The sequence below is a fragment of the Corynebacterium freneyi genome, assembly GCF_030408835.1.
GTDB lineage: Bacteria > Actinomycetota > Actinomycetes > Mycobacteriales > Mycobacteriaceae > Corynebacterium > Corynebacterium freneyi.
In genome coordinates, this window is sequence record NZ_CP047357.1 from 56,576 (window position 1) to 287,261 (window position 230,686).

A 230,686-nucleotide genomic window follows, 5' to 3' on the forward strand; every position below is an offset into this window, starting at 1 on the left:
ATGGTGATGTGCAGGCCGTCGTCGTCGATGCGGTCGTAGGCGACGCCGACGTACTTGTGGACGCCGGCCTTCTTCAGCTCGGCGCGGTGCACCCAACCGCTGGTCTTGCCCAGGCCCTTGCCGATGGGCGTTTCCTTGCGCTGCAGCAGATGCACCTCGCGCAGGGGCTTTTCCGGCACGGGCGTGCCCACGCCGCCGGGGGCCTCGGCCGGGTCGACGACGCCCCACGCCTTGCGCCACTCCTCGAGGGTCTGGTTCGGCTCGCGGGTGAGGTACTCGGCGACGTCGACGCCGATGCCGCCGGCGCCGATGACCGCCACGCGCTGTCCGGCGGTGCGGCGGCCGGAGAGCAGCTCGTCGTAGAGGATCACCGAATCGTGGTCGATGCCGGGGATTTCGGGGACGCGGGGGACGACGCCGGCGGAATAGACGATGTGGTCGAACGGCTTGGTCACTTCGTCGGCGGGGGACGGCGCAAACGACGGGTCGGTGTCGGCGACATCCCGCTTTGCGACGTCCGCGGTGTCCCCGCCGGCGTCGTGAAGCTGATCCGCCGTGGCCCGGTGACCGAGGTGGACCGGCACGCCCAGGACCTCCAGGCGGCGGGTGAAGTAGCGCAGCGTGTTGGCGTACTCCTCCTTGCCCGGGATGGCGGCGGCGAGGCGGAACTGGCCGCCGACGGCATCGGACGCCTCGAAGATCTCGACGTCGTGGCCACGGACGGCGGCGGCCTCGGCGAAGGCCAGACCGGCGACGCCCGCGCCGATGACCGCGACGCGCTTCGGCGTCACCGCCGGACGGGGAGTGAGCTCCAGCTCGCGGCCGGCGACCGGGTTGACCATGCACGACACCTTCTTGTTGGCGAAGGTGTGGTCCAGGCAGGCCTGGTTGCACGCGATGCAGGTGTTGATCTCGTCGGCGCGGCCATCCCGGGCCTTCAACACGAAGTCGGGGTCGGCGAGCATCTGGCGGGCCATCGACACCATGTCCGCCTGACCCGAGGCGAGGATGTTCTCCGCGACGCCCGGGTCGTTGATGCGGTTCGACGCGCACACCGGCACGTCGACGGTGGCCTTCAGGCGGCCCGTGAGTTCGGCGAACGCCGCGCGCGGCACCGACGTGACGATGGTGGGCACGCGGGCCTCATGCCAGCCGATGCCCGTGTTGAGCAGGTCGACGCCCGCGTCGACGAGACGGCCGGCGAGCTCCTCGGTCTCCTCCCACGTCTGACCGTCGGCGACGAGGTCCTGCAGCGAAATGCGGTACTGCAGCAGGAAATCATCGCCGACCTCGGCGCGGACGCGGCGGACGATCTCGATCGGCAGCGACATGCGGCGCCGCGCGGACCCGCCCCACTCGTCGGTGCGGTGGTTCGTCGCCCGGGCCAGGAACTGGTTGAGCAGGTAGCCCTCCGACCCCATGATCTCGATGCCGTCGTAGCCGGCGCGTTTGGCCAGCTTCGCCGACCGGACGTAGGCGCGGATGGTGCGCTCGACGTCGAACCCGTACATGCGGTGCGCCTTGAACGGGGTGATCGGCGACTGCGTCGTATCCGCCGAACGGATGAACGGGTGGTAGCCGTAGCGGCCGGCGTGCAGGATCTGCAGCACCACGTGCGCGCCGTGCGAATGGACGGCGTCGGTGACGCGGCGGTGGTTGTCGGCCATGCGCTTCGACGCCATCATCGAACCGCCGGGCAGCAGCCAGCCCTCCACGTTGGGGGCGTAACCGCCGGTGACCAGCAGGGCGGCGCCGCCCTCGGCGCGTCGGGCGAGGTAGGCGGCGAGCTTCGGCAGGTCGCGGGTGCGCTCTTCGAAGCCGGTGTGCATCGAGCCCATCATGACGCGGTTGCGCAGGGTCAGGGGCCCCGCCTGAATGGGCGACAGCAGGGTCGGGTAGTCGGTCGTGGGTGCCGGGCCGGGCATCGAGGTGGACATGTATGTCAGTATCTCATTTTTTTGCCGAGAATGTGGTACGAATCACGAAAATTTCGCGGCGGTGAAGCAAGGCGGTGAGGCACGGCGCTGCCGCAGTGGTGAGGCGCATCGGGAAGCACCGGTAGCCTCGTCGGAGGAAGAGGAAGGGCCACGTGAGGCAGAAGAGGACGATGTGGGGTCGGCGCAGCATGTTGAAGCTGCTCGGCTTGGCCGCCGTGGGCGCCACGGCCGGGGTCGTCACGGGCCGTGTCGTCGACGTCGCCGACACGGGTGCAAGCTCTGATGGCCCGGCCTCCCGCGCGGTCGGCGGGTCCCCGTCGGCCGCCGCCCCGGCTCCTGCCCCGCCGGGCCCACGGGTGCTGCCGACGATCGTCGATTCCGGTTCGCCGAAGACCATGCGCATGACCTACGGTGCCGATCCGCGCCAGTTCGGCGACTTGCACCTGCCCCCGGCGATGGTCGAGGGGGTGCCGGCGCCGACGACGCCCGCCGCACCCGCGCAGACTCCCGCCCCGAACGCCGCGCGCGCGGTGCCGCTGGTCGTGATGATTCACGGCGGCGGCTGGATGGACTCGTCGACGGCCGCCGGCACCGCGCATCAGGCCGAGGATCTGGCCGATGCGGGCGTGGCGGTGTGGAACATCGAGTACCGCGGCACGGGCGGCGCCGGTGGTTGGCCGCGGACCTACGAGGACGTCGCCGCCGCCATCGACGTCATCCCGTTCCTCGCCGATGCGTCGCCCGTGCCGTTGGACCTGGGTCGCGTGGCGGTGACCGGGGTCAGCGCGGGAGGCAGTCTCGCCGCATGGGCGGCCAACCGCGAGGCGCTTCCCGACGGCGCACCGGGAGCCCGCCCCATATTCCCCATCCGCAACTGCGTGGCCATGTGCGGCGTGTACGACCTGGCCCGCGCAATCCGCTGGGGAGACCCGTACATCCGCCCGCTGCTCGGCGGCACGCCCGAGGAGTATCCGGACCGCTACCGCAACACCTCGCCGATCGCGTACATGGCGCGCAACGTGCGGATGGTCATCCTCCACGGCCGCAATGACTCGGTGGTCGACGTGCAGCAGGCCATCTCCTTCGAGGCGGCGTCGCGGAGAGCACGTCGGCCCGTCGCCATGCGGCTTTTCGACGATGCCGCCCACTCGTCCTGGAGCGACCTGGCCGGCCCGCAATGGCGCGCGGCGAAGGAGGCCATCCTCCACCTGGTGGCGTAGCGGGGGAGAGTCGCCGGGAGTTCCCGCGGGAGCTTCGGTGGGATGACGCGGTGGGATGACGCGGTGGCATGTTCCGTTCCGCATCGCCACGCGCTCGCGGGCGCGGGGGCTGGCGGCGGCCGCGGGCATCGTCGCCGGCATCGTCGTGTGGCTGGTGCTGACGCTGGCGGGCCTGGGCGCCCTGCTCGCCGCCGCGCCGTGGGTGTTGTCCGCGCTGCAGATCGCCGGCGGCGCGTACCTGATCTGGATGGGCGTGTCCGCCGTGAGGGCGGGCGCGCGCCAGTTGCGCTCCGGCGGCGGGTCGCCGCTTCCGCCCAACGACGCCCACCTCTCCGCCGATCCGCCCCCGCGTGGCCCCCGCCCGGAGTCGGCGGGCCCGGATCGACGGCGCCCCGGTCTGCACGGCGCGTTTTTGCAGGGCCTGTTCACCAACCTGTCGAACCCCAAGGCCGTGATCTTCTTCGGCGCGGTGTTCTCCCGCTTCGTCACCCCGGGGATGGGGTTGGCCGACCAGATCCTCATGGTCGTCGTCCTCGCCGCGGTGTCGCTGGCCTGGTTCGGCGGCGTGGCGTGGGGCCTGGGGCTGCCGCGCTTCGCCGATACGCTTCACCGCGCCGGACCGTGGATCGACGTCGTGTCCGGGGCGGTGTTCCTGGTGCTGGCCACCGTCATCATCGCCGAAGGCGTCGCCTCGCCGTAGGGGCCGCCCCGGGAACGCCGGAGGCCCCCGGACGCGCAACCATCCCCGGTGATCGCACGTCCCCCGCGCCACAGGGGCGGCGTTCGCCCGACGCACGCCGGTCACCCGCTGGTAGGAAAGACGTAACCGCCTTTCGGGGCGCGATCAGCCGTCGTCAAGCAGCACGAATCAGCACAAGGAGAAAAGCAATGGCACGACCCGTCGCAGTAGTCACCGGCGCATCCTCGGGAATCGGCGCCGCCACCGCCGTCGCACTCGCCGCCGCAGGGTACGACGTCGTCATCGGCGCGCGGCGCGTGGACAAGCTTCGCGACGTCGCCCGGCGCATCGGCGACGCCGGAGGAACCGCCACCGTCGTCGAACTCGACGTCACCGACCAAGCCGCCGTCGACGCCCTCGCCGCCGAAGTGGCGTCGTGCGACGTGCTGGTCAACAACGCCGGCGGCGCATGGGGCATGGAATCCGTCGAAGACGCCGTCGAAGACAAGTGGCGCTGGATGTACGAGGTCAACGTGCTCGGCACCCTCCGCGTCACCCGCGCCCTGCTGCCCGCCCTCAAGGCCGCCAAGGGCGCCGTGATCACCATCGGCTCCATCGCCGCCCGCCAGAACTACCCCGGCGGCGCCGGCTACAACGCCGCCAAGCACGGCGAACGCGCCCTGACCGAGGTGCTGCGCCAGGAAATCGCCGCCGACGGCGTTCGCGTCACCGAAATCGACCCCGGCCGCGTGCACACCGACTTCTCCCTCGTCCGCTTCGACGGCGACGTCGACAAGGCCGAGCGCGTCTACCAAGGCGTCGAATCCCTCACCGCCGAGGACGTCGCCGACGTGATCACGTTCGTGGCCACCCGGCCCGCGCACGTCAACATCGACTTCCTGCAGCTGACCCCCATCGACCAGGCCGGCAACGCCGCCCCGAAGCCGGTGAAGTAGGCGTGGGTGCGAGCGAAACCGGTGCAAGCGGAGCGGATTCGAACCGGGGAGGCGCGAACGGAGGCGATGCGACGGCGGCGCAGCGTGCCGGCGGCCGACCGATCGCCCTGATCACCGGCGCGTCCCGCGGGATCGGTCGGGCCATCGCGCGCGACCTGGGCCACGACCACCACGTGCTGGTCGGGTCGACGACGCCCGAAGGGGCGGCCGCCGTCGTCGCGGAACTGCCGTCGGCCGAGCCGTTCGCCGCCGACGTCACCGACCCGGAGGCCTTGGCCGCCGCGATCGACGCCGCCGGACTCGGGGGAGAGGTCGGTATCGACGTGCTCGTCCATTCCGCCGGTATCTGGGCCAAGAGCAACGTCGCCGACGCCGACCGCGATGAATGGTCGCGTCTGCTGGACGTCAACGTCGTGTCCGTCGTCGATCTGACCCGCCGTCTGCTCCCGGCGTTGCGACGGGCGCGCGGCACCGTCGTGGCCATCAACTCCGGCTCCGGCTACAAGTCCGGCCCGGGACTCGGCCTGTACTCCGCGTCGAAGTTCGCCCTGCGCGCCGTCACCGATGCGCTCCGCGAGGAGGAACGCGACCGCGTGCGGGTCTCCTCGGTCCATCCGGGCCGCGTCGACACCGACATGCAGGTCCAGATCATGGGCGCCGACGGCTACGACGGGACGAAGTACGTCCACGTCGACTCCATCGCCGCCGCCGTGCGACTGTGCGTCGACGCGACCGAGGACTGCATCGTGGAGGAAGTCACCGTCCGTCCCAGGAAGTAGAGCGCGTTGCGGTCACGCGCCCCCAAACCACGGGGTCCACACCACGGGGTCGGTCGTTTTTCGGCGCGAAACCACGGGGTCGCCACTGATCCCGTGTTTTGGACCCCGTGGTTTGGGGTGGGGTGGTGGTCCCCGTGTTTTGTCGGCCCCCTTCGGGCCGTTTCAGGCTTTACGACGGCCGTCGTCAAGCATCTCTTTCTTGGATGGTCGGCGGCGACCCGGCGGATGGAGACCGCGTGAGAAGCAGCCGGAAGGAGCGCGCCCGGGTGGCTGGAGACCGCGTGAGAAACAGCCGGCAGGAGCGCGCCCGGATGGCTGGAGACCCGATGGAGGCGTCTGGAAGCACCTGAATACGACAAATGCAGCCTCACGCCGGGTGAACGCCGGTATAACCCCAGGACGAGAAATCCAGAGGCTGCATTTGTCGACTAACTGCTGTGTGCCGGTAGATTGTGAACGTTTCCTACCGGGCCATCACCACATCCGGCGATAGCCACGGTCAGGCAGAAGAAAGGGCAGGCAGTCCCTGCGAAAAAGAGGGAAGGCCCCCACCTGCAAAAACAGGTGAGGGCCATTGCGGACCAGCAGGACATTGAACCCGCCTCGGGCGCTGCCCGACGGCGCGCCCCGGCGGTCGGCGTCGGCCAACCCACCGGGGCACGACGGCTAGTTCTGGTCCGGGACCGGCAGCAGACGCGGCACGACCTTACCGGTGGCGTTGCGGGGCAGGTCGTCGACGAAGTGGATGTGCTCCGGCACCGAGTGCTCGGCGAGGTTGTCGCGGACGATCTGGCGCATCTCGTCCGGATTCAGCGCCTCGCCGGCCTGGTTCTTCTTGCGGATGACGAACGTGTGCAGCTCGGCCAGCAGCGTCTTGGTGTTGTTCACGCCGACGGTGTGCAGGTCCTCGACGCCATCCAGGGCACCGAGCACCTCGTCGACCTCGCGGGGGAAGGTGTTCTCGCCGCCCTTGATCACCATGTCGTCGGAACGACCGCAGACGTAGAGGAAGCCGTCCTCGTCGATGCGGCCCAGGTCGCCGATCTCCAGCAGGCCGTCGAAGGTGCGGAACTTGTCGCGGCCCGCCGCCAGGTAGCCGGTGAACGACAGCTCCTGCGCGGTGTGGATGCGGCCGACCTCGCCGGGGGCGACCTCGTTGTCGTCGTCGTCGAGAATGAGCACGCGGGCACCGATGGCCGGGCGGCCGGCGGAATCAGGGCGCTCCGCCAGCTCGGGGCCGGTGGCGATGGACGTCAGGCCGGCCTCGGTCGAGCCGTAGAAGTTGCAGACCACCGGGCCGAAACGCTCGGTCAAAGCCGTCACCAGCCACGCCGGGATGGCGTTGCCGGAGGAGATCATGAACTCGAACGGGCCCGGGTTCGGGCGCGGGTTCTCCTCCAGGTGGTCGTTGAGGATGCGCAGGAAGATCGCCGCCGACACCAGGCCGTTGACGCCGTACTTGTCGAACAGCTCCAGCGCCTTCTTCGGCTCGAACTGGCGCTGGGTGACCAGCGTCGCACCGGTGGCCATGGCGATGATGACGTTCGCCCAACCCCAGGCGTGGAACATCGAGGCGGACTGGTGGATGACCATGTTGCGGCGCCACGGAATGCGGTCCGTGATGGCGCCGAGGGTCGCCGGGGTCTTCGGCTCGTTGCGCAGAACGCCCTTCGGAATGCCGGTGGTGCCGGAGGACATGATGATGATGCGGCCCTGCTCGGGGCGCTCCTCCAGTTCGGAGGTGCCGTCGGCGTCGATGAGGTCCTGCATGAACACGTAGTTGTCGGGCAGCTCCGGGCGGTTGTCCGGGTCGGAGACGTGCGTGACGACGATGGTGCAGTCGCCGATGTCCTCCGGCACGCGATCGAGGAACTCCTCGTCGATGAAGAGGTAGTCGGTCTTGGTCTCGTTGAGCAGGCCGGAGATCTGGTGGGCGGACGAGCCGATGTTCATGATCATGATCTCGGCGCCGAGCAGGCCCTTGACGGCCATGGGCAGGATGATGCCGCGGCCGTTGCGGGCGACGATGCCGAAGCGGGAGTGCGAGCCCATGCCGCGGTCCTTCAGGGCGCGGGCCAGCGCCCACGCCTGGTCGCGCAGCTCGCCGTAGGTCAGCTCACCCTGGTCGTCGACGAGCGCGAGGCGATCCGGGTAGCGGTGGGCGCTCATGGTGATCAGGCCGCCGACGGCGAAACCCCACCGCTTGATGCAGTTGACGCAGAAAGGCACCTGCTTGGGCGTCATGTACAGCGCACCCGACTTGATCAGGGGCCGCAGAGACTTCGCGATCGCCTGCAGCTTGAACGGCAGCGGCAGGCGGGGCGAGGCGTTGATTTCGGCGGTCATGGTCTCTGTTCCTCCAGTGGGGTTTGCGGGCTGGTCGCTTCGCCGGGGAAACGGCGTTGGTCAGCGGGGCGCGCGGGCGCCATCTAGTTAGTGAGTCAAACTAATACGGGTCCGGAGGGATCCGCAATAAGTGGCGCGGCACACACACGTGCTACAGGGGTCATCGGTTTGTGGACCGGAATGTTACGCCCCGGTCACGGAACGGGTGCGATTAGGGTCGGATTTGGGTAACTCTGGCCCCATTCGTCACTTGGGTTGCAGCCTAACGCACGACGGCACATCGGGCGACGGTTGGCCGAAAAATTCCGTTCCCCAACCGAAGTGATCTCGGCTTTCCGGGGTTCCCTTTCCGCTTGACTTCGGGTTCCTTTCCGCTTTACGACGAACCCACCCCCGGGCGGTTCGCTCCGGGGGTGGGACAGGCCGTGATCGGGGACGACGCTAGCGGGGGTCGACTCCGGCGTCGTCGAGCATCGGCACGGCCACCAGGGCATCGGGGATGGCGAAAGCGTCGACGAGAACATCCGCCCACGGACCCAACGAGTCGACGAGATCGTTGATCGCCGCGCGCACCGCCTTGGTCCGCTGGCCGTTGAGCACGTTCTGCTCCTGGTACCACCCCGAGTGGGCGTTGATGGTCGACAACGCGAACAGCGTACGGACCTGCTCGAACACGTCCTTCACCGGCGAGCCGTCGTCAAGCGAGGCCTCCGCCTCGACCAACGCTTCCAGGAGCATCGAGTCGACGCGCGCCCACCCGCAGGCGATCAGGTGATCCTGGGCGGCGTCGACGGCCTCGACCGCGTCCTCGACGTCCATCTTCTTCGCGCCGCTCAAACGACGCGCCAGGGACTTCAACAGGCTCGACTCGCGATCCCCGAAAAGCTTCACCTGGTAGCCGGCGTCGAAGATGTCGGTCTCCTCGCGATCGGTGACCCGATCCATCAGCGACTGCACCGAACGGGCGATCGGCGTGCGCCGGCGCAGGATGTCGCCGACGTTCTCCACTCCGAACCGCAACATGCCCATCGGATCGAGATCGGATAGGCCGCGGGCGTACGCCGTGATCAGCTCCTTGCCCACCATCTGGATCAGCACCGTGTTGTCGCCCTCGAACGTGGTGAACACGTCCGAATCGTCCTTGAACACGGTCAGCAGATTCTCCGCCATGTACCCGGCGCCGCCGCACGCCTCGCGGCACTCCTGGATGGTGTCCGTGGCATGACGGGTGGCGGCGGCCTTCACCGCGGCGGCCCGCGACTCCGTCTCCCGCTGCTTCCACTGCTGCTCGTCGGTGGGCTCGGCGACGTCCCACTCGCCGGCGGCGATGAGCTTCTCCTGGGCGTCGAGACGCTCGATGATCTGGTTCTGCAGCAACGCCAATGCGTAGGAACGGCTCAGCCGCGGCAGCAGACGCAGCCGGTGCGAACGGTGCTCGATGAGGCGCTTCTCCTGGTCCGGCACCCCCTCGAACTGGCGGCGACGGGTGGCGTAACGCAGCGCGATGGTCAGCGACGAACGCGTCGCCGCACCAGCCGCCGCACCGACGGAAACCCGGCCCCGGATCAAGGTGCCCAACATGGTGAAGAAACGACGGTTCCGGGATTCGATCGGCGACGAGTAATTGCCGCGCTCGTCGACGTCGCCGAAGCGGTTGAGCAGGTTCTCGCGCGGCACCCGCACGTTGTCGAACATCAGGGTGCCGTTGTCCACGCCGGGCAGACCGCCCTTGTAGCCGTGGTCGCCGATGGTCACCCCCGGCATCGGGTTGCCGTCCTCGTCGCGGATGGGCACGAGGATGCAGTGCACGCCGTGCGACTCCGCTGGATCGTGGTTGGCGTCGGTGGCGCTGCCCGGGGTGTGCAGCTGCGCGAACACCGCCGCCATGCGGCCGTGGCGGGCGGCGTTGCCGATGTAGGTCTTCTCCGCCGACAAGCCGGGGGAGTGGACGACGAATTCGTCGGTCTCGGCGTCGTAGGTGGCGGTGGTCTCCAGGTTCTGCACGTCGGAGCCGTGGCCGCGCTCGGTCATGGCGAAGCAGCCGAGCAGGTCCAGGTCGATGATCCGCGGCACGAGGTGCATGTGGCGCTCGCTGCCGAGGGCTTCGACGGCACCGCCGAACAGGCCCCACTGCACGCCGGATTTCACCATCATTCCCAGGTCGGCGTGGCCGACCAGCTCCATGCCGGTCAGCGCCGCCCCGAGTTCGCCGGTGCCGCCGTGGGCTTTGCTGAACACGCCCTTCGGCATGCCGGTGTCGCGCAAACGCTCGAGGCGGTCGAGGATCGAATCGCGGGCCTCGTCGAGCGGCAGGCCGATCTGCGGGCGGAAGAACTCGTCGTCGAGCATGGCGCGGACGCGTTCGCGTTCTTCGGCGTACGCGCCGTCGAGGATCTTCTGCAGTTCCTTCGCCACGGCGGGGTCGGCGGTGGCGGGCAGTTTCGCGGGGCCCTTGCCGACGGTGTCGGGTTTGTCCTTTTTATCTTTGGTCTTGTCTTCGTCGGTGCCGTTTACGGCGACGTCGTCGCCGTGCTTCGAGGGTCGGATGGCGTCGTCGGTGGTGTCCATGGCACCACGTTACCGGCGCTCGGCGATCGTGCCCTCCACCAGCGCGGCCAGCGCGTCATCGTCGACCGGTTCGCAGGTGCCCAGCCACCGGTCCAGCGCATCCCGTTCGGCCGGCGTCACCCACAGTCCGTAGCGGTGCTTCACGGCGATTTGCCGCGCCACGTATTGGCAGCGGAACGCAGAATTCGGCGGCAGCCATGTCGCGGCGTCGCCGTCGCCCTTGCGTTGGTTGGAGGGCCCGTCGACGGCGAGGAGGTTCAGCGGGTCGTTGGCGAATGCCCGCCGCGCATCCTCGTCGAGCCCCTGCGCGCCCTTCTGCCATGCGTCCGACATGGCCACGATGTGGTCGATCTGCACGGCGCTCGACGTCGCCGATCCGCGTTGGAACGGGATCGTCGCGCCGGTGAACGGGTCGTGCAGCGTGCCGGACAGTGCCACGCAGTCGTTGGTGTTCGGTTTGATCACCACGTCGACGAGGTCGCGCCGCAGGATGTCGTTGCGCGTGTCGCACCCGTTGTGTCCCAGCGTCACCGGCACGTCGTCGGACCAGCGCTGTCCGAACAGGTCCCGGTCGTAGCCGGTTTTCGGTGCGCGTCCCTTGACGGCGAGGGCGTCCAGTTGCGCGCGGATGTCGGCCAGCGGCCCCGCTTCAGTGCTTGACGACGCCTCGTCGTCTCCGCCATCCGCCCCGTCATCGGGTGCGGCGTTCGGGGCGAGAGGCGCGGGATCGACCGGCGCAGGGTCGACCGGATCGGAGTCGGGCGGTGCGGGGGCGTCCGCGTCCACGGCGGACGACGATGATGGGCCGAGAAGCTCCGGCATCGACGTCGTCAAGCCATCGTCGTCGACCATCGAACAACCCGAAAGAACCACGCCCGCCGCGGCAATGGCGACGGCCGCGCGGCGTGGGCCGACGAAAAAGCGGGAACGAGACGACATGTCGCGACCATAGGACACCGCCCGGATCGCATGGCGAGCGGGCGGCCGAACATCGCACGTATGCTCGGCGCCATGATCATGACCACCACCCCCACCATCGAAGGCCGTCAGATCGCCCACTACATCCGCATCGTCTCCTCCGAGGCGATCTCCGGCGTCAACATGTTCAAGGACATCGGCGCCGGCTTCCGCAACCTCGTCGGCGGCCGCGCCGAAACCTACGAAAAGGAACTCGGCAACACCCGCGAAACCGCCCTGGCCGAGCTCTACGAACGTGCCCAGGCGCTGGGCGCCGATGCCGTCGTCGGCGTCGACATCGACTACGAAGTCCTCGGCACCGACAACGGCATGCTCATGGTCACCGCTTCCGGCACCGCCGTGAAACTGGCGTAACTCCCGGGCTCGGGTCCCGGCGCATCGGGTCCCGGTCGTGCGGGGCCCGGCCGCTGCTCCACGATCACTCCACGATGACGTGGCCCCGCGCGCCCATTTCCGCGTGCACCATCTGATGGTCGACGAAGGTGTACGTGCCCGGCTCGGGGAACCGCGCCTCCACGTACCCGCCCTGCGCCGCGCCGAGGAACAGCGCCTGGCCCCCGCCGGCGCCGTCGTCAAGCGTGAGCGCACCCTCCTTGAACATGCGGTGGAACTGCGTGCCCACGATGTGGAAGCTCATGCCCTTGTTCGGGCCCGCGACGAGCAGCCAGAACCGCACGGACTCGCCCGCGCGGACGCGGATGGGGTGCGCGAGGTACTGGTCGGGGTAGCCGTTGAAACGGTACGCATCCGGGGTTTCCGCCATGACCTTGTCGGCGTCGGGGCCGGCCTCGCCCCAGTACCCCTCGGACTGGACCAGCAGCACCTCGTGGTCGACCTCGGGCAGGCCCGGCGGGTCGATGATCACCGCCCCGTGCATGCCCGCGGCGATGTGGTGGCTCATGGGCACGGTCGCGCAATGGTACAGCCAAATGCCGGCGTGCTCGGCGCGGAACCGATACTCCAGGCGCTCACCGGGCGCGATGTCGCGCATCGGCTCGTCGGGCGACACCATGCCCGCGTGGAAGTCCATGGAGTGGGACATCGATCCGTCGTTGATCAGCGTGACGACGAACTCGTCCCCGACCTTGCCCCGCAACGTCGGGCCGAGCGGAGCGCCGTTGAAGACCCAATGCTCCTGCTCGATCCCCGGCGCCGCGTAGCCGGTGAATTCGCTGGCCCGCAACGTGATCTCATGGACGTCCGTGTCGGGTGCGGCGTCGAGAATCGGGTCGATGGTCGGGGAGTCGGGCCCGGGGGTTGCGCCGACCCCGCCGAGGGCGCCGGGGGTCGCGTGGCCGGGGGCCGTGCCCGTGTGGGATTCGTCGGCGGAGCCCCCCGCGGAGCCACCCGCATCGACGACCAACGTCATGCCCATCTGCCGGTGGCCGGCAATGGTGCACCAACCGTCGACGTCACCGGGCACGACCGGAAGCTCGATGGTCGCGGATTCGCCCGGGGCGACGCGGCCCGTGTCCTGGCCGGTGGCCAACCGCAGGTCGTGGACCTGGGTGTCGGCGTTGACCATGGTGATCACCAGTCGGTCACCGGGATTGGCTTCGATGACGTCGGGTTCGTAGGCCATGTCGCGGGCGGTGACGGTGATTTCGACGGTCTCCCCGGTCGGCGTGACGTCCGCGGCCGCGGTGATCCCGCCGGAACCGCCCGCGCCACCGGACAGGGCGACGCTGACGGTGGTGACCAGCGCCAGCACCGCCAGTGCCGCCGTGGTCTGCGTTCCGAGGCGGCGGGAACCGGTCGACCGTTCGGTCGCGACGAAGGTGGAGGAGGTCTTGGCGACGCCGCCGGCCGCGGCCGTGTCACGCCGGATCAGTTCAATGGGCTCGCCACGGGTCGTGCGGGCTTTCAACGCCGTGAACTGCGCCTTCGTCGCCCGGGCGACGAGCGGCAGGTAAGACGCGAACGCGACACCGACGAGCAGCGAAAGAGCCACCTTCGTCCACGACGGCAGCGGCATCAGCCACAGGGCCAGACCGCCGTTGATGATCGCCCACCGGAACGCGCCCGCGCGGTCCATCTCGGCCATGCCGGCGCCGACCGGGCCGGAGCCGCCGCCGATGGTGGCGGGCAGGAGCTGGCTCATCACGCCGATGAGCAGCTGTGCGCCGAATCCGATGAGCAGGGGCAGGGTCAGCGCCGAGATGACGAACCCGTCGTCGAGGGCCATCACCGACGCGACGATGAGGGTGCCGATCAGCCACGCGACCGCCGCGGCCACCGACAGCGCCGGGTACGACAGCCGATCACGAGGGTCCTTCGCCACGGCGATGACGTTGTGCGCCCACGGCACGGCGGCGATGATCCACCCGGCGGCGACGATCGCCAAACCCGCCGACGCGGCCCAATTCACCTCGGTCAGCGCTCCCACGGTGGTCACCGCAATGCCCGTCACCTGCGTCAACAGCGACGCCTTCGGGTGGGAGTGCGGTGACATCCGGGTGCGCCACAGCCCCGGGAACATCGTGATCAGCGTGCCCGACGCCGCCAGGCCCAGGAAGCCGATGAGGTTCACGGCCTCGTGGGCGAGCAGCAGGCCGTCGTGAAGCGAATGGCCGGCAGGCGTCGCCAGCAGTGCGCCGAACGCTGCGCCGACCGGCAGCAGGCACGCCGATGCGACGTAATGCGCGACGGAGACGGCGAACGGGCGGTCGCGCCCGGCGACCAGATCGCGGCCCAGCGACACCGCGTGCCACGCCACGGCCAGGCCGACGATGGTCGCGCCGGCGGTGGTCACCGGCCACCAGTCGCCGAGCTTGCCCGCGATGGTGACCACGATGCCGCCGTTGAGCAGATAAATCCGCGCAAGTTGGACGCGCCGGGCCTCCTCCGGGACGTCGACGCGCAGCAGCCTTTCGGTGAAATGCCGGCCCCACACGAGGATCGAGTTGGTCACCGCTCCAAGCGTGAACAGGTGGACCATCAGCCAACGGCCCTCGGCGAGGAAGGGGTGGGTCATCGCGGCGACGATGATCGCCGCAAACCACCACCGCACCGGTCGACCCGCCTTGCGATGCCAGGAGACGCGGGTGGGGCGGGAGTTTTTCGGGCGCGGCGACATGCCTCAAATAATACGCAACAAAGATGCGGAATAAAATGTTTGCGATCACGCGAGGCCGGTCGTGCGGGGCGCGGCGTGGAGGGCGACGGGCGATCGCCTGTCAGTCGGAGTGAAGTATATTTACCTGGATAACGGGGATCGGCCCCGGACCGGCTGCGAAGGGGGGATTCGGTGGGCACGATGGGGCACATGGGCGAGATGGCCGCGACGATCGGGCGGACTGTCGTCGTCATTCCCGCCCACGACGAGCGCGACCGCATCGCGGCCTGCGTCGGTTCCGTCATTGACGCCGCCCGGGCGACGGGCCTGCCCACGGAGATCCGCGTCGTCCTCGACGCCTGCACGGACGGCACCGCCGAGATGATTCCGGCGGGGTCGGGGGAGGTGGGCGTCGTCAAGCGGGTCATCGACGCCCGCAATGTCGGGGTCGCCCGCGCGACCGGCGTGGACCCGCGCGACCTGCGCGCCGACGTGTGGCTCGCGCACACCGACGCGGACACGATCGTCGACGCGGGGTGGCTCGCGGCGCAGCTGGCGCACGTGGACGTCGGGGCGGACGCGGTGGTCGGCACCATCGGCGTCGCCGACTGGGAACAGCGGCCCGGCCCGGTGCGACCGCTGTTCGAGAAGCTCTATCAGGATGAGCCCGGGCACGGCCACGTGCACGGCGCCAACCTGGGGGTTCGCGGATCGGCGTACGGGCGCGTCGGCGGATTCCGGCCGCTGGCGGAGTCTGAGGACGTCGATCTGGTCGCCCGCCTCGTCGAATCCGGCGCACGCGTGGCGCGGGTGTCCGACTGCCGCGTGGTCACCTCGGCGCGGGTGTCGCGGCGCACCGGCGGCGGGATGTCGGGGTACCTCGACGCGCTGTCCGTCGACGGGGCGCCGACGGTTGCGCGGGAGTCGGCCCCAGCGTTGCGCGGGGTGATGGGCATGGACCGCGCGTCGGTGCGCGTCGCGGCGGAACGGCGCCTCAGCGTGACGGCGATGGCCGAACGTTACGACGGCGTGTACCGTCGCATCGTCGACGAGTTCCGCGACCGCCACGGCCGCTGGCCCATGGAGGGCTGGCTGCGGCGGTTCGAGGAGATGGGCCTCGTGCGCCGCGACGGCGGCGACTGGGTGCGCGCCGGCGGCTGAGCCCCGCGCTCCCTCAGGAACGGTCCGGGGCGGGGCCGAATTGCGTCAGCGCAGGCGCCACACGTCGATGCGGAAGTCCGCCTCGGTCCACGATCCGATGACGTCGAGCCGCGCCATCTCCGCGAGGCGCTCGTGCACGCCGTCGCCGTCGAGCTCCATGCCCTCGATCGCGTGGCGCCAGTGCACCGCGACGACGTCCGCGCCCGGTTCCGCCTGGTCAAGCAGCTTGTCGACGGCCCCCTCCAGCCGATCCGCCGGAAGGTAGTAGAGGACCTCGGACAGGACGATGAGGTCGATCGGGGTGCCGGGCAGCGGCTCGGCCTCGCCGAGGATCGCGTCGCGGACGACGACGTGATCCGGGGTGCGGGCGTCGGCGGTGCGGCGGGGCGCGTCGATGGGCTCCCACGCTTCGATGGCGTCGCAACGGCCCGCGAGATCCGCGGTGAGCACCCCGATGGAGCAGCCCGGCTCGAGCGCTCGGCGGTACTGACGGTGGGGCAGGGCGGCGAGAGTCAGGTCGTACTTGCGGCGCTCGTAGGCGCTCGTCTCGAAGCCCCATGGGTCGGGGCCGTCGGCGTAGATGCCCTCGAAGTAGTCGCGGTTCATGTAGTCGCGGGTTGTGTTGTCCCTGCTCATGGCGTGAACACCCACTCGTCGCCGAGGAAGAATCGCTCGACCACCGCCGGCGGCAGGATCACGGTGGCGTCCGGGGCGTCGGATTGCGACGCCAGCTGCGAGGCGTGGGCGGCCAACGCTCGCCGCTTGTGGGCGAAAGCATCGGCGGTCATGTCTTCTGTGCGTGAGCCGCCCGCCGCCGTGCTTTCGGATCGCGGCATCGACACCCGACGCAGCCGCTCCCACGGCACGTCCGGGTCGCCGGGCCGCGCCCAGTGCCACATCCATACGGGGAACTCGAGCAGCGTCGCGCCTTCCCGCGCCGCGATCCAGCGCTGCACGGATTCCGCGCAGACGTGGTGGTCGGGGTGCCCGTCGCCGGACCACGTCACCGCCACCGTCGCGGGCGCTAATTCGTCGAGCACGGGATGCAGCGCGGCATCGACGTCCGCCGCGTTCAGGCCGCCGTCGGGCAGATCGAGCATCCGCAGGCCGATTCCGAGTTCCCGTGCGCCGTCCTCGCATTCCGCTTGACGACGGCCCCTCATCACTTCCGGGGCGACCTCCCCCGGGTGCGACGCAGAACCGTCGGAGACGCAGACGACGACGTCGAGTGGGTCTGGTGAGCCGAGGGAATCGGCAACGCCGGAAGAGTCGGGCAGGTGAGGGGAATCGGGGTAGCGCGAAGTTGAGCGCGCGGCTGAACGGGCGGCCATCGTCGCCCCGAGGCCGAGGACCTCGTCATCCGGGTGCGGGGCTACGACGACCAGGCGGCCGACGTCTAGCGCGATCGTCCGGACAGCGTGCTCGGCGAGCGCCTCGCACCACTGGTCGGCTGTGGTCACGCCGGCATCGTCGGTGGCCGCCAACCGGTGCCCGTTGGGGACGGTCACCGGTTAATGCTTCCGCCGTCGCGGCCTTCGCCGTTGCCGGAGGCTCGATCGTCGGCACCATTCGCGGCCTCATCGGCGGCCAGGCGAAGCTCACCGAGCCATTGTTCGTCGCGTTCGGCGTGGCACTGGCGCGTGTACACGGCGACGTCGGCGAAGCGCTGCGCCACCTCCGCATCATGGGCCAGTGGACCGGCGCCGATGGCGCGGCCGACGTGCTCCATGACGTCGGCGCACAACCGGTCCGCCATCGTCCGCACCCGAAGTGCGCGGATTCGCGCGGCATCGGCGTCACCGGGGTCCGCGTCGATCTCTTCCGCAGCGCCGATGATCATCCACCGGGCTGCGGACAACGCCGCGTCCACCGCGCCCAGATGTGCCAGGGCATGAGGTTTGCCGTGGCGGGAGGCGGTGCGGGCCAGGACGTCGTAAAGCCCCGCGACGCCGCCCAACCAGCACGCCGCGACCCCGACGCCCCCGTGCCAGAAGCCGGGGCGGTCGAGGTAATCGCGCGGACCGCCGACCGTGACCGCCGGCACCTCGTCGAAGGACACCTCGCCGGTGGCGGTGGCCGCCATGCCGGCGTTGACCCACGCGTCGGCCGACCCGGTCACGCCGGGATGGCGCAGATCGACCGCGAACAGTCGGGGCGTGCCGTCGACACGGGCCGTGACCAGCGCATGCGTGCACCGGTCGACGCCCGAGCACCACGGCTTCACGCCCTCGAGGAGCCACCCGCCGGACTCGGAGTCGGCGGTGTCGGATTCAGCGGCATCTGCGCCGGCTCCATCCGAAACCGAGGGGTCGCGCCGGGCCTCCAGCACCGGGTGCGGGGGCTCGGCGGCCCACACGCCCCAGAACTCGCCGTCGGCGACGCGGCGGCCGTCGCCGATCTCGGCGAGGATCGCGTCGGCGTCATGGTCGGCCTCCGCCAACCGGCCCTCCGACACGTCCGCGCGGCAGCCCTCCCACAGGGCGAGGAACCGCGCGGCCGTGTCGCCGGAACCCGGCAACGGCAGGGTGGTGCGGGTCGAGCCGGGCAAGCGGATCGCGCTGGTCACGCGCGATCCCACACCCGGTGCTCTGGCATCAACTTCAGCAGCGCCTTCAACGCCTTGGCGCCGGAGTCGGCCAGGACGATGCCCGGGGCCTTCGAATCGACGTGACGCTCGACCAGCTTCCGGCCATCGCCGAACGCCGCGATGGCCTTCAGGTGGCGGAACGCCTCGCCGAGCAGCACCGCGATCTCCGGAGCGTCGAGATCGGCGGCCGCGATGACCGCGTCGAACTCGATGGAGCGGGTGTTGAAGGTGGTGCGCTGGACGGTGGCGCCGTCGCCCTTCTTCCCCAGGCGGCCGGCGTGGTCGGCGATGACCAGCGGCACCATGCCCGCCTCGTCGATGCCCTTGATGAGCTTGTCCAGGGCCTTCGCGTCGGTGGAGTCGTCGGCGATGATGCCCACCTGGCGCCCGTCCAGCGGGAACGCGCCGCGGATCTGCGACAACGCCGGAGAGGCGTCGGGCTCGGGCAGGTCCTTCACCGGCGCCGGCGCGGGCAGCCCCAGGCCGGCGGCCACGGACTCCGCCAACTCCTGGTCGATGTACGCCAGGACCTCGGCGACCACGCGGCGGCGGATGGTCTCGTCGAAGCACTTCGACAGTTCGAAGGTGTACGCGTCGACCATGTGGTCGCGCTCGACGGGCGTCAGCGACTTCCAGAACATCCGCGGCTGCGAGAAGTGGTCGTGGAAGCTCGCCGGCTTCTCGCGCGTCTTGATCGCCTCGGCGATCTCCTGCGGAACCTCGATGTACCCGCCGGCGGTCTCCGGATCGGCGAGGAACGGACAGCCGCCGTCGACCGAGTTCGGGTGGTACGCGCTCGCGCCGCCCGGCACCGCGTGCTGGCCGAAGCCGTCGCGCTGCATGTCGTTGACCGGGGCATGCGGCCGGTTGATGGGCAGCTGCGTGAAGTTCGGTCCGCCCAGGCGGTGCATCTGGGTGTCCTTGTAGGAGAACAGGCGGCCCTGCAGCAGCGGGTCGTTGGTCGTCTCGATGCCCGGGACCATGTTCGACGGGCAGAAACCGACCTGCTCGGTTTCGGCGAAGTAGTTCGTCGGGTTGGCGTTGAGCGTCATCGTGCCGATGATCTCCACCGGGGCGATCTCCTCGGGCACGAGCTTCGTCGGGTCGAGCAGATCGATGCCCTCGAAGGTCTCCTCGGCGTTGTCCGGGAACACCTGGACGCCCAGATCCCATTCGGGGAACGCGCCGGCTTCGATGGCGTCGGCGAGGTCACGGCGGTGCAGGTCGGGGTCGGCGCCGCCGGACAGCTGCGCCTCCTCCCACAGCTGGGAGTGGACGCCGAGCTTCGGCTTCCAGTGGAACTTCACCAGGGAAGTCTCGCCGGCGTCGTTGATCAGCCGGAACGTGTGGACGCCGAAGCCCTCCATCATGCGGTACGAGCGCGGGATGCCGCGGTCGGACATGTTGAACATGGTGTGGAAGGTCGCCTCGGTGTGCAGCGACACGAAATCCCAGAAGGTGTCGTGCGCGGACTGGGCCTGCGGAATCTCGCGGTCCATCTGCGGCTTCACGGAGTGGACGACGTCGGGGAACTTGATGCCGTCCTGAATGAAGAACACCGGGATGTTGTTGCCCACCAGGTCGTGGTTGCCTTCGTCGGTGTAGAACTTCACCGCGAAGCCGCGGGTGTCACGGGCGGTGTCGATCGAACCGCGGAAACCGGCGACCGTCGAAAAGCGGACGAACACCGGAGTTTCCACGCCCTCCTGCAGGAAGCCCGCACGGGTGATCTTCGCGGCTTTGCCGTTGGAGCGGAACACGCCGTGCGCGCCGGCGCCGCGGGCGTGGACGACGCGCTCCGGGATGCGTTCGCGGTCGAAGTGCTGCAGCTTCTCCTGGAAGTGGTGGTCTTGCAGCAGCACGGGGCCGCGGGGGCCGGCCTTGAGCGAGTGGTTCGTCTCGGCGCGGCGGACGCCCTGCGGAGTGGTCAGGTACTCGCCCTGCTGGGCGAAGTCTGTGCGGTCGGCGTGGACCGGGCAGCCGGTGGGCGTCGCGGGCTTCGGCGAGGTCTGGTCGTCCTTCGGCGGCAGTGGCGCGCGCGGGTCGGTGGGCTCTTCGTAGGCCACGGGCTCGGGGCCGGGGACGCCGGGGCGGACGTCGGCGGGGTCGTGCGCGACGTTCTTCGCCTTGGTCGCCTTCGCCTTGGCGGACTTGGCCTTGCTCTTGGTCTGCTTCTTGTCGCTGCTTGCGGACACGGCGATCACCGTCGCTTCCGAATTCGGGGCTGGTTGGGAGGCCGCCCCGTCAACCGTGGGTGAACGGGGGTTACGGCCTGTGGGCGCCAGCATAGCCCGCATCACGTGTTCGGGTGGGAAACCTCCATTGACGCCCGCGGGACCTTTGCTTTACGACGCCGACGCGATCCGTCGTCCGCCTCCTCACCACCAGTAGGCGGGGTACCGCAGGCGGCGGATGCGGTTGGCCACGAGACCCGCCGCGACGACCAGCGCGGCCGACGCGATGAGCACGGGCAGGAACCGCAGCGGGTGCTCCGGGGGCATCGTGACCAGCAACATCGCCGTCGCCGCCCCCGGGGAGTGGGCGCAGCGCAGGACGAGCATTGCGCCGAACGAGAGACCGGCCGCCAGGCCGCCGACCAGGATGGATCCGCCGAACCAGATGGCCAGCGCCAGTCCGATGAGCCCGCCGATGAAGTGGCCGAGGATGACGTTGCGCGGCTGCGCCAGCGGCAGGTCGGGGCCGCCGACGATGAGCGCGGCGGTGGCGGCCATCGGCGGGGTGAGCAGCGCCAGGTGCGTGGCGTCGGCGACGGCGCCGAGGATGAGCAGGGGAATGGTCACCGCGAGGGTGGCGGCGAGTATGTGCGGCAGCGGCGGCCGCGGTGGCGCCTGGCCGGACAGTGCCGCGAAGGCCCCGGCGATGCGATTGATCCGTGGCCGGGCCGCCGGTTTCCCCTCGCGCGACTCAGGCAAGGCTCAACGGGTCCGAGTGCAGCGGGTCCAGCGCCACGGCGCGGGCGGCATCGCGGGTGATGGTGCCGCGGGCGCGGGACACCCGAATGTCGCGTCGGACGGGGGAGACGTCCGCGATGGTGCGTGCGGCGACGCGCAGCCCCGCCGCATCATCGGTGAACGCCGCACCAGCCAGGATGACGTGCGCGGGATCGACGATGTCGGCGACGTTGGCCACCGCCAACCCCAGGATCCGCGCACGCTCGTCGAGGATCGCCCGGGCAGTCGAGTTCGTCTGCGCCGCGCCGATGAGGTCGGCCATGGACTCGGCGCGGACCCCGTGATCGCGGGCGGCGGCGAGCACGCCCGTGGCGCCGACGGCATCCTTCAGGGTTTCCCCGCCCAGCAGGTCGCTGTCCGGGGCCCGCAGGTGGCTGATCGACCCATCGCCGTGGACCGGACGGTGCACCGCCCCGTCGACGGTCCACGCCACGCCGATGAGTTCGCGGGCGTAGAAGTACAGCGACGTCGGCAAACGCTCGCCGTCGGCGCGCAACGGAGTCGCGGCCAGCTCGGACGCGGCCATCGCCGCCACGTCGGGGGCGGCCAGGGCGGGCAGGCCGAGGCCGTCGGAAAGCATGCCGACCAAATCCGTCCGCCCCCAGCCGTATGAGCGGGAGGTGACCGTGCCATCGGCGGCGACGTGGCCCGACAGTGCGGCGCCGACCGTGCGCAGCGGACGCGCGATGCCGGTGCGCAGGCGATGGATGCCCGCGATGATCGAGTCGATCGCCTCCTCTGCGGCGACGGCGTCGAGCGGCAGGTCCAGGTCGGTTTCACGCAACACGCGGCCGACGGTGTCGAAGATCGCGATGTGCGTCGTGCGCAGTCCCATGTGCGCGCCCACGTGCAGCCACCGCGACTTCGCCGGGGCCAGCGGGATGCGCGGGCGGCCGGCGCCGGTGCCCGTGATCAAGTCGGGGCGTTCCTCGATGAGGCCGACGTCGAGAAGCGCCGTCACCCCGCGTGCCACGGTCGGCTGCGACAGGCCCGTCGACGCCGCCAGCTCCGGACGGGTGATCGGCCACTGCAGGCGAATCTGATGGTGCAGGCGCGCGGCGGGGGAGGAGGGCAAGCGAAATGCGGCCGTCGGGGCGATGGCAGGGGTCGGGGAGGATGCGGTCGCCGTGGCTCCGGCCGTCGCGGTTGCCGGAGCGCCCACGCGGCCGCCGGGCGCGGGCGTGGCGTCGGCGGTGCGGGCTGCGAGGGGCGCGGAGAGGGCGGCTGACATGAACCTCATCATGGAATAGACCGAACGGTCTGTCAATTTTCCTGCCGTAATCGACGCGCGGAACTGCGCATTTGGAAGCGGGGGGCGAGGAGGTGTGGCGACGCGAACAGGGTGGTCTACTTTTTGTTGGGCCGGTTTGGCGTCGACTCCTCGGCAGCCGGTGATGGCCGTGTGTCATGCTGAGCCCATGGAGCCTTTTGACGTAGCGATTCGCGACGAGTCCATCCGCCTCGGCCAGTTCCTGAAGCTGGCCAACCTCGTCGAGACCGGCGGCCTGGCCAAGGAAGTCATCGCCGAAGGTCAGGTCCAGGTCAACGGGGACGTCGACATTCGCCGCGGTCGTCAGCTGCGGGCCGGAGACGTCGTGACCGTCGCAGGCGTCTCCGCCCGCGTCGCCCGCGCCGAAGACGTCGACGACGACTACTTCGACGAGGCCACCGCCGACGACGACTTCGACCCGGAAAAGTGGCGCAACGTCCAGTTCTAGTACGCGGGCGGTCGAATGCCGGTCGTGCGGCTTAGCTGACCCGCCACAATGCTTCTCGGTTCCAGCCCGGCGTGAAACCCATCTCGGTTTCGGGCGTGAATCCGCTTCCGGCGGGGAACTTCTTCATCAACGTCGTCAACTCACTGGCGAAACGCGAGTTCGGGTTGACGCGCCGGACGAGGTAGCCCGTGATTGCGACCAGAAAGTAGATCTTGTTCGGATCGGCGCCTTGCAGGTGGTGGAGCTCGGAGTCGACCATTGTGATGTTGATCTTCTTCGGCGGGTAGATGGTGCTGCGATTCCAGACGCGAGCATTGTGGGCGCAATGATTTCGGAGGGTGTTCAAAGCCTTGAACCAGCCCCGCAGGATCTGCTGGTTCTTGACGCCGTAATGGGTCGACAGTCGACGTGAGTCTTCGGGCTTCATCAGCTTGAAGAGGCTGACGAGGCTTCCCATCGTCATGAACTCGGTAGCGGCCCAAAGCGGGACCTCACCGCCATACTTGGCGTTGAAATGGGCCACGAAATCTTCCTTCTTCGCCTTTTGCTGCAATGAATCGTACTCATCGCGCCAGTACTCGTACTGGGTGCGGGATTCACCGGGGATCGTGGTCAAACGCCTGCACTCATCTTCGTTGAGATGCCGGATATCGAGATGGGCGAATGGGCTTCTCTTTCCCACGTGGTAGGCAACCTGAGTCCGGAGACTGACTTCGATTTCCTGGATCGTGGAAAGCAGCAGACGTCGCAGCTTGTGATCGAAATCGTGGAGGGCGACCGCGTCGGCGAAGCGCGACCCCGGGCGGAAGCGGTCCTGCCGACGAGGCCGGCCTGTGTTTGCGTCCGTCTGCGGGGCAATCTCGCGCATGGGGTACGTGTAGGCGGAGAGCCGGTAATACCCGATTCTCTTCAGTTGTCGGACCGCATCGCCACGGTCCTCTATGGCGAGGCCCCGGTCCGCGAGCAAGCCGACTTGCTCTTCATAGTTCAAGTGCTTCTTCGTGTACTGCACCGTGCCCCCGCCTGAAGATGAAAACCGACCCATCGCTGCAGGTGGCGCAAGCCGGTTGCAGTGAGCGGGGTCGGTGTTTATGGCTTGACCATACCTGAGAGCAAGGATCGTGCACAGGTGGACTCGCCGGGTGAGGGGGTCCGGGCGGGGAAGAGGAGATCGGATGTCCGTCAAAATTGGAGGCGGAGCACGCGAGTGACATCGATCGGCATTCGAAAAAAATTGGGGTGGGTCACGCGCCACGCGGGCCGTCGTCAAGCAAGCGCCGCCGGGCACCCGGAATCGCTCCGGTACCATGTCCCGACGTGCGCGAACCCCGCGCAGAAGTACGAGCATCACCCGTGGAGGACCTCATGCCCGCTTTCCCCGCCGAGTTCGGAATGCCCGTCCGCGTCGACCTGGTGTCCAGCGCGCCCCGCAAGTCGGAGCGTTTCTACCGTGAGCTCATGGGGTGGGAGTTCCTGGCCTCGGGCGAGGGCGAAGGCCGCCGCGTGGCCAAGCTGATGGGCATGCCCGTGTCGGTCCTCTTCGCCGCCGATGAGCGGGACGGTTCCGCCGCGTCATCGGCCACCGCCGACCAGTGGCGCGTGAACTTCCACGTCGATGACGTCGCCGGCGTCGTGGCGAAGGCCCGCGAGCTGGGTGCGGACGTGGCGCGCGAGCCGGTGGCGCTCGTCGACGGCGGTGCGATGGCGGTCATCGTCGACCCGGCCGGCGCGCTGGTGGGTCTGCTGGAGCAGCCCGGCGAGCAGGCGTTCGTCGCCGCCGGCGAGCCCGGCGCCCCCGTGTGGTTCGAGCTGGTCGCCGGCGACGTCGCCGACTTCGATGACGTCGTGGCCTTCTACCACGAGCTTTTCGGCTGGGACATTGCCGTGCGCGCCCGCACCGAGCAGGGCGTGTACGCCGTCGCGATGGAGGGCGGGGCACCTTTCGCCGGTCTCGTCGCCGGGCCGCAGGTCGCCGGCCCCGAGCAGGAGGGTTCCTTCATCGGGTGGTTGGCGTACCTGGGCGTGGAGAACATCGGCCGCGCCGTCATGCGCACCCAGGAGCTCGGCGGCGAGGTGATCGTGCCGGTGCAGGACACCGAGTTCGGGCCGCTGGCGACCATCGCCGACCCGTCGGGCGCGACGACGGTGCTGTGCGAGGTGCCGCTGCCGCCGGAGGACGACGCCCGCGAGTCGGATCCGCTGCAGAACATCGATCTCAGCCAGTTCCAGTAGGCCCGCACGCGTCCGGTCCGAATGCGCCGCCGCACCCGTAGCACCGGGTGGGGCGGCGCCTTCCGTTCATGTGGGGCTGTTTGGTTGCTTTACGACGTCAGCCGGGCGACCACGTCGCCCGCGAACCCGGAGGTGGTGTTCGTGCCGCCGAGGTCGGGCGTCGGGTTGGTTTTCAGCGTGGCAATGACCGCCGCCCGCAGGCGAGTCGCCCGGTGGCGAAGGTCGTTGGCCGCGTCGTCGCTGTGATTGCGGTCGTCGCTCCGGTGCGCGAGATGGTCGGCGCACATCGCGGCCGACAGCAGGAACGCCGCCGGGTTGGCGACGCCGCGGCCCGCGATGTCGGGCGCCGACCCGTGGACGGGTTCGAACACGGCGCGGTCGGCGCCGATGTTGCCCGACGACGGCAGCCCGAGCCCGCCCATCAGCCCGGCGCCCAGGTCGGAGAGCATGTCGCCGAGGAGGTTTTCGGCGGCGATGACGTCGAAACTGCGCGGCTGTGTGACCATTCGCATGGCCACCGCGTCGGCGTTGGCGATGTCGAAGTCCACGTCGGGGAATTCGGCGGCGACCTCTTCGACGGCGTCGCGGATGATCGCCCCGGATTCGCGCAGGATGTTTGGCTTGTCGGCCACGGTCACCAGCCGCAGCGACGGGTCGGCGGCCCGCCCGGTCAGTGTCGCCGCGGTGCGCAGCAGGCGCCGCCACGCGAAACCGGTGGTCACGCGCAATGCGACGGCGGTGTCCTCCGGGGTCGAGCGGGCCACCGTCGGGTCGTGCGCCACCGCCTCCCAGATCCCCGCCATCGCCGGATCCGCGGCAGAGGTGGAATCGCGTCCGGTGGCGCCGCGCATCGAGAAGTCGTGCGAGTAGAGCCCCTCGGTGTTTTCGCGGACGACGGTGAAACCGAAACGCGGCTCGGACGATGGGGCGGATGATGGGCCGGACACCGTCGAGGGTGACGCGGATGCGGCGGCGTGCGATGTCCGCGTCGGCTCGTCGTGAAGCACATCCTCCACCGGACGCACGTTGGCGAACAGGTCCAGCCGCTGGCGCAGCTGCAGCACCGGCGAACGGTAGGTCAGGCCGGTGCCGCGCAGGTCGGCGGCGAGTTCCGCCTCCGCCTCCCGAGCCGGCTTCGAGGTGATCGCGGCCATCAGCGCGGCATCCGAGGACTCCAACGCCCGCCACGTCTGCGGCGGGACCGGATCACCGCCGGTGCGCCAACACTCCCAGCCGATCGGGGCGTCGGTGAAGTCCCAGGTGGGAAACGCCGTTGCAAGAACCGGACGGCAGGCGTCGACGATCTCCGGGCCGATGCCGTCTCCGGGCAACAACACGATGCGGTGGCGGCCGGGACGAGTCGCGGCCGCGGGGGTTTCGGCGTCTGAATCGGCGGTGGTGCTCATGACGCCGAGCATAGGAGCGCCCCACGCGTCGAGGCGCCGACGCGGGAGTCCGGGGCATCGGCGCAACAACGCGGGCGCTGCGAGGCGGGGTTACGGCGCGAAGGTCACCGGCACGTCGACGATGTCCTCGAAACCCTCCGAGTGATCGCCGAAGACCTTCAGGGTGCAGGAATCCGTGCGGCAATCGACGCCCTCGCCGGCGGCCATGGCCGTCAACGTCACGGACGCCTCTCCGTTTTCCGGCACCGGCTGCGTTCCGCCGCGGTTGGACAGCCACGCCTGAGTGCCCGGCACCGTGCGGTCGCCGGTGCACGCCGGGGCCGGCGAACCCTCGGGGCGATCGCCGCAGATGCCCAGGTAGTAGCCGCCGTAGGCCGGGTTGAGGCCGGACAGCGTGACGGTGATCTCCGAACCGTCGGCGATGTCCTCGGCGGGGGAGACCTTCACGGTGACGCCGTTGGCGCTGACCTCGGCTTCGGTGGCGCCGGCGGTTTCGGTGGTTTCGGTGGCGGCCTCGGCCGTGTCGGTGGTCGAGGTGGTCGAGGTGGTCGTGCCGTCGGCGGGGGCGTCGGCCGCGTCGGTGTCCGCGTCGCCGCCGGAGCAGGCGGCGAGCAGCGCGACGGCCGCGATGGTCGGGGCGGCGAGCATGGTGCGGCGTGCACGGGCGGCGCGGGCGGTGGCGGCGGTGTGCTTCATGAAAGTGCTCCTCGATGCAGTGTCCGGTCCGCTGCGGGACCGGTCCGGGTCGTCGGTGTCGTTGTGCGCGGTCGCTTTGACCGCCAAGTGATGGCCGATGCTAACATCCATCGGCAAGGCAGGCCTAACTAAGCATAGGCTATGCGCAACCTAAGCGATTTGTCTCCGCCAACACCGAACAGGAGCCACATGCCGACGTCATTGACCAGGCGACCCGGCGCCATCGCCACCGTTCTTCTGTGCGTGGTGTTCATCGCCGGCCTCGCGGGATGCGCGGGTCCGAACGCGGGAGGGAACGCGGGCTCCGGCGCGGGGGAATCGGCCTCCGCGTCCGCCGACGCCGCTTCCCCGGCCCCCGCCGGCCATGTTTCGGCGCAGCTGCCGCCCGAGGCGCCGGAGGTTCTCCTCGACGACCCGCGCCCGACGCTGCCGGTCACCGTCGACTGGGACGGCACGCCGGTGGAGGTCACGTCCGCGGATCGGATCCTCACCCTCGACCGTGCGGGCGCGCTGTCGCGCATGGTGTGGGCGCTGGGACTGGGCGACCGTCTGGTCGGCCGCGACACCGCCACCGATTTCCCGGGTGCCGCGGACCTGCCGCAGGTCACTCCGGGCGGTCACACGATCAACGCGGAGTCGATCCTCAGACTGCGCCCGGACGTGATCCTCACCGATGGTTCGATAGGCCCGTCCCGGGTGCTGGACACGGTCGCCGCCGCGGGCATCGCCGTCGTCCGCATGCCCGACCAGCGCACGCCCGACACCATCGCGCAGTTGGCCGAGCAGGTCGCCACATCGGTGGGCCTGGGCGAGCACGGCGAAGAGGTCGGGGCGGCGATCGTCGGCAAGCTCGACGCCGCCACCCGCGCCGCCCGCGACCGCGCCGACGGCCGGCGCATGATGCTGCTCTACCTGCGCGGCACCACCGTCGCGATGATCGCGGGTCCGAACTCCGGCGCGTCGTCGCTCATCGAGCGACTCGGCGGCGTCGATGCGGCCGACGGCCTGGGCTTGGACGCCGCATTCACCCCGCTGACGCCGGAGGCGCTGGTCAAGGCCGCGCCGGACACGGTGATCGTCATGAGCGACGGCCTCGAATCCATCGGCGGCCCCGACGGCCTGAACTCGTTGCAGGGCATGGCGCAAACCCCCGCCGGCGCAAACGGCAGCGTCATCGACGTCCCCGACTCGCAGCTGCTGTCCTTCGGCCCCAACACCCCGCGCGTGATCGAGGCGATGGCCGACGCGCTCTACGGAAAGGCCGACTCATGACCACAGTGGTGCCCCACTCCGTCGGCGGCCGCGCCACCGGCTCCGGCGGCCGCGCCTCCGCTTCCGTCTCGGCCTCCAATGCCGCTTCACGGCGCCCCGCCGACCCCGCGGCAGACGCCGACCCCGTGGCGGCCGCCACCGAGCACGATCGCATCGACGCGGCCGCCCGGGCCAGGCGCCGCCGGGCCGTCATCGTCCACGTCGTCCTCGCGGTGGCGCTGGTGGCCACGGTCCTGTGGTCGGCGACGGTCGGCCAGTACGGCACCGGCGTGGCCGACTCGCTGAAGTCGATCGTCGGCGCCGGCGGGGAGGCCGGCGTGGTGATGTGGCAGGTTCGCCTGCCGCGCATCGCCTTGGCGCTGTTCGTCGGCGCGGGGCTGGCCATCGCCGGCGTGGCGCTGCAGGCGGTGTTCGGCAATCCGCTGGCCGAGCCGGGCCTGGTCGGCGTGTCCTCCGGCGCCGCCGTCGGGGCCGCCGCGGTGACCGTCGCCGGCGGTGCCGCGCTGCCCGCCGCCCTCGGCGCGACTGCGGCGAGCTGGGCCACCGCCGCCGGCGCCTTCGCCGGTGGCGCGCTGGCCACCGCCGTCGTCGCCGCCACCGCCCGCGGCGGCCGGGACGTCGCCCGCATCATCCTCGTCGGCGTCGCGGTCAACGCGGTGTGCGGCGGCCTTGTGTCGGCTCTGACGTTCATCGCCGAACCGGCCGCCCGCGACCGCATCGTCTTCTGGCAGATGGGCAGCTTCGCCGGCGGCGACTGGACGTCGACGGCCATCGTCGCCGCCGCCACCGTTCCCGCGGCCGCCGTGTTGTGGGCCCTGGCCCGACGCCTCGACCTGCTCGGTTTGGGGGAGGCCCAGGCCGGGCATCTGGGCGTCGACGTCGTCACGCTGCGTCGCGTCGTCATCACGTTGACGGCGCTGGTCGTGGCGGTGGGCGTGGCGTTTTCCGGCATCATCGTGTTCATCGGCCTCGTCGTCCCGCATGCGCTGCGGCTCATCCTCGGCCCCGGCCATGCGGCGCTGCTGCCGGCGTCGCTGCTCGGCGGCGCGTTGGTGGCCACGCTGGCCGATCTCGCCGCGCGCACCCTGGTCACCGGCGCCGATCTGCCGCTGGGCATGCTGACCTCCCTGGTCGGCGGCCCCCTGTTCTTCTGGCTGCTGTTGCGCGGCGGACGGGCGGTGCGGCGATGAAGACCCCGAGCCTGCGCGACATCCTGCCCGAGATTCCGTGCCCCGCCGACTCGCGGTCGAGGCTGTCGGCGCGGGGCGTGACGGTCCGCAAGGGTGGGCGCGTCTTGCTTGACGACGTCACCGTCCACGCACCCCGCGGCCGCGTGACGGCTCTCGTCGGGCCCAATGGCGCCGGCAAATCGACGCTGCTGGCGGCGCTGTCGGGCGACGAGGCACCCGATTCCGGGCGCATCGAACTCGATGGCGCGGATCTTCACGCCGTGCCGATCCGCGACCGCGCCCGCCTGCGCGCCGTGCTGCCCCAATCTCATCCGGCGACGGTGCCGTTCACGGCGGGAGAGGTCATCGAATTCGGCCGTTCCCCCTGGGGAGAGGCGGATCCGGAGCTGCGCCGCCGCGTCATCGACGACTGCGATGTGGCGCATCTGCTCGACCGGCCCGTCACAGTCCTGTCCGGCGGGGAACTCGCCCGCGTGCACTGCGCCCGCGTGCTGGTCCAGGACACTCCGGTTCTGCTTCTCGACGAACCCACCGCCGCCCTCGACCTGCGCCACGCGGAGGCGATGCTGAGGCTCATCGGCGCCCGCGCCCGCGAGGGAGTCGCCGTCGTCGTGGTCCTCCACGACCTGGCCGCCGCCGCAGCCCACGCCGACGACATCGTCGTCCTCGACGGCGGCCGCGTCGTCGCCGCGGGAGCCCCGGCCGACACGTTGACCGCCGACCTCATCGGAGAGGTCTACGGCCTCGACGTGGAAGTCCTCGCCGACTCCGGCGGCAACCCCGTCATCGTGCCCGCACGCGGACGGCACCCCACGCCGACCGCAACCGAACACCCGAACCACCGACACTGAACCACCGACACCGAAGGAGGGGCGACATGCTCCGGACGACCACCGAACGACTGACCATCCGACTCCGCGAAGCCACCGCCGCCGTCCACGACGACGCCGAAAACTCCGGATTCATGACCGCCCTCCTCGACGGCGAACTCACCCCCGGCGCCGCCGCCGACCTGGCCGGGCAGCTGTGGTTCATCTACGGCGCGCTCGAGGATTCCGTGCGCGCCGTCGCAGACACCCCGGAGGGCGCCGCGATCGCCGACGCACGTCTGGAACGCCATGACGCGCTTGAACGCGACCTGGCGTTCCTGGTCGGGCCGCGGTGGCGTTCGTCGATCGAGGCGCTGCCGTCGACCGCCGCCTACGTCAACCGCCTTACCGAACTCGGCCGCAACCGCGACGCATCGGCGCTGCTGGCGCACCATTACGTCCGCTACCTCGGCGACCTGTCCGGCGGGCAGATCATCGCCCGACGGCTCCGCGACCACTACGACATCGACGGCGACGGGGCGAGGTTCTACGACTTCTCCGCCGTGGGCAAGATCAAGCCCTACCGAGACGCCTACCGCGACCGGCTCGACGCCCTGGACCTCCGCGGCGACGTCCGCGACCGCATCGTCGTCGAAGCCGTGCTGGCGTTCCGCATGAACACCGCGCTGTTCCGCGAGCTCAACGCACGGCACCTGCCGGCCGGCGCAAACGCGGAGCGAGGAGGTTCGGCCGACGCGGATGCCCACGCGGTCGGCGATTCCCCGCACCGCCCCCACTCGGCGTAGTCGCCGGAGCGGGGCCGCCGAGCCGAGTGCGGCTACCAGATGGTCACGCGCTCGGCGGGATCGCGCCACATGCCGTCGCCCGGCTGAACATCGAAGGCGACGTGGAACTCGTCGATGTCGCCGACGATGACGTTGCAGCGGAACTCCGCCGGCGAGTGCGGGTCGATGGCGAGGTACTGGCGGCTCATCTCCGGGCGGATCGCCGTGCGCCACACCAGCGCCCACGACAGGAACAACCCCCGGTAGGCGGCCGGGTCCTTCTCCACGGAGGTCTCCCGCCCCTGGTCGGCGAGCCAGCGGCGGTACGCGACGACGGCGATGCCCAGGCCGCCGAGGTCGCCGATGTTTTCGCCGAGCGTGAACTTGCCGTTGACGCCGACCCCGGTTTCGCCGAGTTCGCGCAGGCCGGTGGGCACGAGGCCGTCGAACTGTTCGACCAGCTTGTCCGTCAACCCCTCGAACGCGGCGCGGTCGGCGTCGGTCCACCACTGGTTGAGGTTGCCGTGCCCGTCGTACTGCGACCCCTGGTCGTCGAAGCCGTGGCCGATCTCGTGGCCGATGACCGCGCCGATCGCCCCGAAGTTCGCGGCGGCGTCGGCGTCCGGGTCGAAAAACGGCGGCTGCAGGATCGCCGCGGGGAACGTGATGTCGTTGACCACCGGGTTGTAGAACGCATTGACCGTCTGGGGCGTGGCGAACCACTCGTCGCGGTCGGCCGGCTTGCCCAACTTGGCCACCTCATAGTCGTGGCCGAAGGCGGACGCGCGGCGGACGTCGTCAAGCAAGGAGCCGGTCAACTCGAGGCCCTCGTAGCTGCGCCACTTGTCGGGGTAGCCGATCTTGGCCTTGAACAGGCCGAGCTTCTCCAGGGCGCGCTCGCGGGTGGCCGACGTCATCCACTCGAGGTCGGTGATGCGCTCGCGGTACGCCTCGAGGAGGTAGTCGACGAGCTCGAGCATCCGTTCCTTGTGCTCCGGCGGGAAGTGCCGGGCGACGTACTCCTTGCCGACCTCCTGGCCCAGCGCCCCCTCGACGAGGCCGACGCCGCGCTTCCAGCGGGCGCGCAGCTCCTCCGCGCCGGACAGGGTCTTGCCGTAGAACTCGAAGTTCTGCTCGACGAACGCCGCGCCCAGGTACGGCGCTCGCGCCTTGAGCACCCGCCACAGGGCCCACAGGCGCAGGTCGTCCAGGTCGGCGTCGCGCCACACGCGGGCCAGGTGCTCGAGGTAGGTCGGCTGCATGACGACGATCCGGTCGATGTCCGCAGCCTCCTGGCCGCCCGCTTCGGCGCCGACGCCCATCTGCGCGAACCAACGTGCCCACGGGAACCCGGCCGGCAGGTCCGTCAGGGCGGTGAGGTTGTAGGTGCGCACGGCGTCACGGCTGGCGACGACGTCCCAATGGCCCTCGGCCAGCGTCATCTCGAAGTCGACGATGCGGCGGGCGGCGTCGGGCAGGTCGTGCAGAGGGAAGGAATCGAGGCCGTCGAAGCCCTCGAAGTCGCCGGCGCAGACCGTGGAATCCTCCAACAGCTGCAGCATCGACTCGACGTGCCCGCGGTAGGCGGCGAGCGTCTCGGCGTGGGCCTCCTCGCGGTAGTAGGCCTCGTCCGGCAGGCCGAGACCGGCCTGGACCAGGTAGAGCATCGCCTCGTCCGACGACGAGTCCTTCTCCACCCAAAACGCCGCCGGGCCGGTCACGCCGATGCGGTCGAGGGCGCCGAGCGCCTCGGCGAGATCGTCGCGATCATCGACGTCGATGGCGGCGATGTCGGGCGCCAGGGCATCGATGCCGGCCGCCTCGATCGCGGCTTCGTCCATGAAACCGCCGTAGAGAACGCCGATGCGCGAATCCGCCGGGGCGTCCTCGACGATCGCGCGGACCGCCTTCTCGGATTCCTCGCGCAGCTTGTGGAACGCGCCGTCGACGGCGCGGTCGGCGGGAATGACGTGCGAGTCGATCCACGCGCCGTTGACGTGGCGGTACAGGTCGTCGGCGGGGGAGGGCACCGGCTTGGCGGTGGCCCCGGAGTCGGTGGCGGAGGCGGCGGCGGAGGCGGCGGTCGTGGCGTCGGAGGAACTCGTGGTCACGTTCTCGTCTGTCATGCGGCCCAGTTTAGGGACGGCCCCGGATCCGGTGCTCGACGACGCCGTGGCCTTGAGGTTTCCGACGTGAATGGCGCTCGACTGCGGGGGCCCCGTGGCATCATGAGCGGATGGATCACAACCGATTCGGGGCAGGCGGGGGAAGCCGGGGTGCCGGGCGCATGGTCGCCGTCGTCGGTGCGGTGGCGCTTGCCGCGTCGCTGGCGCCGGTGGCTCTGGCGGCCGGACTGTCCGCGATGAAGGGCGAGGAGGCGGCGTCGCTTGAGTCGGTGCGCACGGTCGTCCTCGGCGGCGACGCCGCCCCCTTCGCCGCGTCCTTCGACGTTCGCGATGGCGAACCCGACTGCACGCGCGAGTTTGCGCTGACGATCGGCGCGCACCAGTTCACCTGTGGCGACGTGGTCATCGAAAGCCGATCCGCCGTGGACGTCGAGGACCTGCCGCGCTTCGGCGCCCGCGCCCTGCGCGCCGCGCTGTTCAGCGACGACCCGGCCCCGGACCTGCGGCCGGCCGAAACCCCGCACGCGCCGGGCCTGATCGCCTGGTCCGGTTCGCCGGTGGAGGACGTCTACGGCACCGTGTACCGGGTCATCGTGCTCGGCGAGGAGGACGATGACGACGAGGCCGGCGCCTCCGCCATCGTCGCCATCGTGTCGGGCGGCGGGGACGCTGTCGACGCCGCCGCCGCGACGATCCTCGCCGATGTCCGGGCGGGTGAGGAGTGATGGGTGCGCCGATGAATCCTCCGCCGCACGCCGGCAATCGTCATTGGTCGGACGCCGCCCCGAATTCCCGCCCCGGCGCGGTGCCGTCCCGCAACATCTGGGCCTTCCTCGTCATCGTGCCGCTCATCGCGGCGGGCTTTGCGGCCAACGTGGTGTCGTTGATGGTGTTCGGCCTGATCACTCCCGTGTCGCTGGGATTCGGTGCGGTGGTGTCGGCGGCGGTGATCGGCCTGGTCTGGTGGTTGCTGTCGCGCAGCGTCCTGTGGCGTCCGGCCGGTGCGTGGCCGTTGCTGGCGTTGGCGTGGGGTGCTGGGGCGTCGTTCGTGTTCGTCATCTCCGTCGCCGATTCGATGACGACCATCGCGACGGCACTGGGGTGGGAGGCCGCGGAGGCGTCGCTGGCGGGGGCGTGGCCGGAGGAGGTCGGCAAGTCGTTGGGCATCGCGCTGATCCTCCTGGCTCTGCCGCGCCCGTGGAACCGTCCGTGGGACGGCCTGCTCGTGGGCATCTTCGTGGGGTTGGGTTTCGAGCTCATCGAAACGATCCAGTACGGCGCCTCCGGAGCGCTCGACGACCCGAACTCCGACGTCGCCGGTCTGCTGGACACGTGGTTGGTCCGTTCGATCTTCGGCCCCGGCCTGCACGTGTTCTTTTCGGGCGTGGCGGGATTCGGCGTCGGGGTGGCGCTGTTGCATCCGCGCTTGACGACGCCTGCGCGGTGGGCGTTCGGCCTCGGCGGCCCGGGTGCGGCGTTCGCGATGCATTTCCTGTGGAACTACACGTGGCCGGACGCGTGGGGCGTGTGGTGGTACGCGACGCTATGGGCGCTGTGTGGTGTGGCGCTGGTCGCGTGCTGGCGTGCGGCGAAGAGGATGGAGAAGGCCTCCCGTCTCGCCGTCGACGGTGCCGGGCGGTAATCACCGGAGAATCGGGGTGCATCGGGCGAAAAGGGTCTCCGTAGGCGTCGTCAAGCAGGAATTCCGCTGGTTCAAGCACGAAAACCCCAGTAAAAATACGGTCCGGGGCATGTTATTGGTGTTACTCGTGTGACTAGAGAGGCAATTGTGCCGTATGGTGGTGAACCATGAACCTCCGCACCGTGACCTTCCCCGCGTCCCGGCAGCGTTCGGGGGCACGCTGTGGCCGCGCGAACGCACTCGTCGCCCTCGCCGCCGCCCTGCCCATGGCCCTCGGCCTCGTGACCCCCGCACCCGCCGACGCCTTCACCGCAACGTCGCCCACCGGCATCGACGTCTCCAAGTGGCAGCGCCCCAACGGCGCCAAGCTCAACTGGGAGCAGGTCGCCGCCTCCGGCGAAAAGTTCGCCTTCATCAAGGCCACCGACGGAAAGGAAGGCCTGAGCACCTACTTCGCGGAAGACTCCAAGGCCGCCCACGACGCCGGCCTGATCATCGGCAGCTACCACAAGGCCCACCCGGACCGCGATGCCATCGTCCAGGCCGACGCCTACGCCGAAGCCCTCAAGCTGCAGCCCGCCGACGCCCGTACCCTGCCGCCCGTTCTCGACATCGAGCTCGACGCCGGCATGTCCCCCGCCGCCTTGGAGAAGTGGACGGCGACGTTCCTCCAGCGCGTCGAACTGAAGACCGGCCGCACGCCGATGATCTACACCTTCCGCTGGTTCTGGTCCGTCAAGATGGGCGACACCAGCGCCTTCACCGGCTACCCGCTGTGGTTCGCCGCATACCAGAACACGCCGCCGACCAACCTGCCCGGCGGCTGGGACGAGCCCCTGTTCTGGCAGCGATCCAGCACCGGCCGCGTGCCCGGCATCAACACCCCGGTCGACCTGAACACCTTCAACGGCACGAAGGCCGAGCTCGACGCCCTCGCCGCCGGTGCGGCCCCCGAGGGTGCCGGCGCCACCCGCGACGAAAAGTCCGACGCCGTGAAGACCGGCGAGCGCCGCGCCGAAACCGAGGAAGACACCGGAGTCGACGCCGATGCCGTGTCCCCGCCGTCCGGCCGCGCCGCGCCGGGTGCGGGCAGCCTCGACACCGCCGGCATCTTCGGCGACGACGCCGCCGACGAAGACGACGCCACGACCGGCGGCGACGAGACCGCCGACGTGATCGGCGGCGACGACGCGACCGGGACCGACTCCCCGGTGGCCACCTCCGAGCTGGTCGACGCGATCATCGAGGCCGTCAAGGCCGGTTCCGCCAACGCCGACTTCAGCGAGAGCATCGCCGCCGTCCGCGACGCCGCCGACGCCGCCGGCCTGGACCAGGCCCAGATCGACCTCCTGATCGCCTTCCTCGAGCAGGCCATCGGCTCGGGCAACGTCCCCGAGGACCAGCTGGAGGAGATCGGCGAGACAGCGCCGGCCACCGACGAGGCCGAAGAGATCAACGACGGCAAGACGGATTCGCGCGAGGTCGTCGAGCTGGCCACCTACTCCGACGTGGTGGCGCTGCTGGCGGGCGCGACCCGCTAGTCGGTCGGCGGGCGCGGTCCGAACGCGATGCCCCACCATGTCACGGGGTGGGGCGCCCGGCCGCCACGGCCGTATGCCACCGCCGAATGCCACGGCCTTATACGACGGCCATGCGCCATCGAGGTCCAGGGGAAGGGACCTCGGTCCGGTGCGGCCGAATGAACCCGACGCGCGGTCGGGGCCCTGGGGAAGGGGCCCCGACCGCGCGTCGTCATGTCGGGGGAGTGGTGCCCCGTCGGCGCCGGAAGCACGTCGCGCCCCCGTGCCGGGCGGGTGTCGCGCCCACGGGGTGCGGGGGCGCTACGACCACTTCGTGCCGGGCGCGCGCCACGCGCACAACCGCGGCAGCAGCTCGGCGGGATCCTCCACGACGATGAGCGAATCCAGGTGCTTGCGGTGCACCAGGCCCCCGTCGACCAGCGACTCGATGAGGTCCACCAACGGCCCCCAGAACCCGCCCGGCCCGACGAGGGCCACGGGCTGCTGGTGGATGCCGATGTGCTGGCGGGTCCACACCTCGAAGAACTCCTCCAACGTCCCGGCGCCGCCGGGCAGCGCGACGAAGGCGTCGCCGAGGGCGTACATGCGGTCCTTGCGCTGGGACATCGTGTCCACCGTCTCCAGGCGGGTCAGGCCGCGATGGGCGATTTCCCGGTCGCGCAGCAACGTCGGGATCACGCCGGTGACGGCGCCGCCGGCGTCCAACGTGGCGTCGGCGGCGGCGCCCATCAACCCGATCGCCGCACCCCCGTAGACCAATTCGACGCGTTCGCGGCCCAACGTGCGTCCCAGCTCGACGGCGGCGGCCCGCCACGCCGGGTCGGTGCCGGCGGTGGAACCGGCGAAGACCGTCACGGAGGAGATCACGCGCGCCGGCGCCCCGTCGCGGAGCCGCGGCAGCGTGTGGTTGGCCAGCATCGGCGCGAGCCGACCGGTCGGCGCATGCGGATCCACCCACCGGATCTCCTCGATCTCCGCGCACGGCGACACCTCCGGCGCCCGCCCCAGATACCGCTGGTGATGCCCCACCACGACGCGACCCGGCTCGTTCGCCGCGGCATCGGCGGCGACGCCCCATTCGGACAGCTTGTCCGGGTCCAGCTCCGCGCCCAATTCTTCGCGGAACTCCCGGACCACGGTTTCCGCCGGTGCTTCACGACGCCCGCCCCCATCCGCGGAGACCACCTCCTCCGGCTTGCCGCCGGGGAGCATGAAACGATCCGTGCCCCTCTTGCGGACGGTGAGGACCCGCCCCCGCTCATCCGTGACGACGACCGCCGCGACGAGGATGGGCGGGCGGTCGCCGGCCGAAGCTCCCTCATCCGGGAGACCGTCATGTCCGATGTCGTCGAAAGTGCTCACCGCCCCATTGTCCGCGAAATGACGCCGCGCCGCCGCCCGCACCCGACGACCGCGCCGGAAAACGACGGAACCCGGGCACCCCTCCCGAAGGAAGGACACCCGGGTTCACCGGCCGGACGGCGGGGACGTGGACGTCGTCACGCAACGTCCCCGCCCGGGAGGACTAATCCTCCTCCACGATCATCGGCCCCGGAGACCACAGACCCGAACGGGTGATCTCCTCGTACTGGATCACCGCCGGCCCCGGACGCACGCCATCCGGATTCGGACGGGACTGCAGCGCCTCGACGATGCCCCAGTCACGGTTCCAATCGTCCTTCTGGTACGCCGGGACGGCCACCGACTCGTTGACCGCATCGGACATGCCCAGCACGCCACCCGCCGACAGCGACTGCCACGTATCCGTCGACGACACCTTCAGCTCACGGTCCGGGGTGATGCGGTACTTCGGATTCTCCGCCACACCCGCAAAGTGATCGAAAGGACGCTGGCACGGGAACTGGAACGCCACCGCCCAGTCCGGAATGGTCGGCACCGACGAATCGATGACCTCCGGCATCGGCTTCAGCTCCGCCAGGCGCGGCGGGGTCAGCGCGATCCACTCGTCCTTCGCCAGATTCTCGTCGGACACCACCAGGCGCACCGCCGTGGCCTCCTCCGGAATGTCGGCCGTCGGGAAACGCAGGTTGCGCCACGTCGGAGCCGGGCCGATGTCCAACGGCTCGGCCTCGTGCAGCGTCACCCAGTTTTCGCCATCCCACCGGCCGTACTCGGCCATCAGCTTCTGGCCCTTCTGCTTCACGCCGTTGATGTCGTGATGGTAGATGCGGCCCGCGGCCGACACCACCAGCAGCGGATGCGACTCGGAACGCTCCGGCAGCTCGTACCAGGACGTCGTCAGCGAACCCGGGACCTGAACGTCCTCCGAGTACGAACCCAACACCGGGATGCGCTTCGCATCGAGGTCGAACGGCAACGTCGCACGCGAACCGTTGACGCCGGCTTCGGCCTCGAAACCGCCGTCCGTCGACGCGCCCTCGCCGCCGGAGACCCAGTTGGAATCCGGGTTCTCGCTGCGGTCGGCATTCGTCTGGCCGTCGTTGACCCACACCGCGTCGGCCGTCATCTCGCCCGGCAGACCATTCGGGGTGAAGCCGCGGGCATTGCCCTCCGGATCGAGGGAATCGCCCAGGGAGACGCCGCCGACCGGGGTCAGGTACCCCTGGTTCGGGTCGGTTTCCATGAGCACGTCTTCGGCCAGGTTGCACGTCTTGCCCGTCAGCGCGCGGATGTTGCCCAGGCCGACGGAGTACGCCGGGTACTGGGAAACGAAGCCCTTGCCCAGGCTGAGCACCGAGAAAATGACCACCATGAAGCTGACCACCGCGAACGGCGACGCCGCGATGGTGCCCAGGCGCAGTCGCGCGGCCAGCGTCGACGGCTTGCGATCCTCGCCGCGGAACTCCTGCACGAACTGCAGCACCGCACCTGCGGCGAGCGTGAGCACGGCGATGACCATGACGATGTTGCCGGCCTCGACGCCGTTGAGCTGCACGGTCTTGTCGAACCACGGCACGCCGTACGCCGAGACGTACCACCAGCCGTTGATGCCCATCAGGGAAAACGCCAGCATGAAGATGGCCACGCCCGCGAACAGGACCTGGTTGCGGCGGGAGCCGACGGCCCAATGCGAGATCGCCATCGCCGCCAGGGCGGCCAGGGCGGCGCCGATGCCCGCGTACACGCCGAAGTGGTGGGTCCACTTCGTCGGCGTGAAGGTCAGGAAGAACATCGTGCCCACGAACATGAACACCAGGCGCGTCGCCGGCGCCGCCAGGGCGCCCGGCACCGTCCGGTGGCGCAGCAGCGCGGCGATGGTGATCGCCAGGGCCGTGAGCGCGGCCAACACGGCGAAGCGGCGGGTGAAGGAACCGTCGACCGACTGGAGGATCATCCAGTAGTAACGGATCGGCTCCTCGTACCACGGCATGGACGGGCCGACGATGCCGCGCACGCGGGTGGATTCCCGCACCGTGGCCAGCGTCTGGTCGCCGAAGACCGCCACCAGGATCGCGGTGCCCGCGGCGAGGAACGGCATGGTCTGCATCAGCGGGGCCTTGGCGCCGCCGCCGAGGGCCTCGTGGCGATCGACGACGATGCGCACCAGCATCGGCAGACCCGCCAGCAGCGCGGCGACGGCCATCAGACCGGTCGGACCGCAGCTCAGGGCGAGCGTGGCGACGATGACGCCGAGGGCCGCCGGGAACAGGCGGCGGGTGAGGATCGCACGCTCGATGAACACCCACGTCAGCAGGGCGCCCAGGGCGACGACCGGCTCGGGGCGCAGGCCGTTGTTGTACGGCAGCCAGAACGCCAGCAGCACGCCGGCCGCCGACCAGTACGCAACGCGACGCTCGGCGATGTCCTTGCCCAGGCGCGGGATGATCAGACGCGACAGCAGGAACCAGATGGCGAACGCGGCGATGAGCGCCGGCAGGCGCATCCACACCGACGCCGTGGACACCTTGACCATCAGGGCCAGCAGGTCGTAGTACGGGGCGCCGAACGGCGACTCGGGGACGCCGAACCAGCGGTAGTAGTTGGCCATGTACCCCGCCTCGTCGGAGGCGCGGGCCATGGTGAAGATGTAGCCGTCATCGGACGTGTTCGCGCCGATGAAGTGCCACACGAGAAGGATGAAGCCGACCAGGGCATCCAGCGGCTTGATCTGCCAGGCATCCTTGCGCAGCCACGGGGTCGGCGTCGAACCGTCGACCTTGTCGATGCGCCGCAGCGCCCACAACGACACCACGGCCATCAGCAGACCGAGCCACATGACGATGTACTTGATGATCGTCGGCTTCGACGTGTAGCGGCTGTCGATCTCCATGTCGAGGTTCAGGCCGGCGGCCACCGCCGCGGCGGCGTCGCCGTCGGCCGGCAGCGAGGTGTAGATGCCCACCGTCTGCGGCCGGATGTCCTCGTCGACGACGCCGCGCAGGGGTTCGCCCTCGGCGTCGACGGCGCCCTCGACGAACGCTTCGGTGCGCTCATGGTCCGAGCGGATGGAGATGACGCCGCCGCGGTTGGCCGCGACCTGATCCTCGTCGAGCGTCAGGATCGCCCGGTCGCGGACGACGACGTCGACCGAACCGTCGATGCGCCGCACCTGCAGGCCCTCGGCCGTCGGGTCCTTCGAATCCGGCGGCAACGTGCCGACCAGCAGCGAGCGACCCTCCGGCAGTTCGTCGGCAAGCGACAAGGGCACGTCCAGCGACAGCGAAATCGGGGCCTGCGCCATCAGGGGCGCGTCGACCGACTCGAGGCTGTCGTTCTGGGGCCAGTGCAGCGACGACTGGGTCTGGACGACCGGCAGGAAGGGCAGCGCCACGAAGCACAGAAAACCGATGATGCCCGCCGCGATGGCGGCGATCCGAACCCCCTTCGAGGGCTTCGGGCCGTCCATCGGCGGGCGTTCGATGCGGTCGACGGTCACGACGGGTTCGTCGGGATCCGGGGACCTCGTGATTTCACTGGTTTCGGCAGACACGGGAAAACAGTCTACGGAAAAGGCCCCTATTGCCTAATCAAGACGACGAAAGGCCCGATTTGGGTGGTCGTCCAGTGCCCCCGGAAAACGGCCGGGTCGAAGGCGACTCCGCGGAAGAGGACGTTCGGGTTGTTGGGGTAGATGTCGTCGGCCAGGTCGATGGTGTACCGCGAATCCGGGTCGGTGGAATCGCCGCGGACGACGATGGCGTCGGGCCCGCGCCACGGGTCTGCGTCCATCGCCGCGACGAGCTCGTCGGGGTCGGTCATCGTCGCCCATTCCTCGATGGCGGCGTTGCGACGGTCGAACTCGCCCAGCGGGTTGGCGTAGTGGCTGGTCAGGGCCTGGAATGAGTACCAGGGGAAATACGCCTGGAAGTTGCGTTCGTCGGTGAGGACGACCGATTCGGTCGGTTCGAGGCCGGCATCGCGCAGCGCGGCGTCGATGTCGCCGTAATGGACGCCGGCATCGGGGGCGAAACGGTCGGCGCGTTCGCCGTAGCCGTCGGTGTCGGTGTGCGCCAGGTCGATCGGTCCGTGGAGCCTGGTGGGGATCGACTGCGCGTAGCCGATTCCCGCGAGCAAGATCACGACCGCGGCGACGGCGCTGATCGTCCGCGCGATGGCCGGCCGCACGGCGTCGGGCCACAGTTTTTCGACGCCGTTGAGTCTCATGTCGGCGATGGCGAACACGCCGGCCGTGGCCAGCATGAGCGTGATCGGCGTCTCGAGGCGGAAGCCGAGCAACGTTCTCCCGGCCAGCGTCGCGATCATCGATGCGACGGCCCAGCCGTACATGACGGTCAGGCCGATGACGATGGCGCGGGTGTCGGGCTCCAGGATGCGCACCACCATCCAGATCAGCCCGAGCAGGCACATCAGCCCGATGACGGATGCGGCGAACATCGGCAGCGGCACGCGAGCGCCGTTGTCGGGCAGGTAGTTCATGGCTGTCGCACCCGACGACGGCGCGCCGGTCAGCCTGGCCCAGAGGTAGGGGCCCCACACGGTGGCGGCGATGAGCATGGACCCTGCGCCGATCAGCACGAGCTTTGCGACGGGCCGCCACGACCGCTCCGCCGCGCAGGCCGCGACGGTCAACGTGACGACGATGAGGGCGCCGACCGCGGTGTGCAGGGTGTAGAAGGTGGCGGAGATGCCCAGGAAGACGATGACTCCGATGGTCGCCGACCAGGCGCCGGCGAGCGCCCGCCGGGCCATGACGGCCAGCGCAGGCAGGCCCATGGCGATGATTGCGGCGTAGGGCTCGTCGGCGGTGGTGGACAGGACGATGGCCGTCGTCAGCAGCGCGATGCCGGCGGCGACGGGCAACGAGCCGGACAGCCGTTGCCACACCGGCACCAGCAGCGATCCGCCGGTGGCCAGGGTGATCAGCGCCCACGGCTGGAACACCTCCCAGCCGGGCAGGCCCAGCAGCGCGGCGAATCGTCCGCCGAGCAGGAACCAGCCGGCGGGGTAGTACGACGGGACGTCGATGTACGCCATGTCGTTCAGCCCGAATTCCGCGGTCATGCGGGTGAGGTATTCGGTGCGGAATTCCTGGTCGATGCTGATGCCGTCCAGGTACAGGCGGGTCGAACCCAGCGGGATGGCCAGAGTCGACACGACCAGTGCCGCCGGTGACAGGTAGGCCACGACGTAGGTGAGCAACTCGGCCCACCGCGACCGTCGTCCGGCGCCGCGCGTGGCCCACTGGTGGAGGAGCACCGTGACGGTGAGCAGCAGGACCACCGTGACCGCGGAGGAGACCGCGCGGGTGACCAGCGAGCCGCCGAACGCGGGCAGCGACATGCCGCGCAGCAGGAACCAGGCGACGAACGCGACGATTGCGCCGCCGACGGCCGCCGCCACCATGCCGATGGCGGTGTGCTTCAGCGACAGCTGATCGTCGGCGAAGATCTCGCCGACGGGGTCGGTGGCGAACGGGTCGGGTCGCCGGTCGCGGCCGACGCGCGCGGGGGCGTCGGCCGCGGCGTCGTCGGCCGGGGTCGCCGCGGTGGTGGGCGGCGTGGTGCTTTCTGCCATGCGACCAGTGTCGCACATGCGCCGGACCCCGACCGCGCCGCTTGTGCGACGGTGCCGGGGCTTCGCCGGGCCGTTGCCCGGACGGCGCCCGGGGGATCGAAACGAAGGCGCCGCTTTACGACGCCCCGCCGCCCGGGATCAGATCGGCAGCTTGCGGAAGATCGGGCGCGGGATGTGCTTGAGGATCATCATGACCCACTGGAACGTCGGCGGCGCCCACACCAGCGTCTTGCCGGCTTCGACGGAGCGGACGGCCAGCCGGGCGACGTCCTCCTTGTTCACCGTCAGCGGGGCTTCCTTCACGCCGGCGGACATGCGGGTGCGCACCTGGCCGGGGCGAATGACCAGGGTCTTCACCCCGTACTCGGCCAGCGCCTCGCCGAGGCACAGGTAGAAGCCGTCGAGGCCGGCCTTGGTCGAGCCGTAGACGAAGTTCGAGCGGCGGACGCGCTCGCCCGCGGCGGAGGACATGGCGATGAACTGGCCGTGACCCTGGGCCTTGAACTTCTGGCCGACGAGCACGCCCACCGACACCGCGCCGGTGTAGTTGACCTGGGCGATCTGCACGGCCTTGCGCTGGTTCTGCCACAGCTCCTCGGCGTCGCCGAGCAGGCCGAACGCGACGATGCAGATGTCGACGTCGCCGTCCCGGAACGCCTCGTCGACGACGTCCGGGTGGGAGTCGAAGTCGGTGGCGTCGAAGTCGATGACGCGGACGTCGCTGGCGCCGGCGGCGCGCATCTGCGCCTCGGCGGCGTCGCGGCCGGGATCATCGGGCAGGGCGGCGAGAATGACCTTGGCGGGGCCCTTCTCCAGGAACGCGGCGGTGATGGCAAGGCCGATTTCGCTGGTGCCGCCGAGCACCAGGATGGACTGGGGGACGCCCACGGCGTTGATCATGTTCGTTGCTCCTAATCGGGTCTAGCGCAGCTCGAGTCGACGGCTCATGTCGGACTCGAAGACGCCGTTGGGGTCGATGTCGTTGCGGATGCGGATCCAGTCGTCCATCTTCGGGTACATGGCGTGGAAGTTCTCCGCGGAGGTGCGGGACTCCTTGGCCAGGTACAGGCGACCGCCGAATTCCATGACGCGCTTGTCCAGCTCGTCGAGGAAGGGGCCGAGGCCGCGCTTGATGGGGAAGTCGACGCAGACGTTCCAACCGGGCATCGGGTAGGACAGGTGACCGCGGTTGCCTTCGCCGAACAGCTTGAACACGTTCAGGGCGGAGTAGTGCCCGGACTTCTGGATGTCGCGGATGATGTCCTTGAACGGCTCGACGGCGTCGGTGGGCACGACGAACTGGTACTGGAGGAAGCCCTTCTTGCCGTAGCCGCGGTTCCACTCTCCGATCAGGTCGAGCGGTTGGTAGAACTGCGTGAGGTTCTGGACCTGGTTGCGGTAGGTGCCGGACTTCAGCCACCACAGCTGGCCGATGGTGATCATGGACAGCTTGTTCATGGTGAACGACGGGAAGATGTCCGGGACCGTCACCAGCTGGGGGGCGTTGAACTTCAGGGGGTCCTTCGCCAGCTTCGGCGACAGTTCCCGCAGCTGGTCGAGGGTGGCCAGGGAGCCGCGGGAGATGGCGGCGCGGCCGAGCTTCGGCTCGGGGGAGATCGCGTCGAACCAGGCGGACGAGTACGTGTAGTTGTGCTCCGAGCCGTCGGAGTGGAACGCCACGGTTTCGTCGAGGTCGGCGGTGAGGTCGCCGTCGGCGATGAAGTAGGCGGTTTCCGTCTTGGTCATGCGGATCTTGGCCCGCAGGATGATGCCGGTCAGGCCCATGCCGCCGACGGTGGCCCAGAACAATTCGCCGGACGGGTCGTCGTCGGAGCCCTCGGGTTCGAGGTGGAGGACGCGGCCGTCGGCGACGAGGAGATCCATGGAGATCACGTGGTCGCCGAAGGAGCCGGCGGAGTGGTGGTTCTTGCCGTGGATGTCGGGGCCGATGGCGCCGCCGATGGTGACCTGGCGGGTGCCGGGCAGCACGGGGACCCACAGGCCGTAGGGCAGGGCCGCCTTCATCAGCTGGTCGAGGGTGACGCCGCCGTCGACGTCGACGACCGCGGAGTCCGGGTCGATGGAGTGGATGCGGTTGAGGGCCTGCATGTCGACGACCAGGCCGCCGGCGTTTTGGGCGGGGTCGCCGTAGGAGCGGCCCATGCCGCGGGCGATGACGCCGCGCTTGAGGTGCGCGGGCTTTCCGTCGTTCTGCTCGGCGACGGCGCGGACCGCATCGGCGATCTCCGCGACGTCGGGGGTCGACAGGACTTCCGCGGTCGAGGGGGCGGTGCGGCCCCAGCCGGTGAGGGTCCTGGCTTCTGTGGAGACGGCTCCGGGGGCACCGTTCGAAGCGCCGGTGCTGGACGTGCCGTTGGTGTGTGCAGACATCAACGATCAGGCTACTCCCGACCATGTATGTCCACAGGGGGGCGCGCCCCGGGAACGGGCGTAGAAAAACCTGAGAATCCCCGGACCCCCGGCGGGCGGGGAGGACCTACAGGTCCATGATCTCGCGGATCTCCTGCGGCAGTTCCTCCTGGGAGGTGATGGTGGGGCCGTCGTATTCCTCGAGGAGCTTGTACACGCGGGTGCGGCTGGCGCTGTCGAGCATCGGCAGCTCCTGGGCGATCATGCGGGTCATCTCCGATGACATCGGGGTGTCGGTGTGTTCCGCGGCGATGTACACCGGGTCTTGCTTCTTCTTCCTCAGGAATCCGAACATGGGTGCAACAGTACCGGGCGGCCCGGATCCGCCCCGGTGGCCGATCCGCGCGGACGGTTATCCTGATGCGCATGAGCGAGCAGCAGGCGACCACCGGCGACGAGCAGGCGACCACCGCGAACGGGGGCGCGGCCCCGACCACCATCGCGGTCGTCGGCGCGCCGGGCGGCGATGGCGGCGGAGACGGCGCCGGCGACATCGCGGTGTGGCACGTGCAGCTCGCGCCGCAGCTCACCGGCGATCGGCTGTCGGGGGCGTGGCTCGTCGACCCGGAATCGGAGGACGCGGCCGCGACGCTGGCAAACCTGTTCGCCGGAGTGGCGGTGTTGGCCGTGGGGGAGGAGGCCGACGTCGTCAAGCGCACGCCCGCCCCGCGCGTCGACGTGACCGCGACGACCCGGGCCCTGCGCGCGCACGTGAAGGAACTGAAGGCGCGCGTGGCGGAGGAGAAGGCGAAGCCGGGCAAGGACAAGCTCGTGGCGCCGCGGTTTCCGACCATCGGCGACGTCGAACCCATCGAATTCGAGCACGTCGGCGAGCCGGCGGCGGGTCCGGCGTTGGCGTGGGCGCGGGGGCTGGAGGAGCTGACGGCGACGTGGGCGGAGCTCGAAACGCAGCGCCGTCGACGTGATTACCTGCGGGAACCTTGGGGAGCCGAGGCCCGCCCGGTGCCGCTGGAGTACGTGGTGGAGTAGCTGACTCGCGGTCCGTGGGCGGCCCGCGGGCCGCTTGCGAGCGTCCGATGGGCGGCCGCCGGAGCCGGTCGAACGGGAGATCGGGCGCCGACGGGGTTTCGGGAGCGTCGGTACGCTTGGGGCCATGTCGACGGATACCGACAACGTCATCGCCTTTCCGGGCGTGCGCGTGGCCGCCGAACCGGCCACGCTGATCATCGGTGCCGTTTTGACCGAGGAGCCGCAGGTCGTGCACCGGCAGTTCGGCATCAACGACCGCCTGACGCTTCGCGAGCTTTCCGACGCGCTGCGCGTCATGTTCGGCTGGCCCGGCGAATCCGCCCCCACGAAGTTCACCCTCGACGGTGCCGAGGGCGACGACGCAGGGACGGACGCTCGCAACGCGGACGCGGATGCCGACGTCACCGTTCCGCTGGACACCGTCATCGGCGACGTGCTGCAGGACGTCGGCGACACCCTGACCTGGCATTGGGGGCTGTGGGATCATCGGTTGGACGTGCGCGAGGCGTTCGCCCGCGACGACGCCACCCCGGATGCGCTGTGCATCGGCGGCTCCGGGACCATCGACGGCCTGTGGCGCGGCGGCCGGGTGGCCAACGTCGCGGCACCGGTGGACTCCGACCCCGATGAACTGCCCGACGGGCCGGACATCGCGGCGATCAACGAGCTGCTCACCGGCGAGCAGTCCATCCGCAACACGTTGTCCACCGCCCGCGACGATGTCGTCGACCTCATCGAGCGGTCGGGCGTCTTCGAGTTCGTGCCGCTACTGCAGGCGCTTGACCTGCGGCGGACCCCCGGATGCACGTGCGTGGCCGACGATTGCCTCCGCATGCGCGCCCTGCCCGCCGAAGATCCCGACGACGCCGCCGGCCGGGATGCCGCGTTGGCGACGCTGCTGTGCCTGTCCGCGCTCACCGACGAGGACATCCGCCACGACGTCACGTCCCACGTCATGGATGTGCTGGGGTGGGTCGCCGACGACGGCACGCCGCTGACCGGCGAGGACGTCGAGGAACTGTGCGCCGACACGTGGGCTGTGCTCGAGGACGTCGGCGTGGTCGGCGAGGACCAGGTCGGCGTCGTCGACAAGCTCGACCTGCTGCGCGAGGCCCTGCGCCGCTGAACGGGCGTCCTTCCGCGCGGCCATTGGGGGTGTTCGCGCCGGTGGCGTAGGCTTCCGTTCCGTGCACAAGGCCCACGACGACTCCACCAGCGAAAACCGCGACGACCGCGCAGCCGAGCCGATGGTCGACGCCCCCGGCGTCCGGGCGGAGAAGTCCGCGTCCGCGCCGCTGTCCGACAAGCCCCGCGACGACCACGGCCTGATGGTCCAGATGATGCGTTTCATCATTTCCGGCGTCATTGCGGCGGTGGTCGACTTCGGCACGTTGATCATCCTGAACTGGGGCCTCGGCGTCGACCGCACGCTGTCGAAGGCGGTGTCGTGGGTGCTGGGCACGATCACGGCGTACATGATCAACCGCCGGTGGACGTTCAAGGCGGAGGCGTCGGGCAAGCGGTTGGCGGCGGTGGCGGTGCTGTACTTGACGACGTTCGCCGTGCAGAACGTGATTTTCTGGGCCGCGCCGTTCCTGCTGGTGGACCAGTGGGGGTGGGGCCGCGGCCCCAGTGACACGGTGGCGTTCGTGGTGGCCCAGGGCGTGGCGACGGTGGTCAACTTCATCGTCCAGCGCACGGTGATCTTCAAGGTGAAGTAGGGGAACGCTTGACGACGGCCACCCGTGGGCCGTCCGCCCGATGGCGCGAACGGCCCCCGCACGCGGGCGCGTCCGACGGGCGGCCGGGCGTCGGCTCGCTACCCTGGGGGCCGTGAACACCTCCACCGATTCCGTCAATCCCACCGCCGCGTCGTCCGCCTCCGCGGGCGCCGGGGCGATCGACCCGGCCGAGGGCATGGTCGTCCAGCGGGTGCTGTTCGCCCCGCCGGCCGATTGGATCGACTCGGACCTGTACTACACGGTCAAGGCCGGTTCCGGCGCGGGAGCCGGCGTCGGCGGCGGGGTGACGCCGTCGCGCACGGCCATCGAGCTGGCGCCGCACACGACGGTGGCCACCGACACCTACTTCGGTCGTTTCCGCGCCTCCCAGTGGCAGCGGTGGACGACGATTCCCGAGGTCACCATCCGCGGCCGCGTCACCGGCGACGTCCGCGTCCGCGCGTACACGGAGGACATCGGCGGCCACCTGCGCCTGGAGGCGTCGCACGCCCGGGCATCGGCGGCCGACATCGCCGCCTCCCCCGAGGCCGAGGTGGAACTGACCGTGCCCCTGGACCGCTTCGCCGACGGCGGCGCCATCCACGTGGTCGTCGACTCCGCCGACGCCGGCGGATCGGTCGCCGACCTGCGCTACACCGTCGCCGCCGACCAGGTGCGGCGGGACCTGCCGACGGACATCGTCATCTGCTCCTACAACCGCCCCGTCGACTGCGCCAACACCGTCGCCACCCTGGCCGACGACCTCGCCGCCCTCGACCGCGTGCGCACCATCCGCGTCGTCGACCAGGGCGACCAACACCCCGAAGACCAGCCCGAATTTCAGCGGGCCCGGGACATCCTGGGCGAGCGGCTGAACGTCGTCAAGCAACCGAACCTGGGCGGCGCCGGAGGATTCTCCCGCGGCATGCGCGACGCCACCGCCGCCGGCGACTGCCAGATCCTGCTCACCGACGACGACATCCGCCCCGAACCGGAAACCACCCTGCGACTGTCCGCGCTGGCCTGCTGCGCCGCCAAGCCCATGCTGCTCGGCGCGCAAATGCTGTTCCTGTACAACCCCACGCACCTGTTCCGCACCGGCGAGGTCTACGACTGGAAGACCCTCACCGTCCTGGAAAACGACGACCTGTACTCCAAGGCCGACGTCGACGTCCGCGACCACCACCAGCTGCGCCGCCTCGGCGTCGACTACAACGCCTGGTGGACCTGCCTGGTGCCGTCGGAAGTCGTGGAAAAGATCGGCCTGGCGCTGCCGCTGTTCTTCCAGTACGACGACATCGACTTCGGCTACCGCGCCGCCAAAGCCGGCTACCCCACCGACACCGTGCCCGGCGCCGCCGTGTGGCACGCCGACTTCTACTGGAAGGACGTCGAAAACGCCGCCCAGTACTTCGGCCTGCGCAACGGGCTCATCGCCACGTCCATCCACGGCCCGGTGACCGCCAAGGACATGGTGGGCACCGTCACCCGCCGCATCCTGTCGAGCATCGTGTCCATGCGCTACGGCCTGGCCTGGACGCAGATGGAGGCGGTCAAGGACATGCTGCGCGGACCGTCCGTGCTCGCCGAGGCCTCCCAGGGCGACTTCGGGCGCATTTCCGCCGGCCGCGCCGACTACCCCGAGACCAAGCTGCTGCCGCTGTCCGACATGCCCGCCGGCCTGACCCCCGTGCGCCCGCCGACGCGCGAAATCGCCAGCGAAGACCAGACCTTCGCCAAGCGCGTGGCGTACACCCAGCTGGGCAAGAAGCGCCCCGGCCCAGTCGCCGTCGCCTTCGAGGACGCCTTCTGGTGGCACATCTCCACCTTCGACGAAGTGTGGGTCACCGACGCCTCGCAGTCCGGCGTGCGCCGCCTCGTCCGCGACCGCGACCGTGAGCTGGCGCTGCGCTCGGAACTCATCGGCCTCATGCGCCGCCTGAACTCCGAATGGGATTCCGTCCGCGACCGGTGGCGCGCCGCCGTGCCGACCCTGACCGACGCCGACAACTGGGAGAAGTTCTTCGAAGGCGAGTAGCCGGTCGCCGGCCACCGATCATTGACCACCGATCGCCCGCCGACGATCGGCGGAGGCCGGGACATCCGCGGCTCCATGCTGTATTCATGTTTACTCAACGCAGTAAATCATGAATTTTCGGAACGGAGTCGTCGTCCGGCATGACCATTCCCACACCTTCGCCCGACACGGGTGACAAAACCCGCAAACTGCTCATCGCCGTTCTGGTGCTGCTGGTGCTCGTCCTGGTCCTGGCGCTGTTCCTCATCGTTCGGATTGCCGGGGACCGAAACGGAGAATTCGGAGCGGACGGGGGAGGGCAGGCGTCGTCAAGCGATGGCGACGCGGCGCAGACCCCGGAGGAGCGGGCCGTGGCCGCGTACAAGGAGGTGCTGGCCAACCCGGAGCCGCTGCAGACCGACCTCGGCGAGGAAACTCCCAGCGGAGTGCTGCGGTACGCGCTGGTGCATCTCGACGACGGAAACGTGCCGGAGTTGCTGCTGAACTACGGCAGCAGTCTGGTGAGCCCCGACATGGCCGCGATCGTCGTGTACGGCGTCGACGACGACGGCCGGAAGATCCAGTTCCCCAACGCCTACTACGACGGGATCGGCTCGAACGGTGCCGAGGTGAGGGTCACGTTGCGAGCCACCCGGCAGCCCGGCATGTTCTCCGCCAAGAGTTTGTTGCTTGAGGACGTGCACGAGCAGATGCAGGTGACGCGGCAGGGCAATGAGCTGGTGGAACAGCCCGCAGAGCCGGAGGTAGATGAATTTGAACAGCTGACGTGGACCCCGGCCGACGATCTGGGCGCCATCGAGGCCATTGCCGACGGCGGCGCCGCGCAGGGTTCGGATTCTGACGGCGCCGGTGCCGACGGAGCCGATGGCGGACCGAATCCGACGCCGGGGCAGCGGGCCCCGGGGGAGCGCCCGGGCTCGGGCTCAAGCTCGGAGGAGTCACGCAACGCCGCCAGCGGCGAGCAGACCGTGACCGGCACCGTGAAGATTTTCCGGAACCGAGCCGAGGTCGCCGACTACCAGCAGCTTCCGGACCCCAATCCGAGCACGCCCGACAACCGGAAATTCGCGATCCTGGTTCTCGACGAGCCGACCGACGTGACGGCCAAGGTCGTGGGCGGTGGGAGCGAAACACGGACGGTCGAGCACGTCGTCATCAACCCGGACCGTCACGACGACGGCGAGAAGGTGACCATCACCTTCTCCGCCGACGACACGTACTGGCCGTCGGACACGGGCATTCCCTTCGGGCTCGCGGTCGAAGACGGCGCGAAGGGCTGAGGCCGCGAACTACTTCGACGCCTTCGCGGGCGGCTGGTAGCGCTCGAAGTTCTCGCGGCGGCCGCGGCGGTGCAGCGCCCACCACCGGACGAAACCGGGGACGTCGCGGCGCTGGATGAGGAAGAACCACGCGAAACGCGCGTACTCCTGGGGCAGGAGCTTGCGCATGCCCGGCTGACTCATCAGGTAGCCGCGGTTGCGGTAGGTGAAGAACCGCTTCGCGTCGTCGTCCGGGTACTGCGTGTGCATGCGGCCGCCGAGAATGGGGCGGAACTCCGCGGTGCCCGACGGATGCAGGTAGGCGGTGGTCAGGCACGTGCCGAAGCGCAGGCCCGACCGGGCGAGACGGCGGTGGAACTCGACTTCGTCACCGCGGATGAACAGGCGGTAGTCGGGCACGCCCAGCCGCTCGAGGGACGCGGCGGTGAACAGGGCGCCGTTGAACAGGCTGGCGATGCCGGGCAGCAGGTCCCGGTCGGAATCGGTGCACTCCAGGTCGGCGGGCAGCGGCAGCCCGGTGGCGGCCTCCTGGTCGGCGAAACCGGTGAACCACACCTCGCCGTCACCGTCCTCCACGCGGGGCAGGTTGGGGTTGGCGCCGTCGGAAAGCAGCTCGGATCGGTTGCGGCGCCACGTCAGGCCGCGACGCAGCGGGAACGCGAGCTTCTCGGGGTCGTCGATGTCGCACACGACCGGCGACACCTGGTCGAGGTCGTGCCGGGCGGCGCAGTCGTGGAGCTTCTCCAGGACCGTGACGTCCTCGGGGCGGCCGTCGTCGTCGGCGCACCAGATCCAGTCGGCGCCGAGCGCCAGCGCGTGGAGCATGCCGTAGGCGAAACCGCCGGCGCCGCCGAGGTTCGTCTTCGACCCCAGGTAGACCGCCCGCGGGCCGCCGGCGGCCGAATCGTCGATGCCCTCCACCACGGTGCGCACGCGCGGGTCGGCGGCGTTGTCCACCACGATGATCCAGTCCGGGGTTCGCGTCTGACCGGCGATGACCTCCAGGGAACCGGCCAGCTCCCGCAGGCGGTTGTGCGTGACGACGACGACGGCGGTGCTGGTATTCGGTCCCTCGCTCATGGGCCCATCATCCCACACCGGCGCGGCGGCTACAGCGGCCGGTGGCCCCGCTCGCCGCGAATGCGGCGCACCGCGTCGGCGGCCTCCTTGCCCTCGTACGCCTCGACGACCTCGTCGACCAGACCGGCCTGTCGGATCTGCCCGTGGTCGATCCACAGCGCCGTGTCGCACAACTGCGCCAGGAACTCGTTCGAGTGCGACGCGAACACCAGCAAACCCGAACGCTCCACCAGAGCGGTGAGGCGATCGCGGGCTTTGGCCATGAAGGCCGAGTCGACGGCGCCGATGCCCTCGTCGAGAAGCAGAATCTCCGGCTCGATGGACGTGACCACCCCCAACGCCAACCGCACCCGCATGCCCGTCGAATACGTGCGCAACGGCATGTGCAGGTAGTCGCCGAGCTCCGTGAACTCCGCGATGTCGTCCAGCTTCTCCTTCATCTGCTTGCGCGTCTGCCCCAGGAACAGACCGCGGATGATGATGTTCTCCATGCCGGAGATCTCCGGGTCCATGCCCACGCCCAGGTCGAACACCGGGGCCACCCGGCCGCGGACGTCCGCCGTGCCGCGCGTCGGCTCGTAAATGCCCGACAACAGGCGCAGCAACGTCGACTTGCCGGCGCCGTTGTGGCCGACCAGCCCCACGCGATCGCCCTCGCGCAAATGCAGGTTGATGTCCTTCAACGCCTCGACGACCACCACATTGGAGTCGGTGCGGCCGATCGCACCGCCCGCGGCGCCCAGGAACGCCTTCTTCATCGAGCGGGACTTCGCGTCGAAAATGGGGAAGTCGACGCACGCGTCGTACGTGTCGATGCTGACCATGATGTGCCTTTCTCGTCCCTTCCCCGACTACACCCAGTAGCTCACGCGCGACCGCCACTGGCGCATCGCCAGCAGGGCGAGCAGCAGGCCCACCACCGTGCAGCCCAACACGATCCACCAGTGGTACGCGTCGAGCGGCTGGCCCGTCAACGGGGCGCGGATGATCTCCAGGTAGTGGTACAGCGGATTGAGCTCCGCGATGCGGGCTCGCTCCGCGACCGCGCCGCCCTGCTCGTCCAGCGTCTTCGTCGTCCACACGATCGGCGTCATGTAGAACACCAGCTGAATCATCGACTCCAGCAGGGGAGCCACGTCGCGGTAACGCGTGGCGATGATGCCGAAGAACATGGTCACCCACACCCCGTTGACCACCAACAGCGCCAACGCCGGAATCGACAGCAGGAAACCCCAGCCCAGATCCGGGCGGAACACCGCCACCAGGATCAGCCAGATGATCATGTTGTGCGCCAGGAACAGCAGCTGCCGCCACACCAGGCGATACACGTGGACGCTCAACGCCGACGGCAACTGCTTGATCAGGCCCTCGTTTTCGATGAACACCGTCGCGCCTTCGCGCACGCAGCCGGAAATGAAGCCCCAAATGATCAGGCCGACCGTCACATGCGGCAGGAAGTAGGACAGCTCCTGCTGGAACAGCAACGAGTACAGCAGCCCCAGGGCGACCGCCATCGCGCCGGTGGCGATGGTGATCCACAGCGGGCCCAACGTCGAACGCCGGTACCGCTGCTTGATGTCCTGCCAGCCCAGCTCCAGCCACAGCTGCCGCTGCCCGTAGCCGCGGGTCAGATCCGGCCACGCCGCGGAAACCGTGCGCGACCGGGACCGAGGTGGCGCCGCCACGTCGCCGGCGCCGGTCATCCGAGCGATGTCGGCCCGCAATCCGGTGGTCGGGTGACCTGGTTGTTCTGCGTTAGTCACGCCGTCCAACCTACCCGGCGGGACACCCGCCGCCGTACCCGCCGTCGTATCCGCGGGCGATCGGGGGCATACTGGTTGCCAGTTGAGCGGGCCCCCGGAAGGTTGTGCGGGGTCCGGCTGCGTCATCGGCGGGTGGGGGCGGTATTCTTGCCCAACCGCCGTGAATCGACGGCATCGGAGTACGCAACCGGAAAGGGTGGTCATGGCTTTCGACGTGCCCACGACCAGGGGCTACTACTCGTCTCTGTCCGATGGTTGGACGTACCTCAACGGCGGGGAACGCGCCCAGATTCCGGAGCGCGTCCTGTCCACCATGACCACCGCGTTCCGCGCCGCCCCGAAGTCCCTTCCGGGCGAGACCGCGACGGGCACCCACTCGCGCGGGCAGGAGGCCGGCATCACCGCCGGGCACCAGTTCGCGGCGATGGCGCGCCGGGCGTTCGCCGACGTGGCCGGCGGGCGCGTCGAGGGCGTGGTGCTGGGCCCGTCGCGTGAGGCGCTGGTCCACGTGCTCCTGCAGGCGATGGGCCGCCGCCTGACGTTGGGCACCGGCATCGTGCTCGCCCGCACGGGTGATCCGGTGTCGCAGGTACCCTTCCGTCGTGCAGCCGACATGTTCGGCGCCCGCGTGCGGTACGCGGAGGCCGACCTGTCCACTGGGGCGGTGCCGGCGTGGCAGTTCGAGAATCTCGTCGACGCCGACACCCGCCTGGTGGTCGTGCCTGCCGCCGACCCGTACATCGGTGCGGTCGCGCCGGTGGCGGAGATTTCCCGCATCGTCCACGCCCAGTCGCGCGCGAAGGTGTTCGTCGACGCGTCGGCGTATGCGCCGTACCGGGTGGTGGACATGCACCGCATGGGCGCCGACATCGTGCTCCTCGACGCCTCGGCGTGGGGTGGCCCCGAGGTGTCCGCCCTGGTGTTCCGCGATCCGTCGCTGCTCGACCGCCTGATGTCGATGTCCCTGGTGCCCGACGCACGCGGCCGCCGCCGCCTGGAGGTCACCCCGGTCGCCCCGTCCCTGCTGGGCGGCGTGTCGGAATCGGTGCGCCACCTCGCCGACCTCGACCCGACCGCGCGGGGCACGCGGCGGCACCGGATCGAGACGTCGATGCCGCAGGTGGGCCGTTACTTGACGACGCTGACCTCACGCCTCGTCGACGCGTTGGGCAACTTGGACCAGGTCCACATCGTCGGCATCGACGGCGAAGCATCCGACGAACCGGGCGCCGCCGACATCGACCGCATCCCCCGCGTGAGCTTCATCGTCGCCGGGGTCCCCGCCGCGACCGTCGTCCGCCGCCTGCTGGACAATCACCTGGTCACCAGCGTCGTCAAGCCGGGCGGGTCCGCCCTCCTCGAGGCGATGGGCGTCATGGAGGCCGGCGGCGCCGTCACCGTGGGCCTCCAGCCGTTCAACACCCCCCACGACGTCGACCAGCTCGTCCGCGCCGTCGCCTCCCTCGGGTAACGCCGGCGGGCCACTCGGGGAGCGGCCGTCGCAAAGCAACGACCCGCCCCCGCCCCCGACCGGCCGCTACTCGCCGACGACCAGCACGATCTTGCCGGTGACCTCACCGGAATCCAGCAGCTCGTGCGCCTTCGCCGCATCGCGAATGTCCATCGTCGCGTGGATCTGCGGCGAAATCGTGCCATCCTCCAACAACGGCCACACCACATCCTCCGTCGACGCCACGATCCGCGCCTTGTCCGCCAAATCGCGGTACCGCAGCCCCGTCGCCGTGATCGACCCCCGCTTCGACAGCAGACGCCCGATGTTCAGCTCGCCCTTCACGCCGCCCTGCATGCCGATGATCACCAAATGCCCGTCCATCGCCAACGCCTTGACGTTGCGGTCCAGGTACTTCGCCCCCATGATGTCCAGGATCACGTCGGCGCCGCCGTGCTCCTTCAGCACCTCCTCGAACGCCTCCTCGCGGTAATTGATCAGGATGTCCGCCCCCAACTCGCGGCACCGCTCCAGCTTCTCCGCGCTGCCCGCGGTCACCGCCACCGTCGCGCCCAGCGACTTCGCCAGCTGAATCGCGAACGTGCCGATGCCGCCCGCGCCACCGTGGACCAGCAGCGTGTCGCCCTCCTTCAGGCCCGCCACCATCACGATGTTCGAGTACACCGTGCACGCCACCTCAGGCACCGCCACCGCGCGCTCCAGCTCCCAACCCGCCGGCACCGGCAGCAGCTGCCCCGCCGGCACCGCCGCGTACTCCGCGAAACCGCCGCCCGACAGCAGACAGCACACCTCGTCGCCGACCTGCCAGCCGCCCGCGTCGGCGCCGACCTTCTCGATGACGCCCGCGCACTCCAGGCCCAGAATGTCCGTCACGCCCTGCGGCGGCGGGTAGTGGCCGCGGGCCTGCAGAATGTCGGCGCGGTTGACGGCCGCGGCGCGGACCTTCACCAGCACCTCGCCATCGCCGATTTCGGGGGTCGGGGCGTCGCGCCACTCCAGGGCTCGGGGGTCGTCGGGGTTGGTCTGGATGATCGCCTTCATGGAAGCCACCTTATCCACCGCGCGCCCGTTTGTGGTCGGGGTCACGAGGATGGCCGAAGGTCGACGCGAATGGGTGTGGCCGGGGCGTGGTTGGGGTGACGGCCGGTGGCGTGGCTACTATTGGGGGGTCCCGCGTGAGCCGCGGGCGGGGAAGTGTGGCAGAGCGGCCGAATGCACTCGCCTTGAAAGCGAGCGTCCTTCACCGGACCGGGGGTTCAAATCCCTCCACTTCCGCCGGCGGGAAAACCCCTGTTCATTGCGATCAGGGGTTTTCGTGCGTCTACCAGCGGAAACGGCCGATTCCCCCGGTCGCGCAGCACGCACTCGGCACGGGAAACGGCGCGAGAATCCCCGGTTTCGTCCCCGCGTCCCCGACCGTGTCCCCACGCGCGGTGGCTTGGCCGTCTCGAGGCCCGTTTCGGTTGCTTTACGACGCCCGCCGGTGAGTGCGTCGGCGTTATTCGACAAATGCAGCCCCTCGATTTCGCGTCCTGGGGTTATACCGGCGTTCACCTGGGGTGTGGCTGCATTTGTCGTATAAGGGCGCGCGGCCAAGTGCGTGTGGCTAAGGGTGTGTGGCTAAGCGTGTGTGGCTAAGGGTGCGCGGTTGAGTGCGTGGGCCCGAGTTCGTTTGGGCGAGCGGGTTCGGCGCAGGGTGGTGTGGGTTGGGTGGGCGTCGTCAAGCAAGTTTTGCTTTGCGACGCCTCCCGGATCACCTTCCCGCCGATTCAAGGGGTGCGGCCGACGCCGGCGAGCGGGCCGTGTGCAGGTGTGGGGTTCCGGATGCCGGTCGCGCGCAGGTGTGCGGTTGCTTTGCGACGCCCGCCGTCGAGTGGGTTGGCGTTATTCGACAAATGCAGCCTCTCGATATTGCGTCCTGGGGTTATACCGGCGTTCACCTGGGGTGAGGCTGCATTTGTCGGCTAAGGGCATGCGGCCAAGTGTGTTCGGCCGCGTTCGTGCGGCCAAGCGCTGCTGGCGATCCGGGCGGGAACATTTTCGGCCGGTGATGCATCCCATCGTCGAAGGCGGCGGGCACCGTCCGCCGACCGCAACCGACCACGACCCGGAAAGGCCAACAGTCATGAACGACCGGAACTACGGATACGGCGAAAACCCCGGAGACGACGGCGCCCCAGGCGGCAACGGCGGCCACGGTGGCAACGGCGGCCACGGTGGCTACGGCGGCCGCGGCGACAACCCCGGGGGCGAGGGCTGGTACGGCGGCGGGCCCGGCGGTTACGGGGAGACGGGCGACTCGAACTCTCGCGCCAGCGGTGGGCCGAACCCGTACGCGAACCCGAACGCGAACCCGAACGCGGGGTACGGCGGGCCGCATGGTCCTCAGGGGGCCGGCCCCGGCGGCCCGAATGCGCTCGGCGGCCCGCCCGGCCCGTACGGAGCCGGCCCCGGCGCGTACGAAGGTCCGCCCAGCTCGGAACCCGGTGCAGGTGCAGGTGCAGGTGCCGGTGGAGGCACCGGTGACGGCGGCAACGGCAAGGGCATTCTGATCGGCATCGGTGCGCTGGTGGCCGTCGTGATCCTGGCCGTGGGGACGTTCCTGTTCCTCGGCGGCGACGATGAAACCGAGGGCGCCGTCACCGAGACCACTGCCGGCGGCGAGGAAACCGGGGGCGAGACCACGGGCGTCGGCGACGCCACGGCCACCGCCGACGACGAAACCACGTCGACGACCACTTCCGAGGCGACGACGGAAACGCCCGGCGCGGGTTCGGCGGCGGGCGACGGGTCGATGACCTCGCCGTACGTTGATGCGGTGCCGGCCTACGTCCGCGATAACGCGGAGGGTTGCCGCGACATGGAGGCGACGATCACCTCGTTCGATACGAATGTCGCCGATCGCACGGTTCCGGGCATGCGGTGCCGGGGCGCGGACGGCAGTCTGCTGGACGGCAACAACATCGAGCTCATCGATGATGCCGAGTTCGCGAAGGTGGCGACGGACCAGGCCCGCACGATGGATTATGAGGTCATCAAGGAAGAGGGCGGCGTCACGCTGATCGCGGCGGCCTACAGCGGTGGTTCCAGCAAGGTCTTCTGGGCGGACGAGAACAAGGGCATCTCGCTGGAGATGTACCCCTATGACGATCTGGAGCAGGCGAAGGCCGCTGCCGAGCGATTGAAGTAGGGAGGGTGCAGGCGAAGGCGAGTGTTGGCGAGGGCCCCGGGTTTTCCCGGGGCCTTCCGCATGTTCGGGAGCGGGGGCCTGGGCCGTTGCTTTGCGACGGTGCCGGGTGCACCCGTTCAGTGAATTTGGCGCCGAAACCGCTGTGACGGATGGTGCTTAAGTGACTATTGGGATTTAATCAGGATGTGGCGATGTCATCCAATGCCGTTCGTGCCCGCGTTGCCGACGTCGCCGAAGTCGGTTCTGAAGCGGACAGTGAATGAGGAATCCCATGCGCAATCGAGTCACCATCGTCGGCCGCGCCGTGCGCCCGGTCGCAGTCGTCGGCGTCGTCCTCGGTCTCATGGCCGGCGCCGGCGCCCCCGCCGCGGCCCAGCCGGGCGCCGCGGGCTCGCCGAGCATCCCGCCGGGCGCCATCCAGGCGATTCCGGGCATGCCCGATCTGAGCCCGATCCTGCCGAGCCTGCCGGAGTCCACGGGCGAGCCCGCCGAGTTGGGCCGCGCCAACCTGTCGCTGCCGTTCGTCGGCGCCGTCTATGACGCGACGCTGAACAAGCAGGTCGTCGCCGGTCAGCGGGTCATCCCGGGCGGCTTGGTCACGGTGCGCCTGGAGGCCGCGGGCAACGGCGGCCACACCTTCGTCCGCGAGTTGCGCAACATCATGCCCGCCGGTTTCGAGCTCGTGTCGGTGATGCGCATGAAGGACAACGCCCTCGGCCAGGCGGCGCACGTCCTGGCGGAGGAGGAGTACGAGGTCGTCGAGCGCGGGTCCGACGGGCTGCGCGAAGTCGTCGTCTCCTGGAGCGAGGACGGTTTTCTGGGGCTGTACCGGGACAATCCGCGCATCGAGAAGGGCGGGTCCGTCGTCGTCGACTTCGTGTACCGCACTCCGATGGAGCCGGGCGACTATGAGCATGGCGGCACCATGCTCGTGAGCACCGTCGCCGGGGTGGCGCCGAAGACCGCGGGCGGCGACAAGGGCGGCGTGCCCGTCAATGTCGGCCTCGTTCCGGAGAACCTCTTCGGTTCGCTGGAGGGTTACGGCGGCGGTTCGATTTAGGGCGTTGTTTCAGGGCGTTGCTTGACGACGCCCACCGTGGGTGCGAGCCCCGTTTTAGTCGATTTCACCCCAAAAGGCGTGACAATCAACCCACTTATGTAACGTATGGGCGCGATTGTTCGACGTTCCAAACGGAAACATCCCCACCCGATAGGACACTCATGCGCACCACCATCACCCGCACCGCCGCCCGCGCGGCCATCGCCGGTGCGGCCGCCACCGCCATGCTCATCGGCGTCGCCGCCACCGCCGCCGCCCAGCCGACCCTGCCCGAGGTTGCCGGCATCACCGACGCCATCTCCCGCGCCACCGAAAACATCCCCGGCGCCGACGCCCTGGTGCCCGGCCAGCGCACCCAGCTCGGCGAGGTCTCCCAGTCCGGCATCTACTCCGCCGCGCTGTTCAAGCAGGTCATGGGCTCCCAGAACGTCGTCCAGGGCGAGGAAATCACCGTCCGCGTCGAGGTCGAGGGAGGCAAGAGCGGCCTGCTGTCCCAGGCCCGCGTCCAGGCGATCACCGACGTCATGCCCGCCGGCTTCCAGATCGCCTCCGTCGTCGTCAACGGCCCCGACGGCCAGGCCACCCAGCTGACCGAGGAGCAGTACGCCAGCGTCGAGCGCGACGGCCTGCGCGACACCCGCGTCGACTTCAACGCCAACGGCATCGGCCGCATCGCCATCGGCGAAGGCTCCCTGTCCGTCGACTTCACCTACGTCGCCCCCGAGGAAACCGGCTGGTACCAGACCGGCGCCGGCATGGAAGTCTCCGCCGCCGGCGGCACCTGGCCGCACGCCACCAAGGTCGACGAGGGCGGCCCGTCCGTCAACGTCGTGGCCCGCCCGATCATCCCCGACCTGCCCGGCATCGGAAACGACTCCTCCGGCTCCATCGACTGGGGCTCGCTGAACATCGGCGACACCGGCTCCGCCAAGTAACCCCACCGCACCTGGGCAACGACCGCCACCGCGGCCCGGTGGGCGTCGCAAAGCAAGAACCCGAACCACCGACCCGGACGCCACGTCCGCGCAGAAGCCCCGCGAAAAGCAGGAGCAACCATGAAGAAACTCACCCGCACCGCCGCAGCCGCCGCCATCGCCGTCGGCATGGCCATCGGCGCCGCCTCCCCGGCCACCGCCCAGATCAATCCCGTCCTCCCCGACTTCGGCTCCCTCATGCCGGGCATGGGCGAATCGCCCGCCGACAAGATCCGCCTCGGCGAAACCGGCGGCTGGATCTGGAGCGCCTCCGTGTACAAGCAGGTCACCCGCGGCGTCACCGTCACCGCCCGGCGGCCTGGTGACCACCCGCATCGAAATCATCGGCAACAACGACAACGGCGGCAAAGTCCGCGAACTCGCCGACATCATGCCGCAGGGCTTCGAGCTGGTGTCCGTCACCCGCATGAAGGAAAACGCCCTCGGCGAAGCCCTCCACGTCGTGCCGGCCAGCGACCGCACCGTCGTGCCCGTCGGCAACGGCATGCAGGAAGTCCGCCTGTCCTGGACCGAAGGCGGCTTCCTCGGCCTGTTCGAAGACAACCCCACCGTGTCCCCGTCGAAGTCCGTCGTCGTCGACTTCACCTACCGCGCCCCCAAGGAACTCGGCCAGTACCAGCACGGCGGCTACGTCCGCATGGGCTCCCTGGTCGGGCCCACGTTCCGCAAGGAAAACGGCGGCACCCCGATCACCGTCGAAAACTCCCTGCCCGCCGCGTTCGGGTCCCTCGGGTCCAGCTAAACCGCGGGAGGGGCGGGGGAGGAGGCGGGCGCTCCCGCCCTCCCCGGCCCATAACCACCCGCCCCGGCCGACGCCCACCCTCGCCGGCTCATGCCCACCCTCGCCGGCCCAAGGGGTGGGCGGGGTGGCGCCATCCGGGCCGTGTGCGAGAATCATCGCAGAACGTCCGGCGAGGAGTCACGAACACCATGAGCAGCCCTTTCGGCGATAATCGGCCCAACGGCAACGGGGCCGACGACGACCCCACCACCCAGTGGCACCCCCTTGACGGGGATGTCTGGCCGAACTCCCCCGGGGCATACGACGACAACCCGTGGAGCGCAGCGCCCACCGACAACCCCTTCGCCGACGGAGCGGCGGGCGGGGCCGGCGGGGCCGGCGGGTACGCCGCTGGTTCGGGCGGTTATCCGGGTGGTCCGGGCGGATACCCCGGCGGGCCGGGCGGTTACCCCGGCGGGCCGGGCGGTTACCCCGGCGGGGACCAACAGCCGCAGAAGAGGGGCGGCAACGGCGGCTTGATCGCCGCGATCGGCGTCGTGGTGGTGCTGCTCATCATCGCCGGCGGTGCGCTGGGGTACTTCCTCACGTCCGGCGGCGACGAGGGCGCCGAGCCGTCGGCCGAACCGCTCACCGATTCGCGGTCGACCGCCGCCCCTGCGGAGCAGACGACCGCAACCAGCACCTCCAGGCCCCGTGCCGAAGGGTGGACGGCTCCCGGCGATTGGACGAAATGCGGCGGTTCCGGCGACCCCGGTGACCTGAACCTGTACTACGCGGGAACGTCCGTGACCAGCTGCCCGTTCACCAAGGCCGTGCGCGACGCGCTCGTCGAGCACTACCTGGACACCGGCGAGCTCGACGGCGCCATCAAGGCCTACAGCCCCGTGACCAGGCAGAGCTACGACATGAACTGCTCCGACGACGGCGACGTGGTCACCTGCAGGGGCGGCGACAACGCGGTCGTCCACGTTGTCTAGGCGGGCGGAGCCGGGCGTCGGCCGGCCGGAATTCAGACGCTCGGCTCTCGCGGTGGTGCTGGCCGGTGGCCTGCTGCTCGGCGGGTGCACGCTCCCCGGCGGCACCGTCGTCAAGCATGACGATGAAGGCAGCGGCGGCCGAGGCGACCACGCGTCACCCACCGCCGACGGCGACCGTCCCGATCCCACGCCGCCCGACATGCCGGACGACGCGGCGCAGGGGGATCTCGCCGCCGAAATCGACGCCATCCTGGACACATGGGGTGGCCACGCCGGCGTCGCGATCGCCGTCCCCGGAGCCGACGGTGAGGCTGGTGCCCCGCAGGTGGCCGGTGACCTCGAGTCCGATGTTGCCTGGTCGACGTCGAAGGTGCCCGTCGCAATTGCCGCCGTGCGCCAGGCCGGTGCCGCCGACGCCTCCATCCGGGCCAACGTCAACGCCGCGATCACCGTCTCCGACAATGCCGCCGCGGAAACGCTGTGGGCGGGGCTCGGCGACCCGGCGACGGCGGCGGCCGCATCGACGGCTGTGCTTCGCGACGGCGGCGACGCGACCACGACCATCAACGCAGAGCGGACCCGCCCTGAGTACACCGCCTTCGGACAGACCCCGTGGACGCTGCCGAACCAGGCCCGTTTCGGCGCGCACCTGACGTGCCTCGACGGCGCGGGCCCGGTCATCGAGGCGATGGGCGCCATCGCCGACGACCAGCGCTACGGCCTGGGGACGATCCCCGGGGCCCGGTTCAAGGGCGGGTGGGGTCCGGACGAGTCGGGGATGTACCTGGTCAGGCAGTTCGGCACGATCGCCGTCGACGGTGGTGAGGTCGGCGTCGCCATCGCCGCCCGCCCCGCCGACGGCACCTACGCGACCGGGCAGGCGATGCTCACCGAGATCGCCGCAGCCGTGCAACGTCACATGCCGGCGGGCGGCAGCTGCTAAGTTGGCGCGCACAAGTCGCCGCCCCGATCCTCGGAGCGGCGAACGCGTGCCGACGACTCGCCCGACGTCCCCGCGGCCTGCTTCCCGCCGGCCGCCCGACTTTGACCGGACGACGGTCGGCGATGACCAGGGAGGCGGACATGGCCCGGAATCTGAACCGGAGCGTGACCCGAGAGCTGACCGGGGACGAGGCCCGGAACCCGACCCGTAGCGTGACCGGGGACGTGACCCGAAATCTGAACCGAGGCGTGCGGCGGGGTGCAGCGCGCCGTGCGGTGACGGCCGTGGCGGTGGGGGCGACCCTGTGCGCGGCGTCGTGTGCGTCGGCCGAGGAACCGGCGGCCCGGCCCGCCGAACCCCTCGAGGAGGCCTGGTCCATCGACGGCGCGATGGATCCGGAGCTGGCCGACGAGGTGGAGGCGATTGCGAAGCGTTTCGACGGTGAAGCCGCCATTGCCCTCGCGGTGCCCGGCGCCACGTCGAAGGATGGGCCGGTCAGCGCCGGCGAGGTGTCGGATGTGGCGGCGTGGTCGACGTCGAAGGTGCCCGTCGCCATCGCCTCGTCCCGCGACAACGAGTGGGTGGCGGACCTGGTGCCCACGATGATTTCCGAGTCGGACAACGACGCCGCCGAGACGCTGTGGGTGGCCATGGGCGGCCCGAATGATGCGGCCGCGGCGGTCAACGAGGTTTTGGCGGAGGGCGGCGACGTCACCACCGAGTTCGATGCGATGGTCGCGCCGGGCGACACGCCGTGGGAGTTGGAGGATCAGGCGGCGTTCGCGGCGAATCTGAGCTGCATCGATGGTGCGGAGCCGGTGCTCGAGGCGATGGGGGAGATCGTCGATTACCAGTCCTACGGGTTGGGGCAGATCGACGGCGCCCGGTTCAAGGGCGGTTGGGGGCCTGACGACGAGGGCGGTTATCTGAGCCGCCAGTTGGGCACGATCCCCGTCGAGGGTGGTGTCGTCGGCGTGGCGATCGCCGCCCGCCCGGAGGATGCGACCGACGAGACCGGCCGGGAGATGCTCGACGCCCTGGCGGAGGCCATCGCGGGTCATGCTCCGCGTGGCGGGGAGTGCGAGACCTCTCCGGTCAAGGGGTCGGAGGAATCGACGTCGGAGGAGGCCACGTCCGAAGAGTCACCGTCGGAGGAGTCGTCGGAGGAAACCACCTCCGAGTCGACCCCGGCGGGGAGGCCCACGTCCGAGACTCTCGCGCCGGAAGAGTCCGCGCCGGGGAGGTCGACATCAGAGCGGCCCACGTCTGGGGTGTCCGGGAAGGTCGGCGCCGCCAACTGACCGCAGTGCCTCTGGTCCGGCAACCCCACCTGTCACCTCCGCCGCCGCAATCACAACCGCAACTTTTGTCGCGGTGAAACTGGGGCGGCGCCCCATCAAATTCGTTAGATAACGACGAATCGCCCAAAACGACTCACCGCGATTGCCGCCGACCTGGGCTTTTGTGGCGGCGGGTTGAGTCGTTTCGGGCGACTTTCCAGAATCTGGGGCACGTGGGGCCAGAGTGGTTCCGGTGGCGAGGTTCGTGCGGCGGTGGGGCCAGAGTGGTTCCGGTGGCGAGGTTCGTGCGGCGGTGGGGCCAGAGTGGTTCCGGTGGCGAGGTTCGTGCGGCGGTGGGGCGGAGTCAGGTTCGTGCGGGGCCAAAGGGGTGGCGAGGGTCGTGCGGGCCGACGCCAACCGCCCGGCCGCTACAGTCCCAGCGCGGCGAGGAGACGGTCGGTCTCGGCCGCGTCGGTGACGGTGATGCGAACACCCTCGCCGCCGAAGAACCGCACGATGATGCCCTTCTCCGCCAAAAAAGCGCCGAAGGACGGGGAATCGACGACGTCGGCGTCGGAAAGCGAACCGACCCCGGCCAGCGCCGCCAGCCGATCCTCGGGCAGCCACACGAAGTTGGTCTGCGAATCGGGGACGACGACCTCGGCCCCCGCGGCGCCGTTGATGGCGGCGGTCACGCGAACCCGCTGGTCGCGGACGCCGGCGATGCGGGCCTCGAGCTCGTCGACGGCGCGCAGCGACTCCACCGCCGCGACCTGCGCCAACGCGTTGACGGAGAACGGGATGCACACCTTGTTGATCGCCTCGATGATCTCGGCGGCGCCGAAAACGTAACCGATGCGCAGGCCCGCCAGGCCGTAGACCTTGGAAAACGTCCGCAGTCCCACGACGTTGGGGTACTTCGCCACGGCGTCGATGGCGTTGGCGGTGTCGACGCCGGTGGCGCGCCCGCCGGTGCCGCGGTCGCCGTCGGCGGGCTGCACGAATTCGATGTACGCCTCGTCGAGGGCGACGAGCACGTTGGCGGGCACCTTCGCCATGAAGGCCTCGAATTCGGCGGCGGTGATGGTGGTGCCGGACGGGTTGTTCGGGTTGCAGATGAACACCAGGCGGGTGCGGTCGCCGATCTTGGCGGCCATGGCGTCGAGGTCGTGGCGATGGTCGGCGTCGAGCGGGACGGCGACGGGCACGGCGCCGGCGACGCGGGCGAGGATGGGGTAGGCCTCGAAGCTGCGCCATGCGAAGATGACTTCGTCGCCGTCGGTGCAGGTCGCCTGGATCAGTTGCTGGCACAGGGCGGATGAGCCGCAGCCGACGGCGACGTGGGTCGTCGGCAGGCCGAGGTGGTCGGCGATGGTGGTGCGCGCGTCGACGGCGGCCATGTCGGGGTAGCGGTTGATGCCGGCGGCGGCGTCGACGATGGCGTCGCGCACGGAGGGCAGCGGCCCCTGCGTCATTTCGTTGCTGGCCAGCTTCAGGGCGCCGGGCGTGGTTTTGCCGGGGACGTACGAGGGGATCAGGTTCAGATCTTCGCGGGTCGTCGGGCGGGCCTGGTCGGGGGTGGTGCTGCCGGTCATGGCGAAAACCTTACGCGTCCGGTTGCTTTGCGACGCCCGCCGGGCGGTGGTTCGCCGGGGTGGCGCCGTGTTTCGGGGGTGTCGGGTGGGGACGAAACGGAGGAGGGGCGGGGCCAATCGGGGGGAGGGGCGGCCGAATCGGTCCGGGTGCGGGGTGCGGTCGGAGGGTTTTTGCCTCGTGCGGCGGCGCTCGGCTAGAATTCCCGTGGTGCACGGAGGCGTGCCAGAGCGGCCGAATGGGGCTCCCTGCTAAGGAGTTGCCTGTCTTGCGACGGGCCGGAGGTTCGAATCCTCTCGCCTCCGCCACTAGCGCCCGTAGCTCAACGGATAGAGCATCTGACTACGGATCAGAAGGTTAGGGGTTCGAATCCCTTCGGGCGCACGATGTGACCCCGGTACGTGTTCGCGTGCCGGGGTTTTCGCATGCGGGGCCACCGTTGATGCGGTCGCCGTCGTTGCCGCACTGGCCGATGTTGGTGATGTGGCAATAAACGGCGGCGTCGGTGCGTTGTGTGGGTCAGATCCAGAAAAGCAGTGTCCCCGACCCGCTGAGGAGCGATCATGATCCGCACCGAGACCATCCTCGACCTGGCCACCATCGGCGGAAAGCAGACCCACGCCGAAGCCCTGCAGGGCTCCATCGCCCTGGCGCAGACCGCCGAAAAGGCCGGGTACGAGCGGATCTGGTACGCCGAGCACCACAACATGCCGTCCATCGCGTCGTCGGCGCCGGCAGTGCTCATCGCCGCGATCGCCGCGCGGACCGAGAAGATCAAGCTCGGCTCCGGCGGCGTCATGCTGCCGAACCACTCGCCGCTGACCATCGCGGAGCAGTTCGGCACCCTGGCGAACCTCCACCCGGGTCGCATCGAGCTGGGGCTGGGCCGCGCGCCGGGCACCGACCAGCGCACCATGCGGGCGCTGCGCCGCGATCCCCGTTCCGCCGACTCTTTCCCCCAGGACGTCCAGGAGCTGCAGGGATATCTCGGCGACGAAACTCTCGTCCCCGGCATCAACGCGATCCCCGGCAAGGGGACGCACGTGCCGCTGTACATCCTCGGTTCGTCGCTGTTCGGGGCGCAGCTCGCCGCGGCGCTCGGCCTGCCGTACGCGTTCGCCTCGCACTTCGCCCCCGACGCGATGCTGCAGGCGATGGAGGTGTACCGCGAGAACTTCAAGCCCTCCGAGGTGCTGTCGGAGCCGCACGCCTTCGCCACCATGAACGTCGTCGCCTCCGACGACGAGGAAGACGCGGCCCGCCAGCTGGTCGCGGTCCAGCGTGGCCTGGTGCGGTCGCTGCTCGGCGGCGGCCGCCGCTTCACCGACGAGGAAGCCGACATGATCCTGGACAGCCCGCAGGGCATGCGGGTCAAGAACATGTTCGGCCACGTCGCGGTGGGCACGCCGGACCGTGTGCGGGAGCAGATCGCCGAATTCGGCCGGTACTCCACCGCCGACGAACTCATCGTCGTCCACCAGGCCAACCGCCTCGACGACCGACTCCGGTCAGTCGAACTCACCGCGCGGGCGCTCGGCCTGGGGCGGTGACGGGAAGGGGAGGGCTCAGCGCACCTTCTTGCCGTAGGTCTCCGCTATCGCCCGCGCCGTCGCCTTCGCATGCGGGCCCAGGCCCGTGATCGTCGCCGACCCCGGGCCCGTCCAATCGCCGTAACCCACCAAATGCAGACCCGGGACCGCCGGTTCGCGGCCATCCAGCAGCGACCGCACGGGGCCCAATGCCGGCCGGAAACCCGTGCACCAGATCAGATGATCGAACCCGGCTGCGCCGTCATCGCCGTTGAGCTCGTCCATCGAGGAGAACATCGGCGTCGCCCGCAATCGCCCCTCGTCGCGGGCGGCGAGCACCTCGGGCAGCATCACGATGTCGCCCAACCGCGAATCCGGCCCCGGATCCTCCTCGTCACGCAGAATCGCCACCATTCGCTCCCGATTGCGACGGAACAGCACCCGGCCATCGACGTCGTCGGGCATCCACTGCGGCTCGCGGCGCGTGAACCAGGTGACGTCGGCGACCCTCGTCAACTCCGCCGCGATCTGCGCCGCCGAGTTGGCCCCGCCGACCACCGCCACCTTCGAACCCCGGAACGGCTCCACCCCCGGATAGTTCGCCGAATGCCACTGCTTTCCGACGAACCGACCCGGTAGATGGGGTACGAACGGCGCCGACCACGTGCCGGTCGCCGCGACGACGTGATCCGCCGCCCATGACCGGTCATCGGCGTGAATCAGGAACCGCCCGGCACCGGATCCCGAGGTCGAACCGGAAAGGGACGAGCCGTCGTCAAGCGAAGAACCGTCCCGCCCGCCGCGAAACTCCACCCGCGTGACGTGCACCGGGCGCTCCACGGGAATGGAATAGCGGTCCTCGTATTTGCGCAGGTAATCGATGACATGCGACGCCGGCGGGAAACCGTCGAACGCGGGCATCGGAATGCCGGGAAGGTTGGAGAATTCCGCCGTGGAAAACAGCGTCATCGACGGCCACACATGACGCCACGCGCCGCCCGGACCCTCCTGATCATCGAGGACCAGAACCTCGACACCCGCGCGCAACAGGTAATACGCCGTAGCCAACCCAGTCTGCCCGCCACCGATGATGACGACTTGATGGGAGGGGATCGGCGGAGAAGTCATGACCCCACCCTAGTTTGATGCTGGCCCAGTCGAGGGCTACCGTTTCTTGGCCATGGGGTGACCGCGCGCGTCGTGCCACGGGCAATGCAACCCCGACCGCGACGGCGCCGAATCGGAGCGCGCCACTTTCCGAAGGGAATCTCCGCCATGCACCGCCCCGACGTTTCGAAGGGATCGCCGCGAATCGACGGACAACCGGTTGACCGCGCCACTGCGGGAGCCCCGGCCGCGGGCCGCTCGAACCGCGTCGAATGGGCCGATGCCGCCAAGGCCATCTCCATCATCGGCGTGTGCGTGCTGCATTCGATCATCGCCGTGCCCGGCGGCGGCGACTCCACCTGGAAGGCCGTCTACCAGGTCCTCGACCCGATCCGGATGCCGCTGTTCTTCATGGTCTCCGGCCTGTTCGCCCACCGCGTGATCACCCGGTCACTGTCGGACTTGTTCCTCCGCCGCATCTGGTTCCTGCTGGTGCCGTATCTGGCGTTCAAGACGATCACGGCGGTCGTGCGGGAAATCTCCGACCCCGGCTACCAGACGATGCGCCAATTCCTCCGCTCCGTCGTCGTCGGCGACCCCGGATTGTGGTTCCTGTACGTCCTCATGGTGTTCAACCTGATCGCATGGGGGCTGCGGAAGGTGCCGCCCGCCCTGGTGGTGGCGCTGTCCTTCCTGCCGGGCCTGGCGTACGGGGTCTTCGGGCTCAACGAGTTCGAGAAGTACAATGAGATCAGCCACATCGTCCTGTACCTGCCGGCGTTCATGATCGGCCTGCACGCCCGTCGCCTGTGGCTGCGCCTGGGCGAGGTCGCCGACCCGGATCGCGTGCGTTCCCCGTTCACCGCCTACGCCGTCGCGGCGCTGGCCGTCGGCGCGTACCTGGCGTGGTGGGTGCTCGACGCCACGACGACGGGCCTGCCCGGCCACGTCATCGGCCGCCTCACCGGCGTGATCCTGGCGGTGCCCGTCGCCATCGTCGCCGCGGTGCACCTGACCAAGATGCCGGTCGTGTCGAGCATCCTGTCCGCGATCGGCCGCAACACCCTGCCCATTTACGTCTCCCACCCGCTGGTGATCTGGATGGTCGGCGCGCCGCTCGGCGACGCCGTCGTCGCCCACGGCTCCGGCTCGTTCACCGAAGTCGACGTCCGCATCCTGCTCAACCTGCTGCTGTGCACGATGGCCGGTTTCGTCATGTACGTGATCGGCAAGATCCCGGTGGTCAACTGGGTGCTGTATCCGCCGGCGCTGCCGCGTGGACGCGCGGACGGAAAGAGCGTCGACCGTCGTCCAGCATCGACGCGGGCTCCGCGAGGCACCGGCGTTCGCGCGACAAACCGCCTCCGCACCGACGGCGAGCGCACGCGACGCCGGGAAGCCGAGCCCCGGAACTAGGCACGGCAAACGGGGCCCGGGAAAACGGGGCGCGGGGCGATGTTCGCTTGCCACGGCTTTTTCGCCCCGTGACCAGGCAATTTGTTGCTTCGTGAGGCGCCGGTGTAATGTTCTTGTTCGTTGCAGCGGCACGGGCTCCGCCCCGAGCTGCGTTGCGGCAAACGCAGGAAATGCGCCCGTAGCTCAACGGATAGAGCATCTGACTACGGATCAGAAGGTTAGGGGTTCGAATCCCTTCGGGCGCACGATCACCCCGGCAGGCATCGCCTGCCGGGGTTTTGCGTTTGCCCGGACGTCGGGACCCGCGCGGCGTATTCTTTCGCCACGAAACTTCGATCGATCGACCGGCGGGAGAATCGCATGACGGAAGACAATCGCATGACGGACGGCAAACAGGAGCAGGGCGGGACGTGGGGCGGCATCGTCGCCCTCGTGCTGATCGGCGTGGTGCTGGCGGGCGGCTGGTTTTTCTTCTTCAAGAAGGACCCGGTGGCCGTGGGCAGCTGCATCGGGGAGGACGCGGTCGCCGAGGCCGACGGTTCGGGCGGTGAGGTGCCGGGCGCGGTGGACTGCGAATCCGACGAAGCCGCGTACCGGGTCCTGGCGATCGGCGAGAAGCCCGAGGACGTCAAGTGCATCGACGTCCCGGGCGCGACGACGGTGCTGAGCTTCATGTACGCCGACGTGTCCACGTACTGCCTGGCGGGCGTCGACGAGGACGTCGAGCGCAACATCAACGACATCGAGGTCGGCGAGTGCGTGGCCATGGAGGGCGACACGGCCCTGCGCACGGACTGTGGGGAGCCGGGCGCGTTGGAGGTGCTCGCCCTCGATCCGGATCCGAAGACCTTCGATGAGCCGGCTCTGCCCGGCATGCCCGGCACGTGCGAGAAGTTGGGTGCGCCGGAGGCCACGCAGTACTACAAGTGGGGTCTGCCGGTCACCGGGTTCAGTTCGGCGGCGAATTACGACAAGGGCATGTGCCTGGCCGAGGTTTCCTGACGCGGGCGGGAGTTTCCCCTGGGCAGAGGGTGTTAGCGTCGTCGGATTTGCTTGACGACGCCGCCGCGTGGTTGGTCACCGTTTGAGAACATTCGCCGGATTCGGCGTCCTCCGGGCTGACAAGCCGTCGCACCCGTTGTAATTTTCGCCACATGAATGACCAACGGTGGAACAATGGCGGAAGCGGCGGTCCGGGCGGTCATGGCCAGCCCAACCCCTACGCGGGTGGCCCCGGCGGCTTCGGTGGGCCGACCGGCCCCGGAGGCCCCGGCGGCCACGGTCAACCCAACCCGTACGCGGGCGGCCCCGGCGGACAAGGCGGATTCGGCGAGCCGGCCGGTCCGGGTGGGCCCGGCGGCCCCTCCGGCACCGGCGGCCTGGGCTACCCCGGCATGGGAAACGGCCCGGGCATGCCGAACGGCCCCTACGGCGAGCAGCCCCAGGGGCAGCCGGAGCAGGGGAAGAAGAAGTCGCCGCTGATGCCGATCCTCATCATCGCGGCGGTGGTCGTGCTGGTGCTCGGCGGCGTCGTGGTCGCCACGTTCTTCGGCTCGGACGATGACATCGTCACCGCCGGACAATCGTCGGAGGACACGGACGACGCTGACGGCTCCGGCAGCGGCTCCGATTCCGACGCCGACGCCGATTCCGGCGGTGGCTCGAGCAACGGATCGGACAGTGACTCGGGCACCGGCTCGGGCAGCGGTTCCGACCGCGATTCCGGTTCGAGCTCGGATGCGGACCCGGTGCCGGCCGTTGGCGATTGCGTCGTCAGGCTTGCCGAAGCCGGCGAGAGGATCGACACCCTCGACTTCCCCGAGGTCGTCGACTGCGACGACCCCGACGCCGTGTTCGAGGTTCTCCATGTGCGCCGTGATTCCTCGGGCCAACGGTGCGTCGACGTCCCCGGGGCGACGGACGCGCTGTCATACAGCCATGGCCCGGTCGAAGCGTTTTGCCTGGCCAAGGTGGGCGACGACAAGTCCCGCAACATCAATGGCATCAAGGTCGGCGAGTGCGCCGAGCCCGCCGGTGATGTCATGTACCGCACCGAATGCGGCGCCCCCGGTTCGTACCGGGTCGTGGCCACCTACGACGACCCCGGACCCATGCAGGCGGAGTACGAGGGAGCCATCCCGCAGTGCGTGGACGCCGGCGCACCGGAGGCGACGATGGTGTTCCAGTGGGGCGTCGCCGACACCTACGATTCCGTCGAGGAGTACCAACGCGGCATTTGCCTCGTCGAAGCCGGCTGACCCGGCGCCGCCACCGGGGCGGCGGACACCGAAAGAGGGGCCGTCGTCAAGCAGGAAACGCTTGACGACGGCCCCTCTCCATCGGGGAAACCCCTACACGTCGTTCTTGACCAGCTCATCCAGCGGCGTCGGAGACAGCAGGTACGGCGCGACCTCCAGGACGGTGCGGGCACCGCTCTCGCCGGCCTGGCGCAGACGGTACGCGGCGCGACCGTAGGCGACCTGCACGGCCGCCGTGAAGTCGGGATTGCGCTCCAGCTCCAGGGTGAAATCGATGACGTGGCGCGACGAGCCCGCCCGACCCTGCGTGACCACCGTGCCACCATGCGGCATGCCCTGGTGATCCCGGTCGAACTCCTCCTCGGAGATGAAGTCGACGATGGTCTCGTACCCCACGAAGTAATCCGGCATGGTCACGATGGCCTCGCGGATCGAATCATGGTCGGCCTCGTCGGCGACGATGTAGCAGTGGCGGATGTGGCACTTCTTCGCGTCCAGGTCGCCGCCCTCCCCACGCTTGACGGCGGCGATGGCATCCGGATTCGGCTTGGTGTACTGCACGCCCTTCTTCACGCCCGGCACGCGGCGCACCGCATCCGAATGGCCCTGCGACAGGCCCGGGCCCCAGAACGTCATCTGGTCCGACCCGGGCAGCGTCGCCGCACCGTACACGCGGGCGAGGGAGAAGAAACCCGGATCCCAACCGGTCGAAATGACCGCCACCTGGCCGCCCTCGCGAGCCGCGACGTCCATGTCCGCGCGATGCCGCGGGATGTCGCGGTGATTGTCGTACGTGTCGACGGTCGTGTACAGCTTCGCCAGCGCCGGCGCCTGCTCCGGCACGTCCGTGGCGGAACCGAGGCAAACGAACAGCACGTCGACGTCGTCGGCATGCTTGTCGACGTCCGCCGCGGGCAGCACCTTGGCGTCCGTGTCCAGGGAGTCGCGACGCGAGAACACGCCGACGAGTTCCATGTCGGGCTGATCGGCGATGACGCGCTCGACGCTGCGGCCGAGATTTCCGTAGCCGATGATGGCGGCGCGGATCATGGGGGGTCCTTTCGTCGGAGTCGCCCGTACGAGGCCGGTACGAAGCAACTCCGCCGCCGACTCCCGGGCGGTTACGGCACCAGCGTAGACCTCGCGGGAAACGGTGTCAGTATTTTTTTCGCTGTTTTTTTAGATTTTTCGCGCATGCGCCGGCCCACATGCGCCCCGCGGCGGTGGCCCGCGGTGACGGCCTGCGGCGGTGGCCCGCAGCGGGGACTAGAAGATGTCGATCCGCCCGCCCAGCCCCTCGGCCTGCACCAGGTCGCCGACCCAATCCCCGGTGCCGGGGCTGACGCGGATGACCGGGCGCAACGACAACTTCGCGCCACCGTCGACCTTTCGCGAACCGGCCCGCGCCCGGTAGCGGCCGTGGGCGCGGAAACCGGCGTCGGCCAGCGTCGCCGCCGTGCCACGCTCGCGGAGCTCGGCGCGGGCGGCGGTGAGCAGCTCGATGACCTCGTCGAGGGCATCGACGACGGGGGCGACGTTGTTCTCGCACCAGGACATCACCATGTCGGGTTCCGCCCCCGCCACCCGCGTGCCGTCGCGGAACGACCCGGCGGCCAACGACAACGTCAACGGCCCGCCGTCATCGCCGACGACCGCCAACGCATACGACAACAAGTGCGGCATATGCGAAATCCGGGCCACCGCACGGTCATGGTCGTCCGCCGTCGCGGGAATGACCTCGGACCCCACGAGCGCACCCAACGCCGCAACATCGCGGAACGTCTTCGTCCACTGCCGCGGCACCTCGGCCCCGTCCCGGCGTGCCTCGGCGGCCCGGTCGAAACAGACGACCCACGCCGCGCCGTCGTAAAGCCCCGTACGAGTCGCCTCCCACCCCGACTCCTCCGAACCGGCCATCGGATGCGCGCCGACGTAACGGTCGCCCATCCCGCGCGCCTCGACTTCATCGAGAATCGCGCGCTTGACGCTCACCACATCCGTGATGCCGCAATCCGGCGCGAGCTCGGCGATCTGATCCAGCAGGCCACCCACCGCGAACATGGGCACCCCGATGACGAGCAACGCCCGATCCTCCTGCGCCCGCCGCAGCACCGCCGCAAGATCCGTCGACGCGTCGAACCCCTCGGCGGCCGCAGCGTTCGCGGTCGCCGCGGAACGATTCCACCCGTACACCGGCGCACCCGCCGCCGCGAGATCGCGCATCAACGAACCCCCGATCAACCCGAGTCCGAGAATGCAGGTCGGCGTGGCGAAAGAGTCAATGGTCACCTGACAAGGATGACACACCACGACTAGCCTGGGGTGGCATGAGCACGACTTTTCCGGGGCACGCGGACCCCGACCAGGGCCACCGCGACGATGACGACGACCGTTCCTACGCCGTCGCCGTCCTCCTCGGCGACGACGGGTGGACCGTGCGCGAACTCGGCGACGAGGCGCTGGACTCGCTGGCCGACGCCACCGCCCAAATGCGCCGCCTGCGCGCCGAACGCGCGTCGTTCGCGATGCTCAACATCGACGACGACTATTTCATCCTCCTGCGGCCCGTGCCCGGCGGCGTGCGCGTACTGCTTTCCGACGCCACCGCCTCGGTCACCGACGACATCGCCGCCGACGTCATGGACGAAATCGACGAGGACATCCCCGACCTCGACGAAGACGAACTCGACGACGTCGACTCGTGGCCCGAGGGCGACCTGGAAATCCTCGCCGACCTCGGTGTGCCCGAAGACGTGCTGTCCGTCATCTGCGACGACCAATCCCTGTGGGCCTCCGAGCAACTGCACGCCATCGCGGCCGAGCTCGGCTTCGACGAAGCGCTTGCCGACGAAACCGGCGTCGACGTCGACGACCCGGACATCGACTACGCCCACGATGACGACTGACGGCCGCGCACTGCCACGACCCGAAACCCACGTCCGCGACGAAGAATGGATGCGCGCCGCCATCGACGTCGCCCGCCGCACCCCACCCGGCGACGTCCCCGTCGGCGCGATCATCGTCGGCCCCGACGGGACGGTCGTGGCGGAGGCGGCGAATCGTCGTGAAGCCGACGCCGACCCCACCGCCCACGCCGAAGTCCTGGCCATCCGCGCCGCCGCCCACGCACACGGCGACGGGTGGCGACTGGAGGAATGCACCCTCGTGGTGACCCTCGAACCATGCGTCATGTGCGCCGGCACCGCCGTCATGGCCCGCGTCGGCCGGATCGTGTTCGGTGCGTGGTCACCGAAAACCGGGGCCTGCGGGTCGATTGTCGACGTCGTCCGCGACCCCGCCCACCCGTTCGCCCCCCACGTGCGCGGGGGAGTGCTCGCCGACGAATGCGCCGAGTTGCTGCCGGAGTTTTTCCGCGGCAAGCGGTGACGGTGCGGTAACGGGGTGACGGTGCGGTAACGGTTCGGCCAAGAGGTGAGTACTTTCCTGGCATGTGGCGTGAACCGCGTTTATCGTCGTGGTTGAAGCTTCAAACGAAGAATCAACGGAACAATCCGCGAGCGTCGACCCGGGACGAAAGTCGGGAGCGACAACGCGGAACGAAAACCGGGAACGAAAATCCAGGAGGACGACATGGGCAACTTCCAGAACAAGGCCGACGAGCTCGGTGGCAAGGCGAAGGAGGCCGCCGGCAACGCGGTCGGCAACGACGACCTGGCCAACGAGGGCAAGGGCGACCAGGTCAAGGCCGACGCCAAGCAGGCCGTCGAGGATGCCAAGGACAAGGTCACCGAGGGCCTCGGCAAGCTCAAGGGCGACGAGTAAGTTCGCAGCGCTTCGAACCGGGTCTCCGCGTCAGGCGGGGCCCGGTTTTTGCGTGTGTTGGGGTGCGGCGGCTTGGTCGGGTGTCGGTGTTGGAGCGGACGTGATCCCGCGTGCTCGTCGCAAGGCGTGGTCCGTTCGGCAGTCGGTGTTGGAGTGGACGTGATCGTGCGTGCTCGTCGGAAGGCGTGGTCCGTTCGGCGGTCGACGTTGGGGGGCGTGATCGTGCGTGCTCGTCGGGAAGCCCCGTGACCTGGCGATTTGGTCGTTGAGGGGGGACTTCGATATGTTTTTTCGCGGTGGCGTGTCCGAGCGGCCGAAGGTACTCGCCTCGAAAGCGAGTGTTGGGTAACCCCCAACCGAGGGTTCAAATCCCTCCGCCACCGCCAACGGTCCCCCTACCTGTTAGTGCAGGTAGGGGGACTTTTTATGTCCGGGCCGGCCGTAAGCGTGTCCCGTCCGCCCGCGTTTTGCCCCCCTTGGCCCGTCAACCCCGTCTGCCGGGCTGTTTCGGGGCGGCGAATTCGACAAATGCAGCCTCGCCTCTGGTGAACGCCGGTAAATGCCCAGGATGTGAAATCGTGTGGCTGCATTTGTCGTCTAACTCCGACTGCTCGGGCCGTGATTGTGCCGCGTGGTGCGGGTGGGGCGCACGTGGTTGGGGTGCAGGTGGCTGCGTTGAGGCGGGGCGCGTGTGATTGCGGGAGGGGGTGCGGGTGGCTGCGTTGGGGCGGGGCGCGTGTGATTGCGGGTGGAGGGTGCGGGTGGCCGTGGCATGGATGCGGGGGGTTGCCGTCGCCGGGAGCTGCCTCGGCGCCGCTTCTTCGGTCCGCGCGCGCCGGCCGCTTTTGCTTGACGACGGCCCGTCTGAACGTCGAAGCGTCGTAAAGCAACTGCGAAGCCGGAACGCGACGGCGGCGCGGAAAGGACGGGGTGGGGCAGAAGGGATGCGAAGGTGGGGTAGAAGAGGCGCGAAAGGGAACGGGGAGGCGACGCGGGAGGGGCGGGGCAGACGGTGCGGTGCGGCGGGGCGATGTGCTTGCTGGGGCAATTGTTTCGCCTGTTGTCACGCGAGGTACATGCCTACACGTATCCTGGGAGGGTGGCGCGCGCGTTCTGCGGCAAAACTGCCGCCCGCGCGCTCGCGAAGCAACGCGAGTGATAGGGGAAGTTGAGCGATGGCCAAGGTCCTGTTCAACCTCGGCAGGTGGTCCTACCTGCACAAATGGACGGTCATCATCGCATGGGTGCTGATCCTCTGCGGTGTCGGCGGTGCGGCCGGCGCATTCCAAAAGGGATTCGACGACCAGTTCTCGATCCCCGGCATGCCGTCGTCGATCGCCTCCCACATGATCGAGGACAAGTTCCCCAACGAAATCAACCCCATCCGCGAACAAACCGTCTACGTCGTGTTCGCCGCCCCCGAAGGCGAAAAACTCGAAGACCCCGGGAACATGGAAGCCGCCGACGCCGTCGTCGCCTCCATCAAGGACAACATCGACCAACTCACCGCCGACCAGATGCTCGTCAACCCGGTGCGGCTCAACCCCGAACTGCAACGCACCATCATCGACGTCGGCACCAGCTCCGGCCTGCCGGAAAACGTCGCCAAGGCCGACGCCCACGCACTGCGCATGCTGTCCGAAGACGGCCGCTACGGCATCTCCCAATTCGCCTTCGACGTCCGCGTCCCCAAGGACATCACCCCCGAAAACCGCCAGGCCCTGTTCGACGCCATGCAAATCGGCCGCGACGCCGGGCTGCAGGTCGAAGCGATGGGCCCCGGCATGATGGACCCCGTGGCCGTCAGCGCCACGTCGGAGATCATCGGCATCTCGGTCGCGGCGGCGGTGCTGATCGTGACGTTCGGCTCCCTCGTCGCCGCAGGCCTGCCGCTGATCACAGCCGTCGTCGGCATCGCGATCGGCTCGCTGCTCGTCGTGTTCATGACGTCGTTCACCACCGTCAACTCCATCACCCCGGTGCTGGCGGTCATGATCGGCCTGGCCGTCGGCATCGACTACGCCCTGTTCATCCTGTCGCGCTACCGGTCCGAACGAGCCCGCGGGCTGACGAGAGCCGACGCCGTCGGCATGGCCACGGGCACGGCCGGTTCATCCGTCGTGTTCGCCGGCCTGACGGTCATCGTGGCGTTGGCGGCGCTGGTGCTGGCGAAGGTGCCGTTCCTGTCGCTGATGGGCATTTCCGCGGCGATCACCGTCGGCATCGCGGTGATCATTTCGCTGACGCTGCTGCCGGCGCTGATGGCGCTGTTCGGGGAGAAGATTTTCGCGGTGAAGATCCCGGGCATCGCGGGCAACCCGCTCAAGGGCAGCCGCCGCCCGCTGTTCGGGGGCAAGACGATGGGCCGCAGGTGGGTCGAGGCGATCCACAAGTCGCCGGGCCTGTTCCTGGTCGGCGCGGTCGGCATTTTGGTGGCGCTGTCGGTGCCGGCGGCGAACCTGCAGTTGGCGTTGCCGTCGGACTCGACGTCGCCGTACGGGTCGACGCAGCGCAATGCGATCGAGTTGGCGGCGGAGGGCTTCGGCCCGGGCCGTAATGCGCAGATGCTGATCGTCGCCGACGCGGATGACGTCAATCCGAATGCGGCGGTGCTGCAGCCGGTGGCGCGGGGTCTGATGTCGGGCGATCCGTCGATGTCGCCGGAGGATGCGGCGCGGAAGGCGGCGTTCAGTTACGCGTTGGATCATTTCAAGAACAACGTCGACGTTGAGCACGTGCAGATGATCGGCATGAACGAGGACGGCACGGGCGTGCAGATGATGCTCACGCCGAAGGCCGGCCCGCTTGATTCGGAGACGGGGTCGCTGATTGCGGCGTTGCGTGCGCAGCAGAATCAGATCGAGGAGGCCACGGGCCTGGTCACGGGCGTGACGGGGCTGATCCCGATTGAGCAGGACATCACGCAGCGGTTGTCGGATGCGATGCCGGTGTACCTGTCGGTGGTCATCGGCCTGGCGATCGTGCTGCTGTTGCTGGTGTTCCGTTCGTTGGTGGTGCCGTTGACGGCGGGGCTGGGCTTCCTGTTGTCGGTTGGTGCGGCGTTCGGCGTGACGGTGCTGTTCTGGCAGGAGGGCCTGTGGGATCTGGTGCATACGCCGGGGCCGCTGGTCAGTTTCATTCCGATTTTCATGATCGGCGTGACGTTCGGTTTGGCGATGGACTATCAGGTGTTCCTGGTGTCGCGGATGCGGGAGCATTACACGCATTCGAAGGGGGTGTCGCGGCCGGGTTCGCGGTACAACGCGGTGGAGGAGTCGGTCATCGAGGGCTTCTCGTTGGGGGCGCGTGTGGTGACGGCGGCGGCGATCATCATGATCGCGGTGTTCGTGGCGTTCATCGGGCAGCCGTTGGCGTTCGTGAAGGTGTTCGGTTTCGCGTTGGGTGCGGCGGTGTTGTTCGATGCGTTCCTGGTGCGGATGACGTTGATTCCGGCGTCGATGTTCCTGTTGGGGCGTGCGACGTGGTGGATGCCGAAGTGGCTGGATCGGGTTTTGCCGTCGGTGGATGTCGAGGGTTCGGCGTTGGAGTCGAAGGCGGATGAGCTCGCGGCGGCGGGCAAGGCGGAGCGTGAGGCGGCGGCTTCGTCGCTTGACGACGGTTCGTCGGATTCCGGGGCGGCGAAGGGCCGCAAGCGGCGGAAGGGCCGCAAGGGCGGCAAAAACGGCAAGGATGCCAAGGACGCCAAGGGAACCGAAGCCGCCAAGGGGACCGAAGCCGCCAAGGGTGCCGGGGCGCTCGGCGGTGGTTCGGTCATCGGCGGTGCGGCCGCCGCGGCGCTGTCGCCGACGTTCCGGGAGCCGGCGCGGTCCACGGATGATGAGGCGACGACCGAGTTCCCGCTCGTCGACGCCGAACTCGTCGAGGAGCCGAAGGGCCGCACGATCCGTGGCCCGGAGGTGCCGGTGACCTCGAAGCCGGAGTCGCAGCCGGAGCCGCACCGCACCCCGTTCAGCAGCCCCTACGCGGAGCGTCGTCTCAAGCGGGAGGAGGAGCGGGCCGCCCGTCTGAAGCGGGAGGCCGAGGAGAAGGAGGAGAAGGCGGCCGTCGAGCGAAGCGCGCAGCGGGTGTCGTGGCCGCCGCAGCAGCCCGCCGCGCCCGCCGGGCCGGTAGAGCCAGCCGAGTCGGCCGGGCCGGCCGAGCCAGCCGCGCCCGCCGAGCCGACCGAGCCCGCCGACGATTCGATCTCGGTCCAGGACCTCATCAAGCGCGAGGGCGGCCGCTCCCGCCCGCGCCGCCGCCGGGCCCTGTGGGACCCGCGCGACTACGACGAACTCGACGGAGACGACTGACCCCGCCTCCGGCACCACCACATCACCGGCTGGGGCGCCCCCACACCGCGCCCCGGCCGCCGACGCCCGACCGGAACCCCGGCCGGGCCCGCGACTTTTCGAGGAGACCACCCCGTGACGGATTCAACGGCGAACGAGAAGAACTTCACCGTCGTCAAGCAGATGGACGGCGAGCCGGGGCGAGCCGGAATCATCCGCACCCCGCACGGGGACGTGGAAACCCCCGCGTTCATTCCCGTCGGCACCAAGGCGACGGTGAAAACGCTGACGCCCGAACAGATCCGGGCAACCGGCGCGCAGGCCGTGCTGTCCAACGCCTACCACCTGTACCTGCAGCCCGGCCCCGACATCGTCGAAGCCGCAGGCGGCCTGACGCGGTTCGAGAACTGGCACGGCCCCACGTTCACCGACTCCGGCGGATTCCAGGTGATGAGCCTCGGCGTCGGCTTCCGCAAGACCCTCGCCATGGACGTCACCGGCCTGCAAAACGACGACATCGTCGCCCCCGGCAAGGAACGCAACGCCTTCGTCGACGAGGAGGGCGTCACCTTCCGCAGCCACATCGACGGCAGCTCGCACCGCTTCACGCCCGAGGTGTCCATGGGCATCCAGCACCAGCTCGGGGCGGACATCATTTTCGCGTTCGACGAACTGACCACCCTGATGAACACCCGCCAATACCAGGAGGCCTCCGTCGAGCGGACGCACCGCTGGGCGAAACGCTGTCTCGACGAGCACGAACGACTGACGCGCGAACGCAACCAGGTGCCGGGTCCGGTGGGCGACCTCGCCGAGGGGGAGCGGCCGCTGCAGCAGCTTTTCGGCGTCGTGCAGGGGGCCCAGTACGAGGATCTGCGGCGCCGTGCCGCGCGGGGGTTGGTGTCGCTTTCCGACGACGCCGAAGCCGCCGGGAAACTCGGCTTCGCCGGATACGGGATCGGAGGGGCGCTGGAAAAGCAGCGCCTGGGCGAGATCTGCCGGTGGGTCACCGACGAGCTGCCCGAGGACCGGCCGCGCCACCTGCTGGGAATTTCGGAGCCGGACGACATTTTCGCCGCCGTCGCCGCCGGCGCGGACACCTTCGACTGCGTCGCCCCGACCAGGCTGGCGCGCCGCGGCGGCGTGTACACCCTGGACGGGAAGATCACGCTGACGAACGCGCGGTTCAAGACCGACTTCGGGCCCATCGATCCGGAGGTGGAGTCGTACACGTCGCTGAACTACTCGCGCGCGTACATCCACCACCTGCTCAAGGCGAAGGAGTACCTGGCGAGCACGCTGTGCACCATCCACAACGTGCACTTCATGGTGAAGCTGGTGGAGAACATCCGGGCGTCGATCCTCGACGGGACGTTCGACGAGTACCGCGACGAGTTCCTCGGCCGGTACTACGCCGGGAAGAAAAAGTAGCGGCGGGGCGGCCGCGGATGGCCGCCCCGCCGGGGATTACCGCAGGGGCCGGGGGGGGTTTAGGCGGCCGCCGACACGTCGTAGTAGCCCTCGCGCTTCTTCACCCAGGCGATGACCTGGTACGTCACGGGCAGAACCACGACCTCCACGCCGGTCTTCCACAGGAAACCGACGATGACGAAGTTGATGAAGTCACCCCACGTGGAGATGCCGATCGCCGACGCCGCGATGGAGCAGAAGATGAGGGTGTCGGCGAACTCGCCGACCACCGTCGAACCGATCAGACGCATCCACAGCGACTTCTCGCCCGTCCGACGCTTGATGGCCGTCAACGACCACGCGTTGAGCAGCTGCCCGACGAGGTAACCCGCCAGGCCCGCCAGCACCAGCTGCGGGACGGTGCCCAGGACGGTCTCGAACGCCTCCTGGTTTTCGTAGAAGCCCGCCGGAGGCAGGTTGATGGCGATGAAGAAGCTGGCCATGCCGATGGCCAGCACCGCGAAGCCCGTGTACACGGCGCGGCGGGTGGCGCGGAAACCGTACACCTCCGACAGTACGTCGCCGATGATGTAGCTCAGCGGGAAAAGGAAAAACGCACCGTCGGTGACCAGGCCGAACAATTCGACGCCCTTGGTGGCGGTGATGTTCGAGATCAGCAGGATGCCCGTGAAGATGCCCACCAGGATGGGGTACATCGACCGCTGCACGGGAACGTGGCGCGGCGCATCGGCCTCGATGGCGTCGACGTATTTCGAGGCGGAGCCGGCCTTCGCGGCGGCGCCTGCTGCGGTGCTGGTCTTGTCGGTGCGGGGGGAGTTCGTGGGCGTGAACGCGGGGGTCGCGGCAGCGCCCGGCCCAGAACCGTGGGCCGGAGATTCGGAATTGGTCATGGGGCGTGAGTCTAATGCCCCGCCGCGCCACGACCGCATCCGAGCAGCGGAAAACGGCCGGTGGCCCCGCCTAGTTCGCGGCGTCGCCCGTACGCGGGTCGATTGCAACCGGGGCGGCGTCGACCAAAGCACGCAACTCCGACTGTGCCTTGTGGAGAATGCCGACCACCTCATCGACGTCCTTCGGATGTCGACCGTTGAGCAGCGGGTACGCGTCGCCCCACGTGTAATCGGTGGGCACCGTCTTCGCCTGCACCGTCACCAGCGCCTCGCGCAGCACCGCGATCGCGCCGATCAACGCCCGCGGCCCCGGGGTGAAGCCCATCACCAGCGACGGCTTGCCCATCAGCACGCCCGAACCCATCGGGCGGGAGCACCAGTCGATGGCGTTCGTGATCACCGCCGGCGCCGTGTGGTTGTACTCCGGGGTGATGATCACCAGCCCATCCGCGTCACGCACCGCGGCCCGCAGCTCGCGGACGATCTCCGGCTCCTGGCCCGGAACGTCGAGGTCCTCGTCGTAAAACGGAACGTCGCGCAGGCGGTCGAAGACGGCGGCGGTGTCGCCCTCCGGCAGATGGTGGATGAAAGCCTCCGCCAACTGACGGTTGGTCGAGGCCTTGCGGAGGGACCCCACGAAAATGACGTAGTTGCTCATGCGCCAACGATACCGCCGGACACCCGCCGCCGACACCACGGATTCGCGGCCGGAGGCGACGAGACGGGCGTCGTAAAGCAACCCCTTACCTAGGCTGGAAAACATGCACGCCGCCGCCGACACCCCCGCCCGCCCCTACGTCGGGCGATACGCGCCATCGCCGACCGGCCACCTCCACCTGGGGAACCTGCGCACCGCCGTCATCGCATGGGCGCGCGCCCGCGCCGCCGGCGGCCGATTCCTCGTGCGCATCGAAGACATCGACCGCCAACGATCCCGCCCCGAATACGAGGCCCGCCAACTCGCCGACCTCGCCGCCATCGGCCTCGACTGGGACGACGAACCCGTCCGCCAATCCGACCGCCACCCGCTTTACGACGACGCAATCCGCCGCCTGCCCACATACCCCTGCTACTGCTCCCGCAAGGACATCCAACGCGAACTCGCCGAAATCGGCGGCGCACCCCACGGCGCCCCCGGCGCATACCCCGGGACCTGCCGCGACCTGACCGACGACCAGCGGGCCGACAAAGCCGCAGCACTCGCCGCCGACGGGCGCGGACCATCCCTGCGACTGCGCTCCGACGTGCGCGAATGGACCGCCCGCGACGCCCTGCACGGCACCATCGCCGGCGACGTCGACGACATGGTGCTGCGACGCGCCGACGGAATGTGGGCCTACAACCTCGCCGTCGTCGTCGACGACGCCGACCAGGGCGTCACCGAAATCGTGCGCGGCGACGACCTGCTGAGCTCCGCGCCCCGGCAGGCGCACCTCGCGCATCTGCTCGGCGTGCCCGAGCCGATGTACGCGCATGTGCCGCTCGTCGTCAGCGCCGAGGGGCGGCGGCTGGCCAAACGCGACGGCGATGTGACGCTGCGCGACATCACCGCCGAGCAGGCGAAACGGTGGATCATCGAGTCGTTGCGGGCGGGGGCGGGCGTTGCGGGCGCGGGCGGTGCGGAAGCCTTGCGCGAGGATGCCGCCGGTGTGGGCGCTGACGCAGCTGGTGCGGGGGCGGGCGGTGCGGGCGCAGATGTTTTCGCCGAGGTCGACGACATCGCCGACCTGCCGGAGGTCTTCGACCTGATGGCGATTCCTCGGGAGCGCGTCGTCTTTCGCTGATCGGCCGTTATCCCGGTTCGCCCCCGCTGCTCACCCCCGCGTCCGCCCCCGGCCCGCCTTCCCAGCCCACGGCGTTAGACGACAAATGCAGCCTCGCGATTTCGCGTCCTGGGATTATACCAGCGTTCACCTGGCGTGAGGCTGCATTTGTCGAATTCGGGGGGGGATCCTCGCGCTGCGAAAACCTCCCGCGCGTGCCACGCTTCCCGTCATGGGGGAATCAGGGGAAAATTCAGGCATTCATCCAGCCGGTTCACGGTCCGATGCAACGGGGCCGGTCAACGCCACAAGGAAGCCCGGCGCCACGGGACCGGCCGACGCAACCGAGCCGACGCTGACCCGCGCCGACGTGCTCCGGCTGATGTCGGAACGCGACCTCCGGCGCGCGGTCGACAACGGTTGGATCACGCGGGTGCGCCGCGGCGTGTACCGGTTGAACGTCACCATGCTCCAGCTGCGCATGCACCTCATCGCCGCCCGCGCCCCGGAAGCGGTGTTTGCGCTGCTCATCGCCGCCCACGCATGGGGTCTGCGGAAAACCGTCCCCCGCGACCTCGACGTTTACGTCGCCCGCACCAGGCGGGGCGTGCGCGGGGCGAGGGCGCATCGTCGTAAAGCATTGCGGTACGTCCAACGCGACGGTTTCCGCTTTACGACGCTCACCGAAACCCTCGCCGACCTGGTCGACGTATGGGGCCCGGGGATCGTGGCCAACGTCGTGGACCGGCGGTATCCCACACTGGCGGGGCGGGCCGAACTCATCGCCGAAGCAGCGGAACTGCCGGCCGGAAAACGCGGCAAAATCCTGCCGATCCTCGAATGGGCGCCCGACCACGCCTACTCCCGCATTGAAGCCCGGATCGCGCGGGCGCTGCAACTGCGCGGCGTCGACATCGAACTCAACGTGCGCATCGGCGCGCACACCTGGGACATCGTGCACCACGGCGCGCGGCTGGTGATCGAATTCGACTCGCTGAAATACCACCTGGACAAATGGGCGTTCCGCGAGGATCGCGCGCGGCAAAACGCGCTGATCAGGTTGGATTACGCGATCTTGCGGTACTCGGACTCCGACGTCGACCTGCGTTTCGACGAAATGATCGACGAAATCTGCGACACCATCGCCTGGCGGCTCGGCGGGACGCGGACGCGATCGGCCTGGGACAAGTTCCCCTGCTCCGAGGTGTACGGGTGGCGCGAGATCGCCGCCGAGGAGGGGCCGTGGCGCTGAGGCGTGGGTGTGTGATGCGGCGGGTCGGTGCGGGGCGTGTGAGGCGGGCCGGTGGTGAGGCGACGGAGTGTGTGAGGCGGAGGGGTGCCGTGAGGGGGCCGCGCGGAGTTAGACGACAAATGCAGCCTCTCGATTTCGACTCCTGGGGTTATACCGGCGTTCACCCGGCGTGAGGCTGCATTTGTCGACTAAGTCGTGGATGCGGCGGGTGGCGTGCGGGGCGTCGAGCGCGCTGCGGGGCGTGCGGGCCGTGGCTAGCCTGGGGCCATGAACGCCACGAACGACCCCGAGACGACCGACGCCAACGGCGCCGACGCCACCCACGGCGCACCAGAAAGCGGGCCGACGCTGCTGGTCGTGCACCACTCGCCGACCCCACTGCTCCGGGCCGTCCGCGACGCCGCACTCGACGGCGCCCGCCACCCCGACATCGAGGGAGTCAACGTCCGCGTCGTCGAAGCCCTCGACGCCACCGCCGCCGACGTTCTCGCCGCCGACGCATACCTGCTGGGCACGTCGGCGAACTTCGGCTACATCTCCGGAGCGCTGAAGCACTTCTTCGACTCGACGTTCGCCGAGGTCAACGCGGCCACCGAAGCCGGGGAGATCCCCAAGGGCCGGCCGGTGTCGTGGTGGATCCGCGGCGGCCACGACGTCACCGGCGCCGCGAAGGCCATCCGCTCCCTGACCACCGGCTTCGGGTGGGAAATCGCGGCGGAACCCGTCGAATTCGTCGGCGCCCCCGACGACGCGATGAACGAACGGCTGCTCGAACTCGGCGGCACGATGGCCGCGCTGCTGATGGACGCCGCCGGCACAGACCAGGAGGCACCCCGATGAGCGCGCCCTTCGCCACCACCACCGGCTACGGAGACCTCTACGACGATCCGGCCGAGGCGGTGGACCGGCTGATCGAGATCTACGACGCGAACACGGCGTACCTGGTGGATCGCTACGCGAAGGCCTGCGCGGACGTCGCGGGCGGCGGCGACGCCCCTGCGCCGGTGACGGCGTGCTACCCGGAGCTGCGATTCACGGTGGACGTGGTGGAGGGCGTCGACGCGGCGCTGTCCCATGGTTTCGTCGACCGCGCGGGCACGTACGCGACGACGATCGCCCGGCCGCGGCTTTTCGCCCGCTACCTGCGGGGGCAGATCGCGGACCTGCTGGCCAACCACGGCGGCCAGATCGAGGTCCGCGTTTCGGACACGCCGATTCCGCTGCGCTTGACGCCGACGTTCGACGACGCGGCGCCGGTCGAGGGCCTCGACGCGGCTGATTTGGCGGCGATCGACCGTGGTTTCACGCCGGTGGATTCGGCGTTCGTCGACGACGTCATCGCGGATGGCGAGGCGGATTTCCTGTCGCTGCCGGTCAAGCCGCTGAGTCTGTTCGCCGCGCCGCGCGTGGATCTGGCGTTGCAGCGGCTGGAGCATTACACGGGTTCGAATGCGGGGCACATCCAGCGTTTCGTGTTGTTCACCAACTATCAGCTGCACACGGACGTTTTCCTGGAGTATGCGGCGTCGCTTGCGGCGGACGGCGTCGCGGGCGCCCCCGGTGGGGATGTCTTGGCCGAGGAGGAGGGGACGTCGTCAAGCCCGTACGTGCGGTTGGTCTGCCCGGGTGACGTGTCGTTTCCGATCGGGCGGGTGCCGGCGCCGGCGGAGTGTCGGGCGCATGCGTCGTCGGCGCAGATGCCGGCGTACCACCTGGTGCGGGAGGACGGGCTGGGCGTGACGATCATCGACATCGGCGTCGGCCCGTCGAATGCGAAGACGATCACGGATTGCCTGGCGGTGCTGCGGCCGCATTGCTGGATGATGGTGGGCCATTGCGCCGGGTTGGACGGCCGGATGCGCATCGGCGACATGATCCTGGCCAACGGCTACGACCGGTCGGATGGGGTGTTGGATCATTTGGTGCCGTTGGAGAAGCCGATTCCGCCGATCGCGGAGGTGCAGATGGCGGTGACGGCGGCGTTGCGGCGGGTGTCGGGCCTGGATGGCGATGAGCTGCGCAAGCGGTTGCGGACGGGCACGGTGTTGTCGACGTCGGATCGCAATTGGGAGTGGCGGGCGCAGTCGGACATTTACCGGGAGCTGCAGAAGTCGACGGCGATCGGGGTGGAGATGGAGTCGGCGACGATTGCGGCGAACGGGTATCGCTTCCGGGTGCCGTATGGGGCGTTGTTGAGCGTGTCGGATATGCCGTTGCATGATCAGCCGAAGTTGCCGAAGGCGGCGCGTGCGTTTTATCAGGCGTCGAAGGTGGAGCATTTGATGACGGCGGTTCGGGCGTGCGAGGCGATGTCGGCGAATCCGGGGGAGTTGCATTCGCGGAAGTTGCGCAGGCCGGTGGGGGAGGTGGCGTTCCGGTAGTCGGTGGCGGTCGCGCGTTCGGGGGTGCGCGTGTCGGGAGTGCGGGCCTGTTGGGGGCGGGCATTTTTGCTTGACGACGGTCGGTCGCCGCGCGGTTCGGCGTGGCGGTAGCGGCGACCGATTCGCCCTTGCGACATACCCCCAGTGGGTATAACGTCGGCTGTGTGCACGTGAGTGCATTCGATGGATGCGGCCGTCGACGCGCGGCCGGGAATGGGAGATCAAGCATGAGCATCAAGGCCAACTACATCGTCACGGGCATGACCTGCGGACACTGCGAGGCGTCGGTGAAGGAGGAGGTCGGCGAGGTCGCGGGAGTCACCGCGGTCGAGGTCGATCGCGCCAACGACGCGATGACCGTGATCTCCGACGAGTCGGTCGACCCGGCCGCCGTCATCGCCGCCGTGGAGGAGGCGGGCTACGAGGCTCGTCCGGCCGGGGCATGAGCCCCGCGGTTCGTCTTGGCGCGTATGCGCTGATTCTGGCGGTGGTGTTCGTCCTCGCCTACGTCCTCGCGGGCGTATTCGTACCCGAGGGCGTCGTCGAGGCGTGGCTGGATTCCGCGGCGACGAACACCCACGCGCACTGACACCCACGCGTACTGACACCCACCCTCATTAACGCCGCCGCGCCCCTTGCCAGCCGGTCGGGGCGCGCGGCAATCGGCAACCGGCAACAAGGAAGTGAATCGATGTCGACGCCCACGGACACCGCGGGTCGGCAGTTTGATCTCGATGTCGGCGGCATGACCTGTGCGTCGTGCGCGAACCGCGTCGAACGCAAGCTCAACAAACTCGACGGCGTCACCGCGACCGTCAACTACGCCACCGAAAAGGCGCACGTCACGGTGCCCGAGGGGTTCGATCCGCAGCAACTGATCGACACCATCGACGCCGCCGGCTACTCCGCCACGCTGCCGCCCCCGCCGCAACCCGAGGGTGGCGGCGGGCAACCGGGAGACGGGGCGTCGTCAAGCAATGCGGGGCAGACCGCCGCGGACCGTGAGCTGGAGGCCCTGCGCAACCGGCTGATCGGGTCGGCGGTGCTGTCGGTGCCGGTGATCCTGATCTCGATGTTCCCGGTGCTGCAGTTCACGAACTGGCAGTGGCTGGCGTTGACGCTGACCGCGCCGGTGGTGGTGTGGGCCGGCTGGCCGTTCCACCGCGCGACGTGGAAGAACCTGCGTCTCGGCGAGGCGACGATGGACACGCTGATCACCGTCGGCACGGTGTCGGCGTTCGCGTGGTCGCTGTACGCGCTGTTCCTGGGCACCGCGGGCACGCCGGGGCTCAAGCACGAGTTCACGTTGTCCGTCGCGCCGACGGATGGGGCGGCGAACGTGTATCTCGAAGTCGCCGCGGGCGTGATCATGTTCGTGCTGGGCGGTCGGTACTTCGAGAAACGCGCCAAGCACCGCGCCGGCGACGCGTTGCGCGCGATGCTGGACCTCGGCGCCAAGGACGTGCGTTTGCTTGACGACGCCGGCGAAAGGCTCGTTCCGGCGTCGACGCTGAAGGTGGGGGACCGTTTCGTGGTGCGGCCCGGCGAGAAGATCGCCACGGACGGGCGGGTCGTCGAAGGGGGATCGGCGGTCGACGAGTCGATGCTCACCGGCGAGTCGGTGCCGGTGGAGGTGCGCGTCGGCGACGACGTCACCGGTGCGACGGTCAACGCGTCGGGGCGGTTGGTCGTGGAGGCCACGCGCGTCGGCGCGGACACGCAGCTGGCGCAGATGGCGAAGCTGGTGGAGGCCGCGCAGTCGGGGAAGGCCGAGGTCCAGCGTTTGGCGGACCGGATTTCCGGAGTGTTCGTGCCCGTGGTCATCGCGATTGCGGTGGCGACGCTCGGCGCGTGGCTGGGGGCGGGTTTCCCGCCGTCGGCGGCGTTCACCGCGGCGGTGGCGGTGCTGATCATCGCGTGCCCGTGCGCCCTGGGCCTGGCGACGCCGACCGCGCTGCTGGTGGGCACCGGCCGGGGCGCGCAGATGGGCGTGCTGCTGAAGGGGCCGGAGGTCCTGGAGTCGACGCGGCGCGTGGACACCATCGTGCTGGACAAGACCGGCACGGTGACCAGCGGAGACATGGCGTTGGTCGAGGCGTGGGCCGGCGAGGGCGTCGACCGGGCCGAGTTGTTGCGCCGCGCCGGGGCGGTGGAGTCCGCGTCGGAGCATCCCATCGCGCGGGCCATCGCCGACGGTGCGCGGGCGGAGTTGGCCGGCGCGTCGCCCGTAGTGGGCGGGAATCTGCTGGTCGACGGCGGCGACGATCGGCCGTCGCTGCCGCCGGTGGCGGATTTCGTCAATCTGCCGGGCCGCGGCGTGCGGGCGAGCGTGCGCACCTCCGACGGGCCGGTGGAGGTGACCGTCGGGCGCAATCTCGGTGAGATGCCCGCCGACTTGGCCGAGCGTTTCGACGCCGCCGTGTCCGCCGGTCGCACCGCCGTGACCGTCGCGTGGGAGGGCGACATCCGCGGTGTGCTGGTCGTGTCCGATCAGGTGAAGCCGACGTCGGCGAAGGCGATTGCCGAACTTCGCGGGCTTGGACTGGAACCGGTGCTGCTGACGGGCGACAATGAGGTCGTCGCAAAGCATGTCGCCGATGAGGTGGGCATCGACGACATTCGTGCGGAGGTCATGCCCGCCGACAAGGTCGACGTGGTCAAGGAGCTGCAGGCCGAGGGACGGGTCGTCGCGATGGTCGGCGACGGCGTCAACGATGCGGCGGCCCTCGCGCAGGCCGACCTGGGCCTGGCGATGGGCACCGGCACCGACGCCGCGATCCAGGCGTCCGACGTGACGCTCGTGCGCGGCGACCTCATGGCCGCCGTCGACGCGGTGCGGCTGGCGCGACGGACGCTGGCCACGATCAAGGGAAACCTGTTCTGGGCGTTCGCCTACAACGTGGCGGCGATTCCGCTGGCGGCGCTGGGGCTGCTCAACCCGATGCTGGCGGGCGCGGCGATGGCGTTTTCGTCGGTGTTCGTGGTGTCCAACAGTCTGCGGCTGAAGGGCTTCCGCAGCAAGGCGGAGCATGTCGGTGATGGTGCCGCCGAGCATGTCGGTGATGGTGCCGCCGAGCGTGCCGACGACGGCCCCGCGGATCGCGTGAAGGAAGGGGTCTAGATGTCCGACGGAATCGAATGCTGCGGCGGTGACGCCGATGCCGGCGACTGCGGGTGTCACGCGCACCACGGGTACATCAGCGACAAGAAGCGCTACCTCGCGCGGCTCAAGCGCATCGAGGGGCAGGTCCGCGGCGTGCATCGGATGATCGACGAGGAGGAGTACTGCATCGACATCCTCACGCAGATCTCCGCGCTGAGCTCGGCGTTGAAGTCGGTGTCGCTGGCGCTGCTGGAGGACCACATGCGCCACTGCGTCGTCTCCGCCGCGCAGAGCGGTGGCGACGAGCTGGAGGTCAAGCTCCGGGAGGCCAACGACGCCATCCGCCGCCTGGCCAAATAGTCGGCCGCGCCGGGCGAACGGGGCGTAGGCCTCCGCGGCGGGGCGGCAGCATCCGGGGCGGGTACGGCCACTGACCCGGGGCGCTGGCCAGGGATTTTGTGGAAACTGGACCCCTTGGGTAATCTTCGACGCGGAGGATTCGCCTAGCGGCCTATGGCGCTCGCCTGGAACGCGAGTTGGGAGCAATCCCTCAGGGGTTCAAATCCCCTATCCTCCGCCAAAGAAAGCCCCCTGGTCCTGTGACCAGGGGGGCTTTCGCTATTCGGAGTGGGCGGGTTCGCGGATGAGGCGGGGCACGATCTTCACCATGATCACCATCGCCACCAGTTCCACCATCGTTTGCGTGACGACGGCCAGCGCCGCGATTTCCAACCCCTCGGGCAGGGACAGGGCCAACGGCAACACGACGAGGGAATTGCGCGTCACCGCGGAAAAGGCGACCGCGCGGACGGCCGGCACGTCGAGGCGCGCGAACTTCGCCGACGCGACGCCCAGCCCCAGGGCGATGGGCACGTAGGCGGCGTACAGCGGCACCAACCGCGCGAGATCCCCGAAACGCGACGTCACGTCGGCGATCTGCGAGGCGATGACCAACGCGAGCACCGCCATCATCAACGGCACCATCGCCGCGGCCATGACATCCTCCACGGTGCGCGCGACATGGCGGACGCCTCCGGGAGGGGCGGCGGGGACGTCGTCAAGCGAAACGACCCTGCCGCTGGCGGCCTGCACCACCGCCGCAGCCGTCAGCGGCACCAGGATGAGAAACGCGAACGACGTGATGAACGGGCCCGGATCGAGGAACCCCTCCAGCGCCTCGCCGGCGAAAAGCTGGCCCGGGCCGACGAACATCAGCAGGTACACCGGCAACGACACCATCTGCAACAACAGCAGCAACGGCGTCGCCGCCAGCAACCGCGCCCGCGCCCCGCCCGCCAGCCCCGTGAACGGAATGACGTAATCGATGCACGGCGCCAACAACACCAGCAGCATGCCGATGAGCAGCCCCCGGTCATCCTGGACGAACCTGGACAGGCCGAACACCACCCACGGCGTGACGAAGAAATTCACGCCCACGATCGCCGCACCGAAGCGAATGTCGCCGAACGCGCGGCCGATGCGGGTGATCGGCACCGACAGGAACGTGGCGAACAGCAGCAACCCCAACGTCGGCGTGGTCCACCACGCCAACGCCGCCGGCAGGCCCGGCAACCCGACGCGCTCCGCGCCGAGGCCGATGGCCGCGCCGACGGCGATGGCCGCGAAATACAGCGGCACCTGGTTGTCGTCCCACCACTGCGGCACGGACCGGCCGCGGCGCACTCCGGGGTTCGTCACGACGCCTCCCTTCGCGCGGTGTGCCGCCCCGCCGCAAACGCGGCGGAACCCGTCCCCACCGAATCTAGTGAAGGACGGGCTCCGGCGCGGATGCGCGAGCTTCCGCGGAGGTGACGCCGGGCAACGGCCGTGCAGCCGGTCAGCGCAGGTTGTCGGCCATGATGCGACCCATGGCGCGCGAACCCTCCAGCGTCGGGTGCAGCTTCATGTTGTGGTCGCTGGTCTGGTCGTAGATGCCGGAGACGTAACGCTGCGAATCCGGGGCGGCGCAGGTGCCGTGGCCGACGGTGGCGGCCTTCATATCCACGAACCGGATGCCGTTGGCCGCGGCGGCGTTGCGGATCGACGACTGCAGGCCGGTTTCGACGGCGGCGATGCCCGGCAGCATGATCGGCGACGGCTGGTTCGGAGTGACGTTGATCAGGCAGACGTTGTCGCCCGCGCCGAGCTCCGGGTAGCCGGCCATGACGATCTCGGCGTTGGGGGCGGCCTCCTGCACGCGACGCTTCATGTCGGCGATGGTGGCGTGGTAGCCGCTGGGCAAGGACCCCGCGACACCCGCGACGTGCGTGCCGGTGTCGACCCACTGCAGCACGTCGAGGCCGCCGTACATGACGGCGACCTTGCGGGTGCCCGGACCGAGATCACCGTTGGCGATGGCTGCGGTCACCGAGTTGATCAGGTCCAGGTAGGGGACGCGGCCGGTGCCGTTGCAGGAGTAGTCGGCCAGCGGCACGTCGAGGATGCCGGCGGCGACGCGCGGCCAGTTCTCGGGGTCCTGCGGGCAACCGCCGGGGCCGTGGACGGGGGCGCGGGAGCCGCTGTTCGGGGCCGTGCCCGCGATGATGTGGCCGGCGGGCAGCGTCGGATTGGCCGCGAAGGAGTCGCCGAAGACGACGAGCTCCGTGCCCGCCGGGTTGGCGTCGGCGGTGGGCGCCGCGACCGTGGCGCCGGCTGCGACGAGGCCGGTGGCGCAGGCGGCGGTGGCGAGGGCGATGGTGGAGCGGCGCAGCCCGGACAGGCGCGCGCGAAGGCTGAGGCTCATGGGCAATAAGTCTCGGTTCTATAACGACGGCTGTCAATCATGTTTCGCTTTCGGGGGCCAAAGCCGCCGACGGCGCGGGGTTGGCGCCGTCGGCACCGACTGGGTTATGGTGTGGGCCGGACCCCATGCGGCGTCCATCTCGTGAACTCCCCCAGGGCAGGAATGCAGCAAGGGTCAGCGGGCTCTGGCGGGTGCGTGGGGTCCCCTCATGTCTTGGGGCATGTCTCGGGGCCCATGTCTTGGGGTTTCGGCCGCTGCGCCCGGGGGAGGCGTCGTCAAGCACAACGACGGCAGGGCACCCGCGACGGCCACGATGCAGCGTCACGCCGTTGTGCTCTATTCTTTCCGTTGACAACTGCACCGGTCCACGGTGGCCGTCATCCCGGGCGGCCCGACCGGCGCCGTCGATGGATGAAGGATGCCTGCCATGAAGCTGGATTCGTACGATTCCCACGAGCTGGCGCAGCTCAAGGATGATCTCGCGAAGGAATACGCCGACCTCAAGGCCAAGGGCCTGAAGCTCGACCTCACCCGAGGCAAGCCGTCGGCGGAGCAGCTCGACTTCGCCAACCCGCTGCTGGGACTGCCGGCACCGGACTACGTCACGGACGACGGCGAAGACGTCCGCAATTACGGCAACCTCAAGGGCATCGCGGGCATCCGCGAGCTGTGGGCGGGCCTGCTGGACCTGCCGGTGGCCAACGTCATCGCCGGCGACGCGTCGAGCCTGAACATCCAGTTCGACCTGATCAGCTGGGCCATGCAGTTCGGCACCGCCGACTCCGAGCGCCCGTGGAACGAGGAGCCGGTGCTGAAGTGGCTGTGCCCGGTGCCCGGCTACGACCGCCACTTCTCCATCACCGAGCATTTCGGCTTCGAGATGATCCCGGTGCCGCTCAACGACGACGGCCCGGACATGGACATGGTCGAGCGTCTCGTCGCCGCGGACCCGCAGATCAAGGGCATGTGGAATGTGCCGGTGTTCTCCAACCCGACGGGCGTCACCTACTCGGAGGAGGTCTGCCGACGTCTCGTGGAGATGCCGACGGCCGCCCCGGACTTCCGCCTGATCTGGGACAACGCCTACATGGTGCACACCCTCACCGACGAGTTCCCGGCCAACCACCCGGTGATCACGTGGGCCGAGGAGGCCGGCAACGGCAATCGCGTGTGGGAGTTCGCGTCGACGTCGAAGATCACGTTCGCCGGCGCGGGCGTGGCGTTCTTCGCGTCGTCGGAGGCGAACATCGTCGACTACGTGCGGCATGCGTCGATTCGCGGCATCGGCCCGAACAAGGTCAACCAGCTGGCGCACCTGAAGTTCTTCGGCGACGCCGACGGGGTGCGCGCGCAGATGATGCGCCACCGGGAGTCGCTGGCTCCGAAGTTCGACCGCGTGCTGGAGCTGTTGAACGAGCGGCTGGGCGAGTACGGCGTGGCCGAGTGGACGACGCCGAAGGGCGGGTACTTCATTTCGCTCGACGTCGTCGACGGCACGGCCCGCCGCGTGATCGAGCTGGCCAAGGAGGCCGGCATCGCGCTGACCGGCCCGGGTTCGTCGTTCCCGCTGAAGGACGACCCCAACGACCGCAACATTCGCCTGGCGCCGTCGCTGCCGCCGATCGAGGAGCTCGAGGCGGCGATGGACGGCGTGGCCACGTGCGTGCTGCTGGCGGCGGCCGAGCGGTTCGCGGCTCGCTAGCGGGAGTTTCGTGGATCTTCGGGAGACTGCTTATTGGGCGCGCCGCCTTTTTCCGGGGGCGGTGCGCATCGCCGAGCGCGGGGCGACGTTGCCGGGTCGGCGTCGCGTCAAGTCGCGGCCGGGCATTCCGGTGACGGTCGCGGAGTTTTCGCTTTACGACGAGCCCGCCGACGCCGATGAGGTGCCCGAGGTCGTCGACGGCGTCGATGCAGTCGGGGTGGTCGGCGGCGGTGAGGTCGTCGAAGGCGGTGCCGGTGAGCCCGCCGGGGGTGCAGAGGCCGAGGCTGCTGGCGCCGGTGCCGAGGCGCGGCGTCGTGAGGTCGCCGCGTTCACGGTGGATTTCGGGCGCGTCGACGTGGGGCTGCGCACGCCGGGCGACGATGACGTCCGCGTCGAGATGTTCCTGGTCGCCTACCCGGATTCCGTGGGCGGCGCCGATTCCGGCGATGACTCGGCCATGGCCCGCATCGTCGCCGGTGCCGCTGCGGTGGTCGCCGATGATCCCGAGGCCGCGGGGCCGACGCCGGGGTCGGTGATCCCGGATGCCGTGCGCATCGGCCTGGATTCCGGGCCCGGGGTGCCCGGGGAGGGGTCTGCGGACGATTCTGCGGGCGATTCGGCGGGGGATCCCGCCGGGCAGTCGGGTTTCGCGGCGTCGGGCGCCACCACGCCGCACTTGTTGTGCGTCGTGCCGTACGTGTGGCCGGATGGCGTGCCGACCATCACGGAGGAGCCCGGCAGGATCTCGCTTCACCAGGAGGCGGGCGGTGTCGCCGACGCCGTCACCGGTGGGGCGCGCCTGACCACGGTGACGCAGTTGGTCCCGATCACCGACGACGAGTACGCGCATGCCGACGCACACGGCGTCGATTCGTTGATGCGGTTGCTCGCCGAAGCGGACGCGGACCTTCGCGATCTGCGGCGTGGGTCGGTGGCGCAGTAGGGGAAGGGGCCTTACGCTTTCCGTCATGAACGAAAGGCGGATGCGATGACCGACATCGGGGATTTCCTCTTTCATTCACGCCCCCTGTGGGGCGTCGATGGTCCGACGTGGCTGGTGCTCATGGGGGTCGGGCTCGGCGTCGGCTTCGTGCTGTGGCTCATCGCGGACATTGCCGGGAAGGTGCGTGCCCACAAGGGCATCCGCGAGGCAACCGAGCGGCCGCAGGGTTGGGCGGTGCACACCGCGGCGTCGATGCCCCCGCAGCATGCGGCGTACCTGTGCGGTGGACGCCGCCGCGTGACCGACCTCGCATTCGCCGAGTTGGAGATGGCCGGGGCGCTGACGACTCAGGAACACACGAACGACAAGATCAGGTTGTCCCCCGAGGTCACCGCGGGAACCGGTTCGTGGGCGCCGGGGGTTGCGGGCCCGGCGCAGGGGCTCAGCCCGGCGGCGACGACGATGCTCGAGGGAGCGAGGCCGCACGGGATGATCAACAAGAGATCCCGGAGTTTCGTGATCGGCGAGGTCGAGACGATCCGCAGGGAACTCGCCGACGCGGGTTTGGTGTCCCCGCACCGGATTCACCCCCATTCCGCCATGGCCCTCGCCGCGTTCGGGATGTACTTCCTGATCAGCGTCATCAGGACGATGATCGCGGCGGGCAACGGCCGCCCGGTCGAGGGGATGGTGGTCATTCTTTTCTTGGGTCTGCTCCTCGTCATCGGCATCGCGAACTTCCGCCGCTTTCCCCTGGACATCGGCGACCAGCTCACGGAACGGGGCATTCAGGTCCGCGGAGCGTTGGAGGCGGAGGTGTCGCGTCTGGGAGACACGGTGGTAATGCTCCCGGATCGCCGTCAGGGCCTCATGCTCGTGGCGGTCGGAGGATTGGCGGCTGCGGGCGTCGTGTCCCCGCTGTTGCTGGACGCGTACGACAAATTCATGTGGACGGGCACGATCGGCGGCGGGGACGGCTCATCGACGTCCGGCTGCGGCAGCGGCGGTGACGGGGGCTGCGGCGGCGGAGGGTGCGGGGGCTGCGGTTCATGACCGGACCGGCAGCCCTCACCGGACCGGCTGCCCTGACCGGCCCGACCATCGCGTGGCGTCCGGGCACGGCGGTGGCGGTGTCGGCGGCGGCGCCGGCGTGGACGGAGGTCGTCGCCGATTCGCTCTTCCCGGCCGACGGCGATGCCGCTTCCGCCGCAGCGCCGGTCACCGTCCCGCCGCCGTTGGCCGGGCTCATCGAGCGGGGCACGGCGGTGGTTCCGCATGGGTTGCGGTTGTCGTTGGCGTCGGCGGATCCGGACGACGTGGGCGACCCGTCGGTGCTGGCGCGGGCGGCGGAGGCGTTGGGGTCGCCGTTGGCCAGCGAGCACATCGCGTTCACCAGGGCGGGCGGCGTCGACGTGGGGCATTTGGTGGCGCCGCCGCAGACGATGGAGCAAGTCGGCGTCATCGCGCGCAATTACCGTGCCGTGGTGGATCGGATTCCGGTGCCGGTGGCGTTGGAGCATGTGTCGGCGATGGTGGATTGGCCGGAGTCGACGATGGCGGAGGGTGATTTCGCGGCGGAGGTGTGCGCGGCGACGGGGGCGGGGCTGGTCCTGGACGTGGCCAACGTGTACGCCAATGCGGTCAACCGTGGTCTCGATCCGGTGGCGGAGTTGGCGCGCTTCCCGGTCGAGCCGATCGCCTACGTGCACGTGGCGGGTGGTCACATGCGCGCCGGGCGGTACGTCGATTCGCATGTCGATCCGGTGCCGCCGCAGGTTCTGGAGTTGTTGTCGGCGTTGGCGGATCGGTGTCGGGCGGCGGGTCGTCCCGCGCCGCCGACGATGATCGAGCGGGATGGGGCGTACCCGACGTCAGAGGAGATGCTGGCCGAGCTGGGGGCGGTGGCTGCCGCGCTTGACGACGCCCACCGGCCGGACCGAGGGGCCGGCGGGTGAGTGCGGCGGACCACGCCCGGCTGGCGGCGAGGCAGGCGGCGGTGGCGAGGGCGTTGGCGTCGTCAAGCCAGGACGCCGCGGACGAAGCGCTCGCCGGGGATGCGGGGCCGGCGCTGGACGCGGCGCAGGTGGCGTGGTCGCGGACGCAGCTGCGGATCAAGAGGTCCGGCTCGATCGCGCACCGGGCGCCGTTGTTGGCGGAGTTCCTGTCGGCGTGGCGGGGCGTGACCGCGGAGTACCTGGACTGGGTCGAATCCGGTGGGGGAGCAGCCGGCGAATCGACGCGTGCGGAGGCCGCGGAGTTTTCGGCGCATGTGTGCGGGCGGATGGCGGTGCCGTCGGCGGTGGTCGATGAACTGCTGGTGTTGCGGGATCTCGCGGCGGGGTCGGCGCGGGTGCGGATGGTGCGCGACCATGGGCGGTGGATGGTCCGGGTGGGGAGTCGGCGGCGGTTCGGCGGCCGGGACCGGTCGAATGCGGGCGGTGCGTGATCCGGGGTGGCCGGTAGGCTGGGCCCGTGGCTCTGTACAGGAAGTATCGTCCGGCGACGTTTGCCGAGGTCGTGGGGCAGCGGCATGTGACCGACCCCCTGTCCGCGGCCCTGGAATCGCGTGGCGCGGACGGGACCCCGGACCGGATCAACCATGCGTACCTGTTCTCGGGGCCGCGTGGTTGCGGCAAGACGTCGTCGGCGCGGATTTTGGCGCGCAGCCTCAATTGCGCGGAGGGGCCGACGGCGACGCCGTGCGGGAAGTGCGCTTCGTGCGTGGCGCTGGGGCCGGGTGGCCCGGGCAATCTGGACGTGGTGGAGCTGGATGCGGCGTCGCACAACAAGGTCGAGGACATGCGCGATCTGCGCGCGAAGGCGATGTACGCGCCGGCGGAGTCGCGGTACCGCATTTTCATCATCGATGAGGCGCACATGGTCACGCAGCAGGGTTTCAATGCGCTGCTGAAGATCGTGGAGGAACCGCCGGAGCATCTGATCTTCATTTTCGCGACGACGGAACCGGAGAGCGTGCTGACGACGATTCGGTCGCGCACGCATCATTACCCGTTCCGGTTGTTGCCGCCGAATCTGATGCGGGGGCTGTTGGAGCGCATCGTCGGCGAGGAGCGGGTTCCGGTTGCCGATGACGTGTATCCGCTGGTCGTGCGTGCCGGTGGCGGTTCACCGCGTGATTCGCTGTCGGTGATGGATCAGCTGTTGGCGGGCGCGGGCCCGGACGGCGTGACGTACGACTTGGCGGCGGGTCTGCTGGGCGTGACGGATCAGTCGTTGCTTGACGACGCGTTGTCGGCTCTCTCTTCGGCCGATCGGGCCGCGTTGTTCGGGTGCGTGGACCGCGTGATCAGGTCCGGGCAGGATCCGAAGCGGTTCGCGGAGGATCTTCTGGGCCGGGTGCGTGATTTGCTGGTCATCGCGGCGGTGCCGAATGCGATGGAGGAGGGGCTGGTCGATGCTCCCGAGGATCGCGTGGAGGCGATGCGGGAGCAGGCGACGTCGGTGCCGACGGGCACGTTGACCAGGTTCGCCGATGTGCTGCAGCGGGGTTTGCCGGACATGTCCGGTGCGACGTCGCCGCGGTTGTTGCTCGAGGTGTTGTGCGCGCGGATGCTGTTGCCGGCCTCGGAGCAGACGGTGGAGTCGTTGATCCAGCGCATCGAGGCGTTGGAGCGCGGTGGCGTCGGTGGTGCCGCGGCGGGTGCAGCCGGTGGTGCGGGCGTCGCGCAGGGCCATGCCGGTCAGGCGCCTCAGCAGTCGCAGCCGCAGTACGGGCGGCAGCAGGCTCAGCAGCGGCAGCAGGTTCCGCAACCCCAGCAGCCTCAGCAGTCGGCGCCGGCCGGTGGCGTGGGCGGTCCCGCCGATGATCCCAACCTGTCGCCGTTGCAGCGTGCGCGGTTGGCGCGTCAGGCGCAGAATCCGCAGGCGGCCCAGCAGGCGCAGCAGCCGCCGGTTCAGCAGCCGGAGCCCGAGCAGTCGGGTCCCGCCCCGCAGCCTCAGCAGCCCGAGCCCCCGGTGCAGCAGCCGCAGGCTCAGCACGCTGCGCCCCAGCAGCCCGGTGCGCATGATGTTCCGGATCAGGAGGAGCAGGCTCGCAAGGCGCTCGAGATGCGCGAGATTTCCCGCCGCATGCAGGAGCAGGCCCGTGAGCATGAGCGTGCGGAGCGCGAACGTCTGGCCAAGGAACGCGAGGCCGCGACCCGTGCCGCCGAAGGCGACGAGGGTGCCGTGCCCCCGCAGCCCGAGGAGGCGGAGGCGTCGTCACGCGATCACCTGGCGTCGCTGCGCCAGGCGTGGCCGCAGGTCGTCGAGTACGCCGGCGAGAACAACATTCCCGTGCGGGTCATGGCCTCGCAGGCCGTGCCCATCGCACTCGACGATGGCGTGCTGACCATCGGCCACCACACCGGCGCGCTGGCCAACCGACTCAACGATGCCGCCAATGCCGCCGCGCTCGGTGCCGCCGTCCAGCGGGTGGAGGGCATCGAGGTCGAGGTGCGGTGCGTCGTCGGCACGGCGCCGCGAGGTGGCGCGGACCGATCGGGCGCGCGCCCGCGTCAACACCAGGCTCCGGCCGCCGAGGGTTCGGAGGACGCGAAACCCTCCGAACAACCGAACCCGGCGACCGTCGAGCAACCCAGCCAGGCACCCACTGAACAGCCGACCCCGGCGCCCGCTGAACCGTCGAGCTCGGCACCTGCTGAACAGTCGGGCCCGGTGCCCGCGTATCGACGGATCCTCGAGGAACGCCGCCGCGCCCAAGAAGCCGCGCAGCGAAACGCCGAAGACTCGAACGGTCGATCCGGAAACCGGGGTGGACCGGGCGACGGGACGGGCCAGGCGGCGCAGGGCGGCCACCCCGGCGTGTCCGACGCGCTCGCAGCGGCCCGCCAGGCGGTGCAGCAGACCGCAGCGGCCCGGGACCAGGGTGCGGGTGAGCCGAAGAAGTACGTTCCGCCGCCGCCGGCACCGGGAACGCAGGGCGTGGTCAAACGCCGCTACGACGACGTTCCCCCGCCGCCCGAACCGTACGATGACGTGCCTCCGCCGCCGGAGCCATACGATGACGTGCCTCCGCCGCCCGAACCGGACTTCGGCGGCCACCCCGACTACGGTGGCCGCCGCGGTCGTCACGACGTCGGCGGACCGACGCCATCGACGCCCACGGGCCCGTCGGGAACGGGCGGAGCGACCCCGCCGGCGCCCGGCGTCGACCGGGACGGCCTCGACGACGAGGAACGCGAACTCATCGACGCCGCCCGCACCCCGGGAGAGCTGGACCATCGCGACCAGAAAACCGTCGTAATGGAACTGCTGGCCAAGGAACTCGGCGCCAAGCCCATGTAAGTACCCGGGGCATCCGGAGGCGCCGCTACAATCGGCGGCGACATGGGCGAACAACGCCCGACCGGGCGGCGCGGCCAGGCCGCACCCCGGCCCCCGCCGCCCCGGCAACCCACCACCGAACCGCAAAGGACACCCCCATGAGCCAGCCCGACATGAACGCCATCCTCGCCCAGGCCCAGCAGATGCAGGCCCAGCTCGAAGCCGCCCAGGCCGAGATCGTCGCCTCCTCCGTCGTCGGCGAGGCCGGCAATGGCCTGGTCAAGGTCACCATGCTCGGCTCCGGTGAGGTCACCGACGTTCAGATCGACCCGAAGGTCGTCGACCCCGAAGACGTCGACGGGCTGCAGGACCTCATCCTCGGCGCGTTCGGCGACGCCACCAAGAAGGTCCAGGACCTCGCCCAGGAGAAGATGGGCCCGCTGCAGGAGGGCTTCGGCGGCCTCGGCGGCGACTTCGGCTTCTAGGACCGGCCACCGAATTGTTCGAAGGACCGCTTCAAGATCTCATCGATGAGTTCGCGCGCCTGCCAGGCATCGGGCCGAAAAGCGCGCAGCGCATCGCCTTCCACCTGCTGAAGGTGGAACCGGAGGACGTCGACCGCCTCCAATCGGCTCTGGCGCGGGTGCGCGACGGCGTGCACTTCTGCCGCATCTGCGGGAACATCTCCGCCGACGAGGTGTGCCGCTACTGCGCCGACACCCGCCGCGACCGCGGGCTGATCTGCGTCGTCGAAGAAGCCCGCGACATCCAGGCCATCGAGCGCACCGGCGAATACGAAGGCCGCTACCACGTGCTCGGCGGCGCACTCGACCCGCTGGGCGGCGTCGGGCCGAACGAACTCAACATCCGCACCCTCCTGCAGCGCATCGGCGGGGTGCTCGCCGACGTCCCCGCCCCGCCCGGCTTCGGCCCCGGGGACGATTCGCCCAACGGGGAGATCGACGCCGACGGCAACGTGCCCGCCCCGGAGATCACCGAGGTGATCATCGCCACCGACCCCAACACCGAAGGGGAGGCGACGTCGACGTACCTGGCGCGGCTGCTCCGGGACTTCCCGGGATTGGCGGTGACGCGGTTGGCGTCGGGCATGCCGCTCGGCGGCGACCTGGAATACGTCGACGAGTTGACGCTGTCGCGCGCCCTGACCGGACGCCTGGCCGTGTGACCCCAGGCCGGGCGCCTGGCAGTGGGACCCCGGCCGGACGCTTGGCCGTCTGACCTCCGCCGTCAGATCTCCTGCCACTCCGGCTTGCACTGGTAGGCGTACCGGTAGTACTCGGCGTTTTCCAGCTGCGATGCCGCCTGCTGGTCGACGATGACCGTGGCGTGCGGGTGGTACTGGAGGACCGACGCGGGGCACAGGGCGGACACCGGCCCCTCGCACAGGGCCTCGACGGCGTCGGCCTTGACGATGCCGGTGGCCAGCAGCAACAGGTGACGCGCCCGCCCGATGGTGGCGAGTCCCTGCGTCACCACGTGGTGGGGGACGTCGTCGATGGAATCGAAGAAACGGGCGTTGTCCTCGATGGTGCGGGGGTGGAGCGTCTTCACGCGGGTCCCCGACGACAGGGAGCTGCCGGGCTCGTTGAACCCGATGTGGCCGTCGGTGCCGACGCCGAGCAGCTGGATGTCGATGCCACCGGCCGCGGTGATCGCCCGGTCGTAGTCGCTGGCATGCCGGGGATCGAGGCCGTTGGGGGACTGCACGAGGGCGTCTTCGATGTCGACGTGCGCGGTCAGTTCGCGGCGGATGGTGGCGTGGTAGCTCTGCGGGTGGTCGGGGCCCAGGCCGATGTATTCGTCGAGGAGGAACGCGCGGCACTTCGCGAAGGACAGTCCCTCTTCACGGTGGCGTCGCACCAGTTCGCGGTATGCGCCGACGGGGGTGGATCCGGTGGCGAGGCCGAGCGTGGCGCCCTGTTTGACGTAGCGCGCCATGACGTCGGCGGCGAGCAGCCCGACTTCCTCGGGGGTGTCCAGGATGATGATCTCCACGTCAGCGTTCCTTTCGCTTTCCCGCCGTGATCACGGTCGGCGGAGTCGGGGCCCGTCCGTCGCGTGGGGCCGGGTTGCGTGCGGGGGCATCGTCGCAAAGTAGCAAATCGGCCCGCTTTCCGACGCAAATGGTCCCCCGATCAGCGAATCCGGCTGCCTTCGCCCCGGTGGACGACGCCATCTGCGCGACGTCGGCGGGGTCGATGCTGCGGTGGAGCATGCGCAGGACTTGGTCGTGGATGGTGGTCGTTCCGCCGGCGATGGCCCCGGGGGAGGAGGTGGAATCGCCGTGGTCCTCGGCGGTGGTCGTGGTGAGGCGGGCGACGCCCCCTGTGACGGTGACGGGGAGGGCGCCCAGGACGTAGTCGCCGTCGGGCATGCCGGTGGCGGCCATGGCGTCGGAGATCAGCGTGATTCCGCTCGGGCCGGTGGTCACGCGGACCAGGTCGACCATGGCGTCGGAGAGGTGGACGCCGTCGGCGATGAGTTCGACGACGGCCTCGCCTCGGGCCGCGGCCGCCAGCAGCGCACCGGCGGCGCCCGGGTCGCGGTGGTGGACGGGGGGCATGGCGTTGAACAGGTGGGTCGCGGTGACGGTGAGGCCCAGGTCGGTGGCGGCGTCGATGACGCGGGCGGTGACGTCGTAGTCGGCGTCGGTGTGGCCGAAGGAGACCGCGAGGCCGCGGTCGGCGCAGACGCGCAGGAGGTCGTCGATGCGGTCGGTTTCCGGTGCCAGCGTGATGGTGCGGACGTGGCCCCGTCCGGCGTCGAGGAGCATCTCCAGGGCGTCGGGGTCGCCCGGCACGATGGCGCGAGGATCCTGGGCGCCGCAGCGGCAGGCGTTGAGGAACGGGCCCTCCAGGTGAATGCCGTCGACGTGGCCGTCGTCGGCGACCTCGGCGAGTACCGCCACCTGGCGGGCGAGGGCATCCGGCAGCGCGGAGACGGTCGACGCGAGCAGCGTCGTGGTGCCCCACCGGCGGTGATGGGCGGCGGCGACGGCGGACCCCTCCGCATCCGAGGTGGGGAACCCATGCCCCGCCGCCCCGTGGTTGTGCACGTCGACCAGTCCCGGCAGGATCAGCGGATCCCCGTCCGCCTCGGGGTCGCCGGGCCGGGTGGGACGCACCTGGGTGATCACGCCGTCGGCCCACGCCACGTAGGCGTTCGGCAGCACTCCCTCCGGGGTGACCGCGCGACCGATGACGTGGTCGTCGCATCGCCCGGCGGCGGGGCCGTCGCTCGGCTCGGTCATGGTGCTACTCCCGCCCGTCGCGAAGGCGCATGCGCAGGGTGAAACGGTCCGGCCGATACGTCGACGTGCACACCTCCACGGGGCGGCCGCGGCTCGACGAAAGCCGGCGAATGCGCAGAACCGGCTGGCCGACGTCGATGCCCAGAGCGCGGCCGACGTCCGCCGTCGCCGCGGCCGCCGTGCACACCTGCTCGGCTTCGTCGATCGGGACGTCGAACTTCGACGCCAGGATCGAATACACCGACGTGTGCACCGGCCGCTCCAAAAGACCCGGGACGAGGCGGGCGTTGTACCAGGCGTCGTCGACGGAATACGGCAGGCCGTCGCCAAGCCGCACGCGGACCAGGTGCAGATGCGGGCCATCGCCGAGGAACTCCGCCACCGACTCCGGCGGCTCGGTCCGTTCGGAAACGAGGATCATCGCCGACGGTTCCGCACCCTGCTGCGTCATCTCGGCGGTGAAGCTGCCCAAACTCAGGTCGGAGCGCAACGGACGCTTGGCCACGAAGGTGCCCTTGCCGCGGAAACTCTCCACCGTGCCGTCGGCGACCATGTCCCCGATCGCACGGCGGACGGTGATGCGGCTGACGCCGAAGACCTCCTCGAGCACGCGCTCACCGGGCAGGGAGTCGCCCGGCCGCAGGTCGTCGTGGCAGACCTCGGTGAGGATCTCCTTGAGCTGCGCGTGTTTGGGGATCGGGCCGGGTTCGATGCTGTGGCGCGACAGCAGAGCGAGAGTGCGTTGTGCCGAGGAGGCCACCTTGGAGGCGGCCGGGGTGGGAGCGTCGGTACGGGCATCCGCCGGACCCGGTGCCGGGGCTGGGGCGGAAGGGGAGGTCATGCGCCCATTGTATGACCGGTCATGACAAGTGGCGTGGCGGCGGAGGCATGGCCGGCGTCACGCGCGCCGCACGACGGTCGCCGTCGCCGTCAGGCCCGCGCCGCCGGGCGGGTCGCTGCGGCTGCCGATGCCGTGCGACGGACCGTGCACGGAAAAGACTCGTCCCCGCTACCGCTCGCTCTTCGGCCGCGGCTTCGACGCGATCCGCTCGGCGCGCAGCCGGTCGATGACCGGCAGGTCCAGAGGCTCCAGCGTCGCGACGTCGACGCCCATCGCCCGCGCCAGCAGCAGGTCCGCCAGCTGCGGGTTGCGCGCCAGCACCGGCCCGTGCAGGTACGTGGCCACGATGCTGCCCTGCACCGCGCCTTCGTCGCCGCCGGTCGGGGTTTCGGTGGCTTCGTGCTTGACGACGCCCACCTTCCCACCGTCGGCCGCCCGCACCGGACCCGGCGCACGGCCAGGCTCGGGTTGACGCTCGGGGCCCTCGTTGCCGACTCCGCGGATGACTCGGCCCAGGGGGCGTGCGTCCGCGCCGAGCCGCGTGCGACCCATGTGGTTTTCGAAGCCCGTGAGCGTTGCGGTGAGCTCGTCGGAAAGCGATGCGGTGCGGATCTCGCCGATCGCCCGGGTCTCCATCGACGTGGTGACGCAATCGAGGAGGCCCAGCCCCGCAACCTCCCGGCCGCCGGCGCGGAAGGACTCGCCGAGGATCTGGAAACCGGCGCAGATCGCCAGAATCGGTCGTCCCGCGGCGGCGGCGCGCGCCAGACCGCCGTCCTTGGCCAGGTGCTCCGCGGCGATGGTCTGGGCCGCGTCCTCGCCGCCGCCGATGGTGTACACGTCCAGGCGCTCCGGCACCGCCTCGCCCAGCTTGATCGGGGTGATGGCGGCGTCGAAACCACGGCGGCGGGCGCGTTCCCGCAGCACCAGGGCGTTGCCGTCGTCGCCGTACGTGCCCAGCACGTCGGGCAGGATCAGGCCGATGTTCAGATCAGTCATGGGAGCCTCGCTCGTCCTCGGCCTCGGCGGCGGTGGCGACTGCGCCCCGCTCGATGGCCTTCTTCAGGTCGCGGAATGCGGTGTAGTTCGCCAGCACCTCGACGCGGCCGGGCGGGCACGCGGCGATGGCCTCCAGCGGATCATGCAGCAGACGGTGCTCGATGCCCGCGTACAGCAGGCGGACCGCCAGATCGGTGCCGCGTTCGCCCGACGCCACGACGGTCTGCCCGCCGAAGTTCTCGAACACGACGTCCCACAGCCACGACAGGTCCTCGCCGTCGGCGACGTGGCCGTTGACGGCGATGACCACCCCGTCGGCGGAACGGTCGACCATCGACAGCGCCTCCTGCCACCCGGCGGGGTTCTTCGCCAGCAGCATGCGCACCTCGTGGTCGCCGACGGTCATGGTGGAGTAGCGGCCGGCGACGTTGTCGACCGTCTCGGCGGCCGACGCGGCGACGACGGCCTCCGCGCCCAGCTCGACGGCGGCGGCGGTGGCCAGCGTGGCGTTGCCGCGGTTGGCGTCGCCCGGCAGCGCCAGGTCGAGGGGGATGGTCGTGCCGTATGGCGTGGTGATCCCTTCCGCCGTGATCGCCCAGGCGGGGGCGGGTCGTCGGAAAGCGCCGCCTCCCGGGAGGTCCTTCACCGCGTACCAGTCGTCGCCGTCGCGGATGATCGGCCCGCCGGTGCGGGGGCAGCTCGTCGCGTCGTTGGTCCAGCCGCAGCCGGCGGAGACCCACACGACGTTCTTCGCGTCCCACACCGCCGACGCGATGAGCGGATCGTCGCAGTTCGCGATGACCGTCGCCTGCGGATTCGCGTTGACCGCATCACGCAGCGACCGTTCGATCTTGTTGATCTCGCCCACCCGGTCCAGCTGGTCGCGCGACAGGTTCAGCATCACCAGCACCCGCGGCTCGAGGTCCGCGGCGATGTGCGCGACGTGCAGTTCGTCGACCTCCAGGACCAGCGTGTCCGCGTTCGGGGAGGCCATCAGCGCGGAGATGACGCCGGCGTCCATGTTGTCGCCGCCTTCGTTGGTGGCCACGGAGTCGCCAGCGGCGCGCATCGCGGCGGCGAGCATGCGGGTGGTGGTGGACTTGCCGTTGGTGCCGGTGATGATCGCCGCCGGCCGGCCGCCGCCGAGTTGCCCCAGGATGCCGGGGTCGATCTTCTGGGCGATGAGCCCGCCGATCATGCCGCCGGAGCCGCGCCCGGTGCGTCGCGACGCCCACGTCGCCGCTGCGGCCGCCGTCGTCGCGATGCGCGACCGGAGGCTCCTGCGGCGGGAATTGCTGCTCTTGGTCATGGGGGCATTCTAGGCCCTCGCGGTCGGCGGGCCGTGGTGCGCGCCGGGTTGCGCGTGACGACGTCCCGCCTTCCCGCGCACCGTCGCAAAGCAGGGGAACGCCGGTGCGCTACATGCTGGCGCTACATGTTCTCCAGCAGCCGCAGGAATGCCTCGTCGCTGACCAGCGGAATGTCCTTGCGGTGGGCGTGCATCGCCTTGCCGGTGAGCTCCTCGGGCGTGACGTCGGCGGGCCGGTTGCACACGAGCACGGACGTCTCGCGCGTGACCTTCTCCGAGTACGCCAGGCCCGCCCGGACGCCCGCGCCGATGATGTCGTCGGCGGGCGTGGCCAGCTCGGGGGCGATGGCGAATTCCATGCCGACCTTCAGTTTGCCGCCGGGCCGGTACGTGCCCGGGTTGGGGTTGGGGCGCGGGGCCTCCATCGCGTCGACGCGGATGCCGGATCGTTGCAGGCCGACGTTGTCCGCCCGCAGGTCGTCGGTGGGCCAGGTGGCGAAGGTGCTTGACGACGGCCCGTCTCCGGCCCGTTCGCCCTGGGCGCGCCAAAGGTCGACGAGCAGTTCGACGTCGGCCATGGTGCGTTCACGTTCGGGCACGCCGACGTTGTCGACGCTGGCCACCGGCGACGGGGCGTCCAGGCCGTAGGTGCGGGCGACGCCGCGCAGGCGGGTGTCGGGCAGATCGACGCCCTGGAGACGCGCGGTGGCCAGCGTGTCCGTCACCCGCGTCGGTGCCGGGATGCGGCCCGCCCGCACGCGACCACGGCCGCGGCCACGGCGGCCCCGGTTGGCCCGATTGGCGTGGCGACGCGCCCGCTTCGCCTCTTCGACGATGAAACCCCAGGTGCGGGGCAGGTCATGGGTGATCAGCTCACGGCTGTCGAGGAGTTCGCCCACCGTGCCCAGCACCGTGCCGAACCGCGGGGCGCCGTCGAGGTCGGACGGCTCCAGGCCGTGCAGGTGCACCGGGCCGGGGTCCTCGCCGATGGTGAACACGCCGTGCCACGTGCGCGTGATCTCGCCGTCGGCGGAAAACGTGGCCAAACCCAGCGCCACCATCCGCGACGACTTCGGGTGGATGCCCGTCGACTTCACCACCGCGGCGACGTACGGGGACCCCGCATCGGCGTCTTCCGCCGCAGCGGCGCCTTCCCCCGCCGACGACGCATCGTCGGACGGGGACGGCCCCGGCTGCGCTGACGGCGAACGATCCATCTACGCCTCGGCCAATGCGCGGTTGGCGGCGGAGGTGACGGCCTTGAGGGAGGCGTAGGTGATGGAGCCGGCGATGCCGCAGCCCCAGACCTTGGTGCCGTTGACGTCGGCGAGGACGTAGGCGGCGGCTTCGGCGTCGTCGCCGGCGGTGCGGGCGTGCTGGTTGTACTCCTGGACTTCGACGTTGACGCCGAGCTGTTCCAGGGCGTTGGCGTAGGCGGCCAGGGGGCCGTTGCCGTGGCCGGCGATGACGTGCTCGGTGCCGTTGTAGACGATGCGGGCCTGGACCTTGGTCTCGTCGGTTTCGTTCTGGGCGGCGTCGACGGTCAAGGCGATCTGTTCGATCGGGGCTTCGCGGTCGAGGTATTCGCCGGCGAAGATGTCCCACATTGCCTTGGAGTTGATCTCGCCGCCTTCGGCGTCGGTGACGGCCTGGACGACGGAGGAGAACTCGACCTGCATTGCCCGCGGCAGGTTCATGCCGTGGTCGGTCTTCATGATGTAGGCCACCCCGCCCTTGCCGGACTGGGAGTTGACGCGGATGACGGCCTCGTAGGAGCGGCCGACGTCCTTCGGGTCGATGGGCAGGTAGGGTACTTCCCAGGTCACGGCGCGCAGCTGGTCGTCGGTGAGTTCCTTGACCGAGGCACCCGGGCGCACCTTGTCGGCCATGGCGTCGAGGCCCTTGTTGACGGCATCCTGGTGGGAGCCGGAGAAGGCGGTGAAGACCAGGTCGCCGCCGTAGGGGTGACGCTCCGGAACGCGCAGCTGGTTGCAGTACTCGACGGTGCGGCGGATCAGGTCGATGTCGGAGAAGTCGATCTGGGGGTCGACGCCCTGGGTGAGCATGTTCAGACCCAGGGTGACCAGGCAGACGTTGCCGGTGCGCTCGCCGTTGCCGAACAGGCAGCCTTCGATGCGGTCGGCGCCGGCCATGTAACCGAGTTCGGCGGTGGCCACGCCGGTGCCGCGGTCGTTGTGGGGGTGCAGCGACAGGATGATGGAGTCGCGGCGGTTGAGGTTGCGGTCCATCCATTCGATGGAGTCGGCGTAGACGTTGGGGGTGATCATCTCCACCGTCGACGGCAGGTTGATGATGATCGGGTTGTCCGGGGTGGGGTCGATGACGTCGACGACGGCGTCGACGACTTCCTTGGCGTACTCGACCTCGGTGCCGGTGTAGGACTCCGGCGAGTACTCCCAGCGCCAGTTGGTGTCGGGGTAGTCCTTCGCGATGGTCTTGATCAGCTCCGCGGCGTCGGTGGCGATCTTCTTGATCGCGTCCTTGTCCTTACGGAACACCACGTCGCGCTGGAGGATCGAGGTGGAGTTGTAGAAGTGGACGATGACGTTCTTCGCGCCGGCGCAGGCTTCGAAGGTGCGGCGGATCAGGTGTTCGCGGGCCTGGACCAGGACCTGGATGGTCACGTCGTCGGGGATCATGTTGTTTTCGATGATCTCGCGGACGAAGTTGTAGTCGGTTTGGGAAGCCGAGGGGAAGCCGACCTCGATTTCCTTGTAGCCCATCTGGACCAGCAGCTCGAACATGCGGCGCTTGCGTTCCGGGCTCATCGGATCGATCAGCGCCTGGTTGCCGTCGCGCAGGTCGACGGCGCACCACACCGGTGCCTTGGTGATGCGCTTGTCCGGCCAGGTGCGGTCGGGCAGGCGGAAGTCCTGTACTTCGACGTCGTAGGGCTGGTAGCGGGTGGAGGGCATGGTGGAGTTGCGTTGCTTGTTCCATGCCGGCTGCCCCTGGGGGATCTCGCCGTCGGGAGTGTTGATGCGGGAGGGGGCGGAGATGAAGGCGTCAGTGGGGGACATGAGGTTGGACTTTACCTTTCGGTGCGATCGTGGTGGCGGGCCGGTTGGTGCGGGCCGGTTCGTGGGATCGCTGGTTGGGGTTGTTGCACTGTGCGGGCCGGCCCATCGTCGAATCCCGCGACGGGGTGGCCGGCCTGGCGTTTAGTGTCGAGCCCCGTCGCGGCACAGAAGGAGGAGTGCGCGCTGCATGTGACCTACCTTACCCCGTCGGCTTTTCGTTTTTCACGTTCCGGGGGAGTCGAGGGTGTGCCGGAGTCGGAGGGTGGTCGCGTGCGGCGGGCGTCGTAAAGCGGCGTGGCGGAGTGCGGCGGACCCCGTTTAAGTGGCGCGGCGGCGGGCGTCGGGCGTCGTAAAGCAGCGTGGCGTTATGCTCCGCGAGGAATTTTGTCGAAAACCTTGGAAGCTCTTAGGCATCCGTTTGGGTCGACTTATCTTTACATGTTCAACTTAGCTGTCACGAAAACGGACTTCGCGCCGCCCGCCACGATGACGTGCGGGCGGTGCCGACACGAAGCGCACGATTGAGCGTGCGCACACGGAAAGGCGGGATATAGGTGTCCTCACCTTCGCGCATCGTGGGCCTGGACGTCGCCCGGGGCCTCGCGATCATCGGAATGATAATCGTGCACATGGCTTCACTGCTGTGGAGCACGAAAGTCATCATCAACGGCGTGCCCTCGGCACTGTTCGCGGTCATCGCCGGCACGACCCTCATGGTGATCGGCCGCAACTACACCTTCGACACGCTCCTGCGGCTCATCGTCCGAGGCGGCGTCGTCATGCTGCTCGGCCTGGCCCTGCTGCCCGTCGGCGGCCAAATCCAGGTCGTGCTGGTGGCCATGGGCCTGACCATGATCATCGTCTCCTGGGTTCCGCCGCTGAACGTCTGGTGGAAGCTGGCCCTGTTCGCCGTCGCCACCGTCGCGGCCACCGTCCGGTACGCCCCGTACACCCTGCCGCAGATCTACCCGCTGCTCGCATGGATCGCGTATTTCATCGGCGGCATGCTGCTTTACGACGTCTACCTGAAGAGCTTCGTCACCGGATCGAAGCGGCGGGCGTCCCTGACGTGGGCCGTCACCGGCGTCAGCCTCGTCGTCGTCGCGATCGGCATGTACTTCCGCTTCCAGATGGACGTGCCCGGATGGCTGCGATTCACCGGCCACACCGGCGTCCTGGGGGAGATCCTGCTCTCCGTCGCCGCATCCGCCGTCATCTTCCACCTGTGCCTCATCGTCGGCGAGAAGGCACCGAAGGTCGTGTACCCCGTCGCCGCCATGGGCTCGATGTCGCTGACCGTGTACATCCTCCACGTCCTCACCGCCTACTGGTGGCAGCAGAACATCGCGCTGCATTCGACGCTGTCCGCGTTGGGCTTCGTCGTGTTCTTCCTGGTCATTGCCGCGCTGTGGAAGCACTTCCTGGGCAAGGGCCCCATGGAGCGACTCGTCGCCCGCATCATCGACCTCGCGGTTCCGGCCGGAAAGAAGGCTTGAAAGTGAAAAACGCAAAAGCAACTGCAGCGGCATTCGCGGTCGGATTCCTGGCCCTCGGCGCCACCCCGGCCCACGCACTGGAGCACGCCCAGGAGGCGCCGTCGTCGCCGGAGAGCAACGCGACCCTCTCGCTGAAAATCGGCCGCGCCGGCGGTTTCGGAGACTGCACCGGATCCCTGATCGCCGACCAGTGGGTGCTCACCGCGCGGCACTGCCTGGAGTCGGTGAACAACGAAGGGTCGCAGGCCCGCATCGGAGACGAGGTCTTCGACGTCGACTCGTGGGCGATGGCGCCGACCGCGGACATCGGCCTGATGCACCTGGACCGCAAGGTCACCTCCGTCGAGCCGGTCGAGCTCGCGGACGAGGTGCCGCAGCCCGGCGACATCGGCACCCTTTACGGCTGGAGCAGCAGCTCGTCGTTGGCCCGCAAGGGGAAGCTGCCGATGGCCCGCATGGAGGTCAGGGAAGTTCTCGGCGGAATGGCCCCGGCCCCCGGCGACGGCGAGATGGGTGATCCGGGCGAGGTCGACGGCGTCGAATCCATCCCGGCGCCGGGCGGTCCGGTCGTCGACGGCAGCATGCCGCCGGTGATGCCCGACGGCGACGTGCAGCCGTCGATTTCGCCCGACGGCACCGAGAGCATCCCCGCCTTCGGCGGCCCGCTTTCCGACGGCAGCGTCCCCGCCCCCGGCGGATCGGACGATGAAGGCCTGGTGATTCCCGCCCCCGGCGGGCCGGGCGCACCGGGCATGATGCCGGGTGAGCCGGGGGCGATGCCGGGTAACGGCGTTCCGGGCGATGACCCGTCGGTCACCACCATGATCGCCAGCGACATCATCGACGTGCATTCGCTCGACGGCGAAGGCACCCAGGGCGGCGACTCCGGCTCCCCGTTCTTCGTCGACGGCAAGGTCGCCGGCGTCGCCACGGCCGGCACGTCGAACGGCGACCCGGATCTGCCGTCGCCAAGCGCGGCAATCACCACCGTCGCCGGTTCCGCCCCGTGGATCCGCGGAGTGATCGACGGAACCGACACCGCCAGCGTCCTGGATGCCTCGAACACCCCCGAGCCGCCGTCGGTGTTCCAGACCAGCGGCGACCGCAAGGGCGTCTACCTCGCGATCGCCCTCACCGGCCTGATCGCGGCCACCGCTGTTGCGCAGGTGATGAGCCGCCGCAACCGCAACGGCGCGGACGGCGCCTGACCGCCCCTGAAACGGCCACTGCCGACCACGAATGACATGGTCGGCAGTGGCTTTTCCGCGATTCGGCCAGTGTGCGGTTGATCGCGTCCTTGTCCTCGCGGAGTCCTCACGGAATACAACGTCGCGATGCAACGTCGCGCCGGAGGACCGAGGTGGAGTCGTGGAAGTGGACGAAGCCGTTCCTTGCTCGTCGAAGCGTCGGCGTATGGGAAGCTGAGGCCCATGACATCCACCCGCGGCGAATCCCGGACGGCGAGATCGTCGGCAAGCGCGTCGACGGAGTCCCCGGCCAGGCGCCGCGACCGCGGCCCCCGCCGTCGGCGCGGCGCATCGGAGGCGTCCCGCATCCTCGCGGCATACGCGGCCACGCGGGTGCTGCTCCTCGCCGGGTTGGCGGCCACGGTGTTCGCGAACCGGTGGGCGATCGGCGGAGCCGCACCCACCTGGTCCGACACCCTCGACGGCGCCTGGGACGCGCTGACCGCCTGGGACGCCCGCTGGATGACCGACATCGCGGAGAACGGCTACTTCGGCATCGGCGACGTCGACGGCGAACCCGGGCACTGGCGCTCGCTGGCCTTCTTCCCGCTGGTGCCGTACCTCATCCGAGCGGTGTCCTTCGTGACCTTCCTGCCCGGCAACGCCGCCGGCATGGTCCTGTCGCTGGTCGCCGGGATGTTCGTCGCCTTCGGGGCGGCGGCACTGGCCCGCCGGATGGGGATGGGTTCGCGGGAGCGCGTCATCGCCTCGGTGCTCGCGACCACGGCGCCCATGGCCGTCGTCATGCTCATGCCCTACACCGAGGCGGTGTTCCTGGCGTTGGCGGCGTGGGGGCTCGTGGCGATCATCGACCGGCGGTGGGTGGCGGCCGGCGCCCTCATCCTGGTGGCGGGACTCGCCCGCACCACCGCGCTGGGCCTGTTCATCGTGTTGGCGCTGGCCGTCTTCGCCCACGACCGGCGCAACCCGAGGGCCTGGGCCGCGGCTGCCGTCGCCCCACTCGGCTGGGTGGCGTACCTCGTGTGGGCGTCATCGCACCTGGAGGACGCGGGCGGCTACTTCGGCGCCCAGCACCACGGGTGGAACTCCGCCGTCGACGGCGGCAAGGCCACCCTGCGCTGGCTGTGGTTCAGCTTCACCGAATCGCAGGAAACCGGGTACGCACTGTCTGCGGTGGTCATCGTGGCGGTCGCCGCGACCATGGCGTGGGCGTTCTTCGGCTGGGTGGGCGGTCGCGCCGGGATCGGCCTCGACCGGTGGGGCAAGGCCTGGCCGGTGCTCCTGTTCTCCTGCCTGGCCGTGGGGCAGATCCTCGTCAGCGATGGCCTCATGCACTCGCGGCCCCGCCTGTTCCTGTCGGGGGTGCTGGTGTTGCTGGTGTTTGCGCCGGTGATCGCGCGACTGCGCACCTTTGACCGCGCCTGGTTCCTCGCGGGCTGGCTGCTCGGCTCGGCCTGGGTCGGCTGGTACTTGCTCGTCCCCTTCGAATGGGCGATTTAGGCGTGGGGCCTGGGCGCGATGTGGGCGCAGAGGTCGTTTCGGTGCGGTTGTTTCGGCGCTGATTCGGTGTTGATGCGGCGCTGATTCGGCGGCGTCGCCCAAAACGACTCATCGGGCCCCTGTAAAAGCCCAGGTCGCCGTGAGTGCTGCTGAGTCGTTTCGGGCGATGTCCCGCCCGTTGTGTACGCATGTGGCCTGTGTGGCGGATGTGGCCGATGTGGATGGAGGTGTCGGGGCGCGTGGTGCGGGCGGGTCAGATGGTACGGGTGCGGTGAGGCTCCCGACCTAAAGCCCGTGCGGGTGTGGCGGATGTTGCTGGTGTGTGGCCAGTTGCTTGACGACGTCCGGCCCTCCGCGCGTACGGGCCCAGCATCGGGGCCATGGCCGGGTGGCCGGGCGTTGTTCCGGTGCGGTCGTTTCGGTGCGGTTGTTTCGGCGCGGATTCGGTGTTGATGCGGCGTTGATTCGGCAGCGTCGCCCAAAACGACTCACCGACCTTCGGCAAAAGCCCAGGTCGTCGCGAGTGCTGCTGAGTCGTTTCGGGCGATGTCCCGCCCGTTGTGCACGCATGTGGCCTGTGTTGCGGGTGTGGCCGATGTGGATGGAGGTGTCGGGGTGCGTGGTGCGGGCGGGTCAGATGGTACGGGTGCGGTGAGGCTCCCGACCTAAAGCCCTGCGGCGCAGGGCCCCTAAACGCTCTTGCGGGACAGTGCCACGGTCGAGGCGATCATCGCGATCAACGCCGCCCCCATCCAGATCCACTGCGTGCCCACCGCCTGGAACTTCTCGCCGAGCACCACGTACCCCAACACGAACGCCACCACCGGCTCCGCGCACGTCATGGCCGGCAGGGAATTCCGCAATGCCCCCGCATTGAACGATGCCTGCTGCACCGCCACCCCGATCAACGCCAAGCCGATCAGCGACCACGTCTCCCACGACGCCACGAACGCCGCCAAATCCTCGTGAACCCAAATGTCCACGACGGCCTTCGACAGCACGGCGACGAACCCGTACAACCAACCCGTCGCCAACCCCAGGACCAGCGCCTTCTGCGACCCCAGCCAGGTGGCGGCGGCGTGATACATCACGGCGAACACCACGGCGCCGACGATCAGCGCCGGAATCCACCGCGACAACGGCGGCCGCGGATCACCCGGCAACGGCCGCCCCAACAGCACCAGCACGGTGACGGCGATGGTCAGCAACACCGCCCACGCGGTCTCCGCCTTCGAGATCCTGCGCCCCGCGAACTTCGCCGACAACGGCAACGTGAACATCAGCGACATCACCAGCAACGGCTGGACCAGCAACAATGTGCCGAACGCCAGCGCCGCGACCTGCAGGCCGTACCCCGTCAACGCGAGCAACACGCCGGCCCACCACGTCGGGCGGGTCACGACGGACCACACGCCGGACATCGTCCCCGCATCCGCGGGCAGTTCGTCGGCCAACTGGTGCCTGATCACGGTCCCCCACGCGATCGTCAACGCGGAGCCGAGGCCCAGGATGACCGCGAGGAGTTCGTTATGCACATGGACAGATTACCGAGGCGGCGGCCGTCGTAAAGCACGTGCCCGCGCCCAACCGGCGCAGGGGAAGCAAAGGCCTGTTCGGCGGCGGAATCTCGGGAAGCAGCGGCGACGGCCACTGTTGTATCGTTTACGGGAAACCGGAGTGCGGCGCACGCACGACGGCAATGGCCCGGGCGGAGCGTGCCCGGGCTGACGGTCGAACAGGTCTGGAGGACGCCGACCATGGCATTGGTCGTACAGAAGTACGGTGGTTCATCGCTGGAAAACGCGGAGCGCATTCGCCGCGTGGCGGAGCGCATCGTGGAGACCAAAAAACAGGGCAACGACGTCGTGGTCGTCTGCTCGGCGATGGGCGACACCACGGACGAGCTGCTGGATCTGGCGAATCAGGTCAATCCGGTGCCGCCGGCGCGCGAGATGGACATGCTGCTGACCGCCGGCGAGCGCATTTCGAACTCGCTGGTGGCGATGGCCATCGCGAGCCTCGGTGCGTCGGCGCGGTCGTTCACGGGCTCGCAGGCGGGCGTGATCACGACGGAGCGCCACGGCAACGCGCGCATCGTCGAGGTGACGCCGGGCCGCGTGCGCGAGGCGCTGGACGAGGGCCACATTTGCCTGGTGGCCGGGTTCCAGGGCGTCAACCGCGAAACGAAGGACGTGACCACGCTGGGCCGCGGCGGGTCGGACACGACGGCCGTGGCGCTGGCCGCGGCGCTGGAAGCCGACGTCTGCGAGATTTACTCGGACGTCGACGGCGTGTACACGGCGGACCCGCGCATCGTGCCGAACGCGCAGCGCCTGGACACCATTTCCTTCGAGGAGATGTTGGAGATGGCCGCAGTGGGCGCGAAGATTCTGCAGTTGCGCTGCGTGGAGTATGCGCGGGCGTTCAACGTGCCGCTGCGCGTGCGTTCGTCCTACAGCAATGAAATCGGCACCCTCGTCAATGGATCAGTGGAGGATATTCCCGTGGAAGAAGCAGTTCTCACCGGCGTCGCGCATGATCGCTCGGAGGCCAAGATCACCGTTCTGGGCATCCCGGATGTCGCGGGCCAGGCGGCGCAGGTGTTCCGTGCGGTGGCGGATGCGGAGATCAACATCGACATGGTGTTGCAGAACGTGTCGTCGATCGACGACAACCGCACGGACATCACGTTCACGTGCCCGCGTGCGGATGGGCCGCGTGCGTTGGAGTTGTTGAAGAAGCTGCAGGCCGAGGGTGACTGGCAGGACGTGCTTTACGACGATCACGTGGGCAAGGTGTCGCTCGTCGGTGCCGGCATGAAGTCGCACCCCGGAGTCACCGCGACGTTCTGCGAGGCGTTGGCGGAGGCCGGCGTGAACATCGAGTTGATTTCGACGTCGGAGATCCGCATTTCGGTGCTGATCCGCGACAATGACCTCGATGCCGCCGTCCGTGCGCTGCACGAGGCGTTCCAGCTCGGCGGCGAGGAAGAGGCCGTCGTGTACGCGGGTACGGGCCGCTAGTTCGGGTGTCGGGGCCGGTTGCGGCTGGTCCCGGTCCGGGTGGCCGGTGCTTTACGACGGTCCGGTTGCGGCGTAGTTTCGCAGTTGCGCCGTGGTTTGCGGGTGCGTGTCCGGCCGCCCGTTTTCACGAGTTTTCACGTTTGACGTTTTCCGGTGTCCGCAGGTCGCGGGGCCGGTGACCCAGGAGGGTTTTTCATGACCACCATCGCCATCGTCGGTGCCACGGGCCAGGTTGGCCGCGTGATGCGCGGCATTCTCGCGGAGCGGGATTTCCCGGCGGATAAGGTTCGTTTTTTCGCGTCGGTGCGTTCGGCGGGCACGACCATCGAGTTCCGCGGCGAGGACATCGTGGTGGAGGATGTCGCGGCCGTGTCGGATGAGGACCTGAAGGGCATCGACATCGCGCTGTTTTCGGCGGGCGGCACGTTGTCGAAGGCGCAGGCGCCGCGGTTTGCGGCGGCGGGTGCGACGGTCGTGGACAACTCTTCGGCGTGGCGCAAGGACCCGGAGGTGCCGCTGGTGGTCTCGGAGGTGAATCCGGCCGAGGCGAAGAACACGCCGAAGGGGATCATCGCGAATCCGAACTGCACGACGATGGCGGCGATGCCGGTGCTGAAGCCGCTGCATGACGAGGCCGGTTTGGCGCGTCTTCGGGTGTCGTCGTACCAGGCGGTGTCGGGCTCTGGCCTGGCCGGCGTGTCGACGCTGGCGAATCAGGTTCGTGCGAACGAGTCCGTCATGGAGCAGCTGGCGACGGATGGTTCGGCCCTGAAGGCCGAGGATCTGGGCCCGTACGTCGAGCCGATCGCGTTCAATGCGCTGCCGGTGGCCGGTGGCTTCGTCGACGATGGTTCGCTGGAGACGGATGAGGAGCAGAAGCTTCGCAACGAGTCCCGCAAGATCCTGGACATTCCGGAGCTGGCGGTGGCGGGCACCTGCGTGCGCGTTCCGGTGTTCTCGGGCCACACGCTGGTCGTCCACGCCGAGTTCGAGCGTCCCATCGACGTCGAGCGCGCCACCGAGCTGCTGGGCCGGGCGCCCGGCGTGAAGGTCGTCGACGTGCCGACCCCGCTGGCCGCGACCGGCATCGACGAGTCGCTGGTCGGCCGCATTCGCGTGGATCAGTCCGTGCCGGAGGGCCGTGGCCTGGTGATGGTCATCTCGGGCGACAACCTGCGCAAGGGTGCGGCGCTGAACACGGTTCAGATCGCGGAGCTGCTGGTGTAGTTCACGCGCGTCGGCGTGGTTCGCGCACGCCGATGTAGTTCGCCGCGCGGTGCCCGGGTGTTCCGGGTGCCGCGCGGCTTCTGCGTCAGATGGCGGTCAGTCGTCGTGAAGCGGGGCCGTCGTCGTCGGAGGCTTTGTCCGCTTCTTCGGGGCCTTCGGCGGCGGCGACGAGGTCCTGGCGGGCGCGGGCCACGCGGGAGCGGATGGTGCCCACGCGCACGCCGGCGATGTCCGCGGCTTCCTTGTAGGTGTAGCCGAGCACCTGGGTGAGGATCAGTGCTTCACGACGATCCTCGTCCAGCGATTCCATGAGCACCCGCGCGTCGACGAGCTCGGCCCAGGAGGTGCCGGTCGACGATGCCTGGGTGGCGTCTTCCCACTCGACGGCGGATTTGCGGGGCCGTGCCATGTCGTGGCGGACGGAGTCGACCCAGGCGCGGCGGGCCAGCGACAGCAGCCATGTGCGGGCCGAGGAGCGGCCGGCGAATCGGGGCAGGGCCGACATGACGCGCAGGTAGGTTTCCTGCGTCAGATCGTCGGCGACGTCGGCGTTGGCCAGGTGGGCCAGGAGGCGCCACACGTCGTTCTGGGTGGCGCGGATGAACTCGGTCAACGCGGCGCGGTCGCCGCGGCCGGCCTTCAGGGCCAGGGCGGTGACGCGCTCGTCTTCGCGCTGCCGATCAGTCATGCCGCAACTTTAGCAAGTCGGCGTCCGCAGAGGTACATCTCATAAGCTGACGGCAATCAATAAGCGACTATATATAGCACGAGACTGATAAGTCCTGTATGGTGGGCGTCAACGCCTCCCCCAGAGCAAGAAGGAGCATCACATGACCTCCAGCAAGGACATCGCCGACCAGGGACTGGACACCGGCACCGGCAACGGCGGCACCACCCGTCTCAACGGCGCCCCCGTCTCCTCCGAACAGCACTCGGTGACCACCGGCCCCCAGGGCGGCGTCGTGGTCCACGACGTGCATCTGATCGAAAAGCTCTCCCACTTCAACCGCGAGCGCATCCCGGAGCGCGTCGTCCACGCCAAGGGCGGCGGCGCCTTCGGCGAGCTCACCGTCACCGAGGACGTGAGCAAGTACACCAAGGCGGGCCTGTTCCAGCCGGGCACGGTCACGCCGATGCTCGCCCGTTTCTCCACCGTCGCCGGCGAGCAGGGTTCGCCCGACGGTTGGCGCGACGTCCGCGGCTTCGCGCTGAAGTTCTACACCGATGAGGGCAACTACGACATCGTCGGCAACAACACCCCGGTGTTCTTCATCCGCGACGGCATCAAGTTCCCGGATTTCATCCACTCCCAGAAGCGTCTGCCGGACACGGGTCTGCGCGACGCCAACATGCAGTGGGATTTCTGGACGTCGTCGCCGGAGTCCGCCCACCAGGTCACCTACCTCATGGGTGACCGGGGCATCCCGAAGACCTGGCGCAACATGGACGGTTTCGGCTCCCACACGTACCAGTGGATCAACGAGGCCGGCGAGCGGTTCTGGGTGAAGTACCACTTCAAGACCCGCCAGGGCTGGGATTTCCTCACCGACGCCGAGGCCGAGGAGCTCGTCGGCCAGGACACCGACCATTCCCGCAAGGATCTCTTCGAGGCCATCGAGCGCGGCGACTTCCCGACGTGGGACGTCAAGGTGCAGATCATGCCCTTCGACGACGCCGCCGGTTACCGCTGGAATCCCTTCGACCTGACCAAGACCTGGTCGCAGAAGGATTACCCGCTGATTCCCGTGGGGCACTTCACGCTCAACGAGAATCCGCGCAACTTCTTCGCCCAGATCGAGCAGGCCGCATTCGCGCCGTCGAACCTGGTCGAGGGCGTCGGGCTGTCGCCGGACAAGATGCTGCTGGCCCGCGCGTTTGCCTACTCCGACGCTCACCGGTACCGTCTGGGCGCCAACCACGATCAGCTGCCGGTCAACCGGCCGGTCGTGCAGGTGAACACGTTCTCCCAGGACGGCGCCGCCACTCACCGTTTCGCCGATCCGTCGCTGCCGGTCCACGGTTCCAATGCTGCCGGTCGCGGCGCCCAGGAGTCCGTCGATCACGGTGATTTGGGCCTGTGGGCGGCCGAGGGCGAGGAGCCGTTCCGCGGCGCGTACATCCAGCACGCCGAGGACGACGACTTCGGCCAGGCGGGGACTCTCGTCCGTGAGGTGCTTGACGACGCCGCCCGCGACCGCTTGGCCGGCAACATCGCCCGTGCGATGGAGGGCGTGAGCCCGGAGGTCGAGGAGCGCGTGTACCAGTACTGGACCAACGTCGACGAGTGGCTCGGCGCCGAGGTCCGGGCGCGTTTCACCGCCAAGTAAAGGAAAACCCGCCCGCGGGTGCCTCGAACCGGTGGTTCGGGGACCGTGCGGGCGGGTTTCTGCTCGGCGGGAGAAGTGCTTCTGGCCGCCGAACGGCAGAATTACTTCTGCGCGCCGAACAAGAAGCCGACCGGGTCGAAGGCCGGCTGCTCGGGGGCGGACTCGACCGTAGCCTCGGCCTCGGCCTGCTCGGTGGCGGACTCGGCCTGTTCGGCCGGGGCGCCGGTTGCAGCCGGAGCCTCGGTCTCGGCCTGCTCGGGGGCGGGCTCGGTCGGAGCGTCGGCCTGCTCCGCGTCGGAGTCGGCCGGGGTCTCGGGCAGGATGACCTCGGGCTCCTCGGGCGCGGCCTCGGCGGGGGTCTCGCCGGACTCGGTCGGGGTGGATCCGGCATCCGGGGCCGAGTCGGAGCCGGAGTCGATGACCGCACCATTGACGGCGTTGACGTCCACGACGTCGGAGACGTGGGTGGAGTTGTCGTCCTCGACCTCGACGTCGAGGAAATCCTCGCCGAACGGCAGGTTGACGTCGCCGAAGGTGGAACCCAGGTTGATGTTGCCGCCGCCGATCTGCTCGAGGGCGGGGAACGGGGACTCGATGACGATGTAGGGGCCGTCCGGGATCGCGTCGACGACCTCGGCGATGGCGGAAATGGTGGCGGCGTCCATGATGCGCTTCCTCTGCTTCGGAGCTAAACGAGTTATCTGACGATTTGTGGAATTTAGGGGGACCGCCGCCCGCCACCGGCGTAAATCGCGGTGGGGGAGCGGGCCCCCAAGTCGTTGGTGCGGCAGGGTTCTGCACCGGTGGGGACAAACGGTGTTTCGGCGAAAAGCCGCCCCGGAACGCCGTGGCGTTCCGGGGCAGCCGTGTGAGCGGAAAGTCCCGCCCGCGCGAATGAAGCTGCGCGCGTGTTCCGGATCAGATGACCGGGAAAGAGGGGAGACTAGGCCTTGACGCCGTTGCCCGCGTTGATGTCCAGGATGTCCTCGACGTGGGTGGAGTTGTCGTCCTTGATCTCGATGTCGAGGAAGTCCTCGCCGAACGGCAGGTTGATGTCGCCGAAGGTGGAACCCAGGTTGATGTCGCGGCCGGCGATCTGCTCCAGGGCCGGGAACGGGGAGCCGACGGTGATGTACGGACCGTCGGGCAGGGCCTCGACGAGCTCGGCGGCGGCGGAAATGGTGTTGGCGTCCATGATGCGCTTCCTTTGCGTGGAGTTGAAAGAGTTGGTTGACGGAAATTCGGGCGGCGGTGTGGACGGGAACTTCCGTACGCGCGGACGGAACCGCACGCGTGGTTTCCGGATCAAATGACCCGGAGGGGGCTACTACTAGCCGGCGGCGACGCCGTTGCCCGCGGTGATGTCCAGGATGTCGGACACGTGGGTGGAGTTGTCGTCCTCGACCTTGATGTCGAGGAAGTCCTCGCCGAACGGCAGGTTGATGTCACCGAAGGTGGAACCCAGGTTGATGTCGCGGCCGGCGATCTGCTCCAGGGCCGGGAACGGGGTCTCGACGGCGAGGTACGGGCCGTTGGGCAGGGCCTCGATGAGCTCGGCAGCGGCGGAAATGGTGTTGGCGTCCATGTGAACGACTCCCCTTTTTTGGATGGCGTGGTGGCTGAGAACCGCGGCCCTCGGCGGGCTCCGGTGGGCGACCCCCTGAGGCCTCCCTGAATCTCTCGGGGTAGACACTAAGACCGCTCTTTGCTTTCCGCAATGGGGTTCACGGGCCCGGCGAGTACGGACAATTGTCTTCCGGCGCTTCGATTATCGGATTTATTGGCGTACCCCTAAAAGTGCAGAACACGCGTTGTTTACGTGGCGTTCATGTGCGCCATGCGAATGGCTAACGGTGTGAACCCGTTCTAATTTTGGCACTGCCAGCGGAAACGGTTGGGTAATGGCATTCATGAAAGTGAGCCTCACCTAAGAAACGGGCGTGGAGGGTGGGGTGCCGGGTGTTGTTCGGGACGCTTTTCGATCGTCGGAGTTCACGCCTTCGTTACCCTGTAAGATGTGAGCTAATGCACACTCTGGCCTGAGTCTCAGCCCGTGCCATTCGCCCCCGCTCGGGGGTAGTGCAGTAACCCGGTGTAACACGAATGCCCGACCTGTCTCGGTTACCCCGGCTGCGCCCCCACCTGCGCGATTCCACCTCCGGCCGGGTTCCGACGAGCCACGCGATCCGGTCATGCGACGTTGCCCATCGCCCCGGCCACGGCCACCTAGAGTGTCAGATCCCCGCCCAAACGCCACCGGGCCCCTCTCCCGCAGCAAGGTGGGAGAGGGGCCCGGTGGCGTCGCAAGGCAATTGGCACGGCACGCGCGACGCAACGCGCCATTCATGCCGCACACGCGGCGCACGACGGCGCCCGCGGCGATGACGCCTGATCCGCCGCGGCTACCCCGCGTTCGTCGGCCGCCGATCCGAATGGTCCTCGGCGGACCCGTCCCGCGCACCGAGCACGGCACGCGCCAGCACCTCCGACGCGACGGTGGCGACGACGAGCATCGACACGATCGCCAGCAACCCGGTGAGCACCTTGCCCACCGTCAACGTCCCCTGATCGAACTCGAGGATCGCATTGCCCACCACCAGCAGCGGCGCACCGACCATGACGCCGGCGGACAGCTGATTCATGCGCGACAGCGCATCCGGCGCACGCCACATGGCCACCGCCGCACCGAGCAGGTACAGCGACCCGCCGATGACGGTCAGGGCGAACAGGACCGTCGTGATCACTCCTCCGATGCCCATGACCTACCTCCTTCCCCGCGAAATCACGCGGGCCAGGCCGACGGTCGACAGAATGCCCAGCAGGCCCGCCAGCATGGCGATGTCGAACGTGATGGCCGTTTCCCGCAGCAGGGCGGTGGTCAGGAACACGCCGACCATCGAAAAGAACGCGACGTCGGACATCACCGCACGCGACACGTTTCCCTTGACGCGGAACACCTGGATGACGGTCAGCACGAACGCCAGCGAGCACAGCGCGACGCCGATGCCCGCGATGACCTGCACCACGGAGTCAGTCATGGCGGTTCTCCTTTCGGTCGGCGGGGGCCGGGTCATCATGCTTGACGACGCCGGCGTTCCGGTCGCCCGGCCCACCGCCATCGGTGGCCGGCTCCGGAATGACGTCGTCCTCCATCGGGTCGTCGACCACCGTGACGGAGTCGGGCAGGCTCGGCAGCCCCTGCGCGGTTTCGGCGGCGGTGCCGATGACCTCGTCGGGGTCGGAGTGCACTTCCGGGTCGTAGTCGTCGAAGACGAAGGCCTCCGGGCGGGGCAGATCGCGCACCCGCGGGGACATGCGCTCCTCCATGTCGTACAGCGAATCGCAGACGCCCTCGAAATCCGCGCCGAACACCGCGTGGACGATGAACATGCGGCGACCGCCCTCCAGGGCGCGGATGCCGCAGACGAGGGTGCCCGGCGTCATGGTGATCGACGCCGACAAACCCACGATTTCGGTGTCGGTGGTGATGCGCAGCGGCATGCCGATGAGGATCGGCTTCTGCTTTTGCCTGGCCCGGAACGTATCCGCGATCACCTCCGTCGCGGCGATGACGACCTGACCGGTCAACCACGCGCCGTAGGCGGGAATGTGCAGGATGCTCATCGGGTCGCCCCTTCCCGGGCGGACTCGGCCGCGGCCGAAACGCCCGTGTCGTTGCCCACGCCGTCGATCATGCCGACGCCGTTGGTGGCGGCGCCGCCCATGTCGACGTTGTCCAGGTTGCCGTAGGAGATCGCCGACGCCGGGTCGCCCAGGGCGGCCTCGACGTAGGCGGGCACGTCGACCAGCGCGTCGCCGGCCGCACCCGTCCACCCGGCGACGACGCCGACGAAGACGAACATGGCCACGCTGACCGCCGCCAGGAACACCGACGGCGCCGCCAGGGCCCCGCGGACCCGCAGCGAATCGTCGATGCCCTGCATCGGGCGGCCCCAGAACACGCCGCGCCACACGCGGACCATCGCCAACAGGGCGCCCAGCGACGCCAGGACGATGACGGTGATGACCACCGCCGACCGGGCGTCACCGCCCGACGCCGCCGCGACGACGACGCCGACCTTGCCCCACAGGCCCGAAAACGGCGGGAAGCCGACGATGGAAAACGCCATCGCCGCGAACACCCACGCCACCAGCTGATCCCGCCGGGCCAGCCCCGACAGGCGCGACAACGTGCCCGTGCCGTACGTTTCCTCGATCGCACCGGAGACCAGCACCAGCGAACCGACGGTGACCATGTGGTGCAGCGCGTAGAAGATGCCGGCGGCCAACACGGCGGAGGCGTCGCCGTCGGTGAAGGCCAGCACCACCAGGATGAACGGCATGCCGTTGACCATCTGGTACGCCAGCACCCGGCGCATGGTCGACTCCGCCAGGCCCGCGTAGGCGCCCAACAGCATCGACGCCGCCATCAGGACGATGATCGGCCACTGCCACGACGGATCCATGTCCACGATGACCACGTAAATGCGGAACAGCATGTACACGGCCACCTTGGTGTGCACCGCCGAGAAAATCGCCATCACCGCCGGCGACGTCGACGGGTAGGTGCGCGGCAGCCACGTGTGCACCGGCGCCAGACCCGCCTTCACGCTCAGCGCGATGATGACCAGACCCAGCGCCACCGCACCCGGCCCGCCGCCCGCGGCCGACCCGGCCAGCAGCGCGATGTTCACCGCGCCGACCGAGCCGTACACCAGGGCGACGCCGATGAGCAGCACCGTCGACGTCATCAAATTGACCAGCACGAACGACCGGCCGGCCGCGAGGCGATGCCACGTGCCCGTCACCGCGATCAGGCCGTACGACGGAAGCAGCATCACCTCCATGAACACGAAGAAGTTGAACAAGTCGGCGGTGAGGAACGCGCCGGCCATGCCCGCCAACATCATCAGCGTCAGCGACGCGAAGAAACGCGACTTGTTCTCGCCGGCGACCTGCGCGAACCACGCGCCTGCGAACACCACCATCGACGCCACGCCCAACATGAGCAGGGAAAACGCGTCGGCGACGAAGGGAATGGACACGCCGCCGGGGAACCCGCCGACGTTGTGGCCGATCGGGCCGGAGTCCATCACCCGGTACAGCAGCGCACACGCCACCACGGCCATGCCGGCCGGAGTGGCGATCGACAGCGCCATCCGCACCGGAGCCCACGGCAACACCGCCGCGACGCCGGCGAACAACAGCGGAAGAATCGCCACCAGGGGCAGCAGAGCGGAGACCGTCTCCGCGGACATGCCGGTCATCAGCGATCACCGTCCTGGGGCGATACGGGCGGGTAGTGCTCCATCCGAACCGCTCCCGCACCCGAACCGGCGTCGGCCGGGCGCAGGCGGCGGGCCTTGCGGCCGGCTGTCGACAACTGGGCATTGGCCTCCCGGTCCTCGCGGATCCGTGTGTCGTCGTCGCGGCCCAGGGCCGACATCGCCAACATGAAGGCCGTCACCGCCATGGTGATGACGATGGCCGTCAACACGAACGCCTGCGGCAGCGCATCCGCCGCCGTCTCCGCCTCCGCATTGCCCATCAGGGGCTCCTGCCGCCAGGCGCCCACGCCCGTCGACAGGATGATCAGGTTCGCCGCATGCGAGATGAACGTCATCCCGATGATGATGCGCACCATGCCGCGCTGCAGCACCAGGTACGCGCCGCCGCCGGCGAGCACGGCCGCGATGAGCGCGATGATCATGCCCGCACCTCCTTCTTGTCGGAACCGTTCTTCTCGCCGCCGCCGGAACCGCCGGGACCATCCCCGCCGGCACCGGACCCGGAGACCGGACCATGCCCCGACGAGCCGTCGTAAAGCTCGTCCGGGACGCCCTCGCCCGCCGGATCCCCGTACGCGGAATCCGCGGCGACGGCCTGATCCGGCTTCTGCTGCGGCGGAACGGCAAGCCCCGTGCGATGCACCACCGTCGGGCCAAGCTCATCATCGGACTTCGGCGACCCCGGACGAGTCGGCCCGCCCAGATGATTGAGCGCCGTGGCCACGATGCCCAGCACCGCCAGGTACACGCCCACGTCGAAAATCAACGCCGTGGTCAGATGCTGCCCGGCCACCGTGCCATGCAGCGGAGCCAGGAACGAGCCCTCCAGGAAACCGACGAAACCGATGACGATGGCCACGATCACGCCGAAACCGCTGAACAGGTACGGCACGTTGCGGCCCATCAGCGGGCGGTCATCCGGATTCGACAGGTACTTCAGCATCAGCGCCGACGAACCGATCAACGCCGCATTGAAGCCGCCGCCCGGCTCGTTGCCGCCGCGGTACAGCACGATCACCGACAGCACCAGCAGCAGCGGCGTCATCCACCGCACCAGCCTGCGCAACGGCAGCGAATTCAGACCCGGCTGCGGCAGCGGCCCCGGACGACCCGGGTGATGCGGCCACCGCGGCATCGACGCCACCACCGCGGCCATCGCGATGCCCGCCATGCCCAGCACGGCGAGCTCGCCCAACGTATCGAAGGCACGGAACTCGACGAGGATCGTGTTGACCACGTTGTCCTCCGACGTGATCTTCGGGCCCTCCTCGAGGTACCACTGCGCGATCTCCGGCTTGTCGCGGCGACCCGTCAGGGTCCACACCGCACCGAAGGTCGCCAGGCCCACGCCGACGCCCACCACCGCCGCGACCATGCGGCGATTGCGGCCCGTGCCCGAGAAGGCGCGGGGCTGGTGGCGCAGCACCAGCATCATCAGCACGACCGTTAGCACCTCCACCAGGAACTGCGTCATGGCCACGTCCGGCGCACCCAACAGCAGCACCTGCAGGGTCACGCCCGTGCCGGTGACGCCCAACAGCACCGCCGCCTGCAGGCGATTGCGGGCCTGCATCGTGGCGACGACGCCGATGACGACCACCGTCAACGGGATCAGGTCCATCCACGAATCGATGCCGTCGATCTTGTCCGGCAGCTCCATGCCGCCGAGGCCCGGCGCCAGCAGAACCGCACCCGCGTAGACCACGAGCACCGACAACATCGGCAGCAGGTGGCGCGTCGGCGCATGCGAATCGCCGATCGCCGCGAAGGAACGGCCCACCCGGCCGGCGGCGCGCGTTCCGAACGACAGCGCCTGCACGCCCGTGAACGGGAACAGCTTCCGGCCCGCCAGGGCCTCGTTCATCCGGCCGCGCATCAGCACCAGCAGCACGCCGACGACGAGCACGCCCACAGAAATGAGCAGCGGCACGTTGACGCCGTGCCACAGGGCCAGGTGCGTCTCGGCGTAGCCGCCGCCGAGCACCGTGCGGGACACCGAATCGAGCGGGCCGTCGAGCAGCGGGCCGACGAAGAACGCCAGCGGCAGCGACACGACGCCCGGGATCGCGGCGGGCAGCCACAGGGCGACGGGCGCCTCGCGGACCTCGGACATGTCGCGGGGGCCGTCGACGAACGCGCCGAAGATCAGGCGCGCCGAATACGTGAACGTGGCGATCGCGCCGATCGTGGCGGCCACCAGCAGCACCACCACGCCGGCGTCGGCCAGCGGGGCATCGGTGAACGCCTCGAGCATGCCCTCCTTCGACAGGAAGCCCAGCGTCGGCGGGATCGCCGCCATCGACGCCGCGCCGATCACCATCGACCCGAAGGTCCACGGCATGCGGCGCCACAGCGGGCCCAGGCGACGGATGTCGCGCGTGCCCGTCTGATGGTCGACCGTGCCGGCCAGCATGAACAAAGACGACTTGAACAGCGCGTGCGCCAGCGTGTGCACCACCGCGGCGACGATGGCGAAGTGCGTGCCCACGCCGATCGTGGCGACGATCCAACCCAGCTGCGACACCGTCGAGTACGCCACCAGGCGCTTCAGGTCCGTCTGCTGGATGGCGAACATGGCCGCGGACACCGCCGTGGTCATGCCCACGACGATGAGCAGCACCTGCCACGCCTGCACGTGCGAGAACGCCGTCGCGAAGCGGATGAGCAGGTACACGCCGGCCTTGACCACCGCCGCGGCGTGCAGGAACGCCGACACCGGCGTCGCCGCCGCCATCGCCTCCGGCAGCCACGCCTGGAACGGCACCTGCGCCGCCTTGGTGAACGCACCCAACGCCACCAGCACCGCGACGACCGTGGTCACCGTGGCGTCGCCGCCGGGACGCCACACCTCGTGGGCCAGCAGCTCGGTCAGGTTCGTGGTGCCCGTCGCCCACACCGCCACGGCCAGCGCGGCGAGCAGCAGCAGGCCACCCGTGAACGTCAGCAGCAGGGTGCGCAGCGAACCGGCCTCGCCCGACGACCCGGAGCGGGCGATGAGCAGGAAGGACGCCATGGACACCAGTTCCCAGCCGATGAACAGCAGCACCACGTCGTCGGCGAGGACGAGCAGCAGCACGGCCAGCATGAACCCGGTCATGAGGACGTAGAAGCTCATGGTGCCGCCCTTCGGCGGCAGGTACGCGGTGGAGTAGATGAACACCACCGAACCGATGACCAGCGCGAGCAGCGCGAACACGAGGGATAGCGGGTCGAGGCGGAGCGCGAAGTCCACCCCGGTTCCGCCCGGCAGCAGCGCACCGGCCCACGTCATCCCCCACGTGACCGCATCCCCGTCGAGGACGCCGCCGGCCAGGCGGACCAGCTGCACGATGGCGGCGACGAAAAACGCCACGATCGGCCAACCGGCATGCCTGCCGAGCACTTTCACGAATAAGGGGGTGAGGGCCAGCGCCACCGCGACCAGGGCCGGGACGCTGAGCAATGTCACGACGGGGTCGCCTTCCTGTATGGAGAGAATCGATGGGATCCGGCGGCCCACGGCCGGCTCGGATCGGGTATTTTGGCCGTTTTCCACCCTATCAACCGGGTCGGGCGCCGCTGACTTTGGGAAATGCGGAGAAAGGCGCGTTGTCATATATCTCCGCCCGGTGCGTTGCGACGGCCATCGGGTGCCCCCGCGCCGCTTTTTTCGCGCATCGGCGTCGGAAAGCCCGCGGTGCGCGACACCACCCCCGGGCCCTTCGGCGTAGCACCCACGACATCGCCCGCGCGGCCGATAGCTTGGGGGCATGGCTCCCCGGAAGGTCGGCGTTCGCCGCGCGTTTTTGTCTCTGCTTCTCATGCTCCCGCTGATCGTCGGCGCGGCGTACGTCGCCGGATCCGGCATGGGCCTGTCGTCGGCCTGGATCGCCGACGGCGCGGAGGAGGGGCATGCCCCCGGCCCGGTGCCCGGCATCGACGTCGCGCAGGTGCAGGAGGCGCGCCGGGCGATCGGAGAGGCCAATACCCAGGCCGGGTTCCTCGACGCCGGGATGGGCCGGGCGACGGAGGGCATCGGCGAACTGAAGGACGGCGGCACCGAATTGGTGGAGGGCACCGGTGCGATCCGCGAGGGCGCGTCCGATCTTTCCTCCGGGCTCAACGAACTGCAGGTCGCCACGGGCCGGCTCGGCGGCGGGGCGAGCGACATCGCCGGCGGGGCGGGGGCCATCGCCGACGGCATCGGCCTGGTCAACGTCGCCATCGGACAGGTGGAGGCGACGATCGGCCCGGCGAAGGAGTCGGCGCGCGCCGCCGGCGATCAGACGGCCGTGGAGAACCTGGAGGCCCTCGAGCGGCAGCTCGGCGCCGTCGACTTCGACGCATTGGCCGGGGAGGCCGAGCGTTTCCGCAGGGGCGCCGACGAGTTGTCGTACCAGCTCAACACGCCGGGCGCTCCGTACCGCGACGGCATTTTCAGCGCGGCCGCCGGCGCAGGCGAGTTGCGCACCGCCACCGAGGAGCTCGACGAGGGCGCCAAGAAGATCGACGGCGGCCTGAAGGAGCTCAACGACGGTGCCCCTCGGCTCGACGAGATGGCCCAGACCGTCGCGGACAAGGTCAGCGAGGCCAACCGGGCGATGCCCGTGCCGACCGGCGAACAGCTCGCCGCGGCGGGATTGATCGACGGCGAGGGCGACGAGGCCGGGGCGAACGCGACGCTCGCGCCGACCCTGGCGTTCCTGGTGTCCGCGCTGGTGATGCTGGCGGCGTCGGCGCTGTGGCTCATCGCGACTCCGGGGCGCAGCGGCCGAGATGGCCGCGGTGGCCGTGATGGTGGCGACCGTGATGGCCGTGATGACCGTGGTGGTGGCGATGCCGCGAGCCGGGGCGTGTGGTCGCGGGTGTTGCCGGGCGGCGCGTTCGCCGGTGCGTTGGCGGGCATCGTGGCGATCGGCGCGTTGGTGCTGTTCATCATGGCCGACGGCTTGGACCTGCTGCGCGGTGCGACGAGCGTGATCGTGTTGGCGTTGGCCGCGTTGGCTGCGACGGCGCTGGCCCGTGCCGTGTTGGCGGTGTTCGGGGCGTCGTGGGGCCGTTTCGTGATCGTCGTCGGCATGCTCGTCCAGGTCGGCGTCATCGGGTGGGTGTGGCGCACGGCCGCATCGGCTGCGACGGGAGGCGCCGAGATGGCGACCGCGTGGGGAGTGGTCGCCGCCCTGCTGCCGCTGCATCATCCGACGGCGGCGCTGACGGCGTTGGGCAACGACGGGTCGACCCTGATGTGGGGCTCGTCCGCCGGCGTGCTGTTGGCGCTGGTGGTCATCGGTGCGCTCGTCGACCGGTTCGGCGCCGGCCGCCGACGCGCCACCGTGACCGCGCCCGCCACCACCAAGGCGGCCAAGCCCAAGGAGGCCGAGACCGAAGCCGCCAAGCCCAAGGCCGCCGAATCCGAAACCACAGAGCCCGAAGCCGCCAAGTCCACGGCGGCCACGGCGGAGGCACCCACTCCCGACGCCGCCGACGACGCGGTTTCCGAATCCCCGGTCGATGACGATGCGGAGGCCCCGGACGCCGAACCCGCGGACGCCGCCGACCCGGACGATGGGGCGGACGGCGGAGACGAAAGCGTCGTCACGCAAGAATAGCCCTGACCCCGACCCGCGGCGGAAAAACCCGCCGCCGGGCCGGACCCGGAAACGAGAAAACCGCCGCCTGCTTTCGCAGAACGGCGGTTTATCTCACCTGGTCGGGGTAGCGGGATTTGAACCCACGGCCTCTTCGTCCCGAACGAAGCGCGCTACCAAGCTGCGCCATACCCCGGTAAAGAACGTCGCAACGGTTCCGGGCCGCGACTGCGGGCCAGCGGCGTGCGCTGCAACGTCGACAACTTTAGACCCCCGCCGTCGCAAAAGGCAAAACGTCAGCTCCGGCGGGGATTCCCGGGCACGTCACACCACGTCAGGCCGTGGCCGCGGTCCCGGGCCCCTCGTCGGCCGCCACGACCTCGATGAGCGTCGCCGACGGCGGACAGAACAACCGCACCGGCGCATACGGCGACGTGCCCAACCCGTTGGACACGTGCAGCCACGTCCGCTCGGTCCACCGCGACAGGCCCGACGCCCGCGACCGGTCGATCCCGCAGTTGGTCACGATTGCCCGCTCGAACGGCAAACACACCTGCCCGCCGTGGGTGTGGCCGGACAGGACGAGGTCGTAGCCGTCTGCGGCGAAGCGGTCGAGCACCCGCGGCTCCGGCGAGTGCGACAGGCCGATGGCCAGGTCGGCGTCGGCGTTGGGGGCGCCGGCGACGGAGTCGTAGTCGTCGAGATCATGGTGCGGGTCGTCGACGCCGGTGATCGCCAGCCGCACGCCCCCGGCAACGAACTCCAGCCGCCGGTGCGTGGCGTCGCGCCAACCACGCTCGATGAACGCGGCGCGCATGCCCTCCCACGGCAGCTTCTCCGTCGACGGCTTGCGCTTCTTGCCGGTCAGGTACCGCAGCGGATTCAGCGGCTTCGGGCCGAAGTAGTCGTTGGTGCCGAACACGAACGCGCCCGGCCGATCCAGCAGCGGCCCCAGCGCCGCGAGCACCGACGGCACGGCGTCCGCGCCACCGAGGTTGTCGCCGGTGTTGATCACCAGATCCGGATCCAGCGCCTCCAGGCCCGCGACCCAACGCTGCTTCTTGCGCTGCGACCGCGTCATGTGGAAATCGGACACGTGCAGAATGCGCAGCGGCTCATGCCCGGCGGGCAGGGCGGGCACCCGCACCCGCTTGACGCGAAACGCCGTCAACTCCACCTGATTGGCGTACAGGAACGTCGCCGCCCCGAGCAGGCCGGCACCTCCGACGACGCCGCCTGCCACCCGCGCCATGCGCTTGACGACGGACCCCGCCCCCGACCGTTCGCCCCCCGCGCCGAAAACCGCGGGAAGGCGGGACGGGGTGGGGGAGGGGCGTCGCAAAGCAAAATTCTTCAATCCGGGCACGGCCACCACGCTACCGTCCCCGCCCCCGACCACGGCACCGCCTCAACGCGCGGCACGCGCATGCCGCACCCGCGGCGGCGTAAAATCCGCGGCATGAGCGAACTGAAGGCAACCATCATCTCCGACATGACCGCCGCCATGAAGGCCCGCGACAAGGCCACCGTCGGCGCGCTGCGCATGCTCAAGGCCGCGATCCAAACCGAGGAGGTCTCCGGCGCCAAGCACGAACTGACCGACGCCGAGGTGCTCAAGGTCATCGAGCGGGAGATCAAGAAGCGCCGCGAGTCCGCCGAAATGTACGCCGAGAACGGCCGCGACGAACTCGCCGAGAATGAACGCGCCGAGGCCGAGGTTTTCGCCCGCTACCAGCCCAAGCAGCTTGACGACGACGAACTCGCCGCCCTCGTCGACGCCGCCATCGCCGAGGCGTGCGGTGACGAGCCCGCGTCGATGAAGCAGATGGGGCAGGTCATGAAGGCCGCGCAGGCCAAGGCGGCCGGCCGCGTCGACGGCAAGCGCCTGTCCGGTGCCGTGAAGGCGCGCCTGCAGGCCTAGCGCGGCAGCGGAATCCGACCGAAGCCCGGAATGGTGATCGCATCCGGCAGATCCGGCACGCCACCGCCGGGTCGCGGCGCGGGAGGCTCCGTCGTCCGGGGCGGCGGCGGGCGGCGCGTGCCATCCGACACCTCCAGGGTCACGGTGCCGCCGTCGAGAAGCAGACCCGGCACCCGAACACCCGTCACCGTGCCCCGCGGCCGACCCGTCTGCGACACCGAAACCGACTCGACCCGGTAGCCGGCCTCCTCCAACTTCCGGCGGGCGTCGGCCTCCTGCATGCCCTCCACCTGGGGCAACGACGCCCTGGCGGTTCCGGGCCCATACTCCGGGGCCATTTCCGGCAGCACCTTGCCGCCATGATCGTCGATGATCGGCGACACCGCCGAAAACCACGTCCGCGCCGGCTCGCGGCCACCGTACAAATCACCCGAACCACACTGGCGCAGCGGCGACGTGCACAACTCCGTCACCACCGGCGAATCGTTGTACGCGTACACCGCCGCGGCCAAACCCGTCGTGAACCCCAGGAACGCCGCCGACTGGTTCGACTCCGTCGTCCCCGTCTTCGCCGCAACCGGGCCATCCCACCGCGCCGACTTCGCCGCATCCTCGGCAGTGCCGTCGACCGTGTCCGACGACAACGCCTGCGCCATCGCATGGGCGACGCCCGGATCGACCGCCTGGTCGCACGCCGGACGGTCGACGTGCACCGGGTTGCCGTCGCGATCCGTGACCTCCACGATCGGATCCGGCTCGCACCACATCCCGTCCGACGCCAACGTCGCGCCGACGTTCGACAGCTCCAGCGCATTGACCGGCGTCGGACCCAACACGAACGAACCCAACGTGTTGTCGGACACGTACTCCGCCACCGACGACTCGCCGTCGAAACTGCCCGGCACCGTGTACGACCGCATGCCCAGGCGCACCGCCATATCCATGACGCCATCGACGCCGACCTGCTCGCTCATCGCCACGAACGGGGTGTTCGGCGACTTCGCCAACGCCTCCCGCAGAGTCATCGACCCCGGGAACGTGCCCGTGTTCTCCACGCAGTACAAGCCGGGCGGACAGCCGGCCGCGCCGCCGTCGCCCAACCCCGACGCCTCGTAGCGGCGCGGCACCGGCAGCGACGTGTCGATGCCCATGCCCTTCTCCACCGCCGCGGCGGCCGCGAAGATCTTGAAAATCGACCCCGCGCCATTGCCCACCGACGTAAACGGCTGCGGCTGAACCGTCTGCATCGCTTCGGCGTCGAGCCCGTACACCCGCGACGACGCCATCGACAGCACGCGGCGCGAATCCGTGCCCGGCTCGACGACGCTCATCACCTCGGCCACGCCGCCCGCCGTCGGAGACGCCTGCTCGCGCAACGCCCGCTGCGTGTTGTCCTGCACCACCGGATCCAACGTGGTGTGGATGGTGTAGCCGCCCCGGGCGAGCTTCGTGCGGTCCAGGCCGCGATCGGCGAGGTAGCCGAGGACGTAGTCGCAGAAAAAGCCCCGGTCCCCGGCGGCGATGCAGCCCTGCGGCAGACGATTCGGCTCGGGCAGCACGCCCAGGTCGGTGGCGATGGCGTCGTCGGCCTGCGCCTGCGTGATCGACCCGGTGGACACCATCGCACGCAGCACGTCATTGCGGCGGGCCATCGCCCCATCCGGATTCGTGTACGGATTCAACCCCGACGTCTGCTGCACCAGCCCCGCGAGCAGCGCCGACTGCGGAATGTTCAGGTCCTTCGCCGGAATGCCGAAATACGTCTGCGCCGCATTCTCGATGCCGAAGGCGCCGTTGCCGAACGGGACGATGTTGAGGTAGCCCGTCAGCACCTCTTCCTTGGACATCCCGTCCTCGAGGTCCTGGGCGATGCGGATCTCCCGCAACTTGCGGCCATAGTCGGTGGCGGTGGCGGCGCGGCGTTCGGCCTCGGTCTCCGCCTCCACCAGGAGCGTGTAGTTCTTGATCAGCTGCTGCTCGATCGTCGACGCACCCTGCTGCACCGACCCGGACGTGAAATTGGCCAACGCCGCACGGAACGTGCCCTGCCAATCGACGCCGGAATGATCCCAGAAACGGCGATCCTCGATGGAGACGATCGCGTCCTTCATCTCCCGCGAAATCTGCCACGACTCCACCGAGGTGCGGCGCTGATCGTACAGCCACGCCATCGGTTCGCCGTTGACGTCGGTGATGGTGGTGATCTCCGGGGCCTCGCCGCCGATGACCGAGCGGGACGACATCGCCAAATCATCGGCGGTGCGCGCCATCAGGTACCCGCCGCCGCCGGCGACGGGGAAGATCGCCGCGGCGACGATGAGCCCCGCGAGCATCACCGCCACCGCGAGCTTCAGCAGATTCCGACCGACATTCACGCGGTCAACCCTACTGCCGGGGTTTTCAAAGGGGAATCCCCGAATCTCCGAACTTCCCGGGCGCTGCACCGACACCACCACAGCCGCCAGCGTCGGCAACCTCCGGGGGAGGCGGGAACCAGATGAGCGTCGTAAAGCCCCCCAAGCCCAAAGCCCCCGAACCCCCTGAAAATGAGGAAACACCGCGCCCGGACCATCATTTTTCCTCCCTCCGTTACATCGCGGGGGTGCCGGGGGCCACCCCCGCAATCCGCGAGCCGGAAAACGTCCTACCTGGTGCTATGGGTCACCACCACCCCCGGGATGTGACCTAGGTGACATTGCTCAAATTGTGTGAATAGACTTACAACAACAAATCAGCACGGAATCAGCATCGGGAACCCTCCCAAGCTGGTAACGGACACGCCCGGCACACCCCACCGCGCGCCAGGCGACACCGCACCGGCCCCACACGCGGGCCGACGACCACCCCACCGCCCAACGCGGACGGGGACCGCGAAACACCGAAGGAGGCCATGATGACCGCCACAATCTCAGACCGGAACCGAACCGCCCGCGTGGCCGACCTCGTGGAAGAACGCGAAGCCGCCGCCGACAGCTTCCGCGACCGCCAAGAATGGGTCACCCGCGCCAAGTGCCGCGACATCGACCCCGACGAACTCTTCGTCCGCGGCGCCGCCCAGCGGCAGGCCGCCGTCATCTGCCGCCACTGCCCCGTCGTGCTGCAGTGCCGCGCCGACGCCCTCGACAACCGCGTCGAATTCGGCGTGTGGGGCGGGCTGACCGAGCGCCAGCGCCGCGCCATGCTCCGCGAGCACCCCGAGGTGACCAGCTGGGCCGACTACTACGCCGCCCAGATCGCCGCGCAGCGCGTCGCGCAGAAGGCCCGCCGCGCGTAGCGGGACCTGGCGACGGTGGGCCGTCCCGGCGGAGTGTGGCGGATGGGCCCGCCGCGTGTAGTGGGACCTGGGAACCCCGGTGGATCAGTGTGATCCGCCGGGGTTTCGCCGTGTCCGGGCGTCGGGAGCCGCTTTTTGACGCCGAGCCCCCTGGCCGCTGCTGGGGCGCGTGCTCGGCCACTCGGAGCCGCCTAAAAGTCTCAACCTCAGCTTTGATCCGCACTTAGTAGGCTGATTTGTTGCATTTCATCGCTCAAATCCTGAAAGTTCGCGCCGAAAATGCAACAAATCCGCCGACTAATTGCAGATCAAGTTCTATCGGTTGCGGGTGGGGCGCATGGGGCTGCAGGGGCCTGTGGCGGCGGGTACATGGGGCAAGGAGCGGGGGCCTGGCGGCGGATGGAAGGGGGAGGGGGACGAGCGGGGGCCTGGCGGCGGATGGAAGGGGGAGGGGGACGAGCGGGGGCCTGGCGGCGGACGGAAAGGGAGACGGCGAGTGGGCGTGGGTGCCTGGCGCGGGGGCCTGGCGGCGGGTGCCTGGCGCGGGGGCGGGAACCGGCGGCCGGTTCGGGGCGCGCGATCAGTCCAGTGCGGGGAGAATCCGCTTCGCCAGCGTGCGCAGGTCATCGATGCTGGTCACGCCGCCGCTCATCGACGGCACATGCGTGAGGGGAGCATCGGGGAACCGCCGGACGAAGCGATTGATCTGCTTCTCCTCGGCGGCGGCGAGCTCGACGCGGGACTCGTGGATGCGGCGCATCGCGGCCATGGCGCCGGGTGTGGGTGCTTCCGCTTCTGCCGCACCGCCCGGCCCCGCCTCCGTCCCGGCTCCGGCACCCGCCCCCGCCTCAACCACGCCACCCGCGGCATCGCCCCAGTTCAGCTCGCGGCCGCGCAGGGCCTCGGGCACCTGGTGGGTGCGGTTGACGACGACGCCGGTCACCGGCAGCCCTTGCCCGCCGAGGGAGTCGGCGAACGACCGCGCCTCTCGCAGCGCCTCGGCGGTCGGCGCGGTGACCAGGAGGAATTCGCCGGCGTCGCCCAGGCGGTCGCGCATGGCCCGCGATCGCACGAGCATGGAGTCGGCGACGGGCCGCAGTCCGCGGGCGAATGCGGCGGCCTGCGCGAGGGTTTCGCTGCCGACGATTTGGCCGAGCAGCATCACGCCGGTGCCGACGAGGCTGGACGAGGACGTCAGCAGCCGCATCAGGGGGTGGCGGACGAGGCGTCGCACGCGGTCGGCGGAGTCGAGGAAGTCGAGCGCGGACAGGGCGGGCGGGGTGTCGACGACGATGGCGTCCCATTCGCCGGAGTCGTGCAGCTTGGCGAGCAGGTCCATGGCCAGGTATTCCTGCAGGCCGCCGAAGCTGCGGGCGACGGTGGCGGTGACGCGGTTGTCGGCGAGTTCGGGTGCGCCGGCTTCGGCGAGGAGTGCGCCGAAGCGGGCGTTTTGGTCGAGCATCAGGGCGTGGAGGTGGTCGTGCCCTGCGACGGGTTGCGGGGTGTCGCCGAGTTCGTCGAGGCCGAGGGCTTGGGCGAGTCGTTTGGCGGGGTCGATGGTCAGGACGACGGTGCGCAGGCCGGTGTCGGCGAGTCCGAGGGCGAGTGCGGCGGCGGAGGTGGTTTTGCCGACGCCGCCGGAGCCGACCATGACGATGACCCGCGGGTCGCCGTTGCCCGCGCGGGCATGCCGGTCCCGATCCCGGTCCTGGTCCCGGCCTCGGCCCATCGCCTCGTCGGCGCCGCGTGCGGTGTTGTCGTGCGCGTTGTTGGTGGTGTCAGGCATTGGGCACCTCGCGGTGGTCGAGGCCGGTGAGCAGGTCGGCGATGTCGTAGAGGCCTTCGATGCGGACGCCGCCGGGCTGGGCGGGGATGCGGGTGATGGGGTGGGGCCAGTCGTCGGCGAGTTCGGTGAGGGAGCGTCGTTGGATGCGGGCGCGGGCGGCGACGTCGTCGAGTTCGGCAAGCAGGGCGGTGGTCAGGGTTTCGTTGCTTGACGACGGTCCGTCGCCCGCGTCGTCGGCGGGGGCCAGGGTGCGGGCGATGGCGGTGACGTCGTCATGGCGGAGGGAGAGTGCCGCGTCGCAGAGATCGTCGTCGAGGAGTCGGTTGACCACCACCGATCCCAGCGGCAGGTTGACTTCGGCCAGTTCGTCGAGGGCTTCGAGGGATTCGCGCACGGGCAGCGGTTCGGCGAGCGTCACCATGTGCACGCGCGTCGAACCCGACCGCAGGAATGCGGCGGTGTCGGCGGCCTGGCGGTGGATCGGCCCGGAGGTGGCGATGTCGCCGAGTGCGCGCGTGACGTCGAGGAACCGCGCCACCCGACCCGTCGGCGGGGCATCGACGACGACGGCCGACCAGCCGCCGCGCCGGGCTTCGGCGACGATGAACCCCGACAGCAGCACGTCCCGCAGGCCCGGGGCAATGGCCGTGGCGAATTCGGTCACGCCGAATTTCCGGGCCGCCGCGATCGCCAGCGACGACCCCACGTTGGACGACAGGTAATCCTCGAGCACGGCTTCGGCGTCGAGGGAACAGGCGTGGACCTCGCCGCCGCCCGACGCCGAGGCGACCTTCTCCGGAGACCGCGGAAACGTCGCGAGCCCCAGCGTCGCGGCGACCGCCGGCCGCCCCTCCGTCTCCACGAGCAGCACCCGCCCGCCATCGGCGGCCAACCGCAGGGACAACGCCCCCGCGATCGTCGACTTGCCCGTGCCGCCCTTGCCGGTGATCACGTGCACGGCCGCCGCCCCCGGTTCCGGCGGAGACGAAGGCCCCGACGACGTGGACGGACGCGCCGACGACGGGGACGTCGTAAAGCCGTCTCCCGAAACCGATCCCGAGCGCGCCCGGGCGCCGTCGACACTCACCCCACCAACGATAGACGCCGCGGGCGGCTACTGTGTGAGCATGAGCACAACTTGGGAATACGCCACCGTTCCGCTTCTCACCCACGCCACGAAGCAGATCCTCGACACCTGGGGCGAGGACGGTTGGGAGCTGGTCACCGTCCTGCCCGGCCCCACCGGCGAGCAGCACGTCGCCTACCTGAAGCGCGCGAAGGGGGAGTGACCGTGGCCGTCACCGACCGCCTCCGCGAACTGGGCATCGAACTGCCCGCGGTAGCCGCACCCGTCGCCGCCTACGTGCCCGCCGTGCGCGTCGGCGACCTCGTCTACACCTCCGGCCAGCTGCCCTTCGTCGACGGCGAACTCACCGCCACCGGCAAGGTCAGGGACGTCTCCGCCGCCGGCAGGTCCGACAGCGAGGGGTCCGTCTCCGCCGAGGACGCCAAGGCCGCCGCCCGCGTCGCCGCCCTCAACGCCCTGGCCGCCGTCGACGATCTCGTCGGCATCGACAACGTCGAGCGCATCATCAAGGTGACCGGTTTCGTCGCCTCCGCCGCCGGCTTCAACGGCCAGCCCGGCGTGATCAACGGCGCCTCCGAACTGTTCGGCGAGATTTTCGGCGACGCCGGCAAGCACGCCCGCTCCGCCGTCGGCGTCAACGAGCTGCCCCTCGACACCCCCGTCGAGGTCGAAATCATCGTCCAGGTCCGCTCCTAGGGCCGCGCGACCCACGTGCCCGCGCCGGGGTCCGCGCGGCGAAAGTCCACCGCCCGACACGGTCGGCGGCGAAACCCCCGGCCGGGCCACGTAGGATGGTGGGCATGGAGCATCCTGCGTACAGCCAACTGCGTCCCATCTCCGAGTCGGTCGGAGTCGTCCTGTGCCCGAACCCCAGCTACAGCTCGCTGGAAGGCACGAACGCCTACGTCATCAAGGCCGAAGGCGACGATCGCAGCATCGTCGTCGACCCCGGGCCGGAGGACGAGGGGCATCTCAACGTCCTGCACCGCTACGCCGGCGATGTCGCCCTGATCCTGCTGACTCACCGCCACGGCGACCACGCCGACGGCGCGCATCGCTTCCGTCAGCTCACCGGTGCCCCCGTTCGGGCGTTCGACGAGCGCTACTGCTCCGACGGTGTGGAGCCGCTTGCCGACGGCGAGCGCATCGTCATCGACGGCGTCACCCCGCAGGTCGAGGTCGTCGCCACCCCCGGCCACACCGCCGACTCAGTCTGCTTCTTCGTCCACACCGGCGACGGCGACGATGACGTCGAGGGCATCATGACCGGCGACACCATCGCCGGCCGCCACACCACCATGATCTCCGAGACCGACGGTGATCTCGGCGAGTACCTCAAGACGCTGCATCTGCTCCAGGACCGCGGCGAGGGCGTGCGCCTGCTGCCCGGCCACGGCGAGGATCTGCCGGACATCACGGTTATGACGAAGAAGTACATCGAGCGCCGCGAGCAGCGCCTGGCCCAGGTCAAGGCGGCGATCGAGAAGCTCGGCGAGGACGCGTCGGTGGGTGCGATCGTCGACGAGATCTACACCGACGTCGACCCGGTGTTGCGCCACGCAGCCGAGCAGTCGACCCGCGTGACCCTGCGGTACCTGGAAACCCGGTAGCGTTTCCGCGCGCCGCGGCGTCGCCGTGAGCGGCTGCGTCGCCGCGCACCGCCGTTCCGTCCGGGCCGCGTGGCCCGGCACGGCGTCGCTTCACGACGACGACAGCGCCGCCCCTTTCACCTCGAGGGGCGGCGCTTTCGTCGTCAAGCAAGGAAACGGGCGACGAAAGGAGCCCGGAAAGCCGAAACGCGCCAGACCGGCCGGCGCGAGGGCGGAAAGGCCGGTCGCGGCCCTAGCGGGCGCGGCGGGCCAGGCGCTCCGTGTCGCAGATGACCACGGACTTGCCCTCCAGGCGGATCCACCCGCGGTGGGCGAACTCGGCGAGGGCCTTGTTCACGGTCTCGCGGGATGCGCCGACGAGCTGGGCGATCTCCTCCTGCGTGAGGTCGTGGGTGACGCGGAGGTTCGGGCCCTCCTGCGTGCCGAAACGGTTGGCCAGCTGCAGCAGCGCCTTGGCCACGCGGCCGGGCACGTCGGTGAAGATGAGGTCGGCCAGCGAGTTGTTGGTGCGGCGCAGGCGGCGGGCCAGCATGCGCAGCAGCTGGGCGGAAATGCCCGGGTGGTCGTCGATCCACTGGTGCAGCAGGTCGGAGTTCATCGACGCGGCGGTGACCTCGGTGACGCAGACGGCCGAGGACGTGCGCGGGCCCGGGTCGAAGATGGACAGTTCGCCGAACATGTCGGAGGGGCCCATGATGGTCAGGAGATTTTCGCGGCCGTCGGAGGAGTGGCGGGCGAGCTTCACCTTGCCGTCGATGATGATGTACAGGCGGTCGCCGGGCTCGCCTTCGTTGAAGATGGTGGTGCCGCGCGGGAAGCGGACGGTCTCGAGCTCGGTCAGAAGGTTCTGGACGGCCTCCGGGTCGACTCCCTGGAAGACTCCGGCGCGAGAGAGGATCTCCTGTACATCGTCCACGGTTTTGTTCTCCTGTCCTGTCGCATGGCACATCGCGGCGTCGTGGTGGGGCTGGTGTGCCGCGTTTCGGCGGGCCGCCGTTGTGCGGCAACTGACGGCACTGTGTGTGACCAATCCCACTCTAGATGAATATCCTCTTTCGTGGGAGCCGGTCCGCGATGGAATCGGGGGATTTTTGCTTGACGACGGCGGCCGAAATGGCGCAAATGGCGTGGAACCCCCCGGTAACGGCGTTACCGGGGGCGTGGTCGGGGCGGTGGTTAGGATGTGGCCATGACCCCGAAATCAGCGCCGATGCCGCCCCCGACCCGACCGCAGGGGTCGCTGACGAGCACGCGACGCCGCAAGCCGGGGGCGCATCCGGCGGCGAAGGGGCAGGAGACGCGGCGGGGGATGGTGCGTCGGGCGCGGCGCGTGAACCGCACGTTGGCGGTGGCGTACCCGGATGCGCATTGCGAGCTCGACTTCCGCGACCCGTATGAGCTGACGGTGGCGACGATCTTGTCGGCGCAGTGCACCGATGTGCGGGTGAACATGGTGACGCCGACGCTGTTCGAGGCGTTTCCCGATGCGGAGGCGTTGGCGGGCGCGGACGTGGCGGTGGTGGAGGACATCATCCGGTCGACGGGGTTTTACCGGGCGAAGGCGGCGAACATCATCGGTTTCGCGCAGGGCGTGGTCGAGCGCCACGGCGGCGAGGTGCCGGGGACGCTGGAGGAGCTGACGGCGCTGCCGGGCGTGGGCCGCAAGACGGCGAATGTGGTGCTGGGCAACGCGTTCGGCGTGCCGGGGTTGACGGTGGACACGCATTTCGGGCGTCTGGTCCGCCGGCTCGGCTTCACGGATCAGGAGGATCCGGTGCGGGTGGAGCGCGAGATGATGGAGGTCATCGAGCGTCGCGAGTGGACGTGGTTTTCGCACCGCATCATCTTCCATGGCCGTCGGGTGTGCCATTCCCGGCGTGCGGCGTGCGGGGCGTGTTTCCTGGCGGCGGATTGCCCGTCGTATGGCCTGGCCGGGCCCGCGGAGCCGGAGTCGGCGGAGAAGCTGATCACGTCCCCGGACCGCGAGCATTTGTTGGCCATGGCCGGGTTGGGGGAGGATCCCGGGGCGGCACGGGAGCTTGACGACGATCGACGTGAGGACGTGACGGCGTGAACGACGACATGAACCGGGGCGACGGGGCCCGCGACGATGTGCGCTCCGATGAGGTGCACCGCGGTGACGTGCATCGCGATGGCACGGTGCGCGCGGGTGAACCGGGCGCGGCCGTCGAGGCGACGGGCCCGGTGTCGGTGCCGCGCGGGTCGGTGCGGACGTCGACGATGATCGCGGTGATCCTCGCGGTGGTCGGCACCGTCGCCGTGCTGTGGTTCGCCGTGTCGCAGACGATGGGCGGCGACGACGGGGCCGTCACCGGTGCCGCCGGGGAAGAGGAGCTCGTCGAAGAGCCCGTCGCCCCGCGCCCCGACTGCCCCGAGCCCGCGCCGGGGGCTACGGGGTCGGGCCCGCTGGCCGGGGTCACCCTGCCGTGCCTGGGAGCGGAGCATCAGGGCGAGATCGACGTCGCCGCCGCGCTGGCGGGCACTCCGGCCGTGGTCAACGTGTGGTCGTGGAACTGCGCCCCGTGCCGCGAGGAACTGCCGGTGCTCGAGGAGTGGGCGGCGGCCAACCCGGACGTGCGCGTCGTGGGCGTGCAGGCGGCCACCAGCGAGGCCCGCGGAGCGGCGCTGCTCGAAGACCTGGGCCTGGAGACCTTCGTGTCCTACCAGGACGGCTTCGACGCCGTCGGCCCGGCCCTCGAACTTCCGCGCGTCGTGCCCATCACGGTGGTGTTGCGCGCCGACGGCACGGTCGCTGCGGTGTTGCCGCAGGCGTTCGACTCGGTCGACGAATTCGACGCGGCCGTCCGAGGAGCGCTGGCATGACGGGCGGCGGCGCACCCGGCGCGGACCCGGCGAAGGTCCCCGGCATCGAACCCGTCCACCACGCCATCGAGGTCACCCCGCCGTGGCTCGCGCCGGTCCTCGGTGACGCCGAAGACCCGGGACTGACGGCGCTGCGCCGTGCGGCGTCGACCGTCGACAAGCCACTGAAGAACCCCGACGAATCCGCCGTCCTGGTGCTGCTCGGCGGCGACGCCGTGGCGGAAGATCGGCCCGAAGACGCCCTCGTGGTGCTCACCCACCGCTCGCCGACGCTGCGACGTCACGCCGGGCAGATGTCCTTCCCCGGCGGGCGCCGCGACCCCGGCGACCGCGACGCCGTGCACACCGCCCTGCGCGAAGCCGAAGAGGAAACCGGGCTGCGCCCCGACACCGTCACCCCGCTGAAGGTCCTCGACCCCATCGACATCAGTCGCACCGGCTTCGCCGTCCACCCCGTACTCGCCTACTGGCACGCCCCCCACGACCTGCGCGCGATCGACCCCAACGAAACCGACGCCGTGCTGCCCGTGCGCATCTCCGACCTCGTCGACCCCGCCAACCGCATCCGCGTCGGCTGGGAAAACTGGTCCGGCCCGGCGTTTCGCGTCGGCGACTTCGTCGTCTGGGGATTCACCGGCGGCGTCCTCGACCATATGCTCGACGCCGCCGGCTGGTCCGTGCCGTGGGATGATGGCACGGTGCTCGATCTGCGCGACACCCTCGCGGAGTCGGCGAACCGGGAGACATTCGGAATGGACGGGACGAAACGATGATGGCGGCGATCGACGGTGGACTCACGCTCGATCTGCTGCTCCTGTTCGTGGTGCTCGGCGCCATGGCGCTGGGGTGGCGGCAGGGCGCGCTGGCGTCGGGGCTGTCCATCATCGGCGTCGTCGCCGGCGGCATCGTCGGCCTGGAACTCGCCCCGGCCGCCATGGACCTGGTGGAGGGCCGTGCCGCCCGCGTGATCATCGGCGTGGCCACCCTCATCGGCCTCATCGTCGTCGGCCACACCGTCGGCGCGGTGGCCGGACAATCGCTGCGCAACCGCATGCGCTCGCCGATGGCCGTGGGCCTGGACTCCGGTTTCGGCGCGGTGGTGCAGGCGGTGGCGACGCTCGTGGTCACCTGGATGGTGGCGTTGCCGCTGGCCACGGTTTTGCCGGGACAATTCGGCGACGCCATTCGCGGGTCCTCGGTGCTGGCCACCGTCGACGACGTCGCGCCGGATTCGTGGGCGGGGCTGCCGTCGTCGATCGTCCGGCGCATCGACGACTCCGGCGTCCCCGCGGCCATCGCCCCCTTCGAACCGCGTCCCGCCCACGACGACACTCCCGCCGACCCCGCCGTCGTCGAGCAGGCCGTCGTCGACGAGGTCCGCCCGTCCGTGGTCCGCGTGCTCGGCGAGGCGCCGCAGTGCCGCCGCCTGCTGCAGGGCACGGGCTTCGTGGTGGCGCCGGACCTGGTGGTCACCAACGCTCACGTCGTCGCCGGCGTGGACACCGTCCGCCTGGAAACCGTCGCCGGCATGGCCGACGCGCAGGTCGTCCATTTCGACCCGCTCGACGACATCGCCATCCTGCGGTCCTGGGACCTGCCGCTCGCACCGCTGCCGTGGGCGGGCGCCGATGCCGAGCCGGGCGATGGGGCAGTGGTCCTCGGTTTCCCCGAGTCCGGTCCGTTCACCGCGACGGCGGCGCGCGTCGAGGAAAAGCTCGTCATCCGCGGCCCCGACATCTACTCGGCCAGCCGCCATGACCGCGAGGCGTACATCCTGCGATCCGACGTCCGCCACGGCAACTCGGGCGGCCCGTTGATCACCCCGCAGGGTGAGGTCCTGGGCGTGGTGTTCGGCGCCGGCGTCAACGACGACCAGACGGGATACGCCCTCACCGCCGCCGAAACGAAGGCGCACATCGACGCCGCCCGCGACCTCATGGAAGCCGTCGACACCCGGGAGTGCGTCGCGCAGTAATCGACGCGCTGGCGACCGTGCGGCAGTGGTCGCGTGGAGGTCGCATAGTGGCCGGTGCGCGATGGACGTCGCGAGATACCCGTCGCGCGGTGGCGCCGGGTCAGACCGGTTCCGGATGCTCCCGGCGCACGGCGTCGGCGATGACGTCGGCGACGGCGTCGGGGGCCTCCAGCGCGGGGAAGTGCCCCACGCCGGGCAGGGAGATCACGTCGACCGACCGTGAACCGGACAGTGCGCGTTCGGAGACCAGCGGATCATCCGCGCCGACGACGATCCACGTCGGCGGCATCGTCGCCTGCGACAGGATCCGCATCCAGCGGCGCCACGACGCGCCCGTCGGCTGGGCAAGCCATTCCAGGTGCCGCAGCGCCGGGGACAGCGCACCCGCCCGCAACGACCGTTCCATCAACTGCGCCGACTCGACGCCTTCCGGAGTCTCCCGGAAACCGGGGCCGGACAGCTTCATGGCGTCGGCGACGATGTTCGACGCCGCGCGGCCACCCCGACGGCCCAGACGCCCCAGCACCGTCGCGTATCTTCCGAACGACCACGACGTGCGCAGCGGCGTCGAAAACGGGCGGCGCAGCGCCTCCCGCCGCCACTCGTCCGGATGCGGCATGCCGCACGCGACGACGCCGGCGACGAGCGACGGCTTGCGGGCGGCCAGCGTCCACGCCACCAACGCCCCGTAGCCCTGACCCACCACGATGGCCCGCGAATGACCCAGCGCGCGGATCAGCCCCGCCGCATCATCGGCGGCCGCGTTCGGGCGGTACCCCGACGGCGTGCGATCCGACGTGCCGTACCCGCGCAGGGACACCGCCACCGCATGCACCGGCTGCCCCGACAGCAACGGCAGCACCCGTCGCCAATCGAACCACCCGCCCGTGGCGGAATGGATGAAAAGAACCAGCGGCGACGACGAAGCCCCGCACTCCGCGACATGCAGTCGCTGGCCGCGGACGTGGACCATGCGGTGGGTCCACGGTCCGTCCAGCAACACATCTTCGCGATGCGGGGCGGGGGCGCCGGCGCCGCCGGGAAATTCGCCGCTCACCGAGCCGTTCCTCCCGTCGAAGCCGAAGACCGCGGTCGGCGCGTCGAGCGTCCGCCGCGGTCGGTGTGGCGTGAATTTAGGTGTACAGGCCGCCGGACGCCGAGTGCGACGGGGCGGTGCGGGACTGGCCCGAGGACGGGATGACCGACTTGAGGTCCTGCACCGACTCGATGGTCTTCTCCGGCTTGCCGACCTTCTTCACCTTCTGCAGGCCCAGGAAGGCCGCGACGCCGGCGATGACCAGCATCAGGATGAAGACGATGAGGAACGCCGACCAGCGCGGCAGCCACTCGGCGATGAGCTCGGCCAGGAAGAAGAACAGGAAGAACGAGGAGTACAGGGCCACGACGCCCGCCACCGCGAAGAAACCGGCGCCGACGCCGGCCTTCTTCGCCTCACCGGCGAGCTCGGCCTTGGCCAGCTCGACCTCGGCGCGAACCAGCGACGACACCTGCGCCGACGCCGACTGCACCAGCGTGCCGATGCTGGCCTCGCCCGGGGCGTGGGTGTCCACGTCGCTCAGCGGCACGGCCGTCACGCGCGGCGGCACGCCCGTGCTGCCGTCCGTGAAAAGGCCCTTGTTGTTGTCGCTGCTCACGTGCGTCCTCCTGCGTAAATCGATGCGGTACTCGGTGGGTCGAAGCTGTTGGAATCCCGGCGGCGCACCCTTCGGGCATGTGCCGGAAAACCCGTCCCGCCATTGACAGCGGCGCAACTCTCCCGGCAATACTACCCATTCCCGCTGGGCTCGCGCGGCCGGTCGGCGATTTCACCGTGATTCACCCCGAAGTCGAGGTTCGAATCCGGGCCTTTCGACGACCCCGCCGGGCCCCGCCCCTACTGTTGTGGGCATGACCGACGGAACCACCCGCCCCGACCCGCTCGCCCCCCTCATGGAATTGGAGGGGGTCGCCGAGGCTTCCCGCCGCGCCGCCGAGGCGGTGTCGGGCGTCCATCGCCACCGGGCGAACCTGCGCAAATGGACGGTCACCGGCGCGGAGTCGGTGCTGCGCGGGGCCCGTGCCTCGGCGTGGCTGGAAGGCGGCGAGCCCGCCCTGCCGGCGGAGGGGGACGTCACCGATCCGATCCTGGCCGCCGCCCTGCGCGCCGCCGATCCCATCGCCCCCGAGGCGATCGAGGAGACCGTCCGCGTGTGGCGGCGCGCCCCGATCCAGGTGTTGGCGCGGTTTGCGCTCATCGCGTCGCCGACCGGCCCGGAGTTGTCCGACGCCCCCACCGACGCCCGCTCGTCCGAGGCCGGCCGCCCCGTCGGCGACGACAAGTTGTCGGCGGCGATGAAGGAGCAGCGTCTGCACCTGCTCGGCGACCTGGTCTCCGGCGGGACGTCGGTGCCGGACCCGGTGCTGTCCGCCGTGGTCCACGGCGAAATCCTGACCATGCGCCCCTTCGCCGCCAACAACGGGATCGTGGCGCGCGCGGCATCGCGCTTGACGACGATCGCCGGCGGCTCCGACCCCCGCGGCCTGGGTGTTCCGGAAGTCCACTGGACCCGCCATCGCGACGAGTACCGCGAGGCCGCCGACGCCTTCGCCTCGGGCACCCCGGAAGGCGTGCGCCGGTGGATCCTGCTGCACCTGGCCGGTCTGGAGGCCGGAGCCGCCGAAGCCCGCGGCATCGCCGACGCCGTCTAAACCGAACGGCCGCACCCGGGCGTTCCGGCTAGGCGGCGCCCCCGCCTCGTCGTGAAGCAATGATGCCCGCCACCAGCGCCGCCGCACCCGCCGCCACCGCGGCGATGCCCGTCACGCGCGGACCCGTGCGACGGAACAGGGGCACCGGGCTGCGGAAAATGCGGATCGGCCACTCGCGCTCCTCCGCGATCTTGCGCAACGCCTTGTCCGGATTGACCGCCACCGGATGCCCGACGACGGACAGCATCGGCTCATCCGTGCCCGAATCCGAATAGGCGTAGCACCGCGACAGGTCGTAGCCGCGTTCGGCGGCGATGCGGCGCAACTCCGTGGCCTTGTTGCCGCCGCGGCAGAAAAACGGCACCTCGCCCGTGTACACGCCGTCGACGACCTCCAGCCGCGTGGCCACGGTCTCGCGCACGCCCAGCTCCGCGGCGATCGGTTCGACCAGCTCCGCCGCCGACGCCGACACCACGTACACGTCGTGCCCCAACGCCCGGTGATGCCGGATCAGCTCGATGGCCTCCTTGTACACGTACGGCGAAATCACCTGGTGCAGCGACTCTTCGGCGATGCGGCGGACATGATCGGCGCGCCAGCCCGTCACCATCGCCGACAGCTGATCGCGGGCGGCCTCCATCTGGTCGTGGTCGTGGCCGCCCGAGATGTACATCGCCTGGCCCAGGGCCATCTGCATCATACCGGAGGCCGTGATCAGCCCGGATTCCATGAACTGCCGGCCGAACGCGTAGGCCGAGCTGCGGGCGATGATCGTCTTGTCCAGGTCGAAGAAGGCGGCCACCGTCGTCGCGGGACGGGGCGCGGCCGTGTGGCGCGGATCTTCGACGGTCACGGTTTCGAGCATAGCCACGTGACGAAAACGTCGTGAGCGTCCTCCGGAAGGCGTCGTGGAGCATCGTGCTCCGGTGCTGGTGCGGGCGGCGATTCGCCGCCGAAACCCGTGCGCGGGGACCATTCTCCGTTCGGGTTGGCAGCCTTCTGGTGTTGTGTCATACTTGTCCTGGCTGGCCCCGATATACAGTGCGGCCGCCCCCGGCTCACCCCCCCGAAGCCGGGTTAGACGCCCCGCGCCATCCCCCCCCCGGCGCGGGGCGTCGCTATTTCCGCAGGTGCCCCGTCGGCCGGGACTACGCGAATCCCGCATGCGCCCCGGCGTCCGGGACTAGGCGAAGTATTCCTGCACGTACCCGCGGGACGCGAGGCCGATCGCCTCGAAATGGCGCGCGAGTTCAACTTCCCCCTCGAAGAAGTCGATGCCCTCCTCGGGTTCCTCGTCGGCGGCCCGGGCGGCCGCCAGTTCGTCGAGGGCCGTCTGCAGTGCGTGGCTCTGCCATACCGAGACGCCGATGCCCGCGTACACGTAACTGGCGGGGGCCTCGTCCTCGTTGACATCGGCGTCACCATTGACCTCGCGCAGGTGGCGGGCGCATTCGATGGCGTCGAGTCGGGCGAGGTCGACGCCGCCGAGCTCGATGGCGGCACCGGGTTCGTCGGCGGCGAGTTCGATGAATTCCACTCCGCCGTCGCCGATGGAGACATGGACGAACGGTTCATCGAAGGTGATCCGCGATGAGCCGGGGGTCCGGGTGAAGTCCGGGCCCAGCACCGCGGCGACGGCATCGAGATCGTCGCCGAAGCGCACCATGCCGGTACCGGACGGGGTGGGGAACTCGACGCCTTCGAACGGGTGCAGAACGATCGTTTTCGCCATGATGGGTCTCCCTATTTGGAAATGTGGTTTTGCTTGCTCGTCGACCCTATCGACCGCGGTGACGCCCGGCGACCCGAGGTTTTCCACAGGACGCGATTCATCCACAATCCGGGCTTTTCGACGGCCCTTCCGCAGTGCTGCAGCCGGCGTGCCCGGGCATGGTTCGGGGCATGGACGAGCAGACGACCGGTCCCGCCGGGCCGGAGGACGTGATCATCGCCGTCGGGGATCCCGAACTGGAGCAGGAGGCGGCGACGATCATCGCGGCGACCGGGCGGCGGGCGGTGCGAGTGGATGCGCCCGACCCCAGTGACGCGGCGTGGCGGCGGTGCGCGGCGATCCTCGTCGATGAGGGACGGGCGGTGGGGGTGCTCGACGTGGCGGAGGCGGGCGACGGCGCCCGGGTGGCCAGGGAGGGGCTGTACCTGCTGCATTCCGACGACGCCGATCCGCCCGATGAGGTGGCGCGGCGCCTGGGGTGCGGCGGCCCCGTGGCGTTGCCGTCGTGCGGCGTGGAGTTGGTGGGGTGGATCGGACGGCCGGGAGTGGTCGGGGCCGGTCGCGTGATCGCCTGCGTGCCGGCGGTAGGGGGAGCGGGGGCGTCGACGGCCGCGGCGGTGCTGGCGATGGCGGCGTCGCGGACGTCGGATGCCCTGCTCGTCGACGCCGACGAGTTTTCCGGAGGCGCGGACCTGCTGCTCGGGGCGGAAGCGGAACCCGGCGTGCGGTGGCCGGACGTCCGCGCCGAGGCGGGGGCGCTGGACGCCGGGGCCCTGTTCGGGGCGGTGCCGAGCGCACGCGTGCGCGGTGCGCTCGGCCGCGCCGGCGCCGGGTTCCTGCATGACGACGACGGCCCGGGCATCCTCACCGGCCCCCGTTCCCGCGCCGACGACGGGTGGTCGATCACCCCGCGTGCGGTGTCCGCCGTCGTCGATGCGGTGGTCGGATCCGGTGGTACCGCGGTCGTCGATCTGCCCGGTGCGGGCGCGATCGCCGAGGTCGTCGCACCCCGCGCCGACGTGTTGGCCGTCATCGTCCCCGCCACGGTGCGCGGGTTGGCCGCCGCCGCACGCCACGCCGCCGTGCTCCGGGGCATGGGCGGCGATCCCGTGGCCGTCGTCCGGTGGCCCGCACCGGGCGGGGTGACCATCGATGACGTGTGCTTCGCCACGGGCCTCGACGTCATCGCGGAGATGCCCCACCTCCGCGCCGTGCCCCGGGAAATCGAGGTGGAAGGGTTGGGGCGGAGCGTCGTCAAGCTCATGCGGTCCCTGGCCCCCGTCCTCGACGCCGCCGACGGCGCCCGCGCCGGGGACCCGGGCCGGGGATTGCGGTGATCGGAGTGGGGATCGACGCGGGGATCGACGCGGCACTGCTGGACCGGGTGCGGCGCAGGCTCGTGGAGTCGGCGGCGGGAGTCGGAGCCGATGAAATCGCGCGGGCCGTGCGGGAGGAGACCGGCGGCGTCGTCGGCGATGCCCAGTTGCTGGCGCTGCTGCGGACGTTGCGCGGCGAACTCGTCGGCGCGGGTCCGCTCGATCGACTGTTGCGCATGCCCGGGGTGACGGATGTGCTGGTCACAGCGCCGGATGAGGTGTGGATCGACCGGGGCGCCGGACCCGAACCCGCCGACGTGGGTTTCCGCGACGACGCCGAGGTGCGCCGCCTCGCCGTCCGGTTGGCGTCGGCGTGCGGGCGGCGCCTGGATGACGCGCAGCCCTTCGTCGACGGCCACCTTCCCGGTGGGGTGGGGGATGCGGGCGTGCGCGTCCACGCGATGCTGTCGCCGCCGGCCGATCGTGCGACGCTGATCAGCCTGCGCGTCCTGCGTCGGGCGGCGATGGGCCTCGATGACCTGGTGGCGTCGGGGTCGGTGGCGGGCGCGGCCGCGGACATGGCCCGCCGGGTCATCGCTTCACGACGTGCCTTCGTGGTCGTCGGAGGAACGGGCGCCGGCAAGACGACGTTGTTGTCCGCGCTGTTGGGGGAGGTGCCGCATCGCGAGCGGTTGCTGTGCGTGGAGGACACCCCGGAGCTGCACCCCGATCATCCGCACGTGGTCAAGCTCGTCGCACGGCCCCCGAACATCGAGGGGGCGGGTGAAATCACGCAACGCGATCTGCTGCGGCAGGCGCTGCGCATGCGGCCCGATCGGATCATCGTCGGCGAGATCCGCGGCGCCGAGGTGGTGGACCTACTCGCCGCGCTCAACACCGGCCATGACGGCGGCGCCGGGACCGTGCACGCCAACACCGCCATCGACGTTCCCGCCCGATTCGAGGCGCTCGGGGCGTTGGGCGGCCTGGGGCATGCGGCGCTGCACGCACAGCTGGCGCCGGCCCTGCGGGTGGTGCTCGCGGTGGAGAAGGTCGCGGGCCGGCGGCGATTGGCGCAGGTCGGGGTGCTCGACGGCAATCCCGTGCGGGTGCGCACCGCCTGGCACCACCGCGACGGCGAGGGGGAGGCGATGGGGCTGTTCCGTCAACTGACCCGCGGGGCGGAGCAGGGACGCGGGGCGGAGCCGGGATCCGGGGAGGCGGCGTCATGACGCAGGCGTCGATGACCGCCGGTGCGCTGCTGCTGGCCGCAGCGGTGTGGGGTTGGCCGGCTCCGTCCCCGCGGGACCGGATTCCCGAGTTGGACGCGGCGGCGGGGCGAAGCGGAAGCCGAGGGGGCGTCGTCACGCTTCCCGGATGGGCGTGGTTTCTGGCCGCGGCGCCGTTGTTGTTGGCCGGGCCTCATGTGGCGCTGGCGGCGGTGATGGTGGCGCGGACGGCGATGTCGTTGGTCGGCCAGGCCCGGAAGCGGCGGGAGTTGGATGCGGGAACCGCGTCTGCCGCGCGGGCGGCGGAGGTGCTGGCCGCGGACCTGCGGGCCGGGGCGACCCCGGTTGCCGCGTTGACCGCTGCGGCGGAGGAAGCCGGGCAGCCTCTGGCCGGGGCATTGGCGGAGGCGGCGTCGCGGGCCAGGCTGGGCGGGTCTGTCTCGGCGGCGTTGGAACGGGCGGTGGAGGACGCCCCCGCGATGCTGGAATTGCGCAGGCTCGCCGGCGCGTGGCGGGTGGCGGAGACGCATGGATTGCGGTTGGCCGACGTCATCGACCACGGGCGCGGGGACATCGTGGCGCGCCGGGCGCATCGGTCGCGGACCGCCGCGGTGTTGGCGGGGCCGCGGGTGACCATGCTGATCCTCATGGCGCTGCCGGTGCTGGGCGTGGCCATGGGACAGGCGCTCGGGGCGGGGCCGGTGGGATTTCTGTTCGCCGGGAGCCTGGGTGGTGTGGTGCTCATCGTCGGAGTGGGGCTGACCTGCGCCGGGGCGCTGTGGGGCAACCGGATTTTGGCGACGGCGGAGGGGACGCGATGATCCTTGCCCTGGTGCTGATGGCGGCGGCCGCGCTCGTGCCCACGGGAGTCCGGGCCGCCGAGCGATGGCCGGAACTCGCCGCGGCCGACGGCGGGACGACGGGCGCGGCGGGCGCGACGGGTGCGAAAGACGGGGCGGAACCGCTCGTGCGGTCGCACATCGGTCGGTCCATCCGCCAGTTCATCCGCCGTCGTTTCGGCGGGGGCGAGCGGGCGGTCGATCCGATGCAGCTGCTCGACGCGGCGTCCGCGCTGGATCTTCTCGCCGCCTGCTTGAGCGCCGGCATGCCACCCGGGGACGCGGCCGCCGCCACCGCGACAGCCGCGTCACCCCGGTTGTCGGCCCCGCTTCACGACGTGTCGATGCGCCTGGCCCTCGGCGTCGCCTCGCCGTGGACGGTGCTCGAGGATCTGCCCGAACTGTCCGATCTGGTGGCCCTGGCCAGGCGTGCCGGTGACTCGGGTGCGGCGATGTCGGCGGGAGTCGCCGAGCTGGCCGTGGCGCGCCGGACGGAGGCGGGTGACGGGGCCGAGGCGACGGCCGAGCGGGCGGGCGTGCTCATCGCGGGGCCGTTGGCGCTGTGCTTCCTGCCGGCGTTCGTGGTCCTCGGGCTCATTCCGACGATCGCCGGCTTGGCCGAATCGATGCTCGGATCGCTGACGGTGGGGCCGACGTGAGGGGCGGGTGGGAAGCGTTGGCGCGGGGACCGCCGGGGAGACCGCGCCACCACCGCGGGCAACCGACGCGGCACGACATCAACCACGTCAACCAGCTGAAACACATCAATCCAACCAGGAGGAACCATGATCAACGTCGACCCGGACATCTGGCTCGAAAACCCCTACGACACCAATTCCCCCGCGGCCACCGCCACCGGCGGCACCGCCCGCTTCGGCGCACCCGCGATCGCCGACACCGCCGATCGGTGCTCGCAGACGTGCATGTGCGCCGATGCCGACGACTGCGCCGACACGGGAGGGGCGGAACGCACGTCGGACAATCCCGTCGCAAAGCTGTTCCGCACCATCCGCCGGCGTGCGATGGGCGTGGCCGTCGACGACCGTGGGATGAGCACCGTCGAATACGCCCTGGGCACGGTCGCCGCGGCGGCGTTCGGTGCGTTGCTCTACACCGTGGTCACCGGCGGCCAGATCACCGATGCGCTGACCGACATCATCGAGCGGGCGCTGAACACGCAGTGATCCGCCGCGTGCGTCGTCTGCTCGCCGACGATGACGGGCAGGCGACGGTGGAGACGGCCTTCGCCCTGTCCACGCTCATCGCCGTGCTGATGGTGGCGCTCGGGGCGATTGCGGTGGTGGCCATGCATGTGGCGGTCACCGACGCCGCCGGGCACATCGCCCGCGCGGAGGCCCGGGGCGATGTTGCGGCGGCTCAGTCGGCGCGCGGGGCGATTTCGGGTGCGGCGGTGAGCGTCACCACGAGCGGCGAGACCGTTCGGGTCACCGTCACCAAACGCCTTCCGCTTTACGACGTCGTCGGCCACGCGACCGCCCTGGTCGAAGAATGAGCCGGAAGGACATTCGCCCGTGGCCGGGTGATGAGCGCGGTTCGACGACGGTGACCGGGGCGTTCATCACCGCACTGGTGTTGGCGCTGACGATGGCGGCCATCCAGGCGGGTGCGGTGCTGGTGGAACAGCGTCGGGCGGCCGTCGCCGCGGACCTTGCGGCGGTGGCGGGTGCGGTCGACGCGCAACGAGGGGGAGGAGGATGCGATGCCGCGGCCCGGATCGCGGCGGCCAACGGCGCGACCGTCGACGGTTGCGTCCGCGATGGCGAAGATGTGCAGGTCACCGTCATGCGCGGGCAGCGGTCGGCCGTGGCGCGGGCGGGACCCGCGGAGTCGGCGGGACCCGAGGAATGAACGGGCCCCGAGGAAAGCTCGGGGCCCGAAGGAGGAAAGGAGGTGACGTTTACTCGACGGCGGCGATGGGCAGGTCGTGATCCTGGGCCCACCGCAGGACGGTGGCGCGCTTGCGGCTGCGCAGGTAATCGGCCAGCGACTCCTGATCCGTGGCGCCGGTGAGATCGTGCAGACGCGAGTGGAAGTGCGGCTCCAGGGCGGCGACGGCGACCCACCCGTCCTCGACCTCGTAGAGACCGTAGGTGGGCACGGCACCGCCGAGCAGACCACCCTCCGCCGTCATGCCGTGACGGTGGCCGGCGGCACCGGCGTCGGCGGCCTGACGCAGGCCGATGCGGGCGTGGCCGCCGTGACCGGTCTTCGCGCGACGCAGCAGCAGAGCCAGCGCGGCCGACACCGCGCGCTCCGCGCCGAGCAGATCGCCGAGCAGCACGCGCGGCATCGTCGGCGGCGCCAGCGTGCCCGCCGCGGCCTGGTACGTCAGGTCGTGGCCGGGATGCTCCGGGTCCTCGGAGTCGCCGACGATCTCCACGTGGCACAGATGCTGGTGCGCCTCGACCGCATCGGTCAGCCCCATGCGCGCCAGCGCCGACGGGCGAACGGAGGTGATGAGGACATCGGCGCCGTCGAGAAGCTCGTTCAGACGCTCACGGCCCTCGGCGGTCTTGGCGTCTACGCGCTCGACGGTGGCGTTGGCCGCCATCTCGCCGTACCAGGACGGGCACCACGTCTCCAGCGCATCGCCCACGGGCGGTTCGACCTTGGTGACTTCGGCTCCGAGCATCCCCAACCGGGCAGCCGCCCACGGGCCGGGGACGTTGACGGCGAGATTGAGGACCTTCAGGCCCTTCAGGGCGTTGGTGGGGATCTGGTCGGCGTCGATCATGTTTCCGGATACTAACGGTCGCATGGCCCGCCCGCCCGCGGATCGGCCAAAAGAAGGCGCCGTCGTCGGCGTCATTCCTCCGGTGCCGCCGGCCTCGTCCTTCCGACGACTCCGGCCTCAGCGCCTTCAGTTCCCTCCGGCGCCGCCGTCGGCCTCAGCCTTCCAGCGCCGCCGCCAGCCCCGACAACACCTTGATCGCGCCCGCCTTGTCCAGCGGCTCGTTGCCGTTTCCGCACTTCGGGGACTGGATGCACGACGGGCAGCCGGTCTCGCACTCGCACGCGGCCACGGCGTCGCGGGTGGCGCGGATCCACGCGGCGAAGGCCTCGAAACCACGGTCCGCGAACCCCGCCCCGCCCGGGTGGCCGTCGTAGACGAACACCGTCGGCTGGCCCGTATCGACGTGCAACGCGGTGGACACGCCGCCGATGTCCCACCGGTCGCACGTCGCCACCAGCGGCAACAGGCCGATCGCCGCGTGCTCCGCCGCATGCAGCGCGCCGGGCACGTCCGCGACGTCGACGCCCCACCGCCGCAGCACCGCCGGCGACAGGGTGTACGCCACGGCGCGGGTCTCCAGCACCTCCGGCGGATAATCCAGCTCCACCGAATCGAGGACCTCGCCCGACGGCAGCCGCCGCAGATACGACGTCACCCGGTGCTCCACCTCCACGTCCACCGACGCGACCTGGACGCCGGGCGCCACGTCGCGCACGACGTCAACCTCCAGAATCCGAATGTCGGTGTCCATCCGCGAATGCGTCGACCACTCCGGCTCCTCCGGGTGCGCCAGCGCCAGCAGCGAATCCAGATCGAGGTGGTCGATGACGAAACTCTCGCCCCGATGCAGGTAGACCGCCCCGTCATGGACCTGCTGCATCGCCCGGCCGACGTCGATCGTGCCCAGCAGCCGCCCGTCGGTGCCGTCGACGATGGCGACGTCCTGCCCACGCCCGCCCCGCAGATCCACGGCCTCGTGCGCGCCGGACATGCGCGGCCCCTCGTCGCGGTCGGTGGGGTACCAGCGGTCGCGGCGCTTGCGCAGCCAGCCATCCTCGGACATCTGCTTTGCGACGTCCACCGCACCCCATGCGGCCAGAACATCATCTGTGAGCGGCAATTCAACCGCCGCGCAGTAGACGTGGCCCCGCAAGACATGGGGGTTGGCGGGGTCGAAGACGGTGGCCTCCACCGGCCGACCCAACAGCGCGTAAGGATGGTGGACCAGGTAGGTGTCCATCGGGTCATCGCGGGCGACCAGGATCACCAGCGCCCCCTGGCCCCGACGGCCCGCACGTCCGGCCTGCTGCCAAAACGACGCGACCGTGCCGGGGAATCCCGCCTGCACCACGGCGTCGAGGCCGCCGACGTCGATGCCCAACTCCAGGGCGTTGGTGGTGGCCACGCCCAGCAGATCACCGTCGTCGAGGCGACGCTCGATGTCGCGGCGATCCTCGGCCAAATACCCGGCGCGGTAGGACTCGACGCGTTGTCCGATGTCGGAGCGCCCGCGCTTGTCCAACCGTTCGCGCACGCCCAGGGCGATGGTCTCCGCAGAGCGCCGCGACCTGGTGAAAGTCAGCGTGCGGGCGCCGTCGTCAAGCAAATCCGCCATGATGTCCGCCGCCTCGACGGTGGCGGGACGCCGCACCGGGGCACCGTTTTCACCGGTCAGATCCGGCAGCAGCCCCGGCTCCCACAAAGCGATGGTGCGCTCGCCGACGGGGGCGCCGTCATCGAGCACCGACTCCACCGGCTCGCCGATCAAACGCGCCGCCTGCGCGGCGGGATCGGCCGTCGTGGCGGAGGCGAACACCACCGTCGGCTCGGCGCCGTAATGCCGGGCCATGCGCAGCAGCCGCCGCAACACCAGCGACACGTTCGCCCCGAACACCCCGCGATAGGCGTGGCACTCGTCGACGACCACGTACCGCAGCTTCCGCAGCACCCGCGCCCACCACTGATGCCGGGCCAGCATGCCGATGTGCAGCATGTCCGGGTTGGTGAAGATCCACCGCGCCCCTTCCCGCACCGCCCGCCGGACGTCCTTCGGGGTGTCGCCGTCGTACGAGGCCACGGCGACCGGATGGGGGCCCGCATCCGCCGGGCCACCCGCGATCGGGACGCCGACCGCATCCGTCAGGTCGCCCGTGCCGTTCTTTCCGTTCGCGCCGTCTTCGCCGCCTTCCCGCCCCCGCCGCACCGCGTCGACGGCGATCTCGCGTGCCGCAGCCAACTGATCCGCGCCCAGCGCCTTCGTCGGCGCCAGGTACAAAGCGGTGGCCGTCGGATCGGCCATCAGCTCGGTGAGCACCGGCAGCAGATACCCCAACGACTTGCCCGACGCGGTGCCGGTGGCCACGACGCAATGCCGCCCCGCCCACGCGTGATCCGCCGTCTCGGCCTGGTGCGTCCACGGCGCGTCGATCCCCCGCTCCGCCAGCGCAGCCAACAGATGCGGCGGCACCCACGCCGGCCAATCGGTGGTTCGGCCGACGCGCGCCGGCAAATCCGCGATGTGCGTGACCGTCGCCCGGGGGTGGGCCGCAATCACCGGTTCGAGAAGTTCCCGCCCGAAACCATGCACCTGACCACCCCCTCCGTCATTTCGGCGGCCGCCGGGCCGCTCCGCTCACTCGTCGTCGCCTAACCCCGAAAGCAGAACATTCGGGCGATACGTGGCAGACTGACGGATTGAATCGTCGTCTGCATGGCGGCGCGCTCACGTCCAACAACCTAAAGGGGTACATCAACAATGGCACAGGGCACCGTTAAGTGGTTCAACTCGGAGAAGGGCTTCGGGTTCATCGCCCCGGCCGACGGAGGCAACGACGTCTTCGTCCACTACTCCGAAATTCAGGGTACCGGCTTCAAGACCCTCGAGGAGAACCAGCCCGTCGAGTTCGAGATCGGCGAGGGCCAGAAGGGCCCGCAGGCCCTCAACGTCCGCGGTCTCTAAGCGACGCATCCGAAGCGTCGCATCTACATCGGTTGTGGGCGTTCGCGCCTGAGCTGAACAGACGCCGGCTCCGCTGAAGTTCAAGCGGAGCCAACGGCCCGTCGTGGACGCCACCGCAAGGTGGCTTCACGACGGGCCGTCGTCTATTTCCGCGGCCCCCGAACCAGGACTCTCCGTCGCAGGTCACGCCCGGGTGAGGGGGGAGCGGCAGCCCCCGTGAGGGGGATTCCGGTCGCACCCCTACTCGACGATTCACCGTCCGGGCATGTGTACGGTGTCCCAATAGATTCAGGTGAAGGCATTGCGCCGGACCCGGGGCCCGGCACGAAGGGCCTCGAACCGACCCCGAAAGTTGCAGGGCAGATTCCAGGTGGCAGACGACAAAGCAAAGAAGCGACTCGTCATCGTCGAGTCGGCGACCAAGGCACGGAAGATCCAGCCGTACCTGGGCGACGACTACATCGTCGAAGCTTCCGTCGGCCACATCCGCGACCTCCCCCGAGGCGCCGCCGACATCCCCGCCAAATACAAGAAGGAACCCTGGGCCCGGCTCGGCGTCGACGTCGACCACGGCTTCCAGCCCCTGTACCTGGTCAGCCCGGACAAGAAGAAGAAGGTCACCGAGCTGAAGCGGCTGCTCGCCGGCGTCGACGAGCTGTACCTCGCCACCGACCCCGACCGCGAAGGCGAGGCCATCGCCTGGCACCTGCTCGAAGTGCTCAAGCCGAAGGTGCCCGTGCGCCGCATGGTGTTCCACGAGATCACCAAGCCCGCCATTCTCGAGGCCGCCAACAACACCCGCGAACTCGATCAGAACCTCGTCGACGCGCAGGAGGCGCGCCGCATCCTCGACCGCCTGTACGGATACGAAGTGTCGCCCGTGCTGTGGAAGAAGGTCATGCCGCGGCTGTCCGCCGGTCGCGTGCAGTCCGTGGCCACCCGAGTCATCGTCGAACGCGAGCGGGAACGCATGGCGTTCATCTCCGCCGGCTACTGGGACCTCGGCGCGACGCTGGACACGGGGTCCGAGCCCGTCGACTCCACCCAGCCGCGCATGTTCGACGCCCGCCTCACCGCCGTCGAAGGCAAGCGCGTCGCCGCCGGCCGCGACTTCGACGACCGGGGTCAGCTGAAGAAGCCCGAGGGCGTCACCGTCCTGCGCGAGGCCGACGCCCGTTCGCTCGCCGACGGCCTGACCGGAGCCACCCTGTCGGTGGCCTCCGTCGAGGAAAAGCCCTACACCCGCCGGCCGTACCCGCCGTTCATGACGTCGACGCTGCAGCAGGAGGCCGGGCGCAAGCTCCACTTCACCTCCGAGCGCACCATGCGCATCGCCCAGCGCCTTTACGAAAACGGTCACATCACCTACATGCGAACCGACTCGACGACCCTGTCGAAGTCGGGCATCGAGGCCGCGCGTCGTCAAGCCCGCGACCTGTACGGCCCGGAGTACGTCGCCGACGCTCCCCGGCAGTACCAGCGCAAGGTCAAGAACTCCCAGGAGGCGCACGAAGCCATCCGCCCCGCCGGCGAGCGCTTCGCCACGCCCGGCGAGCTGGCCGGAGCACTGGACGCCGAGGAGTTCAAGCTCTACGAACTGATCTGGCAGCGCACCGTCGCCTCGCAGATGTCGGACGCCCGCGGTACGTCGATGAAGGTCGTCGTCGCCGGCACCTCCGCCACCGACGGCGGCGCCCGCGAGGTGGAACTGTCCGCCACCGGCCGCACCATCACCTTCCCGGGCTTCCTCAAGGCCTACGTCGAGGTGTCGCAGCTCGGCGACGGACGCAACGTCGCCGACAACGCCGAACGCCGCCTGCCGCGCCTGGAAACCGGCCAGTCTCTCGGCGTCGACTCCGTCACCCCGGAGGGCCACTCCACCAACCCGCCGGCCCGCTACACCGAAGCGTCGCTGGTGAAGAAGATGGAGGACCTCGGCATCGGCCGCCCGTCGACCTACGCGTCGATCATCAAGACCATCCAGGACCGCGGCTACGTGTACTCGCGCGGCAACGCCCTGGTGCCGTCGTGGGTGGCGTTCGCCGTCGTCGGCCTGATGGAGGATTCCTTCGCCGACCTGGTCAACTACGACTTCACCTCCGACCTGGAAGACGAGCTCGACGAGATCGCCGCGGGCTCCGAGGACCGCACCCGCTGGTTGACCGGCTTCTACTTCGGCGACTCGGAGGAGCACGGTTCCGGCGGCGCCGACGCCATCGCCGCGCGCGGCGGCCTGAAGAACATCATCGACGTCAACCTCGAGGCCATCGACGCCCGCCGCGTCAACTCGCTGCACGTCTTCGACGACGCCGACGGAAACCCGATCGTCGTGCGCGTCGGCCGCTACGGCCCGTACCTGGAGCGCGTGCGCCCGGGCGCCGGCGAATCCGGTGCCGACCTGGTGCAGCGGGCCAACGTGCCGGAGTCGATGACCCCGGACGAGCTGGACCTGGAAACCGCCGAGAAGCTTCTGGCCATGCCGCAGGGCGGCCGCGAGCTGGGCCTGAACCCGGACAACGGCCGCATGATCGTGGCGAAGGACGGCCGCTACGGCCCATACGTCACGGAGATCGTCACCGACGAGGAGAAGGCCGGCGTCGAGGTCAAGGCCGAGCAGATCGTCGCCGAAGAGCGCGCCGCAGAGGACAAGCAGCGCGCGGCCGACGGCATGCGCAAGAAGAACTGGGAAACCAAGACCGCGGCGAACCAGAAGGCCAAGCGCATCGCCGCGATCGTCGAGGAGACCCTGAAGCCGAAGACGGCGTCGCTGTTCGCGTCGATGGAGCCGTCGACGGTGACGCTGGAGGAGGCGCTGAAGCTGCTGTCGCTGCCGCGCGAGGTCGGCGTCGACCCCACCGACGGCGAGGTCATCACGGCCCAGAACGGCCGCTACGGTCCGTACCTGAAGAAGGGGTCCGACTCGCGTTCGCTGGCGTCCGAGGAGCAGCTGTTCACGGTGACCCTCGACGAGGCCCGCCGCATCTACGCGGAGCCGAAGCGCCGTGGCCGCGCCGCCGCGAAGCCGCCGCTGAAGCAGCTGGGCGACAATGACGTCTCCGGCAAGCCGATGACGGTCAAGGACGGTCGTTTCGGCCCGTACGTCACCGACGGCACGACGAATGCGTCGCTGCGCAAGGGCGACAACCCGGAGACCCTGACGGACGCCCGCGCCAACGAGCTGCTGTCGGAGCGCCGCGCCAAGGAGGCCGCCACGGGTGGACCGGGGGCCAAGAAGACGGCCAAGCGATCGACGAAGAAGACGACCAAGAAGACCGCCAAGAAGGCCACCAAGAAGTCGACGAAGAAGACGGCCAAGAAGACCACCAAAAAAACGGCCAAGAAGACGACGAAGAAGTCGTAAAAGTCCGAAGGTCGTCGCGCCTCCGGGCGGTCCCGTTCCGCCGCCTACGAGCGGTCGGCCATGGTGGGGCGGATCGGCCGCGCCAGCTGGGTCATGTGCGTGCGGCCTCGGAGTTCGACGGACTTCAGGGACGTCCAGCGGGCCTGCTCGTCTTCGTTGGCCAGGCGGACGGTCGACGCCGTCGCGAGCACCTGGCCGGGGGTGTCCTTGGCCAGGTCGGTCAGTCGGGCGGCCTGGTTCACGGCGTCGCCGATGACGGTGTATTCGAAACGGTCGTGTGCGCCGATGTGGCCGGCGACGACCCGCCCGGCGGCGACGCCGATGCCGGCGGACAGCCTGAGGTTGCGCAGTTCCTGGCGCAGTTCGCGGGCGGCGGTCAGAGCGTGCCCGGCGGTGTCGTCGAGGGGCAGCGGGGCGCCGAACACGGCCAGCGCCGCGTCGCCCTGGAATTTGTTGATGATTCCCTTGTTGCGGTGCACGCAGTCGACGACGCGCTCGAAGAACTCGTTGAGCTCGCGGACGACGACTTCCGGCGGGTTCTGCACGGCGAAGGTGGTCGATCCGATGACGTCGACGAACAGCACCGCCACGAGGCGATCCTCGCCGCCCAGCGTCGGCTTCTCCTCCAGCGCCTTGCGTGCGACTTCCGACCCGACGTAGCGGCCGAACAGGTCGCGGACGCGTTGGCGTTCCTGGAGTCCGCGCATCATTTCGTTGAAGCCGGCCTGCAGGACGCCCATTTCGGATCCGTCGTAGATGGGCACGCGGGTGTCGATGTCGCCGCGGCGGACGCGGTTGACGGCGCCGGTGAGGTCGCGGATGGGGTCGACGATGCTCATGGCGGCGAGCATGGTGCCGGCGTATCCGGTGACGAGCGCGAGCACGGCGAGGGCGAGGATGGCGGGCAGGATGTCGTCGAGGTCGTCGGTGAAGTAGCCGAGGCGCTGCGCGAGGAACATCAGCAGGATGGCCACGACGGGCAGGCCGGAGGTGAGCACCCAGGTTTGCAGCAGGCGTTGGCCGATGGGCGGTTCGAGGGAGGAGTCGGGGGCCCGTCGCGCGAGTGCTTCGGCGGCGACGGGGCGGACGAGTCGTTCGGCGATGAGGTACGTCATCAGGGCAACGATGGCGCCGCCGAACACGGCGGTGATGACGACGACGAGGCCGAGCCTGGGGGAGTGGACGAGTGCGACGATGCCGAACACGAGCACTCCGACGCCCCAGATGATCGCGCCGAGTATCGCCTGGTAGGAGGGGATGCGCATGATCAGGTAGCGCACCCTTCGCGGGTCGTGGCGGTCGGGGTTGCGCTGCCATCGCAGGACGGGTTTGAACAGCAGCCAGGTGGTGCCGATGCCGGCGGCGACGGCGGCGGCGAGGTAGACCACGAGTCCGATGAACGCGGGTCCGGGCAGTTCGGTGAATCCGGACAGTCCTTCCAGGGGCAGCAGGACGCCGAGGAAGAGCCCGACGCCTACGGCGCCGATGAGGTTGCACAGGAACACCGCCGCCGCGTACGCGGGCCAGGGCGTGCTGCGCAGCCACCGGAGGTTCCTCCACAACCGTTGCATGACGTCCACCTTATCGCCCCGGGCGGAGGGGCGGGCCGGGTCCGGGTGGAGTCGACGGGAGGGTGGCTTTTTGCTTTGCGACGGTCGATCCGCGTCGCCAGCTATCGTGGTGCCCATGGAACAGGCCAGCGTTTTCGACCGTGTGACGGAATCGGGGGGCGTGCGGGCGACGTTGGTGGCCGCGGCACGTGCGGCGCGGGCGATCGTGCGCGCGGGGGATGACCCTGCGGCGCGGGCGGCGGCGGACCCGAAGGGGGAGATGACGCATTCGTGGTTGTTCACGGGGCCGCCGGGTTCGGGGCGGTCGACCACGGCGAAGGTGTTCGCCCAGGCGTTGTTGTGCACGGACCCCGAGATCGTCGGCTGCGGTCGCTGCCGGGGGTGTGAGACGGCGAAGGCGGGCACGCACGCGGAGATTCAGATCGCCGAGACCATGGGCGTGTCCATCGGCGTGGAATACACGCGCGAAGAGCTCGTCCGATGGGCATATGCGCTGCCCACGACGGCGGACTGGCGGGTGGTGATCATCAAAAAGGCCGATCGACTGACGCCCGAAGCCGCCAATGCCCTGCTCAAGGCGGTGGAGGAACCGCCGGCGCGCACCGTGTTCCTGATGTGCGCCCCGACGACGGATCCGGCGGATTTTTCGGTGACGCTGCGGTCGCGGTGCCGTCACGTGTACGTGCCCACGCCGACTTCGGAGGAGGTCGTCACCGCGCTGAGGATCGAACATCCGGAGCTGACCGTTGAACAGGCCGAGTGGGCGGGCACCGTAGCCAACGGTCACATCGGGCGAGCCAAGAAGCTGGCCACCGATGAGGGGACGCGGGAGTGGCGCGGGCGGGCGCTGGATCTGGTGGAGGCGGTGTTCGATCCGGCCACGTCCTATCTGCGCACCCGTGAACTCGCGTCGAAGGCGGAGGCGGAGTCGAAGCGAAAAAACGAGCCCATCGAGGAAGTCGAGCTGGAGAAGCTGAGCAATGCGCTGGGCCTCGGTGCGAAGGGCAAGGGCGCGCAGGCGGCGACGCGAGGAGCGGCCAAGGAGATCAAGGACCTGGAGGCAGATCAGAAGCGCCGCCGGAAGCGGGACACGCTCGAATTCGTGGACATCGCGCTCATGGACATGATCGGGCTGCTTCGCGACGCCCTTTTGGTGTCCTCGGGAATCCCGGCCGATGGCGGCGATGCGGTGGCCGGCGGTGCCGGTGGCGGCGGTTCGATGCCCACACCGATCAATCCGGACCGTCGGCGCACGGCGGCGGAACTGGCGCGCCGGGTCCCCGCGGAGGGGCTGGTGGCGAGCATCGATGCCGTCATGGACGCCCGCCACGCGATGGCCCGCAACGTCCGCCCCGCCGTCGCCCTCGACGGAATGATGGGCGCGATGCAGGTGGCGTGCCGGGTGGGCCAGCGGTGACGCAGCCGTCGTAAAGCACACGCGCACGGGCCACGGCAACCGCGTTTGGCCCGGTAGGCGGCGGATTTTGGGGTGCGCGGGTGGTGCGATAGGATTTCGTCGGTAACCACGCGTGTCGTGGCGACTACGCCGCCTTAGCTCAGTCGGTAGAGCGCTTCACTCGTAATGAAAAGGTCGCGAGTTCGATTCTCGCAGGCGGCTCCACCAAAACCCCAGGTCAACCAGCCGGTTGGCCTGGGGTTTTCTCGTTTCCGCCGGACGGGGCCCGACGTGGCTGAGCTTGGGCCGTCAAACGCCGAAACCCGCCGCCCCAAGGGGAGGGGACGGCGGGTTTGCTCGGACGACGTGCGCGGCCCGCTCAGGGGTGCGGGACCGCGGTCACGGGGTGCGCGCCGGCATGGGCGGCGTTGAAGGGGCTTAGGCCTCTTCGTGCTTCAGGTTCAGCAGGTCGCGCTCCTCGAGGCCCTTCGGGAGCAGGAACAGCGCGATGAACGCCGGGATGGTCAGTGCGATGAGGTAGACGCTCACCTTCCAGGTGTCGCCGACGTACGTCTCGGTGGAGGAGGCGTCGAGAATCATCTGGGTGATCATCGGGGCGAACGCGCCGCCCAGGATCGCGCCGAGCGCGTAGGCGATGGACACGCCCGAGTAACGGACGTCGGCCGGGAACATCTCGGCGTACATGGCCGGCAGCGGGCCCAGCGTCAGGGCCAGCGGCAGCGCCAGGAAGGCGAGGGTGGCCAGGTAGATCGCCGAGTTGCCGGTGCCGATGAGGGTCCACATGAAGATCTCGCCGATGATCAGCAGCACGTAACCGATGATGAACGTGCGGGCGCGGCCGATCGAGTCGGAGATCATGCCCGACAGCACCATGAAGATCATCCAGCACACGCCGGCGACCAGGGTGCCGGTCCACGCCATCTCGGGGCTGATGCCGGGACCGCCGTTCTCCTTCGGGATCTGGGCGAACTTGCCGAAGAACGCGATGACCAGGTATCCCGGGGCCTGCTGGGCGGCGAAGATCAGCGCGCCCTGGATGACCTTGCGCCAGTGGTTCTTGAACAGCAGCGGCAGCGGTGCGGAACGCTCGGCGGACTCCGACTGCATGGCGCGGAAGACCGGGGACTCGTCGACGGCCCGGCGGATGAGGTAGCCGATGATGATCAGCACGAAGCTGAGCAGGAACGGAATGCGCCAGCCCCACTCCAGGTACGCATCATGGCCGATGGCGGCCTGGACGATGACGAGCACGGCGGTGGACAGCACCAGACCGGCCGGCACGCCGACCTGCGGCGCCGAACCGAACAGGCCGCGACGCTCCTTCGGGGCGTACTCCACGGCCATCAGCGCCGCGCCGCCCCACTCGCCGCCGGCGGAGATGCCCTGGATGATGCGGAGGAGAATCAGGATCAGCGGGGCCGCGATGCCCCAGGTGGCGTAGGTCGGCAGCACGCCGATGAGGAACGTGGCCAGGCCCATGCCGATGAGGGTGAACACGAGGACGCCCTTGCGGCCGAAGCGGTCGCCGATGTCGCCGGCGATGACGGCGCCCAGCGGGCGGAAGAGGAACGAAATACCCAGCGAGGCCCAGGAGATGATCTGGCCGACGGCGGCGTTCTCGCCGCTGGCCGGCTCGAAGAACTGGCTGCCGAAGATGAGGGCGGCGGCCTGGGCGTAAATGAAGAAGTCGTACCACTCGACGGTGGTGCCGATCAGCGTGCCCGACAGGACGCGCCGGCGCTGAGAGGTCTCAGCGGCGATGATGGACGTGGTCATGAAGTCTCCGGCTTTCGGATCTGTTCTGGCGCGGCGATCGGGCCGAACCAAGGTGGCGCCGGGGCGGCACTCTGGTGCGGTCCGAGTCCCCGCGAGAGGATTCGGGTGCGCGGTCGCGCCGGGCATACGGGATGCATCGGGGCGGCCGCGAAAGCGGGCGGCGCATGATCGCGTCGCAAGCGGGACGTATTTTTGCACAGCGCCGCCGTCTCCGGCAGCTCGTCGGGTTTCCGGGAAGGCGAGGTTTCCAGGCGTCGGGGGTAGCGATTTCCGGTGATCGGCTGACCCCGGACGGGTACCTCCCGGGGTGTTTTCGGGCGACTCGGACATTGCCCCACGTGCCGGGGGTATTTGACGGGGGTGGGCGGGGTGCGGGGCGGCGGGGGCACCCGTTCGCCGGCGCTCTCACTTACCTGCGGCGACGATTGGACGGGGTACGGCGGATAAGTACATAACTTTTCATTCAAAAGAAGATTTGGCGTGTGATTTTCGGGGCAACGGATGCTGGTGTGGCTGGTGTTGTGACGTCTATTACGGAATGGCAACGGCTGGATTGCGATGCGAGTTAGGCGCGTCACTTCATGGCTGTCGGGGGTGGGGAATGAATACCCCTGTACGGGGGTGGTTCGGCCGGCGTCGGCCCCCGACGATGCCCGAACAACCACCGCGAAACGGCCCCGGTGAACCGAGCCCGGAAAGGACCGCGCGCCGGTTCAGCGTGCCGCGCGACGCCGATCACGCACGGGAGCAACCACCGGCCCGTCGGGTCGCTGCAGAATCTCGACGTTCGCGCCGTAGACCTCGGCGATGCGCTCGGCGGTGAGAATGTCCGCGGGGGCGCCGATGCAGGACAACGAACCGTCGTCGAGCAGGGCAATGCGATCCCCGTGCTGCCCCGCAAGCGTGAGGTCGTGCATGGCCGCGATGACGGTCAACCCGTGCAGCGCGCGAACTTCCTCCACCAGCTCCAGGACATCCTGGGCGTGGCCGATGTCCAGTGCCGAGGTCGGCTCGTCGAGCAACAGAACCGACGGTTCCTGGGCCAGCGCCCGGGCCAGCGTGACCCGCTGGCGTTCGCCGCCGGACAGTTCCGCCACGGCCCGATCGGCGAAACCGCCGAGTCCGAGCGTGTCCAGGCTGGCGTCGGTGACGCCGTAGTCGTCGGCGGAAAACGCCCCGACGTGCGGGTGGCGGCCCAACTGGACGTACTCGCGCACCGTCATCCCCTCCGGGATCACCGGCACCTGCGGCATCAGCGCCACCGTGCGGGCGAGCTTCCTGCGGCGCCGTGCGGCCCCGGGGGAGAAGGACCGCAGCGTGTGCAGCGCGCCCGAACCGCCGATGATGTCGTGGCCCGCCACGCTGATCGTCCCCGACTCGGGGGCGATGACCTGAGCCAGCGCAAGCAGCAGCGTCGACTTTCCGCAGCCGTTCGGGCCGGCCAACGTCAGCCAGCCGCCTGCGGGCACGGACAGCGACACCCCGGCCACCGCATCTCGGTCGGCTCCGTCGTAGCGCACCCGGACGTTGCGGCACCGCACCGCACCGTCGGTGCCGTCCGCGGGCGCGGGTATGTTTTCGGGCTCGTGCTTGCCGACGTTCACCGACCGGCCCTCCCGGTGCGGCTGAAGCGGCGCAAGATGAAAAGGAAGAAAGGCGCGCCGACGGCCGCGGTGACCACGCCGACGGGCAACTCGGACGGCGCGAGGACCGTGCGGGCGAGCGTGTCGGCGAGCAGCAGGAAAATGGCGCCCCAGATCAGGGTCAACGGCAGCAGCAGTCGATGCCCCGGCCCGACGACGAGCCTCAGCGCGTGCGGCACGATGATGCCCACGAATCCGATCAGGCCCGAGACGCTCACGACGGCGGCGGTGCCCAGCGTCGCCACGGCCACCAGGGCCAGCCGCGCCTTCCCGGGATCGACGCCGAGCATGCGGGCCTCGACGTCCCCGACGGTCATGACGTCGAGGACGCGCGCCGCACCGACGACGGCCGCCCAGCAGATCGCAGAGGGCACCAGCACCAGGGCCACCGACTCCCAGCGCGTCACGCCGAGGTTGCCGAGCATCCACGAGTAGACGCGCTGGATCGTCTCGATGTTGCGCTGCTGGATGAACGTCTGCGCGGCATTGGCGAACGCCGCCACCGCCACGCCGGCCAGCACCACCACGGTCGCCGATCCGCCGTGCCCGACGCCGCGGCTGACCAGGTAGGTCGCGCCGACCGCGGTCACGCCGCCGATGAACGCGGCGGCGACCACTCCCGCCCCGCCGGCCCCGAACCCGACCGCGGCCCCGGAGACGACGGCCAGGGTCACGCCCAGGCCCGCCCCGGAGGACACGCCCAGCAGGTACGGGTCGGCCAGGGGGTTGCGGAACACCGCCTGATACGCCGCGCCGGCGATGGCCAACGTCGCACCGACGATGATGCCCATCGCCACCCGCGGCAGTCGGATGTTCCACAGAATCGCGTGGTCACGCGGGGTCAGTGCGTCGGCGCCGATGAGCTCGCGCACGACGTCGGCGGGCGGCAGCCGCACCGCGCCGGTGAACATCGACAGCAATGCGGCTGCGATGAGCAGCACCAGAGACACGGTGACGGCGACCACCGGGGAAGGGCGCTTCACGACGCTCCGCCGCAGCTCCTCGGTCACCGTGGTCATCGCGGGCACAGTCCCACGAGATCAGTTCGCCGCTGCGGGGACCGTGGCGTCGGAAAGCGCCCGGGCGATGTCGCGGAACAACTCCGGCAGACGCGGCCCCCAGCGCGACGCGAGGTCCTCGTCCAGTGCCGTGATGTTGCCGTTCTTCACCGCCGTGATCTGGTCCCACCCCGGGCGAGCCGCGATGTCGTCGGCGGTCATCGATTCGGAGGTGGCGTTGGCCAGGAAAATCAGGTCCGGATCGGCGGCGATGATCGCCTCGGCGTTCAGCTGCGGGTAGCCGGAGTCGCCCGTGGCGATCGAGGCCAGGCCGAACTCCCGGTACACCGCGCCCAGGAACGTGTGGTCCGTGATCGAGTAATGATCCGACGACACCTCGTGGTAGTACGTCAGCCCCGAGTCGCGCAGCTCGGCGGACACCGAATCGACGGCTTCCCCGATGTCCGCGGCCATGTCCTTGACCACCTCGGCCGCGTCGCCGACGTGGCCGGTGGCGACGCCGAGAGTTTCGATTTGCGCGTACGCGTCGCCGAGATCTTCGGCGGCGGGCAGCACCAGCACCGGCACCCCGACGGCGGCCATGCCCTGCGACAGGGAATCGTCCTGGCCGGAGACGATCACCAGGTCCGGATCATGGGTCAGCACCGCCTCGACGTTCGGGCGGTGGCCCGACAGGCCCTCCACCACCGGCGCTTCCGCGGGGTAATACGAGTACTCGTCGACGGCGACGACCTGATCACCGGCGTCGATGGCGAACAGCGACTCCGTGGCGGAGGGGGAGAGGCTGACGATGCGCTCGGGGCGCGCCTCGATGGTGACCTCCTCGCCGGAACCGGCGGCGCCCGAGGCCACGGACACGGGGAAAGCCCCGTCGCCGTCGCCGCCGCCCGCGCCCGCGTCATCGTCTCCGTCCGCGCCGCAGGCGGTCAACGCCAGGGCGGACAGGAGAAGGCCGACGATGGCGGCCACCATGGATCGGAAACGCGGGCGGTCGGAGTGCTCGCCGCCGGTCAGGGGTTGCGTGAACATGATGCTCCTCGGGAAGCGAAGGGCGCGGGACGGCGCCACCGGATTCTCCGGGACGGGCCGGGTGATCGGCGGTCACGGTGGTCGTCGCCAAGCCTAGCCAAGCGCATCGGCGCATCGGCAGCCCCGAACGGGGCGGCGGCATCGGCAGGTGTCCGTAAATTGCGGTAATCGGATCGGGCAGTCGTAAGGTATGCCGCATGTCGCGTACCGAAGGAGCGGCCGCGCGCCGCAGCTCCATGCCCCAGTGGTTCCTGGTGGCCATCGCCGTGTTCGCGGTGGCCTGGGGAGGCAATCAGTTCACCCCGCTGATGGTGATGTACCGCCTCAACGGCGACCTCGACCTCGTCTTCGTCGATCTCCTTCTGTTCATCTACGCGCTCGGCATCGCGCCGGCGCTGCTGATCTCCGGCCCGCTGTCGGACCGCATCGGCCGCAAGCCGGTGATGCTGTCGGCGCCGGTGTTCTCCATCGTCGGTTCGGCGCTCATCGCCGCGGGCGAGACGACGGGCCCGCTGCTGCTGGTCGGCCGCGCGCTGTCGGGCGTGGGCGTCGGCATCGCCATGGCCGTGGGCGGTTCGTGGGTGAAGGAACTGTCGGACCCGCGCTTCGACGCGAAGGCGAAGTCGGCGTCGGGCGCGAAGCGGCAGTCGATGGCGTTGACGCTGGGCTTCGGCATCGGCGCGGGCATCGCGGGTTCGCTGGCCCAGTTCGCGCCGCTGCCCGGCCAGTTGCCGTACATCCTGCACATCGTTCTTACGGTGCCGACGATCATCGCCATGGTGGTCGTCCCGGAAACCCGTCAGTCGCCGCATCTGGCGGGCGGCCGGCGCGAGACGATCCTGCAGTCGCTGCGCACGCCGTCGGTGACGCACCCCCGCTTCCTGCTGGTCGCGGCGATGGTGGCACCGTGGGTCTTCGGTGCGGCGGGCGTGGCGTACGCGATCATTCCGTCGCTGATGCAGGAGGAGGTCGGCCAGCCGGTGTTCTTCTCCGCGCTGGTGACGTTCTTCGCGTTGCTGTTCGGCTTCGGCATCCAGCAGGTCGGTCCGCGCATCGCGTCGGACACGTCGGCCCGCGGTTCGCTGGTGGCCATGGGCATCGTGGTGGTGGGCATGGCCCTGGCGATGTGGATGTCCGCGTCGCCGACGATCCCCGGCGCCATCGTCGCCGCGCTGGTGTTGGGCATGGGCTACGGCCTGTCCATGTTCACGGGCCTCAACGAGGTCCAGCGCATCGCCGGCCCGCGCGACCTCGCCGGCCTGACGGGCATCTTCTACTGCCTGACGTACATCGGCTTCGCGTTCCCGGCGATCCTGACGAAGCTGTCGGAGTCCATCGAGTGGATGACCTACCCGGTGATGCTCGGCGCCGGCATGGTCATCGCCGTCGCCATGGCCGCGGTCATCGCCGTCAATTCGCGACGCTGGCTGCCGCAGGACTGATTTCCCGCCGCTTTGCTTTGCGACGCCGACGTGCCCGGCCAGGGGCGTCGTAAAGCAAGGACAGTCGGCGTACCATGCGATGCATGCCAGCCGACATGCGAGGTAACACCCCCACCACCGCCTTTCCGCCCAGCCGTGCGCTGGTGACCGGCGGGGCCGGGTTCATCGGATCGACTCTCGTCGATCGGCTGCTCGACGACGGCCACGCGGTCACCGTCGTCGACGACCTGTCGCACGGCCGGCTCGCCAACCTCGAGGATGCTCGGTCCACCGGCGCCGACCGCTTCGAATTCGTCGAGGCCGACGTCCTCGCCGTCGACTGGGACGAGCTGCTCGACCGGGTGCGCCCCGAGGTGATCTTCCACCTCGCCGCCCAGATCGACGTCCGCGAATCCGTCGCCGACCCCGTGCACGACGCGGAGCTGAACATCATCGGCACCATCCGCATCGCCGACGCCGCCCGCCGCCACGGCGTGCGCAAGATCGTGTTCACGTCGTCGGGCGGCTCGATCTACGGCACCCCCGACTCCTTCCCCGTCGGCGAGGACCAGGAGGTCCGGCCGCTGAGCCCCTACGCCGCATCGAAGTCCGCCGCCGAGCAGTACCTGAACATGTTCCGCCGCCTCTACGGCCTGGACTGCTCGCACATCGCGCCCGCCAACGTCTACGGGCCGCGGCAGGACCCGCATGGCGAGGCCGGCGTCGTCGCCATCTTCGCCCAGCGCCTGCTCGCCGGCGAGGACACCCGCGTGTTCGGCGACGGCGGCAACACCCGCGACTACGTTTTCGTCGGCGACGTCGTCGACGCCTTCGTCCGCGCGGCGGGCACGGCCGGGTCGGGGATGCGGTTCAACATCGGCACCGGCGTGGAGACCACCGACCGGCGCCTGCACACGCTGGTCGCCGAGGCCGCCGGCGCCGACGACGACCCCGAGTACGCCCCCGCCCGACGGGGCGACGTGCCCCGGTCGGCGTTGGATCCGGCGCTGGCCGGCGAAGTGCTGGGGTGGCGGCCGCGCGTCGACATCGCCGAAGGGGTGCGCCGCACCGTCGACTACTTCCGCGGATAGGCCGGGTTCACGTCCTTCGCGCCCGCCACCCGCGGGTGAGCCGGGGCAGGGGGCTACTGCTCGGCGCGCTTGGCCTTCATCAGCTCCAGCTCGATGTTGTCCCGGAAAACCTGCTCCGGAAGGGCACCCGACACCGGCGTCGTGCCGATGACGAACTGCGGGGTGCCCTGCACGCCGATGCTGTGCGCATACGCCGTCGACTCCTGGACCGCCTTCTCCCACGTGCCGTCCTCGAGCTGCTCGCGGAACAGATCGATGTCCTCGACGCCGGCGGTGCGGGCGGCGTCGACCAGCTCATCGACCGTGAACTCCGGGTGCCCGTTGCCCTTGGCCACGGCCGCGTCGAACACCGCCTTCTGGAACTCCCAGAACTTGCCCTGCGCCGCCGCCGCACGACCCGCCTGGGCCGCCTGCGCCGCCGGCCCACCGGCCGCCGAATCGTTCCACTCGATGCGCAGCAAACCCGAATCGACGTAATCGGCGATGAGATTCGGCTGCGTGTCCACCGCGTAGCGGGCGCAGAACGGGCATTCGAAGTCGGAGAACATGGTCATCACCACCGGGGCGTCGAGGGCGCCGAGCGCGAACGGGTCGGCCTCGTCGCGGCGGTGGATGTTGGCGATGTCCTCCATCGTCGCCACCGCCGAGCCCTCGCGGGGACCGACGATGCCCGCATCGAACGTGCCGTCGTCTCCGGCCACCGGTCCGTCGAAGTTCTTGCCCGCCGACGCGCCCGCCAGGTTCACGTCGCCGCCGCCCGGGCCGAACGAGTTGCCCGCGATGAACGCCAGACCACCGACCAGCAGCAACAATGCGGCGAACCACACCCACAGCGCCGGCGGGACGGTCTTGAGGGAGCGGGTGTCGGTCTCCTCGTCGGCTGCGGCGGCGGTGGCCGCGTCTCCGTCGACCTCGGCGTCGGTGGCGGCGGTGGTCGTGTCGGCGTCGGCCACAGCATCGGAGGCCGCGTCTCCGCCGGCGGGCAAGGGATTGTCGTCGTGTGCGTCGGTGTCGGGAAGCGCGTCGTCGGATCGAGTCATGGCGCCCATTGTGCAGGGCGGTCGACGCCCACGCCGAACCGGGTCGTCGTCACGCGAAAAACGGGCCTACGCCTCCCGCGACGGCACCGTCCCCGTGGCACCGGGCATCGGATCCCGCGGAGCCACCGCCGTCTGCAGCGCGACGGCGCGGGCGAGCCGGGCATAGCGCAACTCCTGCTCGCGGAACCGGATGTACGAACTCACCGTCGTGAACACGAACGCCAGCACCAGCATGTACAGCAGCAGATCCGTGCCGCGGGACACGCCCACCCAGTTCGCCACCACGGTGAGGTCATCGGGCCGCACGATCGCCCACACGCACGCCGCGAGGAACACGAGGAACCCCAGCTTCACGCCGGCTTTCGCCCGCGCCTTCCGCCGGTTGGCCACGAAATACCAGACCAGGGCGACCATCGCCGCCAGCAGCAGAACCTGGATGATCGTCGCGGTCACGGGAGCCTCCTGGCGATGAGCGAGTCGGAGAGGATGTTGACGCCGTTGAACAGCGACTGGCCCTTCGACATCGAATATTCGGTGTACAGGATGTCGACGGGCTGCTCGGCCACGCGCCACCCCAACTCGTCCATGAGGTTGACGAACTCGGAGGCGTGGCTCATGCCGTTCATGCGCAGGTTCGTCTCCATCGCGACCTTGCGGTTGAAGGCGCGCAGCCCGTTGTGCGCGTCGGTCAGGCCCAGGCGGCGGGTCCGCGGCGACAGGGCGACGACGGTTTTCAGCACGATGCGCTTGATCAGCGGCACCTGGTCGTCGTCGGACTTCGGCCGCCCGAACCGCGTGCCGACGATGATGTCGACGGGTTCTTCGCGCAGCCGCCGCACCATGGCCACGACGTCCTTGACCTGGTGTTGGCCGTCGGCGTCGAAGGTGACGAAGTACTTCGCGCCGGCCTGGGCCCGTGCGTATTCGATGCCGGTCTGGATCGCCGCGCCCTGGCCGAGGTTGACCGGGTGGTTGACCAGGTGCGCGCCGGCGGCGTGGATTTCGGCGGCCGAGTCGTCGCGGGAGCCGTCGTTGACGGCGACGATGTTGGGGAAGGTTTGGAGGGCGTTTTCCAGCACGCCGCGGATGACGGTGGCTTCGTTGTAGCAGGGGACGATGAGCCAGGTGTCCGAAAAATCGGTCCCGTCATCGTTGGGGGCTGTGCTGTGATCCATGATGGTGCCCATCGTAGTGCCGGGAAACGGTTTTCAGCGACGGCTCGCGCGGCGGTGGAACAGTGCGCGGTAGGTGCGCCGGAGCAGGCCGGTGGGCAGCAGCCGGAAGGCGGAGCGGGCGGCGAAGTTGAACGCGGCGCGCGGCCTCGACACCAGGCCCAGTTCCACCAGCGTCGCCTGCATGCGCCTTTCGGCGGCGACGATGCCGTCCGACCGCCGCCGGTCGAGCATTCCGGTGGTGCGGAAGCGGGTCAGCGGCCGGGGCAGGTTCACGAAGCGTGCGCCGTCGGCGAGCAGCCGCGCCCACAGGTCGTAGTCCTCCATGTACGGCGCATCGCGGTAGCCGCCGACCTTCTTCACGCGGGCGGTGCGGTACATGACGGAGGGGTTGTTGATCGGCGAGTTCATCCGCGCGTACGCCGCGATCTCGTCGTGCGTTTCGGGCAGCGCGCGGATGCCGGTGATCTCGCCGCCGAGGTCGTCGTCGAATTCGGCCATCGCGGTGCCGATGACGTCCGGTGCCGGGCCCGTGCTTGACGACGGGTCGGCGTGGCCGTCGGCGACCCGGAGTTGTTCCTCGAACCGGGTGGGTTCGGCGATGTCGTCGGCGTCGAGACGGGCGCACCACTCTTCGTCGATGAGGTCGAGGCCGCTTTGCGACGCCGGGCCGGACCCGCGGTTTTCGGGCTGCGGTCGGTAGTCGAGTTCGGGGTGGGCGGCGCGGTGGCGTTCGATGACGGCGTCGAGGCCCGGGGTCAGGGGGCCGTCGCCGATGAGCACGACCCGGCCGGCGGGCACGGTTTGGGCCCACAGGGAGTCCAGGGCCTCGTCGAGATGTCGTTGGTCGACGCGGTGGTAGACGGTCATCAACACTGCGAGGTCGGTGCGGGGGGCGTTCACGCCTTCACCTTAGGTTTGCGCGGGCGGCGGAGTGGGGGAGGACTGCGGCGGCGCGCCGGGGACCGGGCCGATGCCTCCGGCTGCGTCGTCGGCGGCGTCGGCGGCGACGGTGGCGACGACGGTGGCCTTGTCCGCCGGATCCTCGGGGGCGACGGCCCTGAGCACCAACAGGTGGAGGACGACGCCGAGGGTCGGGCCGACGACCAGGGCCAGCACGCTGCGCAGTTCCAAAGTGCCCGGGCCGAAGAGCACCGCCGTGGCGACGATCGTCGCCAGCAGCCAGCCCGCCAAGTACGCCCGGTGACGGCCGACGGCGAGGGTGACCGCGCCGGTGACCATGAGCACCGCGGTGAACGTCGCACCCAGCGTCAACCCGGCGAGCGTGCGGCCGGGCACGAAATAGTCGGGCTTCAAGATGACCTCGAGGATCCACGGCCCGATCAGCCACGCCAGCGCCGAACCGAACACGCCGAAGGCGAACAGGGCGCCCAACGGCTTGGCCAGAGCGGCGAGCGGCCCGCCCGTGGAGCGGACGAAGTGGACGATGATGGCGTTCTGGAACTTTTCCAGGGGCATGAGCAACGGCGCGCGGGTCAACGTCACCGCGTAGGCGATGCCCGCGGCGGTGACCGCGCCCAGCACCCCGGTGCCATGATCGGCGCTGATCTTCACCAGCGTGGGGAACCCGGTCACCAGCACCGCCGACGCACCGGCCGCCCCCATCGCGGTGATCATCAACGGTACGAAACGCCGCACGGGCACGTCGGCGCGCGACGCCATCGCCCGCCGCGTCGCCGGCGACACCGCCGCCAACAACAGCCAACTGACCGTGCCGATCACCGTGATCCACAGCCACGCGACGAGACCCCACCCGAACCACCAGGCCAGCACGGCCGGCACGACGCGGGTGACGATGTCCAGGATGATCAGCGCCGCATACTGCCCCCACAACCGCGCACCAGACAACACGCCGGACACCGCCGCCTGCATGGCGTACATGGCCAAACCACCGGCCATGAGCAGCACCGCCGACACGTGCGCGTCATCGACGACCAGGCCGACCCACAACGGCCCCGACGCCGCGAACAACACGAACGTCACCGCGGCCACCCCGGCGGCCACGACCATCGGCCGCGCCCGCACCACCCGCCCGGCGTCTCCCGGGACGGGGCCGGAGGACCCGTGCGACGGGCCGTCGTCACGCGCGGCCGCCGCCCCCACCGCCCGCGTGGTCTCCTGCATCAGGCCGCCGAGCACCCCCGTCATGGCGAAGAACAGGCCCCAATAGGCGACGAACTGCAAATTGACGTCCGTGCCCAACCCCCACGCCGACAAAAACAGGATGGCGAAACTGCCGACGGCGGCGACGAGAGTCGCCAGGGTCAACCACTTCACGGGCGCGCCGCCGGATCCACGGGAAACTCGGGCAGTTCCGTCTTGTTCACCCACGCATCGAAAATCGCGTCGAGGTGCGACGTGGTGATGCCCCGCTCCCGGCACATGCGGTTGGCCAGCGCCCGGAAATCGACCGCATCGACCACCGAATGCCGGTTCGTCGTCGCCCACGTGCGCACGAACTCGAAGAACACCTCGTCGCCGAACAACAACCGCAGCGCATGCACCGTGATGGCACCGCGCTTGTACAGGCGGTCGTCGAACATGTCGACCGGACCCGGGTCCGCGATGCGCAGGTCCTGGGGCTTGTCGACGAGCTCGTCGTAATGCTTCTTCGCGGACTCCTCCGCCGTCGGGCCGCCGTTGGCCTCCGCCCAAATCCACTCGGAATAACAGGCGAAACCCTCGTTGAGCCAGATGTCGCGCCACTGCGACAGACCCACCGAATTGCCGAACCACTGGTGCGACAGTTCATGGGCGATCAACCGGTTCCACGTGTCCTTGCCGTCGGCGTGATTGGCGCCGAAGATCGACAGCCCCTGGGCCTCCAGGGGAATCTCGAGATTGTCCTCGACGATGACCACCCGGTAATCCGGGAACGGGTACTCGCCGAACCGGTCGACGAAAAGCTCCAGCATCTTGCCCTGATCGCGGAAGTCATGTTTGACCCGCTGCACCAGATGCGCCGGCGCGTAGGCGATGACCGGCGCCACCGAACACGGCAGCTCCACCCGCGAGTACTGGCCGATCTGGATGGTGACCAGGTAGGACGCGATCGGCTCGGCGGAGGAAAACGTCCAGCGACGGCGCGAACCGCCGGCCTTCTGCGGCGGCGACGGACGGCCCGTGGCCACCACCGTGTACGGGGCGTCACAGGTCACGGCGATGTCGTAGCGCGCCTTCGTCTCCGGGTCATCGTCGCACGGGAACCAGCTGGCCGCGCCGATCGGCTGCGAGGCGATGAGCGACCCGTTGGTCAGCTCCTCCCAGCCCAGCTCACCCCACTTCGACTTCACCGGGCCCGGATTGCCCGAGTACCGCACCGTCAGATTGAGGGTCTCCTCCGGCTCGAGCATCCGGTCGAACGTCACGCGCAGCTTCCGGCCCGACTGCCGCCACCGGGCGACGTCGACGTCCGAGTTGCGCACGTCGGTGTCCGCGTCGACGGAATCGACGCCGAGGACGTCGGCGAAATCGAGCGTCAGCCCCTCGATGTACGCGTTGACCTCGATGTGCAGCACGGCCGTCGCCTTGAGTCGGTTGGGGCCGACGCGGTAGTCGAGGTCCAGGTCGTAATGGTCGACGCGGAAACCGAGGTTGAACGGGATGCCGGTGTAATCGTTGGTCGGTCGCACGTCCCTCACTGTAAACGGGAGGCGGAACCGGGGCCGCCACGGCATCATCCCAGCGTCCTCCACAACCAGGAATGGATCAGCGCCTCCATGTGCGCGACCTGGGCGTTGTCGGCGGCGCCGGCGTGGCCGCCCTCGGTGTTCTCGTGGTAGTCGACGGGCTGTCCGGCCTCGCGCAGCAGCCACGCCAGGCTGCGGGCGTGGGCGGGATGGACGCGGTCGTCGCGAGTCGACGTGGTCACCAACGCCGGGGGATAGGGGCGGTCGTCGCGCCGGGCGATGCGCTGCACCGGCGACCACTCGCGGATCGCGGCGCCCTCGGTCCCGTCGTCGGGGTCCCCGTACTCGGCCATCCACGACGCGCCCGCCGACAGTCGGTGGTAGCGCAGCATGTCGGCCAGCGGCACCTGGCTGACCACCGCGCCGACCCGCTCCGGATACGACGTCAGGGCCACGGCCGACAGCAGGCCGCCGTTGGATCCGCCCCGGATGGCCAGGGTGTCCGGCGTCGCGTAGCTGCGGGCGACGATGTCCTCCAGCACGGCGCGGTGATCTTCGTAGACTTTCCCGCGGTTGAGCTTCACCGCCGACGAATGCCACTCCGGCCCGAACTCGCCGCCGCCGCGCAGGTTCGCCTCCACGGACAGTCCGCCGCGGGCGAGCCAGCCCATGCCGCGCGTCGCCGAGTAGCCCGGCACGAGCGACACCTCGAAACCGCCGTAGGCGTGGACGAGGGTGGGGCGCGGCCCGGCCGCCCCGCCCGCCGCGTCGTCGGCATCGCCCTCGAAGTCCGACCCGGCCGAGTCGCCGCCACCACGCCCCTCACGCCCGGGGTGCCCGTCGTCAAGCAGTCCGGTGATGCGGTACGGAATTTTCGTGCCGTCGGCGGACGTCGCCCAGTGCAGACGGGTGGACATGCCGGTGGCGTCGAAGAAGGAGGGGGCGCGCCGGGCGACCCGCGGGGGCTCGTCGGCGCCGGACCGCGTCAGCCATAGCGTCGCCGGCTCCAGCGTCGACGATCCCGCCAGCCACAGTTCATCGTCGCGCGTGGGCGAGGTGCCCACCACCGACACCGACGCCGACTCCGGCAGCCCCGGGATCGTCCCCTCGGCCCAGTCGCCGATGGACAAGGGGACCAGTCGAGTGGCCACGTCGTGGAGCAGCGTCAGCACCAGGTGGTTCTTCGTCCACGCCACCGACTGCAGCGACGTGTGCGCGTCGGGGGTGAACAAGGTGCGGCAGTCGCGGTTGCCGCCGAGCCATTCGTCGACGACCGCGACGGCGAGGCCGCCGGCCGGGACGCCGTTGAAGTCGGTGCGGGGCATGAGCAGCAGGTATTCGCGATGCACGCTCACACGGCAATCATCGGGAACCTCAATGATTTGCAGGCCCCCATCAGTTCGGATGAAGCGCCGGGACCGGTAGAAATCGATCGCCCGCTCCACGAACAACCGCTCGAACCCCTCGGTCGCGTCGAACCACCCGCCGACGGCGACGTCGTCGTCATGCCCGGAAAAGATCAGCTCCGCCTCGTCCAACGCCGTGCCGCGCCGCCATGAAAACACCTGCTTCGGATACCCCGACGCCGTCAGACTGTCCGGCCCCATGTCGGTGCCCACGAGAATTTCGTCGCGGCCGACCCACGACACGTCCGACTTCGCCTCCGGCAGCTCGAACGGCGACTCCGCCACGAACTCGAGGGTTTCCAGGTCGAACTCGCGGACCACCGACGCGTCGGCGCCGCCCCGCGACAGATGCACCAGGGCGCGGTCGTAGTCCGGGTACCGGCACTGCGCGCCCTTCCACACCCAGTTCTCGCTTTCCGACGACGCCAACGCATCGACGTCGATCAGAACCTCCCACTCGGGCTCGCCGGACAGAAACGACTCCAACGACGTGCGCCGCCACAGCCCCCGCGGATGCTCGCCGTCGCGCCAGAAGTTGTACAGGTGCTCGCCGCGCCGGATGGGGTAGGGGATCCGGGCATCGGTGTCCAACGCGGCGAGAATGTCCCGCTCCAGCTCATCGCGGGACGAATCGCCGTCGAAAAGCGACTCCGTTTCCCCGGTGCGCGCCCGGGCCCACTCCAGCGCACGCTCGCCCTCGATGTCGTCGAGCCACTCGGGCACGCCGTCGGTCGGCAGGAAACGCGCGGCGAAGGCGCCGGCGCCGCCATCGGAGTCGGCGCCCGAGCCGTCGTCGGGGCTGGGGTCGGCAAAGGAAAACACCATGACCCGAATGTAGGTCATCCGCCCGCAGCCACCGGAGGAACCGAACGAAAAAATGCCCCGGCGGATGTCCACCGGGGCCCGAAGCGCACGGTCGCGCGCGACGACCACCTGGTCGCCGCCTCATCGCCGCCTAGTTGTACAGCACCTTGGAGAACAGGACATCCCAGGAGTCGTGCAGGTCATCCTGCCAGTAGCCCCACGAGTGGGTGCCGGCGTTGCCCAGATCCCAGTGCGCCTCGATGCCCAGCGAATCCAGCTTCGCCTTGAACACGTTGGTGCAGAAGTTCGTGCCGCCCTCGATGGCCGACCCCGTGGTGCGCTGCGCGATCAGCTGCATCTCGTCGTCGACGTTCGGGTGCGCGGTGGTGTCCCACTCGCCCCACAGGCCGGTGCCGTTGGAAATGTACATCTGCTGGCCGACCAGCTTCTCGGCGTTGACCAGCGGATCGTTGTACGTCCAGACGTCGCCCGGACGCGGGCCCCACATCTGCTCGCCGGTCAGTCCCTTGCGGTCGAGGACCAGCTGGATCGCCTGCGCGCCGATTTCGTCGGAGGTCTGGGCGCAACCCGAGAAGGAACCGATGCCGTCGTACAGGTCGGGGCTGTGCTGCGCGAAGTTGAGCACCGACGTCGCCGACATCGACATGCCGATGATGCCGCGCTTGCCGTTGCCGCCGATCTGCGCCTCCAGGGCCTCCGGCAGCTCCTTGGTCAGGAAGGTCTCCCAGGTCTGCTTGCCCACCGGGGTGTGTTCGTCCACCCAGTCGGTGTAGTAGGAGAACTCGCCGGACTGGACGATGACGACGTTGACGTCCTTGTCGGAGAAGAAATCGATGATGTCGGTCTGGTACAGCCAGGACGCCTTGCCCTCGCCGCCGTCGGCACCGTTGAGGACGTACAGCGTCGGGCGCGGCGCGTAGATCGCGTCGCCCTCCAGGCCCTTCGGGTGGATCCACACCAGCGGCACCGCACGGTCCATGGACACCGAACCCGCCCAGACTTCCTTGACGTTGTCGTGGCCGCGGATCAGGTCGCGCCAGTGCGGGTTGGCCTTCTCCAGCTCGCCGATGGCGACCGGGGCCGGGGTGACGCCCGCAGCGTCGGCGATCGGGGTGGCCACCGGGTTCGCGGCCGGCTGCTCGGCCGCCGGCTGGGCCAGGGACGCCGGGGCCATGGCGACGGGCGCCAGGGCGACCATCGCGGCGGCGGTCGCCGACATGAGGCGGGTGCGGGTCTTCTTCATCGTGAGCTCCATGAGGCCGGGCGGCCTGATCGAATGCCGTGCGAAAGCTGCGCGCCGAATCGGCGGCGGCTTAGGCGAGGCTGTGGTGCGTAAATCACATGGCAGGTTACCCCAGGGCGGGTCGATGCGAAACCCGGCGAGCGCAGGTGGATCGGCCTTTTCCCACACGTGGCGGGGGTCACATGATTTGGAATCCCGGTTGTGAACTGGTGTTACGCGTGTGAAAATTGCGACTAGAGTGATTTGGGGTTGGTGGTGAAGAGGTTCGCCGGGGGCACCCGCCCTCCCGGCAATCACCCCGGTTCCGCCCCGTCTTCGCGACACAACCCGCCGAATCCCCGTACAACATCCCTCCCGAAAAGGACCGTCATGCTGCCCCACGAATCCTTCCTCATCGACCTGTTCGAGACCCTCGGCATCAACGTGAACGGTGGGTCGTCGTCGATCGCCGACATCCTCATCGCCCTCGGCATCTTCTAGATCCCGTTCGCCTGGGTCCGTCGCCGCCTCGGCATCCGTCAGGTTCCGTTCGGCGTCCCCGGGATCTCCCAGACCCCACTCGCCAGGATCCCGTTCGACGCCCGATCCGCCCCCGCGCGCTTCCACCGGGATGACTGTCGCCACGACCGCGCGTACCCTTGTCTTCGTGGCTGAACATTATGATCTCGTTGTCCTCGGCGCCGGTCCCGGCGGATACGTCGCCGCCATCCGCGCCTCCCAGCTCGGCTTGAAGGTCGCCGTCGTCGAAAAGCAGTACTGGGGCGGTGTCTGCCTCAACGTGGGCTGCATCCCCTCCAAGTCGCTGTTGAAGAACGCCGAGGTGGCGCACATCTTCAACCACCAGGCCAAGACCTTCGGCATCTCCGGCGACGTCTCCTTCGACTTCGGCGCTGCGCACGACCGCTCCCGCAAGGTGTCCGCGGGCATCGTCAAGGGCGTCCACTACCTGATGAAGAAGAACAAGATCGACGAGGTCGACGGCTGGGGCGAATTCAAGGACGCCAACACCATCGTCGTCACCGACGGCAAGGACGAGGGCACCGAGCTCACGTTCGACAATGCCATCATCGCGACCGGCTCCGTCGTCCGCTCCCTGCCGGGCGTCGAACTCGGCGGCAACATCGTCTCCTACGAGGAGCAGATCCTCTCCGCCGACCTGCCCGACTCGATGGTCATCGTCGGCGCCGGCGCCATCGGCATGGAGTTCGCCTACGTCCTGGCCAACTACGGCGTCGACGTCACCATCGTCGAGTTCATGGACCGCGTCCTGCCGAACGAGGACGAAGACGTCTCCAAGGTCATCGCCAAGGAATACAAGAAGCTCGGCGTCAAGCTCATGACCGGCCACAAGACCACCTCGATCGTCGACAACGGCGACTCCGTCGAGGTCAAGGTCGAGGCCAAGGACGGCGGCGACGAGCAGACCCTGACCGTCGACCGCGTCCTGGTCTCCATCGGTTTCGCGCCGCGCACCGAGGGCATCGGCCTGGACAAGGCGGGCGTCGAGCTCGGCGAGCGCGGCGAGATCACCATCGACGACTACATGCGCACCAGCGTCGACCACATCTACGCCATCGGCGACGTCACCATGAAGCTGCAGCTGGCGCACGTGGCGGAGACCATGGGCGTCATCGCCGCCGAGCACATGGCCGGCCATGAGACGGACGTCATCGAGGACTACCTCAACATGCCGCGCGCGACGTTCTGCAACCCGCAGGTCGCCTCCTTCGGCAAGACCGAGGCGCAGGCGAAGAAGTGGGCGGAGGAGAACGACCGCGAGATCACCGTCTCCACCTTCCCGTTCTCCGCCAACGGCAAGGCGCAGGGCCTGGCGGAGGCCACCGGCTTCGTCAAGCTCGTCGCCGACGCCGAGTACGGCGAGCTGCTGGGCGGCCACATGGTCGGCGCCAACGTCTCCGAGCTCATGCCGGAGCTGGTGCTGGCCCAGAAGTACGAGCTGACCTCCGAGGAGATCGGCCGCGCCACCCACATCCACCCGACCATGTCCGAGGCGATGAAGGAAGCCGCCGAGGGGCTGATGGGCAAGATGATCAACCTCTAGTCCGGATCTTTTCCGGCGTCGGCGCCGGGTCGCGGGTGTTCCCCGTGGCCCGGCGCTCGGCTTTTCGACGGTCGTGTCCCGCCGAACCGGCGCGTCCCGCTGACCACCCCTCCGCCAAACCACGGGGTCCAAACTGCGGGGTCGGTCATTTTTCGGCGCTAAACCACGGGGGCGATACGGACCCCGTGTTTTAGACCCCGTGGTTTGGGTGAAGTGGTTTGGGTGAAGTGGTTCGGACCCCGTGGTTTGGGTGCGCGACGGGCCGACGGTCAGTAGGCGCGCGGCGGTCCGACGGTCAGTAGGCGCGCGGCGGTCCGACGGTCAGTAGGGCGCGCGACCGGCCGGCCGTCAGTAGGGCGCGACCGAAGATCGGTGCGCGTTGACGTCGATCGCACGGTGAATCGGCGGGAACGCACGCTGTGGGCAATCGTCGCGGCTGCACACGCGACAACCCGCCCCAATCGGCGTCGCCGCCTTCTCGTCGTTGATGTCCAGGCCCTCCGAATAGACGGTGCGGTGAGCGTGCCGGGCCTCGCAGCCCAAACCGATCGCGAACGTCTTGCCCGGCTGGTTGTACCGGGCGGTGTGATGCTCCACGGTGCGCGAAATCCACAGGTAAGAGCGTCCATCCGGCATCACCGCCACCTGCCGCATGATCTTGCCCGGGTACGAGAACGTCTCATAGACGTTCCACAGCGGGCACGTGCCACCCGAATTGGTGAAGTGGAACCCCGTCGCCGACTGCCGCTTCGACATGTTGCCGGCGCGGTCCACCCGCACGAACGTGAACGGGATGCCCCGCAGGCTCGGTCGCTGCATCGTGGACAGGCGGTGACAGATGGTCTCGTAGCCGACGCCCGCGTGTCGAGCAAGAAACTCGATGTCGTACCGGTTCGCTTCGGCCAGCGCATGGAACTTCTCGTACGGCAGGATCAACGCCCCCGCGTAATACGTGGCCACGCCGCGCAACGCCAACGCCCGCGAATCGCTGGACGTGAAGTGCCCCTCGGAGACCTCCTCCCGGATCAGATCGCCGCACTCGAAGTAACCGAGTTCCGTGGCCATGCGGAACGCCCGCTGACCGGCGGACAGCCCGCGGGCCAAATCCAGCTCGCCGGTGTCTGGGTCGAAATGGTGCTGGGTGTTGCCCATGTCGGAGCGAGTGCGGATTTTCACCCCGTGCTCGTCCCGCAGCCGACGGGCGAGAATCTCCTCGACGTCCCTGTCGTCGTCGGTCGTGCCCAACTCCCTGGCCAGGCTCTCCGCAGCCAAATCAACCGAGTCGATGTAGTTCTGCCGCGAGTAGAAGTAGTCGCGCACTTCCTCGTGAGGCATGGTCAACGCCCGCGACGCCGCCCCGGGCGAATCCCCGTGGAAATTCCGGTCGTCCGTGGCCAGCGACAACTTGTCCGTGACGTTGCGGTACCGACGGTGCACATGCACCATCGCGCGGGCGATCTCCGGGTGATTGCGCACCATGTCGGAAATCTCCTGCAGATCCACGGGGGCGGGGCAGACTTCCTTGTCCAGAACCACGTCCTGGACCTCCGCGAGCAATCGGGAATCGTCGTCGCGGGAAAAGAACGTCGCATCGACGCCGAAGGTCTCGGTGATCTTCAACAACACCGGCACGGTCAACGGACGGACGTCGTGCTCGATCTGGTTCACGTAGCTGGCGGACAACCCCAGCGCCTGTGCCAGCGCCGCCTGACTCATGTCCCTCTCCCGACGCAGCTGCCGGAGCCGGGAACCCACATACGTCTTGGCCATGAATCAAGGTTAGCAGCGCTGGCAAAATCGGAACCTCAATCGGTTAACTCTGCCAAGTAATGTTCTGGGCAGGCGGACAGTGCGCCGTCTGGCTCGAAGTGCTTCGGCCTTGGGCGGGATTCGCCGGGCGTGCGGCCGGCCCGCCGCCATCGTTCCAAGTCGCCTAAACACGGAAAAACCGCCCAGGAAAACCTGGGCGGTTGTTCACGATGGCCACGCGGCGACCCGATCAGGGCCGCCACGCCGTTCCAAGCGTTTCAGTGGCCCGTCGTCAAGCAACGGGAACCGAAAGGCTTACTTGAACTGGCCCTCCTCGGTGGAGCCCTTCAGGGCGGTGGTGGAGGAGTTCGGGTCGACGGTGGTGGCGATGCGGTCGAAGTAGCCGGCGCCGACCTCGCGCTGGTGCTTGACGGCGGTGAAGCCACGCTCCTCGGCGGCCTTGAACTCGCGGTTCTGCAGGTCGACGAAGGCGGTCATCTGCTCGCGGGCGTAGCCGTACGCCAGGTCGAACATGCCGTAGTTCAGGGCGTGGAAGCCGGCCAGGGTGATGAACTGGAACTTGAAGCCCATCTTGCCCAGCTCGTTCTGGAACTTGGCGATCTCGTCGGCCTCGAGGTGCGCCGACCAGTTGAAGGACGGGGAGCAGTTGTAGGCCAGGAGCTGGTCCGGGTACTCGGCCTTGACGGCCTCGGCGAACTGCTTGGCCAGCTCGAGGTCCGGGGTGCCGGTCTCCATCCAGATCATGTCGGCGTACGGAGCGTAGGACTTGGCGCGCGCGATGCAGGGCTCGATGCCGTTCTTGACGCGGTAGTAGCCCTCGGCGGTGCGGTCGCCCTCGATGAACTTCTGGTCGCGCTCGTCGACGTCGGAGGTGATCAGGGTGGCCGCCTCGGCGTCGGTGCGCGCGATGATGACGGTCGGGGTGTTGGCGACGTCGGCCGCGAGGCGAGCCGAGGTCAGGGTGCGGATGTGCTGCTGGGTCGGGATCAGCACCTTGCCGCCGAGGTGGCCGCACTTCTTCTCGGAGGCCAGCTGGTCCTCCCAGTGGGTGCCGGCGGCGCCGGCCTGGATCATGGCCTTCTGCAGCTCGTAGACGTTCAGCGCGCCACCGAAGCCGGCCTCGCCGTCGGCGACGATCGGCAGCAGCCAGTTGTCGACCGAGGTGTCGCCCTCGATGCGGGCGATCTCGTCGGCGCGCAGCAGGGCGTTGTTGATGCGGCGGACGACGGCCGGCACGGAGTTGGCCGGGTACAGCGACTGGTCCGGGTAGGTGTGGCCGGCGAGGTTGGCGTCACCGGCGACCTGCCAACCGGAAAGGTAGACGGCCTTCAGGCCGGCGCGGGCCTGCTGCACGGCCATGTTGCCGGTCAGGGCGCCCAGGGCGTTGATGTAGGAGTCGTCGTCGACGTTGACGCCCTCCCAGAGGATCTCGGCACCACGGCGAGCGAGGGTGTTCTCCTCGACGACGGTGCCCTGGAGCTCCGCCACCTGCTCGGCGGTGTACTCGCGCTTGATGCCCTTCCAGCGGGGGTTCTCGTCCCAATCCTTCTGGATTTCCTGGGCGGTACGGGCCTTGCCGACGTTCGACATATCCGGGTCACTTCCTTAAGTAACGTCTGGGATCCGGAACCGTCCGCGACGCTCGATGCAGGGCGAGGCTTTCGGCATCCGGGATTGCGAGTGCACGACGGAAACGGTCGTCTCCCGGTGGAGTGCGCGATCGGGCGGAGAAAACACCCAATGTGCGGCCTGGACGACTGCCCGCTTTCGCGTGCCTTGATACCCATCATGGGGTAATTCGCCCGTTCCGTCAAGGAAAGGGGGTTGCGAATTTCAGTGGGTTTTTCCGGCGAACCTGCAAATGTTGCAAAGCGCGGGATGTGGCGCCCGTCACCGACTTAACCGCAGGTAGGTGCCCATGGGAGTGTGACGAACCACGTCGGGCATGGCAAAGGGGTGAAGGTCACCCCCCGCTTTGGGGTGGCGGGCCCTCGGGTGCCGCCATGGCCCGCCTTCTTCGCGGTGCTTCCCGTCATGCAACGGGGAACGGCGTTCGGGGGTGATCCGGTCGCGGAAAAGACCCCATGGTCAGGGCCCATTCCCGAAACCCGAACGGGTGGATCGTCGATTCGATCGCCATCACCGGCCCCCGACCCCTCGTGGTCTCCGCGTATGCGTGAATCCGCGTGGCGCTTCGGCCATCCGACCGCATACAACGGTGCCGCGCGAGACGCGCATCACATATGGTTGTTGCATCGCCAGCGGAAGGCGGACCGACGCAGCGGCTCAAGCCGACCAGGCGCCCGAAAGGCGACCACGTCGGCCCGTCGTCAAGCGAGACCCCGTCATCCCGACGGCCACACTTTCGCGACGCGCCCGCACAGGGCGTGCGGCGAGCGTGACAACGAACCCTGAATTTAGGAGAGCAATGACTGAGCGCATCACCGCCGGCGGCCTGCAGGTCGCCAAGGTCCTCTACGACTTCGTCAACGACACCGCCCTTCCCGCCGCCGGCATCGAAGACAAGGACGCCTTCTGGCAGGGCTTCGGCGACATCGTCGAGAAGTTCACCCCGCGCAACGTCGAGCTGCTGGCCAAGCGCGACGAGCTGCAGGCCAAGCTCGACGATTACTACCGCGAGAACCCGGGCCAGCAGGACATGGACTCCTACGTCGCCTTCCTGAAGGAGATCGGCTACCTCGTCGAGGACCCGGGCGAGTTCCAGGTGACCACCGCCAACGTGGACGCCGAGATCACCTCCACCGCCGGCCCGCAGCTGGTCGTGCCCGTGCTCAACGCCCGCTTCGCCATCAACGCCGCCAACGCCCGCTGGGGCTCCCTCTACGACGCCCTCTACGGCACCAACGCCATCCCCGAGGACGGCGGCGCCGAGAAGGACACCCCCGGTTACAACAAGGTCCGCGGCGATCGCGTCATCGCCTGGGGGCGCGACTTCCTGGACAAGGCCGTCCCGCTGCTCGAGGGCAGCCACGCGGACGTGACCTCCTACGACATCGTCGACGGCCGCCTGCTGGCCACCATCGACGGCAACCAGGTCGGCCTGCGCGAGCCCGAGGTCCTCGTCGGCTACACCGGCGACGTCGCCAACCCGGACTCCATCTACCTCAAGCACAACGGCCTGCACATCCAGATCCTCATCGACGCAGAGTCGGCCGTCGGCAAGACCGACAAGGCCGGCGTCAAGGACATCGTCCTGGAGGCCGCGGTCACCAACATCATGGACCTCGAGGACTCCGTCGCCGCCGTCGACGCCGCCGACAAGACCCTCGGCTACACCAACTGGCTGGGCCTCAACGTCGGTGACCTGAAGGTCGAGTTCGAGCGCAAGGGCAAGACCCTGACCCGCGAGATCAACGACGACCGCACCTACACCGACCTCGAGGGCAACGAGCAGAAGCTGCACGGCCGCTCGCTCAACCTCGTCCGCAACGTCGGCCACCTGATGCAGAACCCCGCCATCCTCGACCGCAACGGCGAGGAGATCTACGAGGGCATCATGGACGCGGTCATCACCCCGATCTGCGCCATCCCCGGCCTGGACCAGGACAACGCCCGCAAGAACTCCCGCACCGGCTCGATCTACATCGTGAAGCCGAAGCAGCACGGCCCGGAGGAGTCCGCCTTCACCAACGAGCTGTTCGCCGCCGTCGAGGACCTCCTCGGCCTGGAGCGCAACACCATGAAGGTCGGCCTCATGGACGAGGAGCGCCGCACCTCGGTGAACCTCGACGCCGCCATCAAGGAGGTCTCCGAGCGCGTGGTGTTCATCAACACCGGCTTCATGGACCGCACCGGCGACGAGATCCACACCTCCATCCAGGCGGGCCCGATGTTCCGCAAGGCCGTCCAGAAGACCGCCCCGTGGATGCTGGCCTACGAGGACAACAACGTCGACGCCGGCCTGGCGCACGGCCTGCAGGGCAAGGCGCAGATCGGCAAGGGCATGTGGGCCATGACCGAGCAGATGGCCGAGCTGCTGGAGCAGAAGATCGGCCAGCCGAAGCAGGGTGCTTCCACCGCGTGGGTCCCGTCCCCGACCGGCGGCGTCCTCCACGCCACCCACTACCACGAGGTGGACGTGTTCGAGGTCCAGGACAAGCTGCTCACCGACGGCCGCCGCGACACCCGCGAGGACCTGCTGACCATCCCGGTCGCCGCCGCGAAGGCCGGTGACCCGGGCGCCGACTGGTCCGACGAGGAGAAGCAGAACGAGCTGGACAACAACTGCCAGTCGATCCTCGGCTACGTCATCCGCTGGGTCGAGCAGGGCGTCGGCTGCTCCAAGGTTCCGGACATCAACGACGTCGACCTGATGGAGGACCGCGCCACGCTGCGCATCTCCTCGCAGACCCTGGCGAACTGGCTGCTGCACGGCGTCGTGTCGGAGGAGCAGATCATCGACTCGCTGCAGCGCATGGCCGAGGTCGTCGACCGTCAGAACGAGGGTGATGACGCCTACCTGCCGATGGCCACGGACTTCGAGAAGTCCATCGGTTTCCAGGCCGCCAAGGAGCTGATCCTCAAGGGCACCGAGCAGCCGTCGGGCTACACCGAGCCGATCCTGCACCGCGCCCGCCTGGAGTTCAAGAAGCGCGAGGGCATCGACCAGGACTAGTCCCCGCTAATCTCCGTCGGCCTTCGGGCCTTCGGGTCGGCGCGACCGGCCCGGCCCCGGCCCGATCGTGGCTTCCGGCGCCCCCGCCCCACCCGCATCTTCGCGGCGTGGGGCGGGGGCGTTTCGCGTGCTCGGGTAACGATTCGGCGGCGAATTCGCAGAGCCCTCCCGCCCGCGTCGCGTGGTGGCCGTCAGCCGCTAGGCTGGTGAACCGAATGACACGCCCGCAGCCGGTGGCGTGTCGACCGCGACACCACGAGGAGACCGTCACATGGGAGCCCACCAGTCCGGCGTGACCGACCCCGCGCGATTCGGGGCGGTGCTGTTCGACTTGGACGGGGTGCTCACCCCGACCGCCGACATTCATGAGCGGGCGTGGGGCGACATGTTCCGCGCCTTTTTCGAGGAGCACGGCGCCGAGCCCTACACGGACGCCGACTACTTCGAGCATCTCGACGGCCGTCGCCGCGACGAGGGGATCCGGGCGATGCTCGCGTCGCGCGGCATGTCGCTTGACGACGGTTCGCCTTCCGACACCGAGGCCGACGACACCGTCACCGGTCTGGGGCTGCGGAAGAACGCGGATTTCCTGCGCAGGGTCGAAGCGGGCGTGGTGCCCTACGAGGGGTCGGCGAAGTTCCTCGAGCACCTCGAGGCCGTCGCGGCGGGGGAGGGGAAGGGTTTCCCGAAGCTGGCGGTGGTCAGCTCGTCGCGCAACGCCCGCCCGGTGCTTCGGGCCGCGGGGCTGCTGGAGCGCTTCGAGGTCATCGTCGACGGCAACGTCGCCCATGACCTCGGGCTCGACGGCAAGCCCGCCCCGGCGACGTACCTGTACGCCGCCGAGCAGCTGGGCGTGCCGGCCGCCGAGGCGGTCGTCGTCGAGGACGCGATCTCCGGCGTGCAGTCCGGGTCGGCCGGCGACTTCGGGCTGGTCGTCGGCGTCGATCGCGGTGCCGGCCACGATGCGCTGCTCGCCGGCGGCGCCGATGAGGTGGTCGACGATCTCGCGGAGCTGATCCGATGAGCCACGACGACAAGACGAAGGACTCCGCCACGATCACGGCGGACGCGATCGACGCGGCGGTCGGCGCGAACACCGGCTCGTCGCAAAGCGAAACGACGCCGAGGAGCCGGGCCTCCGAGGAACGCCGCCGCCGACGCCGCGAATTCGAACCCACCCGCGCCGACATCCACCACCACCTCGTCGACGCCGAGGGCCTGATGGACCGCGACATCACCCCCGTCGACGAATGGCGCCTGATCGAAACCAAGCCCGGCGGCATGCCGCTGGGCGTGTCCGAGACCCTGTTCGCCCTGTCCAACGGCTACATCGGCATGCGCGCCAACCCGCCCGAGGGACGCGACTCCGCCGAACACGGCACGTTCATCAACGGCCTGCACGAAACCTGGCACATCCGCCACGCCGAAGATGCCTACGGCCTTGCGCGCGCGGGGCAGTCGATCATCAACGCCCCCGACTCCAAGGCGATGCGCCTGTACATCGACGACGAACCGCTGCGCCTGGGCAACGCCGAAGTCCACGACTACGAACGCTCCCTCGACTTCCGCGACGGCCTGCTGCGCCGCCGCTTCAACTGGCGCACCCCGGGCGGCAAGCAGGTCCGCGTCACCAGCGACCGCATGGTCAGCTTCCAGGAAAAGCACGTCGCCGTCATGTCGCTCGAAGTCGAACTGCTCGACTCCGACGCCGCCGTGGTCATCAACTCGCAGATCCTCAACCGCCAGGACGGCGAGGACGAATACCACGACGCCGCCGCCGCCCAGGGTTCCGAACTCGACCCCCGCCGCGCCGAAACGCTGGAGGACCGGGTCCTCAACCCGACGTTCCAGGCCGAGGGCGAGGAGCGGTCCACCCTGGCGTTCCGCTGCGCCCGGTCCGGCATGACGGTCGCCTGCGCGATGGACCACCGGTTCACCATCACCACCCCCGACGGCAGCGACCCATACCTGGAAATCGACCAGCGCACCGAACAGGACTCCGCGCAGATCCTGTACCACGTCAACGCGCCGAAGGGCTCGATCATCCGGCTCGAGAAGTTCGTCTCGTACCACTCGTCGCGCCACGTCCGCGGCGAGGAGCTGGCCTTCCGCTGCGCCCGCACCCTCAACCGCGTGCGCCGCATCGGCCTGCGCACCCTGCAGGAAAACCAGCAGGAATGGCTCGAACGGTTCTGGGAACGCTCCGACGTCGTCGTGCACAACCAGCCGGAGATCCAGCAGGCCGTGCGCTGGAACATCTGGCAGCTGGTGCAGGCGTCGGCCCGCGCGGAAATCCAGGGCATCCCGGCCAAGGGCATGACCGGCACCGGCTACGGCGGCCACTACTTCTGGGACACGGAGATCTACGTCCTCCCGTTCCTGTCGTACACGTCGCCGGCGTTCGCCAGGAATGCGCTGCGGTTCCGCTGGGACATGCTCGACGCCGCCTGGGAACGCGCCGACGAGCTCGCCCACGACGGCGCCCTGTTCCCGTGGCGCACCATCAACGGCCTGGAGTCCTCCGCCTACTACGCGGCCGGTACGGCGCAGTACCACATTGACGCGGACATCGTGTACGCGCTGATGAAGTACGTCTACGCCACCGGCGACGTCGAGTTCCTGCTGCGCGAGGGCACCGACCTGCTGTTGTCGACGGCGCGGTTCTGGATGTCGCTGGGCTTCTTCGACCCCGATCGCGCGGAGTTCCAGATCCACTCGGTGACGGGCCCCGACGAGTACAACACGGTGGTGAACAACAACCTGTACACCAACGTGATGGCGCAATATAACCTCACCGCCGCCGCCGACGTGCTCCGCCAGATGATGACCGAGCGCCCGGAGGCCTTCCGCGAGATCTGCCACCGCTACAACCTGGAGGTGTCGGAGATCGAGGAGTGGGAGGAAGCCGCGGCCAAGATGTACATCCCGTTCAACGAACGGCTCGGCATCCACCCCCAGGACGACCAGTTCCTGCTGCGCAAGCGCTGGAACCTCGACGACCCGGAGGTCGGGCCGAAGCGTCCGCTGCTGCTGCACTACCATCCGCTGACCATTTACCGGCACCAGATCATCAAGCAGGCCGACGTCGTGCTGGCCCTGTTCCTCATGGGCGACAAGTTCACCCAGGAGGAAAAGCGCGCCGACTACGACTACTACGACCCGTTGACGACGGGCGACTCGTCGCTGTCGGCGGTCGTGCAGTCGATCGTGGCGGCGGAGCTGGGCTACGGCGACAAGGCCATCGATTTCTTCATCCGCGGCCTGTACGTCGACTTGGCGAACCTGCACGGCAACGCGGCCGACGGAGTCCACGTCGCGTCGGCGGGTGGCGTGTGGCAGTCGCTGGTGTACGGCTTCGGCGGTTTCCGCGACTACGACGGGGAGTTCAGCATCGATCCGCGGCTCCCCGACGAGTGGGACGGCCTGACCTACCGCGTCACCATCCACGGTTGCCGCATGCGGGTGACGGTCCGCCGTCGCACGGTGGAGGTCGTCGTGGAGGATGGCGAGCACGCGCTCGGCCCGATCAACATCGCCGGCCATGAGGTGATCGTGGGGCATGAGCCGCTGACCATCGTCGTGGGCGAACGCGAGGAGCACGAGCCGGCGAAAGCGTAGGGGACGTCCGGTGCGAAAAGGTTTCTAAATAGCACCATCGACGTCGAAAAGCCAGCCCTAGGCGGGCGGAATCCGGGATTCCGCCCGCTTTTTGCTTTACGACGGCCCGCGTGCCCGATACCGGGTGTGAATGGTGGGGAATTATGCGCGGAAAACCTGCGAAAATCCACAAATCTGAGAGTTGCCTAGGGTGGGGGTGCCGAAACCTGTGAAATTCCTCACCCAGATGGGGGATAAATGGTGACGGTGGGCTCAGTGACTTTAAAGTGAACGTGACACTGGAGGTGCCATGACTGTTACAAGTTCCAACCGTGACGCGATCGCGCACGGAAAAATCACTTTTGAGCCGCTGCGTGAGCGGCCCAAGTTCCCGTCCTGGGCCCTGAAGCTGATTATGGCCGTCACCGGCGTGATCTTCGGGCTCTTCGTCATCGTCCACATGCTGGGCAACCTGAAGGTCTTCGCGGGCGCGGGCGACTTCAACGCGTACGCGGCGTTCCTGCGCTCCGTCGGCGCCCCGGCCGTCCCGGAAGAGGGCGTGCTGTGGATCTTCCGCATCGTGCTGCTCGTCGCCGTGGTCCTGCACGTCTACGGCGCCTTCGCGCTGCACGGTCGTGCCCGCCAGTCCCGCGGCAAGTTCCGCCGCCAGGGCATGGTCAGCAGCTGGAACACGTTCACCGCCCGCACGATGATCATCACCGGCATCGTTCTGCTGGCGTTCATCATCTTCCACATCCTGGACCTGACCATCGGCGCCGCCGTGGCCCCGGCGGACTTCGTCCACGGTGAGGCCTACGCCAACCTCGTGGCCTCGTTCTCGCGGCCGGCCGTCGCCATCTGGTACATCATCGCCCAGCTGGCGCTGCTGCTGCACCTGTCCCATGGCCTGTGGACCGCCACCAGCGACCTCGGCATCACCGGCGCCCGCTGGCGCAAGGTCCTGCTGTTCCTGTCCGGCCTCATCCCGCTGCTGGTCGTCGTCGGCAACATCGCCATCCCGGTGGCCGTGCTCACCGGCGTGGTCAGCTAGGTCGAGAAGGGTATTCGATAATGACGAACACTGAAATGCAGACTGGCGCCACCGATTTCAAGGCGCCCGAGTCCGTCGTCGACGGCGTTGTCATCGGCGGCGTGCTCGGCGACAACTCGCCGGGCGACAAGGCCCCGATGCGGGATCACTGGGAGTACCAGAAGGACCACTACAACCTGGTCTCCCCGCTGAACCGCCGCAAGTTCCGCATCCTCGTCGTCGGCACCGGCCTGTCCGGTGGCGCCGCCGCGGCCGCCCTGGGCGAGCTCGGCTACGACGTGAAGGCGTTCACCTACCACGACGCCCCGCGCCGCGCGCACTCCATCGCCGCGCAGGGTGGCGTGAACTCCGCCCGCGGCAAGAAGGTGGACAACGACGGCGCGTACCGCCTGGTCAAGGACACCGTCAAGGGCGGCGACTTCCGTTGCCGCGAGAACGACTGCTGGCGCCTGGGCATCGAGTCCACCCGCGTCATCGACCACATGAACGCCATCGGCGCGCCGTTCGCGCGCGAGTACGGCGGCGCCCTGGCCACCCGTTCCTTCGGTGGCGTGCAGGTCTCCCGCACGTACTACACCCGTGGCCAGACGGGTCAGCAGCTGCAGCTGTCGACCGCCTCGGCGCTGCAGCGTCAGGTCGGCCTGGGCAACGTCGAGATGTTCACCCACAACGAGCTCGTCGACGTCATCGTCGCCGACGGCCGTTGCCAGGGTGCCGTCATGCGCAACCTGATCACCGGCGAGCTGACGGCCCACACCGCCCACGCGGTCGTGCTGGCCACCGGCGGTTACGGCAACGTGTACCACATGTCCACGCTGGCGATTAACTCCAACGCGTCGGCCATCATGCGCGCGTACGACCAGGGCGCCTACTTCGCGTCCCCGTCGTTCATCCAGTTCCACCCGACCGGCCTGCCGGTCAACGCGCACTGGCAGTCCAAGACCATTCTGATGTCGGAGTCCCTGCGCAACGACGCGCGAATCTGGACCCCGAAGAAGAAGGGCGACGACCGTCCGGCCAACGACATCCCGGAGGACGAGCGCGACTACTTCCTGGAGCGCCGCTACCCGGCCTTCGGCAACCTGGTTCCGCGTGACGTCGCGTCCCGCGCGAACGCCCAGCAGATCAACGCCGGCTACGGCGTCGGCCCGCTGAACAACTCCGTGTACCTGGACCTGCGCGACGCCATCGAGCGCCTGGGCAAGGACACCATCAAGGAGCGCTACTCGAACCTCATCCAGATGTACGAGGAGGCCATCGGCGAGGACCCGTACGAGGTCCCGATGCGAATCGCGCCGACCTGCCACTTCACCATGGGTGGTCTGTGGAGCGACTTCAACCAGATGACCTCCATTCCGGGCCTGTTCACCGGCGGCGAGTGCTCCTGGACGTACCACGGCGCGAACCGCCTGGGCGCCAACTCGCTGCTGTCCGCTTCGGTCGACGGCTGGTTCACCCTGCCGTTCTCCGTGCCGAACTACCTCGGCCCGCTGCTCGGCCAGGATCGCCTCTCCGAGGACGCCCCCGAGGTCGCCGAGGCCATCGACCGTGCTCGCACCCGCCTGGACAAGCTGATGAGCATCGGCGGCACCCATGGCGCCGAGTACTTCCACCGCCAGCTGGGCGAGGAGCTGTACCGCGTGTGCGGCGTCGCCCGCAACAAGGAGGATCTGGCCGAGGGCCTGGAGAAGATCCGCGAGCTGCGCAAGCAGTTCTGGTCCGACCTGTTCATCCCGGGCAACCCGGACGAGATGAACCAGCAGCTCGAGTACGCCAACCGCGTCGCGGACTACCTCGACCTCGGCGAGCTCATGTGCGTCGACGCCCTGGACCGTGACGAGTCCTGTGGCGCGCACTACCGCGAAGACCACATCGACGAAGAGGGCGAAGCCCAGCGCGACGATGAGAACTGGTGCTTCGTCTCCGCGTGGGAACGCGGCGACAACGGCCCCGCGTGGGATCTGAAGAGCAACACCCTGATCCGCCACGCCGAGCCGCTCACGTTCGAGGCCGTCCCGCTCATGACAAGGAACTACAAGTAATGAAACTGCACCTTGAAATCTGGCGCCAGGCCGGTCCGCAGACCGAGGGGCACTTCGAAAGCGTCGACGTCGATGACGCCGTCGCCGAGATGTCCATCCTGGAGCTTCTCGACCACGTCAACTCCAAGTACGTCGAGTCCGGCAAGGAGCCGTTCGCGTTCGCGTCCGACTGCCGCGAGGGCATTTGCGGCACCTGTGGCCTGAACGTCAACGGACGTCCCCACGGCCCTGGCAAGAACACCCCGACCTGTCAGCAGCGTCTGTTCCAGTTCAAGGACGGCGACACGCTGAAGATCGAGCCGATGCGCTCCGCCGCGTACCCGGTCATCCGCGACATGGTCGTCGACCGTTCCGCGCTGGACCGCGTGATGGAGAAGGGCGGCTACGTCTCCGTGTTCCCGGGCACCGCCCCGGACGCGGACACGCTGCACGTCAACCACCAGACCGCCGAGCGCGCCCTCGACCACGCCGCCTGCATCGGCTGCGGCGCCTGCGTCGCCGCCTGCCCGAACGGTGCCGCGCACCTGTTCACCGGCGCGAAGCTGGTGCACCTGTCGCTGCTGCCGATGGGCAAGCAGGAGCGCGGCAAGCGCGCCACGAACATGGTCGACGAGATGGAGACCAACTTCGGCCCCTGCTCCCTGTTCGGCGAGTGCGCCGACGTCTGCCCGGCCGGCATCCCCCTCACGGCGGTTGCCGCGATCACCAAGGAGCGGGCCCGTGCGGCATTCCGCTCCAAGGACGACTAAGCTGGGAACCCATTAACCGGGGCCTCAGGAAGGATTAAGAAATGGCTACGTCCACCGCCAAGCGCTACCGCGGCGAAGAGCACTTCGTCGACGGCTACGTGCCGCAGAGCTTGAACGCCGAGTACTCGTCCCTGCACCGCTCCGCCACTTGGATCGGCGCCGGTATGTGGCTCGCGTCGCTCGCCGCATGGGGTTGCTTCATCTTCGGCCTGGCCGTGTCGGGCATGGACACCACGTCCGCGCACGAGGTCGGCGCCGTCGCCTTCGGAGAGCCGGGCTACACCCCGCCGCTGGGACAGGACTTCAACCCGTCGCTGTTCCTGTGGGGCGGTCTGATCGCGGCCATCGTGATGGACGTGGCCGGCTTCCTCCTCATCTTCAACGGTCGCAAGCAGTACCTGGCGTACCGTCGCGAGTTCGGCGGCCACCACTAAGCCCCGCTGAACTCGGCCGGACCTGGTCCGGCACCTCCCGGGCGCGTCCCCGTCACCGCACCATGCGGCGGCGGGGGCGCGCCCCTTTTGACATGTTCGGGCAAGATCCCCGCTCCGGGGACGGGACCCGATGGGGCGGAACCCCGCGTGCCCAAGCGATCCGGGTGAAGGGCCATAATCGAAGGCATGCCAGCCCACGCACAACCCAATGCCACCGACGGCCCCCAGGTGGGCGTCGTCACGCACGAGGCGCCGAACACCACCGCGCCGGAAGGCAACCGCCTCGCCGTGCCCGGGCCCTCGCCGGAAACCGAAGCGCGGAAACGCCGCGAACTGCGCAACGCCAAGGCGTTCGCCACGGGCCTGCTGATCATCGCGACGCTGACGTACCTGGTCTGCCGCTGGCTCGAAGCCGACGCGACCTCCAACGGCGAGATCCCCGCGGCCTGGATCGGCTACGTCCGCGCCGCCAGCGAGGCCGGCATGGTCGGCGCGCTGGCCGACTGGTTCGCCGTCACCGCCCTGTTCCGGCACCCCATGGGCATCCCCATCCCGCACACCGCCATCGTCCGCCGCAAGAAGGACCAGGTCGGGCGGTCGCTGGCCAGCTTCATCGGCGACAACTTCCTCAACCCCGCGCTGGTGGTGGAGAAGGTCCGGTCGCTGGAGATCACCGACCGCGTCGGATCGTGGCTCGTCGAACCGGGTTCGGCGGACAAGGTCTCCGAACGCGTGGGCACGTTCGTCGGCAACGTGCTGGAGGCGGTCGACCCGGCGGACGCCGAGGCCGTGATCAAATCCGCCGTCGTGGATCGGCTCGCCGAACCGCAGTGGGGCCCGCCGGCGGGGCGGATCCTGGAGCAGCTCATCGAGGAGGGGCGCACCGAGCCCATCGTCCAGCAGCTGTCCGAATGGCTGCACCGCAAGGCGAAGACCAGCCAGGGGCTCATCGACTCGATGGTCGGCGACCGAGCACCGTCGTGGGCCCCGCAGTTCGTCAACGACATGATCGGTGAACGCGTCCACCGCGAGGTCGTGGAATGGACGTGGCACGTGCAGTCCGATCCGGACCACGAGGCGCGACAGGCGCTGCGCCGCGGGCTGAAGAAGCTGGCGCACGACCTGCGGGAGGACCCGACCACCATGGCGCGCGTCGAGGGCCTCAAGGCGGACCTGCTCGGTTCGCAGGCCGTGGTGGCCGCGCCGGGGGCGATCTGGAAGTCGACGGCCGAGTCGCTCATCGAATCCGCCCGCGACCCCGAGTCGCTGCTGCGCCGCAAGATCGCCGAGGCCGCCGAGCGCTACGGGCACCGGCTCAACGGGGACGCCGAACTGCGCGCGTCGATCGACGACCGCATCGAAAAGGGCGCGACGTTCCTGGCGGAGAACTACGCCGGCGAGATCACGTCGATCATCTCCGAAACGGTGGAGCGCTGGGACGCCGATGAGGCGTCGGAGAAGATCGAGTTGATGGTCGGTCGCGACCTGCAGTTCATCCGCGTCAACGGCACCCTCGTGGGATCGCTGGCCGGGTTGGCCATCTACACTTTCTCCACGCTCATCTTCGGCGGCTGACGCCGGGCCGGGGGAATCGGGAACATTGCGCTGACGTGGAACGTTGGTGGTACGTAGACTGGCGGCGACGACTATTCACCGAGGAGCAGAGATGACCGATCACGACGGCACCGACGGACACGAGGGGCCGACGCACCACGCGGCCCGCAACGAACGCGACGAAAAGCTCGGCCAGGCCCTGGATCTGGTCAAGACCCCGTTCTACGCATGGATCGGCGCCGGCGTGCGCACGGTCGAGATCCTGGGCGACATCGGGGCCCGCGTGCGTGCGGAGGAGGAGTCCCGCGACGGTGTCGCGGATGTGCGTGACGACGCCGACGCGGATGCGGAGACGACCGCGGGCAAGGAAAGCGGGGGCATCGCCGAGGGCGTGGCCGGCCGCGTGCGCGATGCGCGCCGGAAGGTCCGGGACCTGGGCGACAACGCGGGCGAGCAGTCCCGCGAGGCGTTCCTCAAGGCCCTCGAGGCGGCGCAGGAGGCGTTCAACGACGCCGTGTCCAAGGCGCAGGCCGGCGGTGACCGCGCCTTCGCTTCCGCCCAGGCCCTGCCGGACGATGTGGCGGCGCGCGCCGAGCAGCTCAAGCCGGAGCAGCTGCGCGCCATCGCCGACGGGTACCTGGAGGCGGCCTCGAAGATCTACCGCGAGCTGGCGGCCCGTGGCGAGCGGGCCGTGGACGACGGCGTGAACGTGGCCAAGGAGCGCGGTGCCTCGCTGGGCGCCGGTTTCCCGGGTGCGCGCGCCGCGGGCGACGACGAGGGTGAGGCGAAGGACGGGGCGAAGGGTTCCGGGCGCGGCGCCGACCCGGTTTCCGCGATCTTCGGCAAGCTGCCGTTCGCCGGTGCCGCCGCCGAGCGGGTGGCCGGCTCCATCGAAGACGTGGCCCGCGAGACCGTGAAGCCGCTGCAGGACGCCGGCCAGGAGTTCCTGGGGCGCTTCGACCAGGAGAAGGTCGCGACTCAGGTGGAGTCGCTGCTGCACCAGGCCGCCGACATCACCGAGCAGTTGCTGGGCGCCCTGCGCGCCGAGGACGCCGCCTCCGGTGTCGCCGCCGACGGTGACGTGGTGGATGCCGATGCGGACGTCGTCGACGGGGAGGTCGTCGCCGAGGCTGCCGACGAAGGGGCCGCCGATGCGGAGGAGACCATCGCCGAGGCCGACGAGGCCGTGGCCGACGCCGCCGATGAGGCCGCTGCGGAGGGCTCCGACGATGCCTCCGAGGACGGCGACGCCGACGACGAGTCCGCGGAGGGCGACGCCGTCCGATGATCATCGAGATTTACAACTGGATCGAGATCATCTTCCGCATCGGTCTGCCGATGCTGGTGGCCGTCGCGGCCATCATCGGGTTGATCATGGTCCTGACCACGCGCGCCGACGCGTTCGACGCCGCCGACCGCAAGAGCAAGGGCGTGTGGGCCGGCTTGCTCGGCGGTTCCGCCGTGTTCCTTGCGTTTCCCATGATCGGCTGGATGATGCTCGGCATCCCGATCATCGCCGCGATGGTGATCACCGGCATCTACTGGCTGGACGTGCGGCCGCAGATCCGCGGCATCCTGGATAACGCCCAGGGCAGCTGGTAGCCCCGGCGCCGGATCCCGGAGCCCCGGGCCGACGCCGACCCTTCAACCGCAAACCACGGGGTCCAAACTGCGGGGTCGCCCGTTTTTCGGCCCTTAACCACGGGGTTGCCACCGACCCCGTGGTTTAGACCCCGTCGTTTGGGCGGGGAGTTGAGGCGCGTCGGCTTTCGCACGTCCGGGTGGGCGGAGTTCGCACCCCGCCGTGGCCCGGCGCCTAATCGAAGACGACGGTGCGGTTGCCGTACACCTGCACGCGGTCCTCCAAGTGCCAGCGCAGGCCGCGGGCGAGAACCTGCTTCTCGGCGTCGCGGCCCTCGCGCTGCATGTCGCGCGGGGTGTCCTTGTGGGAGACGCGGATGACGTCCTGCTCGATGATCGGGCCGTCGTCGAGATCCGACGTGGCGTAGTGGCAGGTCGCGCCGATGAGCTTCACGCCCCGCTTGTGCGCCTGGTGGTACGGGCGGGCGCCCATGAACGACGGCAGGAAGCTGTGGTGGATGTTGATGGCGCGGCCCTCCCACATCTCGCACAGGTCCGGCGGCAGGATCTGCATGAAGCGCGCCAGCACGATGGCGTCGGGGTCCTCTGCGTTGACCAGTTCGGCGACCTCGTCGAAGGCCTTCCGCTTGCCGATGGCGTCCTTCGGGAAGGGCACGTGGTGGAAGGGCACGCCATGCGCCCGGGCCAGCGGCTCGAGGTTGTCGTGGTTGCCGATGACCGCGGCGATGTCCATGGGGTAGTCGTTCTGGTCGACGCGGCCGAGGAGGTCCTGCAGGCAGTGTCCTTCCTTGGTCACGAGGATCACCGCGCGCTTGGGCACGCCGTTGTCGCTGATCTTCCACTTCGCCTCGGGGCCGAGCTGTTCGACGACGGGGCGGAAGGCCTCGCGGATCTCCTCCAGCGTCATGTCGAGTTCGTCGGCGCGGACGGCCTGGCGGGTGAAGAACCACTTGCTCTCGGGGTCGGAGAAGAAGTGGGCCTCGGTGATCCAGGCGCCGATTCCGGTCAGGAACGACGACAGGTGGGAGACGATGCCGGTCGAGTCGGGGCAGCCGAGCGTCAGGATGTACTGGCGCTCCTGCGGGGCCTGCTTCGGTTGGGCCAACGGTGAACGGGTCATTCCCGGCATTTTAGTCGGCGGGCTTACGCTGGGGTCCATGAGCCATCCGTTTGCCGTGCAGAATGCCGCGAAGACCGATGTCGCGATCGTCGATCCCGAGTTGTCCGCCGACGGGGTTCGCGCGGCGGTGGAGGCGGCGGCGGAGGCCGGGTGCGCGGGGGTGCGGTTGTTGCCCGCGATGATGGGCGCGCTGGGCGGGGCGGATGCGGGTCGGCTGCGGGTGGGGGTGGTGTGCGGCTTTCCGACGGGCCGGTCCCACATTTTGGTCAAGGCCGCGGAGGCGCGTTTGGCGGCGGAGCACGGCGCGCATGATGTGGCGGTCGTCCTGGATCGGGCGGCGGTGGCCGCGGGCGACGTCAATGCGGTGTTGTCGGAGGTGGTGGCGTTGCGTGGGGCGGTGGCCGCGCCGACGCAGCTGACGGTGGTGGTCGAGGCGGGGTTGCATGCCTCGGGTGTGCTTGACGACGACGCCTTCGACCGGATCATCGGTGCCATCGCCGCCGGCGGGGCGGATGCCATCGCCACCGGAACGGGGTGGGGGACGGTCGGTGCGGCCGTGGGGGAGACCGGCCCCGAACAGATTCTGCGCATTCGGGCGGCGGCGCCGGGCGTCGGAGTCATCGCGGTGATCGGGGAGGAGATGACCGATGACGCGCGGGACCCCGGTCGCTGCGCCGGTGAAGCGCTGGCGGCCGGGGCCCATGTGGTGCAGGTGCCGGGACCGTTGCCGGATTCCGTTTAGCGGTACTCGATCGCCGAGAGGCCCGACAGCGCGATGTCGGCGCCCTCGAGGGTGATGGACACGCCGCCGTCGGTGACCGCGATGTCCGCGACGGTGAAGCCGTGGCCGATGTCCTGCACGGGGCCCGCCACGGCGGCTTCGGCGAACAGGGAGATCAGGCCGCCGGCGTCGATGCCCATGAAGGAGCCGCCCTCGACTTCGGCGGTGACGCCGCCGTCGCGGACCACCGGGCGCAGGTCGACGGTGGCCAGGCCGCCGGAGAACTCGGCGGTGAGCACCCCGCGATCCGGGTGCGGGGTCAGGTCGGTCAGGCGCACGGCCGAGGTCACCAGATCCTCGAAGAAGTTGCCCGACCCGCCCGACGCATCGGAGACGCGGAGGTTGGCCTCGGCGATCATCAGCTCCGGCGGCAGTTCGGCGACGACCTCGACCTGCTTGGCCACCGGGTCGCTGGTGTTGGAGATGTCCACGTCGGTGAGGGTGACGTCCGCCGCCGGCGAGCCGACGATGCGCGGTGCGCCGTTTTCGGCGCGGGGGTCGGTGATGTCCAGAGTCGACGGGGTCTTCAGGTTCATGCCGCCGAGTTCGCTGGTCGCCAGCGCCAGCAGCACCGGGCTCGAGCCGAACGACGTCTGCACGTCTTCGGTCACCACGGCGCCGCGGGCCTCCTCCTGCTCGCGGAAACCGTCCGCGATTTCCTTGCCCAGGAACATCCTCAGGGCGATTTCGCCGACGATCAGCACCAGGGCGATGACAAGCACCACCCCGATGATCGTTCCCACCGGGTTTCCCCGCTTCTTGGACTTTCCGATCTTCGCGTTCACGTGTCACAGCATGACGCAAACACTCCGTCGGAGCCAACGAACGCCACGTCGGCGGACGCCCGCACACCGTGGGGTGCGCGGGCGCGGGCCGTCGCAAAGCAAACGACGGACGGTGCGGCGACTGCCGCCGCCGGGACGGGACGGATCAGGCGTTGCCGGCCAGGTACTCCTGCAGGACGGCGGCTTCGCGCTGGAAGATGCCGTCGACGGCGGCGGCGACCTTCGGCTCGAGGATCGCGCCCATCATCGGCACGTTCACGGTGACGTCGGCGCCGGTGACGATGGCCGAACCATCGCCGGCCGGGGACAGCTTCTGGGTGCCCGAGAACGTCACCGGCATGCCCGTGACGTCGGCGGTGACCGTCGCATCGGCGGTATCGCCGGACAGCGGGCCCCAGGAGATCTTGCGCACGACGACGAGGTCGTTCTTGATCAGGGTCTTGACGGCGTCCGGCAGGGCGTCGGTGGCCAGGGTCTGCTTGATCTCGACGTTGACGCGGTCGCCCTCGTTGTCGAAGGAGACGACCTCGCCGGCGGGCATGGACGGGTTCTCGGCCAGGAACGTCCAGTAGGCGTTGTCCGACAGGGCCGCGTGGACCTTCTCGGGGGCGTAATTGACGTTGGCGGTGATTTCGGTATGGGAAGCCATGGGCCCGATACTAACGTGGGGGGCGTGCACGAATCAGCCTTGACGCGAATCTCCGTAGTTTCCGGGGCCAAAATCGACCACGACGTGGCTTTCCGCGATCTGACGACGCTGCGCCTCGGCGGCAAACCCGCCGCCGCGGTGCGCTGCTCGACCGTCGACGCGGTCGTCGACGTCGTTCGGACGCTCGACGAGGAGGGCGTGCCGTTGCTCGTCGTCGGCGGCGGATCGAACCTCGTCGTCGCCGACGAACCCGGCGACCTGGTGGCCGTGATCATCGAGGCCGACGACATTGCGCTGGGCACGTCCGGGCACGGGCTCGACGTCGATGGCGCGACCGTGGAGGCGGAGGCCGGCGCGGTGTGGGACGACGTGGTGGAGATGTCGGTCGCCGCCGGGTTCGGCGGGTTGGAGTGCCTGTCGGGCATTCCCGGGTCGGCGGGGGCGACGCCGGTGCAGAACGTCGGCGCGTACGGCGTGGAGGTGTCGTCGACGTTGGAGAGCGTGCGGTTGTACGACCGTCGCACCGGCGCCGACGAGTGGGTGTCGCCGGAGTCCCTCGAGCTGGCGTACCGGTACTCGAATCTGAAATTCACCGCGCGGGCCGTGGTGCTGGCCGTGCGGTTCCGCCTGACCGTCGACGGGTTGTCGGCGCCGCTGCGATACGGCGAGTTGGCCAAGCGCCTGGGCGTCGGCCCGGAGGAGGGCGCGTCCGGCGAGGCCCGCCGACCCGTCGCCGACGTGCGGGAGGCCGTGCTGGCCCTGCGTCGCGGCAAGGGCATGGTGCTTGACGACGCCGACCACGACACCTGGTCCGCCGGTTCGTTCTTCACGAACCCGATCGTCGGAGAGGCCGAGGTGGAGGCCGTGCGGGGTCGGGTGGAGCGCAGGTGCGGGGCCGACGTCGCCGAGTCGATGCCGTCGTACCCGGGCGGGAAGCTGTCGGCGGCGTGGCTCATCGAGCGCGCCGGTTTCCCGAAGGGCCACCCGGGGCCGGAGGCGCCGGCGCGGCTGTCGACGAAGCACACGTTGGCGCTGACCAACCGGGGCGGGGCGACGTCGGCGGACCTCATCGCCCTGGCGCGCGAGGTCCGCGACGGGGTCCGGGATGCCTTCGGCGTGACGCTGGTGCCCGAGCCGGTGTGGATCGGCGCAGAGCTGGACTAACGCCGGGCCGGCGCCCGGAGGCGCGGGATCAGTGCCCGCGGGTCGCCAGCGAATCGACGGAGACGCCGGTCTCCTGCAGCTGGGCCAGCAGCACGTCGCGCACGTCGCGGCGGCGTACCTTGCCCATCTGGTCGCGCGGCATCTCGTCGAGGTGGAAGAAGGCGCGCGGCACCTTGTAGCCCGTCAGGTTCTCGCGGGCATGCGCCCGGTACGCCCCGACGTCGAGGTTGGCGTAGTCGCCCAACGCCACCGCGGCGACGACGAGCTCCGACCCATCCGACTTCGGCAGGCCCACCACCGTCGCGTCGACGATGTCGGGGTGCTCCAGCAGCACTTCTTCGACCTCGGCGGGGTAGACGTTGAAGCCGCCGGTGATGATGACCTCCTTGATGCGCGCCACCAGGCGCAGGAAGCCGTCCTCCTCCAGCACGCCGACGTCGCCCGTGCGGTACCAGCGGCCGCCTTCCGCGCCGTCCGGGCCGTCGGTGAAGGACTTCTCGGTTTCCTCCGGGTGGTTGAGGTAGCCGGCGAACACCTGCGGGCCGCGGACGATGACCTCGCCCTCCGTGCCATCCGGGACGTGCCGCGTCGGATCGTCCGGGTCGACGACCGCGATGTCGGTGTCCGGGAACGGGATGCCGACGTAGCCGGGGCGGCGGTTGCCGTCCATCGGGTTGCCCACGATGATCGGCGACGTCTCCGTCAGGCCGTAGCCCTCCACCAACCGGCCGCCGGTGAGGCGCTCCCACTTCTCGACGATGGACACCGGCAGGGTCGAGGCGCCGCAGAAGGAGAACTTCACGCCGGTGATGTCGACGTTCTTTTCCTCGGCGGCGTCGATGATCTTCTCGTACAGCGTCGGCACGCCCGGCACCCACGTGGGGCGGTTGGTCTTCATCACCTTCATGATCAGGTCCATCTCCGCCGCCGGGACGAGGACCAGTTCGGCGCCGATGAGCATGGCCAGGTTGTTGACGATGGTCAGGCCGTAGGCGTGGAAGAGCGGCAGGACGCCGAGGACGGTTTCCTTCTCGTCGCCCAGGCCCGGCACCCACGCCTTGCCCATCAGGATGTTGGCGACCAGGCCGCGGTGGGTCAGCTGCGCGCCCTTGGGGGTGCCGGTGGTGCCGGAGGTGTACATGATGACGGCGATGTCGTCGACGGCGACGTCCGCCGGGGAAACGATGTCGCGGCCGTCACCGCCGACCGCGTCGCCGATGACGGCGTCGAAGCCCATGACCTGCGGGGCGGGGGCGTGGAGTTTGTCGCGGGAGGCCTTCAGCGCCGGGATCGGCAGCTTCAACGCGGTGCGCATGATCCACGGCAGGTCGCGGAGCATGTCGACGGCGATGATCGTCTCCAGCGGGGTGTCGCGGCGCAGTTCCTCGAGCACGGGCACGGTCTTGTCCCAGCAGATGGCGACGCGGGCGCCGTGGTCGTTGAAGGGGTGGCGCAGTTCGTGGGCGGTGTAGAGCGGGTTGTGCTCGATGACGATGGCGCCGAGGCGCAGAATGGCCCAGTAGGCGATGACGTGCTGGGGGCAGTTCGGCATGACCAGTGCGACGTGGTCGCCGCGGCGGACGCCGAGGGCGCGCAGGCCGGCGGCGGCGCGGCGCACCCGTTCGTCGAGTTCGGCGTACGTCCAGCCGCGGCCGAAGAACCGCAGCGCGGTGCGGTCCGGGTGGTCCGCGATGGTCCGGTCGTAGACGTCGTTGAGGGTGGTGTCTCCGTAGTCGAGGTGGGGGTCGGTCCAGTCCGGGTAATGCTCCAGCCAGGTCCGGTCGGTCGATGCGCTCATGAGGTGCCTCCTTTGCAACCTACGTTAGAGTAACTTATTGCCGGTCGCGCGCCGGGGCCGATGTTTGCGGTCCTTGCTTGCCGACGGGCATTGTGGAGCCATGAACGGCCACATCGAGGCGTACGCCGGGCATCGTCCCGAGCGGGTCGCGGTCATCTCCATGCACACCTCGCCCCTGGAGCAACCGGGCACCGGCGACGCCGGCGGCATGAACGTCTACGTGTTGCGCACGTGCCGGGAACTGGCGTCGCGCGGCATCGCGGTGGACGTGTTCACGCGGGCCACGCGCCCGAGTCAGGGCGAGATCGTGGAGGTCGCGCCGAACCTGCGCGTGATCAACATCACGGCGGGCCCGTATGAGGGGCTGTCGAAGTCGGAGCTGCCGACCCAGCTGGCCGCGTTCACCGGCGGGGTGCTCATGTTCGCCCGCTGCCACGGGCTGCGCTACTGCGTGGTCCATTCCCATTACTGGTTGTCGGGCCAGGTCGGGTGGTTGCTGCGGGATCTGTGGCGGGTGCCGCTGGTGCACACCGCGCACACGTTGGCGGCGGTGAAGAACCTCCACCTCGCCGAGGGGGATTCCCCGGAACCGGAGTCGCGGCGCATCTGCGAGCAGCAGATCGCGGACAACGCCGACGTCATGGTGGTCAACACCGACGAAGAGCGGGACAACCTCACCGAGCATTACGACGCCGACGCGTCGCGCATCGAGGTCATTCCCCCGGGCGTGGACGTGCACCTGTACAGCCCGGGCAGCGACCGCGCCACGGAACGCAGCCGAAGGGAACTGGGCATTCCGCTGCATGCGAAGGTCGTGCTCTTCGTCGGCAGGCTGCAGCGGCTCAAGGGGCCGCAGGTGCTGTTGCGCGCCGTCGCGGAGATGGTCGCCCGGCGCCCCCGGCACAACCTGAAGGTCATCATCTGCGGCGGGCCGTCGGGCACCGGGCTGGAGCGGCCGGACGAATTCCTGGACCTCGCCGAGGAACTGGGGCTCGGCGACGTCGTTCGCTTCCTGCTGCCGCGTCCGCCGGAGGAATTGGTCAGCCTGTACCGGGCCGCCGACGTCGTGGCGGTGCCCAGCTACAACGAGTCCTTCGGGCTGGTGGCCATGGAATCCCAGGCCGCCGGCACCCCCGTCGTCGCCGCGCGGGTCGGCGGGCTGCCCATCGCCGTGGCCGACGGCAAGACGGGCGTCCTCGTCGACGGCCACGACCCGCAGCGGTGGGCCGACGCGCTCGGCGAACTGCTCGGCGACGACGAACGCCGCATCGACATGGCCCACGCCGCACCGGCCCACGCGGAGGAGTTCTCGTGGGAACGCACCGTCGACAAGCTTCTCGCCGTTTACGATCGGGCCTTGTCCGGGCGCGACGACGATGATTGCGGCCCACGCGACGCCGAAGGGAGCCGATGACATGACAGACGTCGACGACACCACCGAGAACACCGCCGCGCCGAGCGGCGACGGCCTGACCGCGCTGACCGCCCAGCTCGACCGCATGGGGGTGGAGCACAAGACCGCCGAGCAGTCGGCGATCGTCGTGCTGCCGGGCACCCGCAAACTCAAGACGGTGTGCCTGCTCACCCCCGCCCCCGATTCGCTGCGCGTCGAAGCCTTCGTGTGCCGCAACCCCGAGGAAAACCACGCCGGCGTCCACGAATGGCTGCTGCAGCGCAACCGACGCCTGTTCGGCATCGCCTACACCGTCGACGCCCAGGGCGACATCTACCTGGTCGGCCAGCTGCCGCCCGCGCTGTCCGACGAAGACCTCGACCGCGTGCTCGGGCAGGTGCTGGAAGCCTCCGACGGCGACTTCAACAAGATCCTCGAACGCGGGTTCTCCACCTCCATCAAGAGGGAATGGGAATGGCGCGTCGACCGGGGCGAGTCGTTGGCCAACCTGGAGCAGTTCCGCCACCTGGCCGACGAATCCTGAACCGCCCCTCGCGCACCCCGAAGCGGGGGATTCCCGGAATGGGGGAGCACGAGCGCGTCCCCCTGTTTTCGGGCATGATCGGGGGCATGAGCAACGGAAAACTTGTCCTCGTCCGCCATGGTCAGAGTGAGTGGAACGCCTCGAACCAGTTCACCGGCTGGTACGACGTCGCCCTGACCGACAAGGGCCGCGCGGAGGCCGTCCGCGCCGGCGAGATGATGGTCGAAGCCGGTCTCGAGCCGACCATCCTGTACACCTCGCTGCTGCGCCGCGCCATCAACACCGCTCACCTGGCCCTCGACGCCGCCGATCGCCTGTGGATCCCGGTCGTCCGCGACTGGCGTCTCAACGAGCGCCACTACGGCGCCCTGCAGGGCCTGAACAAGGCCGAGACCAAGGAGAAGTACGGCGACGAGCAGTTCATGACCTGGCGCCGCTCCTACGACACCCCGCCGCCGCCGCTGGACGACGACTCCCCGTACTCGCAGGCCAACGACCCGCGCTACGCCGGCGTCGAGAACCCGCCGAAGACCGAGTGCCTGAAGGACGTCGAGGAGCGCCTGATCCCGTACTTCGAGGCCGAGATCCTGCCGCGCCTGAAGAACGGCGAGACCGTCATGCTCGCCGCGCACGGCAACACCCTGCGCGCCATGCTCATGTACCTGGACGGCATCACCCCGGAGGCCATCGCCGAGGTCAACGTCCCGACCGGCATCCCGCTGGTCTACGAGTTCGACGCCGAGGGCAAGGTCCAGAACCCGGGCGGCACCTACCTGGACCCGGAGGCCGCCGCCGCCGGCGCCGCCGCCGTGGCCAACCAGGGCAACAAGTAACGCCTCCGCTTTCCGCGGTATGAGGGCCGCGTCCGCTTCGGCGGGCGCGGCCCTTGTCGTCGGCGTCCATTCAACCGCCGTGCGGCATTTCCGGTGTGGCGAACGAGGTTTCGCGTGTGCCCCGGGGTGGGGGATGGCGCGCGCGGCGGGTCCGGGTCGCCGGGCGCGGGGGTCGGGGAGGCGATAGGGTGGTTTCGTGACCTCCACCATTTTCGCTGCGTTAGTGGGTGCGGCCGTGATGGCCGCGGTTCTCATCGGCGGCGGCGCCGTCACCGGAGTGGTCAAGGCGGTGACGAAGAAGCGGTCGGGGGCGGAGGAACGCGTCACCACCATCGCCCAGGTTCTGCATCTGGCCATCCAGGGCGCCCCGACGGGCATCGTGGTCGTCGACATTTCCCGCGACGTCCTCCTGTCGAACCCGCAGGCGCACCAGCTCGGGCTCATGCACGAGCGCGTGCTCCACGACCTCGGCTGGGAGGCGGCGCTGCGGGTGTTCGACACGCAGGAGGAGCAGGAGCTCAACCTGGTCATTCCGGCGCGCCGGGCGGGTGCGCCCGACAAGTCGGTGCGCTGCCTGGTCAGCCCGTTGACCATGGCGGACGACCGGTTCGTGGTGCTCTACGCCACCGACGAGTCGGAGTTGGTGCGCATGGAGGCCGCGCGCCGAGACTTCGTGGCCAACGTCTCGCACGAGCTGAAGACCCCGGTCGGCGCGATGAGCCTGCTGGTGGAGGCGCTGGCGGAGGCGAAGGACGACCCGGAAGCCGTCGAGCATTTCAGCGAGAGCCTGACGCGCGAAGCGAAGCGCCTGTCCACGATGATCACCGAGCTGATTTCGCTGTCGAAGTTGCAGGGCGCGGAGGCGTTGCCCGACATGGAGCCGCTGAAGGTGTCGGAGATCGTCGACGCCGCCGTGTACCGCACCAAGATCCTGGCGGACCAGGCGGGCATTTCGGTGAGCACCGACTGCGAGGAGGGGCTGATGGTCATGGGCGACCGTTCGCTGCTCATCACGGCGGTGGCCAACTTGATCACCAACGCCGTCAACTACTCGCCGGAGCAGACGCCCGTCAGCGTGTCGGTGAAGATGACGGACGGCGACACCGTCGCCATCCGCGTCACCGACCGCGGCATCGGCATCTCACTTGCGGACCAGGAACGTATTTTTGAGCGATTTTTCCGCGTCGACAAGGCGCGTTCCCGCTCTACCGGCGGCACTGGCCTCGGTTTGGCGATCGTCAAACACGTCGTCGCCAACCACAAGGGGGCCATTAAGATTTGGAGCAGGCCCGGCACCGGCTCGACCTTCACCCTCGAACTGCCGGCCCTGAAGAAGGAAGGATGATCCCACCCGTGACCTCCGTTCTCATCGTCGAAGACGAGGCCGCCCTCGCCGAACCGTTGGCGTTCCTCCTGAAGAAGGAGGGCTTCGAGGTCCGCATCGCGGGCGACGGCCCGACCGCGTTGGCCGAGTTCGAGGCGCATGATCCCGACATCGTCCTGTTGGACCTGATGTTGCCGGGCATGAGCGGCACCGAGGTGTGCAAGAACCTCCGGTTGCGGTCGAATGTTCCGGTCATCATGGTCACGGCCCGCGACAGCGAGATCGACAAGGTCGTGGGCCTGGAGATCGGCGCGGACGATTACGTGACCAAGCCGTACAGTTCCCGCGAGCTCATCGCCCGTATCCGCGCGGTGCTGCGCCGTGGCGGGGAGCAGGAGTTCGAGGGCGACGAGCTGGAGGAGGACGTCCTGCGGGGCGGCCGGGTGGTCATGGACGTCGAGCGTCACGTCGTCACGGTCGACGACGAGGCGGTGTCCATGCCGCTGAAGGAGTTCGACCTGCTGGAGTACCTGCTGCGCAACAGTGGCCGGGTGCTCACCCGCGGGCAGCTCATCGACCGGGTGTGGGGCGCCGATTACGTCGGCGACACGAAGACCCTGGACGTGCACATCAAGCGTCTGCGTTCGAAGATCGAGGTCAATCCGTCGCGTCCGCGGCACCTGGTCACGGTGCGCGGGTTGGGCTACAAGTTCGAAGAGTAGCCGGGTGGGCCGGGGGTAATCTGCGGCGGGCCACCGAGATTAGCTAAGTGTGAATAGGATTTGGACATGGCAGCTTCACCGATACTCACGGAACTGCGACTCACTTCGTTCAAGTCGTTTCGAGACGCGCGACTGGCGATTCCTCCTTTGCTGCTCATTACGGGGCGGAATAGTTCGGGAAAGTCGAACGTGTTCGACGCGGTGTCCGTACTGGCCCGGATCGCCGGTGGAGGGCCGCTAGCCAAGGTCCTGGATGACTCGACGAGTCCGGATGGAGCGATCCGGGGTGGTAGCCGAGGGTGTGCCCCGCATGGTACGGACTCCTTTTCCCTCGGGTGCGATGTTTCTATGGGAGCGACGGTCTATTCGTGGGACATTGAAGTCGAAGTCGGCGATCGTTTGGCTGTCGTGGACGAACGACTTGAATCCATGACCTCCGGTAAGACGAAGAGCCTGATTGGGCCGCCTCGGGTGTTGCACGACGATGATTCTCCTGGCATTGGGCGCGCGGTGGCGAATGGCAAGAAGGGGACTAATCCCGTCATTGATTTTTGGCGGGATAGAGCCGTTCTCGGACAAGTCGAAGCCGTACCCGATGCGGACGATGACGTCCGCGCCGGCGTCGCAGCAGTTCGTTCAACGCTGGGGTCGATGTACCAGCTGGACCCGATTCCGACTCGTATGAGAGCCTTCGTGCCGCGAACTGATTACAAGCTCCGACGACACGCAGACAACTTTTCCGCGACTCTTCACCGTTTGCAGGATCGGCAACCCGAGGCGTTTGGGCATGTCCAAGATCTCGTAGAACGCATCGTGGATGAACGTGTCCGGGGGCTCGACTTCAGTGACACCTCGCTGGGAGACGTCATGGTGGGCCTTCGGGAAGCACTTGGCCCGTTTGAGGCGGGTGCAGAGCAGTTCACCCCGGCCCGCGAGATGAGCGACGGACTCTTGCGTGTTCTCGGTGTTGCGCTTGTGCTGCTTGCAGACGCGGAACTCCTTGAAGTAGGCGTACCCGGGAAGAGAAATTCAGCTGTTCCCGCAGTTTTTGTCGAGGAGATTGAAAATGGGTTGCACCCATCGCAAGCCAGCTTGTTGTTAGACCTGCTGGTCGACGCGGTGGATTCATCTTCGCGACAGGTTGTGGCGACGACACATAGTCCTGCGTTGCTCGATGCAGCTGAAGGTTCGCTGAACGAGAGCATCCTGGTTTGTTACCGCGATTCGCAAACTGGCCTCAGCTGCCTGGTTCCGATGGTGGACTTGCCGCAATATCCTGAGGACATGGCCCGGGGCAGCATCGGTGACAACGTAACCGCCGGACGTTTGACTGGCCCGTTTCGGTCGGAACAGAATATTCATTCCTTCGATGATATTTTCGGGATTGCCTGATGTCGGCTATGCCGCGGGTGGTGTTCGTTGACACGTCAGTGTTGACGTGCTTGTTGGATGTTCCCGGCAAGAATCAGGACCGAGAATCGGTGATCCCCCAGTTCAAGACGTACAAAAAAGCCATGGTGACGATGATTCTCCCGGTTACCGCCGTGGTGGAGACGGGCAATCATATCGCGCAACTGTCGGACGGCCATCAGAGGAGGGAAGCCGCGCAGCGTTTCGATAAGACTCTCGCAAAGGTCGAAAGTGGTGAGTCACCCTGGATCCCCAATGAACTAACATGGGATCCAACGATGATCCGACGATTGCGGAATACTACCGCTAGCGGTGATGACCTCGTGGAGAGGTTGGCCCAGAAGGTTGGCGCCGGGGACTGCATGATCTTGGCTGAGCGAGCAGAGTACTCGGAGCGGTCGCAGATTCCGCTCTCGAATATTGCAGTATGGACGCTTGATGCCGAATTATCCGCGCGCGCCTGAATGGATTTCGATCGATGTAGCCCGGCCCGGGCGCCGAATCACACTTCGTCGGCAAGCAAACCTTCGGCGGCCGCGCGGGTCGCGGGATGGATGGCCAGCAGCGGGTACCCGGAGGGGCCGAACGCCCCGGCGAGTCCGGCGGCCTCGCGCGTGCGGCAATGGTCGGCGAGGATCTCGTAGCAGGCACGGCCGATGAGTTCGACGAGTTCGGATTCGTGCGTTTTCCAGATGGCGTCGGCGTGGTCGTGGGCTTCGGGGGCGCCGGTGCAGTACCAGTCGAAGTCTTCGCCGCCGTTGCCCCAGCCGCGGCGGTCGTACTCCGTGATGGTGGTGCGGAGGATTTCGTGGCCGTCGGGGCGCTCTTCGTAGGCCTCGAGGCGACGTAGGGGGAGTTGCCAGCACACGTCGGGCTTGGCTTTGACGTGGTCGACGTCGTGGGCGACGGCCCACTGGTGGAGGGCGCAGCCCGCGCCGCCGGGCCAGCCCGCGCGGTTGGCGAAGATGCAGGCGCCGTCGATCACCGGGGTTTTCAGCGCCGGTTCGGGGTTGCCGTCCTCGTCGTCGAGTTCGTCCCATTCGAGCCACGGTTCCAGGGGCTCGTCCACGCCGGAGTCGATGTCGCGGAACCAGGCGGTGACGGACTGCGGGCGGTTTTGCCACCATCCGCTTTCCGACGGCCCGTCCCCGGCGTCGGCTTCCATCGCCCGGACCGTGGCGGTCAGGCGGTCGCGGTCCTCTTCGTCGCAGAGGAAGGCGCCGTGGCCGCAGCAGCCCACGTCCGTGTTGGCGGAGTCGATTCCGCGGCACGCGTCGGTGCCGAACACGCAGGAATACGTGGACAGGAGCCAGGTCAGATCGCAGGTGATGACGTGGTCGGGGTCCTCCGGGTTGGTGAACTCGAACCATTCGCGGGGGAAATCGGGGGCGACTTCCGCCGGGGATGGTGCGGTTCCCCGTCCGGGGCGGGGGTGGAGCTGATTCACACCGGAACACGGTAGACCGTCTAACCTGAGACACGTGCGATTAGGTGTATTGGACGTTGGCAGCAATACCGTTCATTTGGTGATGGTCGACGCCCGCCGCGGCGGGCACCCCACCCCGATGAGCGATACGAAGTCGACGATGAAGCTGGTCGAGTACCTCGACGACGACAATGATTTGTCGAAGAAGGGCATCGACAAGCTCACGGGTTACGTCGCCGAGGCCAAGGGCCTGGTCGAGCAGATGCGGTGCGAAGAGATGATCAGCTTCGCCACGTCGGCGGTTCGCGACGCCAACAATTCCGACGACGTGCTCGATCACGTGGAGAAGGAGACCGGCATTCGCCTGGAGATCCTCTCCGGCGAGGACGAGGCGCGGTTGACCTTCCTGGCGGTGCGCCGCTGGTACGGCTGGTCGGCCGGGCGGATCGTCAATCTGGACATCGGCGGTGGTTCGCTGGAGCTGACGTCCGGCACCGACGAGGATCCGGAGGCGGCGTATTCGTTGCTGCTGGGCGCCGGCCGCCTGACTCACGAGTGGTTCGACACTGATCCGCCGTCGCGCAAGAAGATCGATCTGCTGCGCGATTACATCGACGCCGAGCTCGTGGAGCCGGCCCGTCATCTGCGCACCCTGGGTGAGCCTGATCTGGCGGTGGCCACGTCGAAGACGTTCCGCACCCTGGCGCGCCTGACCGGTGCCGCGCCGAGCTCGGCGGGTCCGCGCGTCAAGCGCACCCTGACCGCTCCCGGTCTGCGCCAGCTGATCGCGTTCATCTCCCGCATGACGGCCGCCGACCGTGCAGAGTTGGAGGGCGTGAGCTCGAATCGCTCCCACCAGATCGTCGCGGGTGCCCTCGTGGCGGAGGCGAGTATGCGAGCATTGGGGATCGAGCAGGTGGAGATTTGCCCGTGGGCGCTGCGCGAAGGCGTGATTTTGCGTCGCCTCGACGGCAATCTGTACGGAAAGGGATGAGATGAGCGACGAGAAGCTCACCGTTGCCGAGCTGCTGGCGCGCCGTGACAAGGAGCGCGGCGGCTCCGCCGAGCCCGCGGAGCGCCCGCGTCGTCGGCGCCGCAGCCTGGAGGAAGGTGGCATTTCCGTCGCCGAACTGACGGGTTCGATCCCGCGCGTCAAGGCCGATGGTCCCCGCCGCGGAGCCCACGCCGCCGTCGAGGACGACGAGCAGATCGAGGATCGGGTCGAGGACCAGGTCACCGGGACCGCCGATTCGACTGAGGTCACCGAGACCGGCGAGGTCGGCGAGGCCCCGGAGTCCACTGGGGCCGCCGAGGTTGCCGAGGCTGCCGAGGTTCCGGACGAAGACGATTCCGCCGAGGCCGAGTCGGTCGAGGCCGAGTCCGTCGAGGAAGCGGTCGAAGAGCCCGCGGCCGAGACGCCGGAGGAACCGGTCGCCGAAGAGCCGGTGGAGGAGCCGGCCGCCGATGAGCCTGGGGAGGAGCCGGCCGCAGACGAGGAATCGGTGGCCGAGCCCGTCGCCGAGCAGCCCGTCGACGTCGAGGAACCGCGCGAGCCGCGCGAGCCGTTCTCCATCCCATCCGCCGTTCCCGTCGATCCGCGCCCGGTGATGGCCAACGACGAGACCGGCGAGATCACCTTCACGTTCACCAAGTTCCACGACGCCCGGACGGGCAGCGAGCCCGTCGCCGAAGCCGGTCCGATGGCCCGCGAGGTCCTCGAGGGCTCCATGGCCTACGACGATCGCCCGACGAACGTCATCCCGGTCGTGGAAGATGACGAAGCCGAGGCGGAGGTCGCGGTCGACGACGCCGCTTCGGCCCGGGAATGGGATGCGGCCGGCGACCGCGCCTTCGACGGTTCCGCCATCGCCGACGGCACGTTCACCGGCGGTTCCGCCGCAATGGTCGATCACGTCGACGACGTGCCCGCCGCCTACCGCGAACACGACGCGGAGTACGGCGCGGAATACGAGGATGACTACGGCTCGGACCACGACTCCGGATACGTGGCCGACTACGAAGACGATTACGACTCCGGATACGACGCCGACTACGACTCCGATTCCGACTACGACCATGTCGCGGAGTACGGCGAGGAGTACGACGCCGAGCCGGAAATCGAGGACCAGCGTCGCCGCGGCTTCGTCGACTTCTCCGACCCGTCGGATGAGCCGGAATCCGTCGACCCGCAAGCCTCCGCCGCCTCCGCGACGGCCGCGGCCCCCGCGGTGAAGGAGTCCGGTGCCCCGAAGTCGACGAAGGACCGCGAGGACTACGTCGAGGACAATTCGCTGTCCATCGGCCTACTCATCGCCCAGACGATCGTCGGCCTGCTGTTCGGCGGCCTGATCTTCGCGCTGTTCCTGATGCTCTGGATGGCCCTGCCGAAGGCCGTCGTCGCGGTCATCGCCGTGGCCTTCTCCTTCGGCCTGGTCATCGGCGTCAACCTCATCCGCCGCGAGCGAGACCGGCTGACCCCGGTGCTCGCCGGCATCGTCGGCCTGGTCGTCTCCTTCGCGCCGTACGTGCTCACCATGGTCTGATCCGCGAGCGAGCGCCGACACCCCGGCAGCGCCCCTTCTTGGTTAGCCAAGGAGGGGCGCTTTTGGCACACTGGCCGACCATGACACGAATTGCTGTTATCGGCGGAGGAAAGATCGGCGGCGCCCTCATCGGCGGCCTCATCGACGGTGGCGTGGACCCCAAGTCCATCTACCTGGTGCAGCGGTCGCCCGAGCGCCGCAAGGAGCTGCGCGACCAGTACGGCATCGTCGACGCCGACGACGCCGAGCAGGCGGTGGACGGCGCGGACGTGGTGTTCCTGTGCGTGAAGCCCCACGGCATCGTCCCGTTGCTCGACGAGATCTCCGGCGTCATCGACGAGGGCGAGGGCGACACCATCGTCGCGTCCATGGCCGCCGGCATCACCCTGGAGGAGCTCGAGTCGGTCTGCGCCGTCGGCACCCCCGTCCTGCGCGTCATGCCCAACACCCCGATGCTGGTCGGCCGCGGCGTCAACGCCATCGCCCCCGGCCGCTTCGCCAACGACGACCACGTCGCCCAGGTCGAGGCGCTGCTGGAGAAGGTCGGCCACGTCGAGGTCGTCGAGGAAAAGCAGATGGACGCCGTCACCGCGGTGTCCGGCTCTGGCCCGGCGTACTTCTTCCAGTTCGTCGAAGCGATGGTCGACGCCGGCGTCACCCTGGGCCTCAAGCGCGACCAGGCCCAGCGTCTGGCCACCGCCACCGCCGCCGGCGCCGCCGAAATGATGATGGCCGAGGGCGCCGACCCCGTGTCCCTGCGCGCCGACGTGTCCTCCCCGGGCGGCACCACCGCCGCCGCGACGAGCACGTTCGAAGAGGAGGGACTGCGCCGCGCGGTCATTCGGGCCATGCGCGCGTGCCGCGACAAGTCGGCCGCCATGGGGCGCCCGGCCGGTAAGTAGTCGGGCCGGCTCGTCGTAAAGCAAAGGCGGGTAGGAAATGTGCGGCGGAACCCGGATGCGCCGCCCCCGCCCGGGTGGCGTCTTCCGGCCCGCGCCACTTCGCTTCCGGGAGAGGGTTTCCGCAGATGACGGGCGCACGGGCGGCGAGCGCGACACCGGGGACGCACCAGCAACAAACGTAACGGTTGCCCCATTCGCGCCCTTGTATCGCAATGGCACCATCGATAACGGTAAGGTCTAAGAAGCAACCGCGTGTTCACAGTCTCTGCAGGAGGGGAAGCCTGCAGCGCGCGGAATGCGCTGAAGGGAAAACGATATGACGAATGCCGAGAACGGGACGTTTCTGACGGTGGCCGAGGTCGCCGAGATCATGCGGGTGTCGAAGATGACCGTCTACCGCCTGGTCCACGCCGGCGAGCTGCCGGCGGTGCGCGTCGGCCGTTCCTTCCGCGTTCACGAGAGCGCGGTCAAGACGTACCTGGACTCGTCCTTCTACGACGCCGGGTAAGTCCCCCCCCCCGACGGGTCGTTCGCCGCGTTTCGCGCACGGTGGCGGGTGAGGGGCGTTTGACCCCGGCACCCGGCTCCCCGCTATGATTGACCCGATTGGCGCCCGACGCGCCCCATGATTCGCCCTCCGTCCGACTGCGGAGCCGGTGCCGGGGCGTCGCGTCGGTCGCGATAAGCCAGCAAGAAGTCAACGAATAGCGAGGTCGAGCCGATGGGTTCCGTCATCAAGAAGCGCCGCAAGCGCATGTCGAAGAAGAAGCACCGCAAGATGCTCCGACGCACCCGAGTGCAGCGCCGGAAGCTCGGCAAGTAGGCCACGCGGCGGCATCGCCCGCCCCGAGGGCCCACGGCGCCCGTTCCACGTCAGGTGGGGCGGGCGTTTCGTCGTTTTCGCGTGGCGACGCCCCGCCGCGCCGGTGAGCGCCGGTTCCGCCCGGTATCGTCGTGGGCATGATTTCGGAACCCGACCTCGAGTTCGTCGAGGAGACGTGGTTCCCCGCCCTCGCCCCGCTGCACGACCATTGGTTTCGCGTGGAATTGCATGGCGGGGACCGCATCCCCGCCGACGGGCCGACGATGATCGTCGCCAACCATTCCGGCAACCTGCCGGTCGACGCGATCATGACGCAGCTGTCGCTGCACCGCGAGTCGGGCCGGTTGCTGCGGTTGTTGGCCGGCGACGTGGCGTTTTCGCTGCCGGTGGTGTCCGACCTGGCCACGAAGGTCGGCGCGGTGCGGGCCGACAGGGACGCGGCGGCGGCGTTGCTGGAGGCCGGCGAGATGGTCGGCGTGTTCCCGGAGGGCTACCGCGGCCTGGGCAAGCCGTACACGCAGCGGTACCAGCTGCAGGCGTTCGGTCGCGGCGGGTTCGCGGCCACGGCCCTGCGCCACGGGGCGACGATCGTCCCGGTGTCCATCGTCGGTGCGGAGGAGATCTACCCGCAGCTCGGTGCGGTGTTCCGCGGTTCGGCGTTGTTGGGCGCCGAGGGAATGAAAACGTCGAACATCGGGCACGCGGAGGGCGCCGCCCCCGTCGACGAGGCGCTGGAGTCGCTGGTGTGGGGCATCGCCGACGTGCTGGCGGAAGGTGCGACGACGCCGCTGAAGGACCTGCCCGCCTGGGCGCTGGGGCCGGAGGGGGCGGCGGAGCGCAAGGCGCTCATCGAGTTGGTGCGCGACGTCGTGTTGTCCATCGCCCGAGGGCTGGGCATTCCGTACATTCCCACGACGCCGTTTTTCCCGTGGTTGGGCGTCGTCGGTGCGGTGCCGTTGCCGTCGAAGTGGCGCATCGACGTCCTCGATCCCATCAACCCGCGGGAGTGGGCGGAGGGCTACCGCGGCGGACTGATGGAGGCCCCCGAGCCGGGGGCGGGCGGTGATTCCGCACCGATTCGGCTTCACGACGACCCGGTGTCGGTCCTGGGATTGGCGGATGAGGTCAAGAGGCGCATCCAGGCCCGGCTGCTGCGCACCCTGCGGGATCGCACGAGCGCGTTTTACTGAGGGGCCCTTCGGCGGCCGCGTTCCCTCAGCTCGTTCCACGCCAGGTAGCCTCCGGCGGCGCACGCCCCGATGCCGGAGGCGACGATGGCCCAGCGGGCGGTCCGGAACATCGTGCGGCGCATCGTGCGGTATTCGCGCACGGCCCACCCGCGTTCTTCGGCGATGCGGCGAAGCCGTCGGTCGGGGTTGACGGCGACGGCGGAGCCGACCATCGACAACATGGGCACGTCGTTGGCGGAGTCGGAGTACGCCGCGCACCGCGACAGGTCCAGCCCCGAGGAGGCGGCCAGCGCGGCGACGGCGTGCTTTTTGCCCGGACCGTGGAGGATGTCGCCGACCAGTCGGCCGGTGAACTTGCCGTCCTCCACTTCGGCCACCGTGCCGAGCGCACCGGTCAGACCCAGGCGTTTGGCGATGACCTGCGCGAGCTGCACCGGCGCGGCCGTCACCAGCCACACCTCCTGCCCGGCCTGCAGATGCAGGTCCGCCAACTCGCGGGTGCCCGCGTAGACGCGGTCGCCGATGATCTCGTCGAAGATCTCCTCCGCCATCGCCACGGTCTCGGCGACGTCGTGGCCCTTGATGAAGGCCAGCGCCTGCTCGCGGGCGTCGGCGATGTCGTCGGCGTCTTCCGAGCCGGACACCCGGAACTTCACCTGCTTCCACAGCATCCCGCCGAGCTCCCGGAAGTCGAAAAAACCCCGGCGGGCCAGGCCCGCGCCGAACAGAAAGATGGACGCACCCTGGACGAGGGTGTTGTCCACGTCGAAGAACGCGGCGGTGCCGACGTCCTGCGGAATGTCCGGGTGGGGCTCCGACAGCCGTTCGGACCCGCCGGCCGCATCGACGGCGCCGTGGACGGACCGGTAGCCGACCAGCAGCTCGTCGGAGTCGATGCCGTAGACGTCGCCCATCGCGGCCAGTGCCGCGGCCTCGCCGGCTGCGCGCTGCGACTCCCCGTCGAGCGGGCGCAGGGCCACGGTCTCCAGGAAATTGCGCACCGTTCCGTGCGAGGGCAGCAGTTCCGACAAAATGTCGCCCGGCAACAGGGACGGCCGGTCGGATCCGGGAGTGGACACTGGGTTTCCTAAACTTCTCGCGGGAGCTGCCGACGATCGGCGGCCGGTGGGCCGCACGCCGGTGGGTTCATCGTATGCTTTCCCCGGTTTTTCCGTGTCGGGAAGGGGCGTCGCGCGCCGGGTGCCGCGGCCGCCCGAAACCGGCCGACTGCCCGCACCTGCGACGAAAGGGGGCGACGACATGCCCGTCGTCACGCTCATGACCCGCGCGACCTGTGGTTCCTGTGCCCGCGTGGAAGCCCAGATCCGGCCCATCGCGCAGCGTTTCGGCGCGACCGTGGAGGTCGTCGACGTCGATGCGGGAGACGGGGCCGACGCCGTCGAGTTCGGGGATCGGGTGCCGGTGGTGCTCGTCGACGGCGAGGAGATCGCCTGCTGGGAGATCGACGACGAGGATCTGATCGACGCCCTGAGCTGACGCGGCGGGGCGGGGAATGGGCGCCCCCGATGAGCTACATCGGGCAATGATGGGGGATGCGCGCGTTTGTGGAATACCCCCGGAACGGTCTACCGTTGATGAAAATGAGCCCACGGCGGTGGCGGGCGCACAACGCCTGTCATCACCCTAGGGCATGGTGGATCTGGCATCCGCACCGGGGTCGGCGTCATGCGCCGTCACCCCGGTTCGCGCCGTTTTCACCTCGATCAGGATCCGCGTGGCGACGGCGTCGCAAACCGTACGGCCGGGCGGAAATCGAGATCCGGCCGCCGAATCGACACGCCGGATGGAGGAGGAACGGATAGCGGTGGTTATGCCGTGAGTGTGCTGCTCGTCGGGATGTCGCACCGGTCCGCGCCAGTGTCCATGCTGGAGCGCGTGTCCGTGGCCGACACGGATCAGCCGAAGACCCTCGCCCGGCTCCTCGAGGAGGACGCCGTGTCCGAGGCGATGCTGGTATCCACCTGCAACCGCGTCGAATACTACGTCGCCGCCCGCGGATTCCACGCCGGCCTGTCGGCGGTCATCCGCGAAATCGTCGACCGCTCCGGCCTCGACGTCGACGATCTGACGCCCCACCTCTACGTCCGCTACGCCGAAGGCGCCGCGGAGCACATGCTGTCCGTCGCCTCCGGGCTGGACTCCATGGTCATCGGCGAGCAGCAGATCATCGGCCAGATCCGCGCCGCCTACCAGAGCGCCGACGAGCACGGGGCGGTCGGCCGCACCCTCCACGACCTCGCCCAGCGTTCCCTCCACACCGGCAAGCGCGTCCACTCGGAGACCGACATCGACGAGGCCGGCGCCTCGATGGTGTCCGTCGCCGTCGACGAGGCCATCCGCGCCATCAACCCCGATTACCGTCCGGGCGACGCCGACGGTCTGGCCGGGAACAACGCGCTGATCCTCGGCGCCGGCGCCATGAGTTCGCTGGCCGCCACCCACCTGGGCCGCGCCGGCGTTTCGCACATCACCGTCGCCAACCGCACGCTCGATCGCGCGCAGAACCTGGCCGACCACTCCATCGAGGCGGGTGTCCCGGCCCGCGCCATCGCGCTGGAGGACTACCGCGACGTCCTCGACGACGTCGACATCCTCGTCACCGCCACCGGCGCGATGAGCCCCGTCGTCCTCATCGACCACGTCCGCGACGCCGGCCCGCTGGCCATCGCCGACCTGTCGATGCCGCGCGACGTCGAAGACGGCGTCGGCGAACTGCAGGGCATCGCGCTGTTCGACATCGAGCACCTGCAGATGACGTCGACCCGCGAACTCGGCCGCGACGACGAAATCGCCGCCCGGGCGATCGTCGACGAGGAGCTGAAGAGCTACCTGCAGGCGCAGCGCGCACTGGAGGCCGCGCCGACGGTCAAGGCGCTGCGCGAAAAGGCCGCCGAGGTCGTCTCCGCCGAACTGCTCCGGCTGGAGGCGAAGACCCCCGGACTCACCGAGCGCGAGCGCGAGGAGGTCGGACGAACCGTGCGGCGGGTCGTCGACAAGCTCCTGCACGTGCCCACCGTCCAGGTGAAGAAGCTGTCCGGGGAACCCGGCGGCACGTCCTACGCACAGGCCCTGCAACGCCTGTTCGACCTTCCGCTGTCCACGCCCCAGTCGCTGTACGCCGACACCGACATCCCCGCCGACCTCATGGTCGGCGACCGCATGGGCCGCATGCGCGGCACCGCGGACATCGAGGGCATCATGCGATCCACAACCGGAGGAAACCGTGGCTGACACCAACACCGACACCCAGCGCACCGACGCCAACGCCGGAGTCGCCGGGGACGACCGGCCCGTGATCCGCATCGGCACCCGCGGCTCCGAACTGGCCACCACCCAGGCCGGCCACGTGCGCGACGCGCTGATCCGCATGGGCCACGAGGCCGAGCTGGTCATCGTCAAGACCGCCGGCGACGCCAACCGCCACGACCCGGTGGAGAAGATCGGCATCGGCGTGTTCACCCAGGCCCTGCGCCACGCGCTGCGCGAAGACGTCTGCGACGTCGCCGTCCACTCCTTCAAGGACCTGCCCACCGCGCCGGAAGACGACCTGATCATCGCCGCCGTGCCGCAGCGCGTCGACCCGCGCGAGGTGCTCATCTCCCGCGGCAACCTGCCGCTGGCCGAGCTGCCGCAGGGCGCCAAGGTCGGCACTTCCGCCCCGCGCCGCGTCTCCCAGCTGCGATCCGTGCGCCCCGACCTGGACATCCGCCCGCTGCGCGGCAACATCGAAACCCGCATGGGACGCGTCGACGACGACCTCGACGCCGTCGTGCTGGCCCGCGCTGGCCTGGACCGCACCGGCCGCCTCGACCGCGCCGCCGAATCCCTCGCCGTCGACGTGCTCATGCCGGCCCCCGCCCAGGGCGCCCTCGCCGTCGAGTGCCGCGCCGCCGACAAGCGCCTGGCGCTCATCCTCGGTCGCCTCGACGACGCCGAATCGCACGCCCGCGCCCGCGCCGAACGCACCATCCTCTCCGAGCTGCAGGCCGGCTGCACCGCGCCGGTCGCCGCGCACTCCGAGATCACCGACGACGGCCGTCTGGAGCTGACCGCCGGCGTGTTCGCCCTCGACGGGTCCCGCCGCCTGGTCGAATCCGGCGTCGGCGCCCCGGAAGACGCCGAGGAGATCGGCCGCGCCGTCGCCGCCCGACTGCTGGAGCAGGGCGCCCACGACGTCATGGGAGACACCCTCCGCTGACGCCCGGGGCCCGCCGGCCCTCCGTTTCAGACAAACCCGCCCCCCGAACCACCGAGAAGAAGAGCAACGCCACCACGATGAGCACCCCCCGCACGACGCCCGCCGGACGAATCCTGTTCGTCGGCGCGGGCCCGGGCAACCCGGACCTGCTGACGCTGCGCGCCCGCGAAGTCCTCGCCGGCACTTCCGTAGCCTTCGTCGACCCCGACGTTATGCCGGGCGTACGCGAACTCGTCGCCGCCGATCTCCCGGTGCCGGAGGACGTCCTTCGCGAGGCGGAGGAGGCCTACGAGCGCCTGTGCGCCGACGCGAAGGCCTCGGGATCGCGCCGCAAGCCGCCGCGCCCCGCCCCGCCGACCGCCGCGGACATCCGCGAGCCCATCGAGGACCCCACCGAAATGAGCCGCGCCCTCGTCGCCGAGGCCCGCCGCGGCCACGACGTCGTCCGCCTCGTCGCCGGCAACCCGTTGACCAGCGACGCCGTGCTCGCCGAGATCAACGCCGTGTCGCGCAACAACATCGAGTTCCAGATCGTGCCCGGCATGTCCGTGCCGTCGACGGTCCCGGCCTTCGCCGGCATCGCCCTGGGCTCGACGTACACCGAAACCGATCTCGGGCGCGCCGACGTCGACTGGGACGAGCTCGCCGCCGCCCCGCAGCCGCTGGTGCTGCAGGCCGTCGAGGACGACCTGTCGGCCATCGCCGGGGAACTGTCCGCCCGGGGCCTGCCGGACTCGCTGCCGGCCTCGGTGACCGTCCACGGCACCACCCGCCTGCAGCGCACCTACGACGTCACGCTGGGCACCCTCGCCCAGTTGTCGGGCGACCTGTCCGGCCCGCTGGTGGTCACCCTGGGCAAGGGCGTCGACAAGCGTTCGAAGTACAGCTGGTGGGAAAACCGCGCGCTGTACGGCTGGAACGTGCTGGTGCCGCGCGCGAAGGGCCAGGCCGGCCCGATGCGCACCCGCCTGGCCGCCCATGGCGCCATTCCGATCGAGGTGCCGACCATCTCCATCGAGCCGCCGCGCAGCCCCGCCCAGATGGAGCGCGCGGTCAAGGGCCTGGTCGACGGGCGCTACCAGTGGGTGGTGTTCACGTCGGTCAACGCCGTCAACGCGGTGTGGGACAAGTTCACCGAGTTCGGCCTGGACGCGCGGTCGTTCGCCGGCGTGCGCATCGCCGCGGTCGGCCACAAGACGGCGGCCGCGATCCGCGAGCTGGGCATCACGCCCGAGCTGCTGCCCGACCCGACCCGCCAGAACGCGGCCGGCGTCGTCGAGGTGTTCCCCGAGTTCATCGAGGGCATGGACCCGGTCAACCGGGTGCTGCTGCCGCGCGCCGACATCGGCACCGACGTGCTGGTCGACGGGCTCATCGATTTGGGCTGGGAGGTCGACGACGTCACCGCCTACCGCACGGTGCGCGCCGCCCCGCCGAGCGCGGAGATCCGCAGCATGATCAAGACCGGCGGTTTCGACGCCGTGTGCTTCACCTCCGGGTCGACGGTGAAGAACCTGGTGGGCATCGCGGGCAAGCCGCATGCGCGCACCATCATCGCGTGCATCGGCCCGATGGCGGCGGCCACCGCCCGCGAGTACGGGCTGCGCGTCGACGTCATGCCGGAGCGGGCGGGCATCACCGATCTGGTGGACGCCCTGGCCGAGCACGTCGCCACGCTGCGTGCCGCCGGCCAGCTGCCGCCGCCGCGGAAGAAGCGCCGCAAGC

General features: G+C 69.4%; 194 protein-coding genes, 8 tRNA genes, 1 other RNA gene and 1 pseudogene (2 of these 204 cut by a window edge). 120 read left to right on the forward strand and 84 right to left on the reverse strand.

Annotated features, from left to right (window positions below):
- A protein-coding gene (locus CFREN_RS00265; protein WP_224370933.1) for an oxidoreductase crosses the window boundary here: on the reverse strand, positions 1-1,937 show its 5' portion. It extends 196 nt beyond the left edge of the window; the window shows 1,937 of its 2,133 coding nt (coding positions 1-1,937); the start codon lies at positions 1,935-1,937; its stop codon lies beyond the left edge, outside the window.
- Positions 1,938-2,089: 152 nt separating this feature from the next.
- Between CFREN_RS00265 and CFREN_RS00270 the strand changes: the two genes are divergently transcribed.
- The 4 genes from CFREN_RS00270 (at position 2,090) to CFREN_RS00285 (ending at position 5,571) form a co-directional block, all read left to right on the forward strand.
- Positions 2,090-3,157: an alpha/beta hydrolase family protein gene (locus tag CFREN_RS00270; RefSeq protein WP_209651480.1), complete on the forward strand. Its 1,068-nt coding sequence runs from the start codon at positions 2,090-2,092 to the stop codon at positions 3,155-3,157.
- A gap of 55 nt (positions 3,158-3,212) precedes the next feature.
- Positions 3,213-3,857 (forward strand): LysE family translocator, encoded by a 645-nt coding sequence (locus CFREN_RS00275; protein ID WP_209651478.1) that lies wholly within the window; start codon positions 3,213-3,215, stop codon positions 3,855-3,857.
- Between the two features lie 188 nt (positions 3,858-4,045).
- Positions 4,046-4,792 (forward strand): SDR family oxidoreductase, encoded by a 747-nt coding sequence (locus tag CFREN_RS00280; protein ID WP_209651476.1) that lies wholly within the window; start codon positions 4,046-4,048, stop codon positions 4,790-4,792.
- A gap of 2 nt (positions 4,793-4,794) precedes the next feature.
- Positions 4,795-5,571, forward strand: coding sequence for an SDR family oxidoreductase (locus CFREN_RS00285; RefSeq protein ID WP_342356246.1), 777 nt, complete (start codon positions 4,795-4,797; stop codon positions 5,569-5,571).
- A gap of 666 nt (positions 5,572-6,237) precedes the next feature.
- Here the strand turns inward: CFREN_RS00285 and CFREN_RS00290 are convergent.
- The 3 genes from CFREN_RS00290 to CFREN_RS00300 form a co-directional block, all read right to left on the reverse strand.
- Positions 6,238-7,917, reverse strand: coding sequence for an AMP-binding protein (locus tag CFREN_RS00290; RefSeq protein ID WP_070519687.1), 1,680 nt, complete (start codon positions 7,915-7,917; stop codon positions 6,238-6,240).
- A 441-nt stretch (positions 7,918-8,358) separates the two neighbouring features.
- Positions 8,359-10,485, reverse strand: a complete 2,127-nt coding sequence (locus CFREN_RS00295; protein ID WP_083291208.1) for an acyl-CoA dehydrogenase family protein — start codon at positions 10,483-10,485, stop codon at positions 8,359-8,361.
- Between the two features lie 9 nt (positions 10,486-10,494).
- Entirely contained in the window at positions 10,495-11,424 is a 930-nt protein-coding gene (locus tag CFREN_RS00300) for an HNH endonuclease family protein (RefSeq protein WP_244979462.1), read from the reverse strand.
- A gap of 72 nt (positions 11,425-11,496) precedes the next feature.
- Here CFREN_RS00300 and CFREN_RS00305 point away from each other — a divergent pair, with 72 nt between their 5' ends.
- Positions 11,497-11,817, forward strand: a complete 321-nt coding sequence (locus CFREN_RS00305; protein ID WP_070519740.1) for a heavy metal-binding domain-containing protein — start codon at positions 11,497-11,499, stop codon at positions 11,815-11,817.
- 64 nt (positions 11,818-11,881) lie between these two features.
- Here the strand turns inward: CFREN_RS00305 and CFREN_RS00310 are convergent, their stop codons facing one another.
- On the reverse strand, positions 11,882-14,539 hold the full coding sequence (locus tag CFREN_RS00310; protein ID WP_209651474.1) for a multicopper oxidase domain-containing protein: 2,658 nt from the start codon (positions 14,537-14,539) through the stop codon (positions 11,882-11,884).
- Between the two features lie 189 nt (positions 14,540-14,728).
- On the opposite strand from CFREN_RS00310, the gene CFREN_RS00315 reads away from it, so the two are divergent.
- Positions 14,729-15,679, forward strand: coding sequence for a glycosyltransferase family 2 protein (locus CFREN_RS00315; RefSeq protein WP_209651472.1), 951 nt, complete (start codon positions 14,729-14,731; stop codon positions 15,677-15,679).
- A gap of 45 nt (positions 15,680-15,724) precedes the next feature.
- Here the strand turns inward: CFREN_RS00315 and CFREN_RS00320 are convergent, their stop codons facing one another.
- The 6 genes from CFREN_RS00320 to CFREN_RS00345 form a co-directional block, all read right to left on the reverse strand.
- Positions 15,725-16,315 carry a nodulation S family protein gene (locus CFREN_RS00320; protein ID WP_224370946.1) on the reverse strand — a complete coding sequence of 197 codons (591 nt, stop codon included), beginning with the start codon at positions 16,313-16,315 and terminating at the stop codon, positions 15,725-15,727.
- Positions 16,312-17,187 carry a PIG-L deacetylase family protein gene (locus tag CFREN_RS00325; protein ID WP_209651469.1) on the reverse strand — a complete coding sequence of 292 codons (876 nt, stop codon included), beginning with the start codon at positions 17,185-17,187 and terminating at the stop codon, positions 16,312-16,314. Before CFREN_RS00325 ends, CFREN_RS00320 begins: the two co-directional genes overlap by 4 nt.
- Positions 17,184-18,245 (reverse strand): acyl-CoA dehydrogenase family protein, encoded by a 1,062-nt coding sequence (locus CFREN_RS00330; RefSeq protein WP_209651467.1) that lies wholly within the window; start codon positions 18,243-18,245, stop codon positions 17,184-17,186. Before CFREN_RS00330 ends, CFREN_RS00325 begins: the two co-directional genes overlap by 4 nt.
- Positions 18,242-20,461, reverse strand: a complete 2,220-nt coding sequence (locus CFREN_RS00335) for a catalase (RefSeq protein WP_396022128.1) — start codon at positions 20,459-20,461, stop codon at positions 18,242-18,244. The genes CFREN_RS00330 and CFREN_RS00335 overlap by 4 nt, the downstream gene beginning before the upstream one ends.
- Before the next feature lie 183 nt (positions 20,462-20,644).
- Entirely contained in the window at positions 20,645-21,199 is a 555-nt protein-coding gene (locus CFREN_RS00340; RefSeq protein ID WP_420889150.1) for an HPP family protein, read from the reverse strand.
- Entirely contained in the window at positions 21,192-22,469 is a 1,278-nt protein-coding gene (locus tag CFREN_RS00345) for an ROK family protein (protein ID WP_168161355.1), read from the reverse strand. The genes CFREN_RS00340 and CFREN_RS00345 overlap by 8 nt, the downstream gene beginning before the upstream one ends.
- Before the next feature lie 187 nt (positions 22,470-22,656).
- Here CFREN_RS00345 and CFREN_RS00350 point away from each other — a divergent pair, with 187 nt between their 5' ends.
- Entirely contained in the window at positions 22,657-22,956 is a 300-nt protein-coding gene (locus tag CFREN_RS00350) for an RNA-binding S4 domain-containing protein (protein ID WP_070519697.1), read from the forward strand.
- A 31-nt stretch (positions 22,957-22,987) separates the two neighbouring features.
- Here the strand turns inward: CFREN_RS00350 and CFREN_RS00355 are convergent, their stop codons facing one another.
- On the reverse strand, positions 22,988-23,968 hold the full coding sequence (locus CFREN_RS00355) for an Abi family protein (protein WP_209651463.1): 981 nt from the start codon (positions 23,966-23,968) through the stop codon (positions 22,988-22,990).
- 353 nt (positions 23,969-24,321) lie between these two features.
- On the opposite strand from CFREN_RS00355, the gene CFREN_RS00360 reads away from it, so the two are divergent.
- A complete protein-coding gene (locus CFREN_RS00360) occupies positions 24,322-25,188 on the forward strand; it encodes a VOC family protein (protein ID WP_070519749.1) in 867 nt (288 codons plus the stop codon).
- 89 nt (positions 25,189-25,277) lie between these two features.
- Here the strand turns inward: CFREN_RS00360 and CFREN_RS00365 are convergent, their stop codons facing one another.
- Together CFREN_RS00365 and CFREN_RS00370 are read right to left on the reverse strand one after the other, a co-directional pair.
- Positions 25,278-26,594, reverse strand: coding sequence for an isocitrate/isopropylmalate family dehydrogenase (locus tag CFREN_RS00365; protein ID WP_209654450.1), 1,317 nt, complete (start codon positions 26,592-26,594; stop codon positions 25,278-25,280).
- Positions 26,595-26,684: 90 nt separating this feature from the next.
- Entirely contained in the window at positions 26,685-27,290 is a 606-nt protein-coding gene (locus tag CFREN_RS00370; RefSeq protein WP_209654447.1) for a neocarzinostatin apoprotein domain-containing protein, read from the reverse strand.
- Between the two features lie 189 nt (positions 27,291-27,479).
- On the opposite strand from CFREN_RS00370, the gene CFREN_RS00375 reads away from it, so the two are divergent.
- From CFREN_RS00375 to CFREN_RS00390, 4 genes are read left to right on the forward strand one after another with little or no spacing between them, the layout of a single operon-like run.
- On the forward strand, positions 27,480-28,562 hold the full coding sequence (locus CFREN_RS00375) for a heme/hemin ABC transporter substrate-binding protein (RefSeq protein WP_209654444.1): 1,083 nt from the start codon (positions 27,480-27,482) through the stop codon (positions 28,560-28,562).
- Entirely contained in the window at positions 28,559-29,752 is a 1,194-nt protein-coding gene (locus tag CFREN_RS00380) for a FecCD family ABC transporter permease (protein ID WP_209654442.1), read from the forward strand. Before CFREN_RS00375 ends, CFREN_RS00380 begins: the two co-directional genes overlap by 4 nt.
- Entirely contained in the window at positions 29,749-30,603 is an 855-nt protein-coding gene (locus CFREN_RS00385; RefSeq protein ID WP_083291418.1) for a heme ABC transporter ATP-binding protein, read from the forward strand. The genes CFREN_RS00380 and CFREN_RS00385 overlap by 4 nt, the downstream gene beginning before the upstream one ends.
- 26 nt (positions 30,604-30,629) lie before the next feature.
- Complete coding sequence (locus CFREN_RS00390; RefSeq protein ID WP_209654440.1) at positions 30,630-31,367, forward strand: biliverdin-producing heme oxygenase; 738 nt, start codon at positions 30,630-30,632, stop codon at positions 31,365-31,367.
- 32 nt (positions 31,368-31,399) lie between these two features.
- Here CFREN_RS00390 and CFREN_RS00395 read toward each other — a convergent pair whose 3' ends face one another.
- Positions 31,400-33,472 carry a M13 family metallopeptidase gene (locus CFREN_RS00395; protein ID WP_209654438.1) on the reverse strand — a complete coding sequence of 691 codons (2,073 nt, stop codon included), beginning with the start codon at positions 33,470-33,472 and terminating at the stop codon, positions 31,400-31,402.
- Positions 33,473-33,582: 110 nt separating this feature from the next.
- On the opposite strand from CFREN_RS00395, the gene CFREN_RS00400 reads away from it, so the two are divergent.
- The 3 genes from CFREN_RS00400 to CFREN_RS00410 all read left to right on the forward strand — a co-directional run bounded on the left by CFREN_RS00400 (position 33,583) and on the right by CFREN_RS00410 (position 36,655).
- Entirely contained in the window at positions 33,583-34,197 is a 615-nt protein-coding gene (locus CFREN_RS00400; RefSeq protein ID WP_209654436.1) for a hypothetical protein, read from the forward strand.
- An 11-nt stretch (positions 34,198-34,208) separates the two neighbouring features.
- The gene (locus tag CFREN_RS00405) at positions 34,209-35,114 is read left to right on the forward strand and encodes a PrsW family intramembrane metalloprotease (RefSeq protein WP_209654434.1); all 906 of its coding nucleotides are present in this window, start codon (positions 34,209-34,211) and stop codon (positions 35,112-35,114) included.
- Positions 35,115-35,281: 167 nt separating this feature from the next.
- The gene (locus CFREN_RS00410) at positions 35,282-36,655 is read left to right on the forward strand and encodes a glycoside hydrolase family 25 protein (protein ID WP_209654432.1); all 1,374 of its coding nucleotides are present in this window, start codon (positions 35,282-35,284) and stop codon (positions 36,653-36,655) included.
- Between the two features lie 300 nt (positions 36,656-36,955).
- Here CFREN_RS00410 and CFREN_RS00415 read toward each other — a convergent pair whose 3' ends face one another.
- The 6 genes from CFREN_RS00415 to CFREN_RS00440 all read right to left on the reverse strand — a co-directional run bounded on the left by CFREN_RS00415 (position 36,956) and on the right by CFREN_RS00440 (position 46,337).
- A complete protein-coding gene (locus tag CFREN_RS00415) occupies positions 36,956-38,017 on the reverse strand; it encodes a TIGR00730 family Rossman fold protein (RefSeq protein WP_246580153.1) in 1,062 nt (353 codons plus the stop codon).
- Positions 38,018-38,180: 163 nt separating this feature from the next.
- The gene (locus CFREN_RS00420) at positions 38,181-41,567 is read right to left on the reverse strand and encodes an arabinosyltransferase domain-containing protein (protein WP_209654430.1); all 3,387 of its coding nucleotides are present in this window, start codon (positions 41,565-41,567) and stop codon (positions 38,181-38,183) included.
- A 26-nt stretch (positions 41,568-41,593) separates the two neighbouring features.
- On the reverse strand, positions 41,594-43,630 hold the full coding sequence (locus CFREN_RS00425; protein ID WP_209654428.1) for a galactan 5-O-arabinofuranosyltransferase: 2,037 nt from the start codon (positions 43,628-43,630) through the stop codon (positions 41,594-41,596).
- Positions 43,631-43,750: 120 nt separating this feature from the next.
- Positions 43,751-44,512, reverse strand: a complete 762-nt coding sequence (gene dprE2 / locus CFREN_RS00430) for a decaprenylphospho-beta-D-erythro-pentofuranosid-2-ulose 2-reductase (protein WP_070522938.1) — start codon at positions 44,510-44,512, stop codon at positions 43,751-43,753.
- A gap of 21 nt (positions 44,513-44,533) precedes the next feature.
- The gene (gene dprE1 / locus CFREN_RS00435; protein WP_070522933.1) at positions 44,534-46,003 is read right to left on the reverse strand and encodes a decaprenylphosphoryl-beta-D-ribose oxidase; all 1,470 of its coding nucleotides are present in this window, start codon (positions 46,001-46,003) and stop codon (positions 44,534-44,536) included.
- 106 nt (positions 46,004-46,109) lie between these two features.
- On the reverse strand, positions 46,110-46,337 hold the full coding sequence (locus CFREN_RS00440) for a hypothetical protein (protein WP_035122207.1): 228 nt from the start codon (positions 46,335-46,337) through the stop codon (positions 46,110-46,112).
- A 71-nt stretch (positions 46,338-46,408) separates the two neighbouring features.
- Between CFREN_RS00440 and CFREN_RS00445 the strand changes: the two genes are divergently transcribed.
- The 5 genes from CFREN_RS00445 (at position 46,409) to CFREN_RS00465 (ending at position 52,071) form a co-directional block, all read left to right on the forward strand.
- Positions 46,409-47,032 (forward strand): hypothetical protein, encoded by a 624-nt coding sequence (locus CFREN_RS00445; RefSeq protein WP_141743061.1) that lies wholly within the window; start codon positions 46,409-46,411, stop codon positions 47,030-47,032.
- A 124-nt stretch (positions 47,033-47,156) separates the two neighbouring features.
- On the forward strand, positions 47,157-48,158 hold the full coding sequence (locus tag CFREN_RS00450) for an IS1096 element passenger TnpR family protein (RefSeq protein WP_070522928.1): 1,002 nt from the start codon (positions 47,157-47,159) through the stop codon (positions 48,156-48,158).
- Between the two features lie 61 nt (positions 48,159-48,219).
- Complete coding sequence (locus CFREN_RS00455) at positions 48,220-48,753, forward strand: GtrA family protein (protein WP_246580154.1); 534 nt, start codon at positions 48,220-48,222, stop codon at positions 48,751-48,753.
- 112 nt (positions 48,754-48,865) lie between these two features.
- Positions 48,866-50,791: a glycosyltransferase gene (locus CFREN_RS00460; RefSeq protein ID WP_246580155.1), complete on the forward strand. Its 1,926-nt coding sequence runs from the start codon at positions 48,866-48,868 to the stop codon at positions 50,789-50,791.
- A 140-nt stretch (positions 50,792-50,931) separates the two neighbouring features.
- Positions 50,932-52,071, forward strand: coding sequence for a hypothetical protein (locus CFREN_RS00465; RefSeq protein WP_209654424.1), 1,140 nt, complete (start codon positions 50,932-50,934; stop codon positions 52,069-52,071).
- Positions 52,072-52,080: 9 nt separating this feature from the next.
- On the opposite strand, the gene CFREN_RS00470 is transcribed toward CFREN_RS00465, so the two are convergent.
- Genes CFREN_RS00470 through wzm form a run of 3 tightly spaced genes read right to left on the reverse strand, consistent with a single transcriptional unit; the run spans position 52,081 to position 54,854 of the window.
- Positions 52,081-53,151, reverse strand: a complete 1,071-nt coding sequence (locus CFREN_RS00470; RefSeq protein WP_209654422.1) for a glycosyltransferase — start codon at positions 53,149-53,151, stop codon at positions 52,081-52,083.
- A 29-nt stretch (positions 53,152-53,180) separates the two neighbouring features.
- Positions 53,181-53,975: a galactan export ABC transporter ATP-binding subunit Wzt/RfbE gene (gene wzt / locus CFREN_RS00475; protein ID WP_209654420.1), complete on the reverse strand. Its 795-nt coding sequence runs from the start codon at positions 53,973-53,975 to the stop codon at positions 53,181-53,183.
- Positions 53,976-54,002: 27 nt separating this feature from the next.
- Positions 54,003-54,854 carry a galactan export ABC transporter permease subunit Wzm/RfbD gene (gene wzm / locus CFREN_RS00480; protein WP_209654847.1) on the reverse strand — a complete coding sequence of 284 codons (852 nt, stop codon included), beginning with the start codon at positions 54,852-54,854 and terminating at the stop codon, positions 54,003-54,005.
- 262 nt (positions 54,855-55,116) lie between these two features.
- Here wzm and CFREN_RS00485 point away from each other — a divergent pair, with 262 nt between their 5' ends.
- On the forward strand, positions 55,117-56,385 hold the full coding sequence (locus CFREN_RS00485; protein ID WP_209654418.1) for an aminotransferase class V-fold PLP-dependent enzyme: 1,269 nt from the start codon (positions 55,117-55,119) through the stop codon (positions 56,383-56,385).
- Between the two features lie 66 nt (positions 56,386-56,451).
- Here the strand turns inward: CFREN_RS00485 and CFREN_RS00490 are convergent, their stop codons facing one another.
- Positions 56,452-57,426: an NAD(P)H-quinone oxidoreductase gene (locus CFREN_RS00490; RefSeq protein ID WP_209654416.1), complete on the reverse strand. Its 975-nt coding sequence runs from the start codon at positions 57,424-57,426 to the stop codon at positions 56,452-56,454.
- Positions 57,427-57,575: 149 nt separating this feature from the next.
- Here CFREN_RS00490 and CFREN_RS00495 point away from each other — a divergent pair.
- The 8 genes from CFREN_RS00495 (at position 57,576) to CFREN_RS00530 (ending at position 65,593) form a co-directional block, all read left to right on the forward strand.
- Positions 57,576-57,660: transfer RNA gene (locus tag CFREN_RS00495), tRNA-Ser, on the forward strand.
- Positions 57,661-58,510: 850 nt separating this feature from the next.
- The gene (locus CFREN_RS00500; RefSeq protein ID WP_209654414.1) at positions 58,511-59,575 is read left to right on the forward strand and encodes a hypothetical protein; all 1,065 of its coding nucleotides are present in this window, start codon (positions 58,511-58,513) and stop codon (positions 59,573-59,575) included.
- 271 nt (positions 59,576-59,846) lie between these two features.
- Entirely contained in the window at positions 59,847-60,635 is a 789-nt protein-coding gene (locus CFREN_RS00505; RefSeq protein ID WP_209654413.1) for a hypothetical protein, read from the forward strand.
- A 161-nt stretch (positions 60,636-60,796) separates the two neighbouring features.
- On the forward strand, positions 60,797-61,570 hold the full coding sequence (locus CFREN_RS00510; RefSeq protein WP_209654411.1) for a hypothetical protein: 774 nt from the start codon (positions 60,797-60,799) through the stop codon (positions 61,568-61,570).
- A gap of 361 nt (positions 61,571-61,931) precedes the next feature.
- Positions 61,932-62,372 carry a hypothetical protein gene (locus CFREN_RS00515; RefSeq protein ID WP_209654408.1) on the forward strand — a complete coding sequence of 147 codons (441 nt, stop codon included), beginning with the start codon at positions 61,932-61,934 and terminating at the stop codon, positions 62,370-62,372.
- A gap of 188 nt (positions 62,373-62,560) precedes the next feature.
- Positions 62,561-63,349 carry a flagellar basal body-associated FliL family protein gene (locus CFREN_RS00520; RefSeq protein ID WP_209654407.1) on the forward strand — a complete coding sequence of 263 codons (789 nt, stop codon included), beginning with the start codon at positions 62,561-62,563 and terminating at the stop codon, positions 63,347-63,349.
- A 52-nt stretch (positions 63,350-63,401) separates the two neighbouring features.
- Positions 63,402-64,292 (forward strand): hypothetical protein, encoded by an 891-nt coding sequence (locus tag CFREN_RS00525; RefSeq protein WP_246580156.1) that lies wholly within the window; start codon positions 63,402-63,404, stop codon positions 64,290-64,292.
- A 224-nt stretch (positions 64,293-64,516) separates the two neighbouring features.
- Complete coding sequence (locus CFREN_RS00530; RefSeq protein ID WP_209654406.1) at positions 64,517-65,593, forward strand: hypothetical protein; 1,077 nt, start codon at positions 64,517-64,519, stop codon at positions 65,591-65,593.
- Positions 65,594-66,000: 407 nt separating this feature from the next.
- Here CFREN_RS00530 and CFREN_RS00535 read toward each other — a convergent pair whose 3' ends face one another.
- On the reverse strand, positions 66,001-67,167 hold the full coding sequence (locus tag CFREN_RS00535; protein ID WP_209654405.1) for a histidinol-phosphate transaminase: 1,167 nt from the start codon (positions 67,165-67,167) through the stop codon (positions 66,001-66,003).
- Positions 67,168-67,381: 214 nt separating this feature from the next.
- On the opposite strand from CFREN_RS00535, the gene CFREN_RS00540 reads away from it, so the two are divergent.
- From CFREN_RS00540 to CFREN_RS00550, 3 genes are all read left to right on the forward strand, one after another.
- A tRNA-Ser gene (locus CFREN_RS00540) sits at positions 67,382-67,473 on the forward strand.
- Positions 67,474-67,476: 3 nt separating this feature from the next.
- Positions 67,477-67,549, forward strand: a tRNA-Arg gene (locus CFREN_RS00545).
- Positions 67,550-67,728: 179 nt separating this feature from the next.
- Positions 67,729-68,715, forward strand: a complete 987-nt coding sequence (locus CFREN_RS00550) for an LLM class flavin-dependent oxidoreductase (protein WP_070523886.1) — start codon at positions 67,729-67,731, stop codon at positions 68,713-68,715.
- Positions 68,716-68,730: 15 nt separating this feature from the next.
- Here the strand turns inward: CFREN_RS00550 and CFREN_RS00555 are convergent, their stop codons facing one another.
- A complete protein-coding gene (locus CFREN_RS00555; RefSeq protein ID WP_209654404.1) occupies positions 68,731-69,822 on the reverse strand; it encodes an FAD-dependent oxidoreductase in 1,092 nt (363 codons plus the stop codon).
- 147 nt (positions 69,823-69,969) lie between these two features.
- On the opposite strand from CFREN_RS00555, the gene CFREN_RS00560 reads away from it, so the two are divergent.
- The 4 genes from CFREN_RS00560 (at position 69,970) to CFREN_RS00575 (ending at position 73,475) form a co-directional block, all read left to right on the forward strand.
- Positions 69,970-71,217 carry an acyltransferase family protein gene (locus CFREN_RS00560; protein WP_209654403.1) on the forward strand — a complete coding sequence of 416 codons (1,248 nt, stop codon included), beginning with the start codon at positions 69,970-69,972 and terminating at the stop codon, positions 71,215-71,217.
- A gap of 172 nt (positions 71,218-71,389) precedes the next feature.
- Positions 71,390-71,462 (forward strand) — tRNA-Arg (locus CFREN_RS00565).
- Between the two features lie 115 nt (positions 71,463-71,577).
- On the forward strand, positions 71,578-72,219 hold the full coding sequence (locus tag CFREN_RS00570) for a hypothetical protein (protein ID WP_070523877.1): 642 nt from the start codon (positions 71,578-71,580) through the stop codon (positions 72,217-72,219).
- Positions 72,220-72,371: 152 nt separating this feature from the next.
- Positions 72,372-73,475, forward strand: a complete 1,104-nt coding sequence (locus tag CFREN_RS00575) for an LppU/SCO3897 family protein (protein ID WP_209654402.1) — start codon at positions 72,372-72,374, stop codon at positions 73,473-73,475.
- A 93-nt stretch (positions 73,476-73,568) separates the two neighbouring features.
- On the opposite strand, the gene CFREN_RS00580 is transcribed toward CFREN_RS00575, so the two are convergent.
- Complete coding sequence (locus CFREN_RS00580; protein WP_209654400.1) at positions 73,569-74,525, reverse strand: diaminopimelate dehydrogenase; 957 nt, start codon at positions 74,523-74,525, stop codon at positions 73,569-73,571.
- 216 nt (positions 74,526-74,741) lie between these two features.
- The gene (locus CFREN_RS00585) at positions 74,742-75,764 is read right to left on the reverse strand and encodes a prephenate dehydrogenase (protein ID WP_224371041.1); all 1,023 of its coding nucleotides are present in this window, start codon (positions 75,762-75,764) and stop codon (positions 74,742-74,744) included.
- A 38-nt stretch (positions 75,765-75,802) separates the two neighbouring features.
- Between CFREN_RS00585 and CFREN_RS00590 the strand changes: the two genes are divergently transcribed.
- The 6 genes and pseudogenes from CFREN_RS00590 to tgt all read left to right on the forward strand — a co-directional run bounded on the left by CFREN_RS00590 (position 75,803) and on the right by tgt (position 82,978).
- Positions 75,803-76,381: a tRNA adenosine deaminase-associated protein gene (locus CFREN_RS00590; protein ID WP_209654396.1), complete on the forward strand. Its 579-nt coding sequence runs from the start codon at positions 75,803-75,805 to the stop codon at positions 76,379-76,381.
- Complete coding sequence (gene tadA, locus CFREN_RS00595; RefSeq protein WP_224371042.1) at positions 76,371-76,862, forward strand: tRNA adenosine(34) deaminase TadA; 492 nt, start codon at positions 76,371-76,373, stop codon at positions 76,860-76,862. Before CFREN_RS00590 ends, tadA begins: the two co-directional genes overlap by 11 nt.
- A gap of 204 nt (positions 76,863-77,066) precedes the next feature.
- Positions 77,067-77,258, forward strand: coding sequence for a CsbD family protein (locus CFREN_RS00600; protein WP_070523859.1), 192 nt, complete (start codon positions 77,067-77,069; stop codon positions 77,256-77,258).
- Between the two features lie 295 nt (positions 77,259-77,553).
- A tRNA-Ser gene (locus CFREN_RS00605) sits at positions 77,554-77,644 on the forward strand.
- Positions 77,645-78,433: 789 nt separating this feature from the next.
- A pseudogene (locus tag CFREN_RS00610) lies at positions 78,434-80,836 on the forward strand (MMPL family transporter); the annotation flags it as partial.
- Positions 80,837-81,730: 894 nt separating this feature from the next.
- Positions 81,731-82,978 (forward strand): tRNA guanosine(34) transglycosylase Tgt, encoded by a 1,248-nt coding sequence (tgt, locus tag CFREN_RS00615; protein ID WP_217124664.1) that lies wholly within the window; start codon positions 81,731-81,733, stop codon positions 82,976-82,978.
- A gap of 59 nt (positions 82,979-83,037) precedes the next feature.
- Here the strand turns inward: tgt and CFREN_RS00620 are convergent, their stop codons facing one another.
- Both CFREN_RS00620 and CFREN_RS00625 read right to left on the reverse strand, forming a co-directional pair.
- Positions 83,038-83,868, reverse strand: coding sequence for a queuosine precursor transporter (locus CFREN_RS00620; protein ID WP_209654392.1), 831 nt, complete (start codon positions 83,866-83,868; stop codon positions 83,038-83,040).
- Positions 83,869-83,938: 70 nt separating this feature from the next.
- The gene (locus CFREN_RS00625) at positions 83,939-84,526 is read right to left on the reverse strand and encodes an NADPH-dependent FMN reductase (protein WP_209654390.1); all 588 of its coding nucleotides are present in this window, start codon (positions 84,524-84,526) and stop codon (positions 83,939-83,941) included.
- Between the two features lie 103 nt (positions 84,527-84,629).
- On the opposite strand from CFREN_RS00625, the gene gluQRS reads away from it, so the two are divergent.
- From gluQRS to CFREN_RS00670, 9 genes are all read left to right on the forward strand, one after another.
- Positions 84,630-85,652, forward strand: a complete 1,023-nt coding sequence (gluQRS, locus tag CFREN_RS00630; RefSeq protein WP_209654388.1) for a tRNA glutamyl-Q(34) synthetase GluQRS — start codon at positions 84,630-84,632, stop codon at positions 85,650-85,652.
- Between the two features lie 361 nt (positions 85,653-86,013).
- On the forward strand, positions 86,014-86,883 hold the full coding sequence (locus CFREN_RS00635) for a type IV toxin-antitoxin system AbiEi family antitoxin domain-containing protein (protein ID WP_070520136.1): 870 nt from the start codon (positions 86,014-86,016) through the stop codon (positions 86,881-86,883).
- Between the two features lie 267 nt (positions 86,884-87,150).
- Positions 87,151-87,723 carry a flavodoxin family protein gene (locus CFREN_RS00640; protein ID WP_224371048.1) on the forward strand — a complete coding sequence of 191 codons (573 nt, stop codon included), beginning with the start codon at positions 87,151-87,153 and terminating at the stop codon, positions 87,721-87,723.
- Positions 87,720-89,264 carry an AMP nucleosidase gene (locus CFREN_RS00645; RefSeq protein WP_209654386.1) on the forward strand — a complete coding sequence of 515 codons (1,545 nt, stop codon included), beginning with the start codon at positions 87,720-87,722 and terminating at the stop codon, positions 89,262-89,264. The genes CFREN_RS00640 and CFREN_RS00645 overlap by 4 nt, the downstream gene beginning before the upstream one ends.
- Before the next feature lie 227 nt (positions 89,265-89,491).
- Positions 89,492-89,710 carry a heavy-metal-associated domain-containing protein gene (locus CFREN_RS00650; RefSeq protein ID WP_070520130.1) on the forward strand — a complete coding sequence of 73 codons (219 nt, stop codon included), beginning with the start codon at positions 89,492-89,494 and terminating at the stop codon, positions 89,708-89,710.
- Positions 89,707-89,853: a hypothetical protein gene (locus tag CFREN_RS00655; RefSeq protein ID WP_168161366.1), complete on the forward strand. Its 147-nt coding sequence runs from the start codon at positions 89,707-89,709 to the stop codon at positions 89,851-89,853. Before CFREN_RS00650 ends, CFREN_RS00655 begins: the two co-directional genes overlap by 4 nt.
- A 102-nt stretch (positions 89,854-89,955) precedes the next feature.
- The gene (locus CFREN_RS00660) at positions 89,956-92,385 is read left to right on the forward strand and encodes a heavy metal translocating P-type ATPase (RefSeq protein WP_209654384.1); all 2,430 of its coding nucleotides are present in this window, start codon (positions 89,956-89,958) and stop codon (positions 92,383-92,385) included.
- Positions 92,386-92,727, forward strand: coding sequence for a metal-sensitive transcriptional regulator (locus tag CFREN_RS00665; protein WP_209654382.1), 342 nt, complete (start codon positions 92,386-92,388; stop codon positions 92,725-92,727).
- A gap of 132 nt (positions 92,728-92,859) precedes the next feature.
- Positions 92,860-92,947 (forward strand) — tRNA-Ser (locus CFREN_RS00670).
- Between the two features lie 38 nt (positions 92,948-92,985).
- Here the strand turns inward: CFREN_RS00670 and CFREN_RS00675 are convergent.
- Positions 92,986-94,065, reverse strand: a complete 1,080-nt coding sequence (locus tag CFREN_RS00675) for an arsenic resistance protein (protein WP_246580157.1) — start codon at positions 94,063-94,065, stop codon at positions 92,986-92,988.
- Positions 94,066-94,204: 139 nt separating this feature from the next.
- The gene (locus CFREN_RS00680; RefSeq protein ID WP_209654380.1) at positions 94,205-95,110 is read right to left on the reverse strand and encodes a GDSL-type esterase/lipase family protein; all 906 of its coding nucleotides are present in this window, start codon (positions 95,108-95,110) and stop codon (positions 94,205-94,207) included.
- Positions 95,111-95,225: 115 nt separating this feature from the next.
- Here CFREN_RS00680 and ffs point away from each other — a divergent pair.
- The 9 genes from ffs (at position 95,226) to recR (ending at position 104,227) form a co-directional block, all read left to right on the forward strand.
- Positions 95,226-95,320, forward strand: an RNA gene (ffs, locus tag CFREN_RS00685) — signal recognition particle sRNA small type.
- Between the two features lie 217 nt (positions 95,321-95,537).
- Positions 95,538-96,812 (forward strand): aspartate aminotransferase type Ic, encoded by a 1,275-nt coding sequence (locus CFREN_RS00690; protein WP_209654378.1) that lies wholly within the window; start codon positions 95,538-95,540, stop codon positions 96,810-96,812.
- Positions 96,813-96,873: 61 nt separating this feature from the next.
- Entirely contained in the window at positions 96,874-97,755 is an 882-nt protein-coding gene (locus tag CFREN_RS00695) for a suppressor of fused domain protein (RefSeq protein ID WP_209654376.1), read from the forward strand.
- Between the two features lie 45 nt (positions 97,756-97,800).
- A complete protein-coding gene (locus CFREN_RS00700; RefSeq protein ID WP_070520119.1) occupies positions 97,801-98,808 on the forward strand; it encodes a TIGR04222 domain-containing membrane protein in 1,008 nt (335 codons plus the stop codon).
- Entirely contained in the window at positions 98,805-99,710 is a 906-nt protein-coding gene (locus CFREN_RS00705) for an MbnB/TglH/ChrH family RiPP precursor modification enzyme (protein WP_070520153.1), read from the forward strand. Before CFREN_RS00700 ends, CFREN_RS00705 begins: the two co-directional genes overlap by 4 nt.
- The gene (locus tag CFREN_RS00710) at positions 99,707-100,201 is read left to right on the forward strand and encodes a hypothetical protein (protein WP_070520117.1); all 495 of its coding nucleotides are present in this window, start codon (positions 99,707-99,709) and stop codon (positions 100,199-100,201) included. Before CFREN_RS00705 ends, CFREN_RS00710 begins: the two co-directional genes overlap by 4 nt.
- 26 nt (positions 100,202-100,227) lie before the next feature.
- Positions 100,228-103,062, forward strand: a complete 2,835-nt coding sequence (locus CFREN_RS00715; RefSeq protein WP_209654375.1) for a DNA polymerase III subunit gamma and tau — start codon at positions 100,228-100,230, stop codon at positions 103,060-103,062.
- Between the two features lie 137 nt (positions 103,063-103,199).
- Positions 103,200-103,526 carry a YbaB/EbfC family nucleoid-associated protein gene (locus CFREN_RS00720; protein WP_070520113.1) on the forward strand — a complete coding sequence of 109 codons (327 nt, stop codon included), beginning with the start codon at positions 103,200-103,202 and terminating at the stop codon, positions 103,524-103,526.
- A gap of 14 nt (positions 103,527-103,540) precedes the next feature.
- A complete protein-coding gene (gene recR, locus CFREN_RS00725; protein ID WP_035122657.1) occupies positions 103,541-104,227 on the forward strand; it encodes a recombination mediator RecR in 687 nt (228 codons plus the stop codon).
- Between the two features lie 62 nt (positions 104,228-104,289).
- On the opposite strand, the gene nagB is transcribed toward recR, so the two are convergent.
- The 7 genes from nagB to leuA form a co-directional block, all read right to left on the reverse strand.
- Positions 104,290-105,057 (reverse strand): glucosamine-6-phosphate deaminase, encoded by a 768-nt coding sequence (gene nagB / locus CFREN_RS00730; RefSeq protein WP_209654373.1) that lies wholly within the window; start codon positions 105,055-105,057, stop codon positions 104,290-104,292.
- 1 nt (position 105,058) lies between these two features.
- Positions 105,059-106,312, reverse strand: coding sequence for an N-acetylglucosamine-6-phosphate deacetylase (locus CFREN_RS00735; protein ID WP_209654371.1), 1,254 nt, complete (start codon positions 106,310-106,312; stop codon positions 105,059-105,061).
- Between the two features lie 4 nt (positions 106,313-106,316).
- Entirely contained in the window at positions 106,317-107,153 is an 837-nt protein-coding gene (locus CFREN_RS00740; RefSeq protein WP_209654369.1) for a GntR family transcriptional regulator, read from the reverse strand.
- 168 nt (positions 107,154-107,321) lie between these two features.
- Positions 107,322-108,152 (reverse strand): type 1 glutamine amidotransferase, encoded by an 831-nt coding sequence (locus CFREN_RS00745; protein ID WP_209654367.1) that lies wholly within the window; start codon positions 108,150-108,152, stop codon positions 107,322-107,324.
- Entirely contained in the window at positions 108,145-109,461 is a 1,317-nt protein-coding gene (locus tag CFREN_RS00750) for a MurT ligase domain-containing protein (protein ID WP_070520105.1), read from the reverse strand. Before CFREN_RS00750 ends, CFREN_RS00745 begins: the two co-directional genes overlap by 8 nt.
- A 122-nt stretch (positions 109,462-109,583) precedes the next feature.
- Complete coding sequence (locus CFREN_RS00755; RefSeq protein WP_209654366.1) at positions 109,584-110,678, reverse strand: DNA polymerase III subunit epsilon; 1,095 nt, start codon at positions 110,676-110,678, stop codon at positions 109,584-109,586.
- Positions 110,679-112,502 carry a 2-isopropylmalate synthase gene (leuA, locus tag CFREN_RS00760; protein WP_070520104.1) on the reverse strand — a complete coding sequence of 608 codons (1,824 nt, stop codon included), beginning with the start codon at positions 112,500-112,502 and terminating at the stop codon, positions 110,679-110,681. It lies immediately after the preceding gene.
- 554 nt (positions 112,503-113,056) lie between these two features.
- Between leuA and CFREN_RS00765 the strand changes: the two genes are divergently transcribed.
- From CFREN_RS00765 to CFREN_RS00775, 3 genes are all read left to right on the forward strand, one after another.
- Positions 113,057-113,998: a DUF418 domain-containing protein gene (locus CFREN_RS00765; protein ID WP_209654365.1), complete on the forward strand. Its 942-nt coding sequence runs from the start codon at positions 113,057-113,059 to the stop codon at positions 113,996-113,998.
- 2 nt (positions 113,999-114,000) lie between these two features.
- On the forward strand, positions 114,001-115,206 hold the full coding sequence (locus tag CFREN_RS00770; protein ID WP_209654364.1) for a trypsin-like serine protease: 1,206 nt from the start codon (positions 114,001-114,003) through the stop codon (positions 115,204-115,206).
- A 222-nt stretch (positions 115,207-115,428) separates the two neighbouring features.
- The gene (locus tag CFREN_RS00775; protein WP_070520098.1) at positions 115,429-116,706 is read left to right on the forward strand and encodes a putative hexosyltransferase; all 1,278 of its coding nucleotides are present in this window, start codon (positions 115,429-115,431) and stop codon (positions 116,704-116,706) included.
- Positions 116,707-117,395: 689 nt separating this feature from the next.
- Here the strand turns inward: CFREN_RS00775 and CFREN_RS00780 are convergent.
- Positions 117,396-118,241, reverse strand: coding sequence for a DMT family transporter (locus CFREN_RS00780; RefSeq protein WP_070520096.1), 846 nt, complete (start codon positions 118,239-118,241; stop codon positions 117,396-117,398).
- Between the two features lie 222 nt (positions 118,242-118,463).
- On the opposite strand from CFREN_RS00780, the gene CFREN_RS00785 reads away from it, so the two are divergent.
- Positions 118,464-119,729 carry an aspartate kinase gene (locus tag CFREN_RS00785; RefSeq protein WP_070520095.1) on the forward strand — a complete coding sequence of 422 codons (1,266 nt, stop codon included), beginning with the start codon at positions 118,464-118,466 and terminating at the stop codon, positions 119,727-119,729.
- Positions 119,730-119,924: 195 nt separating this feature from the next.
- Positions 119,925-120,956 carry an aspartate-semialdehyde dehydrogenase gene (locus CFREN_RS00790; protein ID WP_209654363.1) on the forward strand — a complete coding sequence of 344 codons (1,032 nt, stop codon included), beginning with the start codon at positions 119,925-119,927 and terminating at the stop codon, positions 120,954-120,956.
- An 85-nt stretch (positions 120,957-121,041) separates the two neighbouring features.
- Here CFREN_RS00790 and CFREN_RS00795 read toward each other — a convergent pair whose 3' ends face one another.
- The gene (locus CFREN_RS00795) at positions 121,042-121,644 is read right to left on the reverse strand and encodes an RNA polymerase sigma factor (protein ID WP_209654357.1); all 603 of its coding nucleotides are present in this window, start codon (positions 121,642-121,644) and stop codon (positions 121,042-121,044) included.
- Positions 121,645-121,786: 142 nt separating this feature from the next.
- On the opposite strand from CFREN_RS00795, the gene CFREN_RS00800 reads away from it, so the two are divergent.
- Positions 121,787-123,283, forward strand: coding sequence for a catalase (locus tag CFREN_RS00800; RefSeq protein WP_209654355.1), 1,497 nt, complete (start codon positions 121,787-121,789; stop codon positions 123,281-123,283).
- Between the two features lie 101 nt (positions 123,284-123,384).
- On the opposite strand, the gene CFREN_RS00805 is transcribed toward CFREN_RS00800, so the two are convergent.
- The 9 genes from CFREN_RS00805 to CFREN_RS00845 all read right to left on the reverse strand — a co-directional run bounded on the left by CFREN_RS00805 (position 123,385) and on the right by CFREN_RS00845 (position 132,019).
- Positions 123,385-123,948 carry a hypothetical protein gene (locus CFREN_RS00805; protein ID WP_209654353.1) on the reverse strand — a complete coding sequence of 188 codons (564 nt, stop codon included), beginning with the start codon at positions 123,946-123,948 and terminating at the stop codon, positions 123,385-123,387.
- Between the two features lie 278 nt (positions 123,949-124,226).
- Positions 124,227-124,478, reverse strand: coding sequence for a hypothetical protein (locus CFREN_RS00810; protein ID WP_209654350.1), 252 nt, complete (start codon positions 124,476-124,478; stop codon positions 124,227-124,229).
- 135 nt (positions 124,479-124,613) lie between these two features.
- A complete protein-coding gene (locus CFREN_RS00815) occupies positions 124,614-124,868 on the reverse strand; it encodes a hypothetical protein (protein ID WP_209654348.1) in 255 nt (84 codons plus the stop codon).
- Between the two features lie 817 nt (positions 124,869-125,685).
- On the reverse strand, positions 125,686-126,042 hold the full coding sequence (locus tag CFREN_RS00820) for a monovalent cation/H(+) antiporter subunit G (RefSeq protein ID WP_070520083.1): 357 nt from the start codon (positions 126,040-126,042) through the stop codon (positions 125,686-125,688).
- Between the two features lie 3 nt (positions 126,043-126,045).
- Positions 126,046-126,321 (reverse strand): monovalent cation/H+ antiporter complex subunit F, encoded by a 276-nt coding sequence (locus CFREN_RS00825; protein WP_141742964.1) that lies wholly within the window; start codon positions 126,319-126,321, stop codon positions 126,046-126,048.
- On the reverse strand, positions 126,314-126,907 hold the full coding sequence (locus CFREN_RS00830) for a Na+/H+ antiporter subunit E (protein WP_209654346.1): 594 nt from the start codon (positions 126,905-126,907) through the stop codon (positions 126,314-126,316). The genes CFREN_RS00825 and CFREN_RS00830 overlap by 8 nt, the downstream gene beginning before the upstream one ends.
- Positions 126,904-128,541 carry a monovalent cation/H+ antiporter subunit D family protein gene (locus CFREN_RS00835; RefSeq protein WP_209654841.1) on the reverse strand — a complete coding sequence of 546 codons (1,638 nt, stop codon included), beginning with the start codon at positions 128,539-128,541 and terminating at the stop codon, positions 126,904-126,906. Before CFREN_RS00835 ends, CFREN_RS00830 begins: the two co-directional genes overlap by 4 nt.
- 8 nt (positions 128,542-128,549) lie before the next feature.
- Positions 128,550-128,993 (reverse strand): cation:proton antiporter subunit C, encoded by a 444-nt coding sequence (locus tag CFREN_RS00840; RefSeq protein ID WP_083291260.1) that lies wholly within the window; start codon positions 128,991-128,993, stop codon positions 128,550-128,552.
- Positions 128,990-132,019, reverse strand: a complete 3,030-nt coding sequence (locus CFREN_RS00845; protein ID WP_224371076.1) for a DUF4040 family protein — start codon at positions 132,017-132,019, stop codon at positions 128,990-128,992. The genes CFREN_RS00840 and CFREN_RS00845 overlap by 4 nt, the downstream gene beginning before the upstream one ends.
- Before the next feature lie 301 nt (positions 132,020-132,320).
- Here CFREN_RS00845 and CFREN_RS00850 point away from each other — a divergent pair, with 301 nt between their 5' ends.
- Positions 132,321-134,159, forward strand: a complete 1,839-nt coding sequence (locus tag CFREN_RS00850) for a hypothetical protein (protein ID WP_209654341.1) — start codon at positions 132,321-132,323, stop codon at positions 134,157-134,159.
- A gap of 98 nt (positions 134,160-134,257) precedes the next feature.
- Here the strand turns inward: CFREN_RS00850 and CFREN_RS00855 are convergent.
- Positions 134,258-134,334: transfer RNA gene (locus CFREN_RS00855), tRNA-Pro, on the reverse strand.
- 138 nt (positions 134,335-134,472) lie between these two features.
- Positions 134,473-135,390 (reverse strand): metallophosphoesterase, encoded by a 918-nt coding sequence (locus CFREN_RS00860; RefSeq protein ID WP_209654339.1) that lies wholly within the window; start codon positions 135,388-135,390, stop codon positions 134,473-134,475.
- 207 nt (positions 135,391-135,597) lie between these two features.
- Between CFREN_RS00860 and CFREN_RS00865 the strand changes: the two genes are divergently transcribed.
- Complete coding sequence (locus CFREN_RS00865; protein WP_209654337.1) at positions 135,598-136,059, forward strand: GatB/YqeY domain-containing protein; 462 nt, start codon at positions 135,598-135,600, stop codon at positions 136,057-136,059.
- Here CFREN_RS00865 and CFREN_RS00870 read toward each other — a convergent pair.
- Positions 136,056-138,392 (reverse strand): transglycosylase domain-containing protein, encoded by a 2,337-nt coding sequence (locus CFREN_RS00870; protein ID WP_209654838.1) that lies wholly within the window; start codon positions 138,390-138,392, stop codon positions 136,056-136,058. The two genes, CFREN_RS00865 and CFREN_RS00870, sit on opposite strands and share 4 nt — an antisense overlap.
- A 560-nt stretch (positions 138,393-138,952) precedes the next feature.
- Here CFREN_RS00870 and CFREN_RS00875 point away from each other — a divergent pair.
- On the forward strand, positions 138,953-139,333 hold the full coding sequence (locus CFREN_RS00875) for a WhiB family transcriptional regulator (RefSeq protein ID WP_070520149.1): 381 nt from the start codon (positions 138,953-138,955) through the stop codon (positions 139,331-139,333).
- Positions 139,334-139,913: 580 nt separating this feature from the next.
- Here the strand turns inward: CFREN_RS00875 and CFREN_RS00880 are convergent.
- Both CFREN_RS00880 and CFREN_RS00885 read right to left on the reverse strand, forming a co-directional pair.
- Positions 139,914-141,119, reverse strand: a complete 1,206-nt coding sequence (locus CFREN_RS00880) for an ArsA family ATPase (protein WP_209654335.1) — start codon at positions 141,117-141,119, stop codon at positions 139,914-139,916.
- Positions 141,112-142,206, reverse strand: a complete 1,095-nt coding sequence (locus CFREN_RS00885) for an ArsA family ATPase (protein WP_209654333.1) — start codon at positions 142,204-142,206, stop codon at positions 141,112-141,114. The genes CFREN_RS00880 and CFREN_RS00885 overlap by 8 nt, the downstream gene beginning before the upstream one ends.
- A 34-nt stretch (positions 142,207-142,240) precedes the next feature.
- Between CFREN_RS00885 and sp36 the strand changes: the two genes are divergently transcribed.
- The 3 genes from sp36 (at position 142,241) to CFREN_RS00900 (ending at position 143,816) form a co-directional block, all read left to right on the forward strand.
- Positions 142,241-142,408 carry a Sp36 family protein gene (gene sp36, locus CFREN_RS00890; RefSeq protein WP_478219277.1) on the forward strand — a complete coding sequence of 56 codons (168 nt, stop codon included), beginning with the start codon at positions 142,241-142,243 and terminating at the stop codon, positions 142,406-142,408.
- A 2-nt stretch (positions 142,409-142,410) separates the two neighbouring features.
- The gene (locus tag CFREN_RS00895; protein WP_070520145.1) at positions 142,411-142,902 is read left to right on the forward strand and encodes a RidA family protein; all 492 of its coding nucleotides are present in this window, start codon (positions 142,411-142,413) and stop codon (positions 142,900-142,902) included.
- 104 nt (positions 142,903-143,006) lie between these two features.
- On the forward strand, positions 143,007-143,816 hold the full coding sequence (locus tag CFREN_RS00900; protein WP_209654329.1) for an MBL fold metallo-hydrolase: 810 nt from the start codon (positions 143,007-143,009) through the stop codon (positions 143,814-143,816).
- A gap of 232 nt (positions 143,817-144,048) precedes the next feature.
- On the opposite strand, the gene glxR is transcribed toward CFREN_RS00900, so the two are convergent.
- Positions 144,049-144,732, reverse strand: a complete 684-nt coding sequence (gene glxR, locus CFREN_RS00905) for a CRP-like cAMP-activated global transcriptional regulator GlxR (RefSeq protein WP_035122708.1) — start codon at positions 144,730-144,732, stop codon at positions 144,049-144,051.
- A 294-nt stretch (positions 144,733-145,026) separates the two neighbouring features.
- Here glxR and nth point away from each other — a divergent pair, with 294 nt between their 5' ends.
- From nth to CFREN_RS00925, 4 genes are read left to right on the forward strand one after another with little or no spacing between them, the layout of a single operon-like run.
- Positions 145,027-145,890, forward strand: a complete 864-nt coding sequence (nth, locus tag CFREN_RS00910; protein ID WP_209654836.1) for an endonuclease III — start codon at positions 145,027-145,029, stop codon at positions 145,888-145,890.
- Positions 145,887-146,660: a TlpA family protein disulfide reductase gene (locus tag CFREN_RS00915; protein WP_209654327.1), complete on the forward strand. Its 774-nt coding sequence runs from the start codon at positions 145,887-145,889 to the stop codon at positions 146,658-146,660. The genes nth and CFREN_RS00915 overlap by 4 nt, the downstream gene beginning before the upstream one ends.
- On the forward strand, positions 146,657-147,433 hold the full coding sequence (locus tag CFREN_RS00920; protein WP_209654325.1) for an NUDIX hydrolase: 777 nt from the start codon (positions 146,657-146,659) through the stop codon (positions 147,431-147,433). Before CFREN_RS00915 ends, CFREN_RS00920 begins: the two co-directional genes overlap by 4 nt.
- Complete coding sequence (locus tag CFREN_RS00925; protein WP_083291255.1) at positions 147,430-148,635, forward strand: MarP family serine protease; 1,206 nt, start codon at positions 147,430-147,432, stop codon at positions 148,633-148,635. Before CFREN_RS00920 ends, CFREN_RS00925 begins: the two co-directional genes overlap by 4 nt.
- Before the next feature lie 100 nt (positions 148,636-148,735).
- On the opposite strand, the gene CFREN_RS00930 is transcribed toward CFREN_RS00925, so the two are convergent.
- Both CFREN_RS00930 and CFREN_RS00935 read right to left on the reverse strand, forming a co-directional pair.
- Complete coding sequence (locus CFREN_RS00930; protein ID WP_224371092.1) at positions 148,736-149,692, reverse strand: alpha/beta fold hydrolase; 957 nt, start codon at positions 149,690-149,692, stop codon at positions 148,736-148,738.
- Between the two features lie 76 nt (positions 149,693-149,768).
- A complete protein-coding gene (locus CFREN_RS00935) occupies positions 149,769-150,290 on the reverse strand; it encodes a phage holin family protein (protein ID WP_209654323.1) in 522 nt (173 codons plus the stop codon).
- Positions 150,291-150,543: 253 nt separating this feature from the next.
- On the opposite strand from CFREN_RS00935, the gene CFREN_RS00940 reads away from it, so the two are divergent.
- On the forward strand, positions 150,544-151,344 hold the full coding sequence (locus CFREN_RS00940) for a Fic family protein (protein WP_070520060.1): 801 nt from the start codon (positions 150,544-150,546) through the stop codon (positions 151,342-151,344).
- 28 nt (positions 151,345-151,372) lie between these two features.
- Here the strand turns inward: CFREN_RS00940 and CFREN_RS00945 are convergent, their stop codons facing one another.
- Both CFREN_RS00945 and CFREN_RS00950 read right to left on the reverse strand, forming a co-directional pair.
- The gene (locus tag CFREN_RS00945) at positions 151,373-152,209 is read right to left on the reverse strand and encodes an HAD family hydrolase (RefSeq protein ID WP_209654832.1); all 837 of its coding nucleotides are present in this window, start codon (positions 152,207-152,209) and stop codon (positions 151,373-151,375) included.
- A gap of 318 nt (positions 152,210-152,527) precedes the next feature.
- The gene (locus tag CFREN_RS00950; RefSeq protein ID WP_070520991.1) at positions 152,528-153,076 is read right to left on the reverse strand and encodes a hypothetical protein; all 549 of its coding nucleotides are present in this window, start codon (positions 153,074-153,076) and stop codon (positions 152,528-152,530) included.
- Between the two features lie 170 nt (positions 153,077-153,246).
- Between CFREN_RS00950 and CFREN_RS00955 the strand changes: the two genes are divergently transcribed.
- The 7 genes from CFREN_RS00955 (at position 153,247) to CFREN_RS00985 (ending at position 158,329) form a co-directional block, all read left to right on the forward strand.
- Entirely contained in the window at positions 153,247-154,413 is a 1,167-nt protein-coding gene (locus CFREN_RS00955; protein WP_209654321.1) for a CpaE-like family protein, read from the forward strand.
- Positions 154,413-155,624, forward strand: a complete 1,212-nt coding sequence (locus tag CFREN_RS00960; RefSeq protein WP_209654830.1) for a TadA family conjugal transfer-associated ATPase — start codon at positions 154,413-154,415, stop codon at positions 155,622-155,624. Before CFREN_RS00955 ends, CFREN_RS00960 begins: the two co-directional genes overlap by 1 nt.
- Complete coding sequence (locus CFREN_RS00965; RefSeq protein WP_209654319.1) at positions 155,621-156,442, forward strand: type II secretion system F family protein; 822 nt, start codon at positions 155,621-155,623, stop codon at positions 156,440-156,442. The genes CFREN_RS00960 and CFREN_RS00965 overlap by 4 nt, the downstream gene beginning before the upstream one ends.
- A complete protein-coding gene (locus CFREN_RS00970; RefSeq protein WP_209654317.1) occupies positions 156,439-157,119 on the forward strand; it encodes a type II secretion system F family protein in 681 nt (226 codons plus the stop codon). Before CFREN_RS00965 ends, CFREN_RS00970 begins: the two co-directional genes overlap by 4 nt.
- A gap of 363 nt (positions 157,120-157,482) precedes the next feature.
- A complete protein-coding gene (locus tag CFREN_RS00975) occupies positions 157,483-157,644 on the forward strand; it encodes a DUF4244 domain-containing protein (RefSeq protein WP_224371992.1) in 162 nt (53 codons plus the stop codon).
- A gap of 8 nt (positions 157,645-157,652) precedes the next feature.
- Positions 157,653-157,973 carry a TadE family type IV pilus minor pilin gene (locus tag CFREN_RS00980; protein WP_141743001.1) on the forward strand — a complete coding sequence of 107 codons (321 nt, stop codon included), beginning with the start codon at positions 157,653-157,655 and terminating at the stop codon, positions 157,971-157,973.
- Positions 157,970-158,329: an Rv3654c family TadE-like protein gene (locus CFREN_RS00985; RefSeq protein ID WP_209654315.1), complete on the forward strand. Its 360-nt coding sequence runs from the start codon at positions 157,970-157,972 to the stop codon at positions 158,327-158,329. Before CFREN_RS00980 ends, CFREN_RS00985 begins: the two co-directional genes overlap by 4 nt.
- A gap of 49 nt (positions 158,330-158,378) precedes the next feature.
- On the opposite strand, the gene CFREN_RS00990 is transcribed toward CFREN_RS00985, so the two are convergent.
- Positions 158,379-159,215 (reverse strand): CoA transferase, encoded by an 837-nt coding sequence (locus tag CFREN_RS00990; protein WP_224371103.1) that lies wholly within the window; start codon positions 159,213-159,215, stop codon positions 158,379-158,381.
- 154 nt (positions 159,216-159,369) lie between these two features.
- Positions 159,370-161,769: a Zn-binding domain-containing protein gene (locus tag CFREN_RS00995; RefSeq protein WP_342356261.1), complete on the reverse strand. Its 2,400-nt coding sequence runs from the start codon at positions 161,767-161,769 to the stop codon at positions 159,370-159,372.
- Positions 161,770-161,970: 201 nt separating this feature from the next.
- Between CFREN_RS00995 and CFREN_RS01000 the strand changes: the two genes are divergently transcribed.
- Together CFREN_RS01000 and topA are read left to right on the forward strand one after the other, a co-directional pair.
- Positions 161,971-162,174 (forward strand): cold-shock protein, encoded by a 204-nt coding sequence (locus CFREN_RS01000; RefSeq protein ID WP_070520969.1) that lies wholly within the window; start codon positions 161,971-161,973, stop codon positions 162,172-162,174.
- A gap of 370 nt (positions 162,175-162,544) precedes the next feature.
- Positions 162,545-165,535, forward strand: coding sequence for a type I DNA topoisomerase (topA, locus tag CFREN_RS01005; protein WP_209654311.1), 2,991 nt, complete (start codon positions 162,545-162,547; stop codon positions 165,533-165,535).
- A gap of 44 nt (positions 165,536-165,579) precedes the next feature.
- On the opposite strand, the gene CFREN_RS01010 is transcribed toward topA, so the two are convergent.
- The gene (locus CFREN_RS01010; RefSeq protein WP_209654309.1) at positions 165,580-167,106 is read right to left on the reverse strand and encodes an adenylate/guanylate cyclase domain-containing protein; all 1,527 of its coding nucleotides are present in this window, start codon (positions 167,104-167,106) and stop codon (positions 165,580-165,582) included.
- A gap of 115 nt (positions 167,107-167,221) precedes the next feature.
- On the opposite strand from CFREN_RS01010, the gene CFREN_RS01015 reads away from it, so the two are divergent.
- Positions 167,222-168,523 (forward strand): DNA polymerase III subunit delta', encoded by a 1,302-nt coding sequence (locus CFREN_RS01015; RefSeq protein ID WP_070520964.1) that lies wholly within the window; start codon positions 167,222-167,224, stop codon positions 168,521-168,523.
- Positions 168,524-168,651: 128 nt separating this feature from the next.
- A tRNA-Thr gene (locus CFREN_RS01020) sits at positions 168,652-168,727 on the forward strand.
- 213 nt (positions 168,728-168,940) lie between these two features.
- Here CFREN_RS01020 and CFREN_RS01025 read toward each other — a convergent pair.
- From CFREN_RS01025 to CFREN_RS01040, 4 genes are all read right to left on the reverse strand, one after another.
- Positions 168,941-170,299, reverse strand: coding sequence for an MFS transporter (locus CFREN_RS01025; RefSeq protein WP_070520962.1), 1,359 nt, complete (start codon positions 170,297-170,299; stop codon positions 168,941-168,943).
- 713 nt (positions 170,300-171,012) lie between these two features.
- Positions 171,013-171,873, reverse strand: coding sequence for an ABC transporter ATP-binding protein (locus CFREN_RS01030; RefSeq protein ID WP_070521046.1), 861 nt, complete (start codon positions 171,871-171,873; stop codon positions 171,013-171,015).
- Positions 171,874-171,899: 26 nt separating this feature from the next.
- Entirely contained in the window at positions 171,900-172,961 is a 1,062-nt protein-coding gene (locus CFREN_RS01035; protein ID WP_209654307.1) for a FecCD family ABC transporter permease, read from the reverse strand.
- A gap of 21 nt (positions 172,962-172,982) precedes the next feature.
- Positions 172,983-173,990, reverse strand: coding sequence for an ABC transporter substrate-binding protein (locus CFREN_RS01040; RefSeq protein WP_244979567.1), 1,008 nt, complete (start codon positions 173,988-173,990; stop codon positions 172,983-172,985).
- 197 nt (positions 173,991-174,187) lie between these two features.
- On the opposite strand from CFREN_RS01040, the gene CFREN_RS01045 reads away from it, so the two are divergent.
- A complete protein-coding gene (locus CFREN_RS01045; protein ID WP_209654306.1) occupies positions 174,188-175,432 on the forward strand; it encodes an MFS transporter in 1,245 nt (414 codons plus the stop codon).
- Between the two features lie 83 nt (positions 175,433-175,515).
- Entirely contained in the window at positions 175,516-176,502 is a 987-nt protein-coding gene (locus tag CFREN_RS01050) for an NAD-dependent epimerase/dehydratase family protein (protein WP_280528224.1), read from the forward strand.
- 53 nt (positions 176,503-176,555) lie between these two features.
- Here the strand turns inward: CFREN_RS01050 and CFREN_RS01055 are convergent, their stop codons facing one another.
- From CFREN_RS01055 to CFREN_RS01090, 8 genes are all read right to left on the reverse strand, one after another.
- Positions 176,556-177,542, reverse strand: coding sequence for a DsbA family protein (locus CFREN_RS01055; protein WP_209654305.1), 987 nt, complete (start codon positions 177,540-177,542; stop codon positions 176,556-176,558).
- Between the two features lie 66 nt (positions 177,543-177,608).
- Complete coding sequence (locus tag CFREN_RS01060) at positions 177,609-177,995, reverse strand: DUF2304 domain-containing protein (protein ID WP_209654304.1); 387 nt, start codon at positions 177,993-177,995, stop codon at positions 177,609-177,611.
- Positions 177,992-178,717 (reverse strand): polyprenyl-phospho-N-acetylgalactosaminyl synthase PpgS, encoded by a 726-nt coding sequence (ppgS, locus tag CFREN_RS01065; RefSeq protein ID WP_224371122.1) that lies wholly within the window; start codon positions 178,715-178,717, stop codon positions 177,992-177,994. The genes CFREN_RS01060 and ppgS overlap by 4 nt, the downstream gene beginning before the upstream one ends.
- Before the next feature lie 33 nt (positions 178,718-178,750).
- On the reverse strand, positions 178,751-179,617 hold the full coding sequence (locus CFREN_RS01070) for a glycosyltransferase (protein ID WP_224371124.1): 867 nt from the start codon (positions 179,615-179,617) through the stop codon (positions 178,751-178,753).
- Positions 179,618-179,626: 9 nt separating this feature from the next.
- Positions 179,627-181,012 (reverse strand): polysaccharide biosynthesis protein, encoded by a 1,386-nt coding sequence (locus tag CFREN_RS01075; protein ID WP_246580159.1) that lies wholly within the window; start codon positions 181,010-181,012, stop codon positions 179,627-179,629.
- Positions 181,009-182,412 (reverse strand): M1 family metallopeptidase, encoded by a 1,404-nt coding sequence (locus CFREN_RS01080; protein ID WP_209654823.1) that lies wholly within the window; start codon positions 182,410-182,412, stop codon positions 181,009-181,011. The genes CFREN_RS01075 and CFREN_RS01080 overlap by 4 nt, the downstream gene beginning before the upstream one ends.
- The gene (locus tag CFREN_RS01085) at positions 182,412-184,595 is read right to left on the reverse strand and encodes a prolyl oligopeptidase family serine peptidase (RefSeq protein WP_209654301.1); all 2,184 of its coding nucleotides are present in this window, start codon (positions 184,593-184,595) and stop codon (positions 182,412-182,414) included. Before CFREN_RS01085 ends, CFREN_RS01080 begins: the two co-directional genes overlap by 1 nt.
- Before the next feature lie 130 nt (positions 184,596-184,725).
- Positions 184,726-185,838 (reverse strand): alpha/beta hydrolase, encoded by a 1,113-nt coding sequence (locus tag CFREN_RS01090; RefSeq protein ID WP_209654299.1) that lies wholly within the window; start codon positions 185,836-185,838, stop codon positions 184,726-184,728.
- A 646-nt stretch (positions 185,839-186,484) separates the two neighbouring features.
- Between CFREN_RS01090 and lpdA the strand changes: the two genes are divergently transcribed.
- Positions 186,485-187,900, forward strand: coding sequence for a dihydrolipoyl dehydrogenase (gene lpdA, locus CFREN_RS01095; protein ID WP_209654297.1), 1,416 nt, complete (start codon positions 186,485-186,487; stop codon positions 187,898-187,900).
- 348 nt (positions 187,901-188,248) lie between these two features.
- Here lpdA and ramB read toward each other — a convergent pair whose 3' ends face one another.
- Positions 188,249-189,670 carry an acetate metabolism transcriptional regulator RamB gene (gene ramB, locus CFREN_RS01100; RefSeq protein WP_070520940.1) on the reverse strand — a complete coding sequence of 474 codons (1,422 nt, stop codon included), beginning with the start codon at positions 189,668-189,670 and terminating at the stop codon, positions 188,249-188,251.
- Between the two features lie 294 nt (positions 189,671-189,964).
- Positions 189,965-191,260 carry an isocitrate lyase gene (aceA, locus tag CFREN_RS01105; protein WP_070520938.1) on the reverse strand — a complete coding sequence of 432 codons (1,296 nt, stop codon included), beginning with the start codon at positions 191,258-191,260 and terminating at the stop codon, positions 189,965-189,967.
- Positions 191,261-192,098: 838 nt separating this feature from the next.
- On the opposite strand from aceA, the gene CFREN_RS01110 reads away from it, so the two are divergent.
- The 10 genes from CFREN_RS01110 (at position 192,099) to CFREN_RS01155 (ending at position 205,335) form a co-directional block, all read left to right on the forward strand.
- On the forward strand, positions 192,099-194,306 hold the full coding sequence (locus CFREN_RS01110) for a malate synthase G (RefSeq protein ID WP_209654295.1): 2,208 nt from the start codon (positions 192,099-192,101) through the stop codon (positions 194,304-194,306).
- A gap of 271 nt (positions 194,307-194,577) precedes the next feature.
- Positions 194,578-195,330, forward strand: coding sequence for an HAD family hydrolase (locus tag CFREN_RS01115; RefSeq protein ID WP_209654293.1), 753 nt, complete (start codon positions 194,578-194,580; stop codon positions 195,328-195,330).
- Between the two features lie 197 nt (positions 195,331-195,527).
- A complete protein-coding gene (locus CFREN_RS01120) occupies positions 195,528-197,924 on the forward strand; it encodes a glycoside hydrolase family 65 protein (RefSeq protein ID WP_244979881.1) in 2,397 nt (798 codons plus the stop codon).
- 289 nt (positions 197,925-198,213) lie between these two features.
- Positions 198,214-198,954 (forward strand): succinate dehydrogenase cytochrome b subunit, encoded by a 741-nt coding sequence (locus tag CFREN_RS01125; RefSeq protein ID WP_209654289.1) that lies wholly within the window; start codon positions 198,214-198,216, stop codon positions 198,952-198,954.
- A 20-nt stretch (positions 198,955-198,974) separates the two neighbouring features.
- Positions 198,975-200,996 carry a fumarate reductase/succinate dehydrogenase flavoprotein subunit gene (locus CFREN_RS01130; RefSeq protein WP_070520927.1) on the forward strand — a complete coding sequence of 674 codons (2,022 nt, stop codon included), beginning with the start codon at positions 198,975-198,977 and terminating at the stop codon, positions 200,994-200,996.
- Entirely contained in the window at positions 200,996-201,745 is a 750-nt protein-coding gene (locus CFREN_RS01135; RefSeq protein WP_035119922.1) for a succinate dehydrogenase/fumarate reductase iron-sulfur subunit, read from the forward strand. Before CFREN_RS01130 ends, CFREN_RS01135 begins: the two co-directional genes overlap by 1 nt.
- Before the next feature lie 41 nt (positions 201,746-201,786).
- On the forward strand, positions 201,787-202,179 hold the full coding sequence (locus CFREN_RS01140; RefSeq protein WP_209654287.1) for a hypothetical protein: 393 nt from the start codon (positions 201,787-201,789) through the stop codon (positions 202,177-202,179).
- A 186-nt stretch (positions 202,180-202,365) separates the two neighbouring features.
- On the forward strand, positions 202,366-203,754 hold the full coding sequence (locus CFREN_RS01145; RefSeq protein ID WP_209654285.1) for a DUF445 domain-containing protein: 1,389 nt from the start codon (positions 202,366-202,368) through the stop codon (positions 203,752-203,754).
- 91 nt (positions 203,755-203,845) lie between these two features.
- Entirely contained in the window at positions 203,846-205,021 is a 1,176-nt protein-coding gene (locus CFREN_RS01150; protein WP_209654283.1) for a hypothetical protein, read from the forward strand.
- Positions 205,018-205,335: a DUF2516 family protein gene (locus tag CFREN_RS01155; RefSeq protein ID WP_224371139.1), complete on the forward strand. Its 318-nt coding sequence runs from the start codon at positions 205,018-205,020 to the stop codon at positions 205,333-205,335. The genes CFREN_RS01150 and CFREN_RS01155 overlap by 4 nt, the downstream gene beginning before the upstream one ends.
- 214 nt (positions 205,336-205,549) lie before the next feature.
- Here CFREN_RS01155 and purU read toward each other — a convergent pair whose 3' ends face one another.
- Positions 205,550-206,455 (reverse strand): formyltetrahydrofolate deformylase, encoded by a 906-nt coding sequence (purU, locus tag CFREN_RS01160; RefSeq protein WP_052054126.1) that lies wholly within the window; start codon positions 206,453-206,455, stop codon positions 205,550-205,552.
- A gap of 37 nt (positions 206,456-206,492) precedes the next feature.
- Between purU and CFREN_RS01165 the strand changes: the two genes are divergently transcribed.
- Positions 206,493-207,197, forward strand: a complete 705-nt coding sequence (locus tag CFREN_RS01165) for a hypothetical protein (RefSeq protein ID WP_141742999.1) — start codon at positions 206,493-206,495, stop codon at positions 207,195-207,197.
- Here the strand turns inward: CFREN_RS01165 and CFREN_RS01170 are convergent.
- Both CFREN_RS01170 and CFREN_RS01175 read right to left on the reverse strand, forming a co-directional pair.
- Complete coding sequence (locus tag CFREN_RS01170; protein WP_083291329.1) at positions 207,194-208,021, reverse strand: hypothetical protein; 828 nt, start codon at positions 208,019-208,021, stop codon at positions 207,194-207,196. The genes CFREN_RS01165 and CFREN_RS01170 overlap by 4 nt on opposite strands.
- 145 nt (positions 208,022-208,166) lie before the next feature.
- The gene (locus CFREN_RS01175; protein WP_070520913.1) at positions 208,167-208,670 is read right to left on the reverse strand and encodes a DUF2505 domain-containing protein; all 504 of its coding nucleotides are present in this window, start codon (positions 208,668-208,670) and stop codon (positions 208,167-208,169) included.
- Positions 208,671-208,694: 24 nt separating this feature from the next.
- Between CFREN_RS01175 and CFREN_RS01180 the strand changes: the two genes are divergently transcribed.
- Positions 208,695-209,834, forward strand: a complete 1,140-nt coding sequence (locus CFREN_RS01180; protein WP_209654281.1) for a UDP-N-acetylmuramate dehydrogenase — start codon at positions 208,695-208,697, stop codon at positions 209,832-209,834.
- Between the two features lie 28 nt (positions 209,835-209,862).
- Here the strand turns inward: CFREN_RS01180 and CFREN_RS01185 are convergent, their stop codons facing one another.
- Positions 209,863-211,632: a long-chain-fatty-acid--CoA ligase gene (locus CFREN_RS01185; protein ID WP_209654278.1), complete on the reverse strand. Its 1,770-nt coding sequence runs from the start codon at positions 211,630-211,632 to the stop codon at positions 209,863-209,865.
- Between the two features lie 100 nt (positions 211,633-211,732).
- Here CFREN_RS01185 and mshA point away from each other — a divergent pair, with 100 nt between their 5' ends.
- From mshA to CFREN_RS01220, 7 genes are all read left to right on the forward strand, one after another.
- Complete coding sequence (gene mshA / locus CFREN_RS01190; RefSeq protein WP_209654276.1) at positions 211,733-213,046, forward strand: D-inositol-3-phosphate glycosyltransferase; 1,314 nt, start codon at positions 211,733-211,735, stop codon at positions 213,044-213,046.
- A gap of 1 nt (position 213,047) precedes the next feature.
- Positions 213,048-213,569, forward strand: a complete 522-nt coding sequence (locus CFREN_RS01195) for a type III secretion system chaperone family protein (RefSeq protein ID WP_070521018.1) — start codon at positions 213,048-213,050, stop codon at positions 213,567-213,569.
- 86 nt (positions 213,570-213,655) lie between these two features.
- A complete protein-coding gene (locus CFREN_RS01200; protein WP_070521015.1) occupies positions 213,656-214,402 on the forward strand; it encodes a phosphoglyceromutase in 747 nt (248 codons plus the stop codon).
- Between the two features lie 196 nt (positions 214,403-214,598).
- Positions 214,599-215,747: a sensor histidine kinase gene (locus CFREN_RS01205; RefSeq protein WP_083291328.1), complete on the forward strand. Its 1,149-nt coding sequence runs from the start codon at positions 214,599-214,601 to the stop codon at positions 215,745-215,747.
- On the forward strand, positions 215,744-216,448 hold the full coding sequence (locus CFREN_RS01210) for a response regulator transcription factor (RefSeq protein WP_425514145.1): 705 nt from the start codon (positions 215,744-215,746) through the stop codon (positions 216,446-216,448). Before CFREN_RS01205 ends, CFREN_RS01210 begins: the two co-directional genes overlap by 4 nt.
- 66 nt (positions 216,449-216,514) lie before the next feature.
- Positions 216,515-217,840: an AAA family ATPase gene (locus CFREN_RS01215; protein ID WP_070520899.1), complete on the forward strand. Its 1,326-nt coding sequence runs from the start codon at positions 216,515-216,517 to the stop codon at positions 217,838-217,840.
- Between the two features lie 50 nt (positions 217,841-217,890).
- Positions 217,891-218,322, forward strand: a complete 432-nt coding sequence (locus CFREN_RS01220) for a hypothetical protein (protein WP_141742997.1) — start codon at positions 217,891-217,893, stop codon at positions 218,320-218,322.
- Between the two features lie 38 nt (positions 218,323-218,360).
- On the opposite strand, the gene CFREN_RS01225 is transcribed toward CFREN_RS01220, so the two are convergent.
- Positions 218,361-219,305: a DUF3109 family protein gene (locus tag CFREN_RS01225; protein ID WP_209654272.1), complete on the reverse strand. Its 945-nt coding sequence runs from the start codon at positions 219,303-219,305 to the stop codon at positions 218,361-218,363.
- A gap of 34 nt (positions 219,306-219,339) precedes the next feature.
- Here CFREN_RS01225 and CFREN_RS01230 point away from each other — a divergent pair, with 34 nt between their 5' ends.
- The 6 genes from CFREN_RS01230 (at position 219,340) to CFREN_RS01255 (ending at position 224,742) form a co-directional block, all read left to right on the forward strand.
- The gene (locus CFREN_RS01230; RefSeq protein WP_168161373.1) at positions 219,340-220,278 is read left to right on the forward strand and encodes a Ppx/GppA family phosphatase; all 939 of its coding nucleotides are present in this window, start codon (positions 219,340-219,342) and stop codon (positions 220,276-220,278) included.
- Position 220,279: 1 nt separating this feature from the next.
- Positions 220,280-221,827 carry an Rv0497 family membrane protein gene (locus tag CFREN_RS01235; RefSeq protein ID WP_070520892.1) on the forward strand — a complete coding sequence of 516 codons (1,548 nt, stop codon included), beginning with the start codon at positions 220,280-220,282 and terminating at the stop codon, positions 221,825-221,827.
- 80 nt (positions 221,828-221,907) lie between these two features.
- Positions 221,908-222,729: a pyrroline-5-carboxylate reductase gene (gene proC / locus CFREN_RS01240; RefSeq protein WP_070520888.1), complete on the forward strand. Its 822-nt coding sequence runs from the start codon at positions 221,908-221,910 to the stop codon at positions 222,727-222,729.
- A 316-nt stretch (positions 222,730-223,045) separates the two neighbouring features.
- Complete coding sequence (locus CFREN_RS01245; RefSeq protein ID WP_035120050.1) at positions 223,046-223,237, forward strand: helix-turn-helix domain-containing protein; 192 nt, start codon at positions 223,046-223,048, stop codon at positions 223,235-223,237.
- A gap of 213 nt (positions 223,238-223,450) precedes the next feature.
- A complete protein-coding gene (locus CFREN_RS01250) occupies positions 223,451-223,552 on the forward strand; it encodes a 30S ribosomal protein bS22 (RefSeq protein ID WP_003855542.1) in 102 nt (33 codons plus the stop codon).
- Positions 223,553-223,689: 137 nt separating this feature from the next.
- Positions 223,690-224,742, forward strand: coding sequence for a 1-acyl-sn-glycerol-3-phosphate acyltransferase (locus tag CFREN_RS01255; RefSeq protein WP_209654270.1), 1,053 nt, complete (start codon positions 223,690-223,692; stop codon positions 224,740-224,742).
- On the opposite strand, the gene CFREN_RS01260 is transcribed toward CFREN_RS01255, so the two are convergent.
- Positions 224,736-225,821, reverse strand: a complete 1,086-nt coding sequence (locus CFREN_RS01260) for an HAD family hydrolase (RefSeq protein WP_425321491.1) — start codon at positions 225,819-225,821, stop codon at positions 224,736-224,738. The two genes, CFREN_RS01255 and CFREN_RS01260, sit on opposite strands and share 7 nt — an antisense overlap.
- A gap of 181 nt (positions 225,822-226,002) precedes the next feature.
- Between CFREN_RS01260 and CFREN_RS01265 the strand changes: the two genes are divergently transcribed.
- The 4 genes from CFREN_RS01265 to CFREN_RS01280 all read left to right on the forward strand — a co-directional run.
- Entirely contained in the window at positions 226,003-226,239 is a 237-nt protein-coding gene (locus CFREN_RS01265; RefSeq protein ID WP_070520880.1) for a glutaredoxin family protein, read from the forward strand.
- A 339-nt stretch (positions 226,240-226,578) separates the two neighbouring features.
- Positions 226,579-227,994, forward strand: a complete 1,416-nt coding sequence (locus CFREN_RS01270) for a glutamyl-tRNA reductase (RefSeq protein ID WP_209654268.1) — start codon at positions 226,579-226,581, stop codon at positions 227,992-227,994.
- Between the two features lie 61 nt (positions 227,995-228,055).
- Positions 228,056-228,961: a hydroxymethylbilane synthase gene (hemC, locus tag CFREN_RS01275; protein WP_070521011.1), complete on the forward strand. Its 906-nt coding sequence runs from the start codon at positions 228,056-228,058 to the stop codon at positions 228,959-228,961.
- A gap of 77 nt (positions 228,962-229,038) precedes the next feature.
- Positions 229,039-230,686: the 5' portion of a bifunctional uroporphyrinogen-III C-methyltransferase/uroporphyrinogen-III synthase gene (locus CFREN_RS01280; RefSeq protein WP_083291324.1), read on the forward strand. Its footprint extends 104 nt past the window's final position; only the first 1,648 of its 1,752 coding nucleotides appear in the window; the start codon lies at positions 229,039-229,041; its stop codon lies beyond the right edge, outside the window.

Excerpts from the sequence above, each read along its gene's own strand:
- gluQRS (WP_209654388.1), top strand. The coding sequence starts at position 84,630 with ATGCACGCCGCCGCCGACACCCCCGCCCGCCCCTACGTCGGGCGATAC.
- CFREN_RS00600 (WP_070523859.1), top strand. The coding sequence starts at position 77,067 with ATGGGCAACTTCCAGAACAAGGCCGACGAGCTCGGTGGCAAGGCGAAG.
- CFREN_RS00300 (WP_244979462.1), bottom strand. The coding sequence starts at position 11,424 with ATGTCGTCTCGTTCCCGCTTTTTCGTCGGCCCACGCCGCGCGGCCGTC.
- tadA (WP_224371042.1), top strand. The coding sequence starts at position 76,371 with ATGACGACTGACGGCCGCGCACTGCCACGACCCGAAACCCACGTCCGC.
- CFREN_RS01115 (WP_209654293.1), top strand. The coding sequence starts at position 194,578 with ATGGGAGCCCACCAGTCCGGCGTGACCGACCCCGCGCGATTCGGGGCG.
- CFREN_RS00400 (WP_209654436.1), top strand. The coding sequence starts at position 33,583 with ATGGATCACAACCGATTCGGGGCAGGCGGGGGAAGCCGGGGTGCCGGG.
- CFREN_RS00835 (WP_209654841.1), bottom strand. The coding sequence starts at position 128,541 with ATGTCCGCGGAGACGGTCTCCGCTCTGCTGCCCCTGGTGGCGATTCTT.
- CFREN_RS01215 (WP_070520899.1), top strand. The coding sequence starts at position 216,515 with ATGGCAGCTTCACCGATACTCACGGAACTGCGACTCACTTCGTTCAAG.
- CFREN_RS00850 (WP_209654341.1), top strand. The coding sequence starts at position 132,321 with ATGGCTCCCCGGAAGGTCGGCGTTCGCCGCGCGTTTTTGTCTCTGCTT.
- CFREN_RS01200 (WP_070521015.1), top strand. The coding sequence starts at position 213,656 with ATGAGCAACGGAAAACTTGTCCTCGTCCGCCATGGTCAGAGTGAGTGG.
- CFREN_RS00385 (WP_083291418.1), top strand. The coding sequence starts at position 29,749 with ATGAAGACCCCGAGCCTGCGCGACATCCTGCCCGAGATTCCGTGCCCC.
- CFREN_RS00645 (WP_209654386.1), top strand. The coding sequence starts at position 87,720 with ATGAGCGCGCCCTTCGCCACCACCACCGGCTACGGAGACCTCTACGAC.
- CFREN_RS00390 (WP_209654440.1), top strand. The coding sequence starts at position 30,630 with ATGCTCCGGACGACCACCGAACGACTGACCATCCGACTCCGCGAAGCC.
- CFREN_RS00410 (WP_209654432.1), top strand. The coding sequence starts at position 35,282 with ATGAACCTCCGCACCGTGACCTTCCCCGCGTCCCGGCAGCGTTCGGGG.
- CFREN_RS00360 (WP_070519749.1), top strand. The coding sequence starts at position 24,322 with ATGCCCGCTTTCCCCGCCGAGTTCGGAATGCCCGTCCGCGTCGACCTG.
- CFREN_RS00510 (WP_209654411.1), top strand. The coding sequence starts at position 60,797 with ATGCGCACCACCATCACCCGCACCGCCGCCCGCGCGGCCATCGCCGGT.
- CFREN_RS00650 (WP_070520130.1), top strand. The coding sequence starts at position 89,492 with ATGAGCATCAAGGCCAACTACATCGTCACGGGCATGACCTGCGGACAC.
- CFREN_RS01025 (WP_070520962.1), bottom strand. The coding sequence starts at position 170,299 with ATGACCACGTCCATCATCGCCGCTGAGACCTCTCAGCGCCGGCGCGTC.
- CFREN_RS00840 (WP_083291260.1), bottom strand. The coding sequence starts at position 128,993 with ATGATCATCGCGCTCATCGCGGCCGTGCTCGCCGGCGGCGGCGCGTAC.
- CFREN_RS01155 (WP_224371139.1), top strand. The coding sequence starts at position 205,018 with ATGATCATCGAGATTTACAACTGGATCGAGATCATCTTCCGCATCGGT.
- CFREN_RS01110 (WP_209654295.1), top strand. The coding sequence starts at position 192,099 with ATGACTGAGCGCATCACCGCCGGCGGCCTGCAGGTCGCCAAGGTCCTC.
- aceA (WP_070520938.1), bottom strand. The coding sequence starts at position 191,260 with ATGTCGAACGTCGGCAAGGCCCGTACCGCCCAGGAAATCCAGAAGGAT.
- CFREN_RS00445 (WP_141743061.1), top strand. The coding sequence starts at position 46,409 with ATGAGCGAGCAGCAGGCGACCACCGGCGACGAGCAGGCGACCACCGCG.
- CFREN_RS00550 (WP_070523886.1), top strand. The coding sequence starts at position 67,729 with ATGATCCGCACCGAGACCATCCTCGACCTGGCCACCATCGGCGGAAAG.
- CFREN_RS00875 (WP_070520149.1), top strand. The coding sequence starts at position 138,953 with ATGACCGCCACAATCTCAGACCGGAACCGAACCGCCCGCGTGGCCGAC.
- CFREN_RS01085 (WP_209654301.1), bottom strand. The coding sequence starts at position 184,595 with ATGGTGTTTTCCTTTGCCGACCCCAGCCCCGACGACGGCTCGGGCGCC.
- CFREN_RS00740 (WP_209654369.1), bottom strand. The coding sequence starts at position 107,153 with ATGACCTCCCCTTCCGCCCCAGCCCCGGCACCGGGTCCGGCGGATGCC.
- CFREN_RS00775 (WP_070520098.1), top strand. The coding sequence starts at position 115,429 with ATGACATCCACCCGCGGCGAATCCCGGACGGCGAGATCGTCGGCAAGC.
- CFREN_RS00990 (WP_224371103.1), bottom strand. The coding sequence starts at position 159,215 with ATGATCGACGCCGACCAGATCCCCACCAACGCCCTGAAGGGCCTGAAG.
- CFREN_RS01045 (WP_209654306.1), top strand. The coding sequence starts at position 174,188 with ATGTCGCGTACCGAAGGAGCGGCCGCGCGCCGCAGCTCCATGCCCCAG.
- CFREN_RS00485 (WP_209654418.1), top strand. The coding sequence starts at position 55,117 with ATGGCTTTCGACGTGCCCACGACCAGGGGCTACTACTCGTCTCTGTCC.
- CFREN_RS00830 (WP_209654346.1), bottom strand. The coding sequence starts at position 126,907 with ATGAGCATCCTGCACATTCCCGCCTACGGCGCGTGGTTGACCGGTCAG.
- CFREN_RS00955 (WP_209654321.1), top strand. The coding sequence starts at position 153,247 with ATGGACGAGCAGACGACCGGTCCCGCCGGGCCGGAGGACGTGATCATC.
- CFREN_RS00790 (WP_209654363.1), top strand. The coding sequence starts at position 119,925 with ATGACCACCATCGCCATCGTCGGTGCCACGGGCCAGGTTGGCCGCGTG.
- CFREN_RS00315 (WP_209651472.1), top strand. The coding sequence starts at position 14,729 with ATGGGCGAGATGGCCGCGACGATCGGGCGGACTGTCGTCGTCATTCCC.
- CFREN_RS00655 (WP_168161366.1), top strand. The coding sequence starts at position 89,707 with ATGAGCCCCGCGGTTCGTCTTGGCGCGTATGCGCTGATTCTGGCGGTG.
- CFREN_RS01015 (WP_070520964.1), top strand. The coding sequence starts at position 167,222 with ATGGAACAGGCCAGCGTTTTCGACCGTGTGACGGAATCGGGGGGCGTG.
- CFREN_RS01195 (WP_070521018.1), top strand. The coding sequence starts at position 213,048 with ATGACAGACGTCGACGACACCACCGAGAACACCGCCGCGCCGAGCGGC.
- CFREN_RS01050 (WP_280528224.1), top strand. The coding sequence starts at position 175,516 with ATGCCAGCCGACATGCGAGGTAACACCCCCACCACCGCCTTTCCGCCC.
- CFREN_RS00860 (WP_209654339.1), bottom strand. The coding sequence starts at position 135,390 with ATGGCGCGGGTGGCAGGCGGCGTCGTCGGAGGTGCCGGCCTGCTCGGG.
- CFREN_RS00640 (WP_224371048.1), top strand. The coding sequence starts at position 87,151 with ATGAACGCCACGAACGACCCCGAGACGACCGACGCCAACGGCGCCGAC.
- CFREN_RS01080 (WP_209654823.1), bottom strand. The coding sequence starts at position 182,412 with ATGCCGTGGCGGCCCCGGTTCCGCCTCCCGTTTACAGTGAGGGACGTG.
- CFREN_RS00975 (WP_224371992.1), top strand. The coding sequence starts at position 157,483 with ATGGGCGTGGCCGTCGACGACCGTGGGATGAGCACCGTCGAATACGCC.
- CFREN_RS00535 (WP_209654405.1), bottom strand. The coding sequence starts at position 67,167 with ATGACCGGCAGCACCACCCCCGACCAGGCCCGCCCGACGACCCGCGAA.
- CFREN_RS00940 (WP_070520060.1), top strand. The coding sequence starts at position 150,544 with ATGACCGACGGAACCACCCGCCCCGACCCGCTCGCCCCCCTCATGGAA.
- CFREN_RS01135 (WP_035119922.1), top strand. The coding sequence starts at position 200,996 with ATGAAACTGCACCTTGAAATCTGGCGCCAGGCCGGTCCGCAGACCGAG.
- CFREN_RS00470 (WP_209654422.1), bottom strand. The coding sequence starts at position 53,151 with ATGAGCGAGGGACCGAATACCAGCACCGCCGTCGTCGTCGTCACGCAC.
- CFREN_RS00350 (WP_070519697.1), top strand. The coding sequence starts at position 22,657 with ATGGAGCCTTTTGACGTAGCGATTCGCGACGAGTCCATCCGCCTCGGC.
- CFREN_RS00800 (WP_209654355.1), top strand. The coding sequence starts at position 121,787 with ATGACCTCCAGCAAGGACATCGCCGACCAGGGACTGGACACCGGCACC.
- CFREN_RS00290 (WP_070519687.1), bottom strand. The coding sequence starts at position 7,917 with ATGACCGCCGAAATCAACGCCTCGCCCCGCCTGCCGCTGCCGTTCAAG.
- CFREN_RS00810 (WP_209654350.1), bottom strand. The coding sequence starts at position 124,478 with ATGGACGCCAACACCATTTCCGCCGCCGCCGAGCTCGTCGAGGCCCTG.
- CFREN_RS00440 (WP_035122207.1), bottom strand. The coding sequence starts at position 46,337 with ATGTTCGGATTCCTGAGGAAGAAGAAGCAAGACCCGGTGTACATCGCC.
- CFREN_RS01055 (WP_209654305.1), bottom strand. The coding sequence starts at position 177,542 with ATGACTCGATCCGACGACGCGCTTCCCGACACCGACGCACACGACGAC.
- CFREN_RS00465 (WP_209654424.1), top strand. The coding sequence starts at position 50,932 with ATGACCATTCCCACACCTTCGCCCGACACGGGTGACAAAACCCGCAAA.
- CFREN_RS00375 (WP_209654444.1), top strand. The coding sequence starts at position 27,480 with ATGCCGACGTCATTGACCAGGCGACCCGGCGCCATCGCCACCGTTCTT.
- CFREN_RS01120 (WP_244979881.1), top strand. The coding sequence starts at position 195,528 with ATGGACCGCGACATCACCCCCGTCGACGAATGGCGCCTGATCGAAACC.
- CFREN_RS00490 (WP_209654416.1), bottom strand. The coding sequence starts at position 57,426 with ATGAAGGCGATCATCCAGACCAACCCCGACGACCCCCGAGCCCTGGAG.
- CFREN_RS00505 (WP_209654413.1), top strand. The coding sequence starts at position 59,847 with ATGCGCAATCGAGTCACCATCGTCGGCCGCGCCGTGCGCCCGGTCGCA.
- CFREN_RS01010 (WP_209654309.1), bottom strand. The coding sequence starts at position 167,106 with ATGCAACGGTTGTGGAGGAACCTCCGGTGGCTGCGCAGCACGCCCTGG.
- CFREN_RS01150 (WP_209654283.1), top strand. The coding sequence starts at position 203,846 with ATGACCGATCACGACGGCACCGACGGACACGAGGGGCCGACGCACCAC.
- CFREN_RS01130 (WP_070520927.1), top strand. The coding sequence starts at position 198,975 with ATGACGAACACTGAAATGCAGACTGGCGCCACCGATTTCAAGGCGCCC.
- CFREN_RS00945 (WP_209654832.1), bottom strand. The coding sequence starts at position 152,209 with ATGCTCGAAACCGTGACCGTCGAAGATCCGCGCCACACGGCCGCGCCC.
- CFREN_RS01165 (WP_141742999.1), top strand. The coding sequence starts at position 206,493 with ATGAGCCATCCGTTTGCCGTGCAGAATGCCGCGAAGACCGATGTCGCG.
- CFREN_RS01265 (WP_070520880.1), top strand. The coding sequence starts at position 226,003 with ATGCCCGTCGTCACGCTCATGACCCGCGCGACCTGTGGTTCCTGTGCC.
- CFREN_RS00880 (WP_209654335.1), bottom strand. The coding sequence starts at position 141,119 with ATGCCTGACACCACCAACAACGCGCACGACAACACCGCACGCGGCGCC.
- CFREN_RS00900 (WP_209654329.1), top strand. The coding sequence starts at position 143,007 with ATGGAGCATCCTGCGTACAGCCAACTGCGTCCCATCTCCGAGTCGGTC.
- CFREN_RS00870 (WP_209654838.1), bottom strand. The coding sequence starts at position 138,392 with ATGCTCGCGGGGCTCATCGTCGCCGCGGCGATCTTCCCCGTCGCCGGC.
- CFREN_RS00820 (WP_070520083.1), bottom strand. The coding sequence starts at position 126,042 with ATGGGCATCGGAGGAGTGATCACGACGGTCCTGTTCGCCCTGACCGTC.
- tgt (WP_217124664.1), top strand. The coding sequence starts at position 81,731 with ATGGACGGCGAGCCGGGGCGAGCCGGAATCATCCGCACCCCGCACGGG.
- CFREN_RS01145 (WP_209654285.1), top strand. The coding sequence starts at position 202,366 with ATGCCAGCCCACGCACAACCCAATGCCACCGACGGCCCCCAGGTGGGC.
- CFREN_RS00785 (WP_070520095.1), top strand. The coding sequence starts at position 118,464 with ATGGCATTGGTCGTACAGAAGTACGGTGGTTCATCGCTGGAAAACGCG.
- CFREN_RS00965 (WP_209654319.1), top strand. The coding sequence starts at position 155,621 with ATGACGCAGGCGTCGATGACCGCCGGTGCGCTGCTGCTGGCCGCAGCG.
- CFREN_RS01000 (WP_070520969.1), top strand. The coding sequence starts at position 161,971 with ATGGCACAGGGCACCGTTAAGTGGTTCAACTCGGAGAAGGGCTTCGGG.
- CFREN_RS00425 (WP_209654428.1), bottom strand. The coding sequence starts at position 43,630 with ATGTGCGACACTGGTCGCATGGCAGAAAGCACCACGCCGCCCACCACC.
- CFREN_RS00720 (WP_070520113.1), top strand. The coding sequence starts at position 103,200 with ATGAGCCAGCCCGACATGAACGCCATCCTCGCCCAGGCCCAGCAGATG.
- CFREN_RS00365 (WP_209654450.1), bottom strand. The coding sequence starts at position 26,594 with ATGAGCACCACCGCCGATTCAGACGCCGAAACCCCCGCGGCCGCGACT.
- CFREN_RS00310 (WP_209651474.1), bottom strand. The coding sequence starts at position 14,539 with ATGTCGCCGCGCCCGAAAAACTCCCGCCCCACCCGCGTCTCCTGGCAT.
- CFREN_RS00520 (WP_209654407.1), top strand. The coding sequence starts at position 62,561 with ATGAGCAGCCCTTTCGGCGATAATCGGCCCAACGGCAACGGGGCCGAC.
- CFREN_RS00450 (WP_070522928.1), top strand. The coding sequence starts at position 47,157 with ATGTCGACGGATACCGACAACGTCATCGCCTTTCCGGGCGTGCGCGTG.
- CFREN_RS01210 (WP_425514145.1), top strand. The coding sequence starts at position 215,744 with ATGATCCCACCCGTGACCTCCGTTCTCATCGTCGAAGACGAGGCCGCC.
- CFREN_RS01035 (WP_209654307.1), bottom strand. The coding sequence starts at position 172,961 with ATGACCACGGTGACCGAGGAGCTGCGGCGGAGCGTCGTGAAGCGCCCT.
- CFREN_RS00815 (WP_209654348.1), bottom strand. The coding sequence starts at position 124,868 with ATGGACGCCAACACCATTTCCGCCGCTGCCGAGCTCATCGAGGCCCTG.
- wzt (WP_209654420.1), bottom strand. The coding sequence starts at position 53,975 with ATGGTCAGCATCGACACGTACGACGCGTGCGTCGACTTCCCCATTTTC.
- nth (WP_209654836.1), top strand. The coding sequence starts at position 145,027 with ATGCCGCCCCCGACCCGACCGCAGGGGTCGCTGACGAGCACGCGACGC.
- CFREN_RS00620 (WP_209654392.1), bottom strand. The coding sequence starts at position 83,868 with ATGACCAATTCCGAATCTCCGGCCCACGGTTCTGGGCCGGGCGCTGCC.
- CFREN_RS00405 (WP_209654434.1), top strand. The coding sequence starts at position 34,209 with ATGAATCCTCCGCCGCACGCCGGCAATCGTCATTGGTCGGACGCCGCC.
- CFREN_RS00950 (WP_070520991.1), bottom strand. The coding sequence starts at position 153,076 with ATGGCGAAAACGATCGTTCTGCACCCGTTCGAAGGCGTCGAGTTCCCC.
- CFREN_RS00570 (WP_070523877.1), top strand. The coding sequence starts at position 71,578 with ATGACGGAAGACAATCGCATGACGGACGGCAAACAGGAGCAGGGCGGG.
- leuA (WP_070520104.1), bottom strand. The coding sequence starts at position 112,502 with ATGTCCCCCACTGACGCCTTCATCTCCGCCCCCTCCCGCATCAACACT.
- CFREN_RS01185 (WP_209654278.1), bottom strand. The coding sequence starts at position 211,632 with ATGAGCGCATCGACCGACCGGACCTGGCTGGAGCATTACCCGGACTGG.
- CFREN_RS00925 (WP_083291255.1), top strand. The coding sequence starts at position 147,430 with ATGATGGCGGCGATCGACGGTGGACTCACGCTCGATCTGCTGCTCCTG.
- CFREN_RS00865 (WP_209654337.1), top strand. The coding sequence starts at position 135,598 with ATGAGCGAACTGAAGGCAACCATCATCTCCGACATGACCGCCGCCATG.
- CFREN_RS00380 (WP_209654442.1), top strand. The coding sequence starts at position 28,559 with ATGACCACAGTGGTGCCCCACTCCGTCGGCGGCCGCGCCACCGGCTCC.
- CFREN_RS00735 (WP_209654371.1), bottom strand. The coding sequence starts at position 106,312 with ATGACCGAGCCGAGCGACGGCCCCGCCGCCGGGCGATGCGACGACCAC.
- CFREN_RS00705 (WP_070520153.1), top strand. The coding sequence starts at position 98,805 with ATGACCGGACCGGCAGCCCTCACCGGACCGGCTGCCCTGACCGGCCCG.
- CFREN_RS00345 (WP_168161355.1), bottom strand. The coding sequence starts at position 22,469 with ATGTCAGCCGCCCTCTCCGCGCCCCTCGCAGCCCGCACCGCCGACGCC.
- CFREN_RS00700 (WP_070520119.1), top strand. The coding sequence starts at position 97,801 with ATGACCGACATCGGGGATTTCCTCTTTCATTCACGCCCCCTGTGGGGC.
- CFREN_RS00985 (WP_209654315.1), top strand. The coding sequence starts at position 157,970 with ATGAGCCGGAAGGACATTCGCCCGTGGCCGGGTGATGAGCGCGGTTCG.
- proC (WP_070520888.1), top strand. The coding sequence starts at position 221,908 with ATGACACGAATTGCTGTTATCGGCGGAGGAAAGATCGGCGGCGCCCTC.
- CFREN_RS01175 (WP_070520913.1), bottom strand. The coding sequence starts at position 208,670 with ATGGCTTCCCATACCGAAATCACCGCCAACGTCAATTACGCCCCCGAG.
- dprE1 (WP_070522933.1), bottom strand. The coding sequence starts at position 46,003 with ATGTCTGCACACACCAACGGCACGTCCAGCACCGGCGCTTCGAACGGT.
- CFREN_RS01090 (WP_209654299.1), bottom strand. The coding sequence starts at position 185,838 with ATGAAGAAGACCCGCACCCGCCTCATGTCGGCGACCGCCGCCGCGATG.
- CFREN_RS00805 (WP_209654353.1), bottom strand. The coding sequence starts at position 123,948 with ATGGACGCCGCCACCATTTCCGCCATCGCCGAGGTCGTCGACGCGATC.
- ppgS (WP_224371122.1), bottom strand. The coding sequence starts at position 178,717 with ATGGATCACAGCACAGCCCCCAACGATGACGGGACCGATTTTTCGGAC.
- ramB (WP_070520940.1), bottom strand. The coding sequence starts at position 189,670 with ATGGCCAAGACGTATGTGGGTTCCCGGCTCCGGCAGCTGCGTCGGGAG.
- CFREN_RS00555 (WP_209654404.1), bottom strand. The coding sequence starts at position 69,822 with ATGACTTCTCCGCCGATCCCCTCCCATCAAGTCGTCATCATCGGTGGC.
- CFREN_RS01250 (WP_003855542.1), top strand. The coding sequence starts at position 223,451 with ATGGGTTCCGTCATCAAGAAGCGCCGCAAGCGCATGTCGAAGAAGAAG.
- CFREN_RS00575 (WP_209654402.1), top strand. The coding sequence starts at position 72,372 with ATGAATGACCAACGGTGGAACAATGGCGGAAGCGGCGGTCCGGGCGGT.
- CFREN_RS00590 (WP_209654396.1), top strand. The coding sequence starts at position 75,803 with ATGAGCACGACTTTTCCGGGGCACGCGGACCCCGACCAGGGCCACCGC.
- CFREN_RS00305 (WP_070519740.1), top strand. The coding sequence starts at position 11,497 with ATGATCATGACCACCACCCCCACCATCGAAGGCCGTCAGATCGCCCAC.
- CFREN_RS00295 (WP_083291208.1), bottom strand. The coding sequence starts at position 10,485 with ATGGACACCACCGACGACGCCATCCGACCCTCGAAGCACGGCGACGAC.
- CFREN_RS00795 (WP_209654357.1), bottom strand. The coding sequence starts at position 121,644 with ATGACTGATCGGCAGCGCGAAGACGAGCGCGTCACCGCCCTGGCCCTG.
- CFREN_RS00500 (WP_209654414.1), top strand. The coding sequence starts at position 58,511 with ATGAACGACCGGAACTACGGATACGGCGAAAACCCCGGAGACGACGGC.
- CFREN_RS00745 (WP_209654367.1), bottom strand. The coding sequence starts at position 108,152 with ATGACTGATCTGAACATCGGCCTGATCCTGCCCGACGTGCTGGGCACG.
- CFREN_RS01040 (WP_244979567.1), bottom strand. The coding sequence starts at position 173,990 with ATGTTCACGCAACCCCTGACCGGCGGCGAGCACTCCGACCGCCCGCGT.
- CFREN_RS01235 (WP_070520892.1), top strand. The coding sequence starts at position 220,280 with ATGAGCGACGAGAAGCTCACCGTTGCCGAGCTGCTGGCGCGCCGTGAC.
- CFREN_RS00660 (WP_209654384.1), top strand. The coding sequence starts at position 89,956 with ATGTCGACGCCCACGGACACCGCGGGTCGGCAGTTTGATCTCGATGTC.
- CFREN_RS00280 (WP_209651476.1), top strand. The coding sequence starts at position 4,046 with ATGGCACGACCCGTCGCAGTAGTCACCGGCGCATCCTCGGGAATCGGC.
- CFREN_RS00970 (WP_209654317.1), top strand. The coding sequence starts at position 156,439 with ATGATCCTTGCCCTGGTGCTGATGGCGGCGGCCGCGCTCGTGCCCACG.
- purU (WP_052054126.1), bottom strand. The coding sequence starts at position 206,455 with ATGACCCGTTCACCGTTGGCCCAACCGAAGCAGGCCCCGCAGGAGCGC.
- CFREN_RS00625 (WP_209654390.1), bottom strand. The coding sequence starts at position 84,526 with ATGAGCAACTACGTCATTTTCGTGGGGTCCCTCCGCAAGGCCTCGACC.
- CFREN_RS00320 (WP_224370946.1), bottom strand. The coding sequence starts at position 16,315 with ATGAGCAGGGACAACACAACCCGCGACTACATGAACCGCGACTACTTC.
- CFREN_RS00370 (WP_209654447.1), bottom strand. The coding sequence starts at position 27,290 with ATGAAGCACACCGCCGCCACCGCCCGCGCCGCCCGTGCACGCCGCACC.
- CFREN_RS00560 (WP_209654403.1), top strand. The coding sequence starts at position 69,970 with ATGCACCGCCCCGACGTTTCGAAGGGATCGCCGCGAATCGACGGACAA.
- CFREN_RS00825 (WP_141742964.1), bottom strand. The coding sequence starts at position 126,321 with ATGACTGACTCCGTGGTGCAGGTCATCGCGGGCATCGGCGTCGCGCTG.
- CFREN_RS00680 (WP_209654380.1), bottom strand. The coding sequence starts at position 95,110 with ATGAGCCTCAGCCTTCGCGCGCGCCTGTCCGGGCTGCGCCGCTCCACC.
- CFREN_RS00750 (WP_070520105.1), bottom strand. The coding sequence starts at position 109,461 with ATGACCAAGAGCAGCAATTCCCGCCGCAGGAGCCTCCGGTCGCGCATC.
- CFREN_RS00635 (WP_070520136.1), top strand. The coding sequence starts at position 86,014 with ATGTCGGAACGCGACCTCCGGCGCGCGGTCGACAACGGTTGGATCACG.
- CFREN_RS01255 (WP_209654270.1), top strand. The coding sequence starts at position 223,690 with ATGATTTCGGAACCCGACCTCGAGTTCGTCGAGGAGACGTGGTTCCCC.
- CFREN_RS00665 (WP_209654382.1), top strand. The coding sequence starts at position 92,386 with ATGTCCGACGGAATCGAATGCTGCGGCGGTGACGCCGATGCCGGCGAC.
- CFREN_RS01140 (WP_209654287.1), top strand. The coding sequence starts at position 201,787 with ATGGCTACGTCCACCGCCAAGCGCTACCGCGGCGAAGAGCACTTCGTC.
- CFREN_RS00395 (WP_209654438.1), bottom strand. The coding sequence starts at position 33,472 with ATGACAGACGAGAACGTGACCACGAGTTCCTCCGACGCCACGACCGCC.
- CFREN_RS00920 (WP_209654325.1), top strand. The coding sequence starts at position 146,657 with ATGACGGGCGGCGGCGCACCCGGCGCGGACCCGGCGAAGGTCCCCGGC.
- CFREN_RS00755 (WP_209654366.1), bottom strand. The coding sequence starts at position 110,678 with ATGGATCGTTCGCCGTCAGCGCAGCCGGGGCCGTCCCCGTCCGACGAT.
- CFREN_RS00275 (WP_209651478.1), top strand. The coding sequence starts at position 3,213 with ATGACGCGGTGGCATGTTCCGTTCCGCATCGCCACGCGCTCGCGGGCG.
- mshA (WP_209654276.1), top strand. The coding sequence starts at position 211,733 with ATGAACGGCCACATCGAGGCGTACGCCGGGCATCGTCCCGAGCGGGTC.
- dprE2 (WP_070522938.1), bottom strand. The coding sequence starts at position 44,512 with ATGATCAACGCCGTGGGCGTCCCCCAGTCCATCCTGGTGCTCGGCGGC.
- CFREN_RS01125 (WP_209654289.1), top strand. The coding sequence starts at position 198,214 with ATGACTGTTACAAGTTCCAACCGTGACGCGATCGCGCACGGAAAAATC.
- wzm (WP_209654847.1), bottom strand. The coding sequence starts at position 54,854 with ATGACCGGCGCCGGCGACGTGGCGGCGCCACCTCGGTCCCGGTCGCGC.
- CFREN_RS01245 (WP_035120050.1), top strand. The coding sequence starts at position 223,046 with ATGACGAATGCCGAGAACGGGACGTTTCTGACGGTGGCCGAGGTCGCC.
- CFREN_RS00690 (WP_209654378.1), top strand. The coding sequence starts at position 95,538 with ATGAAGCTGGATTCGTACGATTCCCACGAGCTGGCGCAGCTCAAGGAT.
- CFREN_RS00580 (WP_209654400.1), bottom strand. The coding sequence starts at position 74,525 with ATGATCCGCGCCGCCATCATCGGCTACGGAAATCTCGGCCGCAGCGTC.